165 protein-coding genes, 17 tRNA genes, 1 rRNA gene, 3 pseudogenes and 1 riboswitch (1 of these 187 cut by a window edge) are annotated in these 164,749 nt (G+C 47.4%); of the genes and pseudogenes, 123 read left to right on the top strand and 63 right to left on the bottom strand.

Features of this window, described 5'->3' with window-relative positions:
* Positions 1-141: 141 nt before the first annotated feature.
* The 20 genes from rrf (at position 142) to thiC (ending at position 5,462) form a co-directional block, all read left to right on the top strand.
* Positions 142-257: ribosomal RNA gene (rrf, locus tag AC2CGA_RS06635) — 5S ribosomal RNA — on the top strand.
* Between the two features lie 9 nt (positions 258-266).
* Positions 267-341, top strand: a tRNA-Asn gene (locus tag AC2CGA_RS06630).
* A 5-nt stretch (positions 342-346) separates the two neighbouring features.
* Positions 347-437, top strand: a tRNA-Ser gene (locus AC2CGA_RS06625).
* 36 nt (positions 438-473) lie between these two features.
* Positions 474-545, top strand: a tRNA-Glu gene (locus AC2CGA_RS06620).
* 10 nt (positions 546-555) lie between these two features.
* Positions 556-631: transfer RNA gene (locus AC2CGA_RS06615), tRNA-Val, on the top strand.
* Between the two features lie 7 nt (positions 632-638).
* Positions 639-715 (top strand) — tRNA-Met (locus AC2CGA_RS06610).
* 7 nt (positions 716-722) lie between these two features.
* A tRNA-Asp gene (locus AC2CGA_RS06605) sits at positions 723-799 on the top strand.
* Positions 800-809: 10 nt separating this feature from the next.
* A tRNA-Phe gene (locus AC2CGA_RS06600) sits at positions 810-885 on the top strand.
* Between the two features lie 3 nt (positions 886-888).
* A tRNA-Thr gene (locus tag AC2CGA_RS06595) sits at positions 889-961 on the top strand.
* 11 nt (positions 962-972) lie between these two features.
* Positions 973-1,057: transfer RNA gene (locus AC2CGA_RS06590), tRNA-Tyr, on the top strand.
* A gap of 10 nt (positions 1,058-1,067) precedes the next feature.
* Positions 1,068-1,141 (top strand) — tRNA-Trp (locus tag AC2CGA_RS06585).
* 29 nt (positions 1,142-1,170) lie between these two features.
* A tRNA-His gene (locus AC2CGA_RS06580) sits at positions 1,171-1,246 on the top strand.
* Between the two features lie 9 nt (positions 1,247-1,255).
* Positions 1,256-1,327 (top strand) — tRNA-Gln (locus tag AC2CGA_RS06575).
* A 53-nt stretch (positions 1,328-1,380) separates the two neighbouring features.
* Positions 1,381-1,455: transfer RNA gene (locus AC2CGA_RS06570), tRNA-Gly, on the top strand.
* Between the two features lie 6 nt (positions 1,456-1,461).
* Positions 1,462-1,532, top strand: a tRNA-Cys gene (locus AC2CGA_RS06565).
* A gap of 7 nt (positions 1,533-1,539) precedes the next feature.
* Positions 1,540-1,628: transfer RNA gene (locus AC2CGA_RS06560), tRNA-Leu, on the top strand.
* Between the two features lie 246 nt (positions 1,629-1,874).
* Positions 1,875-1,956 (top strand) — tRNA-Leu (locus AC2CGA_RS06555).
* 191 nt (positions 1,957-2,147) lie between these two features.
* The gene (locus AC2CGA_RS06550) at positions 2,148-2,672 is read left to right on the top strand and encodes a Na+/H+ antiporter NhaC family protein (protein WP_139885183.1); all 525 of its coding nucleotides are present in this window, start codon (positions 2,148-2,150) and stop codon (positions 2,670-2,672) included.
* Positions 2,673-2,709: 37 nt separating this feature from the next.
* A complete protein-coding gene (locus tag AC2CGA_RS06545; RefSeq protein WP_484480150.1) occupies positions 2,710-3,408 on the top strand; it encodes a Type 1 glutamine amidotransferase-like domain-containing protein in 699 nt (232 codons plus the stop codon).
* A 49-nt stretch (positions 3,409-3,457) separates the two neighbouring features.
* Positions 3,458-3,568, top strand: a riboswitch (TPP riboswitch).
* A gap of 121 nt (positions 3,569-3,689) precedes the next feature.
* The gene (gene thiC, locus AC2CGA_RS06540; RefSeq protein ID WP_052585567.1) at positions 3,690-5,462 is read left to right on the top strand and encodes a phosphomethylpyrimidine synthase ThiC; all 1,773 of its coding nucleotides are present in this window, start codon (positions 3,690-3,692) and stop codon (positions 5,460-5,462) included.
* A 40-nt stretch (positions 5,463-5,502) separates the two neighbouring features.
* Here thiC and AC2CGA_RS06535 read toward each other — a convergent pair whose 3' ends face one another.
* Complete coding sequence (locus tag AC2CGA_RS06535) at positions 5,503-6,858, bottom strand: FAD-binding oxidoreductase (RefSeq protein WP_284622544.1); 1,356 nt, start codon at positions 6,856-6,858, stop codon at positions 5,503-5,505.
* 254 nt (positions 6,859-7,112) lie between these two features.
* On the opposite strand from AC2CGA_RS06535, the gene AC2CGA_RS06530 reads away from it, so the two are divergent.
* From AC2CGA_RS06530 to AC2CGA_RS06505, 6 genes are all read left to right on the top strand, one after another.
* Positions 7,113-7,292 carry an FbpB family small basic protein gene (locus tag AC2CGA_RS06530; protein WP_015388515.1) on the top strand — a complete coding sequence of 60 codons (180 nt, stop codon included), beginning with the start codon at positions 7,113-7,115 and terminating at the stop codon, positions 7,290-7,292.
* A 2-nt stretch (positions 7,293-7,294) separates the two neighbouring features.
* On the top strand, positions 7,295-9,016 hold the full coding sequence (locus tag AC2CGA_RS06525) for an ABC transporter substrate-binding protein (protein ID WP_139885185.1): 1,722 nt from the start codon (positions 7,295-7,297) through the stop codon (positions 9,014-9,016).
* 68 nt (positions 9,017-9,084) lie between these two features.
* Positions 9,085-10,041 carry an ABC transporter permease gene (locus AC2CGA_RS06520; RefSeq protein ID WP_046559439.1) on the top strand — a complete coding sequence of 319 codons (957 nt, stop codon included), beginning with the start codon at positions 9,085-9,087 and terminating at the stop codon, positions 10,039-10,041.
* A 12-nt stretch (positions 10,042-10,053) separates the two neighbouring features.
* A complete protein-coding gene (gene opp4C / locus AC2CGA_RS06515; RefSeq protein WP_046559440.1) occupies positions 10,054-10,959 on the top strand; it encodes an oligopeptide ABC transporter permease in 906 nt (301 codons plus the stop codon).
* The gene (locus AC2CGA_RS06510) at positions 10,956-11,942 is read left to right on the top strand and encodes an ABC transporter ATP-binding protein (protein WP_043866938.1); all 987 of its coding nucleotides are present in this window, start codon (positions 10,956-10,958) and stop codon (positions 11,940-11,942) included. The genes opp4C and AC2CGA_RS06510 overlap by 4 nt, the downstream gene beginning before the upstream one ends.
* Positions 11,935-12,900, top strand: coding sequence for an ABC transporter ATP-binding protein (locus AC2CGA_RS06505; RefSeq protein ID WP_057080142.1), 966 nt, complete (start codon positions 11,935-11,937; stop codon positions 12,898-12,900). The genes AC2CGA_RS06510 and AC2CGA_RS06505 overlap by 8 nt, the downstream gene beginning before the upstream one ends.
* A gap of 71 nt (positions 12,901-12,971) precedes the next feature.
* On the opposite strand, the gene katA is transcribed toward AC2CGA_RS06505, so the two are convergent.
* Positions 12,972-14,417: a catalase KatA gene (gene katA, locus AC2CGA_RS06500; protein WP_003155420.1), complete on the bottom strand. Its 1,446-nt coding sequence runs from the start codon at positions 14,415-14,417 to the stop codon at positions 12,972-12,974.
* Between the two features lie 256 nt (positions 14,418-14,673).
* On the opposite strand from katA, the gene AC2CGA_RS06495 reads away from it, so the two are divergent.
* The 6 genes from AC2CGA_RS06495 to rpsN all read left to right on the top strand — a co-directional run bounded on the left by AC2CGA_RS06495 (position 14,674) and on the right by rpsN (position 20,043).
* On the top strand, positions 14,674-15,609 hold the full coding sequence (locus AC2CGA_RS06495; RefSeq protein WP_025852219.1) for an amidohydrolase family protein: 936 nt from the start codon (positions 14,674-14,676) through the stop codon (positions 15,607-15,609).
* 223 nt (positions 15,610-15,832) lie between these two features.
* Positions 15,833-16,600: an ABC transporter ATP-binding protein gene (locus AC2CGA_RS06490; protein WP_014304670.1), complete on the top strand. Its 768-nt coding sequence runs from the start codon at positions 15,833-15,835 to the stop codon at positions 16,598-16,600.
* A 15-nt stretch (positions 16,601-16,615) separates the two neighbouring features.
* Positions 16,616-17,605 carry an aliphatic sulfonate ABC transporter substrate-binding protein gene (locus AC2CGA_RS06485; RefSeq protein ID WP_139885186.1) on the top strand — a complete coding sequence of 330 codons (990 nt, stop codon included), beginning with the start codon at positions 16,616-16,618 and terminating at the stop codon, positions 17,603-17,605.
* On the top strand, positions 17,605-18,438 hold the full coding sequence (locus tag AC2CGA_RS06480; RefSeq protein WP_115996221.1) for an ABC transporter permease: 834 nt from the start codon (positions 17,605-17,607) through the stop codon (positions 18,436-18,438). The genes AC2CGA_RS06485 and AC2CGA_RS06480 overlap by 1 nt, the downstream gene beginning before the upstream one ends.
* Positions 18,439-18,462: 24 nt before the next feature.
* Positions 18,463-19,599 (top strand): FMNH2-dependent alkanesulfonate monooxygenase, encoded by a 1,137-nt coding sequence (gene ssuD / locus AC2CGA_RS06475; protein ID WP_095315265.1) that lies wholly within the window; start codon positions 18,463-18,465, stop codon positions 19,597-19,599.
* Positions 19,600-19,773: 174 nt separating this feature from the next.
* Positions 19,774-20,043, top strand: coding sequence for a 30S ribosomal protein S14 (gene rpsN, locus AC2CGA_RS06470; protein ID WP_007610245.1), 270 nt, complete (start codon positions 19,774-19,776; stop codon positions 20,041-20,043).
* Between the two features lie 20 nt (positions 20,044-20,063).
* Here rpsN and AC2CGA_RS06465 read toward each other — a convergent pair whose 3' ends face one another.
* Both AC2CGA_RS06465 and AC2CGA_RS06460 read right to left on the bottom strand, forming a co-directional pair.
* Positions 20,064-20,531: a hypothetical protein gene (locus tag AC2CGA_RS06465; protein WP_003155408.1), complete on the bottom strand. Its 468-nt coding sequence runs from the start codon at positions 20,529-20,531 to the stop codon at positions 20,064-20,066.
* Entirely contained in the window at positions 20,528-20,731 is a 204-nt protein-coding gene (locus tag AC2CGA_RS06460) for a helix-turn-helix transcriptional regulator (protein ID WP_003155407.1), read from the bottom strand. Before AC2CGA_RS06460 ends, AC2CGA_RS06465 begins: the two co-directional genes overlap by 4 nt.
* Positions 20,732-20,919: 188 nt before the next feature.
* Here AC2CGA_RS06460 and AC2CGA_RS06455 point away from each other — a divergent pair.
* Positions 20,920-20,993 (top strand) — tRNA-Gly (locus AC2CGA_RS06455).
* 89 nt (positions 20,994-21,082) lie between these two features.
* Here AC2CGA_RS06455 and AC2CGA_RS06450 read toward each other — a convergent pair.
* Positions 21,083-21,706 (bottom strand): hypothetical protein, encoded by a 624-nt coding sequence (locus AC2CGA_RS06450; protein WP_032858315.1) that lies wholly within the window; start codon positions 21,704-21,706, stop codon positions 21,083-21,085.
* Positions 21,707-21,790: 84 nt separating this feature from the next.
* On the opposite strand from AC2CGA_RS06450, the gene queG reads away from it, so the two are divergent.
* From queG to AC2CGA_RS06360, 18 genes are all read left to right on the top strand, one after another.
* Complete coding sequence (gene queG / locus AC2CGA_RS06445; RefSeq protein WP_052585584.1) at positions 21,791-22,951, top strand: tRNA epoxyqueuosine(34) reductase QueG; 1,161 nt, start codon at positions 21,791-21,793, stop codon at positions 22,949-22,951.
* 76 nt (positions 22,952-23,027) lie between these two features.
* Positions 23,028-23,939: an amidase domain-containing protein gene (locus AC2CGA_RS06440; protein ID WP_052587324.1), complete on the top strand. Its 912-nt coding sequence runs from the start codon at positions 23,028-23,030 to the stop codon at positions 23,937-23,939.
* Between the two features lie 36 nt (positions 23,940-23,975).
* A complete protein-coding gene (trmL, locus tag AC2CGA_RS06435) occupies positions 23,976-24,458 on the top strand; it encodes a tRNA (uridine(34)/cytosine(34)/5-carboxymethylaminomethyluridine(34)-2'-O)-methyltransferase TrmL (RefSeq protein ID WP_007610253.1) in 483 nt (160 codons plus the stop codon).
* A gap of 137 nt (positions 24,459-24,595) precedes the next feature.
* Positions 24,596-25,228 (top strand): YhbD family protein, encoded by a 633-nt coding sequence (locus AC2CGA_RS06430; protein WP_025852205.1) that lies wholly within the window; start codon positions 24,596-24,598, stop codon positions 25,226-25,228.
* Complete coding sequence (locus AC2CGA_RS06425) at positions 25,219-25,932, top strand: polymer-forming cytoskeletal protein (RefSeq protein WP_139885187.1); 714 nt, start codon at positions 25,219-25,221, stop codon at positions 25,930-25,932. The genes AC2CGA_RS06430 and AC2CGA_RS06425 overlap by 10 nt, the downstream gene beginning before the upstream one ends.
* A gap of 11 nt (positions 25,933-25,943) precedes the next feature.
* Positions 25,944-26,654 (top strand): hypothetical protein, encoded by a 711-nt coding sequence (locus AC2CGA_RS06420; protein WP_043866944.1) that lies wholly within the window; start codon positions 25,944-25,946, stop codon positions 26,652-26,654.
* A gap of 358 nt (positions 26,655-27,012) precedes the next feature.
* Positions 27,013-28,908, top strand: a complete 1,896-nt coding sequence (gene prkA / locus AC2CGA_RS06415; RefSeq protein WP_003155391.1) for a serine/threonine protein kinase PrkA — start codon at positions 27,013-27,015, stop codon at positions 28,906-28,908.
* Between the two features lie 190 nt (positions 28,909-29,098).
* A complete protein-coding gene (gene yhbH, locus AC2CGA_RS06410) occupies positions 29,099-30,277 on the top strand; it encodes a sporulation protein YhbH (protein WP_014417268.1) in 1,179 nt (392 codons plus the stop codon).
* Between the two features lie 186 nt (positions 30,278-30,463).
* Positions 30,464-30,928: a MarR family transcriptional regulator gene (locus tag AC2CGA_RS06405; RefSeq protein ID WP_003155389.1), complete on the top strand. Its 465-nt coding sequence runs from the start codon at positions 30,464-30,466 to the stop codon at positions 30,926-30,928.
* A 36-nt stretch (positions 30,929-30,964) separates the two neighbouring features.
* The gene (locus tag AC2CGA_RS06400; RefSeq protein ID WP_007610259.1) at positions 30,965-31,630 is read left to right on the top strand and encodes an HlyD family secretion protein; all 666 of its coding nucleotides are present in this window, start codon (positions 30,965-30,967) and stop codon (positions 31,628-31,630) included.
* A gap of 40 nt (positions 31,631-31,670) precedes the next feature.
* Complete coding sequence (locus AC2CGA_RS06395) at positions 31,671-33,266, top strand: MFS transporter (protein WP_003155387.1); 1,596 nt, start codon at positions 31,671-31,673, stop codon at positions 33,264-33,266.
* 24 nt (positions 33,267-33,290) lie between these two features.
* Positions 33,291-33,824: an NAD(P)H-dependent oxidoreductase gene (locus AC2CGA_RS06390; RefSeq protein ID WP_003155386.1), complete on the top strand. Its 534-nt coding sequence runs from the start codon at positions 33,291-33,293 to the stop codon at positions 33,822-33,824.
* A gap of 12 nt (positions 33,825-33,836) precedes the next feature.
* Positions 33,837-34,208 (top strand): hypothetical protein, encoded by a 372-nt coding sequence (locus AC2CGA_RS06385; RefSeq protein WP_003155385.1) that lies wholly within the window; start codon positions 33,837-33,839, stop codon positions 34,206-34,208.
* 119 nt (positions 34,209-34,327) lie between these two features.
* The gene (locus AC2CGA_RS06380) at positions 34,328-35,095 is read left to right on the top strand and encodes a hypothetical protein (protein ID WP_014304683.1); all 768 of its coding nucleotides are present in this window, start codon (positions 34,328-34,330) and stop codon (positions 35,093-35,095) included.
* Positions 35,096-35,097: 2 nt separating this feature from the next.
* Positions 35,098-35,475 carry a GntR family transcriptional regulator gene (locus AC2CGA_RS06375; protein ID WP_014304684.1) on the top strand — a complete coding sequence of 126 codons (378 nt, stop codon included), beginning with the start codon at positions 35,098-35,100 and terminating at the stop codon, positions 35,473-35,475.
* Positions 35,465-36,181: an ATP-binding cassette domain-containing protein gene (locus AC2CGA_RS06370; RefSeq protein WP_043866946.1), complete on the top strand. Its 717-nt coding sequence runs from the start codon at positions 35,465-35,467 to the stop codon at positions 36,179-36,181. Before AC2CGA_RS06375 ends, AC2CGA_RS06370 begins: the two co-directional genes overlap by 11 nt.
* Positions 36,182-37,099, top strand: coding sequence for an ABC transporter ATP-binding protein (locus AC2CGA_RS06365; RefSeq protein ID WP_003155379.1), 918 nt, complete (start codon positions 36,182-36,184; stop codon positions 37,097-37,099).
* Positions 37,092-38,039, top strand: coding sequence for an ABC transporter permease (locus AC2CGA_RS06360; RefSeq protein WP_015388503.1), 948 nt, complete (start codon positions 37,092-37,094; stop codon positions 38,037-38,039). Before AC2CGA_RS06365 ends, AC2CGA_RS06360 begins: the two co-directional genes overlap by 8 nt.
* A 91-nt stretch (positions 38,040-38,130) precedes the next feature.
* Here the strand turns inward: AC2CGA_RS06360 and cspB are convergent, their stop codons facing one another.
* Positions 38,131-38,331 (bottom strand): cold shock-like protein CspB, encoded by a 201-nt coding sequence (gene cspB / locus AC2CGA_RS06355; RefSeq protein WP_003155376.1) that lies wholly within the window; start codon positions 38,329-38,331, stop codon positions 38,131-38,133.
* A 381-nt stretch (positions 38,332-38,712) separates the two neighbouring features.
* Between cspB and AC2CGA_RS06350 the strand changes: the two genes are divergently transcribed.
* On the top strand, positions 38,713-39,543 hold the full coding sequence (locus AC2CGA_RS06350) for a MetQ/NlpA family ABC transporter substrate-binding protein (protein ID WP_003155368.1): 831 nt from the start codon (positions 38,713-38,715) through the stop codon (positions 39,541-39,543).
* Positions 39,544-39,559: 16 nt separating this feature from the next.
* Here AC2CGA_RS06350 and AC2CGA_RS06345 read toward each other — a convergent pair whose 3' ends face one another.
* Positions 39,560-40,639, bottom strand: coding sequence for a GGDEF domain-containing protein (locus tag AC2CGA_RS06345; protein ID WP_484480148.1), 1,080 nt, complete (start codon positions 40,637-40,639; stop codon positions 39,560-39,562).
* A gap of 151 nt (positions 40,640-40,790) precedes the next feature.
* On the opposite strand from AC2CGA_RS06345, the gene AC2CGA_RS06340 reads away from it, so the two are divergent.
* Entirely contained in the window at positions 40,791-42,182 is a 1,392-nt protein-coding gene (locus AC2CGA_RS06340; protein WP_003155366.1) for an L-cystine transporter, read from the top strand.
* A 67-nt stretch (positions 42,183-42,249) separates the two neighbouring features.
* On the opposite strand, the gene AC2CGA_RS06335 is transcribed toward AC2CGA_RS06340, so the two are convergent.
* Positions 42,250-42,822 carry a hypothetical protein gene (locus AC2CGA_RS06335; RefSeq protein WP_048368058.1) on the bottom strand — a complete coding sequence of 191 codons (573 nt, stop codon included), beginning with the start codon at positions 42,820-42,822 and terminating at the stop codon, positions 42,250-42,252.
* A 144-nt stretch (positions 42,823-42,966) separates the two neighbouring features.
* Here AC2CGA_RS06335 and AC2CGA_RS06330 point away from each other — a divergent pair, with 144 nt between their 5' ends.
* Together AC2CGA_RS06330 and AC2CGA_RS06325 are read left to right on the top strand one after the other, a co-directional pair.
* Positions 42,967-43,506 carry a YhcN/YlaJ family sporulation lipoprotein gene (locus AC2CGA_RS06330; RefSeq protein WP_003155362.1) on the top strand — a complete coding sequence of 180 codons (540 nt, stop codon included), beginning with the start codon at positions 42,967-42,969 and terminating at the stop codon, positions 43,504-43,506.
* 120 nt (positions 43,507-43,626) lie between these two features.
* Positions 43,627-44,571, top strand: coding sequence for a hypothetical protein (locus AC2CGA_RS06325; protein WP_003155360.1), 945 nt, complete (start codon positions 43,627-43,629; stop codon positions 44,569-44,571).
* On the opposite strand, the gene AC2CGA_RS06320 is transcribed toward AC2CGA_RS06325, so the two are convergent.
* Positions 44,531-45,196, bottom strand: a complete 666-nt coding sequence (locus tag AC2CGA_RS06320) for a spore coat protein (RefSeq protein ID WP_014304688.1) — start codon at positions 45,194-45,196, stop codon at positions 44,531-44,533. The genes AC2CGA_RS06325 and AC2CGA_RS06320 overlap by 41 nt on opposite strands.
* Positions 45,197-45,388: 192 nt before the next feature.
* Between AC2CGA_RS06320 and AC2CGA_RS06315 the strand changes: the two genes are divergently transcribed.
* Complete coding sequence (locus AC2CGA_RS06315) at positions 45,389-47,443, top strand: 5'-nucleotidase C-terminal domain-containing protein (RefSeq protein ID WP_139885190.1); 2,055 nt, start codon at positions 45,389-45,391, stop codon at positions 47,441-47,443.
* The gene (locus AC2CGA_RS06310; protein WP_003155352.1) at positions 47,440-48,036 is read left to right on the top strand and encodes a class D sortase; all 597 of its coding nucleotides are present in this window, start codon (positions 47,440-47,442) and stop codon (positions 48,034-48,036) included. Before AC2CGA_RS06315 ends, AC2CGA_RS06310 begins: the two co-directional genes overlap by 4 nt.
* Here AC2CGA_RS06310 and AC2CGA_RS06305 read toward each other — a convergent pair.
* A complete protein-coding gene (locus AC2CGA_RS06305; protein WP_003155350.1) occupies positions 48,033-48,941 on the bottom strand; it encodes an RluA family pseudouridine synthase in 909 nt (302 codons plus the stop codon). The genes AC2CGA_RS06310 and AC2CGA_RS06305 overlap by 4 nt on opposite strands.
* Positions 48,942-49,050: 109 nt before the next feature.
* On the opposite strand from AC2CGA_RS06305, the gene AC2CGA_RS06300 reads away from it, so the two are divergent.
* From AC2CGA_RS06300 to AC2CGA_RS06240, 13 genes and pseudogenes are all read left to right on the top strand, one after another.
* Positions 49,051-49,446, top strand: coding sequence for a DUF5365 family protein (locus AC2CGA_RS06300; protein ID WP_003155349.1), 396 nt, complete (start codon positions 49,051-49,053; stop codon positions 49,444-49,446).
* 130 nt (positions 49,447-49,576) lie between these two features.
* Positions 49,577-49,999, top strand: coding sequence for a CBS domain-containing protein (locus AC2CGA_RS06295; protein ID WP_003155348.1), 423 nt, complete (start codon positions 49,577-49,579; stop codon positions 49,997-49,999).
* Between the two features lie 127 nt (positions 50,000-50,126).
* Positions 50,127-50,816, top strand: a complete 690-nt coding sequence (locus AC2CGA_RS06290; RefSeq protein WP_025852171.1) for an HAD family hydrolase — start codon at positions 50,127-50,129, stop codon at positions 50,814-50,816.
* Positions 50,809-52,347 carry a bifunctional GNAT family N-acetyltransferase/carbon-nitrogen hydrolase family protein gene (locus AC2CGA_RS06285; protein ID WP_003155346.1) on the top strand — a complete coding sequence of 513 codons (1,539 nt, stop codon included), beginning with the start codon at positions 50,809-50,811 and terminating at the stop codon, positions 52,345-52,347. The genes AC2CGA_RS06290 and AC2CGA_RS06285 overlap by 8 nt, the downstream gene beginning before the upstream one ends.
* Positions 52,348-52,589: 242 nt before the next feature.
* A complete protein-coding gene (locus AC2CGA_RS06280) occupies positions 52,590-53,942 on the top strand; it encodes an aspartate aminotransferase family protein (RefSeq protein ID WP_088005354.1) in 1,353 nt (450 codons plus the stop codon).
* Between the two features lie 16 nt (positions 53,943-53,958).
* A complete protein-coding gene (locus tag AC2CGA_RS06275; protein ID WP_003155344.1) occupies positions 53,959-54,534 on the top strand; it encodes a glycerol-3-phosphate responsive antiterminator in 576 nt (191 codons plus the stop codon).
* A 172-nt stretch (positions 54,535-54,706) separates the two neighbouring features.
* Positions 54,707-55,534 carry an MIP/aquaporin family protein gene (locus AC2CGA_RS06270; protein WP_139885191.1) on the top strand — a complete coding sequence of 276 codons (828 nt, stop codon included), beginning with the start codon at positions 54,707-54,709 and terminating at the stop codon, positions 55,532-55,534.
* Positions 55,535-55,550: 16 nt separating this feature from the next.
* Positions 55,551-57,041, top strand: a complete 1,491-nt coding sequence (glpK, locus tag AC2CGA_RS06265) for a glycerol kinase GlpK (RefSeq protein WP_014304694.1) — start codon at positions 55,551-55,553, stop codon at positions 57,039-57,041.
* Positions 57,042-57,179: 138 nt separating this feature from the next.
* Positions 57,180-58,847 (top strand): glycerol-3-phosphate dehydrogenase, encoded by a 1,668-nt coding sequence (glpD, locus tag AC2CGA_RS06260; RefSeq protein ID WP_003155341.1) that lies wholly within the window; start codon positions 57,180-57,182, stop codon positions 58,845-58,847.
* A gap of 139 nt (positions 58,848-58,986) precedes the next feature.
* Entirely contained in the window at positions 58,987-60,729 is a 1,743-nt protein-coding gene (locus AC2CGA_RS06255; RefSeq protein WP_003155340.1) for a phospho-sugar mutase, read from the top strand.
* A 145-nt stretch (positions 60,730-60,874) separates the two neighbouring features.
* Positions 60,875-61,279: pseudogene (locus tag AC2CGA_RS06250) on the top strand (GAF domain-containing protein); the annotation flags it as partial.
* Positions 61,248-61,547 (top strand): annotated as a pseudogene (locus AC2CGA_RS06245) (response regulator transcription factor); the annotation flags it as partial. The pseudogenes AC2CGA_RS06250 and AC2CGA_RS06245, both read left to right, overlap by 32 nt.
* Positions 61,544-62,068 carry an NADPH-dependent FMN reductase gene (locus AC2CGA_RS06240; protein WP_014304698.1) on the top strand — a complete coding sequence of 175 codons (525 nt, stop codon included), beginning with the start codon at positions 61,544-61,546 and terminating at the stop codon, positions 62,066-62,068. The pseudogene AC2CGA_RS06245 and the gene AC2CGA_RS06240, both read left to right, overlap by 4 nt.
* 13 nt (positions 62,069-62,081) lie before the next feature.
* On the opposite strand, the gene AC2CGA_RS06235 is transcribed toward AC2CGA_RS06240, so the two are convergent.
* A complete protein-coding gene (locus tag AC2CGA_RS06235; protein ID WP_003155335.1) occupies positions 62,082-62,324 on the bottom strand; it encodes a YhdB family protein in 243 nt (80 codons plus the stop codon).
* A gap of 191 nt (positions 62,325-62,515) precedes the next feature.
* Between AC2CGA_RS06235 and AC2CGA_RS06230 the strand changes: the two genes are divergently transcribed.
* Positions 62,516-62,839, top strand: coding sequence for a DUF3889 domain-containing protein (locus AC2CGA_RS06230; RefSeq protein WP_003155332.1), 324 nt, complete (start codon positions 62,516-62,518; stop codon positions 62,837-62,839).
* A 42-nt stretch (positions 62,840-62,881) separates the two neighbouring features.
* On the opposite strand, the gene lytF is transcribed toward AC2CGA_RS06230, so the two are convergent.
* The 3 genes from lytF to AC2CGA_RS06215 form a co-directional block, all read right to left on the bottom strand.
* Positions 62,882-64,336, bottom strand: a complete 1,455-nt coding sequence (gene lytF, locus AC2CGA_RS06225) for a peptidoglycan endopeptidase LytF (RefSeq protein WP_014304699.1) — start codon at positions 64,334-64,336, stop codon at positions 62,882-62,884.
* 178 nt (positions 64,337-64,514) lie between these two features.
* On the bottom strand, positions 64,515-64,949 hold the full coding sequence (gene nsrR / locus AC2CGA_RS06220; RefSeq protein ID WP_003155328.1) for a nitric oxide-sensing transcriptional repressor NsrR: 435 nt from the start codon (positions 64,947-64,949) through the stop codon (positions 64,515-64,517).
* A gap of 131 nt (positions 64,950-65,080) precedes the next feature.
* Positions 65,081-66,595: a mechanosensitive ion channel gene (locus AC2CGA_RS06215; protein ID WP_003155326.1), complete on the bottom strand. Its 1,515-nt coding sequence runs from the start codon at positions 66,593-66,595 to the stop codon at positions 65,081-65,083.
* Between the two features lie 169 nt (positions 66,596-66,764).
* Between AC2CGA_RS06215 and AC2CGA_RS06210 the strand changes: the two genes are divergently transcribed.
* A complete protein-coding gene (locus AC2CGA_RS06210) occupies positions 66,765-68,171 on the top strand; it encodes a SpoVR family protein (RefSeq protein ID WP_043866955.1) in 1,407 nt (468 codons plus the stop codon).
* A gap of 37 nt (positions 68,172-68,208) precedes the next feature.
* Here AC2CGA_RS06210 and phoA read toward each other — a convergent pair whose 3' ends face one another.
* Positions 68,209-69,588 carry an alkaline phosphatase PhoA gene (gene phoA, locus AC2CGA_RS06205; RefSeq protein WP_043866956.1) on the bottom strand — a complete coding sequence of 460 codons (1,380 nt, stop codon included), beginning with the start codon at positions 69,586-69,588 and terminating at the stop codon, positions 68,209-68,211.
* A 458-nt stretch (positions 69,589-70,046) separates the two neighbouring features.
* Between phoA and AC2CGA_RS06200 the strand changes: the two genes are divergently transcribed.
* Positions 70,047-70,871, top strand: coding sequence for a C40 family peptidase (locus AC2CGA_RS06200; protein ID WP_024085067.1), 825 nt, complete (start codon positions 70,047-70,049; stop codon positions 70,869-70,871).
* Positions 70,872-70,939: 68 nt separating this feature from the next.
* Here AC2CGA_RS06200 and citR read toward each other — a convergent pair whose 3' ends face one another.
* On the bottom strand, positions 70,940-71,815 hold the full coding sequence (gene citR, locus AC2CGA_RS06195) for a transcriptional regulator CitR (protein ID WP_003155320.1): 876 nt from the start codon (positions 71,813-71,815) through the stop codon (positions 70,940-70,942).
* Between the two features lie 109 nt (positions 71,816-71,924).
* On the opposite strand from citR, the gene AC2CGA_RS06190 reads away from it, so the two are divergent.
* The 4 genes from AC2CGA_RS06190 (at position 71,925) to AC2CGA_RS06175 (ending at position 77,181) form a co-directional block, all read left to right on the top strand.
* A complete protein-coding gene (locus AC2CGA_RS06190; RefSeq protein WP_024085068.1) occupies positions 71,925-73,028 on the top strand; it encodes a citrate synthase/methylcitrate synthase in 1,104 nt (367 codons plus the stop codon).
* 79 nt (positions 73,029-73,107) lie between these two features.
* Positions 73,108-73,977 (top strand): SDR family oxidoreductase, encoded by an 870-nt coding sequence (locus AC2CGA_RS06185; protein ID WP_044053062.1) that lies wholly within the window; start codon positions 73,108-73,110, stop codon positions 73,975-73,977.
* 330 nt (positions 73,978-74,307) lie between these two features.
* A complete protein-coding gene (gene bcaP / locus AC2CGA_RS06180; protein ID WP_014304702.1) occupies positions 74,308-75,711 on the top strand; it encodes a branched-chain amino acid transporter BcaP in 1,404 nt (467 codons plus the stop codon).
* 114 nt (positions 75,712-75,825) lie between these two features.
* Positions 75,826-77,181 carry a sodium-dependent transporter gene (locus tag AC2CGA_RS06175; protein ID WP_024085070.1) on the top strand — a complete coding sequence of 452 codons (1,356 nt, stop codon included), beginning with the start codon at positions 75,826-75,828 and terminating at the stop codon, positions 77,179-77,181.
* Between the two features lie 36 nt (positions 77,182-77,217).
* On the opposite strand, the gene AC2CGA_RS06170 is transcribed toward AC2CGA_RS06175, so the two are convergent.
* Genes AC2CGA_RS06170 through sigM form a run of 3 tightly spaced genes read right to left on the bottom strand, consistent with a single transcriptional unit; the run spans position 77,218 to position 79,053 of the window.
* Positions 77,218-77,508, bottom strand: a complete 291-nt coding sequence (locus AC2CGA_RS06170; RefSeq protein WP_003155315.1) for an anti-sigma-M factor — start codon at positions 77,506-77,508, stop codon at positions 77,218-77,220.
* On the bottom strand, positions 77,496-78,572 hold the full coding sequence (locus AC2CGA_RS06165) for an anti-sigma factor (RefSeq protein ID WP_088005355.1): 1,077 nt from the start codon (positions 78,570-78,572) through the stop codon (positions 77,496-77,498). The genes AC2CGA_RS06170 and AC2CGA_RS06165 overlap by 13 nt, the downstream gene beginning before the upstream one ends.
* A complete protein-coding gene (gene sigM / locus AC2CGA_RS06160; protein WP_003155312.1) occupies positions 78,562-79,053 on the bottom strand; it encodes an RNA polymerase sigma factor SigM in 492 nt (163 codons plus the stop codon). Before sigM ends, AC2CGA_RS06165 begins: the two co-directional genes overlap by 11 nt.
* Positions 79,054-79,291: 238 nt before the next feature.
* Between sigM and AC2CGA_RS06155 the strand changes: the two genes are divergently transcribed.
* Positions 79,292-79,891 (top strand): lysophospholipid acyltransferase family protein, encoded by a 600-nt coding sequence (locus AC2CGA_RS06155; RefSeq protein WP_139885193.1) that lies wholly within the window; start codon positions 79,292-79,294, stop codon positions 79,889-79,891.
* A gap of 45 nt (positions 79,892-79,936) precedes the next feature.
* Here the strand turns inward: AC2CGA_RS06155 and AC2CGA_RS06150 are convergent, their stop codons facing one another.
* A complete protein-coding gene (locus AC2CGA_RS06150; protein WP_003155308.1) occupies positions 79,937-81,271 on the bottom strand; it encodes a hemolysin family protein in 1,335 nt (444 codons plus the stop codon).
* A gap of 61 nt (positions 81,272-81,332) precedes the next feature.
* Positions 81,333-81,758, bottom strand: a complete 426-nt coding sequence (gene cueR, locus AC2CGA_RS06145; protein WP_014304704.1) for a Cu(I)-responsive transcriptional regulator — start codon at positions 81,756-81,758, stop codon at positions 81,333-81,335.
* 179 nt (positions 81,759-81,937) lie between these two features.
* On the opposite strand from cueR, the gene AC2CGA_RS06140 reads away from it, so the two are divergent.
* From AC2CGA_RS06140 to AC2CGA_RS06130, 3 genes are all read left to right on the top strand, one after another.
* Positions 81,938-83,122, top strand: a complete 1,185-nt coding sequence (locus tag AC2CGA_RS06140; protein ID WP_003155305.1) for a pyridoxal phosphate-dependent aminotransferase — start codon at positions 81,938-81,940, stop codon at positions 83,120-83,122.
* A 32-nt stretch (positions 83,123-83,154) separates the two neighbouring features.
* Complete coding sequence (locus tag AC2CGA_RS06135) at positions 83,155-84,399, top strand: beta-ketoacyl synthase N-terminal-like domain-containing protein (RefSeq protein WP_003155304.1); 1,245 nt, start codon at positions 83,155-83,157, stop codon at positions 84,397-84,399.
* Positions 84,400-84,628: 229 nt separating this feature from the next.
* Positions 84,629-86,017 (top strand): hemolysin family protein, encoded by a 1,389-nt coding sequence (locus AC2CGA_RS06130; protein ID WP_003155303.1) that lies wholly within the window; start codon positions 84,629-84,631, stop codon positions 86,015-86,017.
* 13 nt (positions 86,018-86,030) lie between these two features.
* Here the strand turns inward: AC2CGA_RS06130 and crcB are convergent, their stop codons facing one another.
* The 3 genes from crcB to AC2CGA_RS06115 are packed head-to-tail and all read right to left on the bottom strand — an operon-like array spanning position 86,031 to position 87,500.
* Positions 86,031-86,390, bottom strand: a complete 360-nt coding sequence (gene crcB / locus AC2CGA_RS06125) for a fluoride efflux transporter CrcB (RefSeq protein WP_046341233.1) — start codon at positions 86,388-86,390, stop codon at positions 86,031-86,033.
* Positions 86,387-86,782: a fluoride efflux transporter FluC gene (locus AC2CGA_RS06120; protein WP_048368050.1), complete on the bottom strand. Its 396-nt coding sequence runs from the start codon at positions 86,780-86,782 to the stop codon at positions 86,387-86,389. Before AC2CGA_RS06120 ends, crcB begins: the two co-directional genes overlap by 4 nt.
* 1 nt (position 86,783) lies before the next feature.
* Positions 86,784-87,500 (bottom strand): glycerophosphodiester phosphodiesterase, encoded by a 717-nt coding sequence (locus AC2CGA_RS06115; protein ID WP_003155300.1) that lies wholly within the window; start codon positions 87,498-87,500, stop codon positions 86,784-86,786.
* Positions 87,501-87,669: 169 nt separating this feature from the next.
* On the opposite strand from AC2CGA_RS06115, the gene AC2CGA_RS06110 reads away from it, so the two are divergent.
* The 3 genes from AC2CGA_RS06110 to AC2CGA_RS06100 all read left to right on the top strand — a co-directional run bounded on the left by AC2CGA_RS06110 (position 87,670) and on the right by AC2CGA_RS06100 (position 89,848).
* A complete protein-coding gene (locus AC2CGA_RS06110) occupies positions 87,670-87,774 on the top strand; it encodes a YhdX family protein (protein WP_003155299.1) in 105 nt (34 codons plus the stop codon).
* Between the two features lie 163 nt (positions 87,775-87,937).
* Positions 87,938-89,053 (top strand): mechanosensitive ion channel family protein, encoded by a 1,116-nt coding sequence (locus tag AC2CGA_RS06105; protein ID WP_003155296.1) that lies wholly within the window; start codon positions 87,938-87,940, stop codon positions 89,051-89,053.
* A 24-nt stretch (positions 89,054-89,077) separates the two neighbouring features.
* Positions 89,078-89,848 carry an NAD-dependent protein deacylase gene (locus tag AC2CGA_RS06100; RefSeq protein WP_234933150.1) on the top strand — a complete coding sequence of 257 codons (771 nt, stop codon included), beginning with the start codon at positions 89,078-89,080 and terminating at the stop codon, positions 89,846-89,848.
* Positions 89,849-89,881: 33 nt separating this feature from the next.
* Here AC2CGA_RS06100 and AC2CGA_RS06095 read toward each other — a convergent pair whose 3' ends face one another.
* Positions 89,882-90,730 carry a polysaccharide deacetylase family protein gene (locus AC2CGA_RS06095; protein WP_014304711.1) on the bottom strand — a complete coding sequence of 283 codons (849 nt, stop codon included), beginning with the start codon at positions 90,728-90,730 and terminating at the stop codon, positions 89,882-89,884.
* 256 nt (positions 90,731-90,986) lie between these two features.
* Here AC2CGA_RS06095 and dat point away from each other — a divergent pair, with 256 nt between their 5' ends.
* Positions 90,987-91,838 (top strand): D-amino-acid transaminase, encoded by an 852-nt coding sequence (gene dat / locus AC2CGA_RS06090; RefSeq protein WP_003155292.1) that lies wholly within the window; start codon positions 90,987-90,989, stop codon positions 91,836-91,838.
* A gap of 42 nt (positions 91,839-91,880) precedes the next feature.
* On the opposite strand, the gene AC2CGA_RS06085 is transcribed toward dat, so the two are convergent.
* Positions 91,881-92,465 (bottom strand): TetR/AcrR family transcriptional regulator, encoded by a 585-nt coding sequence (locus AC2CGA_RS06085; protein ID WP_015388489.1) that lies wholly within the window; start codon positions 92,463-92,465, stop codon positions 91,881-91,883.
* 108 nt (positions 92,466-92,573) lie between these two features.
* On the opposite strand from AC2CGA_RS06085, the gene AC2CGA_RS06080 reads away from it, so the two are divergent.
* Positions 92,574-93,125, top strand: a complete 552-nt coding sequence (locus AC2CGA_RS06080; protein WP_060657740.1) for a hypothetical protein — start codon at positions 92,574-92,576, stop codon at positions 93,123-93,125.
* A gap of 38 nt (positions 93,126-93,163) precedes the next feature.
* Here the strand turns inward: AC2CGA_RS06080 and AC2CGA_RS06075 are convergent, their stop codons facing one another.
* A complete protein-coding gene (locus tag AC2CGA_RS06075; RefSeq protein WP_003155289.1) occupies positions 93,164-93,664 on the bottom strand; it encodes a universal stress protein in 501 nt (166 codons plus the stop codon).
* A gap of 420 nt (positions 93,665-94,084) precedes the next feature.
* Here AC2CGA_RS06075 and bmrC point away from each other — a divergent pair, with 420 nt between their 5' ends.
* Positions 94,085-95,842, top strand: a complete 1,758-nt coding sequence (gene bmrC, locus AC2CGA_RS06070; protein WP_003155288.1) for a multidrug ABC transporter ATP-binding protein BmrC — start codon at positions 94,085-94,087, stop codon at positions 95,840-95,842.
* The gene (bmrD, locus tag AC2CGA_RS06065; RefSeq protein WP_014304714.1) at positions 95,839-97,860 is read left to right on the top strand and encodes a multidrug resistance ABC transporter ATP-binding protein/permease BmrD; all 2,022 of its coding nucleotides are present in this window, start codon (positions 95,839-95,841) and stop codon (positions 97,858-97,860) included. The genes bmrC and bmrD overlap by 4 nt, the downstream gene beginning before the upstream one ends.
* Before the next feature lie 38 nt (positions 97,861-97,898).
* Here bmrD and AC2CGA_RS06060 read toward each other — a convergent pair whose 3' ends face one another.
* From AC2CGA_RS06060 to AC2CGA_RS06035, 6 genes are all read right to left on the bottom strand, one after another.
* Complete coding sequence (locus AC2CGA_RS06060) at positions 97,899-98,519, bottom strand: NAD(P)-dependent oxidoreductase (protein WP_003155285.1); 621 nt, start codon at positions 98,517-98,519, stop codon at positions 97,899-97,901.
* Positions 98,520-98,547: 28 nt separating this feature from the next.
* Entirely contained in the window at positions 98,548-98,673 is a 126-nt protein-coding gene (locus AC2CGA_RS06055) for a hypothetical protein (RefSeq protein WP_003155283.1), read from the bottom strand.
* A 101-nt stretch (positions 98,674-98,774) separates the two neighbouring features.
* Positions 98,775-98,981 carry an alpha/beta-type small acid-soluble spore protein gene (locus AC2CGA_RS06050; protein ID WP_003155280.1) on the bottom strand — a complete coding sequence of 69 codons (207 nt, stop codon included), beginning with the start codon at positions 98,979-98,981 and terminating at the stop codon, positions 98,775-98,777.
* A gap of 224 nt (positions 98,982-99,205) precedes the next feature.
* Positions 99,206-99,421 carry a YheE family protein gene (locus AC2CGA_RS06045; protein ID WP_012117190.1) on the bottom strand — a complete coding sequence of 72 codons (216 nt, stop codon included), beginning with the start codon at positions 99,419-99,421 and terminating at the stop codon, positions 99,206-99,208.
* An 82-nt stretch (positions 99,422-99,503) separates the two neighbouring features.
* Positions 99,504-100,862, bottom strand: a complete 1,359-nt coding sequence (locus AC2CGA_RS06040; RefSeq protein WP_003155277.1) for a YheC/YheD family endospore coat-associated protein — start codon at positions 100,860-100,862, stop codon at positions 99,504-99,506.
* On the bottom strand, positions 100,852-101,943 hold the full coding sequence (locus AC2CGA_RS06035; RefSeq protein WP_014304716.1) for a YheC/YheD family endospore coat-associated protein: 1,092 nt from the start codon (positions 101,941-101,943) through the stop codon (positions 100,852-100,854). Before AC2CGA_RS06035 ends, AC2CGA_RS06040 begins: the two co-directional genes overlap by 11 nt.
* 237 nt (positions 101,944-102,180) lie before the next feature.
* Between AC2CGA_RS06035 and AC2CGA_RS06030 the strand changes: the two genes are divergently transcribed.
* Both AC2CGA_RS06030 and AC2CGA_RS06025 read left to right on the top strand, forming a co-directional pair.
* The gene (locus tag AC2CGA_RS06030; RefSeq protein ID WP_003155272.1) at positions 102,181-103,314 is read left to right on the top strand and encodes a DUF445 domain-containing protein; all 1,134 of its coding nucleotides are present in this window, start codon (positions 102,181-102,183) and stop codon (positions 103,312-103,314) included.
* A gap of 85 nt (positions 103,315-103,399) precedes the next feature.
* Positions 103,400-103,750, top strand: a complete 351-nt coding sequence (locus tag AC2CGA_RS06025) for a YlbF/YmcA family competence regulator (RefSeq protein WP_003155271.1) — start codon at positions 103,400-103,402, stop codon at positions 103,748-103,750.
* Between the two features lie 38 nt (positions 103,751-103,788).
* Here the strand turns inward: AC2CGA_RS06025 and AC2CGA_RS06020 are convergent, their stop codons facing one another.
* Positions 103,789-104,928, bottom strand: coding sequence for a DNA alkylation repair protein (locus AC2CGA_RS06020; RefSeq protein WP_079004779.1), 1,140 nt, complete (start codon positions 104,926-104,928; stop codon positions 103,789-103,791).
* 383 nt (positions 104,929-105,311) lie between these two features.
* On the opposite strand from AC2CGA_RS06020, the gene AC2CGA_RS06015 reads away from it, so the two are divergent.
* From AC2CGA_RS06015 to AC2CGA_RS06005, 3 genes are all read left to right on the top strand, one after another.
* A complete protein-coding gene (locus AC2CGA_RS06015) occupies positions 105,312-106,178 on the top strand; it encodes a Cof-type HAD-IIB family hydrolase (protein WP_003155269.1) in 867 nt (288 codons plus the stop codon).
* Between the two features lie 112 nt (positions 106,179-106,290).
* Positions 106,291-107,793 (top strand): coproporphyrinogen III oxidase, encoded by a 1,503-nt coding sequence (locus AC2CGA_RS06010; RefSeq protein WP_003155268.1) that lies wholly within the window; start codon positions 106,291-106,293, stop codon positions 107,791-107,793.
* 101 nt (positions 107,794-107,894) lie between these two features.
* On the top strand, positions 107,895-109,184 hold the full coding sequence (locus tag AC2CGA_RS06005) for a lysine N(6)-hydroxylase/L-ornithine N(5)-oxygenase family protein (protein ID WP_003155267.1): 1,290 nt from the start codon (positions 107,895-107,897) through the stop codon (positions 109,182-109,184).
* A 26-nt stretch (positions 109,185-109,210) separates the two neighbouring features.
* Here the strand turns inward: AC2CGA_RS06005 and AC2CGA_RS06000 are convergent, their stop codons facing one another.
* The 3 genes from AC2CGA_RS06000 to AC2CGA_RS05990 are packed head-to-tail and all read right to left on the bottom strand — an operon-like array spanning position 109,211 to position 111,311.
* The gene (locus tag AC2CGA_RS06000; protein WP_003155266.1) at positions 109,211-110,425 is read right to left on the bottom strand and encodes a cation:proton antiporter; all 1,215 of its coding nucleotides are present in this window, start codon (positions 110,423-110,425) and stop codon (positions 109,211-109,213) included.
* A 7-nt stretch (positions 110,426-110,432) separates the two neighbouring features.
* A complete protein-coding gene (locus AC2CGA_RS05995; protein ID WP_003155265.1) occupies positions 110,433-110,930 on the bottom strand; it encodes a cation:proton antiporter regulatory subunit in 498 nt (165 codons plus the stop codon).
* 27 nt (positions 110,931-110,957) lie between these two features.
* Positions 110,958-111,311, bottom strand: coding sequence for a hypothetical protein (locus AC2CGA_RS05990; protein ID WP_007610381.1), 354 nt, complete (start codon positions 111,309-111,311; stop codon positions 110,958-110,960).
* Between the two features lie 185 nt (positions 111,312-111,496).
* On the opposite strand from AC2CGA_RS05990, the gene AC2CGA_RS05985 reads away from it, so the two are divergent.
* A complete protein-coding gene (locus tag AC2CGA_RS05985) occupies positions 111,497-112,264 on the top strand; it encodes an enoyl-CoA hydratase (protein WP_003155262.1) in 768 nt (255 codons plus the stop codon).
* A gap of 24 nt (positions 112,265-112,288) precedes the next feature.
* Here the strand turns inward: AC2CGA_RS05985 and AC2CGA_RS05980 are convergent, their stop codons facing one another.
* Positions 112,289-112,474, bottom strand: coding sequence for a YhzD family protein (locus AC2CGA_RS05980; RefSeq protein ID WP_003155259.1), 186 nt, complete (start codon positions 112,472-112,474; stop codon positions 112,289-112,291).
* A gap of 105 nt (positions 112,475-112,579) precedes the next feature.
* On the opposite strand from AC2CGA_RS05980, the gene AC2CGA_RS05975 reads away from it, so the two are divergent.
* The 6 genes from AC2CGA_RS05975 (at position 112,580) to AC2CGA_RS05950 (ending at position 120,301) form a co-directional block, all read left to right on the top strand.
* On the top strand, positions 112,580-113,476 hold the full coding sequence (locus AC2CGA_RS05975; protein ID WP_003155257.1) for an ABC transporter ATP-binding protein: 897 nt from the start codon (positions 112,580-112,582) through the stop codon (positions 113,474-113,476).
* Positions 113,469-114,728 carry an ABC transporter permease gene (locus AC2CGA_RS05970; RefSeq protein WP_014304724.1) on the top strand — a complete coding sequence of 420 codons (1,260 nt, stop codon included), beginning with the start codon at positions 113,469-113,471 and terminating at the stop codon, positions 114,726-114,728. The genes AC2CGA_RS05975 and AC2CGA_RS05970 overlap by 8 nt, the downstream gene beginning before the upstream one ends.
* 110 nt (positions 114,729-114,838) lie before the next feature.
* Positions 114,839-116,062 carry a metallophosphoesterase family protein gene (locus AC2CGA_RS05965; RefSeq protein WP_014304725.1) on the top strand — a complete coding sequence of 408 codons (1,224 nt, stop codon included), beginning with the start codon at positions 114,839-114,841 and terminating at the stop codon, positions 116,060-116,062.
* On the top strand, positions 116,059-118,941 hold the full coding sequence (locus AC2CGA_RS05960; RefSeq protein WP_139885195.1) for an ATP-binding protein: 2,883 nt from the start codon (positions 116,059-116,061) through the stop codon (positions 118,939-118,941). Before AC2CGA_RS05965 ends, AC2CGA_RS05960 begins: the two co-directional genes overlap by 4 nt.
* Positions 118,942-119,014: 73 nt before the next feature.
* A complete protein-coding gene (yhaM, locus tag AC2CGA_RS05955) occupies positions 119,015-119,959 on the top strand; it encodes a 3'-5' exoribonuclease YhaM (protein WP_003155251.1) in 945 nt (314 codons plus the stop codon).
* A gap of 114 nt (positions 119,960-120,073) precedes the next feature.
* On the top strand, positions 120,074-120,301 hold the full coding sequence (locus AC2CGA_RS05950; RefSeq protein ID WP_007409227.1) for a sporulation YhaL family protein: 228 nt from the start codon (positions 120,074-120,076) through the stop codon (positions 120,299-120,301).
* 39 nt (positions 120,302-120,340) lie between these two features.
* Here AC2CGA_RS05950 and AC2CGA_RS05945 read toward each other — a convergent pair whose 3' ends face one another.
* The gene (locus tag AC2CGA_RS05945; protein WP_003155249.1) at positions 120,341-121,192 is read right to left on the bottom strand and encodes a peptidylprolyl isomerase; all 852 of its coding nucleotides are present in this window, start codon (positions 121,190-121,192) and stop codon (positions 120,341-120,343) included.
* Positions 121,193-121,350: 158 nt separating this feature from the next.
* Between AC2CGA_RS05945 and yhzE1 the strand changes: the two genes are divergently transcribed.
* Positions 121,351-121,437 (top strand): sporulation protein YhzE1, encoded by an 87-nt coding sequence (gene yhzE1 / locus AC2CGA_RS05940; protein ID WP_017417375.1) that lies wholly within the window; start codon positions 121,351-121,353, stop codon positions 121,435-121,437.
* A 124-nt stretch (positions 121,438-121,561) separates the two neighbouring features.
* A complete protein-coding gene (gene yhzE2 / locus AC2CGA_RS05935; protein WP_003155248.1) occupies positions 121,562-121,648 on the top strand; it encodes a sporulation protein YhzE2 in 87 nt (28 codons plus the stop codon).
* Positions 121,649-121,704: 56 nt separating this feature from the next.
* Here yhzE2 and AC2CGA_RS05930 read toward each other — a convergent pair whose 3' ends face one another.
* Both AC2CGA_RS05930 and AC2CGA_RS05925 read right to left on the bottom strand, forming a co-directional pair.
* The gene (locus tag AC2CGA_RS05930; RefSeq protein ID WP_003155245.1) at positions 121,705-121,923 is read right to left on the bottom strand and encodes a hypothetical protein; all 219 of its coding nucleotides are present in this window, start codon (positions 121,921-121,923) and stop codon (positions 121,705-121,707) included.
* A 60-nt stretch (positions 121,924-121,983) separates the two neighbouring features.
* Positions 121,984-122,514, bottom strand: coding sequence for a DUF3267 domain-containing protein (locus AC2CGA_RS05925; RefSeq protein WP_007409225.1), 531 nt, complete (start codon positions 122,512-122,514; stop codon positions 121,984-121,986).
* Between the two features lie 211 nt (positions 122,515-122,725).
* On the opposite strand from AC2CGA_RS05925, the gene AC2CGA_RS05920 reads away from it, so the two are divergent.
* A complete protein-coding gene (locus tag AC2CGA_RS05920; protein ID WP_003155243.1) occupies positions 122,726-123,067 on the top strand; it encodes a YhaI family protein in 342 nt (113 codons plus the stop codon).
* Here the strand turns inward: AC2CGA_RS05920 and AC2CGA_RS05915 are convergent.
* The gene (locus AC2CGA_RS05915) at positions 123,064-123,675 is read right to left on the bottom strand and encodes an HTH-type transcriptional regulator Hpr (RefSeq protein ID WP_003155240.1); all 612 of its coding nucleotides are present in this window, start codon (positions 123,673-123,675) and stop codon (positions 123,064-123,066) included. The genes AC2CGA_RS05920 and AC2CGA_RS05915 overlap by 4 nt on opposite strands.
* A 179-nt stretch (positions 123,676-123,854) precedes the next feature.
* The gene (locus AC2CGA_RS05910) at positions 123,855-124,211 is read right to left on the bottom strand and encodes a YtxH domain-containing protein (RefSeq protein ID WP_007409224.1); all 357 of its coding nucleotides are present in this window, start codon (positions 124,209-124,211) and stop codon (positions 123,855-123,857) included.
* Between the two features lie 117 nt (positions 124,212-124,328).
* Here AC2CGA_RS05910 and yhzF point away from each other — a divergent pair, with 117 nt between their 5' ends.
* Positions 124,329-124,520, top strand: coding sequence for a membrane protein YhzF (yhzF, locus tag AC2CGA_RS05905; protein ID WP_007409223.1), 192 nt, complete (start codon positions 124,329-124,331; stop codon positions 124,518-124,520).
* Between the two features lie 57 nt (positions 124,521-124,577).
* On the opposite strand, the gene AC2CGA_RS05900 is transcribed toward yhzF, so the two are convergent.
* The 3 genes from AC2CGA_RS05900 to AC2CGA_RS05890 all read right to left on the bottom strand — a co-directional run bounded on the left by AC2CGA_RS05900 (position 124,578) and on the right by AC2CGA_RS05890 (position 126,870).
* Entirely contained in the window at positions 124,578-125,096 is a 519-nt protein-coding gene (locus AC2CGA_RS05900) for a tryptophan transporter (RefSeq protein ID WP_003155234.1), read from the bottom strand.
* A 120-nt stretch (positions 125,097-125,216) separates the two neighbouring features.
* On the bottom strand, positions 125,217-126,296 hold the full coding sequence (gene serC / locus AC2CGA_RS05895) for a 3-phosphoserine/phosphohydroxythreonine transaminase (RefSeq protein WP_025852104.1): 1,080 nt from the start codon (positions 126,294-126,296) through the stop codon (positions 125,217-125,219).
* 136 nt (positions 126,297-126,432) lie between these two features.
* Positions 126,433-126,870, bottom strand: coding sequence for an HIT family protein (locus AC2CGA_RS05890; RefSeq protein ID WP_003155232.1), 438 nt, complete (start codon positions 126,868-126,870; stop codon positions 126,433-126,435).
* Positions 126,871-127,360: 490 nt separating this feature from the next.
* Between AC2CGA_RS05890 and ecsA the strand changes: the two genes are divergently transcribed.
* Genes ecsA through AC2CGA_RS05875 form a run of 3 tightly spaced genes read left to right on the top strand, consistent with a single transcriptional unit; the run spans position 127,361 to position 130,070 of the window.
* The gene (gene ecsA, locus AC2CGA_RS05885) at positions 127,361-128,104 is read left to right on the top strand and encodes an ABC transporter ATP-binding protein EcsA (RefSeq protein ID WP_003155231.1); all 744 of its coding nucleotides are present in this window, start codon (positions 127,361-127,363) and stop codon (positions 128,102-128,104) included.
* The gene (locus AC2CGA_RS05880) at positions 128,097-129,323 is read left to right on the top strand and encodes an ABC transporter permease (protein ID WP_025852099.1); all 1,227 of its coding nucleotides are present in this window, start codon (positions 128,097-128,099) and stop codon (positions 129,321-129,323) included. The genes ecsA and AC2CGA_RS05880 overlap by 8 nt, the downstream gene beginning before the upstream one ends.
* 42 nt (positions 129,324-129,365) lie before the next feature.
* The gene (locus AC2CGA_RS05875; protein ID WP_003155229.1) at positions 129,366-130,070 is read left to right on the top strand and encodes an EcsC family protein; all 705 of its coding nucleotides are present in this window, start codon (positions 129,366-129,368) and stop codon (positions 130,068-130,070) included.
* A gap of 22 nt (positions 130,071-130,092) precedes the next feature.
* Here the strand turns inward: AC2CGA_RS05875 and AC2CGA_RS05870 are convergent, their stop codons facing one another.
* The 3 genes from AC2CGA_RS05870 to hmoB all read right to left on the bottom strand — a co-directional run bounded on the left by AC2CGA_RS05870 (position 130,093) and on the right by hmoB (position 133,352).
* The gene (locus tag AC2CGA_RS05870) at positions 130,093-131,280 is read right to left on the bottom strand and encodes a M20 family metallopeptidase (RefSeq protein ID WP_014304730.1); all 1,188 of its coding nucleotides are present in this window, start codon (positions 131,278-131,280) and stop codon (positions 130,093-130,095) included.
* 68 nt (positions 131,281-131,348) lie between these two features.
* Positions 131,349-132,734, bottom strand: coding sequence for a hypothetical protein (locus AC2CGA_RS05865; protein WP_003155225.1), 1,386 nt, complete (start codon positions 132,732-132,734; stop codon positions 131,349-131,351).
* Between the two features lie 117 nt (positions 132,735-132,851).
* On the bottom strand, positions 132,852-133,352 hold the full coding sequence (hmoB, locus tag AC2CGA_RS05860; protein WP_069448639.1) for a heme-degrading oxygenase HmoB: 501 nt from the start codon (positions 133,350-133,352) through the stop codon (positions 132,852-132,854).
* Between the two features lie 122 nt (positions 133,353-133,474).
* Here hmoB and AC2CGA_RS05855 point away from each other — a divergent pair, with 122 nt between their 5' ends.
* From AC2CGA_RS05855 to AC2CGA_RS05830, 6 genes are all read left to right on the top strand, one after another.
* Positions 133,475-135,616 (top strand): transglycosylase domain-containing protein, encoded by a 2,142-nt coding sequence (locus AC2CGA_RS05855; RefSeq protein ID WP_139885196.1) that lies wholly within the window; start codon positions 133,475-133,477, stop codon positions 135,614-135,616.
* Positions 135,617-135,739: 123 nt separating this feature from the next.
* Positions 135,740-136,801 carry a uroporphyrinogen decarboxylase gene (gene hemE / locus AC2CGA_RS05850; RefSeq protein WP_003155222.1) on the top strand — a complete coding sequence of 354 codons (1,062 nt, stop codon included), beginning with the start codon at positions 135,740-135,742 and terminating at the stop codon, positions 136,799-136,801.
* A gap of 75 nt (positions 136,802-136,876) precedes the next feature.
* Positions 136,877-137,812, top strand: coding sequence for a ferrochelatase (hemH, locus tag AC2CGA_RS05845; protein ID WP_015388476.1), 936 nt, complete (start codon positions 136,877-136,879; stop codon positions 137,810-137,812).
* Between the two features lie 27 nt (positions 137,813-137,839).
* Positions 137,840-139,273 carry a protoporphyrinogen oxidase gene (hemY, locus tag AC2CGA_RS05840; RefSeq protein ID WP_003155220.1) on the top strand — a complete coding sequence of 478 codons (1,434 nt, stop codon included), beginning with the start codon at positions 137,840-137,842 and terminating at the stop codon, positions 139,271-139,273.
* A 147-nt stretch (positions 139,274-139,420) separates the two neighbouring features.
* Positions 139,421-139,993, top strand: coding sequence for a TetR/AcrR family transcriptional regulator (locus tag AC2CGA_RS05835; protein WP_003155219.1), 573 nt, complete (start codon positions 139,421-139,423; stop codon positions 139,991-139,993).
* A 74-nt stretch (positions 139,994-140,067) separates the two neighbouring features.
* On the top strand, positions 140,068-142,401 hold the full coding sequence (locus AC2CGA_RS05830) for a YhgE/Pip domain-containing protein (protein ID WP_014304734.1): 2,334 nt from the start codon (positions 140,068-140,070) through the stop codon (positions 142,399-142,401).
* Between the two features lie 50 nt (positions 142,402-142,451).
* Here the strand turns inward: AC2CGA_RS05830 and fabHB are convergent, their stop codons facing one another.
* Entirely contained in the window at positions 142,452-143,429 is a 978-nt protein-coding gene (fabHB, locus tag AC2CGA_RS05825; RefSeq protein WP_003155217.1) for a beta-ketoacyl-ACP synthase III FabHB, read from the bottom strand.
* Between the two features lie 137 nt (positions 143,430-143,566).
* Complete coding sequence (locus tag AC2CGA_RS05820; RefSeq protein WP_003155215.1) at positions 143,567-143,788, bottom strand: hypothetical protein; 222 nt, start codon at positions 143,786-143,788, stop codon at positions 143,567-143,569.
* 131 nt (positions 143,789-143,919) lie between these two features.
* Between AC2CGA_RS05820 and AC2CGA_RS05815 the strand changes: the two genes are divergently transcribed.
* On the top strand, positions 143,920-144,951 hold the full coding sequence (locus AC2CGA_RS05815) for a M42 family metallopeptidase (RefSeq protein ID WP_206335253.1): 1,032 nt from the start codon (positions 143,920-143,922) through the stop codon (positions 144,949-144,951).
* Positions 144,952-144,991: 40 nt separating this feature from the next.
* Here AC2CGA_RS05815 and gltT read toward each other — a convergent pair whose 3' ends face one another.
* Both gltT and yhfH read right to left on the bottom strand, forming a co-directional pair.
* Positions 144,992-146,281, bottom strand: a complete 1,290-nt coding sequence (gene gltT, locus AC2CGA_RS05810; protein ID WP_003155211.1) for a glutamate/proton symporter GltT — start codon at positions 146,279-146,281, stop codon at positions 144,992-144,994.
* Between the two features lie 233 nt (positions 146,282-146,514).
* The gene (yhfH, locus tag AC2CGA_RS05805) at positions 146,515-146,637 is read right to left on the bottom strand and encodes a protein YhfH (RefSeq protein WP_370465857.1); all 123 of its coding nucleotides are present in this window, start codon (positions 146,635-146,637) and stop codon (positions 146,515-146,517) included.
* A 169-nt stretch (positions 146,638-146,806) separates the two neighbouring features.
* On the opposite strand from yhfH, the gene AC2CGA_RS05800 reads away from it, so the two are divergent.
* The 4 genes from AC2CGA_RS05800 to AC2CGA_RS05785 all read left to right on the top strand — a co-directional run bounded on the left by AC2CGA_RS05800 (position 146,807) and on the right by AC2CGA_RS05785 (position 150,947).
* Positions 146,807-147,541, top strand: a complete 735-nt coding sequence (locus AC2CGA_RS05800; protein ID WP_003155207.1) for an MBL fold metallo-hydrolase — start codon at positions 146,807-146,809, stop codon at positions 147,539-147,541.
* 12 nt (positions 147,542-147,553) lie between these two features.
* Positions 147,554-148,549: a lipoate--protein ligase gene (gene lplA / locus AC2CGA_RS05795; protein WP_003155205.1), complete on the top strand. Its 996-nt coding sequence runs from the start codon at positions 147,554-147,556 to the stop codon at positions 148,547-148,549.
* A gap of 80 nt (positions 148,550-148,629) precedes the next feature.
* Entirely contained in the window at positions 148,630-149,274 is a 645-nt protein-coding gene (locus AC2CGA_RS05790; RefSeq protein ID WP_139885197.1) for an SDR family oxidoreductase, read from the top strand.
* A 131-nt stretch (positions 149,275-149,405) separates the two neighbouring features.
* Positions 149,406-150,947 (top strand): fatty acid--CoA ligase family protein, encoded by a 1,542-nt coding sequence (locus tag AC2CGA_RS05785; protein WP_014304738.1) that lies wholly within the window; start codon positions 149,406-149,408, stop codon positions 150,945-150,947.
* Positions 150,948-150,994: 47 nt separating this feature from the next.
* On the opposite strand, the gene AC2CGA_RS05780 is transcribed toward AC2CGA_RS05785, so the two are convergent.
* Positions 150,995-151,390, bottom strand: a complete 396-nt coding sequence (locus AC2CGA_RS05780) for a YhfM domain-containing protein (RefSeq protein WP_007409201.1) — start codon at positions 151,388-151,390, stop codon at positions 150,995-150,997.
* Between the two features lie 154 nt (positions 151,391-151,544).
* Here AC2CGA_RS05780 and AC2CGA_RS05775 point away from each other — a divergent pair, with 154 nt between their 5' ends.
* Positions 151,545-152,795 (top strand): M48 family metallopeptidase, encoded by a 1,251-nt coding sequence (locus tag AC2CGA_RS05775; RefSeq protein WP_003155197.1) that lies wholly within the window; start codon positions 151,545-151,547, stop codon positions 152,793-152,795.
* A gap of 44 nt (positions 152,796-152,839) precedes the next feature.
* On the opposite strand, the gene AC2CGA_RS05770 is transcribed toward AC2CGA_RS05775, so the two are convergent.
* Positions 152,840-153,988 (bottom strand): S8 family peptidase, encoded by a 1,149-nt coding sequence (locus AC2CGA_RS05770; RefSeq protein WP_003155195.1) that lies wholly within the window; start codon positions 153,986-153,988, stop codon positions 152,840-152,842.
* Positions 153,989-154,476: 488 nt separating this feature from the next.
* On the opposite strand from AC2CGA_RS05770, the gene AC2CGA_RS05765 reads away from it, so the two are divergent.
* Positions 154,477-155,355 (top strand): ABC transporter substrate-binding protein, encoded by an 879-nt coding sequence (locus AC2CGA_RS05765; RefSeq protein ID WP_139890392.1) that lies wholly within the window; start codon positions 154,477-154,479, stop codon positions 155,353-155,355.
* Between the two features lie 14 nt (positions 155,356-155,369).
* Here AC2CGA_RS05765 and AC2CGA_RS05760 read toward each other — a convergent pair whose 3' ends face one another.
* The 7 genes and pseudogenes from AC2CGA_RS05760 to AC2CGA_RS05730 all read right to left on the bottom strand — a co-directional run bounded on the left by AC2CGA_RS05760 (position 155,370) and on the right by AC2CGA_RS05730 (position 162,149).
* Positions 155,370-155,945, bottom strand: coding sequence for a histidine phosphatase family protein (locus AC2CGA_RS05760; protein WP_014304741.1), 576 nt, complete (start codon positions 155,943-155,945; stop codon positions 155,370-155,372).
* 50 nt (positions 155,946-155,995) lie between these two features.
* Positions 155,996-157,087: an acetyl-CoA C-acyltransferase gene (locus AC2CGA_RS05755; RefSeq protein WP_182275063.1), complete on the bottom strand. Its 1,092-nt coding sequence runs from the start codon at positions 157,085-157,087 to the stop codon at positions 155,996-155,998.
* Positions 157,075-158,511, bottom strand: a complete 1,437-nt coding sequence (locus tag AC2CGA_RS05750) for an acyl-CoA synthetase (RefSeq protein WP_058906684.1) — start codon at positions 158,509-158,511, stop codon at positions 157,075-157,077. The genes AC2CGA_RS05755 and AC2CGA_RS05750 overlap by 13 nt, the downstream gene beginning before the upstream one ends.
* An 11-nt stretch (positions 158,512-158,522) precedes the next feature.
* A complete protein-coding gene (locus tag AC2CGA_RS05745; protein ID WP_014304743.1) occupies positions 158,523-159,080 on the bottom strand; it encodes a biotin transporter BioY in 558 nt (185 codons plus the stop codon).
* A 130-nt stretch (positions 159,081-159,210) separates the two neighbouring features.
* Complete coding sequence (locus AC2CGA_RS05740; protein WP_369719112.1) at positions 159,211-159,726, bottom strand: methyl-accepting chemotaxis protein; 516 nt, start codon at positions 159,724-159,726, stop codon at positions 159,211-159,213.
* A gap of 243 nt (positions 159,727-159,969) precedes the next feature.
* Positions 159,970-160,710: pseudogene (locus AC2CGA_RS05735) on the bottom strand (protoglobin domain-containing protein); the annotation flags it as partial.
* Positions 160,626-162,149: an FAD-dependent oxidoreductase gene (locus AC2CGA_RS05730; RefSeq protein WP_484480147.1), complete on the bottom strand. Its 1,524-nt coding sequence runs from the start codon at positions 162,147-162,149 to the stop codon at positions 160,626-160,628. The pseudogene AC2CGA_RS05735 and the gene AC2CGA_RS05730, both read right to left, overlap by 85 nt.
* A 124-nt stretch (positions 162,150-162,273) precedes the next feature.
* On the opposite strand from AC2CGA_RS05730, the gene AC2CGA_RS05725 reads away from it, so the two are divergent.
* Positions 162,274-163,131 (top strand): SDR family oxidoreductase, encoded by an 858-nt coding sequence (locus AC2CGA_RS05725; RefSeq protein WP_003155182.1) that lies wholly within the window; start codon positions 162,274-162,276, stop codon positions 163,129-163,131.
* 30 nt (positions 163,132-163,161) lie between these two features.
* On the opposite strand, the gene AC2CGA_RS05720 is transcribed toward AC2CGA_RS05725, so the two are convergent.
* Positions 163,162-163,395, bottom strand: a complete 234-nt coding sequence (locus AC2CGA_RS05720; protein WP_003155181.1) for an IDEAL domain-containing protein — start codon at positions 163,393-163,395, stop codon at positions 163,162-163,164.
* 315 nt (positions 163,396-163,710) lie between these two features.
* Between AC2CGA_RS05720 and AC2CGA_RS05715 the strand changes: the two genes are divergently transcribed.
* The gene (locus tag AC2CGA_RS05715) at positions 163,711-164,289 is read left to right on the top strand and encodes a competence protein ComK (protein WP_003155179.1); all 579 of its coding nucleotides are present in this window, start codon (positions 163,711-163,713) and stop codon (positions 164,287-164,289) included.
* A 144-nt stretch (positions 164,290-164,433) separates the two neighbouring features.
* Positions 164,434-164,749, top strand: the 5' portion of a protein-coding gene (locus AC2CGA_RS05710) for an iron chaperone (RefSeq protein WP_003155175.1). Its footprint extends 53 nt past the window's final position; only the first 316 of its 369 coding nucleotides appear in the window; it begins with the start codon at positions 164,434-164,436; its stop codon lies beyond the right edge, outside the window.

Below are 164,749 nucleotides of genomic sequence, written 5' to 3'. Positions count from 1 at the left end.
TGGAGCTGACAGATACTAATCGATCGAGGACTTAACCAATTTGAATGTATGCTTACTGTTATCTAGTTTTGAGAGAATTTTTTCAAAAAAACTCTTGCTTTTTCTGAAATACATAGTATAATAATACATGTCACTAAAACGTCTGGTGATGATGGCGAAGAGGTCACACCCGTTCCCATGCCGAACACGGAAGTTAAGCTCTTCAGCGCCGATGGTAGTCGGGGGTTTCCCCCTGTGAGAGTAGGACATCGCCAGGCAGACTTCATTCCGCAGTAGCTCAGTGGTAGAGCTATCGGCTGTTAACCGATCGGTCGTAGGTTCGAATCCTACCTGCGGAGCCAATTATGGAGAGCTGTCCGAGTGGCCGAAGGAGCACGATTGGAAATCGTGTAGGCGGTAACCCCGTCTCAAGGGTTCGAATCCCTTGCTCTCCGCCACTAATTATCAATACATAACAAACGAAAAAATACCAGGGCCCGTTGGTCAAGCGGTTAAGACACCGCCCTTTCACGGCGGTAACACGGGTTCGAATCCCGTACGGGTCACTTATATGATGGAGGATTAGCTCAGCTGGGAGAGCATCTGCCTTACAAGCAGAGGGTCGGCGGTTCGAGCCCGTCATCCTCCACCATTATCATCGCGGGGTGGAGCAGTTCGGTAGCTCGTCGGGCTCATAACCCGAAGGTCGCAGGTTCAAATCCTGCCCCCGCAACCAAAAAAATGGTCCGGTAGTTCAGTTGGTTAGAATGCCTGCCTGTCACGCAGGAGGTCGCGGGTTCGAGTCCCGTCCGGACCGCCATTTATAAAAAGGCTCGGTAGCTCAGTTGGTAGAGCAACGGACTGAAAATCCGTGTGTCGGCGGTTCGATTCCGTCCCGAGCCACCATTTGCCGGTCTAGCTCAATTGGTAGAGCAACTGACTTGTAATCAGTAGGTTGGGGGTTCAAGTCCTCTGGCCGGCACTCTAAATGATGGAGGGGTAGCGAAGTGGCTAAACGCGGCGGACTGTAAATCCGCTCCCTCAGGGTTCGGCAGTTCGAATCTGCCCCCCTCCACCATTTTATAAATAGGGGCATAGTTTAACGGTAGAACAGAGGTCTCCAAAACCTCCGGTGTGGGTTCGATTCCTACTGCCCCTGCCACTATATTATTTATTCATCTTCAGATTATGGCGGTTGTGGCGAAGTGGTTAACGCACCAGATTGTGGCTCTGGCACTCGTGGGTTCGATTCCCATCAATCGCCCCATATTATCATTGGGCTATAGCCAAGCGGTAAGGCAACGGACTTTGACTCCGTCATGCGTTGGTTCGAATCCAGCTAGCCCAGTTGCATTTTTTTGAAAACAACAGCATAAGATGTATTAAGTTCTTTTACATGTTGCGGAAGTAGTTCAGTGGTAGAACATCACCTTGCCAAGGTGGGGGTCGCGGGTTCGAATCCCGTCTTCCGCTCCAAATTACGGCGGCATAGCCAAGTGGTAAGGCAGAGGTCTGCAAAACCTTTATCCCCGGTTCGAATCCGGGTGTCGCCTTTCTATTGCCGGGGTGGTGGAATTGGCAGACACACAGGACTTAAAATCCTGCGGTAGGTGACTACCGTGCCGGTTCAAGTCCGGCCCTCGGCACCAATTTAACTTTGAGCGAATTATGTTAAATTGGTCATCAATTTTCTTATTATAAAACATATATGAGAGTGATTTGCATATTGCAGGTCGCTTTTTTTATATAATAAAAGAGTGAAGACTATCAATATAAGTTTCTTGCTTGTATCGTATATACTGCATTACCATTTGAAAAAACTTCACTAAAACCATTGACACTTTATAAAATGCATGTTATATTTATATACGTCGGTTGAACACGACGGATTACATGCCGGTGTGGCGGAATTGGCAGACGCGCACGACTCAAAATCGTGTTCCTTCTGGAGTGCCGGTTCGACCCCGGCCACCGGTATACAAAGGCTTCTACATATTGTAGAAGCCTTTTTTGTTGTATAAAAATATCTCCAAGGCTTGTGAAAACATGATACCTGCAGCAGGAGGAGCTGAAAAGGAAACACCGATTCGGCCGTGGAGTTAAATCATTCCGATCGGGATTAACACTGTTTCTCAGCTGGTGGGTCGGCCATTCAAAAGCGCGCATTATTGGCAGCGGTTATTGCAGTATTTGCTCTTTTTATGTTTCAGCGTTTTCATGCAGGCGAGCTTGTTACCCATTTTATTAAGGGCGGAAACGAATTGGTCAACGTTATTATTATGTTATCGCTGATTTGGGCCGTAACAGCAGTAGCTGAAAATCTGGGATTCTCGAAATATGTTACTTCTCATTTAACATCATGGAGCCCTCATATGTTTATTGCGCCGTCTCTTTTTATACTGGGGGTTGTTATCTCCTATTTTATCGGGTCATCCTGGGGGACTTGGGGCGCTCGGCGTAACGCTGGCGGTTCAGTTACATACCAGCTTATTATTAGCGAGCGGAACATTTGGTTTGCTTCTCCCCTCAGTGATAATACGGTGTTGGGGATCGATGTTGTGAAGTGTACCCGTTCGAAGCTTGTTCCGGCGATTAACGCCGCGGGGATCTCCGTTGTGTTATACGGTGCGTATTTTTCAGATAACAAATACTTTTTGAAGGCGTTATCCGAAATTGGGATAACGCCTTTTTAATGAGCTGTTATACTTGAGAAAAAAAGAAGTGATGACATTGAAGCAGATTATTGCAATGGGCGGCGGGGGGTTTTCCATGGAGCCGGATCATCTTGTGCTGGATCAGTATATTTTAGAGCAGTCGGCGCGGTCAAAGCCGAAAGTTTGTTTTTTGCCGACGGCAAGCGGAGATTCGGAGAAATATACCGGCAGGTTTTATCAGGCCTTTCAAAAGCTGCGGTGTGAGCCGGATCACTTGTCGCTGTTTAAACCGCCGGGTTCTGATCTCAGATCCTTTCTCATGAAGAAAGATATTATATATGTCGGCGGCGGAAATACGCGCAATATGCTTGTCTTATGGAAAGAGTGGGGGCTTGACCTTATTCTTCGTGAGGCTTGGGAAAACGGCATCATCTTAGCGGGTCTCAGCGCTGGAGCGATTTGCTGGTATGAAGAAGGGGGGACGGATTCAGCGGGGGATTTGCGAGAGTTAACAGCTTTAGGATTTTTGCCGGGCAGCTTTTGTCCGCACTATGACGGAGAATCGGAGCGCCGGCCGGTGTATCACCGTCTGATTTCTGAAAAGAAACTCAGGGAGGGCTATGCCGCTGATGACGGCGCTGCGCTTCATTATAAAGACGGTCAGCTGTTCCGGGCTGTCTCATCCCGGGAAACCGCAAAGGGTTATCGGGTTTTTAATACCGAAGAAGGCGTTCGGGAAACAGAGCTTATGACCATTCCGTTATCTGAATTTTGATAATATGCTTTTTTTTGTACACAACTTATGTTACGATGAGAGCGAAATCAATAGTTACTGGGGGTGCCCGTCTGAGCGGGCTGAGAGAGAAGCGGCGGCTTCTTAACCCTTTGGACCTGATCTGGTTCGTACCAGCGTGGGGAAGTAAAGGTTTTATTATTGTTGAGGAAAACAATAATAGTTTCTTTCTGACTGCAAAATCGGGTTCTTCTTTGAACCCGGTTTTTTTGTGCTGGTGCTGAGCTTGGTTCTGTTATTCAAATGATAAAGGAGAGATTTGTATGCAAAATCAATCAGTACAGCAAGCGAACATTTCCATTATGTCGAGTTTTTCCGGCAGTAAAAAGGTTTATGCAGAAGGTTCTTCGCCCGACATACGAGTGCCGATGCGGGAAATCAGCCTGAGTGCGACTACGGGGGCATTCGGGGAAGAGGAGAATGCGCCGGTCCGTGTTTATGATACGAGCGGACCGTATACAGACCCGGATGTACAGATTGATATTCATGAAGGTCTGGGGGCGCTCCGCACAAAGTGGATTACCGGGCGCGGAGATGTAGAAGAATATAACGGCCGGACCGTGAGACCTGAAGACAACGGCTATAAAAAAGAAGATCATGCTGCCGAATACCCCGGCCTGCAGCGGAAACCGCTTCGGGCCAAGCCGGGGAAAAATGTAACACAATTGCATTATGCGAGAAAAGGCATCATTACGCCGGAAATGGAGTTTATCGCAATTCGCGAGCATGTGTCTCCCGAATTTGTCAGAGACGAGGTAGCCAGCGGCCGGGCGATTATTCCTTCTAACGTCAACCACCCGGAAAGCGAGCCGATGATTATCGGCCGGAATTTTCATGTGAAAATTAATGCCAATATCGGCAACTCGGCTGTTACATCTTCTATCGAAGAAGAAGTCGAAAAAATGACGTGGGCGATTCGCTGGGGCGCCGATACGATGATGGATTTATCCACGGGAAAAGACATTCATACGACGCGTGAATGGATTATCCGCAACTGCCCCGTGCCTGTGGGGACGGTGCCGATTTATCAGGCGCTTGAAAAAGTTAATGGCATTGCCGAGGATTTAACGTGGGACATTTATCGTGACACATTGATTGAGCAGGCGGAGCAGGGCGTGGATTATTTCACCATTCATGCCGGCGTACTGCTTCGTTACGTCCCGTTAACGGCTAAACGCACGACGGGAATCGTATCCCGCGGCGGGGCGATTATGGCGCAATGGTGCCTGGCTCATCATCAGGAAAGCTTTCTGTACACGCATTTTGAAGAAATTTGTGAAATCATGAAGACCTATGATATCGCTTTTTCACTTGGTGACGGGCTTCGTCCGGGTTCGATTGCGGATGCCAATGATGAAGCGCAGTTTGCGGAATTGGAGACTCTCGGAGAATTGACGGAGATTGCGTGGAAGCACGATGTGCAAGTGATGATCGAAGGACCGGGTCATGTGCCGATGCATAAAATTAAAGAAAACATGGACAAGCAGCTGGAAATTTGTAAAGAGGCGCCTTTTTACACGCTCGGCCCATTAACAACGGATATCGCTCCTGGCTATGACCACATTACTTCAGCAATCGGCGCGGCGATGATCGGCTGGTACGGGACGGCGATGCTTTGCTATGTCACGCCGAAGGAGCATTTGGGGCTGCCGAATCGTGATGATGTAAGAGAAGGCGTCATTACGTACAAAATCGCGGCACATGCCGCAGACCTTGCTAAAGGGCATCCGGGTGCACAGATCCGTGACGATGCTCTGTCTAAGGCGCGGTTTGAATTCCGGTGGCGTGATCAATTTCATTTGTCGCTTGATCCTGAAAGAGCAATGGAATATCATGATGAAACGCTGCCGGCTGAAGGCGCAAAAACGGCTCACTTCTGTTCGATGTGCGGCCCGAAGTTCTGCAGCATGAGAATTTCTCAGGATATTCGTGATTATGCGAAGGAAAACGGACTTACTGAAGACGAGGCCGTCAATGAAGGGCTGAAAGAAAAAGCAAAAGAGTTTGCAGAGAAGGGAAGCCGCTTATATCAATAAAAGAAAAGATGAAGATGGAGTGTATCCATCTTCATCTTTTTTAGAAAAACGGTGAACGGCGAAGCGGCGGAATGCTCTGCTCGAAGCGGAATATATTTTCCGGATCATATTTCGTTTTGACTTGACGGAGGCGGTGAACATTTTCTCCGTAATACGTTTGCAGCCAGTTTCTGATTTCTCTATCAGGCCAATTCACATAATCTCCCATCGTTTCTCTTGATAGGGACGTTCTCAGTCCTTCGATCCAGCGGACATTTTGTCTTTCTTCTTCAGCAGATGTCCAAGTTGTAATATATTCTTGGGCAATGATTGCGTTGCGATAGTAGAATGCCGTTTGGTCCGGAGCGATCCGTCCGGCCGCCCCGCCGAGAGATTGCTGCCAGACACTGGCGTTTTCGTTCGGAGCGTGCTCTAAATAGCGCTTTAAAGTGGATATTGCGCGTGTTGATAATGGTTTTTCAATAAAGGATCCTGACCGCTTCATCTTTTGCGGCTGATTGCCTCCCGGGTTGTTAAAAAAGGCTGCCGCTTTAATAAATGGCACTGTCTTGACCATGCCGCTTGTCGGTTTTCCCGCTTTCATTAACGGAGCCAGCAGTTCTTTCAGCTCCTCTTTTGTCCCGGTAAATTGACCGAGCGCTTCTATGCGGTTGACTTCCTTAGGCCAAAACTGAATTGATGAGGTAAGCCGGTTGTCTGTAAATGGAGCCCAGCGCTGCCACGTATTAAATACTTCCTCGAAATCATCCCAGCCCCAAGTGACAGAAAAAACAGACACGCACGAGATCGGCACGGCTTTAAACATCATGGAAGTGACAATGCCGAAGTTGCCTCCCCCTCCGCCCTGAGATGCCCAAAATAGATCAGAGTGCTTTGAGCGGTTGACTGTGATCAAGTCAGCACCCGCTTTTTCGTCCGCTATGATCATTTCAAGCTGGAGGAGACGATCGCAAGTAAGTCCGGCAGTCCTTGTTAAATATCCGATTCCTCCCCCCAGCGTCAGCCCCGTGATTCCCACATTCGCAATGGTTCCCGCAGGAAGGGTCAAGCCGTACCGCCAGAGTGTCCGGTAGACTTCCCCCAATTCGGCTCCCGCTTCAATCGAGACCAGCCGCTTATCCTCATTTACTCTTATTTTCTTCATTTCACTGAGATCAATGACTAGTCCGTCATTTAACAGGGAAAAATTTTCGTAGCTGTGTCTTCCGCCTCTGATACGGAAAGGCACATTGTTCTCACGTGCCCATCTCACCGCATTGAGGGCGTCATGTTTGTTTTGGCAAAACACAATGATGTCTGGATATCTTTGCAGGCTTAAATTGAAATTGGTTCTTGCGGCATTATAGTCCGGGTCATCTTTTTTGACGATGCGACCGCTCAATGTTGTCTTTTCCACATTCTCACTCACTTTCACTTGTAATCTGCTATGTTTTCTAGCATATGCGGAAAAATGAGAGAGTGTATGAGGAAAACCCCCGGAAGGACACGATATTTTAAATTATAGTTGACAGGTAGGGATTGTATGAATTAACATAATCATTACATATTTCCAAACGATGGCTGATCGGATCACCGAAGGCTCTTATCTATTAAACAGATAAGGGCCTTTTTTGCGTGAAAGTCATTAAATGAAAAGCGGAGGGATGAAAAGTGGCGTTAAAAAAGGTATCACATGTGCGCAAAAAGAGAAAAAAGCGGAAAAAGTACAGAAAACACACATTGAATTTCGAACTGCTTGTAGAGAAAAACAAACGGGAGATTATGAGAAATGAGGAACAGATGGAGCAGATTTATATAAAGATAGATGAAAAGCATGCGGGGGTTCGATAAAGATGAAGGAGAGAAAATGGAGGTTGAAAACAACGGTACTCGCGCTGTCGGTATCCATCATGTTATCAGGGTGCGCGTTAGGGAGTGCCGGGGAAGAACCGTCATCTGCGGCTGATAAAAAGGAAGAAACACGTATCACCCATGTCAAGACAAAGGAATTTAAAGCTTCTCATCCGGCGGCGATTCCCGCTAAATCGAAAGCCAGAACTGACACTTTTGTTGCTGGGATTTCCGCGCCGGGCGGCGTGTTTCTGCCGTATTTTTACGAAAACGGCTGGGATGGAAATGCGACAGATCCTATTTTTGAACCGTTAGTCAAACTGGATAAAACGGGGAAGCCTGCCCCGGCTCTTGCGGAAAGCTGGAAAATTTCCAAAGATCAGCTTACATACACGTTCCGTTTAAGAAAAAATCTCGTTTTCAGCGACGGTTCACCGCTGACCGCAAAGGATGCCGCATTCACTTTAACACTGCTGCATGATCCTGCATACGCGGGCTATGAAGATATCACCACGGCTTATATTAAAGGCGGTAAGGCTTACAAAGAAGGAAAGGCAAAGACGATAGAGGGCATTCGCGTCCTTGATGACAGAACCATTCAAATCACGACTGAGAAAGTCAGTGCGAAGTCGCTGCTTCTTTTGGGCGGGCAGGTGCTGTCAGAAGCCTACTACGGGAAGAAATATCAATTCGGCAAACTGGACTATTTAAAAGAGCTTTATGCCAAACCGCTCGGAGCGGGACGTTATCAATTTACAGAATACCTTCCGGGACAGGAAATACGCTATCAGGCTAATGAACACTATTATGCCGGAAAACCGAAAACGGAAAAGCTGATTTATAAAATTATCGATCCGTCAACTTCCCTTCAGCTGTTTGAAACGGGTGACCTTGATTACGCTTCTTTCTCACCTGATGATGATACGGTTCAGCATTTAAAAAGTCTCGGTTTTGCGAATATAAGCGTATCTGTCGTGAATGATTACGGGCTTGTGTACGTCAATCACAAGCGTCCGCCTTTTCAAGATAAGAAAGTGTCCCAGGCGCTTATTTACGGACTTGACCGTCAAAAAATCGTCGATGTCCGCTTTAAACGCTACGGAGAGGTCGCGAATGTTCCGGTGTCTCCGGTTTCGTGGGCTTATGATGACAAAGGTGTCAATCGGTATGCGTTTAACCCTGAAAAAGCCAAAAAGCTTCTTGATGAAGCAGGCTGGAAAACGGGCAAAGACGGTGTACGTGAAAAAAACGGCAAAAAGCTTGAAATCAGCTATTACACATCTAAAGCGGATGATGATTTCATCCCGATAGCGAAAGAAAATTATGCGGACATCGGAATCTCATTAAAACCGGAAGTGATGGATTTTAATACAGAAGTAGCGAAAATCAATGACAAACAATATGACCTTGCCGCCGTTTCCACCTCGCAGATCCTTGATCCGAATGACACGGTGGAAAAGCTGGCTTCCGGCCATCCCAATAATGTGACGGGGTATTCCAATCCGAAAGCGGACCGGCTGATAGAGAAAGGAGCCGGCACGCTTGATATCAGCAAAAGAAAAGAAATTTATCACCAGCTGTACCGGGAGCTCGGGGAAAACCCGCCTTACATTCTGATTCATTACCGTCAGAGCGCAAGGGCGGTCAGCGGAAAAATAAAAGGGCTTGAGCCTGACAATTATTCTGGAATCAGTTCAAGTCTCTCAAATGTCTCAATTCAATAGAACGGTTGGGCAAAATACCCGATGCATCCTGGGGATTTTGCCCTTTCAGCGGAAAGGAGGGGCTTTTTATGAAAAGGTATGCCGCAGAACGATTCATTCAAATGCTTGTGATCTTATTCGGTACGTCCTTTATTATTTTTTTCTTATTCGCCATGCTGCCGGGCGACTATATTGATTCCAATGTAAACCTGACTCCGGAAAGAGCGAAGGAGTTAAAAGCGCTTTACGGGCTGGATCAGCCGATTTGGCAGCGTTATGTGACATGGCTCGGAAATGTGCTCAGCGGAGATTTTGGGTTTTCTTTGAAATATCAGGAGAACGTCCTGTCACTGCTTCGGAAATATGTCTGGAATTCGTTTTTTGTCGCGTTTTTGGCGTTGCTTGTCACATGGTCAGCCGCGATGATAACGGGTGTCATATCCGCTGTCAGGAAATACTCATGGTTTGACGGGATCGTGACGTTTCTTGTTTTTGCTTCCATGGCGTTTCCGTCTTTTTTTATCAGCCTTCTGTTTATTAAGTGGTTTGGGGTGGATTTGAAAATATTGCCTGTCGGCGGGATGATTGATACCGGAAGCACGAGTACAGGTTTTTCGTACGTGCTTGAAGCCGCCAGACATATGATTCTTCCGGTCGTGATTTTATCTATGCTCGGCATCGGCTCGCTGACAAGGTATTTCCGCTCCGGCATGCTGGACGTGATCAGACAGGATTATATCAGAACGGCGAGAGCGAAGGGATTGAAAGAGCGCACCGTCATCTGGAAACATGCGTTGAAAAACGCGCTTATTCCGGCCATCACCCTGCTTGCTTTTGAACTGCCGGGACTGTTTTCCGGAGCCATCATTATTGAACAGATTTTCGGGTGGCCGGGAGTCGGACATATTCAGCTGGAATCTGTGCATTATCGTGATTATCCGGTTTTGATGGCGTTTACCTTGTTTTTGTCTTGTTTAACGATAGTAGGGAACTTCTTGGCGGATATCGCTTATGCCGCGGTTGATCCGCGGGTCAGACTGAAATAGGGGGTGTTCGGAATGAAAAAACAAAAAGAGGTGCCGCCTTCTCTTTGGAAGCAGACGTACCGCCGCCTGCTGCAGCATAAGCTGACGGTCATCAGTCTTCTTTTCTTATGTTTTATGTTTTTATTGTGCTTTATCGGGCCGTCTTTTTCTCCGTACATAACAGATCGGACGGATATTTCAAATGCCAATCAGCATCCGGGGGTTCATCACTGGCTGGGCACCGACCAGTACGGGAGAGATGTGCTGACGAGGCTGATGCTGGCGGGGCAGATTTCTCTGACCGTGGGGCTTGCTTCAATGGTGCTGTCGCTTGTCATCGGCTCTTTACTCGGGGCTGCGGCCGGATTTTATCGGGGAGCCGCTGATATGATCATTATGCGCATTGCTGATATGCTCATGTCCATCCCGGGCCTGCCGCTGCTTTTGATTTTGGCTGCGGTGATGTCGGAGTGGAAAGTGCCTTCTGAATACAGAATGTACCTGATTATGATGATGTTAAGCCTGATCGGATGGCCCGGTTTGGCGCGGCTTGTACGCGGACAGATTTTGTCGCTGAAGGAGCAGCCGTTTATGATGGCCGCGGAAGTTTTGGGGCTTAGTGATAAACGGAAAATCCTCTATCATTTGCTTCCCAACACATTGCCGTTATTACTGGTAGCGGCGACTTTGCATGTGGCGGGAGCGATGCTGAGTGAATCTGCGCTGAGTTTTCTCGGGCTTGGCGTTGCTCCGCCGACACCTTCTTGGGGAAACATGATGGAAGCGGCGAATCATTTTATGGATTTTACACTCCGCCCGTGGCTGTGGATTCCGCCGGGAACGGCCATTTTTTTGACCGTTGTGGCGATTCATCTGCTTGGAGACGGTTTAAGAGACGCTTTTGATCCTAAGGTAAAACGGCAGGTGAAAATGAAATGAAAAAACCGCTTTTAGAAGTGAGGCATTTGGAAACGGCTTTTTATACAGAGGAGGGCGCGGTAAAGGCCGTGGACGATGTCAGCTTTACGATACATGAGGAGGAAACGGTTTGTATTGTAGGAGAGTCCGGCTGCGGGAAAAGTATGGCGTCATTGTCCATTATGCAGCTTATTCCCGAGACGGGGAGAATCGAACGGGGAGCGGTGCATTTTTCCGGACAGAACCTGTTGGAACTGAAACCAAAAGACATGCAGAAAATCCGCGGAAGCGAAATCGGGATGATTTTTCAGGAACCGATGACATCTTTGAATCCGGTATTTACAATCGGTGAGCAGCTGACCGAACCGATTCGCGAACATTTGTTGCTGAGTAAGAAAGAGGCATGGCGGAGAGCCGTTGAACTGATCACGTTAGTGGAGATCCCGAATGCCGAGCAGGTTATGAACCGATATCCTCATGAGCTGAGCGGCGGCATGCTGCAGCGCATCATGACGGCTGTCGCGCTAAGCTGCGATCCGAAACTGATCATTGCCGACGAGCCGACGACAGCGCTTGACGTAACCATTCAGGCGCAGATATTGGATTTATTGCGGGATATGAAAAAGCAATTTCGCACGTCTATTTTATTCATTACTCATGACCTTGGCGTGGTTGCTGAAATGGCTGATTTTGTGATTGTCATGTATGCGGGAAAAATTGTGGAGGAAGGACCGGTTGCAGAGCTGTTTTCTGATCCGAAGCATCCGTATACGAAAGGGCTGCTCGCGGCCAAGCCGGTTATCGGTCAAAAAAGGGAGACGCTGTACACCATTCCGGGGCAGGTCCCCGAGCTTGCGGACCTGTCCGGATCGTCTTGTTATTTTGCGGAGCGATGTGAACACAGCACGGAAATATGCCGGAGATCGAGCCCGCATTTTACTGAATTCGGGAAGGGGCATCAGGCGGCGTGCTGGCTTTACAGAGAGGAGAAAGCAGATGAGTGATGTGTTGCTGGAGGTCAAGGGGCTGAAAAAATATTACGAGAAGCATGGGGGGATGAGAAAGACTCATAAAAAACCCGTAAAAGCGGTTGACGGTGTCAGTTTTACGATAGGAAAGGGAGAAGTGTTCGGCTTAGCGGGAGAATCGGGCAGCGGAAAGTCATCAATCGGCAAGACCATTTTGAGGCTTCATGAGAAAACAGGGGGAGAGGTGTTTTTTCAGGGGCGTGATGTGTTTCGGATGAGCCGGCGCGAGCTCAAAACTTTCAGATCGGAAGCGCAGCTCATCTTTCAAGATCCGTTCAGTTCTTTAAATCCCCGGCGCCGGATTGGAGAAGCCATCGGTGAAGCGATGATCGAGCATCAATTGGCGGTGAAGCGGAACGCGCGTGATAAAGCGGCGGAAGTTCTTGAAGCCTGCGGACTTTCCGCAAACTTTATCGACCGATATCCGCATGAATTTTCCGGAGGGCAGCGGCAGCGGATCGTAATTGCAAGAGCGATGGCGCTCAAGCCGCAATTTATCATTATGGATGAACCCGTGGCGGCGTTAGATGTCTCCATCCAGGCGCAGATGATCAATTTGTTCAGCAGCCTTCAAAAACAGCACGGGCTGTCATATTTGTTCATTTCTCATGATTTAAGCGTGGTGGAGCACTTATGTACGAAGGTCGCCATTATGTATTTAGGGACGATTGTGGAATATGCGTCAAAGGAGGAGCTCTTTTCACGGCCGCTTCACCCTTATACGAAAGCGCTGTTATCAGCCGTGCCTGTTCCTGATCCCGGATCGAAAAGGGAGCGGATAATTTTAAAGGGTGATATACCGAGCCCCTCTGATCCGCCTTCAGGCTGTAAATTCCGAACGAGATGTCCGGAAGCCAAGAAGATATGTGCTGAGAAAAGTCCGGCGCTGTCAGAAAAAGGGCTTCATCATTTTGCGGCATGCCACTTCGTGTAATTGAGAAAAAAACGGTTTTATTGATAATAAACAGGAAAAACCTGCCGGGCAGACCGGCAGGTTTTTTGATGTTATTTTGGTGACGGCAGTCCGAGTCCTTCGGCAACGCGTCTGCCGTATTCAGGATCAGCCTTGTAGAAGTGGCCGATCTGGCGCAGCTTAATTTCTTCTTTTTCCACAGGTTTCATCGCACTGACGATATTGGCGACAAGGCGCGCGCGTTCTTCCTCGCTCATCAGGCGGTACAGGTCGCCGGCTTGTGTGTAATGATCATGATGATTATAGCTTACACTGTCAGCGAAACCTGATACAGGATATGCCGCCTGTTTATCTTCAGGTGACTCTTTCGGGCCCCCGAAGCTGTTAGGCTCGTAATAGACGGAGCGGCCGCCGTTATCATCAAAACGCATTTGTCCGTCACGCTGATAGTTTTTCACTTCATTGCGGGAACGGTTGATCGGCAGCGCCTGATGGTTCGCGCCGACACGGTAGCGATGCGCGTCATGGTATGCGAACAACCGGCCTTGAAGCATTTTGTCAGGTGAGACGTCGACGCCGGGGACTAATGTGCCGGGAGAGAACGTCGCCTGTTCTACTTCCGCAAAGTAATTTTCCGGATTGCGGTTCAGAACCATGCGGCCGACTTCGATCAGCGGATAGTCTTTTTGAGACCACACTTTTGTGACGTCAAACGGATCAAAGCGATATGTGTTTGCATCTTCTAACGGCATGATTTGAACATATAATTTCCATGCGGGGAAATCGCCGTTTTCAATCGCATTGAACAAATCTTCCGTATGGTAATCGGGATTTTCGCCGGCGATTTTTGCGGCTGTATTAACATCAAGGTTTTTCACGCCTTGCTCTGTTTTAAAGTGATATTTAATCCAGACGCCTTCGCCTTTATCATTTGTCCATTTAAATGTATGGCTTCCGAATCCGTGCATATGTCGAAGAGTCGCCGGAATGCCCCGGTCTGACATCAGAATGGTTACCTGGTGCAGGGATTCGGGTGACAAAGACCAGAAATCCCAAACGGCCGTCGGATTTTTCAGATGTGTTCTCGGATCTCTTTTTTGTGTATGGATAAAGTCAGGGAACTTGATGGCATCGCGGATGAAGAACACGGGTGTATTGTTTCCGACGATGTCGTAGTTTCCTTCTTCTGTATAAAATTTAACGGCAAATCCGCGCGGGTCGCGCACTGTGTCACTAGAGCCCAGTTCGCCCGCAACGGTTGAGAAACGGATGAAAAGCGGCGTGCGTTTACCGACTTCTGACAGAAATGCAGCTTTCGTATATTTTGTAACGTCATTTGTGACTTCAAAATAACCGTGTGCGCCCGCGCCTTTTGCGTGAACGACACGCTCCGGAACGCGTTCTCTGTTAAAGTGCGCCAATTTCTCAAGCAGATGGACGTCTTGTATTAAAGCAGGACCGCGATCGCCGGCCGTCATTGAGTTTTGGTTATCTCCGACAGGAGCGCCCCAGCTGGTTGTCAATTTATTTGAACTCATGTGATCACCTCTTTAAATTTATAAGAACATAATATCACCTATCAGTAAAAAGTCAATATTATTTTATAATGATTATAAAATAATTATTTTTATTATCGAAAAGAAGGTATGGGTTTAAAAACCCACTTGACTGACGGGAATAATGGGTTTAATATGAGGAAAAATAGAAACCGCTGACTTGGACACAAGAGGCTCTTATTCTTCACTGGATAAGGGTCTTTTTTTATTGTCAGGCGGTAAGGGAGGCGGCGATTGTATGCTTTTCAGGCAGCATTTTAAACCAGTCGATATTCACGGTCATCTGCCGTACAGCCTTAATTTCGGCAAAAACGATAAGACATTTTCCGATTATAACCGGGAGCGGTCGGAAAGAATGAATCTCACTTGGGATTTTCCTGATCCGCATGATGTTGATGGCGATGACGGCGAAATCGCTTTGATGACAAGATGGGAGAAAGAATTAGATAAGTACGGCATTGACGTGCTGAATTTTTTAACAGCAGAGAGCAATGACCGGATGGCGGCGTTTATTCAAGCCAATCCCGCGAGGTTTACCGGATTTGCATATCATCCTTTGGAACAAAAGGATGCGTATGAGGAGCTGAAAAGAGCGGTTGAAGAGCTCGGTCTGAAAGGATATAAACTGTTCGGGCCGCTGACAGACATCGAGTTTCATGATCCGTCGCTGAAAAAGCTGTGGACGTATCTGGCTGACAAAAGACTGCCTGTATTAATTCACTTCGGACTTTTAGGGAGAGCGGGTGGCATTGTCAGCCATCGCAACATCAACCCGCTCTCCATCTATCGCGTCGCGAGAGAGTTTGCTGATATACCGTTCATCATTCCGCATTTCGGCGCCGGATATTATCAGGAACTGCTGCAGCTGTGCTGGAGCTGCCCGAATGTGTATATTGACACGTCCGGCTCAAATCAGTGGATGAGGTGGATGCCGTACCCGCTTGATTTGGAAATTCTGTTTCGAAAGACATCTGAATTAATCGGTGCTGAACGGATCATCTTCGGGACGGATTCGAACGGATTTCCGAGAGGATATGTATACAGATATCTTCAGGAGCAGGTGAGGACCTGCCGGGAAATCAATATGCGGGAAGAAGATATAGAAAACATTTTCGGCAACAACGCGCGGACATTATTGAAAATCGCCCGGAAAGAAAAGGAAGTAAATACGTGATACAGCCGATGCGCTCTTTGGCAGGTTTATGCCGGAAGGCGCATTTTTAATTCATACAAAAAACAGTTGACAAGTCGGAATAATTTGAATTAACATGATATTCAAATTTAAAAACAAACGGGTTGCCGATCGGACCGCCGAAGGCTCCCATCTCTGCAAGCAATCGGAGATGGGAGCCTTTTTGTTTTTCGATCGCATGCGGCAGAAAGAGAGGGGAAGACAGATGGCTGTAACCATCAGCATACAAGAAAAAGTTTTTGAGCATGAAGGCCGGAAAACGCCGGTGCTGAATGATATTGAGCTGTCAATTGCATCGGGAGAATTTTTGACTGTCATCGGACCGAGCGGATGCGGCAAAAGCACGCTTTTAAAATTGATTGCCGGTCTTGATACCGGTTATAAAGGCTCTGTCGCAATAAACGGCCGCAATGTGTCGGGACCGGGCATCCGGCAGGGATTTATCTTTCAGGAGCACCGGCTGTTTCCCTGGCTGACGGTAAAACAAAACATCGCTGCCGATCTCAATATGAATGACCCGGCCGTTCGGAAAAAAGTGGATGATCTGATTGAGGTTGTCAGGCTGCAGGGAGCGGAGAACGCTTATCCGCGCGAATTATCCGGCGGCATGTCGCAGCGGGTTGCCATCGCCAGAGCCCTTTTGCGTGAGCCGGAGGTGCTGCTTTTAGATGAACCGTTCGGGGCGCTTGACGCTTTTACGAGAAAACATTTGCAGGATGTGCTGCTTGATATATGGCGCGAGAAAAAAACGACGATGATTCTTGTCACGCATGATATTGATGAATCCGTCTATTTAGGCGATAAGCTGGCGATCCTCAGGGCAAAGCCGGGCCGGCTGCACAGCCTGATGCCGATTCAGCTTCCGCATCCGCGCAATCGGACGTCAGCGGATTTTCAGGCCGTCCGGCAGAAGGTGCTTTCTGAATTTGAGAAAACGGAAGACCTCCGGTTTGCGGATGGGTCCGGAATATAGAAGGGACGAAGCGAAGTGAAAAAAATCATCATTCTTTTAGCCGCAGCAGTCATGATGTCAGCCGGATGCAGTGCCGACGGGACAGGAGGGAGCGGGAAAACGGTGAAAGAAATCCGGATCGGCATCCAGCAGAGTTTAAGCCCGCTTCTCATTGCCAAGGAAAAAGGCTGGTTTGAAGAGGCCTTCAAAAAAGACGGAATAAAAGTAAAATGGGTCGAATTCCAAAGCGGTCCTCCGCAATTTGAAGGTCTTGCCGCCGATAAGCTTGATTTTTCCCAGGTCGGCAATTCACCGGTCATTTCCGGTCAGGCGGCGGGAATTGATTTTAAAGAGATCGGGCTGTCTCAGGACGGGTTAAAGGCAAACGGCATTCTCGTAAACAAGGGCAGCGGGATTCAGAGCCTGAAAGAATTGAAAGGTAAAAAAATCGCCGTAGCCAAAGGCAGCAGCGGCTTTGATTTTCTCTATAAAGCTTTAGATAAAGCGGGGCTTTCCGCCGATGACGTCACTATCATCCAGCTTCAGCCTGATGAGGCGGTTTCCGCTTTTGAAAACAAATCAGTTGACGCATGGTCCATTTGGGAGCCGTATTTGTCGATTGAAACGCTGCAGCACGGGGCGGAAATATTGGCGAACGGAGAAAGCACAGATTTATATTCTCCCGGTTTCACATTAGTCAGAACGGGATTTTCCAAAGAACACCCGGATGAGGTTGTCCGTTTTCTGAACGTGTTCAATAAAGCAGTTACATGGCAAAAGGAACACAAAGATAAAGCAGTCTCCTTATATGCGAAAATCAAACATCTTAATCCGAAAGTCGTCAGAAACGTGCTTAACAATACTGAGCCTCTCAATGAACCGATCGATGATGATATTGTCAAAGCCCAGCAGGAAACCGCTGATTTTCAATATCGAACAAAAGCGATTCATAAGAAAATTCATGTAAAAGACGTTGTCGACAATTCATTTATTAAAAAAGCGCTTGAAACGGGGGATGGCAAGTAATGAAAGCAGAAGCATCAACGGCTGCCGGCGCAATAAGCCAATCAGAAAAGAAAGCTCTGGCAAGATCCCGGAAGTATTCATACCAATGGGTGAAGGGGGTTGTACTCCCGGCTGCGGTCATCGCAGTATGGCAGTTTATCGCAAGTCTGGGCATCGTCTCGGCCGCGGTGCTCCCGTCGCCTGTCGTCATCTTGCAGACGTTTCAGGAACTTCTTCTTTCAGGTGAGCTTTGGGGTCATTTAGAGATCAGTTTATACCGGGCGGCTGTCGGATTTCTGCTTGGCGCGGGCCTCGGACTTGTTTTCGGGCTGCTGGTCGGTTTTTCAAAGCGGACGGAAGCATACCTTGATCCGTCTCTGCAAATGCTCAGAACGGTTCCGCACTTGGCCGTGACTCCTCTGTTCATTTTGTGGTTCGGATTTGATGAGACATCTAAAATTCTGCTGATCGCATTGGGGGCTTTTTTCCCCGTGTACATTAATACGTTTCTCGGACTCCGCAGTGTGGACGCGAAGCTGTTTGACGTCGCGCGGGTGCTGGAATTTAATTGGTATCAGCAGATGACGAAATTAATTCTTCCGGCATCTCTGCCGAATATCCTGCTCGGTATCAGGCTCTCCCTAGGCATTGCGTGGCTCGGTCTCGTGGTGGCGGAACTGATGGGATCGAGCGAGGGCGTCGGTTATATGATTATGGATGCCAGGCAATTCTCACAGACAAATAAGGTGTTTGTCGGCATTATCATTTTTGCGGCTGTCGGCAAGCTGACAGATGCATTGGTCAGAATGCTCGAACGGAAACTATTAAAATGGCGGAACAGTTATGAAGGGTAACCTATTAAAAAAGGAGAGATTCATATGGAGATTCTTTGGTTTATTCCGACGCATGGTGACGGCCGGTATTTAGGGACGCAAACGGGAGGGAGAACGGCGGATCATCTTTATTTTAAGCAAGTGGCACAGGCGGCGGACAGACTCGGGTATACGGGGGTTCTGCTGCCGACGGGGAGATCATGTGAAGACCCGTGGCTGACGGCTGCCGCTTTAGCGGGGGAAACGAGTGACTTGAAATTTTTAGTGGCGGTCCGTCCGGGACTGATGCAGCCGTCTGTCGCCGCGAGAATGGCGTCGACAATGGACCGGCTGTCAGACGGCCGTTTGCTCGTAAATGTCGTAGCGGGCGGAGATCCTTATGAACTGGCGGGAGACGGCATGTTTATCAGCCACGATGAACGTTATAAGGCGACTGAAGAATTTTTAACCGTCTGGCGCGGACTCATGCGGGGCGAAACGGTGACATATGAAGGGGACCATATCAAAGTGGAAAACAGCAACCTCCTGTTTCCGCCAAAACAGTCTCCGCATCCGCCATTATATTTCGGCGGTTCATCACAAGCGGGAATTGAGGCTGCTGCGAAACATACAGATGTCTATTTAACATGGGGAGAGCCGCCGGAGCAGGTAAAAGAAAAGATTGAAACCGTTAAAAAACAGGCTGCGAAGGAAGGAAGGACGATGCGTTTTGGCATCAGACTTCACGTGATTGTCAGGGAGACTGAGGAAGAGGCATGGGAAGCGGCTGAACGATTAATCAGCCATTTAGACGAAGAGACAATTGCGAAAGCGCAGGCTGCGCTCCGGCGCGCTGATTCATCGGGACAAAAACGGATGGCCGATCTTCATAACGGTGACCGCTCGAAGCTTGAGATCAGCCCGAATCTCTGGGCCGGCATCGGACTGGTCAGAGGCGGAGCGGGCACGGCGCTTGTCGGTGATCCGCAGACTGTCGCTGATCGAATTTTAGAGTATCAGGCACTCGGCATTGAGTCGTTTATCTTTTCAGGCTATCCGCATCTGGAAGAAGCTTATTATCTGGCTGAACTCGTGTTTCCGCTTCTGCCGTTTGAGAATGAACGGACTAAAAAGCTTGAGCGCAGACTGGGTGAAGCAATGGGAAACGACCATTTTGCAAGAGGAAATAAAGCGACAGTCTGATGACGTCGCAAGGCGGATCATTGATGGCGGGTGCTTTCTGCGGTTTCATTTCCGGGGAAATGCCGGCAGTGAAGGCGGGTATTCACCCGCCTTTTTAAGCGCTTAGCTTGCACGATGCTCATATGGATGATATGATACAAAACGTAATTATTACGATTTGCTAGGAGTGCTGAAATGGCAAAAAAATCAAAAGTAATCAAAGAGCTCAAGCGGCAGAAGCTTGTTGAACAATATGCGGACATCCGAAGAGAATTAAAGGCAAAAGGCGACTGGGAAGCGCTGAGCAAACTGCCGCGTGATTCTGCTCCGGCCAGGCTTCATAACCGCTGTACGGTGACGGGGCGGCCCCGCGGATATATGAGAAAATTTAAACTGTCCAGAATCGCATTCAGGGAGCTGGCCCATAAAGGCCGGATTCCCGGGGTGAAAAAAGCGAGCTGGTAATGTGAAAAACTCCGGATCTGTCATGAACCGGAGTTTTTGCCGTGCTTATGAAAAGTGAAAACATAAGCCAAATGCTGAATCATCATCAGAATGAAAATCAAAAGAATCGGAAAAAAAGGTAGATGCGGCTGAATCAGCGGATAAAACAAAAGCAGAACGGCTGCGGCCGGCAATGAGAAGTAAACGGCGATATACGAGGAACGGCAAGCTTTAGCCGTCATCATTCGTTCTCTTTCATCCTGTTCCTCAAATTCATCGGGCACTAGCCTATGCTTTTTGCCGTTTCGTTTTTTCTTTTCGGCATAGATATACAATGCGGCACAAACGGTAAACAGCAGAAACGGAGTGATATTCAGCTCAAATGCACCGCTCCCCTCCGTTTGGAAAAACTGAGCGATCCGCGGCGCCGCTTCCATAATGGAAATAAGCGTCCAGCAGGCCAATCCGTAGAGTGCAAGGTGAAAACACGCTTTTCTTTTCAAACTCATTTTTTCTCCTCCTCCAGCCAGAAAACTTCCTCCATCGGCAGGGAGAAAGCCCGGCAGATGTTAAGCGCCAATAAGAGTGAAGGCACATAATCTCCTTTTTCAATCGCTGCAATCGTCTGTCTGGTGGCTCCGGCTTCTTTTCCGAGCGTTTCCTGAGAATAGCCGAATCTGGCTCTCAGCTCTTTTACTTTATTTTTCATCATCAGGGCGTACCTCAAGTTTTCTTCTTTTTTATATTGTATGAGATTCTTAACAAAATGTAAATCCAACTTAACATGTGGACAAAAAAAGAATTTTTTTCGACAAATTTTTTAACATTCCCTTGACGAAAAAAAAATATACATGTAATATTAGAAACATCAAATCGGTACTGACAAAAAACTTTGATGCGGGTGTAGTTTAGTGGTAAAACCTCAGCCTTCCAAGCTGATGTCGTGAGTTCGATTCTCATCACCCGCTCCATACATACGTTATTAACGCAGTGTTTCGTTTCTCTGATAAACGAAGTATTGCGTTTTTTTATGTGAAAAAAGACACGAAGGCGTGTCTTTTTATGAAAGCCAAGAGACGGTATGTGTGCCTCCGTGAATTTGTTCAAACATTTTGGTTAAGGATGATAGCAGCTCATCCGCCGCGTCGGCATGAAATGAAGGCGGGAAAAAGATCAGCTGCAGCATTTTCTTTGTGCCGGTTGTTACAGGGCGGGTATTGATATGTCCGGTAAGGCCGCCGAAAATGCCGCCAGAGTCGGAGAAAGCAAGTACGTGTTCTTTTTCTCCGATTGTAATCGAAATCGGTTCATCTATTTCTGCGGCGTCATACGCCATGATAGGCAATGAATATTTCAAGGAGAAAAAAAGTATGGTATCATGGGCTGAATTCACACTTTCAATGAATCGTTCCCGGGAAATATCGCCGAGCATAAGCTCCATCGGCGTTTTTTGTCCTGAAAAGGCGGGTCTGAGCTGTTCCATTATACGCGCCCACTCTTTAACAAAAGGCTGCTCATCTATACCGCCGTCAGCATAATCAAAGTAAAGAGATTCTTGAAATAAACGGAGGCGGCCTTTCAGCATTTGCGGAGCAGGCCCGACTTCGATCTGTTCATATAAGACGGCTGCCGCTTTGATCCCCGGCACCCGTTCAGCAATAAGTGGATCTAAACTGATGTTCAAGTGTGTTCACTCCATTTCGGGATGATAAAACTCTATTATACCCGTGCGGGAGCCTGATCACAAAGAAAGGAGGCTGTGCAAAAAATGAATATTCATAAACTGAAAGAGGAATTAATCGAATACGCCAAAAGCATCGGAGTTGACAAAATCGGGTTTACAACGGCTGATACGTTCGACAGTCTGCGGGACCGGCTGATTCTTCAGGAATCACTCGGCTATTTATCCGGTTTTGAAGAGCCGGATATTGAAAAACGGGTTACTCCGTCTTTGCTTCTCCCGAAAGCCAAATCAATCGTCGCCATCGCCCTTGCTTATCCTTCCAAAATGAAAGATGCGCCGAGGAGCACGAGGGACGGGCGGCGCGGCATTTTTTGCAGAGCTTCCTGGGGGAAGGATTATCATGATGTGCTGCGGGAAAAGCTTGATCTGCTGGAGAATTTTCTCCAAAGCAAACATGAGGATATCCGCACAAAGTCAATGGTGGATACAGGAGAATTGTCCGACAGGGCCGTGGCTGAACGGGCGGGAATCGGCTTCAGCGCCAAAAACTGCATGATCACCACGCCTGAATACGGTTCTTACGTCTATCTGGCTGAAATGATCACCAATCTGCCCTTTGAACCGGATGTGCCGATTGAAGATATGTGCGGTACGTGCACAAAATGTCTAGACGCGTGTCCGACCGGCGCCCTCGTCAATCCCGGACAGCTTAACGCCCAGCGCTGTATTTCGTTCCTGACTCAGACAAAGGGATTTTTGCCGGATGAGTTCCGCACGAAAATCGGAAACCGTCTGTATGGCTGTGACACGTGCCAGACGGTCTGTCCGATTAATAAGGGGAAAGATTTTCATCTTCATCCGCAGATGGAGCCTGATCCGGAAATCGCAAAGCCGCTGTTAAAGCCGCTTTTGACCATAAGCAACCGCGAATTCAAAGAAAAATTCGGACATGTATCGGGATCATGGCGCGGCAAGAAGCCGATACAGCGGAATGCAATTTTAGCTTTGGCTCATTTTAAAGATGCCTCGTCTCTTCCGGAATTAACGGCCTTGATGCACCAAGATCCGCGCCCCGTCATCAGGGGTACGGCCGCCTGGGCCATCGGGAAAATCGGTGATCCTGATTATGCGGAGGAATTAGAAAAAGCGCTTCAAAAGGAGCAGGATGAGGACGCCATGCGGGAAATTGAAAAGGGACTGGAGCTGTTATCGGTTTCTGAGAAGACTAAAACCGGCCGGTCCTGACATATGTATAGAGAAAAAGCACTTGGCCGGAGTTCAAGTGTTTTTTCTTTATAAAATCGTATGGTGGGTGGAGCGCTTGAAGCATATTATTGAAGATTTAGCGGAGGCCCGGCTTCATTATTTAATTAACGGAACTGAGATGAGGCAGAATGGGCAGGCCGGCGATCTTGAGGTCCTGACGAGAAAAAAAGAGCTGTTTGAAAACCGGAAAGTTGATATCGTGAAAGCGAAGGCAAAAGCCGTCATTGTCAAAAGCAGTCTTGAGGACGACGGCACGTTATGTGTCATGTACACGATTCATTTCGAATATTTGTGCAAGGAGCATGACGGACACCTTTACTTAGAAGAGCAGATTGAGGAACGGACTGCATTTCTCTATGATGAGCTTTTGATTAAAGACCGGGAAGTAAAGAAAAAACCGGCTGGATTTTCTGACGGAAACAGCGTAATTGAATATGAGCGGAGTGAACGGGAAGATTTCGGGCGGGCGTTTCAATACGACCGTCTGGCTGCCGTGCAGTACGCGGAGAAGTTTTGGAATAAACGAAACCCCGCTTATAAAAATTTCAGCGATAATTGCACCAATTTTATTTCCCAATGTTTACATGCCGGAAAAGCACCGATGCGGGGGCATCCGAACAGAGGCTCAGGCTGGTGGATGAAGGCAAGCTCGTGGAGCTACAGCTGGACGGTCGCGCATTCGATGAAGATGTATCTGGCCCAATCCAAGGCAGGACTTCGCGCAGTGCAAGTATCAAGAGCTGAAGAACTGATGCCCGGAGATATCATTTGCTATGATTTTGAAGGAGACGGCCGTTTTAATCATACGGCGATCGTGGTCGCAAAAGATAAAAGCAATATGCCGCTCGTCAATGCCCAAACGTATGACAGCAGGATGAGATATTGGTCATATGAGGATTCAACGGCGTATACTCCTTCCATCAGATATGCGTTTTTTCATATTACGGATGATACGACAAAAGAGTAATTAATGATATAATGGTGGGCGGAATAAAAAACAGAGGTGAACATCGTGGCATTACATGTCGTTTTATATCAACCCGAAATCCCGGCCAATACGGGAAATATCGCACGTACTTGTGCGGCAACAGACACAACGCTTCATTTGATCCGCCCGCTCGGATTCTCAACCGATGATAAAATGCTGAAGCGCGCCGGACTCGATTATTGGGAGTTCGTCAACGTCGTATATCATGATTCATTGGAAGAGTTATTTGAAGCATATGAGAACGGAAAGTTTTTCTTCATTACAAAATTCGGTCAAAAGCCGCACACATCATTTGATTACTCAAATACGGAGGAAGACTTTTTCTTCGTATTCGGCAGAGAAACGAGCGGACTTCCGAAAGAATTGATCGAAAACAATATGGACCGCTGCCTGCGTCTGCCGATGACCGAGCATGTGAGATCATTAAATCTGTCCAACACGGCCGCGATTCTTGTATATGAAGCGCTGCGCCAGCAAAATTACAGAGATTTGACGTGAGAAAAAACGCCCGTATCCGGGCGTTTTTTTATTGAATAAAAAAGACGGGCAGCAGCGGTTTACGGCATTTTTATATTTCCGGGCTTAACAACGTAACAGTGTTATGTTACAATACGTTCATCGAAGGAGCTGGATTCATGGAGGAACAACTGATTTCTAAAAAAGAATTGCTGGAAGAAACATCAATTTCATACGGGCAGCTGTACCGGTGGAAACGGAAAAATTTAATTCCTGAAGAATGGTTTATCCGAAAATCGACGTTTACAGGCCAGGAAACATTTTTTCCGAGAGCGGAAATATTAAAACGCATCTCAAAAATACAGGAAATGAAAGAAAATCTGTCTCTGGATGAAATGAGAGAAATGCTGTCTCCGCAAATGACTGATGTCAATATAACGTCTGCGGAACTGCTTCAAAAGGGACTGATTTCAAAAGCCGCGCTGCAAGTTTATGGCGAAGACGGCGTGACATTCACGTCCCGCGCGCTGCTGTCTTTATATGTGCTTGAAGGGCTTTTGCAATCGGGCAATATCAGCCTTGAGGAAGGAAAATTGGCGGCGGGGGTGCTGAAGACGTATGAGGCTTCCGAGCTGAAAGCGAATACGGAGCTTGTCATGCTCCGAAAGCTCGGCGTAACGACGTGCTTCATCGCAGACGCGGAACATATTTTATTTGAACCGACTGTCAAAGTGGTTGAACGGGTGGCGCTTGCTGCGGCATCGGAAGAATTAAAAACGAAATGGATGCAGGAGGACCATCAATGGAAGTAACAGATAAATTAATCATTAACGGTTCGGGAAGTTCAAAAGGAGGCCGTTTTCATACAGTGGAGATCAACGGGAGCGGCACGGTGTCAGGTGATGTGGAGTGCACGAGCCTTTTGTTTAACGGCAGCGGAAAAACAGACGGACATGTCAAGACGCAAACGCTGACAATCAGCGGTTCGGGGAAAATTTCCCGCAGTGCCGAAGCTGAATCCATCCGTATCAACGGAACGGGTGTCATTAAAGGTGATGTCAAAACGGAGCGGCTGAACGTCGCGGGATTTTCGTCTTTCGGCGGCGGTGTGAAAGCTGATGATATTTTCATATCCGGGAAAGCCGGGATTGAAGGCGATTGCGAGACAGAGACATTCCGTTCGGAAGGCAAATGCAAGATCGGCGGCCTGCTGAATGCCGATGAAGTCAGTATGAAGCTGGCGGCGGGAGAAAGCCATGTGAAAGAAATCGGCTGCCGCCATTTGAAAGTGATGAGCAGAAAGAGCGTGCTTACGCGTTTTAAGCTGATGCCGGCCCCGGTGCTGACAGCAGAGCTGATTGAGGGTGACATCATTGAATTGGCGGACACGAACGCGAAGACAGTCCGCGGAAATCATGTGCGGATCGGCGCGGGCTGCACCATTGGGACGGTGGAATACAGCGGCGATTTTACATGTGATCCTACCGCTTTGGTTAACAAAGTCGTGAAACGATAGGAGGAGCTGCAATGGAAACGACAAAAAAATTGAGTCATTTAAAAATGTACGGAGCCGGACACGCTTCCGGCGGTTCCTACCAAAATGTAAGCATTAAAGGGGAAGGAACTGTCGGCGAAGGACTTCAAAGCGAACGCTGCCGGATATTCGGCACGGGACTTTTTCTCGGAGATGCCGAGATCAACAGGCTGAAAATTTTCGGAGAGCATGAAGTTGCAGGAGACTTATCAGCACATTCAGCAAATGTGATCGGCACATTGAAAATTGGCGGCTCCATGCGTTTTGCCAGGATGAGGCTGAAAGGACTTGCTGAAATTGGCGGCGGGGCCGCGGGGGAACAGTGTCATATAAAAGGCAGTCTCACCGTCGGCGGCGATTGCGAGACGGAGCTGCTTCATGTAACAGGATGTATCAATGTGGCGGGATTGTTAAACGCAGGGGACGTAAACATCCATTTGCGTTATGACCGAAGCCGCGTGAAAGAAATCGGCGGCACATCGATTACCGTCAGACGGAAACCCGGTTTTCTTAAACGGAAAGCCGGCATGCTTTCTGCTGAATTGATCGAAGGAGACGCAGTTTACCTCGAATACACGGAAGCGGACATCGTCAGAGGGAAGCGTGTGGAAATCGGCCCGGGCTGCAAAATCGGAAAAATCGAGTATCAAACAAGCTGCAAGTCTCATGAAAAATCAACTGTCAAAGAACATATTGAAATATGAAACATTGTTATGTTGTACAGGAAAGGGTGCTCTTCATAAAGAGCACCCTTTTGCCGTTATTTGTTTTCAGGTTTGCTGTCGTAACCCGCAGTAAAAATGGATACTAAAAAAGTGAGAATGACCCCAAGTAAAATGATCGTTTTCATCATGTCTCCTCCTCTTTGCTTTTCCATTTGATGTCCGAGTCTGGATGAAACTGTATTTCTTTCATTATGAACGGTGCACCGGACCCTTGTCAATGACGGCCTTATAACGTCTTTATTTTTAAGAAACGAAAAGCATGTATTATCACGTCACCGCATAGATTGTAACAAAGTACCTTATTTCTAGTGCATTAACCATGATAGAGGAGGTTCTTATGGATATATTAAAGAAAATTGAAAAGTACAGAGAGGAAGAGCAGCGTCTCAAATGGGAAGGGACGTTCGCTGATTATTTGGAGATCATAAAAGAAAATCCATTGGTCGCGCAGTCTGCTCATTCTCGCGTTTTTAATATGATAAAAGACAGCGGAATCGAGGAGGATGACGGGAAAAAGACATACAGCTTTTTCTCGCGGGAGCTGTTCGGCCTTGAGGAATCTCTGGAACGGCTCGTGGAGGAATACTTTCACCCGGCTGCCAAGCGGCTCGATGTAAGAAAACGGATTTTACTATTGATGGGACCCGTCAGCGGCGGAAAGTCAACTCTTGTCACCATGCTGAAAAAAGGGCTTGAAGCCTACTCATTGACAGATAACGGCGCTGTTTACGCCATTAAAGGCTGCCCGATGCATGAAGATCCTCTCCATCTCATTCCCCATCATCTGCGCGACGACTTCTACAGAGAATACGGCATCAGAATTGAGGGCAGCCTTTCTCCGCTTAATGTCATGCGGCTTGAAGAAGAATACGGCGGCAGAATTGAGGATGTTAAAGTTGAACGTATATTCTTCTCGGAGGATAAACGTACCGGAATCGGAACCTTCAGCCCGTCTGATCCGAAATCACAGGATATCGCCGATTTGACGGGGAGCATTGATTTTTCGACGATTGCCGAATACGGTTCGGAATCAGATCCGCGCGCTTATCGGTTTGACGGTGAATTAAATAAAGCGAACCGCGGAATGATGGAATTTCAGGAAATGCTGAAATGCGATGAAAAATTTCTGTGGCACCTTCTGTCACTCACGCAGGAAGGGAATTTCAAAGCCGGACGGTTTGCGCTCATCTCAGCCGACGAATTGGTTGTTGCGCATACGAACGAAACGGAGTACCGCTCGTTTATTGCCAATAAGAAAAACGAAGCCCTTCACTCCAGGATCATCGTGATGCCTGTTCCTTATAATTTAAAGGTGTCAGAGGAAGAACGGATTTATGAAAAAATGATTTCTGAAAGTGATGTTTCTGACGTACACATCGCCCCCCATACATTAAAAGTGGCTGCGATGTTTTCTATTTTGACCCGGCTGAAGGAACCGAACCGCTCTGATATTGATCTCGTCAAAAAAATGAGGCTCTATGACGGAGAAAGCGTTGAAGGTTACAATTCCGTTGATCTGGAGGATATGAAGAAGGAATTCCATGATGAAGGAATGAGCGGAATCGACCCGCGCTATGTCATCAACCGCATTTCCTCAACGATTATCAGAAAAAATATGGAATCCATCAATTCGCTTGACGTGCTGCGTTCCTTAAAAGAAGGACTCGACCAGCATCCGTCCATCTCCGCCGAGGACAAAGAGCGGTATATGAATTTTATTTCCGCCGCCAGGAAAGAGTACGATGACATCGCCAAAAAGGAAGTGCAGAAGGCGTTCGTCTATTCATATGAAGAATCCGCGAAAACTCTCATGGACAATTATTTAGATAATGTGGAAGCGTACTGCAATAAAAATAAGCTTCGCGATCCGCTGACGGGTGAAGAAATGAATCCTGACGAAAAACTGATGAGATCCATTGAAGAGCAGATCGGCATTTCAGAAAACGCGAAAAAAGCGTTCCGCGAAGAAATCTTAATCCGCATATCCGCCTATGCAAGAAAAGGAAAACGCTTTGACTATAATTCGCACGAAAGACTCCGCGAAGCGATTCAGAAAAAGCTGTTCGCAGACTTAAAAGATGTAGTGAAAATTACGACCTCCACCAAAACGCCGGATGAACAGCAGCTTAAAAAGGTCAATGAGGTAGTGGCAAGGTTAATAGATGAACACGGCTATAATTCGACTAGCGCTAATGAACTGCTGAAGTATGTCGGAAGCTTGTTAAACCGCTGATATTTGATTTCATTGAGAGGCCCGTCTGTAAAAGGACGGGTTCTTTTGTCTGTTTTTCGCAATTGTTTGTCAATTGGAGAGTCCGGCCGGCATAAGATAAAAATAAATCTTTTCGCCGGACTTGTTTCATAAACAGGACCAAGCCGGAATACACATGTAAAACGACCATAACGGTTAAGGAGGGGAATTCATGTCCCGTAATGACAGCGGAAATTTTTTGATTTCAGAGGAAGACTGGTCCCTCCATCGCAAAGGCTTTGACGACCAGCAGCGCCACCAAAAGAAAGTGCAGGAAGCGATAAAAAACAACCTTCCGGACCTTGTCACTGAGGAAAGCATTATTATGTCCAACGGAAAAGATGTTGTGAAGATCCCGATTCGTTCGCTTGATGAATATAAAATCCGTTATAACTATGATAAAAATAAACATGTCGGCCAAGGCGACGGCGACAGCGAAGTCGGCGATGTCGTCGCAAGAGACGGCGCAGATAAAAAGCAGGGCGCCGGAAAAGGCCAGGGAGCAGGCGATCAGGCAGGCGAGGATTATTATGAAGCGGAAGTTTCATTGATGGATCTGGAAGAAGCGCTGTTTCAGGAATTAGAACTGCCGAATCTGCAGCAAAAGGAAAGGGACAATATCGTCCATACCGATATCGAGTTCAATGATATCCGGAAAACCGGGCTGACAGGGAATATCGATAAGAAAAGGACGATGCTGTCGGCCTATAAACGAAACGCCATGACAGGCAAGCCGTCGTTTTACCCTATTTATCCGGAAGATCTGAAATACAAAACATGGAATGATGTGACGAAGCCGGAATCGAAAGCTGTCGTTTTAGCCATGATGGATACAAGCGGTTCGATGGGCGTATGGGAAAAGTATATGGCGAGGAGTTTCTTTTTTTGGATGACACGATTTTTACGGACAAAGTATGAAACGGTTGATATCGAATTTATCGCCCACCATACGGAAGCGAAGGTTGTGTCGGAAGAAGATTTTTTCTCGAAAGGCGAGAGCGGAGGCACCATCTGTTCCTCCGTTTACCGGAAGTCTCTTGAATTAATTGATGAAAAATATGACCCCGCCCGCTACAACATCTATCCGTTTCATTTTTCAGACGGGGATAACCTGACTTCGGATAACGCCCGGTGCGTAAAGCTCGTCAATGACATCATGAAAAAATCGAATCTGTTCTGTTACGGTGAGGTCAATCAATATAACAGGCATTCCACTCTCATGTCCGCCTATAAAAATGTCAAAGATGATAAATTTAAATACTACATCCTGAAACAGAAATCGGACGTATTTCAAGCGCTGAAAAGCTTTTTTAAAAATGAGGAAGCCGGTATAAGCAAAGCATCGTATTAAATATAAAGCCGAGTGAAGAATCGTGCGGCCGCGGTTCTTCACCCGGCTTTTTTAAATTAAAAATAAAGAGAAAAAACGGCATAAAAAAAATCCTTAAAAAATGAAACTTTTCTCTTTACAAACCTTCTTTCATTTATTAATATTTTATCTTGTGAACTATTATTAAGGGAATGAGGTGAAAATACGGTGATTGAATCAGAGCTCGCTTTGCTCAGTTTTGAACAACTGTTTGATACTTCCAGATCGATTTACAAAAAGCAGAAAATGATTCTGGAGACAGTGCTTGAACCTTTTGATATTACAGTGCTGCAGTATCTGCTGATGTTCAAAATACATAAGAGCAAAAGTACGCAGCTTTCAAGGCTGGCTTTGTCGCTTGATCTGAAACCGGCGTCTGTCACGAGAATGACCGATATTCTGTATAAGCGCCGCCTAATGGTTCGGAGCGACTATCACGACGACCGGCGTGTTGTTATGATTCAGTTAACCGAAGAGGGGGAAGAACTTCTAAAGAAAGCTGCTGTTCAATATGCCGAAAAAGCGGCGGTCTTATACCGGCAGCTCAATACCGCTGAACTGCAGTACCTGCGCAAGCTTGCGGAAAGTTTAACGAAGCTTGCAAACGGCTGTGCAGTGAAAAACGGAAAATAAAAAAATCCCCACATATTTTTATCATCATTCCACAAAATGATAGAGGAAGAAACGAAAGGAGAAAACAAAATGAACAGAGGACGTTTAATTCTGACCAACATTATCGGTTTGATTGTTGTTCTTGCAATTATAGGCGGAGGTGCTTACTACTATTATCAAAGCACACACTATGTAAAAACCGATGAAGCGAAAGTTGCCGGCGACATGGCTGCTATCACAGCTCCTGCTGCGGGTAAAGTAACTGACTGGAACCTTGATGAGGGGAAAGAAGTAAGCAAAAACGACGTGGTTGCAAAAATTAAAGGACAGCAAAATGCTGACGTAAAAGCCATCATGGATGGAACAATCGTGAAAAACGAAGTGAAAAACGGCCAAATGGTGCAAGCCGGTACGACAATTGCCCAGGAAATTGACATGAAACACCTTTACATCACTGCAAACATTAAAGAAACAGACATTAGAGACATTGAAGTAGGAAACAAAGTAGACGTAATTGTTGACGGCGATCCTAATACAACATTTGACGGAACAGTAGAAGAAATCGGTTATGCGACAAATTCAACATTTGATATGCTGCCTTCTTCAAACTCAAGCGGCAACTACACTAAAGTAACGCAAAAAGTTCCTGTTAAAATTTCACTCAGCAACCCATCTGACAAGGTGCTTCCTGGTATGAACGCATCTGTAAAAATCTCTGAATAATACAGATCAGTCATCAAACCATGAAGGGAGGTTGTCTTAGGTGGCTAAATCAGATAATCAAGTAAAAAGTCCTAAAACATTGCTTATTGTGCTTATGGCCGGGTTATTCCTGGCGATCTTGAACCAAACGCTTCTTAACGTGGCGATGCCGCACTTAATGACCGAGTTCGGTGTGAGTGCGACGACGATTCAGTGGCTTACGACCGGATACATGCTGGTCAACGGTGTTTTGATTCCGTTATCTGCGTTCTTAATCACCCGGTTCGGACAGAGAAGCCTCTTTCTCGTAGCCATGTTCTGTTTTACAGCGGGAACGTTAGTCTGCGGAATCGCGCCTAACTTCTCAACCATGCTGATCGGCCGGTTAATTCAGGCGGTCGGCGGCGGTATCCTGCAGCCGCTGGTCATGACAACCATTCTGCTTATCTTCCCGCCTGAAAGCAGGGGGAAAGGAATGGGGATTTTCGGTCTTGCGATGATGTTTGCTCCGGCGGTCGGACCGACTCTATCCGGCTGGATCATCGAGCATTACACATGGCGCATTATGTTCTACGGCCTTGTTCCGATCGGGGCAATCGTTATTATCATAGCGTTTTTCCTCTTTAAGAACTTGGTGGAACCGCAAAAAATCAAACTCGACAGCTTGGGTGCGATTCTATCTATTGTCGGATTCGCCTCATTGCTTTACGGAGTCAGTGAAGCGGGCAGCGACGGCTGGGGAGATCCGATCGTGCTGTCTACCGTCATTGTCGGTGTCATCGCGATTGCCGCGTTTGTCATTCAGCAATTGCGCTCTGAAAAACCGATGCTTGACTTCCGGGTATTTAAATATGATATTTTCTCACTTTCCAGTGTCATTAATATCATTATTACCGTTGCGCTTTACACAGGAATGTTCCTGCTTCCGATTTACCTGCAGAACTTAGTCGGCTTTACGGCGCTGCAATCGGGCCTCTTGCTATTGCCGGGCGCGATTGTCATGCTGATCATGTCGCCGATTTCCGGTATTCTGTTTGACAAAATCGGTCCGAGACCGCTTGCGATTATCGGGCTGGTCATCACGGTCGCAACGACATTCCAGTACACAAAATTGACAATTGACACACCTTACACGCACATCATGCTTGTCTATGCCATCCGCGCATTCGGTATGTCACTGTTAATGATGCCTGTTATGACAGCCGGAATGAACCAGCTTCCGGCACGGTTGAACAGCCACGGCACGGCGATGAGCAACACGCTCCGCCAGATCAGCGGATCAATCGGAACAAGTTTGATCACAACGATTTATACGAACCGTACGACAATGCATTATTCGCAGATTGCGGATAAAACAAGCACGGCTGATCCAAGCTTCATGCAGTCGTTCCAAAGCGCGGTTTCGAATTTAATGGTCAACATGAACATGTCGCTTGATGCGGCGAAACAAACCGTTTATTCATATCTCTACAAAACAGCTTCACTTAATTCCAACGTTATGGGGATTAATGACGCGTTTATGTGGGCGACGATCTTTGCGGTTATCGGCGTAGTCCTGAGCCTGTTCTTGCGTGACGTACGGAAAGACAAACAGCGGGCGAAGAAAAAAGAGGAGCTGTCATTGCTCCCGGCCCCTAAAGAAGTGAAGGAATCTTAATCATCTGAATGGGAGGTTTCCTGAATGAAAATTTACGTAGTGTACGATAGTGAAGGCGAACACACAAAACATCTTGCTGAAGCCATTGCCGAAGGCGCACGAGAAAACGCTGAGGCTGAAGTCCTGATCGACCATGTCGATCAAGCAGACATCCGCAAGCTGAAAGACATGGATGCCATTATCTGGGGATGCCCGGGTCACTTTGGCACCATCAGTTCAGGCTTAAAAGCGTGGATCGACAGGCTCGGCTATCTGTGGGCTGAAGGCGAGCTGATTGATAAAGTCGGCGCTGTATTCTGTACGACGGCGACAACACACGGCGGATTAGAAATGACCATGCACAATCTGATCACTCCTATGTTTCACCAAGGCATGATTGTTGTCGGTCTTCCCGGCAACGTTCCTGAAAACGCGCTGTACGGCTCTTACTACGGCGCGGGCGTCACATGCCCGGTTGACAGCGATGTGCTGATGACGGAAGAAGGCCTTCAATTAGGCCGTGCGCTTGGCAGACGTGTCAGCCAGGTCACTGGTAATCTAACTGCCGGACGACAGTAAGGAGAGGGTTATATGGCCATTATTATAGCGGTTATTGCTGCTGTCATTGTGATTGCACTTCTTATCACATTCAATGTCCGCAGCACTTCTGCAGGACAGGATGTCAAAGAAGAAAAGAGAGAAGCGATCGGCACTACAGCCGAACAGCCGGAAAAGCATGATCCGGCCGAGGAGCGCTCAGCCGAGCATGCTCCCGTCGTTGTAAAATCTGAATCTCCCCGTGAGAAAAAGAATACAATGGGCGATGATGTGTACCGTCAGGCGCTTCAGAAGTTTAAGACTTCTGAGACGGATCAGGAACCAAACGATCCTGATAGCGGCGGCAAAATGCAGGATAGCAGCTATCGTGATGCGCTGCTCTCCTTAAAAAACAAAAAGAAGTAATTGAAAAGGCAAATCCGCGTAAGAGCGGATTTGTCTTTTTTTTATTGAAGATATTGTAATACGTGATGATCTAGTGTACTATGTTACTCATACACTTGATCCGAATGGAGAGAGAAAGAATGACATCGTTTTTAGGTTTGCTGAAAAAAGATGCGAAAGTTTCATGGATTTGGCTCGCGGTGTGGCTTTGCGGCATGATTTGCTGGGCGTTTGCAGCCCACGTCATCGCTGCCCGTCAGAAAGAACCGCTCGTCATTTTCGGCTTTTTTACGGCAATGGGGTTTTTTCAATTTCTTGTAGCGCCGCTTTTTATGTATTATCACCTTCATAAAGAAGGAAAAAACCAGCTGTGGCTTTACAATCCGAATGGGGGATTTTATCTGCTGGCTTCCAAGCTGACGGCCTCACTGCTGTATCAGTTGATCGGGCAGCTGGCGCTGACCGGTTACGGCATTTGGATGTACCGGATGCTTTCTGCAAAAGGAGTGCTGGAACACACCATTCCCCTGGCCGGCACATTAACCGGGCTGAATGCTTACCTGCTGATCAGTTCAGCGTACTTATCTGTGATCGTGGCCGTATTTTGGACTGTTTTTCACTCATTAAAACATTTTCCCGTCCTCCGTTGGGGGATCTGCATCGTGTTTGCGTTTGTCTGGACCTATATTGACGATAAAATCATTACGCCTTTCACTTCATCTCAACATGATTTATGGCCGGTAAAAGTGTATGCGAATTTTCATTTTCATTATACGAAATTGTCCGGATGGACGATGGAGCTGAAAGCCGTCCACATTTCGCTTTTCAGCTTTCTGGCAGTGATCGTGCTTGCAGCGCTCTGTCTCGCGCTGGCCTCTATGCTGCTGAATCGAAAGGTTGAGGTGTAATGATGGAGAATGAATTTCAGTCATCCAAGCCCATTTATCTGCAGATTGCCGATCGTATATATTACCGGCTGATCCGAAGTGAGCTTTCACCGGGGGACAAACTGCCGTCCGTAAGGGAGATGGCCGTACAGATGAAAGTGAATCCGAACACGATACAAAGAACGTACAGTGAAATGGAAAGGCTGGGGATCGTGGAGACGAGAAGAGGACAGGGAACCTTTATAGCGGAAAGATCCGATCTGAAAGCAGAGCTGAAAGACAGGCTGACAAAAGACGTTTTCAAACGCTTTATTCAGGAAATGGCGGAGCTGGGGTTATCTCCTGAGGAAATGCTCGAGGGGATCAAACAATATGCGGAGGAAGCAAACGATGAATCTTGATTTTGAACGCGTAACAAAAAAATACGGCCGCAGGATCGCGGTCAGCGATGTATCATTTTCATTGTCTCCGGGTAAAATCTACGGAATTTTAGGGCCGAACGGAAGCGGTAAATCAACAACGCTTAAAATGCTTGCAGGGCTTGCTTTTCCGACATCGGGCGCCGTCCGGATGGGAGAGTGCAAAGTAAGCAGGAACATGCTGTTTCGTACGGCTTATTTAACCGAACATGATATGTTTTCCGTCCGGACGACCGTCGGTGATATGCTCACGTTTTATCATTCGCAATTCCCGGATTTTCAGCTGGAAAAAGCACATAACCTATTAGCGGAAATGAATCTTTCAGCGAAGCAGAAGTTAAAAGAGCTGTCCAAAGGCAGCCGGGGCAGGCTGAAAATCGTTTTGGCCCTGTCGAGAAAAGCATCGGTCATTCTGCTGGATGAGCCGTTTTCGGGTCTTGATCCGGCGGTCAGGGAGTCGATTGTCAACAGTCTCGTATCTTATATTGATTTTGACAGCCAGATCGTCGTCATCGCCACGCATGAGATCGGCGAGATTGAGACGCTGTTAGACGAAGTGATGGTTTTCATAAAAGGGAAAATCGCTGAACGGCGCGAGGTCGAAGAAATTCGGGAACAGGAAGGAATGTCCGTGCTGCAATGGTATAGAAACGTCATGCAGGCGCACGAAATAGAAGGGGGATTCTAATTGGAAACCGTATTAGAACTGCAACAGGTAAAGAAAACGATAAAAGGACGAACGATTATTCATGATCTGAGCTTCTCCGTCCGGGCGGGCGAAGTGTTTGGATTTTTAGGGCCGAACGGAGCGGGGAAAACCACTACGATCAGAATGATGGTCGGATTAATGAAACTGTCTCAGGGAGACATCGTAATCTGCGGGGAATCCATTACGAAAAACTATGCAAAAGCGGTCAGGCACGTCGGAGCCATCGTGGAAAACCCGGAGCTGTACAAATTCCTGAGCGGCTATAAAAATTTACAGCAGTACGCAAGGATGGTAAAAGGCGTTACGAAAGAAAAAATAGATGAGGTCATCGAGCTCGTCGGGTTGCAGGACAGAATACATGACAAAGTAAAGACCTACTCTCTCGGAATGAGACAGCGTCTCGGCCTCGCCCAAAGCCTGCTGCATAATCCCAAGGTGCTGATTCTGGATGAGCCGACAAACGGCCTCGATCCTGCCGGCATCAGAGAAATCAGGGACCATCTGAAAAAGCTGACACGTGAAAAAGGAATGGCTGTCATCGTCTCAAGCCATCTTCTGTCAGAAATGGAGCTAATGTGCGATCGAATCGGCATTCTGCAAAAAGGAGAGCTTGTCGATATTCAAAAAGTAAGGGATGAAGGAAAAGAGGATAAAGATACATACTTCTTCCATATTGAACAAAGAGAAGAGGCTCTTGCCGTTTTGAGTCAGTTTGACTGTGTGAAGAAGACAAACGGCATTGAGATCCAGCTGTCCAAACAGGAAGTGCCTGATGTGATATCACTGCTCGTCCGTGAAAACATCCGCTTATATGAAGTGAAAATCATGACAAAATCTTTGGAAGACCGTTTCTTGGAGATTACCGGCGGGACGAAAGAGGAGGTTCAATATGTTTAAGCTGATCTATAATGAATGGATTAAAATTTTCAGCCGCGTCGGGACGTGGGCTATGATTGTGATTTTAGGCGTTTCGATGATCGGTTTTGCGCTTCTGTCAAACCATTTCACCTCGAACGAAGCCAATCCGAATTGGAAACAGGAGCTCCAGGCTGAAAACAAAGAAATGAAACAGCAGATGAAGGAAACTGGAAATCAGACGCTCATTGATAATCTGAAACAGAATGTCGCGATAAATCAATACCGTATGGATCATAACATCCCCGAGGATACAGGGTACACAGTGTGGTCATACGTATCTGATTCTTCGATGATGACTGTTTTGACCGGGCTGTTTACGATTATCATTGCCGCAGGCATCGTGGCGAATGAGTTCAACTGGGGGACGATCAAGCTGCTGGCCATCCGTCCGCTCAGCCGTTTTCAGATTTTGCTTTCTAAATATATGACAGTGCTGCTGTTCGGACTGCTGATGCTTGTGATTTTATTTGCCGGCTCCGCTCTGTTGGGATTGGTCTTTTTCGGTACAGGCGGAGATACTGCGGCTGATGTTCATCTCGTATACAAAGACGGCCATGTTTTTGAGCAAAATATCATCGCTTTCCTCGCTAAAACATATGTCTATGAATCTGTCTCCGCTTTTATGCTTGCGACGATGGCGTTTATGCTGTCTGCGGTATTCCGGAACAGCTCATTAGCGGTCGGATTTTCTATTTTTCTATTGGTTATGGGGAACACGGCGACGGTATTTCTTGCTGCGAAATTTGAATGGACCAAATATATTTTATTTGCGAACACGGATTTGTCGCAATATATGAACGGGACTCCTTTAGTAGAGGGGATGACGATGACATTTTCGGTTGTGATGCTTGTGATTTACTTCGTTATTTTTCTGGCGCTTGCATTCGGCGTCTTCTTAAAACGGGATATTGCCACCTGATATAAAAAAGCTGTTTTGCCTTTGCAAAACAGCTTTTCGTTTTAGATGAAAAAAACCTGCCGGCGTACACCGGCAGGTTTTTTTAAACAATTTATGCTTTTGTTACGTTAGCAGCTTGTGGTCCGCGGTTTCCTTCAACGATTTCGAAAGAAACAGATTGGCCTTCTTCTAAAGTTTTGAAGCCTTCGCCTTGAATAGCAGAGAAGTGAACGAATACATCGTCTTGACCTTCTACTTCGATGAATCCGAATCCTTTTTCAGAGTTGAACCATTTTACTTTACCTTCTAACATGAAATTTCCTCCTAAAGCGACAAACGCTTAAATTCACTATTCTTGCTCTAAAACAAACTTCCAAGACGAAAACTCTTACAAAACTTTCTTCTTAAAGATAGTTCGAACAAAAATAATTACCTTTACTCTACCAGTAATCCGAAGAAAAAACAACTGCTAAATGTAACTTTTTTCGAAATAACATGTTTTAAGAGGAAAACGCTCTGATACGGAAATCTGATTTGAGACCAGAACAGCCCATTTGCAGCTGATAAAAACCGCTTTGCAGCCTCTTAAGGAAGCAATTGACAACCCTTTTTTTAATCGGTATTGTATGTAATCATGAGCCCGAATACCATGGTGCAGCTTCTGTACATAAAAATAGATAGGGAGTAGGTCAACTTGAATCTGCGGCTTATAAACAGTCTGTTTCTTTTCATTTTGATCATGTCACTTACTTCATGCGATTATCCTGACGGGAACCGGACCATTACTATCGGAATCAATGAATCTGATCAATCGATCTGGGAGTTTGTCGCGAAAAAAGCCGGTGAGGAAGGATTGCAGCTTTCTTTGGTAACGTTTTCGGATTATGCTGAGGCCGATTTGGCACTTGCCGGCGGGGATCTCGACGCCAATGCGTTTCAATCCGTTACTAATTTTAAATCTTTGCCGCCTCACGTGAAAAAGAAGCTGGCTCCTTTAGGAACGACATATGCGGCATCGCTGGGGGTGTATTCCAAGCAACATAAACGGCTGAAGGATATACCGGACGGAGCGGTCATTGCCGTGCCTGATGAAGCGGCGGCCTTCGGCAGGGCGCTTTTTCTCATGCAGGAGGCCGGACTGATTACATTGAAAAAGGGATTCACCGGTACGGGTTCAACGGATATGATCAAGGACAACCCGAAGCATCTGACCTTAAAAACGGAAACAAAAAAGAACGCCTATCAGGCGGCGGAACATGCTGACGCTGCAGTTCTCAGTCAAAGCGAGGCGAAAAAAGCAGGATTTCATGCGGAGAAGGACGCGCTGATCCGATCGGCGCAAATGAAGGAAGCGTATATTCATCTGATCGCCGTCAGAGCTGAGGATAAAGATGATGAACGGATGCAAAAACTCCTGTCTTTGTATCAATCAGATGATACCGCGGCGTTGATTGAAAAAGAATATGAGGGCAGCCTGATTCCCGTTTTCCTGAGGGGCGGCTTTCTCACTGAAAAGAAAGAATGATTTCCTCTTCGGGCGATCATTCTTTTTTTTCAGTGCTGCACACTTGATTGCGCCCTGATGTTTTCGCTTTGTACAGCATCCGGTCCGCGATCAGGGGCAATGTCTGAGGGTCCGGTGTATTTGTCGGATAATGCGCGATGCCGAGGGAAACGGTCACGGGAATTGTATCTCCGCTCGTCAGAAGAATCGGGTTCGCGTCAATCGTGTGCCTGATTTCCTCTGCGAGGTGAAGCCCTTTTGTATACGTGCAATTGGGCATAAGCACGGCAAATTCTTCCCCGCCGATGCGGGCTGACGTATGAGAACTGCTGAGTAAGAACCTCAGGCGCGCCCCCAGTTCCTTCAGCACTTGGTCCCCTTCATAATGGCCGTATTGATCATTGATCTGCTTAAAGTGATCAATATCCAAATAAATAAGCGCGAGCTGAGACGAGGGGGATTGAGACGTCCGATCGTACAGAACGCGCGAGACTTCCTCGAATTTTCTCTTATTAAAAATCCCCGTCAGAAAATCATAATTCGCTTGAAACTTGTATTGCTTGAACAAAACGCGGGCATCGGCTTCGTGTTTGATGATATACAGTGACAGCATTCCGCCCAAGATGGAAATGAGCCAATAATAAACGAGGGCCCCGGCAGGCTGTTCAGGCATAAGAAACAGCAGCGTCAAGGTGAAAATAACATTTGAAAAAAGCAGCATAACGAACGCCATTTTATGATCCGGCTTTTTTCCTCTGAGGACGGCCGCAGAAAGTATCGCAATAACCCCGACGGCGGCGATGGAAAAAATGGCGCTTGCATTGAAATTGATCAGGATACGGCCTGCGACGATAATCGCAAAGGCGGCTTCCGTAGACACCCAGCCTCCGTAAAGAGCGGCGATGATAATGGGGATATTTCTGAGATCAATGATGGAATCGGAGTAAGAAAAGCCGAAAGCAATCAGAAAAACCCCTAAAAGCCCGCAGACCGTCCCCTTCAGTAATTGAAACATCGGACGGTCTTCTTTATACGAAAGGGACTCTTTAAAAAGAAGGGTGAACAGATAATTAAATGTGATTAAAATCGTTAAATTAAGAAACAGTTCCTTCAGCATAACAATCACCCTTATATAAGTTACTAGAGAAAGGGTGGAAAGAAAAGAGAAAAATCAATAAAAATACATATATTGTCAATCCTTACTTGACCGATCGGAATTGATATAATATAGTGTTAAAGGATAATGAGCAAGGGAGTGTTTACCTGTTTTGGAGAATTTATTTGTAGTCTTACATGTTTTTATTATGCTTTTGCTTATAGCAGGTCTGTTTGTCATGCAAAAAAAACACGTTTCCTTTTCTAAACGTGTCTTTACCGCGCTCGGACTAGGCATTGTATTCGGTTTTGCACTGCAATTGATTTACGGGCCGGCATCACATATCGTGACACAAACGGCCGATTGGTTTAATATCGCCGGCGGCGGTTATGTCAAATTGCTTCAGATGATCGTCATGCCGCTAGTCTTTATTTCCATTCTCGGCGCATTTACGAAGCTGAAGCTGACCCATAACATCGGGAAAATCAGCGGACTGATCATCGGAATTTTGATCGCCACGACAGCAATTGCCGCGGCAGTCGGAATTGTTTCGGCGCTATCCTTTGATCTGAAAGCCGTCCATATCGACCAGGGAAGCACCGAGTTATCAAGAGGCCAGGAGCTGCAGCAAAAATCTGAGGATATGACGGCCAAAACGCTGCCTCAGCAAATCGTTGAGCTTCTGCCGGGAAATCCGTTTCTTGATTTCACGGGAGCCAGACCGACTTCCACCATCGGAGTCGTTATTTTCGCCGCTTTCCTCGGCATCGCTTTTCTGGGCGTGAAACGGAAGCAGCCGGAGCACGCTGCGACGTTCAGCGGAATTGTCGATGCGGTATACGCGATTATTATGCGCGTCGTGACGTTAATTTTAAGATTGACGCCTTACGGGGTATTGGCGATTATGACAAAGACGATCGCGACAAGCGATATCGACAGCATTGCGAAACTGGGGATGTTTGTGATCGCTTCATACGCCGCGCTTATCGTCATGTTTATCATTCACCTGCTGCTGATTACGTTCAGCGGTTTAAATCCGATCACATACGTGAAAAAAGCATTTCCTGTCATGGTGTTTGCGTTTACGTCCCGTTCAAGCGCAGGGGCTTTGCCGCTTAATATTAAAACGCAAAAAAGCATGGGCGTCCCTGAAGGAATTGCGAACTTCGCCGGTTCATTCGGTTTATCGATCGGTCAAAACGGCTGTGCCGGCATTTACCCGGCGATGCTCGCGATGATGATTGCGCCGACAGTAGGGCAAAACCCCTTTGAACCGGGATTTATCATCTCCGTCATCGCCATCGTGGCAATCAGTTCATTCGGTGTAGCAGGCGTGGGGGGCGGCGCGACATTTGCGGCTCTGCTCGTCCTATCCGCTTTGAACATGCCTGTCGCGCTTGCCGGGCTGCTCATTTCAATTGAGCCGTTAATTGACATGGGGCGTACCGCCTTAAATGTCAGCGGCAGTATGACCGCAGGGCTGTTAACAAGTAAAATGACGAAGGAAACCGATACCGCGGTGTACAATGATTCCTCAATCGTCATTGAAGCTGAAGAAGCTTAATAAAAAAGCAGATAGCGCTAAAACGAAAAATCCTTCATCGTTGAACGAATGAAGGATTTTTTCGTTTCTAATGATTTCCGGGTTCAATTTCTTCCAGCATATTCATCACGGTGCTGTCATTTAAAACATTTACCGCGCTTTCTTCGAAGTGAATCGGCTCGGTATAGTGAGGCTTCGGCGAAGTTTCTTTACTGCGGTCTGCCTGTCCGTCCGTATGGGATGAGCCGGAGTGATTGCGGGAAGTCTGCTCATGCTGCTGTCCGCCGGATTCCCCGCCGAAAGCCTGTTTGATCAGCTCGGCAGGCTGCACGGAGCCTGTTTGTGAATGCCGTGGTTTGTCCGTGTGCTGCTGTCCGCCGGATTCCCCGCCGAAAGCCTGTTTGATCAGCTCGGCAGGCTGCATGGAGCCTGTTTGTGAATGCCGTGGTTTGTCCGTGTGCTGCTGTCCGCCGGATTCCCCGCTGAAAGCCTGTTGAATCAGGTCAGCAGGCTGCATGGAGCGTGTACCATCTTTATGCTGCATTCGGCCTGAAACCATTCCGGAGATTTTTCGACGGATTTCGGGTGATAAAGCTGCAATCAGAATCGATGATCCGATCAGCAGCGCTGTCGGGCTGATGCCGCTTTTTTGTCTGAACAAGTTAAATCCCTCCTCATTCAATTGATTACGCTTACCTTTCCCTATCCTTCTGATATTTATCCAAACCGCTCAGAATGCAAACGGCGTGCATAAATCCCGCCGAATAGAAAAACCTATACGTAAAGTGAGAAAGGAGGAATTCACATGATAAAAAAACAAGCAGTTATTTCTGCCCTTCTTCTGCCGATGCTGATTACCGCAGGGTGCAGTATGGGGAACCAGGGAGAAGGAAAACGAAATGACAACCGCACCCAGAATGTAAATTACCGCAACACACCTAACGACGGTGCGACAAATATGAATACAGTGAACCGTCATAACCAAAACACCGATCACAATGACAACCGTAACCTGAGAGTGGCTGATAAAGCCGCCGACAAGGTGACTGATTTAAAAGAAGTTAAAAATGCGACTGTGATCGTTGCCGGAAACAGCGCTTATGTAGCCGTTGTTCTGACAAACGGACAAAAAGGCGCCATCGCCAACCATTTGAAAAATAAGATTACCGATAAGGTGAAATCAGCCGATAAACATGTCCGGACTGTATATGTATCAGCAAACCCGGACTTCGTTGAACGTATGCAAGGCTACGGAAAACGAATCCAAAACGGCCACCCGGTATCCGGACTGTTTGATGAATTCGGCCAAATGGTGCAGCGTGTATTCCCAAACCCCAATAAATAAATGAATGGAAAAGCCGCATTTGCTGCGGCTTTTTTATTTTATCTGCCGTCACGACCCAGCGCTTCTGAGCATAAAGTAAAGAATGAGATGAAAATTAAAGGATCGGGGAGGGGAGCTTGTTTGCGTGACGGCATGGGGAAACGGGCGGCATTCACTCTGATCCTGTGCGGAGTCCTTGTCATATTGGCTGTCAGTTCAGCCGTTTCAGTAAGTATGATGTACGTCCTGTCAGGCCAAAACAGCCGCTCTGTTCCGACGAAGGAACAAGTGACTGAACACATGAATAAAGAAATTTACAAACATACAGCGATTTACTATACGGCGGATGAAAAGCCGCTCTTGGATCTGACCAAGCTTACGCTGGACCACGCAAAGCGTATCAACCAAATCATTGTCGGCTATAAAGGAGCGGCGCCTCTTGAACTCATTTTCTTTTCGGATGAAGCTGAAATGGAGCAATACTCAGGATTGAAAAATGTAGTCGGTTTTTATTCAGAGCAGGAGCAGATGATGGGGCTTTTGCCAGAAGAGAAAAAACAGCTTTTGAAAAAAGATGAGCTGGCCGTTTTCATGTATAAGCAATTGATTATACATGAATATACACACTACGCATTTCATCAAAAAACGCGTCAATTGGGGACGGATACGTCTGTATTTCCGCTTTGGTTTCATGAGGGGCTGAGCGAGTGGGTTGCGCATTATGATGTGGTCATTGATCCGATTGCATTTTCCGTCGTGCCGTTTGATCAATTAACGACCGACCGAAAATGGCAGAAATCGCGTATGGAATATGAAACGGATGTTTATTTGCAAAGTTTCTATATGATAAAGGATTTAACCGAAACATTCGGAGAAGGCATTATCTTAACCATTATCAATAAAACCGCCGAAACACAGGATTTTGAAAAAGGCTTTGAAGCAGCTACGAAAGAAAGCCTGAAGCAATTTGAACATGATTTCACAAAAGCATATGAAAAAAAGAAAACGGCATTGGAGAGTCAGGTTTCCAACGCCGTTTTTTTCATTAATGGAGGTTTTGCTGCTGCTGTCCCATTTGTCCTTTAATCGGAGGCATTTGCGGCTGTCCCTGCGCCGGCGCAAATGAATTCAGCATGGTCTGCATATCTTGTGCATTGAGCTGAGGAACCTGATAATAACCGTGTTTGTTTTGGTATAAGAAGATTTCATACGCCATTTCGACATATTGCTGAATTTGGGCGGAGAGCACTCTTCTTGTGACGGGATTGGTCATTTCAAGCGAGCTCATCGTCAAGAGAGAAGCTTGAGCTTTAATCAGGCCGAGCATATGGCCGCTTATTCCGAGATCTTTGACATCATTTAATGATTGATTCGGTTTTTTCGGCTGAGTCGGTTTTATACCGTAGACGGCCTGGTTCTGTTCCTCCATCATATATGTCGACGTTTCCTGAGAAGGCTTTTGGCCGGTCTTAAAGCATTCTGCCGTCAGATTATAGAGTCCGAGAATGAATTGATACTGGCGGTCAAGAATGTCGGCCAGCTGCTGATCCTGTATAAACTGTCTGAGCATCATAAATTGATCCAAAACGCCGACTGTTCCGGCCAGCACTTCATGCATATCGAAAAGCTCATGTCCTCCGTGATTCACTTGCGGTGAACCCGGAATCCCCTGATTTACTGGCGGCTGCTGCTGATTCTGCTGCTGTTCCACTGGTTGTTTTCCTCCTTCATGTCAAATCACATTTAAGATGTGAAAAAAGCCGATCCGTTATACATCAAGACTTATTTCGTTACGTGGGGATTATTTACTATTTTGCGCCAGCGAAGACAATCTTTACAAAAAAGTGATGTGATTTTTAAGAAAATAAGCTAACGTATTTCTTAGAAGACAGGGGGGAAATGAATGAAGAAAAAAAGGGGTTTGCGTCTTTCGTGCTGTTTGCTGACGGTTTGTTTTATGATGTTCAGCGTGAAAGAAGCGGAAGCAATCGGACAAGCCGGATCACTGAATGAAGCTGGAACGGATAAAGCGTATAAAGAACGGCAGACTGAAGACTCCGGCCGTATCCCGCTCAGAATCATCAGCATGAATGATCTGCACGGAAAAATTGATCAGCAATATGAGCTTGACCTTAACGGAGACGGTAAACCGGATGGCACTTTCGGACGGATGGACTACGCCGCCGCGTACATTAAAAAGGCGAAAGCCGAGAAAGAACACGCCTTTGTCGTGCATGCGGGCGATATGATCGGGGGCAGCTCTCCCGTGTCAGCCCTTTTTCAGGATGAACCGACAGTAGAACTGATGGAAGACATCGGTTTTGATGTCGGAACTGTCGGCAATCACGAATTCGATGAAGGAACGAATGAGCTTAAACGGATCATCAATGGAGGAGATCATCCGGACGGTAAGGGGACAAGCGGTTATGACGGCCAAAATTTCCCGCTCGTCTGCGCCAACTGTAAATTGAAGTCAGGGGAGTCCTTTCTGCCGCCGTATGAAATCAAATACGTTTCCGGAATTCCGGTCGCATTTATCGGGGTTGTAACCAGATCGGCGGCAGGCATGGTCATCCCGGACGGAATTAAAAATATTACGTTTACGGATGAGGTAAAGGCCGTCAATGACGCCGCCGCAGACCTGAAGAAAAAAGGAATTAAAGCAATCGCCGTGCTCGCCCATATGTCTGCTGAACAAAATGGCTCAGCCATCACGGGAGAATCCGCAAAGCTTGCAAGCGGAACAGACTCAGAGATTGACGTGATTTTCGCCGCGCACAATCATAAAGTCGTAAACGGAGAAATCAACGGCAAGCTGATCGTGCAGGCATTTGAATACGGAAAAGCAATCGGAATCGCCGATCTCGAACTAGATAAAGAATCGAAGGATATCGTGAAAAAATCAGCGGAAATCCAATATATCGATCAAAGTAAAATCAAGCCTGATCCGGATGCGGCAGGCATATTAAGCAAATATGAAGAGAAAGTGAAACCGATTATCAGCGAAGCGGTCGGGGAAGCGGCCCATGATATAACGGGCGGGTATTCAAATGACGGCGACACGGCGCTCGGAAATCTGATTGCCGACGGTATGAAAGCGAAGATGAAATCCGATTTTGCGCTTATGAATGGGGGAGGCATCCGGGACGGCATAAAAAAAGGGCCGATCACATGGGGAGATCTTTATAATGTACAGCCGTTCGGCAATGTGCTGACGAAGCTTGAAATCAAAGGAAAAGATTTGCGGGAGATCATCAACGCGCAAATTTCTCCGGTGTACGGACCGGATTACAGCATCAGCGGATTTTCCTATACATGGAACCCGGAAACCGGACAAGCGGCGGATATGAAAATGGCGGACGGTACAGACATACAGCCCGAAAAAGGATATACAGTAACAGTCAATCAATTTATGGCGACGGCATCGGGGGCAAAATACGGTCCGATCGGGAAACTCGGCAAGAATCCGGTGACGGGGCCTGAGGATTTGGAAGCGACAGTAGACTATGTCAAAAGCTTTTCCGCACCGATTTCTTATCAAACCGACGGCCGCATCCGCACGGCATCAGACGCCGAAACACCTGATGACCCCGGCAATCAGCCGGGAAGCGGGGAAACACCGGGCAGCACCGGGCCTGATAAAGGAGAAAAACCTCAAACGGAAAAACCCGCTAAAAAACCGGATGCAGCAGAACAGCCTGATCAAACCAAAAAACCTAAACGTCCTGTCGTAAAAGAAGCAGCATCTGATACAATGCAGTCAATTCCCGAATCCCGTACGGCGTCTGCCGCAGATTCGGAACAAAGCACAGAACAGACTGAAAGCGGCACACAAAAAGGCCGCCCATTGCCTGATACTTCAGCGGGCAGCCATCAGACGGCATTGGCCGGCCTGGTGATCACGGGTGCCGGCGTATATTGGCTTTTCAGAAAGAAAAGGGGAACCCGCACACGATGAACAAACTGAAACATATTCCGCTTCTCGTCATCATCGCAGGTGTTATCATCACATGTTACGGAAGCTGGAAGATCATTGATTCACATATGAAAACGAACCAATCGCTTGAAGAAGCAAAAAAAGCAACAGAACCTGTCTTGGAAAAGAACGAAACAAAAAGCGCTGTGCAGGCACAGCGCAAAAAAGAATTTCACCCCGAAACGGGTGAGGCAAGCGGCATTTTAGAAATCCCTGAAATTGACGCTGAGCTCCCGATCGTCGAAGGGACTGACGCAGATGACTTAGCAAAAGGCGTCGGACATTATAAGGACAGCTATTATCCTGGCGATCACGGCCAAATTGTGTTATCCGGCCACAGGGACACGGTGTTCCGCCGGACCGGCGAACTGAAAAAAGGAGACAGACTGAACGTGATTTTGTCTTACGGCACGTTTTCTTATAAAATCAGCCGTACAAAAATCGTCAGCCGGGATGATACGTCTGTCATCACCCTTCAACACAAGCGGGAGGAACTGATCCTGACCACTTGCTATCCGTTTTCTTACATTGGAAATGCGCCGAAACGATATATTATATATGCCGACCCGGTTTAAGAAAAATACGTTTCGGTAAAATGAGCAAGATCAGCCGGCATCGGTGCCTCGGCAACGATTTCTTCTCCTGAGATCGGATGGACGACACTGACTTTTTTGGCGTGAAGCGCCTGCCTGTGAAACAGCGCCCTGCTTCCGCCGTACAGGTCATCGCCCGCCAATGGATGGCCGATGCTTGCCATATGCACCCTGATTTGATGTGTTCTCCCGGTTTCCAGTTCAAGCTCTGCCAATGTAAGCTGCGCACCGGGATGATAGCCTTTCACTTTGTAATGGGTGACGGCGGCTTGTCCGCCGGGTGAGACGCGCCGTCTGACGGAATGTGACCTGTCGCGGCCGATCGGCGAGTCAACCGTGCCTTTTTTCGGCGTGACTTTTCCTTCCGCCGCGGCGATATAGGTGCGTTTTAATGTTTTGGTTTCGAGCTGACGGTCAAGGATTGCATGGGCCAGGCGGTGTTTCGCGAAAACGACCGCGCCTGAAGTGTCACGGTCAAGACGGTGAACGTGGCGCACTTTCGCCTGTTCGCCGTTGATTTGAAAATGGTAAGCGATCAGGTTGCTGAGGGTTCCGGTCTGACCCTCTTCATTTGGATGAGTCGGCATTCCCGCCGGCTTATTTGCAATCAGCATATGACTGTCCTCAAATAAAATGTCCGGCTCTCCGTATTCAGGAATCACCGAAGAACCCGTTTTTTCCTGAAGATCAATGAATAAGCGGTCTCCGGTTTTCAGTATGATGTTGTTTTTCGGGGATGTCCGATTCACCTGAATGCTTTTTTGGTTCATCCATTCCGTTATCACGGGTTTTGACGCCTGGAATTCAGATTTCAGGACTGAAAACAGCCATTGTCCGGCGTGTTTTTCCGTAATCAGGAGTTCCAGACCGCGGTCATTTTGTTTCATATCATAAAGCTCCTTTTCAAGCGGAAAGCGGCTGTTTCAATAGGAAACACTTACCTTAGCTTTCGCGTTTTTTTCTATGCTATTCTTGATAAAGATTAAGGATATTCACATGGCAAGAAAGGTGATTGATGTGAGAATTGTGAACGCAGCGACTGACGGACAAGAAAGCGCGATACAAGAGCTTTCCTCTGAATTGTTTCAAAATGTCTTTCCTCTTTATTTCTCCGAACTGGAAATTCAGCGCTTAAAAAAAAGGGGCGTATTGTCTTTACAAAACCAACGTTACCAAGGAACTTTAAAAGAAGCGTTTCAAATTATGGCTTGTCTGCAAACGGTACATATCATGCTGTCAAAGCCGCACCCCGTATATGACGTCAAAGAGCGGGCGCTGTTTGATAAAAATTGCGCTTTGCTGAATGAATGCGGAATGAATTTTCCCTTTACCTATGATGATTTCGAGACAGGGGCCGGATCAGAAGCCTGCGGTCACAGAAGGCTGATCTGACGGGTATAAAGAGCCTTTTGACAGGCTCTTTTTTGCTTCCTTGACATGATACCACAATTTCTTTCCTCTAACTCCCTTTATAATGAGTCAAATCCCCGAGCATAATAAAATGCGAAAGGGGTGCTTTACAATGAGTTCAATCAAACAATCAATGACTACCCACGTGGCTACCGTTTCTCCCAACCAAACGATCCAGGAAGCGGCTGCGCTGATGCACCAGCATAATGTCGGAGCAATTCCCGTCGTTGACGGAGGGGAATTAAAAGGAATGCTGACAGACCGTGATATCGCATTGAGAACAACGGCTCAAGGCCGCGACGGCCAAACACCTGTTTCACACGTGATGTCTTCTCAAGTTGTATCCGGAAACCCGGAAATGAGTCTTGAAGAGGCGTCACATCTGATGGCCCAACACCAAATCCGCCGCCTTCCCATTGTCGATCAAAATCATCTGGTCGGGATCGTTGCGCTTGGAGACTTAGCGGTCGATCAGCGTTCAAATGAGTCTGCGGGAGCGGCTCTTTCCAATATTTCCAGTCAAAACACACAGTAACGGATGAAGAGAGCTTGCACTCATGCAGGCTCTTCTTTCCGTGAGAATGTTACATTTTGAATGCAAAAGAAATTCACGGTATAGTGTATACATAGGTCAGTACGTTTAGCTAAAGGAGCTGTAACCATTGATAAAAGCATTAATCTTTGATTTTGACGGGTTAATTTTAGATACAGAAACCCATGAATATGAAGTGCTGCAGGAAATGTTTGAGGAACACGGTTCAACATTGCCTTTATCCGTCTGGGGAAAGGTGATCGGAACGGCGGCGGGGTTTAAGCCGTTCGCATATTTAGAGGAGCAGCTGGGAAGAAAGCTCGATCATGATGAACTGACGGCGATCAGGCGCGGGCGCTTCGAACAGCGGATGAAGACGGAAACGGCGCGTCCCGGAGTGGAGGCTTATTTAGCCGCGGCAAAAGAATTAGGGTTGAAGGTGGGGCTCGCTTCCAGCTCAGATTTTAAATGGGTGTCGGGCCATCTGAAGGAATTAGGCCTGTTTGATGAATTTGAAGTGATTCAGACGGCTGACGACGTAGAAGAAGTGAAGCCCAATCCGGAGCTCTATCTGAAAGCTGCGGAACATTTAGGCGTTGAACCTTCTGAATGTCTTGCCTTTGAGGATTCGGTCAACGGCTCAATCGCAGCCAAACGCGCCGGCATGAAATGTGTCATCGTGCCGAATAAGGTAACGAGCGCCCTGTTATTTAAAGAATACGATCACAGACTGGAATCGATGGCGGAAATGGAACTTGAATTACTCTTACAGCGATTGAACGATCAAAACGAACCGGCAGGGGGAAGCAGCATTGTCTGAGAAACTTGATCTGACCCGTTTTGAAAAGAAAATGGTCATACGGAATATGGAAGAGAAAGATATCAACAAAATTATTGAGCTGCAAAAGGATTGTTTTCCGGGGATGGAGCCGTGGGAGCCTGAGCATTTAATCAGCCATCTCGCGCACTTTCCGGAAGGTCAGTTTTGCGCCGAGTATGAAGGGGAAATTATCGGTTCATGCTCAAGCCTGATCATCAATTTCGATGAATATGATGACCGCCACACGTGGCAGGACATTACAGACGACGGTTATATCACGAACCACAACCCGGACGGATTGAATCTGTACGGGATTGAGGTAATGGTTCACCCGGAATACAGGCGGATGAAAATCGGACACCGGCTGTATGAGGCGAGAAAAGACTTGGCGAGACGATTGAATCTGAAAAGCATCATTATCGGCGGGCGGATTCCGAATTATCATAAGTATGCGGAAGAAATGACGGCGAGAGCCTATGTCGAACAGGTGACGCGCCATCAGATTTATGACCCGGTGCTTTCTTTCCAGCTGATGAACGGATTTACGCTCATGCGGATCAATCCGAATTATCTCCCGGATGACACCGCGTCCATTAAATATGCGACATTAATGGAATGGAACAATGTCGATTATCTGCCGCAGTCAAAGCGCTATTACAAATCGGCATTTCCGGTGCGCATCTGCGTCATTCAATATGAAATGAAAAAGATTTATTCTTTCGAGGAATTTGCCAATCAGGTTGAATATTATGTCGATGTGGCTTCAGATGCGAGATCTGATTTCGCGGTATTTCCGGAGATTTTCACGACGCAGCTCATGTCATTTCTCGAAGAGCGTTCTCCGAGTCTGGCCATTCAGAGGATTACCGAATATACCGAGGACTATATCAGCCTCTTTACAGATCTCGCGGTGAAATATAATGTGAACATTATCGGCGGCTCCCACTTCGTTGAAGAAGAGGGGAAAATTTATAACATCGCCTACTTATTCAGACGTGACGGCACGATTGAAAAACAATATAAGCTTCACATTACGCCGAATGAGCGGAAATGGTGGGGCATCAGCGCCGGAGACAGGGTGCGCGTATTTGATACGGACTGCGGAAAGATCGCCATTCAGATCTGTTACGATATCGAATTTCCGGAGCTTGCGAGAATTGCCGCGGATCAAGGGGCGAAAATTATCTTTACGCCGTTCTGCACTGAAGACCGCCAAGGCTATTTGCGCGTAAGGTACTGCTCTCAGGCGAGAGCGGTTGAAAACCAAATTTACACCGTCATCTCAGGTACGGTCGGAAACCTGCCGCAAACAGAAAATATGGATATTCAATACGCGCAGTCAGCCATTTTTGCTCCGTCTGATTTTGAATTCGCCAGAGACGGAATCGTCGGTGAAACGAATCCGAATATCGAAATGGTCGTGATCGGGGACGTGGACCTTGAAATCTTAAGAAGGCAGCGTGAAAACGGAACCGTGCGCCAGCTGAAAGACCGGCGCAAAGACATTTACCGGATTACGCATCTGAAATAAAAAAACGCCCGCTCCGCTTAAGGGCGGGTTTTTTTATAAAAACACTTGCACCGGCCCCGGTTTCGGGATATGCTCTTGTAGCCCTTTCGCTTTCTGGGAGAAAGCGTTTTTTTAATTGCCGCCGCTTTATTGACTCGCCCATGCCGCGCCTTTATATTCTTATTAAGAGGAAAACTTCACCATGAGAATCGGCGTCAGAAGCCGGGCAGCTTTCGATACAGTGCAATGATATTGAAAGGGAGATGAGCGGTGTGGAACATGTACAAAAAAATCAGTCACTCAAACAAAAGGATAAAGAGCTGATTTGGCACGCGATGAAAGGGGCGGAGCCGGATGACAGCATAATCGTCCAAAAAGGGGAAGGCGCCTGGGTTACGGACATTGACGGCAGACGGTATTTGGACGGCATGTCAGGTTTGTGGTGCGTCAATATCGGATACGGGAGAAAGGAGCTTGCCGATGCGGCTTACAGCCAATTGAAGGAGCTTCCTTATTATCCGCTGACCCAAAGCCATCAACCCGCGATTGAGCTTGCGGAAAAACTGAATGAATGGCTCGGCGGCGATTATGTAATCTTCTTTTCCAACAGCGGATCGGAAGCAAATGAAACCGCGTTCAAAATTGCCCGCCAATACCACATTGAAAACGGCGATCACAGCCGCTTCAAATTCATCTCCCGGTACAGAGGCTATCACGGCAATACGATGGGGGCGCTCGCCGCTACCGGCCAGGCGCAGAGAAAATATAAATATGAGCCGCTCTCACAAGGTTTTTTGCACGCGGCGCCGCCTGATCTTTATCGGAATCCCGGCGATGCCGTCACATTGGAAAGCGCGCATGAAATCGACCGGATCATGACGTGGGAGTTAAGCGAAACGATTGCCGGCGTTATTATGGAACCGATTATTACAGGCGGAGGGATACTGATGCCCCCGGACGGGTATATGGCAAAGGTAGAGGACATTTGCCGCCGCCACGGCGCGCTTCTGATCAGTGATGAAGTTATTTGCGGTTTCGGCCGCACGGGAGAGCCGTTCGGATTTCAGCATTACGGCGTTTCACCGGACATCGTCACAATGGCAAAAGGCATTACGAGCGCTTATCTGCCGCTGTCGGCAACGGCAGTAAAACGGGAGATTTTTGAGGCGTATTCGGGCGGTGAGCCGTACGGCCGCTTCCGGCACGTGAATACATTCGGAGGCAATCCGGCAGCCTGCGCCCTTGCTTTGAAAAACCTGCAATTAATGGAGGACGAAAATCTGATCGCCCGCTCCCGGGAGCTTGGAGAACGTCTGCTCCGTGAGCTTGAGCCGCTCAAAGAACATCCGGCGGTCGGCGATGTACGGGGCAAAGGCCTTCTTGCCGGCATTGAGCTCGTCAAGGACAAAATCACGAAGGAACCCGCTGATGCCGCTCTTGTGCAGCACGTCATCACCGCGTGCAGAGAAAAAGGCCTGCTTGTCGGGAAAAATGGTGATACTGTAGCGGGATATAATAATGTCATTCAGCTGTCTCCGCCTTTTTGCCTGTCCGACGAGGAGCTCTCTTTCATCATTTCGACCGTCAAGGAAAGCGTGCTGAGCATTGATTTTTAAAGTAAAGGAGTAAAACATGAGTTTTCACAACCAGAAGATTCTACCGGCTATCCGGAACATGAAGCAATTCGATGCATTTTTAGAGAGTCCGTTCTTATACGGCGTCATTTTAGATATCCACCTCGGTCAATTAAAAGGTGTCGTGAATGAAGCGAAAAAACACGGAAAACTTCTGATGGTTCACGTCGATTTAATTCACGGCATTAAGCATGACGAATACGGTGCGGAGTTCATTTGTCAGGACATCCGGCCCGCGGGCATCATTTCGACGAGATCCGCCGTCATCGTCAAAGCGAAACAAAAGAAAATATACGCGATCCAGCGTCTGTTTCTCTTGGATACGAGCGCCATGGAGAAAAGCATGGAATTCGTCGGAAAGCATAAGCCTGACTTTATCGAGGTTCTCCCGGGCATCGTTCCGACTTTAATCAGAGAAATTAAAGAAATGACGGGGATTCCGATTTTTGCCGGCGGCTTCATCCGCACGGAGCAGGACGTTGAAAACGCCTTGCAGGCAGGAGCCACGGCCGTGACGACTTCAGACACCGAACTATGGGCTAAATATGAACATTCTATGACAAAAAAAGATTGACACCGCTTACACCCATTGTTACAATAGACCTAGGTTAATACTATGTGATGGAGACCCGGAGACCCACAACAGCTCTTTACGGAAGCAATAAAGCGTAAAGCGGTTTGTTGTGGGTTTTTTATTCTCTATAACTCTGTCAAACCTGCTATTTTGTCATTTAGGAGGAATGATGATGACAGCATTTTGGGGAGAAGTAATCGGTACAATGCTGCTTGTTATTTTCGGCGGCGGCGTTTGTGCGGGAGTCAACTTAAAGAAATCGCTTTCATACCAATCCGGATGGATTGTTATTGTATTCGGCTGGGGATTGGGAGTAGCCATGGCGGCATATGCCGTCGGCAGCATCAGCGGCGCTCACTTGAATCCGGCTTTAACGATAGGCCTTGCGCTTGAAGGCAGCTTTCCTTGGAAAGACGTCCCTGTTTATATTGCGGGACAGATGATCGGAGCAATGATCGGTGCGGTTGTTGTGTACCTTCATTATCTGCCGCATTGGAAGGCGACGGATGATCCGGCCGCTAAACTGGGCGTTTTCTCGACCGGCCCGAGTATTCCCCATACATTTGGGAATATGATAAGTGAAGTCATTGGTACGTTTGTGCTTGTGCTCGGCATTTTGGCAATCGGAGCGAATGAATTTACAAAAGGGCTGAACCCGCTGATTGTCGGATTCCTCATCGTTGCCATCGGGATTTCTCTTGGAGGGACGACCGGATATGCGATCAACCCTGCGCGGGATTTGGGGCCGAGAATCGCTCACGCCTTTCTGCCGATCCCGAAAAAAGGGCCGTCAAATTGGAAATATGCCTGGATTCCCGTAATCGGTCCGATCATGGGCGGTGCGTTCGGCGGCGTATTTTACAATGCCGCGTTTAAAGGAAATGTGACACCTAGCTTTTGGTTTGTAAGCGTTATAATGGTTGTAATGCTTTTCATACTCTATATTTATACCAAGAAATCTCAATCACAGAAAACATTATCAAATTCTGAATATATTTAAAAAGGAGAGCGGCATCATGGAGACCTATATTTTATCAATTGACCAAGGCACAACAAGTTCAAGAGCGATTCTTTTTAATAAAGAAGGAAAAATCGTGCATTCCGCTCAAAAGGAATTCACACAGCATTTCCCTCAGCCGGGCTGGGTGGAGCACAATGCGAACGAAATCTGGGGATCGGTGCTCGCCGTTATCGCGACTGTGATTTCCGAGTCCGGAATCAGCGCTGATCAAATTGCCGGCATCGGCATCACGAACCAAAGGGAAACGACGGTCGTATGGGATAAAGATACCGGAAAGCCGGTATACAATGCGATTGTGTGGCAATCGAGACAAACATCCGGCATTTGCGAAGAGCTTCGTGAAAAAGGATATAATGATACATTCAGAGAAAAAACGGGACTTTTGATCGACCCTTATTTCTCAGGAACGAAAGTCAAATGGATTCTTGACAATGTAGAAGGCGCGCGGGAAAAAGCGGAAAACGGAAATCTTCTGTTCGGAACGATTGATTCATGGCTCATCTGGAAAATGTCCGGAGGCGCGGCGCACGTAACGGATTATTCCAACGCTTCAAGAACGCTGATGTTTAATATTCATGAATTAAAATGGGATGACGAGCTGCTTGATATTTTAGGCGTGCCGAAATCCATGCTGCCGGAAGTGAAACCGTCTTCTCATGTGTACGCGAAAACGGTTGATTATCATTTCTTCGGTAAAAATATTCCGATTGCGGGAGCGGCCGGAGACCAGCAGTCTGCGCTGTTCGGTCAGGCGTGCTTTGAAGAAGGCATGGGGAAAAACACATACGGCACAGGCTGCTTTATGCTGATGAATACCGGAGAAAAAGCCATCACTTCTGATCACGGCCTTCTGACGACAATCGCCTGGGGATTAGACGGAAAAGTCGAGTATGCGCTGGAAGGAAGCATCTTTGTCGCAGGTTCTGCCATCCAATGGCTGAGAGACGGCATGCGGATGTTCCAGGATTCGAAAGAAAGCGAGACATACGCAGAGCGTGTGGATTCCGCTGACGGTGTTTATGTCGTGCCCGCTTTCGTCGGATTGGGCACACCGTACTGGGACAGTGACGTGCGCGGCTCAGTTTTCGGCCTGACACGCGGAACGACGAAGGAGCATTTTATCCGTGCCACGCTTGAATCTCTCGCATATCAGGCGAAAGATGTGCTTGATGCCATGGAGGCTGATTCAGGCATCTCTTTAAAAACATTGCGTGTAGACGGCGGAGCGGTAAAAAATAACTTCCTCATGCAGTTCCAGAGCGACTTGCTTGATGTGCCGGTCGAACGTCCGGAAATTAATGAAACGACTGCGCTCGGTGCCGCGTATTTAGCCGGAATCGCTGTCGGCTACTGGAAGGACAGCACTGAAATCGCCGATCAGTGGAACCTTGATAAGCAATTCAAACCGGAAATGGAAGATGAAAAACGCGTTGAATTGTACGGCGGATGGAAAAAAGCAGTAAATGCAGCTATGGCTTTTAAATAAGATAAAATTATGGTATACTGAAAACAAGTTAATAGGAACGGTCCTGAGATGAGGAGAGACCACAGCACCAAAGTGATGACATGCGCTTTGGCTGTTGTGGTCTCTTTTTCTATACCGTGACAACAAGGAGGAAGCGTAATGATGAATCACCAATTTTCAAGTTTGGAACGGGATCATATGCTGGAAGACATGACTAAAAAAACATACGATCTGTTTATTATAGGCGGAGGTATTACGGGTGCCGGTACGGCGCTTGACGCTGCTTCAAGGGGAATGAAAGTCGCTTTGAGCGAAATGCAGGATTTCGCGGCCGGCACATCAAGCCGATCCACAAAGCTTGTCCACGGCGGTTTGCGTTATCTGAAGCAATTTGAAGTCAAAATGGTGGCTGAAGTCGGTAAGGAACGCGCCATCGTGTACGAAAACGGCCCGCACGTCACGACGCCGGAATGGATGCTGCTGCCGTTTCATAAAGGCGGCACGTTCGGTTCATTCTCTACTTCCATCGGCCTGCGTGTGTATGACTATTTAGCGGGAGTAAAAAAATCAGAGCGCAGAAGCATGCTGTCTGCTAAAGAAACGCTGCAAAAAGAGCCGCTCGTCAAAAAAGACGGCTTAAAAGGCGGAGGCTATTATGTAGAGTACCGGACGGACGATGCGAGACTGACGATTGAAGTCATGAAAGAAGCCGTTAAATTCGGTGCTGAGCCTGTCAACTATTCTAAAGTGAAAGAACTGCTTTATGAAAAAGGAAAAGTTGTCGGCGTTTTAATTGAAGATCTGCTGTCAGGCAAGGAATACAAAGTGTACGCCAAAAAAATCGTCAATGCGACAGGTCCGTGGGTCGACGAGCTGAGAGAAAAAGACCACAGCAAAAGCGGAAAACATCTCCAGCACACAAAAGGGGTCCATCTCGTATTCGACCAATCCGTATTCCCGCTTAAACAGGCGGTGTACTTTGATACGCCGGACGGCCGGATGGTGTTCGCCATTCCGCGTGAAGGAAAAACATACGTGGGTACGACCGATACGGTTTACAAACAAAAACTTGAGCACCCGCGCATGACGGTGCAGGATCGCGATTATGTCGTCAGCTCCATCAATTATATGTTCCCGGAACTGAACATTACGGCGGACGATATTGAATCAAGCTGGGCCGGCCTCAGACCGCTTATTCACGAAGAAGGGAAAGACCCGTCTGAGATCTCCCGTAAAGATGAAATCTGGACATCTCAATCAGGCCTGATTACGATTGCCGGAGGAAAACTGACGGGCTACCGTAAAATGGCTGAGCACATTGTCGATCTTGTCCGCGACCGCTTGAAAGAAGAGGGCGGCCAGGACTTCGGCGGCTGCAAGACGAAGACGATGCCGATTTCCGGCGGACATGTCGGCGGCTCTAAAAACTTCGAGTCATTTGTGGAAGCAAAGACAAAAGACGGCTTGAAAATCGGTTTATCACAGGAAACCGCTAAGCAGTTAGCCATCAGATACGGCTCTAACGTTGAAAATGTATTCAGCCGGATTGAAGGACTGAAAGACGAAGCGGAAAAACGCCAGATTCCGGTTCACATTTTGGCTGAAGCAGCTTACAGCATCGAAGAAGAAATGGCTGCGACACCTGCCGATTTCTTCGTCCGCAGAACGGGAAGACTGTTCTTCGACATCAAATGGGTGCAAACGTATAAAACGGCCGTGATTGATTACATGAGCGACCGATTCCAATGGAATGACGAAACGAAAGAAAAACACACTGAGTGGTTAAATACGCTGCTGCACGACGCGGTTGTTCCGCTCGAACAATAATAACCGGAGGGCTGTGCCGAAAAGGCATGAGCCCTTCTTTTATCTTTTTACATAAAGCATTTGGTTAAGTTATCAAGTGACACGGGCAGCCGCTTCATATTAAAATATGGTCATAAGCTGAAATTATAGGAGGACGAACATGAGTTGGAGTAAGAGTTACGAACGCTGGAATCAGGCCGAACAATTAGATTCAGAATTGAAAAAATTATTGGCGGACGCAGAAGGAAACGAGCAGATGCTGGAAGATTTTTTCTACAAAAATCTTGAGTTCGGAACAGGAGGCATGAGAGGAGAAATCGGGCCGGGTACGAACAGAATGAACATTTACACGGTCCGCAAAGCATCCGCCGGACTTGCGGCGTATATCGCGAAACAGGGGGAAGACGCGAAAAAAAGAGGGGTTGCGATCGCATACGACTCCCGTCATAAATCTCCTGAGTTTGCGATGGAAGCTGCAAAAACCCTTGCTTCCCAAGGCATTCAAACATACGTCTTTGATGAGCTCCGCCCGACGCCTGAGCTGTCTTTTGCGGTGAGAAAGCTGAACGCTTATGCCGGCATCGTCGTGACGGCCAGCCATAACCCGCCTGAATATAACGGATATAAAGTGTATGGCGATGACGGCGCACAGCTGCCGCCGAAAGAAGCGGACATCGTCATTGCGGAAGTGAATGCCATAGAAAATGAATTAACGATTCAAGTTGAAGATGAACAGTCGCTGAAAGAAAAAGGTTTGATTAAAATAATCGGTGAAGAAATTGATAAACCGTATACTGAAAAACTGACTTCCATCTCCGTACATCCCGAGCTTTCGGATGAAGTGGATGTCAGCGTCGTGTTCACTCCGCTGCACGGCACGGCAAATAAACCGGTGCGCCGCGGTCTTGAAGCACTCGGTTACAAAAACGTCACCGTCGTAAAGGAGCAAGAGCTGCCGGACCCGGATTTTTCAACCGTCAAATCGCCGAATCCGGAAGAGCACGCGGCATTCGAATATGCCATTAAGCTCGGAGAAGAACAAAATGCCGATATTCTTGTCGCTACGGACCCGGATGCCGACCGTCTCGGCATTGCCGTAAAAAACAGCGAAGGCAAGTACACAGTGCTGACGGGGAACCAGACAGGCGCGCTTTTATTGCATTACTTGCTTTCCGAGAAGAAAAAACAGGGCACCCTTCCTGAAAACGGTGTCGTCATGAAAACGATTGTCACGAGCGAATTGGGCCGCGCTGTCGCTTCATCGTTCGGATTAGATACGGTTGACACGCTGACAGGCTTCAAATTTATCGGTGAAAAGATCAAAGAATATGAAAAATCAGGCCAATACACGTTCCAGTTCGGGTATGAAGAAAGCTACGGCTACTTAATCGGCGATTTCGCGCGTGACAAAGACGCGATCCAGGCTGCGCTGTTAGCCGTCGAGGTATGCGCCTTTTATAAAAAGCAGGGCATGTCGCTTTATGACGCGCTGCTGTCCATTTTTAAAGAATACGGATATTACCGTGAAGGCTTGAAGTCATTGACGTTAAAAGGAAAACAGGGAGCAGAGCAGATTTCCGCTATCCTGACTTCATTCCGAAACGATCCGCCGAAGCAGATGGCCGGAAAACAAATCACGCAGGCTGAAGACTATTCAACGGGAAAACGGACTGTATTTGCCGATCATCTTGAAGAAGATATTGATCTGCCGAAGTCAAATGTCCTGAAATATTTCCTTGAAGACGGCTCTTGGTTCTGCCTTCGCCCATCAGGAACGGAGCCGAAAGTGAAGTTCTATTTCGCCGTGAAGGGGACTTCTTTACAAGACAGCGAACAGCGTCTTGCCGCATTATCTGAAGCCGTCATGAAAACGGTGGATGGCATAGTGGAAAAAACGAAATAAACAACAAACCGCCGGAAGCGACATCCGGCGGTTTTTTTATACGCCTCATCCGAAAGTATGAGGAAAATTCATGCTGAAAACAAAGGAATATACAGAAAAGAATTGATATAATATGGATAATTCTGATTGGCCGGAGTGAGGGAAATTGACGAAAACGACGGTAGAAACGTTAAAAACGTTAAAAGCGATTGCGGAAACCTTAAACTAAAACCACGATTTAAAGGAAGCGCTTGATAAAGTGCTCCGCGAACTGCTCAGCCTGACCGGGCTGCAGACAGGGTGGATTTTTCTGATTGAGCCGGACGGGTCTTATACGCTCGCCGCATCCGCTTATTTACCGCCGGCTCTCGGTCAGCGGGAAAATGCACTCATGTGCAGCGGGGAATGCTATTGTCTGACCAAATTCAGCAATGGCGGATTGACAAAGGCCGTAAACATAATGAATTGCAAACGGATTGAATTTGCGGAACAGACGACGAACTGCCGCGATACGGAGGGCATTACCCATCATGCGACCGTACCGCTTGAGGACGGCGGCCGGAAGTTCGGATATTGTGCCTCACGTGCTGACCCATATGGTTCAGGATGATCAGGATAAGGAAAAATATTATCAGCTGACCCCCCGTGAAAAAGATGTTCTTCAAGAAATAGCCAAAGGAAAAAGCAATAAGGAAATTGCGGCGGCCCTGTTTATTTCAGAAAAAACAGTGAAGACCCACGTGTCCAACCTGCTGTCAAAGCTGAATCTTTCCGATCGGACGCAGGCGGCATTGTATGCGGTAAAATATAATGTTTTGGGAAAGGCGGTAAAATCATGAGCATATTAGTGATCAGCGGCACACCGAGAAAAAACGGGCGGACGAGAATTGCCGCTTCTTATATCAGAGATCGGTTTCATACCGATTTTATTGATTTGAGCGAAAGTGAACTGCCGCTTTATAACGGTGAAGAAGAACAGAACGAGCTGCCTTCAGTGCAAAAGTTAAGGCGGCAGGTGAAAAAGTCAGCGGCCGTCGTCTTATTATCTCCCGAGTATCACAGCGGCATGAGCGGCGCTTTAAAAAACGCCATCGATTTTTTAAGCAGCGATCACTGGGCATACAAACCGGTGGCCATCATTGCCGCGGCGGGCGGAGGAAAAGGAGGCATGAATGCGCTGGCGAATATGCGGACGGTCATGCGGGGCGTCTATGCAAATGTCATCCCGAAACAGCTGGTCTTAGACCCGATTCACATCGACATGGAGCGCCGGACCGTATCTGAGGATATGGCGGTCAGCCTGAAAGACATGATCGAAGAGCTGAATATGTTCACAAACACAAGAAATCCCGGCGTCTGACGCCGGGATTGTTTTATGTCAGCATGGCTAATTGATCTTCATAAGCGAGCTCTGTCGCATGATCAATATACCCGAGTAGGGAATACAGCTCTTTTTCAAGCACGGCATGATCATATTCGAAATGATACGCGTGCAGAAAGTGCTCAATACGCTTTGATAATAAATCATCTTTTGTACGAACCATCAAAATTAATAAATTGTCCCATTGAGACCGGTGTGTGTAATACAAGGCTTTATCATAATCGGCATGATCCATCTTACGCTTCTCCTTTCAATGAGAAGTTCTCCGTTAGTTTATGCCGCCGAAGCCCGGATGCAACGGGGGAAAACTTGGTGTCCTTATCACTGCGGCATAGCAATATGAGGGAGACATAAAATAAAACCGCATATCCGTCTCTTCTTTGGACACGCTAAGATTGACAAAAAACGACTCAGGAGAACATAAAGATGAAATCCCTTCCATTTGCGCTTGCCCTCTTGTTTTGCGGCATTCTCATTGCCTCTATCGCTGAAAAAGGGCATACAGAACACCTCGATCCGTCAGTTGAAAAATGGGAACAGCTCGCATGGAACCAGCTTGAACGTGAATACAAAGGGGCCGAGCTTACCGATTATTCGTACATGGGCCGTACAAAAGTGAACAGGGAACAGACGAAAGACGTGTTTCGCGTAACGGTGCAAACCGCAAAAGAAACGTTTTCATCCCGTGCTGAAGTGTATTTCCATCCCGTAACAAAACACGTGATCAGCATCAATATTTTCAGACTGTAAAAAAGCTGCACAGCCTTATGCGGCCGTACAGCTTATCAGATATCAGAAGAAACGTTTTGCGCCGAGGTAGCGCTGTTTCCAATAGGAATTGTTCATGCTGGAAATAACGACACCCGAATCGTTGGCATTAATAAACTGGCCGTTCCCGAGATAAATACCGACGTGGGAAGGTCCGGCTTTATAAGTTGAGAAAAAGACAAAGTCACCGACCGCCGGCTGGCTGACTGATGTCATTGTATTCCAGTAGCCTGCGGCTGAAAGTCTGGATACAGAAGTGACCTTATTGAGAACGTAATAAATGAAACCGCTGCAGTCAAAGCCTCTCGGCGTCGTTCCGCCCCATACATACGGTACGCCCAGCTGAGCTTTTGCGGCATCGATCATTACATTAATCTTCGCGCTTGTTGAACCTGTGCCGCCTGTGCTGCCGGACTGATTCGGTGTCGTGTTTGTCTGCTGCCCGGTAATCGTCAGTTTCTGTCCGATTTGAAGAACATCTGTTTTCAGATTGTTTTTCTCGCGGATCTGCTGGGCTGTCACATTGAACTTTTGGGCGATCACCCATAAAGAATCCCCGCTTTTCACGGTATATGTAGTGGTTTTCCCTGTATTTCCGGACTGGTTCGGAGCTGACGGTGAAGACGAAGAGCCGGAAGTAGACGTTTTGGTCAGCTTCAGCACTTGTCCGACCCGCAGCATGTCTGACGTCAGTTTGTTGATGCTTCTGATTTGCTGAACCGTCATATTGTATGCGTTTGCGATTTTCCAGAGTGAGTCTCCGCTTTTTACTGTATAGGAGGACGTTTGCGTCTGGTTTTGATTTTGGTTTGAATTGTCTTTTGACGGCGTGTTTCCCGAAGAAGACGTTCCTTTTGTTTTCAGGACTTGGTTTACGTAGATCGTATCCGTTTTTAAGTTGTTTAATACTTTGAGTTCCGCAATGGTCATATTGACGCTGTTTGCGATTTTCCATAGTGAATCGCCGAGTTTTACTTTATAGGTCCCGGAAGATGATGACTGATTTTTGCTGCTGTTTGAGCTGCTGCCAGGAGCGGTTTTTTTCTGATCGGTGCTTGAGGAAACTTTCCCCGTCACTTGCAGCTTCTGTCCGGCGCGGATTAAGTCGCTTGTCAGACCGTTCAATTTTTTCAGTTCCTGTACGGACATTTTAAAATCAGATGCGATCAGCCACAGCGAGTCTCCGCTTTTCACTGTATAGACGCTTTTAGTCGTGCCGCTGTTCTTTGAAGATGGCTTTTTGCTGCCGGAATCTGATTTGCCGTTAGGAATGTTGAGCGTCTGCCCGATAGAAAGAACGGTGGATTTTAGATGATTCGCTGATGTAATGGCATCCACGCTTGTATTGTAGTTTTGGGCAAGCTTCCATAATGAATCTCCGCTTTTGACCTTAATCGTTTGTGCTTCTGCCGGTGTTACAGCTAACGCAGACCCGACGATCGCAGATGCAGTCAAACCGACCGCTACCTTTTTTTTCATAGTGAATCTCCCTTTTCCTGCGATAATTTTACTATCCCCATTCGTTGCAGCCGCAAGGTGAGGATATCAGTAATGATAATCTTTATATCGGCACTTGTCTGCAATCGTTTATCATATTAATAGAAATAGTCCTTTTTTCTTATGCCGGCATAAAAAAAGAAGGAATGCGGACATTCCTTCAGCTTCTGAGCAGTCTCATAATCTCCTCTTTGTTTTTGACCAGATCCCTTAACGTATATTTGTCTAAAACGGCCAGGTAAGCTTGCAGGGCTTCATTCAGAAGGTTCTTTAAGTTGCAGGCGGGAGATATGATACAGAGATTTTTTTTGGAGTCAAAGCATTCTACGATGTTAAAGTCGTCTTCTGTATGTCGAACGACTTCTCCAATGTTTATGTCTTCCGGTGTCATTCCTAATCGAATTCCGCCTCCCCGGCCCCGGATCGTTTCGACATACCCGAGCTGGCCGAGACGGTAAATGACTTTCATGAGGTGGTTTTTAGAGATGGAATAAGTATCTGCGATTTCTTTTATGTTGGAAAGTTCGTCGGAATGTCTGGAAGCCAAAAAAATCAAAACGCGTAAAGAGTAATCGGTATAGTTCGTTAATTTCATAGAATGACCTCGAAAAAAGAGATTTTGCTTCTGTTACAGTCTATCATATATGAATCTAAAATGAAAAAAAAGGAATTTGCCCCCTTAACTCAAAAAAAACGTGCGCTCCTTCTGAGCACACGTTTTTTTCGTTAAGACATCGGCGGCTTACGATCGTCAGCCGATTGATGTTTTTCAATTTTGCGATCCAATTTTGCGAGATAACGGGAGGCAAATTCTTTTCCGCCAAGACCGAATGAAAGTCCGAAGGCAAGCGCGAAACCGCCCAGAATCAGAATAAACGCGGCATTTACGATCGTGTCGGCGACACCGAGCTGATCCAGCGCCATAAAGATTGAGAGAGTGATAATGGTATATTTCGCAAGCGGCGCCAGGAATCTGAATTCCTTTCCGCTCAGCATGCCGGCAAGCAGCCTGCTGACAAGCTGTCCGGCCAAAAGTCCGATTCCGAGAATAAATACAGCGGCCAGAACATTAGGCAGGTAAGCGATAATACCGGTTGCGATAACGACGAGAAATTCGAGATGAACAAGCTGCAGCGCCTCTGCCGTAAAGAGCAGGACGATGATGATCTGAACAATCATGCCGACCGTCTGAGAAAGCGTCAGCTTCGGGGTGCCCGCCTGTTCAAAGCCCATTTTACCGAGAAGAGAGTCGAAACCGGCCCGGTGCAGGAGCCCGGATACAATGCTGCTGACCCATTTTCCGACCCAGATGCCGGCGATGATCAGCACAATACCGATGATGATATTAGGTAGCATTGTGAAGACCGTGTGCAGCATGGCTGACGCCGGTTCAGAAATACCCGCCACATCAAGCCGGTCAAGCGCAGAGATGATCACCGGAATGAAAATCAGCACGTAGACAATCGTTCCGATGATTGCCGACAGGCTCGTATCCTTCAGATAAATAGAAAGCCCCATACGTGCGGCGAGCCTTTCCGTGCCGATACTCGCCAGAAAGTTTGTGACGATATCACGGACGAGACGGGCAACAAGCCAGCCGATTAAAACAATCAGCGCCGCGGCGAATAATTTCGGTATAAAGGACAAAACGCTTTGGATCATATTTGTAAACGGCCCTGATACTCCGCTGATTTGGAGAGCGGACAAGACGCCGGGCAGGAACAAGAGCAAGACGAAGTAAAAAACGATTCGTGAAGCGGCCGTAACGGATCTGCTCATCTCCGCTTCTTCAGACACCATTGTCCATTTTCTGAGCCGGCCGTTTTCAGCGAGTTTCATGCCCGCTTTTTTGACGAGATAGCTGAAAAGCGAAGCGGCCGCCCAGCCCACGAGCAGAATCAAGCCGGCTTTTAAAACGCTCGGCACAGCCGCCGTTATCGCCGACAGCATGCTGACAAAAGGCGAAGCCACGGTTGTCAGATGCAGAATGTTAAAGAATAGAATAAAAACGATGATTAATGCGATAAAATAAATGACTTTACTGATGACTTTTTCTGAGGAATAGCGCGCCGGCTTTTTTTCGGCGAACAGCCTGTCGTCGATTTTTGTTTTTTGCAGGCCTTTGTATACGGCTTTTTCAATGATTTTGGCAATGCCCCAGCCGATAAGCAGGACGAGCAGTGCAATGATCAGATTCGGGAGTTTGCTGAGATACGTCGTAAGCATGTCTGCTGTATTCAAGTAGAATCGCTCCTTTTCTTTTTGGGGTATGGTGTGTGTTTTACCCACTTACATATAAAGCAAACGGGGCGGATGTGCCGAAAGTTTTCAGTCGGAAACCGGCCTGTTATTTCATCTTTTGAGAGGAGGGGTCATACATTATAAATAAGTCCAAGTAGGGGGGATTCGCTTGAACGCGGAGGAGACAAAAGGTTTACAGCGGGCAATTGAGGAAATAACCGACATTGCGAAGGGTTTCGGCCTTGATTTCTACCCGATGAGATATGAAATTTGCCCGGCTGAAATTATTTATACATTCGGCGCGTACGGCATGCCGACGAGATTCAGCCACTGGAGTTTCGGCAAACAATTTCATAAGATGAAACTCCATTATGATCTCGGTTTGAGCAAAATTTATGAACTTGTCATTAATTCCAACCCTTGCTACGCTTTTTTGCTGGACAGCAATTCGCTGATCCAAAATAAATTAATTGTAGCCCATGTTCTTGCCCATTGTGATTTTTTCAAAAATAACTGCCGCTTTCAAAATACGAATCGGGACATGGTTGAGAGTATGGCGGCTGCGGCGGAGCGGATTAAGCATTATGAAAGAATTCACGGGATAAAAGAGGTGGAGTCCTTTTTAGATGCCATTCTGGCGATTCAGGAGCATATCGATCCGTCGCTCGTCAGGCCGAAGCTGCTGTGGAGCGTCGATGACGAAGAGGAGGACGAAGAAGAAACCGCGCCATCGCCTTACGATGATTTATGGGGAATGGATAAGCCGAAACAGGTGAAAAAGAAAAAAGGGAAAAAACCGTTTCCGCCCCGTCCGGAAAAAGATATTCTGCTGTTTATCGAGGAACATTCGCGGGAGCTTGAACCGTGGCAGCGTGACATTTTAACCATGATGAGAGAAGAAATGCTGTATTTCTGGCCTCAGCTGGAAACGAAAATCATGAACGAGGGCTGGGCATCCTATTGGCATCAGCGGATTATCCGCGAGCTTGACCTGACTTCAGATGAAGCCATCGAATTTGCGAAGCTGAACGCAGGCGTCGTTCAGCCGTCAAAAACGGGAATCAACCCGTATTATTTAGGGCTGAAAATTTTTGAAGACATCGAAGAGCGTTATGACAACCCGACAGATGAAATGAAAAAAACAGGAGTAAAGCCCGGTTCCGGACGCGAGAAAATGTTTGAGGTCAGGGAAATTGAATCGGACATATCATTTATCCGCAATTATTTGACGAAAGATCTCGTTATGCGTGAGGATTTGTATTTATTCCAAAAGCAGGGCAGGGACTATAAAGTGATCGACAAAGAATGGAAGGCCGTGCGCGACCAGCTCGTGAACATGCGGGTCAACGGGGGATTTCCTTATCTGACCGTCAATGACGGGGATTACCTGAAGAATAATGAGCTTTATATTAAACACTGGTATGAGGGAATTGAGCTTGATCTGAAATATTTGGAGAAAGTGCTGCCGTATCTGTACCAGCTGTGGGGCAGGAGCGTGCACATCGAATCTGTTCTTGAAGATAGAGAAGTGATGTTTTCGTATGACGGCAAAGGAGTGCACCGGAGATATCTGTAAAAGAAGAAAGGATGCGGGGAAATCCCCGCATCCTTTTTTATTTTCCGTGTTTCAGGATGTGAAAGATCTTTTTGGCCTGGTCCGTGTTGTTTAAAAGCCCCGTAAATGACTCTCTTCCCGGACCGTATGCGTAAACGGGAACTTCTTCGCCCGTATGATCGCCGGTTGTCCAGCCGCTGTTGGTTTTCGCATTAAAAAGCTTAATGATCGCTTTGTAGACGCTCTTGTCAGCATCCTGTTTTGCGGCCGTTTCGATCTGTTTAATTTCCGCTTTTGACCATTTCAGGTCTGTATAACGCGCAAGCACGGAAGATACGGATTTGCCCGCTTTGATTTGGTCAGCCATAAATGCCGGGGTTTTTTTGGCGGCAAGAATCGGTTCAACATGCCAGTTTTTATCGTCATTCGCGCCGATCGTCAATCCGCCGGTGGTATGATCAGCCGTGGCAACGACAAGCGTATGTTTGTCCTTTTTGGCAAATGCGATCGCTGCTTTATACGCTTTTTCAAAATCCTTCATTTCACTCATTGCGCCGACTATATCATTGTCATGTCCCGCCCAGTCTATTTGGCTTCCTTCGACCATTAAGAAGAACCCTTTTTTATTTTTGTTCAGCCTGTCGATCGCCGCCGTTGTCATGTCTTCTAATGAAGGGACGGCATTTGACCGGTCGATTGCTTTGTCGAGTCCGCCATCGGCAAACAGGCCGAGAATCTTCTTGTTACGATCTTTTTTCAGCTCCTGTTTTGATGTCACGTAGCTGTATCCCGCTTTTTTGAAATCCTTTGTTACATTGCGGTCTTTACGGATAAAGTTTGATTTGCCGCCTCCGAGGAGCACATCGACTTTTTGTTTTCCGTTGATGCGGTCATCAAAGTAGCTGCTTGCGATGTCATTCATGTTCTTTCGGGATTTGTTATGGGCTCCGAATGCCGCAGGGGTGGCGTGGGCAATCTCCGAAGTTGCGACAAGTCCGGTGGATTTCCCTCTTTGTTTCGCTTCTTCGAGGACGGATTTGACCCGCTTTCCTTTTTTATCGACTCCGATCGCCGCGTTATACGTTTTCACGCCCGTGGCCATTGCCGTGCCAGCCGCCGCGGAATCGGTAATATTGGAATCAGGATCGTCAGGATAAGTCATCATCATACCGGCGAGATTGGGGTCGAATGCCGTCAGTTTCATACCATCCGAAGGTTTTCCTTTGTTAATGACCGAACGGTAGGCGTTCATATAGGGAGCGCCCATTCCGTCGCCGACCATGAAGATGACGTTTCTGATCTCGTTTTTGTCAGGCTGTTTTTTTGCCGCAGCCTGTTCAGAGTGCTGAAACCCCGCGCCCGCAATCAGACCGGCTGTCAGCACGGATACGGCTGCCGCCGGCAGAAGTTTTGATCGAACCTGTTTAAATAGACTCATTCTCACTCGTCCTCCTTTAATCGTGTCTGCATGTCTAATGGTAGGGGGTGTTTGTAAAGAGCGCCTGTTCCTCCTGTAAATTTCAGGTGAAACATTGTTAGAAATGTAAATTCCGGTGTAACTTATGTTTTCAAGAAAGAGTGAAAACCATTCACTTTTTTGAAAAAGACGAGGATTTTTTTAACAAGGAGTTATTTGGAAAGTAAACTGCTTTGTTTTTCCAAAATACGAGGATCACAGGAAAAAAACATGACAAATTGACTCGTTTTTCGTCACGTTTGAAATCAAATTGAAATATTTAATACCCTTAAAAAATTTTTTCAAAAACGAATTAGTAAGAAATTTGTCACGGGAAGTCAAGTCTATTTCTAGTGGAAATTGAACCTTATAATAGGAAACAGATAAAAACTTTAAAAAAGAGACACATAAAATAGATAGAATCATTCAGGGAGGAAAATATGAAAAAGCAACTTGTTACAGCAACAACGGCAGTGGTTTTGGGGACGACTTTGTTTGCGGGCGCGGCGTCTGCGCAAACGATTAAGGTAAAAAAAGGCGATACATTATGGGGACTTTCAAATCGGTATGGAACGTCAATTAATTCCATTAAATCTGAGAACAAATTAAAATCGGATATCATTTACATCGGTCAGACGCTTTCGATCAACGGTAAATCATCTTCAGGTTCAAATTCGGGCAGCAAGTCATCATCGTCTACATATAAAGTCGTAAAAGGCGACAGCCTTTGGAAAATTGCGAATAAATATAAAATGACGGTAAACCAATTAAAAAGTTTAAACGGTTTAAAAACGGACCTGATCCGCATCGGGCAAGTGCTTAAAGTAAAAGGATCAACTTCCGGTTCAGCGTCTTCAGGATCTTCGTCATCAAAGAAGCCTTCATCCAGCCATAATATTGCACAGACGAGCCTGAATGTAAACAAGCTGATTTCTGATGCGCAATCTTTAATCGGCACGCCGTATGTATGGGGCGGAACTACGACTTCCGGCTTTGACTGCAGCGGATTTATCTGGTACCTGTTAAACAAACAGACGAGTGTCGGCAGAACAAGCACTGCGGGATACTGGAGCTCAATGAAGAGCGTGTCCAGCCCGTCAAGAGGAGACTTCGTCTTCTTTACAACATATCAAGCCGGTCCTTCACACATGGGTGTATACATCGGAAACAACAAGTTCATCCATGCCGGTTCTGACGGCGTCACAACAAGTGATCTGAATAACAGCTACTGGAAACCGCGCTACCTGGGCGCGAAAAGATTCTAGCAGTGAGAGAAACCCGTTCATCCGAACGGGTTTTTTATTTAGACGGGGCAGAGCTCCATTTGTTTCACCTAAAAATGAAAATGTGATAAAAAATCTAAAAAGGTTTTCTTTTTTTCATTTTCATAGAGGGCGATGGCGTACGCGCCCGCGCTCGGCATCTGGGCGAATTCGCACGGAATTTCAATCATGCTGCCTGCGGCGAGTTCGGACCGTACCGCTGACAGCGGCAGAAATGAGACGCCCAGCCCCTCTTTAATAAATCGTTTCGTAATATGCGTCTGTGTCACCTTCATTGTCCTGACGAAAGGGAACTGTATTCTGACCTGGCGGAGCAAATCATCCCAATAGTCAGGATGGTTATGGGTCAAAAGCAGATATTGTCCGAACAGGTCTTTCACTTCATCCGCCTTCCCTGTCCCGGGTTTTCGGCCGGGTGGCGCGACGAGGACAACGGGGTCATTGTACAGGGGGAGGCAAGTGAGGGAAGATGATTGCACCTTTAAGCAGCTCAGTCCGATATCGGCTGAGCCGTTTCTGATTTGAGAGGCGATTTCTTCCGATTCGAAAATGGTGACCGTCATTTCGGTTTCTTTATTGTCCTCTGTATAACGCTTCATGACAGACGGGAGAACGGTGTCGGCGATAAGCGGCGAAACAGCGAGTGTCAGCGTGTGCGAGTAGCCCTGGCGCACCCTGTGCAGCTCCGCCATGCTGTTTTCATAGTCTTCCAAAAGTCTCATGGCAAACGGCACGTATGCTTTTCCTTCTTCCGTCAATTGTATTTTCCGGCCGCTCCGCTGAAACAGTTTGCAGCTGATTTCTTTCTCTAATAATTTTATATGAACGGTGACGGTCGGCTGAGATAAAAAAAGCGTTTCCGCCGTTTTTCTGAAATTCTCGTATTTTGCCGCGGTGACGAAGGTGTGAAGCCATTTAAAATCCATAGATGCACTCCTCTGATTAAAAGTTTTAATTAATTCCCTTAAAAATATTCATTATTTTTTAAATATTATATTTACTATAATAACAGAAAGAGGACAAGGGGGAATGAAATTGATTTATCGTGGATTGAAAGGGATTACTTGTGCAGAAACGGCGATCAGCCACATTGACGGAGAAAAGGGGCATTTAATATATCGCGGCTATGACGCGAAGGATATCGCATTGCAATTCAGTTTTGAAGAAGCGGCGTATCTCATTTTGAACGGGGCGCTTCCTGATGAGCGGCAATTGCTTGCGTTTCAGGAAGAACTTGCAGCCGAGCGCGGGCTTCCGAAACATTTGATCGGCTTACTGGAAACGCTTCCGGATGAAATGGACGACATGGCGGTGCTGAGAACGGCTGTTTCAGGTTTGGGCACAGATTCATTTACATATCCGCCCAAGCCGGAAGAAGCGATTAAACTGATTGCCGTCACACCGACGATTATTGCGTACAGATACCGCCGTAAACAAGGGCAGGAAGCGCTGTCACCCGAGGCGCGATACGGACACGTTGAAAACTATTTGTATATGCTGACAGGCAGGCAGCCGTCCGCAGCCCAAAAGAAAGCGCTTGAGACGTATATGATTCTGGCGATGGAACACGGGATGAATGCATCGACTTTTTCGGCGAGAGTCACGGTTTCGACTGAATCGGACTTAGTGTCTGCCGTCACTGCCGCACTGGGTACGATGAAAGGGCCGCTGCACGGAGGCGCGCCTTCAGGCGTCACGAAAATGCTTGAAGACATCGGGGAAAAAGAAAATGCAGAAGCGTATTTGACAGCGAAGCTTATGAGGGGAGAACGCCTGATGGGCTTCGGGCACAGGGTGTACAAAACGAAAGACCCGCGGGCGGAAGCGCTGCGCATAAAGGCTGAAGAAGTGGCGGGAAATGATCCGTCGCTTGACTTGGCGCTTTATGTGGAGAAGGAAGCCATCCGCTTGTTAGAGCAATATAAGCCCGGACGGAAGCTGTATACGAATGTGGAGTTTTACGCAGCGGCTGTGATGCAGGCCATTGATGTCGACAATGATTTATTTACGCCGACCTTTTCAGCAAGCAGAATGGCAGGCTGGTGCGCACATGTGCTTGAACAGTCCGCTGACAACATGATTTACAGACCGTCTGCGAAATACACCGGCGCTTTTCCCGAAACGGCTCAGCAGCTTTAATTACCGGCATATTTGTCCGTTTAACTCCCCGCACTGCGTGGTATCGTCTCAGTAATACCAATTGCAGGAGTGTGAGAATATGAATCCGATGGACAGACAGACGGAAGGACAAAAGCCGCAGGTGCAAAACCGCCAGCCCGGCATTGAGTCAGACATGGAGCCAAAACCGCTCTTGGAGGATCCGGATGTAAAAGGGTCGGGCAGATTAAAAGGAAAAGTCGCCGTTATTACGGGCGGAGACAGCGGCATCGGCGCAGCGGCTGCGATCGCTTACGCGAAGGAAGGGGCGGATCTTGCCATCCTGTACCTAGACGAACATGCCGATGCCGAGAGAACGAAAAAGCGTGCGAGAGAATACCAGGCCGATTGCCTGTTAATTCCGGGAGACGTCGGTGATGAGGCGCATTGTCAGAAGGCGGTCCGGCAAGTCTTAGATCACTACGGAAAAATAGATATTCTCGTTAATAATGCGGCTGAGCAGCATCCGCAAAACGGGATTCTTGATATTACGGCTGAACAGCTGGAGAAGACATTCCGTACAAACATGTTTTCCATGTTTCATATGACAAAAGCTGTGCTGCCTCATCTCAAAAGAGGGAGCGCCATCATTAATACAACGTCGATTACTGCTTATCAGGGAGACACATCATTGATCGACTATTCGTGCACGAAAGGCGGCATCGTTTCCTTTACGCGTTCAATGGCGATGTCATTGGCCGATCAGGGGATCAGAGTAAATGCGGTGGCACCCGGGCCGATCTGGACCGCCCTGATTCCGGCAACGTTTACTGAAGAAAAGGTGGAAAAGCACGGTCTGGACACTCCGATGGGAAGACCGGGACAGCCTGCGGAACACGCAGGAGCTTATGTGCTTCTGGCTTCAGACGAATCTTCCTATATGACTGGGCAGACCATTCACGTAAATGGAGGCAGGTTTATTTCAACATAATACGCAAGTCTTATCCCGCGCTTTTAAAAAGGGCGGGATTTTTATTTGATTACATATGAATACGATTTTTAAAAAATAGAAGCCGCCAGCTGAATTACTAATGTTAATATTTCACAGCGGAGAATCCGCTGAGTTCTGTTTTATGAAAACTGAAATAATATATAGAATTTTCAAAAAAGTTATTTTCATTTTTATATTTTTCGCTATAATATGATGTAGGAGAAAGGAATGATGTGCTGAAACATTTCATGCGAAAAATAAGAATTTAGTCATTATTGCTATTGTTATCTGAATATTCTAACATATATTGATTTACAAGGAGTGAAGCAGATGAAGGGGAGCATATTCAGAAAGAAAAGCATTCAGGACCTGCTTGCCGCAACGGGCGGGGAAAAGTCGCTGAAAAGAGAGTTAGGGGCCTTTGATTTGACCCTTCTGGGGATAGGGGCCATCATCGGAACGGGAATTTTTGTATTAACCGGAACAGGCGCTGTCACGGCGGGGCCGGGGCTGACCGTTTCATTTGTCATCGCCGCTCTTGCGTGTTTATTTGCGGCTTTATCATATGCCGAATTTGCTTCAAGCGTCCCGGTTTCCGGTTCCGTCTACACGTTTACTTATGCGACACTGGGTGAACTTCTCGCATTTATCATCGGATGGGATTTAATCTTGGAATATATGCTCGCCGTCAGCGCGGTTTCGGTCGGCTGGTCCGGCTATTTTCAATCATTCTTGGCGGGCTTCGGCATTCATCTTCCGACTGCATTAACGGCCGCGCCGGGATCCATTAAAGGCACGGTCACATTCTTTAATCTCCCCGCATTTGTTATCGTGCTTGCGATTACATTCCTCCTCTACTTAGGCATTAAGGAATCGAAGCGGGTCAATAATATTATGGTCATTTTGAAGGTTCTGGTTGTTCTATTGTTTATCGCCGTTGCGGCCGTATATGTCAAACCTCACAACTGGCAGCCGTTTATACCGATGGGGTTCGGCGGTGTTTTCAGTGCCGCGGCGCTCGTTTTCTTCTCTTTTATCGGTTTTGACGCCGTCTCTTCCGCCGCTGAAGAAACGAAAAATCCGGCGAAGGATCTGCCGAAAGGAATTATCTTTTCATTAATCGTCTGCACCGTGCTGTATGTGACCGTATCGGCGATTATGACGGGCGTCGTTCCGTTTGCCCGCTTTGAAGGCGTTGACCATCCCGTGTCTCTCGTCCTGCAGATGGCCGGACAGAATTGGGTGGCCGGGATTATTGATATCGGCGCAGTGTTGGGAATGACAACGGTGATGCTCGTCATGCTGTACGGCCAGACGAGGGTGATGTTTGCCATGTCCCGTGACGGTTTGGTGCCGGGGGCGCTTTCAAAAGTCCATCCGAAGCATAAAACGCCGCACGTGGTGACATGGGTGTTCGGCATCCTGTCGGCATTACTCGGCTCGCTCGTCCCGCTTGATGAGCTGGCGAAGCTGGTGAACATCGGCACGCTTGCCGCATTTGTCCTGATTTCAGTAGCGGTTATCGTATTGAGAAAGAAACAGCCTGATCTGCCGAGAGCTTTTAAATGTCCGGGGGTTCCCTTTATTCCGATATTATCCATTCTGTTCTGCGTATTTTTAATTATTAACCTTGGCGCCACCACCATATTCCGTTTCTTTATCTGGCTGATCATCGGTCTGGTGATTTATTTCTTATATTCGAGAAAGCATTCGAAATTAAACGGGGATTTGTAAGGAGCGGCACCCGCCGCTCCTTTTTATTTTTCGGAATAATGAAACATATTGAAATGGGCTTAAGTTATCGCAGTGAATAAGGGATAATATAGGGCGGAAGGGAAGTGGAAAGTCGTGTCTGACCAAAAAAGGGTTCAATGGGCCTCAAAAATAGGATTTATTATGGCCGCTGCCGGTTCGGCGATCGGCCTGGGAGCCATTTGGAAGTTCCCTTACGTAGCGGGTACGAACGGAGGAGGCGCTTTTTTTCTTGTATTCGTCCTCTTTACCGTGCTTTTAGGCTATCCGCTTTTGCTCGGTGAATTTATTTTCGGAAGACGGAGCCAGACAAATGCGATTGATGCCTACAAACAAGCCGCGCCGAAGTCGGTATGGCACCTCACGGGTTATGTGGGTGTGGCGGCCTGTTTTTTAGTTTTGTCTTTTTACAGTGTTGTCGGCGGGTGGATTTTGCTTTATGTGTTAAAAGCTGTTACGGGTTCTTTATCCGGGCTCACTCAGGAGCAGTACGGAACGGTGTTCAGGACGGTCATTGAAAATCCGATCCAGACTCTCGCCGCGCAGCTTGTATTTATGATCTTGACAGTGGCGGTCGTCGCAAAAGGCGTGCAGAAAGGGATTGAACGTGTCAGTGCGGTGCTGATGCCGGTTTTATTCGTGCTGTTTCTATTGCTTGTGCTGCGATCAGTCACGCTCGATCATGCCGTTGAGGGGATTAGATTTTTATTGGTTCCGCACTTTGAAGATTTGACGCCGGAATCCATCCTATATGCTTTAGGACAGGCGTTCTTTACATTAACGCTCGGCGTTTCGGTCATGGTGACATACAGTTCGTATCTGCCGAAAACCCAAAACCTTCCGGGATCGGCAGGTTCCATTGTTGTGATGAATGTGCTCGTCACGCTGTTTGCGGGACTGGCCATTTTTCCGGCGGTTTTTTCGTTCGGATTTAAACCGGATGAAGGGCCTACACTGCTGTTTACCGTACTGCCGGCTGTGTTTGACCGGCTGCCGTTCGGCTCGCTGTTTTTTATCAGCTTTCTGGCGGTCTTTTTCTTTGCCGCGCTGACTTCGGCCTTTTCGATGGTGGAAATTATCGTAGCGACTGTCGGGAAAGGTGATGAAACGAAAAGGAAGAAGCTGTCGTGGACAAGCGGTCTGCTCATTTTCTTAGTCGGAATTCCGTCGTGTTTATCATACGGTGTGCTCGGTGATGTTCATTTGTTCGGAAAAACGTTTTTTGATCTAGCGGATTTCACAGTGAGCAATGTGCTGATTCCGCTCGGCGCTTTATTAATATCAATCTTCATCCCGCTGAAAATACCGAAGCGGGAGCTGTTCGCCGAGATGAAAAGCGGTTCCGCCATCGGCTATCGTTTCTTTCAGGTGTGGTATTTCCTTCTGAAATATCTCGTGCCGCTGGCTATCATCGTCGTATTGCTGCATTTAATCGGCGTTCTTTCATTTTAAAAAAACAGGCCCCCGTAAAAGGGCCTGTTTTTATGTTTAAAAACCGAATTGCAGATTCGTATCAACGGCAACAATCGTATATACACAAACAATGACGAAAAGGTTGAGGATGACACCGAGCAGTCCCGGGCCCGTCCGTCCTTTTTTAATAAACAGCTCAATGATGCCGAACGGCACGGCGGCCATCGCAAACGGCAGCATCTGATAAGAATAGAAAGTCACATTGCTGATGATTGCCACGTTCAAAAGCAGCAGCGACAAAATCGCGGTACCGACTGATATCCAGCCGAAAACATTATGCTCTTTAAAAATTCTTACCAATTCCATAATTCCACCTCACCGATGTTTGCTGCTTTTACTGTTTTATTTTTCAGCAGACGTTCGATTTCTTTTGTCGGCCCCGTCACGACAGAGCCGTATACGTTCATTCCGTGATGTTCAACATAGTCGATTCGGCTGCCAAGATTCATGTCTTTGCGTTTCGATATTGCATGCGCCCATTTTTTATGGCGGGACATAAATTCAAGGGCATTGATAAATTGTTCACGGTCTGTCTGTCCTTGCGTTTCGAAAGAGGACACCATCTTGGAATCTTTCCCGGGAAATCCTAACGGCTCGGCATAAGGACTGTCTTTCAGATTTTTCTCCGTTTCGACCGCGTTCCATAAAAACTTCACATCGTATTTTTTAAAAGTTGAATATACTTGAGAAGAAGGGTAGGCCCGGTCATAAGAAAGATAGACCTCCGCCACGCTTCCTTCAGGCAATTTTTTCAATGTCTGTCCGGCTTTGTCAATCGTGCGTTCCTTTAAGCCGGAAGGATGGGCAAAATAATGCTTTGCCTGTGCCGCGTCTAGATCATAGTAGTTAACGGCAGGCGATTTGACCGTATCTAAAAACATTTCAATCCGTTCTCCGCCGACGGATTTCGTTTTTGTGCCGATCTGCTTTTGCAGCGGAAACTCTGTATTCATCCCAAACAGCTTCACCTGGCTTTTCAGTCCGGAGGTATCGACGAGTACGTTCGGCATGGTGGTCGCCACCGTCACGGCTGCGGTTTCCATTAATTGATTGCCGGTGCTTTCTTTTCCTCCCAAACCGTAATAGAGGTAGCTTCCCAAAGTGCAAAGCGGCAAAATCATCAAGGTGGAGATGACGGCGAGAACTGAAATCCGCAAATACGATTTGCGTTTTCCGTATGACAAAATGGCCTTCTGTTTTTCCGGGCTGATGCCGACGTCCCATTCCCGGTCGTCCTGCATTTCGCTTTCAATCAACTCCTGATAGACTTCAAGCTTTTCCAGCTCTTCTTCAAAGGCGGCCATTTCCCGGTCGCTCATTTCTCCATTTTTGTATTGGTAAAAACGCTTTTTAAATTCTTCATTCATCATTAACACCTCTATTATAAAGTGCTTTCAGCCGCTGTCTGGCACGAAATAAAACACTTTTAAAATTAGCCTCTGAAATATTCATAATATGGGATGCTTCTTTGTAATTCAGTTCTTTTAAATAATACAGTGTTAAGGCCTCCCGATAATTGTCGGGAAGTTCGGACATATACCCTGTCAGCACTTCCTTGATTTCAATCTGATGAGCCGGGCTTTGAACAGCCGTCTGAAAAAGGCTCCCAATTAAGTCATCGGAAATGGTCACTTCCTTTTTATGTTTTCTGACATAATCTATAAACGCATTTCTCGCCACTTGAAAAAGCCATGGCTTTACTTTGCTGTGGTCGTAGGAGTGAATGTGTATGTATGCCCTCATAAAGGTTTCCTGCAGCAAATCTTCAGCGAGATGCTTGTCTTTTGTCATGGAGAGCAGGAACCGGTAAACATCATTCATATACATTTGGTAAATTTCATCGATCGTCACTGCCTTTTCTCCCCTCTATGTTATACACGCATAAGAAAGGTTTAAAGTTGCACGTTCCATGCAAACGGCTTAAATTCATTTTCACCTCATCAAACACCATTTCTCTATAGTACCCAAAATCCGTCATAAAAGATAGAGATCGGCGGAGGAAAAATATATTTATTAGTACCAGGTAATAAAAAATATTGTTATAATAGAGAGAGAACACTTTTGATCATTACAACAAAGGAAGTGCGTTATGTATAAGTTTTGTGCAAATGCCATCAAATTCATTCTTTCTCTGCGCGGAGGAGTCAAAGTATACAATAAAAAGAATCTTCCGTCTGATAAAGGATTCGTTATCGCGTGCACGCATGCGGGCTGGGTGGACGTCCTCACGCTCGGTGTCGGGATATTGCCCCATCAGATTCATTATATGGCGAAAAAAGAGCTGTTTCAGAAAAAGTGGATCGGAAGTTTTTTAAAGAAGATTCACGCGTTTCCGGTTGATCGTGAAAATCCGGGTCCGAGCAGCATTAAAACGCCGATTAAGCTTCTGAAGGAAGGGAAGATTGTCGGGATTTTTCCGAGCGGCACGAGAACTTCTGAAGACGTCCCGCTGAAAAGAGGGGCCGTGACCATCGCCCAAATGGGGAAAGCGCCGCTCGTTCCGGCCGCATATAAAGGGCCGTCTACGGGAAAAGCGCTGTTTAAAAAGGGAAAAATGCGGCTTATCATCGGCGAGCCGATTTTTTTGGAGGACTTTTCCGATCTTGCGCCGAAGGAGAGGCTTGCGGCCATGACAGAAGAGCTGAATGCCAGAATTAAAGAGCTTGAGAAAAAACTTGAACAACTGTAAATGAAAAAAAGCTTGCCGTCTGTATCAGACGCGCAAGCTTTTTTGTTATGCTTCTTTTTGTTCGGCGGTTTCCAGCAGTTCATCAAACGCCAGTTTTTTCACTTCGATATATGCGACGTGGTGGCCGTCAATTTCATTAATGATAAATTCACAGCCTTCTTCGATAATCGAGTCGTATTGTTCGACGTCGTATTTCTGGGTAAGGAACCAGCCGCCGATGGTGTCGACCTCGTCATTTTCCAAATGGATGCCGAGTAGTTCGTTCACTTGATCAATCAGGACCTTGCCGTCAAGCATGTAATGGCCGTCGCCGAGTTTGCGGATTTCATTGATTTCATCGATATCAAATTCATCACGGATTTCCCCGACGATTTCTTCAATAATGTCTTCAACGGTGACAAGCCCCGCGGTTCCGCCGTATTCATCCGACAGAATCGCCATATGAACCCGTTCCTTCTGCATTTTTACAAGCAGATCGTGAATCGGTGCCGACTCAATCACATGGATGATCGGATTGACAAAATCCGTAATCGGCGAGTCGACTGATACTTCGCCGCTGATGCAGGCGGTCAGCACTTCTTTAATGTTAATAACGCCGATAATATTATCTTTGTCACCCTCTTCGACAGGGTACCGGGTATATTTTTCAATCTGAATGATATCCATCATTTCAGAAATTTTGATATCATGCGGCAGACTGACGATTTCCGTACGCGGAATCATGATTTCTTTTGCAAGTCTGTCGTCAAATTCAAAGATTTTGTTCACATATTTAAATTCAGACTGGTTGATTTCACCGCTTTTATAGCTTTCCGATAAAATGATGCGCAGCTCTTCTTCAGAGTGGGCAAGCTCATTTTCAGACACCGTCTCCAGACCGAACGTCTTCGTTAAAAGACGGGCGGAGTTGTTCAGAAGCCAGATAAACGGGAACATGATGCGGTAAAACCAAATGAGCGGTTTCGAAAACAGCATTGAAACGGCTTCCGCTTTCTGGATGGCGACTGTTTTCGGCGCCAATTCTCCCACGACCACGTGTAAGAATGTAATGATCGCGTAGGCGAGAATAAATGAAATAATATGCGATAATGAGCTTGGTACGTTTATCTTTGTGAAAAGCGGGTGAAGCAAGCGTTCAATCGTTGATTCGCCTAAGACACCAAGACCGATGGAAGTCAATGTTATGCCGAGCTGGCACGCCGATAAATACTCATCTAAATGCGTGGTCACTTTTTTGACACCGATTGCGGCTTTATTTCCTTCTGCTATAAGCTGGTCAACCCGTGAGCCTCTGATTCTGATTATCGCAAACTCAGATGCTACGAAAAATGCCGTCAGCGCGATTAAAACCGCGACTAAAATCAAATTCACAATGTCCAATTAGAACCTTCACTCCTTTTGGGAAGATGAAGGTAACACCTCCTGTTAGTAAGATAATGGTTTAACTTAACAGCAGCATAAATGATTGAAGCACTGCAAGCTTTTCAGGAGCCAGCCTTTTTTTCAGCTGGGCGCGCTCCTCTGGTTCAAGCTTTTCAAACCGATTCAAGATCCCGGAGATGTTTTGATTCATGTGATCAATTTCCGATGCCAGATTTCCAACATCGTCAGGCAGGGCTGAAGAGGGAAACTGGTTCTCCAGTCGATCTTTTATATCAGACAGGGCCAATCGCTGCTTTTTACAAGCGACTATAAACTTTAACCGATTAAGTGCAAGTGTATCGTAGTAACGATAGTTCGAACAAGACCTGTCAGGCTTTAAAAGCCCGAGGTTTGTGTAGTAATCCACCGTGCGTTTCGTTACACCGGCAAGCTCTGCTAATTCACTGATGCGATAAGTCTCAGCCCCATCTAAATCCCTCCCCAACCATCACGTTATAGTTATGAGAATAGTTTAATATATGAAGGGGAGTTTGCACAAGTTTATTGTTTTCCGTCTTTCTCCTGAAACGGGGCGGCAGGCTGTCTGAAAAAGCGTTGACTGCGCCATGTAAATCTTTCATAATCATTGTAAATAGAAACGGCAGAAAAAGACAGAAGGGACAGATGACAGTGGCCGGTTTATCACGGGAAGTGACACAGAATCTGGAGAAAGGTTCATGGATACGCAAACTATTTGATGAAGGCGCTCGGCTGAAAAAAGAGTTCGGCGCCGATAAGGTGTTTGACTTTTCGATAGGAAATCCGGTTGCGGAGCCGCCTGAAACATTTAAAAAGGCGCTATGCGAAGCGGCTGAAACAGGACGGCACGGATACATACAAAACCAAGGGCTTCCGGAGGCGAGAGAAAAGGTTGCCCGCTTTTTGTCAGAGCGGTTTCAGACAGAAATTTCCGCCAGGCATACAGTTATGACGGTCGGAGCCGGCGGGGCGCTGAATGTCGCGCTGAAGAGCATTTTAAACCCGGAGGAAGAAGTCATCCTTCTTTCGCCTTATTTTGCGGAATATAAAGCGTATGTTGAAAATTACCGCGGCAGACCCGTCATCTGCCCGCTGACTGACTCATTTGAGATTGATATTGAAGCGGTTAAAGGTGCGATCACCCCCCGTACGAAAGGACTGATCGTTAATACGCCGCATAATCCGACGGGGACTGTGCTCAGCCAGAAAAACCTTAACGAATTAGGCGCCTTATTAAAAGAAGCCGAAGAGCGGAACGGCCAAAGCATATTTATTTTATTTGATGAACCGTACAGCCAGCTGATCTACGGAGAAGAGCAGGCGAATCCGTTTCAGGCGTATCACCGCGTGATTTTAGTCAGTTCGTTCAGTAAAGATCTCGGCATTGCGGGGGAAAGGCTCGGGTATATCGCCGCAGACGCCCAAATGCCTGAGGGCGATCTTCTGACGGATGCGTTCGTTTTCTGCAACCGGACGCTCGGCTTTGTGAACGCTCCGGTCATGATGCAGCGCGCCGTGGCGAAAATGGATGATCTTTCGATTGACGCTGAACCTTACAGAAAGCGGAGAGACCTTATGGTGGACATCCTCACAGAAGCCGGCTTCGAATTTGAAATGCCGAAAGGAGGTTTTTTCGTCTTTCCGAAATCACCGATTGAAGACGAGGTGGCGTTCTGTATGCATGCCGCACAGAAATACAGACTATTGATCGTACCCGGCAGCGGATTTGGAAAAAGCGGCTATTTCCGATTATCTTTCAGCGTGCCTTCGGAACAGATCAGACAGTCGCGCGATATTTTCAAAGCACTGTATCAAGATTTTTCTTCATAGCTTCCAATACATAAAGATGGGAGAACGGACAAATGTCGAGGAGAAATAATGGCACATCAGACATCAGCATTACAGGAATCGGAGTCTTAACCGCGGTCGGACAAGGCAAGGAGGCGTTTCTCGATGCGCTCATGGAGGGGCGGCACGCCTTTGATGTGATGAAACGTCCCGGCCGGCAGAAAGGCAGTTCGTTTATCGGCGCGGAGCTTAGCGAATTAACGCCGCCGGACGCGCTGTCGAAGCGCTTGTACCGAAGGGCCGCATTATCAGGAAAGACGGCGCTTATCGCTTTATATGAAGCGTGGCATGACGCTCAATTAGACGGCGCTGATCACAGCCGCACCGGTCTGATCATCGGCGGGTCGAATATGACGCAGCGCGAATTGCTGCAGGCCTTTGAGAAAAACGGTGAAACACCGCAATTTGTAAATCCGACATACGGGCTTTCTTTTATGGATAGTGATTTGTCGGGGCTTTGCACGGAGCAATTCGGGATAAAAGGGCCGGCCTTTACGGTCGGCGGCGCGTCGGCAAGCGGCCAGGCGGCGGTTATCCAGGCTGCTCAAGGAATTAAAGGAGGCCTGTTTGACCGGTGCATCGTGATCGGGGCGCTGGCCGATCTGTCGTACATGGAGTGTCACGCTCTCCGTTCTTTGGGAGCGATGGGCACTGATACATACGCTGAACGGCCTGAAGCCGCCTGCCGCCCGTTTGACCTGCATACGGACGGGTTTATATTCGGAGAGGCGTGCGGGGCGATTGTGCTGGAACGCGCTGAATCTGCCGAAGAGAGGGGCGCACGATCGTGGGCCGGCTTAAAGGGCTGGGGGATGGCTTCCGATGCGAACCGCAACCCGAATCCTTCAGCAGAGGGCGAAATGACGGTGATCCGCCAGGCGCTGGAGCGGGCCGGTCTTTCAGCGAAAGAGATCGATTACATCAACCCGCACGGCACCGGTTCGCCGATCGGAGATAAGACTGAATGCCGGGCGCTTTCTGAAAGCGGCCTGTCGCACGCGCGGATTAATGCGACAAAATCGATTACCGGACACGGTCTGAGTGCGGCCGGAACGGTGGAAATCATTGCTGTTCTCTTGCAAATGCGGGAAAACAAGCTTCATCCGATCCGAAACTTAACGGAGCCGATTGACGATTCATTTCAGTGGGTGACCGACGGGCCGAGCGCCCATACCGTACACCATGCGTTAAGCTTAAGCATGGGATTCGGGGGGATTAATACGGCGCTTTGTTTAGAAAATCATTTCCGAAGCAGATAACGGCAGCCTTCTTTTTGAAGGCTGTTTTTATATGATGAAAAATCTGAAAATGATGAAAGAATGGAGTTGTGATACAATAAACTATACAAATGACAATCATGCTTTGACTTAGGAGGTGGCAGGATGGGGCCCTCTGTGTAGTCAATCACCCATTTCGTTCCTCTCGCTTAAGAAAAAACGATGAAATCAGGAGGTGACGTCCTTATCCTTCAATTCGGGATAAGGTGAAATGGACGATATTGACAGTTTGATTTTAATCGGTGTGCTCATTGCGTTAACGGCATTTTTCGTGGCGAGTGAATTTGCGATCGTCAGAGTGAGGAGATCCAGAATCGATCAGCTCATCTCAGAAGGAAACAGACGGGCGGTGCTCGCAAAGCGTATCATTACGGATCTTGATGAGTATTTATCCGCCTCGCAGCTTGGCATTACACTCACATCCATCGGGCTCGGCGTACTGGGAGAGCCTGCATTTGAGCGGATGCTTCATCCTGTGTTTCAGGGTATGGGGCTGCCGGATTCTGCCGAGCATGTGATTGCTTTTGCTGCGGCGTACGGGCTGATTACGTTTTTACATGTCGTCGTCGGTGAGCTTGCGCCTAAAACGGTTGCGATTCAAAAAGCGGAAAAGCTGACGTTATGGATTGCCGGACCGCTTCGGTTATTTTACGTGTTCATGTTCCCGTTTATTTGGGTGCTGAACGGCTCCGCGAGAATTCTGACCGGTTTGGCCGGATTAAAGCCGGCATCTGAGCATGAAGGCTCCCACTCTGAAGAAGAGCTGCGGATCCTGCTGTCAGAAAGTTTAAAAAACGGAGAAATCAATCCGTCTGAATATACATTTGTGAATAAAATTTTTGATTTTGATAATCGGATCGCCAAGGAAATCATGATCCCGAGAAAAGAAATCGCGGCTGTTTCCACTGATATGGACGTGCCGGAAATGCTTGATATGATGCTGAAAGACAAATATACGCGCTGGCCCGTAACGGACGGGGACAAAGACAGTGTCATCGGCATGATCAATACGAAGCATCTCTTTTCAGATCTGCTGTTTATGACAGAAGATGAAAAAGCGGAAGTATCCATCATGTCTTACGTCCGCCCGGTGATTGAAGTCATCGAGACGATCCCGATACACGACCTGCTGATAAAAATGCAGAGAGAACGGATTCATTTGGCGATATTGTCTGATGAATACGGCGGAACGTCCGGTCTTGTGACGACCGAAGACATACTTGAAGAAATCGTCGGCGATATCAGAGACGAATTTGATGAGGACGAACAGCCGCAGATTCAAAAGCTGTCCGAACGCCATTATGTGCTGGACGGAAAGGTTCGGATCGATCAGGTGAATCATCTTCTCGGCGCAGAGATTGAAGAGGAAGTCGACACGATCGGCGGTCTTGTGCTGAAACGGAATATTGACATTTGTGCGGGTGAGTCGATACAAATCGGGGGATACACTGCCCTCATATTAGAAATGGACGGCCGGTTTATTAAACAGCTTGAACTCAAAGAAGAACAGGGCCGCCCGGGCGGTCAGGGGACAATAAACCGCCCGCTGCCCGTGCCGGAAACGGTCATGCTTCATAACGCAACCTTGAGCGAAAAATAAGCTCAAGGTTTTTTTAAATGGATATCATAACAAAGCCGCACCAGAACGCCAAAAGGCTTCCGGCTGCTGAAACAGCGATGTAGAGCAGGCTTTCCTTTATGCGGTTGTTCATCATCAGCTGCACGGCTTCAATACTGAAGGTGGAAAAGGTCGTAAACGCACCGAAAAAGCCCGTCGCGATGATGACGCCGGCAGAAGGATTATCCAGACCCAAGCCGGTGAATATGCCGAGGCCGAAGGAGCCGAGCAGGTTGACCGCAGCCATTCCAAGCGGAATCGGAAAACCTTTTGTTCTTTCTGAAATTGTCTTACCCAGCAGAGACCGTAATACCGCTCCGATACCCGCCGCGATAAGCATCAGGACAATCGTCATGGCGTATCATGCCCCCTTCCGGCTGCGTGAAGGGCAATCCGCCGTCCCAAAAAAATGCCGGCGTATGCAAGAGCAAGACCAGCGAATAAAGTCGCGGCAGCATAACAAAAAGCCGCTGCGGGAGACGATTGCAGCAGAAAAATGGTTTCTTTTGCGAAGGTTGACATCGTCGTGAAACCTCCGCAAAAACCGGTTCCTAAAAAGGCGTTCAAAAGAGGGCGTTTAGCCCGAATGATGAAATAACCCGTAATAAGACCGAGTAAAAGGCTTCCCGCCGCGTTTTCGAGGAAAGTGGCACCCGGGAAAGTTCCGCTGTGAATGTGCGCGCTCATTTCAAAGCGGAGCAATGCGCCAAGCGCGCCTCCGATAAAAATTGCGATGTATTGTTTCATATCAGCCATCCTTAGAAATAATATCCGGAAAATCAGTTACAATGCCGTCAACTGCCATCATTTGCAGCTTTTCGGCCGTCTTGTGATTTCTGACCGTCCAGGCAAATACTTTCAGGCCGTGTTTGTGAGCGGTGGAAATCAAGAACCGATTCAGGCGGGTATATTTAATATTGACATAATTTGCGGCTGATTTGTAAGCGGCCAGCTGGCTTTTGGAAAACATCCCGAAGCTGGGTCTTGCGATAATTGCAGTCGGAACGGACGGATACATGTCGTGAAAGGTCTGAATCGACTTGAGACTGAATGATTGAACGATAGGGTGAATGGAAAAGGTAAACCTGCTTAACAGCTGGCCGACTGCTTTTTCAAGACCGACTTGAGAAACGTGCCCTTTCAGTTCAATTAAAAATCCGATTTCAGAATGATAACGCTTCAGAACCTCTTCGAGCAGGGGAATCCGCTCCCCTTTAAACTCAGCCCCATACCAGCTGCCGGCGTCCAGAGACTGCAGCTTCTTCAGCGTAAAATCTTTTACAAAACCGGAGCCGTCCGTCGTCCGGTCGACTTTGTCATCATGGATGACGACAATCTGGCCGTCTTTTGTGAGCTGGACGTCAAGCTCAATGAAATCAGCGTTCATTTCGGCAGCGATATCAAATGCCGCAAATGTATTTTCGGGCGCGTAACCGGATGCGCCGCGATGAGCGATGGTATACAAGCTTGTCAGCTCCCCTCATGGGCATTTCTGTTATTATATCAGATTCGTATATGCACAGCGATTCAAACTGGTGAATGTGCAAAACAGTATTTTTTTGGAATAAAGATAGTGCTTTTTTCGGTTTACAATCCGCAGTGATGATTTATAATGGCAAAAAGGAGGCGAGATCATGGGAAAAGGGAGATTGAAAGTGGAAGAAAGAATTAAGGCCGAAACCGATGCTGAAATCCAAAAAGCGACTCTCCTGAAACAGACACAATCAAAGAAGAAATAGTGCCTGACCCTGTTGTATCTGGCTGAAAGATGAACGAATGTGTGAAAAACCCCGGCTGTGCTCTGAGGCCGGGGTTTTTCAGGCTGCCTAAAGACATTAAAACAAGCTGATGTCCGAATGTTTTAGTATAATAGATTTTCGACAAGACAAAGGAGCATATGCCATGATGACACAATTTCAGAGCTTTTTTACTCTTGACCATATTTTGCAGATCAGTATCAGCATCGGAATTTTAGCGGCTTTTCTCGTTTTGAGAAAACTGTTTGTCAAATACTTTTTTCAGCTCATTTACAAATTGGCGAACAAGCCGAAAACCGACATATTCAAACAGATTGCCGTAGCGTTTGACAAGCCGGCCAGATGGTTTTTCGTGGCGCTGGGTCTGTTTTTGGCGATTGAGTATTCGCCGTTTTTAGACGGGCAGATGGACATTGTCAAAAAAATGTACCGCTCTTTGATCATAGCGCTGATCGCCTGGGGGCTTTGCAATCTGACATCGGCGTCTTCGTTTTTATTTCATAAAGTCAATCAGCGCTTTGAGCTTGATATGGATGACATTTTGGCGCCGTTTTTATCCAAGGTGCTGCGCTTTGTCATTCTCGCGCTCAGCGTCAGTGTGATCGCGCAGGAATTCAATTATGATGTAAACGGGTTCGTGGCCGGACTCGGACTTGGCGGCTTGGCCTTCGCGCTTGCGGCTAAAGATACGATCAGCAATTTTTTCGGCGGCATTATCATCATTACGGAAAAGCCGTTTACGATCGGCGACTGGGTCGAGACGTCATCTGTGACGGGGGGCGTTGAAGATATCACATTCCGAAGCACAAGGTTCCGGACGGCGCAGGGGGCGCTTGTTACCGTACCCAATTCAACGCTGTCCATGGAAGCCATCACAAACTGGACGAGGATGACGAAGCGCCAGGTCACGTTTTCCGTTCGTGTTTCTTATGCGACGCCGATTGATCGTTTAGAGCGGTGTATCACAAGGCTCAGGGAAATGCTTCGTGAACATGAAGGCGTGCATGATGATACGATTATGGTTAACTTTGACGTGTTTGCGGACAGCTATTACAATCTGTTTTTCAACTTTTACACAAAGACCATCGTCTGGGCGGAAAGCCTGGACGTGCGGCAGGATATCAACCGCCGGATTATTGATATTTTTGCTGAGGAAGGCGTGGAGTTCGCCTATCCGGGCCAGAATGTATTCGTAAAACAGAAGAGCCACGATGATCCGGTTCATGTGAAGGATCATTCCGGAGAAAAAGAACGGGCATAACAGGCGCCGTTCTTTTTTCATGATATGATAAAAAGAAAAGGCGGTGGAAGAGTGGAAGCGTTTATAACATTGATCAATCAGGCTGAACGTATTCTGGTGCTGACGGGAGCGGGAATGAGCACGGAATCCGGCATTCCCGATTTTCGTTCGGCGGGCGGTATATGGACCGAAGACACCTCCAGAATGGAAGCGATGAGCAGGGAATACTTTGAACGCAGTCCGCGTGAATTCTGGCCTAAATTCAAACAGCTCTTTCAGATGAAAATGAGCGGAAGCTATGAGCCGAATGCCGGCCATACGTATTTGGCGGATCTTGAAAAGCGGGGAAAGCAGGTAGACATTTTCACGCAGAACATTGACGGACTGCATAAGAAAGCGGGAAGCAGCAGTGTCTATGAGCTTCACGGTTCAATTCAGACCGCCGCATGCCCCCGCTGCGGAGCGCGCTACGGGCTTTCTCATCTGCTGAAGGACGAAGTGCCGGAATGTACGGCCGAAATCGGTGATCATGCGGTATGCGGCACCGTATTAAAGACGGATGTCGTGCTGTTCGGCGATCTCGTTCAGCATTTTGAAACCCTTTATGAAAAGCTTGATAAAGCTGATCTTCTTCTTGTGATCGGCACTTCGCTTGAAGTGGCGCCGGCAAGGTTTGTCCCTGAGGATGCGGGCCGGATTCCCGGTTTGAAGCAAGTGATCATTAACCTTGAGCCGACATATTGCGACCATTTATTTGATCTTGTCATCCATGAGAAGATCGGTGAATTTGCAAAACGGATCAGCGCCGCGACATAAAAAAAGCCGGATCCTATACAGATCCGGCTTTTCTTATTCGTGGACGGGAATCATTTGATCCGTCAGAACATCAAAGGAGTAGCCCTGGGCTTTCAGTTTTTGGATCAGGCTCGGTAAAGCGTGCACCGTCGCAGGCAGATCGTGCATTAAAATGACATGCGGCCTGCTCGTATGAACGCTTTCCAAATATGCGAGCTGATTCAATACTTCCGGCACGTACCGCGCGTTTTTGTACTTCCAGTCTTCACTGTCTATCGTCCAGTCCCAGTACACGAATCCGTCTTTTTCGAGATTCTTAATCTGGGCATCCGTCAATGACGGTTTACTGCCGTAAGGCGTGCGGACAAGATCCGTTTTTACTCCAGTGATTGTCTCGAGCGTATCGCGTCCCTGCTGCATTTCGTTCAGCGGTGATGTCGGTGTTTGATAAAACAGGTGATTATCGTGCGTCACGCCGTGCAGGCCCAGCGCGATCCCTTCCTGCTTCGCTCTTTGCACGGAATGCTTATAGGCTTTCATCCGCGGTTCAAGCATAAAAAAAGTGGCCTTTGCGCCATTTGCCTTCAATACATTCAACAGCTGTTCAGTATATGGAGACGGCCCGTCGTCGAAGGTTAAATATACCGTTTTTTTCCCTGGGTCACGCTCTTTCTGCAAATGTTTCATTAAGACGTCGGGAGAATCATTTTTCAGCCGCAGGCTTTCTGCTTCATCCCGAAGCTGCCCGTTTGCGGTCACGGTGACCTGTTTGTTTTTTGCGGCGGAAGCGGAATATCCCATTATGACGATTACCAGAAGCAGTCCGCACAAAACTGCTAAACTCGTAAGTTTAAAAGCCAATGAAAACAGAGAAGGGGAAGCACCTTCTTTTGTGTTGCGCATAACAATCTCTCCAGTAGCATAAGTTTCTGCATAATGCCGATAACAGCGGAGGCTTGCGAAGTGCCATAAGTTAACAGCATATGTATGTCGAATCAAGTATACAGGAACAAAACTGGAAAAGACATAGAAAAGATGTCGAATAATAAGATTTTAAGAAAAAAATAAACTCCGCAGCCGGCTCGTTCAGTATGATAGAATAGTTGACAATAACAGCTGAGAATGCACATCACGGCAGATAACGATTAGGAGGGTTTACATGAAGACATTAGTAAACGGCCAGTTGATTGATCGTGAAGAAGCGGCAGTTGATATTGAGGACCGCGGATATCAATTCGGTGACGGTGTGTATGAGGTCATCAGAGTGTATAACGGCGCCTTATTCGGTCTGCGTGAGCATATCGCCCGTCTTTTCAGAAGCGCCGCAGAAATCGGCATCACCCTGCCGTTCTCCGCAGAGGACATAGAATGGGATCTGCAAAAGCTCGTACAGGAAAACAAACTCATTGACGGCGGGGTCTATATACAGACGACGAGAGGGAAGGCGCCGCGGAAGCATCAGTATGACGAAGGATTGGAGCCGCAGACGACGGCATACACCTTTTCAGTGAAAAAACCGGAAAATGAACAAAAAGCCGGAGCGCAGGCCATCACGGCGGAAGACAAACGCTGGCTGAGGTGTGACATTAAGAGTCTGAATTTACTGTATAATGTGATGATAAAACAAAAAGCCTATGAAGCAGGCGCTTATGAAGCCGTGCTGATAAGGGACGGGGCGGTCACGGAAGGAACCTCATCCAATGTATACGCCGTCATAAACGGCACCGTCCGGACGCATCCTGCAAATGAGCTGATTTTAAACGGCATTACGCGGATGAAACTGTTAGAGCTGATGAAAGAAAACGGGATTGAGGTGCGGGAGAAGGCTCTTACCGAAGAGGAACTCAGAGATGCGGATGAAATTTTCATCTCGTCAACCACGTCTGAATTAATCCCGATCGTAACCCTTGACGGAAAACCGGTCGGAAGCGGATCGCCGGGACCTGTAGCCAAAACGATTCAGGAGGCTTTTCAGTCGCACATTCAGCAGGAGCTCGGCGTTCAGTCATAAGCTGAAAAAAAGGCCGGAACACATCCGGCCTTTTTGCTTCAGTCAGATAAAAAGAGATTCGATATGCTGAACGAGTACACGGGAGATCTTCTCTTTTGAAAGACGATCAGGTTCAAGCATGGCATGCAGCGCCAATCCGTCGGCGATAGCGTACATTTTCTCCGCTTCGGTTTCTTTATCAAGATTCGGTTTCAGAAGCTTATTTTCATCCAGCCAGTCAATCAGGCCGCGGATATATGCCAAGATCCCGTCCTGCTGGGGTTGAAACTCTTCTCCCTTATGTCTGGCATAAGCTGTGAAAGCGAACCACACCTCCATTTCAGCCATCGTTTCTTCATCTGTCGGGATAATTTCAAGCATCAGACGTACCGCTTTTTCTTTCGGCGGCAGATCTTTCATGGCAACTTCGTTAATTCTGGCGGCCGCTTTTTCTTTTACGAGTGTCATTGCATACCCTAAAAGCTCATCCTGGGTGGTGAAATAGTGCCTCAGCGCGCCTAAAGAAAGACCCGCTTCTTGGGCGATGTTTCTCACTGTCGCTCCTTCCATTCCCCGCTCCAAAATCGTCCGCCAAGTGGCTTCGGCTATTTGTTTTCTTCTTTTTTCATGATCGATTATTTTAGGCATGGTTCCAGTGTAACAGGAAATATTTTTTCTTGCAATTTTGTAATACAGTTGTATTAAATAAAAAGCAGTGATACAATGCATTTTAGAAAACGATAAGGGGGAACCGGATTGAACGCGATTGCTTGGTTGATTGTCATTTGTGAGGCTGCTTTTTGGGCGGCTGTCATCTTCGGATTGGCGGCGCGCTATATATTCAGGCGGCAAAAGCTCGGAATGTTTTTTTTCGCTCTCATTCCTATATTGGATGCCGTACTGTTTCTGGCGGCTGCAGCTGATTTATACAGAGGGGCGGCGGCGACTATGGCGCATGCAGTGGCGGCCGTTTATATCGGAGTGTCTGTCGCCTTCGGAAAAAGCATGATCCAGTGGGCGGATGAGCGGTTCCGCTATTATGTGGTAAAGGAAGGGGCAAAACCGGTCAAGCGGTACGGACTGGATTATGCCAAACATTATGCAAAAGGATGGGGAAGACATGTATTAGCATTTGTCATCGGCGGCGTTCTTTTAGCCGGAACGGTATTTCTCATTCAGGACGCTTCCCGCACCGAAGCGCTCAGCGGACTGTTAAAGGGCTGGTCTGTCGTATTGTGCATCGATTTTTTGATCATGGCGAGTTTTTTTGTAATGCCGAAAAAAAGAAAAAACAGCCGGGAGCTGTAAAAAAAGCAGCTTTTGATTAAGCTGCTTTACAGAAAGAATTATTTTACGATCAGCACGGGAATATCGGATTTCGATGACAGTTTTTCACTGACGCTTCCGAATAAAAGTTTTTTCAGCCTGTTCTGGTCCCGGCTCCCCATGACGATCAAATCCGCCGATATACGGTCGGCATGCTCGATAATGGCATCAGCGGGATCACCTTCTAAAATGTCGATATCCCCGTCAATCTGGCTGTCGTTCATCAGCATTCTCGCTTCCGCAACGATTTCTTCCGTACGGTCTTCATAAATCATCGGATCAGGGGAGATTCTTTCCGCCTGAAGCGGGTCAGGAACGCTTGCAATCCCGCCGCCGATATACGTTGCCCCGGCTCCCGGCCTCGGGGGATCAACAATCGTCTGGGTATCTTTTGCATTGTGGGAATGTACGACCGTTAAATCCGCGTGGAACGTTTTTGAAAGGTCTATGGCTTTTTGAAGCGCTTTTTTACTATCATCACTTCCGTCAAAAGCTGCTATCAACCGGTCTGCGTGAAACATCAGCCTCATCCTTTCAGTAAAAAAGGTTTGTTTTACAATACCCGTGCGGCAGAAATGTAAAACCCGCATTGACAAAAAAAGGATTTATTTATATGATGAAGGAACAATATAGGAAAAAGGAGGTATGGATCATGTCAAAACTAAAGCTTGTCAACTCATCTTCAGCTGAATACCGGCGTGACTTCCATACAGCTTCCGTTTTCTGAACATTTGCTTAAAAACGGGGCAGTCGCGCATAAACGGCGGGTCTGTACCTTATTTATAATAATAAGAGGCATGGAGCTGAGGCTTCATGTCTTTTTTTATACAAAAAAATGAAAGAAAGACAGGTGTGATGCATGTGGCGGCATTAGCGAAAACAATGAAAAACAATCCGGAAAAGCTTGAGGGCGGCTGATTGATGAAAGGGGATGACGGTATTTGTTTACTGTATTAAAAAAGCTCGCGTGGTTTTTTAAAGCCTATTGGCTGCGCTATACGACAGCGATTGTTCTGTTATTGATTGTGAATGTCATTGAGATGTTTCCGCCTAAACTTCTCGGTAATGCGATAGACGATATGAAGGCGGGCGTGTTTACGAAAAGCGGGATGCTGTTTTACATATGTGTTTTTCTCGCATTAACGGCAGCCGTCTATTTACTGTCTTACTTTTGGATGTATCAGCTTTTCGGCGGGGCGAATGTCATGGAGAAAATTCTCCGGTCAAAGCTGATGGGAAGGCTTCTTCAAATGTCACCGCCGTTTTACGAGAAATACAGAACGGGCGATTTAATGGCGCGGGGGACAAATGACCTGCAGGCCGTCAGTATGACGACGGGCTTCGGGGTCTTAACGCTCGTTGATTCGACGATGTATATGCTGACGATATTTTTGACAATGGGGCTTCTCATCAGCTGGAAGCTGACATTTGCCGCGATTATTCCGCTGCCGATAATGGCGGCTGCGGTCAGCCTGTACGGAAAAAAGATCCATGAGCGGTTTACGGAAGCGCAGGATGCTTTCGGATCATTAAATGACAAGGTGCTGGAGTCGGTATCCGGCGTCCGGGTCATCCGGGCATTTGTGCAGGAAAAAAATGATGTCAGCCGGTTCGGTGATATGACGGCGGATGTATATGAGAAAAATATGAAGGTGGCGTTTATCGATTCACTTTTTGAACCGACTGTGAAACTTCTCGTCGGCCTCAGCTATCTCATAGGTCTCGGCTACGGCGCTTATCTCGTTTTTCAAAACCGGCTGACGCTGGGAGAGCTGGTATCGTTTAACGTGTACCTCGGAATGATGATCTGGCCGATGTTTGCGATCGGAGAATTAATCAATATCATGCAGCGCGGCAATGCCTCCTTGGATCGTGTCAATGAGACGCTTTCCTATGAGCCTGACGTGATCGGGCCCAAGCGCCCCGCCGGCATCAAGGAGCCCGGGCGTCTTGTTTTTGAACAAGTGACTTTCACGTATCCGAGCGGAGCGGGACCGGCGGTTTCCGATGTATCTTTTTCCGTAGAAAAAGGGCAGACACTCGGCATCGTCGGGAAGACGGGAAGCGGAAAGACGACGATCATTAAGCAGCTGCTGCGTGAATATCCGCCCGGTGCGGGAGAGGTCACGTTTACAGGCGTCCCGATTCAGGAGATCCCGCTTGAGGAGCTCCGCGGGTGGATCGGCTATGTGCCGCAGGATCATATTTTATTTTCTAAGACTGTAAAGGAGAATCTGCTTTACGGACGGCAGGATGCAAACGAAGAGGAAATCGGCGGCGCGCTGAAAGATGCGCATTTTGAAAACGATATCGGCATGCTTTCCGACGGGCTTGAGACGCTTGTCGGCGAGAAGGGCGTAGCGCTCTCGGGCGGACAAAAGCAGCGCATCTCAATTGCGAGAGCGCTTTTGACCGATCCTGATATTCTCATATTAGATGATTCGCTTTCTGCCGTAGACGCGAAAACGGAAGCCGCCATCATTGACAGCATCCGTAAAAAACGGCGGCATAAAACAACGATTATCACCACCCACCGGCTCTCGGCAGTTGAACACGCAGATCTCATTCTCGTCATGGACGAAGGCCGGGTGTCTGAAAGAGGCACGCACCGGGAGCTATTGGCGCAGAACGGCTGGTATCGAAAACAATATGAGAGGCAGCAGCTGTCCTCTCTTGAAGAAGGGGGGACGGGCGCATGAAGACCGGGAGAAGATTATGGAATTACGCGCTTCAATATAAGAAGCTGCTGATATGGGCGGTCGTCCTGCTCATTATTGCGGTCGGCACTGAGCTGACCGGCCCGTTTATCGGAAAAAAAATGATTGATGACCACATTCTCGGCATTGAAAAAACATGGGTTAAAGCCTCTGCGGACGATCCGGGCGCCGTCAGGTTCCGGGGGCATGATTATGTCAGGGAGGACCGGCTCAAACCGGGGGCGGATAAAACCGGAGAGGCGCACATTTATCAAGTCGGTGCGGGCTACTATTTTGTTGACCGTCCCGTCAGTTTTGACGGAAACCGTTCGGTGTCTGACGGCCGGCTGACAATATCAAACGGTAAAGAAAGCAGGTCATATCCCGCCATTACGTTATCGAGACAGGAGATTTTTGAATTTTACCGTCCGGAAATTAAAGGATTGCTGACGTTGACCGCCATTTATGCGGGATTGCTCATGTTTTCCGTATGTTTTCATTACGGTCAGCATTATCTGCTGCAGATGGGAGCGAACCGGATCATACAGCGCATGAGGCAGGATGTATTTTCACACATTCAGAAAATGCCGATCCGCTACTTTGATAATCTGCCTGCCGGAAAAGTCGTGGCCCGTATTACGAATGACACAGAAGCGGTGAGGGATTTATATGTAACGGTGCTGTCGACATTTATCACAAGCGGCGTTTATATGCTCGGCATTTTTACGGCGCTGTTTATGCTTGACGTCAGGCTGGCCGCCGTTTGCCTTCTGATTATTCCGATTTTAATGATCTGGTCGGTTGTGTACCGCAAATACGCATCCGTCTTCAATCAAAAAATCCGTTCCATTAACAGTGACATCAATGCGAAAATGAATGAGTCCATTCAAGGAATGCCGATTATTCAGGCGTTCCGCCGCGAGAAGGAAACGATGAAGGAATTTGAAGAATTGAATGAAGCTCATTTCCGCTACAAAAACAAAATGCTGTCCTTAAATTCCCTCATGTCCCACAGTCTTGTCAATGTGTTGCGCAATCTGGCGTTTGTCGGGCTGATCTGGTATTTCGGAGGCGCGAGTCTGAGTGCGGCCGGAATTGTTTCGATCGGTGTTTTATATGCATTTGTTGATTATTTAAACCGTTTGTTCCAGCCGGTTACGGGGATTGTCAACCAATTTTCGAAGCTTGAATTGGCCCGTGTCTCTGCCGCCAGAGTATTCGAGCTTTTACAGGAGGAGGAAACGGAAGAAGAAGGCGCTCCCGCAGACAGAAAGGCGGAAGGGACAGTGGAATTCCGCGATGTTTCTTTTGGATATCGAAAGGGAGAAGAGGTGCTGAAACACATCAGCTTTACAGCTGAAAAAGGGGAGACGGTCGCCCTCGTCGGCCATACGGGGTCCGGCAAAAGCTCCATCCTGAATCTTCTGTTCCGTTTTTATGATGCCCAAAAAGGGGATATCCTGCTGGACGGTAAAAGCATATACAGCATGTCAAGGCAGGAGCTGAGGTCGCATATGGGCATTGTGCTGCAAGACCCGTATCTTTTCTCGGGCACGATCGGCTCCAATGTGACACTCGATGATCAGCGTATTTCTCTGGAGCAGGCGGAAGAAGCGCTTCGCCAAGTCGGCGCCGCAAGCCTTCTGCAATCTTTGCCGAAGGGCATCAGAGAGCCCGTCACCGAAAAAGGCGGTACACTGTCCTCAGGCCAGCGTCAGCTGATTTCTTTTGCAAGAGCGCTTGTGTTTGATCCGGCCATTTTAATTTTGGATGAGGCGACGGCGCACATTGATACCGAAACAGAAGCAGTCATTCAAAAAGCGCTGCAAGTGGTTCAAGAAGGGCGCACGACATTTATTATCGCCCATCGGCTTTCCACGATCAGACACGCAGACCAGATTCTCGTGCTGGAAAAGGGCCGCATCATTGAAAAGGGAAGCCATGACGAATTAATGGCGCAAAAGGGGCAGTACCATCAAATGTATGAATTACAGAAAGGAACGGCGAAATCCGCGGTGTAATCGGAAAGGGTGAATCAAAAGATTCGCCCTTTTTTCATTCAGTAAGCCAGTCCCACCCGTTTTCTGACAAACTGCGGGCTGATCAACTCGCGGTACAGAAAATGCGCCGTGTCTCCGACTGTGATTTCGGCGCCGTCTTCAGGAAGGCGATCCTGTTCGAACCGGTAAACTCCGGCAGCGTCTCCGTCAGGAAGGTAGGTAGGGCAGATGATCGTCCAGTCAAGATCCTCTGCCAGCAGCATCTCGTATACGCGGGCGTGTTCCTTTGCGGCTCTTGTTGATTTTCGTTTTGATTCTGCCGATTCAAAACGGTATTGATCAGGCATAAGCCGTGATTGAAGGATACCCGCGGTGCCGATCGTAATCAGACGCTGAACATGATGCCGTTTCATGCCGTCTATTATATGGGTCATAGCGGCTGAAAGGGTATCGTCACCGTCCGTGCCGAGACAGCTCACGACTGTGTCCGCTTTGGAAATCAATCGGCTTACATCTTCCCGCCGCCTCGCATTCCCTGTTATGATCTGTTTTTCAGGAATGGGAAGGACTGTTCCGGCTGATCTGACAAGAGCGAATATTTCCATGTGTCCATGTTTCTGCGCTTCTTTTATAAAAGCCTGTCCGACTCTTCCCGTTGCTCCGAGTAAAGCGATGTTCATGTAAAAAACCTCCTCGCCGCTCATTATATCATTCAAAGCAGCGGGGAAAAGAATGCCTGTGAATAAACGGGAAATGGTGGGCAACATATTCATTGACCAAAGAAACACTTACGAACTGAAACAGCTCCCAATTGACTGAGGCAATGAATGACATGTTTTCCCTCCTTTTTTCCTAGGGTATGTGGAATAGGAAAAAAGGGTGACGGCATAAAAGAAGACGCGGTATCCCGCGCCTTCTGTAAGCCATTTATTGAGTTATTGTACGCCTTGGCCGCCCATGTTCTGCTGTGCGAAAGATACTAAACGTTTCGTGATTTCTCCTCCGACAGAACCGTTTGCACGAGAAGTTGTTTCTCCGCCAAGGTTTACGCCGAACTCAGAAGCAATTTCGTATTTCATTTGGTCGATTGCTTGAGCAGCGCCGGGTACTAATAGTTGGTTTGAAGAGTTGTTGTTTGCCATTTGTATGATCTCCTTTATTAAGTAGTATGGTTGGGTTTGCTGGAATTGCACCAGCCGATGATTTTCGGAATGAAAACCATTGCCAGCTCGGCTTCACCCAATGCTGTTTGCCGCTTTGTACTACGTATTATGGTGAATCAAAGGGCATCTCATTCGGAAAACCGGGTGGTAAATAGCGGAAGGGAAAAGAAAAGCCCAGCCTGATGCGGCTGAGCTTTTAGCTTTCAGTCATATATGTGATAAAGCATTAATTCGTGCAGCTCTTTTACGAGAGCCGGCTCTTCTTTTCCCGGATGTGTGTGTCCCCATTCAATGTCACCGGACTTATGATAAATCCCTTCGTAATGCGTACCCTGCCAGTAAAATGAAATCCGCCATCCGGGCAGTTTCTCTTTTTTGAATAACGGTTTCCAGCTGAAGTGCGAAATCATGACGTTCACGCTCCTTGTAGGAAATGTTGATCTTGTTCATTGTAGCTCATCATTCTGTGCCTGTCCCGGGTAAAACCAAAAAAAGACAGCCTCACCGCCAAAGTTTTTCCGGGGCGGTGATGGACCGTTCTGATAAATAGGACGCGTATTCAAAATTTCTCCGTTTTGTCAGGTAATCGACCGATCTCAGCTTCGGATGGGAAAAAATGCTGCGCCCGGGGCGGGAATTGGCTTCAAACATCCAAACTTTCCCTGAATGATCGACGCCGAGGTCAAAACCGATTTCGCCGATAAAACCTTCAATGTGCTCATTTAACACGCGGCTGACCGCCAAGGCGGCTTTTGAAAGTTTCCGCATCATGCCGACTCTCTCTCGCGGATCGCCGTATAATTCAGCTAACGTCCTGACTTCTCCGCCGGTTGCCAGATGCGTCGTGATGCTGTTTTCACCGGAAATTTTTGCTGCAATGGCCGTCACTGTCCATTTCCCCTCGGCGTTTTTATTCGTGTGCACCCTGAAATCGACGGGGCGTCCATCCAGCCGGATCAGGTCAATGCCTTGCTGAATTAAAAATGCGGACGGGTCATTGTTTTCTTTAAATGATTTCATGAAGGATGCCGCATCTGAATACTCTGCCGTCACCACCGTTTTTTCCTCATTCGTGTGTTTGACAGATAAGCCGGCATCTGTTTTTTCCACCCTGTAAATCCCCGTTCCGAGTGCGCCGTCTGCAGGTTTGATATAGACGGTGTCAAATGTGTTGCATAACGTCTCTAACGCCTCTGCATTCGGGTGCAGGACAGATTTTGGCAGGAGTGAAGCGGTGAGGCTGTTTTTTTCCAGAAGCTTATGAATGTCCCATTTATTAAAGAATTGCGGATTAAACCACGGAATCTGATAGTCATTCATCAGCCTCTGTTTTGTCTGCTGTAAAAGCGGAACTCCTTCCGTTTTTCGGCTCGGGAGCCTGTCATATACGACATTCGGAAGCGGGACGGACGTCCGTTTCCAGCTGTTTTCTTTATAAATCAGCGCTTGGACGGTGCCTTCTTCCCAGTTGATCTGATGAGCTCCGAAAACGAAACAATATCCGTTCGCCTGTTCATGAAGTGAGAGCATCTTGGAAAAGAAGGCTGTACGGTCTCTTAACGGGCGGGACGGCGATGATGTGAAACCGGCTGTGAAAACGCCGATCAGCGGTCCGATGTGCACCGTCTGGCCGTGTATGAGAAAGTCAGCCCGGCTTTTATACGGTATCAACAGCTCCTCAAACAAATCTTCAGAAAGGAGCGCGCTTTTTTCAAGTGATTGAGAAAAGGCTACACGGCATTTGACAACCTTGGTCCCGAAGGCAGCGGATAAAAGCCCTTCCCGTTTCATGGAGGAGGGGAGAAACAGCGTATTTTTGCTTTTTTTATCGATGCCGACAATCATCCCTTTATGATTCACGCGGTAATACTCCTTTCCTGCTGTCCTGTGACTGAAGTTCGCGGAAGCGTCTCAGCGGACCCGTATACAAATCCTCTTTTGCCTCCGGAGCCACGCTTAAAATAGCTTTCCGTCCCGGCTTTGAATTGACATCCAAAAGCCAGATGCGTCCGTCTTTGGCATAACAAATATCGAGCCCCAGCTCAAACAGCGGTCCGAACCGTTCATCAAGGAAATAAGGAACGGATTGGGTGATCGAAAAGACATCATCCAATAAAACGGCCTGCTGCTTTCTCGGAATTTCCTCAAACCATGTGTCAAACTTAATCGGTTCTGATCCTCCGGGCAAATGAGATAAAAGACCGTTCTGATAACCCCTTCTGACCGCTTTTCCGACCGTTTCCCAAACGCCTGACTCCGTTTTGCGCATGAAAATGCGGATGTCGCACGGATGCCGTTCTTTATCCTGGATATTTAAGTAGGATTGAAGCAAATAGCGGTGCTGCAGCACTTTTTTGCACCAAGACTTAAAAGACACGTGATTGGAAAATGATTTTGTTTGTTTGTTTTTTCCGATATAGTAAGTGGCGGTAATTGATTTTTTGCCTGTTTCAAGCAGGATGATGCCTCTGCCTCCCGCGCCGAAAGCGGGCTTAAGTATACATGCTTTTTCCTTGGCTAAGTATAATTGCACCTGTTCATAGCGGCTGACTTCGGCCGTTTCAGGAATATAGGGACTGATCAGATGATGCTTTTGGAGCGCATCCGTGACCGTCCATTTATCAGGAAGCCCCCGCCCGATAAATTCCGTTTTCGGATATTTTTTCAGCCATTCGACGATCGGTTTGGCTTTTTGCGCTTCAGCGGATTTTCCGTAAAAACAGCGGTCGTAAATATATTCGGGAATATCGATTTCCGTTTCGTTCCACTTTCCGCTTTGCGGGTGATAGACGAGCGCTTTCACGCGCAAAGAATCCGGAAATATATCAAACGGTGTAAAGCGGGCTAAGCGCACATTATATTGAGGCGCTCTTTCAGCCAATTCCCCGGCGTAATCTTCTTCGTGCCGGCGGGATACAGACATAAAACCGAGTGTTGTCATATTACTACTCCCCCTTTATTCAAAAAGCCGCTGATGGAACGGCCCTTCCATCCAATAAATATGCTAAGCGCATCATAAAAGATGATCTACTGTAAAGAGTACGAAACAGCATCTTGCCTTATTCCTCACAAACAACAATTCAGGTTCTTCATTTGCCCGCATGCCCGCCAGCCTCTATAATACGAATAGATATATCATCAAGAAAATAGAACATTAGATGGAGGCAGAAGAAAAGGAATGGGCATAGCAGGAACGTTTCTATTTATGATCGTGATCGGAGCCGCGATCGGCGCGGTGACGAATCATCTTGCCATTCAGATGTTATTTCGTCCGTACCGGCCGTATTACCTGTTCGGAAAACGGGTTCCGTTTACGCCGGGGCTGATCCCGAAAAGACGGGATGAATTGGCAAAACAAATGGGGCTCATGGTGACGAACCACCTTTTAACCCCGGAAGGAATAAAAAAGCGGCTTTTATCAGATAACGTTAAAAACCAGGCGCTTCTTTTCGCCGAACAATTCACGCAAAAAATGGCCGCTTCCGAAATGACGGTGCACGAAGCTTTAGCAGCCGCGGGCATTCGGAATCCGCAGGAAAAGACGGATGCCTGGATTGACCGTTTTACCGATGAAAAGCTTTCGGACCTGTACCGGAAATATGAGCACCGCGCCATCAAAGACTGGCTTCCTGATGAGCTGCAGGAAAAGCTGGATGAAAAAATCCCGCTGGCCGCAGATTATATCCTGAAGCGTAGCATTGATTATTTTGAGAGCGAAGAAGGGAAAGACAGACTCGGAAATATGATTGACGACTTTTTGAATTCCCGGGGGATGCTCGGCGGCATGGTGCAGATGTTCCTCGGCAATTCAAGCTTGGCAGACCGTGTGCTGCCTGAGCTGTTAAAGTTTTTGCGCAATGAGGAAACGAAAAAGCTTCTGGCTGATCTGCTTTCTCAAGAATGGGGCAAGCTCAAATCTTATACACTTTATGAGGCCGATGAAAAGTGGAATGCGAAAGATCTGCTGTTCAGCATGAAAAAGCGGGCTTTGGCCGCACTTCAAACCGCGCCCTTTTTCGAATGCCGGCTCGGTGACATTATCTCCCGTTATGAAGGGGAGATTACGGGGACGTACGCGCCGAAGCTGCTTGATGCGGCACTCGGCAGTATTGCCGCTCATTTGGAGGATGTGCTGAAACGGCTGCGTCTTGAGGAAGTGGTCAAAGAGCAGGTTGATCAGTTTCCCGTTGAACGGCTGGAAGAAATGGTGCTGTCGATTTCCAAGAGAGAATTTAAGATGATAACGTATTTAGGCGGTCTGCTCGGCGGGATAATCGGAGCAATTCAGGCTTTGTTTGTCATTCTTTTCTAAGGAAAACATACGCCGATGATGAAAGTCGCTCCGCAGTCTGTTATAGTGGAGTGGTATGTCCGAAAGGAAGAAAGGAGCGGTTACTATGGCAGTTCATTTTTATGATGCAGCATATGATCTTGAAAAAGCTTTGCGAAACAGTGATGAATACAGCCGTCTGAGAGGGCTTTATGATCAAGTAAACGCAGATGAATCCGCAAAACGCATGTTTGATAACTTCCGCAATGTACAGATGCAGCTGCAGCAGAAACAGATGTCAGGTGAAGAAATCACTCAGGAAGAGGTAGAGCAGGCACAAAAAACGGTTGCTCTCGTACAGCAGCATGAATTGATTTCTCAGCTGATGGAAGCGGAACAGCGCATGAGCATGCTGATCGGCGAGTTAAACAAAATCATTATGAAACCTCTTGAAGAGCTTTACGGCAGCCCGCAATAAGCTCCACACCCCTCCATCTATGAAATGGAGGGGTTTTTTTATTCAACAGAAAAATCAAGCGAACCTTTTACCGTTCCGTTAATGATGACAGACAGAGTGTGAATTCCCCGATAATGCTTGCGGGTGGTTAAATCTTTAAGGGAATGACGTTTGCTGAAGGCTTTTACGTTTCCGTTATCCATGGCGGACTCCGACATCTTAAACACCTTGCGGCTGCGGTGCCCCCTTTTCTTTACAAAATCAATCGCGTATTCAACCCTGACTTTTTGCCGGGCGGCTGAGCGGATCTGAAAAGAAAAATGTATGCTTGTTCCGATGGCGGCCGTTTCCGAATTCAGTGTAAAACGTTCCAATGAAATCCGGGAGGCGTCTTCAAACCCGAAAATCGCAAGCGCCTGTTTGTCTCCTCTTTTTAACAGTGTCCTGCAGGCGTGCTTCAAAATCCAATCCGTGTGCGGACAGCTTCCGAACCGCTCGGCTGCGGTCTGTGCCAGAAGATCCGGATGGGTTTTGGAGATGTCATTCAGGTTATTCGCCACGCTTTTTCTGACATATAACGAGTCATCCTGCATCAAGCGGTCCAGAACAGGGAGAATCGGAGAAGGATCTTCAAGAAGAGCCGGAATGGAGATTCCCCACGGCAGGCGCGGTCTTGAGCCCTCGCTGGCAAGCCTTCTGACATGTTCGTCCGGATGCTCCGTCCAGGAAAGGAACTCTTTGAACATCCGCTCCCGGTCAAGCCTGATATACGGGCGGACCGCAAATTCGGAAGTGGAAAAACGAGTGAAAAACTGAAGCGCCTTCATTGATTCTTCCCAGTGATCCGTTCCGTACTGTTGGACATAATCGGGAAAAATAATCCCGGCGAGCCCTGTGAAATGGGGAGCTGTCTCATATAAGACGTCAAGCGCCCGTATGTAATCCTTCGGCAGTGTTTCATATAAAGAGTCTGTGATCCGGCGCATCCGCTGTTTTAACGTCAGTCCGGGCCAATCTTCCTGAAATATCAGCGCCCGGCACTTGTCCCGCTCAAAAGCCGGATACGCCGATTTGACTCTGTGCAGAAGTGCTTCTGCAAATTCTTCGTTATAAATATCTTTTAATAGAGACATGACAGTCACCGCTTTTTTTCTTTTATTATATGCGAATATACGTTCCTTTTCAATTTTATCATACATTCAGCACAGATAGTTCCCCTGATTTTTTTAGTTAAAAAAACCCTTGTTTTTTAACAATATTATTGAGATAATAACTCTGAAAGCGCCTACACTTACAGATGATCTAAGGATACGGTCGCCTATACTGCCTGGTATGTTAAGGGGTAGCAACAGAGAGTAAGTGAAACGAGCGCATCAACGGTCAAATAAGGGGTTCCTGATATATTTCGTTAATAGAAATGCACATTGGGGAGAAGGCAGCAAATCGATCGTATCCCAACAAAACGACAGTTCAAAGTCTGCTTGAGGCAGGCTTTTTTGCTGCGGAGAAAAGGTTGTTCTAAACAAAGAGACAGGGTCATATCCTAATGACAAGTACAGTCATCAAGGAGGGGGACTTCTCTGTGTCAAAACAAATGCTGGCGTTAAATATAGACGGAGCGCTTCTTCGCTCCAACGGCAAACTTCATCAGACGACAAAGGATGCCATCGAATACGTCAAGAAAAAAGGGATTTACGTCACACTGGTCACAAACCGCCATTTTCGCTCCGCTCAAAAAGTGGCGAAAATATTAAAGCTGAATGCAAAATTGATTACCCACAGCGGCGCATACATTTCTGAAAAAATAGATGAGCCGTTTTTTGAAAAGAAAATATCAGAAGATCACACGTTTAATATCGTTCAGGTGCTCGAAAGCTATCAATGCAATATCCGGCTTCTTCACGAAAAATATTCGATCGGTAACAAGAAGAAAGTGAACTCCAATCTGGTCGGGAAAACGATGATTCATCCGTCTGACCCGATCTTTTATCCGGTGCAGTTTGTCGAATCATTAAGTGACCTGCTCCTTGATGAGCCGGTTTCAGCGCCCGTCATTGAAGTGCATGCTGAAGATGGCCTGCAGGCTGATATAACGGATACGATAATGAAAGCATTCCCGGCCGTCGATGTGATCCGCGTCAACGGAGAAAAACTGAACATCGTGCCTAAAGGGGTTTCAAAAGAAAGCGGACTTTCGATGGTCGCCGCTGATCTCGGGCTTTCAATGGAAGAGGTTGTGGCTATCGGCCATCAGGAAGATGATCTGCCGATGATCGAGCTGGCCGGTCTCGGCGTCGCGATGGGGAATGCTTCAAATGAATTAAAAAGAAAAGCGGACTGGGTGACAAGGTCAAATGATGAACAGGGAGTGGCTTATATGATTAAGGAATATTTCCGCATGCAGCACCGCAAAGGCTTTCTCGATAAGTTCCATATGAAACGGCCGTAATCAAGAGCCGCAGACGCGAAACGCCGGTCTGCGGCTTTTTCGCGGATTGATTTTAGCCTGTTCTTTCTGTACACTAAAGAAAGTTTTGAATCTGAAAAATAAGGTGATCACATTGCAAATAAAAATAGACGGCATAACGGATGACAGGCTGCATCGTCCGCTGCAAAACATCGCGAATTTATTTTTTGAAGAGTGTGTTCTTACGTACGGCGAAACGGAGGAACCCTCTGATCTCGTCATCTCACTTGCCATTTCTCAAGATGCAGACAGCGTGTCGGTATCCGGAGAAATCAAAGGAACCGGCGAAAAGGAACATCACACGAAACCGCTTCTTGCCGGATGGAGCGAAAAAGAAGTATTTAAACAGGTGAAAAACACGCTGTCATATGTCTACTTAAATCTTCTTCAATCACATACGGGCATGACACAAAAATGGGGAATCTTAACCGGCATCAGGCCTACTAAACTTCTTCATAAAAAGCTGCAGAGCGGCCTGACAAAAGAAGAGGCGCATGCCGATCTGAAAAAAGACTATCTGATCCATGATGAAAAAATCAATCTGATGCAGGAGATTGTCGACCGCCAGCTCGCTGCGGTTCCCGATCTGTACCGGGTCAAAGATGAAGTCAGCATTTATATCGGCATCCCGTTCTGCCCGACGAAGTGCGCCTACTGCACGTTTCCGGCTTATGCCATTCAAGGACAGGCGGGAAGAGTCGGCTCCTTTTTATGGGGGCTTCACTATGAAATGCAGAAAATCGGAGAATGGCTGAAGCGGCATGATATCAAAGTGACGACCATTTATTTCGGCGGCGGCACGCCGACAAGCATTACCGCTGAAGAAATGGATCTTTTATATGAAGAAATGGTCCGCTCTTTCCCGGATGTCGCGAATATCAGGGAGATTACCGTTGAAGCGGGCCGTCCCGACACGATTACGGAGGAAAAGCTTGCCGTTTTAAATAAGTATAAGATTGACAGAATCAGCATCAACCCGCAATCTTATGAAAACGAAACGCTTAAGGCTATCGGCAGACACCATACCGTTGAAGAAACCATCGAAAAATACCATCTTTCCCGCAAACACGGCATGAATAATATCAACATGGACCTGATCATCGGCCTGCCGGGAGAAGGGACGGCTGAGTTCAGGCACAGTCTTGAAGAAACGGAAAAGCTGATGCCTGAATCTTTGACCGTTCATACGCTTTCTTTTAAACGGGCGTCAGAAATGACGAGAAACAAGCATAAGTATAAAGTTGCCGACAGACAGGAAGTGTCCCGCATGATGGATGACGCCGTCCGCTGGACAAAAGAGCACGGCTATACGCCGTACTACTTGTATCGGCAGAAAAATATTCTCGGAAACCTTGAAAATGTCGGCTACTCCTTCCCGGGTCAGGAAAGCATCTACAACATTATGATTATGGAAGAAGTGCAGACGATTATCGGTATCGGCTGCGGGGCGGCAAGCAAATTCATTCATCCGGAAACCGGAAAAATCACGCACTTCGCCAATCCGAAAGACCCGAAATCATATAATGACCGATTCGAGCATTATACAGAAGAGAAAATCAAATACTTAGATGAGATGTTCGTCAAATCTGCATTATAATATCAAAAACGGCACGGAATCAGCGTGCCGTTTTTTTATGTTTAACCGTCTGTAAAAACGGGAAAAGATCATCAGACTGTTATTCGCAAGAGGTGCATAATATGTATGATGTCATAGGAGCGGGAATCGGGCCGTTTAATTTAGGGCTTGCCGCATTGTTAGAGGATATACCCGGAACAGACGCTCTTTTTTTCGATAAAAAGAAAGAATTTGCGTGGCATCCTGGTCTATTAATTAAAGGAACGGATTTACAGGTGGCGTTTCTGGCGGACCTGGTCACGCTCGCCGATCCGAAAAGCCGCTACACGTTTTTAAACTTTCTCCATGAACATGACCGGCTGTACCGGTTTTATACGTTTAATGAATTTGATATTCCGAGACGGGAATTTAACGACTATTTAAGCTGGGCGGCTTCAGAAATCAAATCATGCCGTTTCGGCTCAGAGGTAATCGGCGTGAAAAATGCCGGCGGACATTATGAAGTCAGCGTCAAGAACATTGAGGACGGAAGCATCAGTGTCTATCAGACGAAGCATTTCGTCATGGGGACGGGGTCTGAACCGCTTATTCCCGCAGAGATTGATGACGGAGCGCGTCAGGACACGATGGTCAGCACGGAATATTTGTTCCGGAAAGACGAGCTCGCCGGCGCCGAATCAATTACAGTGGTCGGCTCCGGACAGAGCGCCGCGGAGATCTTTTCTGACTTATTGCATGATGAACAATACCGGCGCAGCCGGCTGCAATGGGTGACACGCTCCGCCGGATTTCGAGAATTGGAAACCGCCAAGCTCGGGCAGGAAATGTTTACACCTGATTATGTGGAATATTTTAACCGCCTGCCTTTTAAAGAACGGCTGAACACACTCCCTGAGCTGGACGGACTGCGCCACGGCATTGATTCTGACACACTTGCCGCCATTTACGACGCCCTGTATCACAGATCGATCAGCGGAGGTTCGCCTGACGTGTATATTCAGCCGATGGCGGAGCTTGAAAAAATTGAAAAGCAAAACGGGCGCTGTGTACTGAGCTTTCATCAATGGCAGATGGATGAAACTTTTACGGCCGATTCAGAAAAAGTGATATTGGCGACCGGCTTTAAACCTCATATTCCGGAATGGTTTACGGCAATCGCCCCCGATATCGAATGGGAGGATGAGAAACGGTTTAAAGTGACGGCCGATTCCCGTCTTGTCTTTAAGGACGACAGACGGCATCATTTTTTCACATTAACGAATCTTGATCATGCTCACGGAACGGGCGCTACGAATTTGAAGCTGTCTGTTTACAGAAACCAAAAAATCATCAATACCATTCTGGGAAAAGAGCATTTCTCCATTAATAAAAAAACGGCTTTTCAGCAATTTCTTCCCGCTCAAAAAAACTGACCTCTTATGAAGAGGTCAGTTTTTTTTTATGATTTCTGCGGCTTCTTTTCAGGCGTCTTCCATTTGAATACGCTGTTCAGCAGGAGATATATCCGCTTCGATTCTTTCGTGAGCAAAGGGCCGAAGATGGCCAGTATCAAAACATATAAGGCGGCGAAAGGTTTAAGTGAAGCGGACAGGCCGCCGGCGATGCCGAGATTTGCGACGATAATGGAGAATTCGCCGCGGGACACAATGGTCAGCCCGATATTGGACGATGCTTTATGAGAAAGCCCCGCCCGGCGCCCGGCGATCATGCCGGCGATAAAGTTTCCGGCAATCGTCAGCAGAACGGCGCCGAGGGCGAGCCATACCGCATCTCCGAGTGAAAACGGATCAATGCTGAGGCCGAAACTGAAGAAAAACATGGCGCCGAAAAAGTCACGGAACGGCACGACAAGATGCTCAATCCTGTCAGAATGGGCCGTCTCCGAAAACACGAGCCCGAGCAAGAGCGCGCCGATCGCTTCAGCGACATGAATCGTTTCGGAAAAGCCGGCAATGAAAAAGAGCGCGGCGAAAATGACGATGACAAATACCTCGTTTGAACGGATATCAAGCAGCTTGTTCAGCAGAGGCGGCAATTTCCGGGCGGCAATGAAAAACAGCAGCATATATCCGAAAGCGATCACGATTGACATCAGCGCGCCCCCGACAGACGTCGCGTCTCCCAGAACAAGCCCGGAAACGACGGATAAGTAAACCGCCAGAAAGATATCCTCAAACATAATGATGCCGAGAATCAGCTCCGTTTCCGGATTGGCCGTGCGCTTTAAGTCGACAAGCACCTTTGCGACAATGGCGCTGGATGATATCGTGATGACGCCCGCCAATACAAGCACTTCCAAAAAGGAAAAGCCCGTGATAAATCCGTAGATCAGCCCTAAACTGAAATTAATCAGAATATAAATCGTTCCGCCGGCGGCGATTGAACGTCCGGATTTGACTAATTTTCCGACTGAGAATTCAAGCCCGAGGTAAAAGAGGAGGAACAGGACGCCCATCCGTCCGAAAAATTCAATCACTTCCCGGCTTTCGATAAACGTCAGATCAATGATGCCCGCCTGGGGCGCGTGCGGCCCGACAAGCATTCCTAAAATGATCAGGAAGGGGATGATCGAGAATTTAATTTTATTGGCGATGACACTCGCAATGGCCACAAGAACTAACGCCGTACCGACTTCAAATACGAGATGGTCCATAAACAGATCACACTCCGTCTCTGGAGAGGAAGTCTTGGATCAGTTTTTTCAGATGCTTTCTTTCACCTGAGAGGACGAGTGTATCGTTTGCTTCAAGGAGCGAATCAGCCCCCGGGTTTAAAAACTTTTTCTGGTCATGCTTTATGATGGCGATAACCGTCACGTCATAGTTTTGGCGCACATCCAGTTCGCCGAGCGTCCGCCCTGCCGCTTTTGCCCCTTTTTCAACTTTAAACCATTCGATAATCAGATCGCTGAACGCCATTTCAATCGATTCAAGCGCCTGCGGTTTGTACACCATCCCGCCGATAATCGCGGCAATCTGTCTTGCTTCCGCATCATCAAGTGAAATGCTTGCCAGAAGCTCATCAGGGTCGCGGTCATCAAATCTGTAAATTTCCCGCCTGCCGTCATCATGAATGATGATCGTCATTTTTTCATGATTTCTCGTTTCGATTTCGAATTTTTTCCCGATGCCGGGCAGATCGTTTTCTTTAATATTCATAAAAAATCCCTCCGGAATATACTGTTTTTACACCGTAAATACAGATTGGCAATGAGAAATGGTCTGATGCCGGAGGTAATTTGACTGGTATTGTATCGGAATGGCGCATGTCCTTTCCATTGTGGAATCAATGAATTGATCAAGAGGTTTGACAGATAACAGGGAGATCATCCGGGATAACGCACCGTATCCTTTTGACAGGCCTTGCGGAGCGGTTTTGGTTTGAACCGGCGTCTTTGCCGATTCCGTTTCCTGCGGGTAGACCGAAATTTGTACATGGCTGTCTGTTTCTGTCACCAATTGGGAAGGAAGAGCGACATCCGAAGGGGGGAACAGCACCATAAAAAAGCTCAGTAACAAGCTGAGTATCACATATTTCATTATCGGTGTTTTTCCCCCCTTTTTGTTTTGTATATCAATTTCACTATATAAAAATGTATGTTCAGTTTCAAATGATATGCATTTTTCGGTATCTGTTGACCTTGAAAAATAAAGGAGTTTCGCTTCGGGGGAAGGAATATATCATTTGAACAAAATATGTAAGCGGATTCAAGGAGGGAGTAAACATGCAGTATATTCGTTATGAAGAAAAGGGAAAGATCGCAGAGATTGTGCTGAACCGTCCTGACAGTTACAACGCGCTGAATGAACAAATGCTCCGGGAATTGGAAAATGCATGCGTTATGGCAGCCGACAGCGAAGCGCTTATCGTCCTCTTGCGGGGGGAAGGCCGGGGATTTTCCGCGGGCGGTGATATCCAGATGATGACGTCGGATCATGATTCGGGAGAATATGAACGGCTCATGAAAATGATTGAATCCATTACGCTGACGCTCTATGATATGAAAAAAATTGTGATAGCCGCCATCCACGGAGCCGCGGCGGGGCTCGGGCTGAGTTTCGCGCTGTGCGCCGATGTGGTGCTCGCCGAAGAAAACGCCCGACTCGCGATGAATTTCATCGGCATCGGATTGGTTCCCGACGGAGGAGGCCATTATTTATTAATGAGACGCGTCGGTGAGATCGAAGCGAAAAAACTGATTTGGAGCGGTGAAAAATTGTCGGCTGAAAAAGCGGTGCGGCTCAAGCTTGCCGACGGGCTGTTCAGCGGCGGCCCTGCAGAGGGGGCACAACCGTATATCGACCGATTGCTGCACGCGCCGCTGTCAGCGATGATTGAAACGAAGGCTATTTATCAGAGCCTCCATATCAGCCGGTTAAAAGACGTTTTATCTCTTGAACGAAAGGCCCAGGAAAATATGAGAAAAACGGATGATCATAAAGAGGGCATCCGCGCCTTTTTAGAAAAACGGACGCCGCAATTTAACCGGTAAAATACAGAAGCCGGAAAGCTTCTGTTATCTGTGGAATAAAATCAGCTTTCCGGCTTCATTTACCAAGCGGTGAGTACTGTTCTCAAGCTTTTTTTCCTTTAACAAAGCCTCTCCGGCGGCCTTCGCCTCCGCCTCATTATCTGCTTCGATCCGTTCATCCAGCAGCGTTTCTCCCGACGCATGGAATGCGGTCAATACATATTGTCCCATCATGTCACCCCCTTTATAGAATGATATTCGGATAAAGAATTTAAAATCCTCCATTAATTTTTACCCATTATTAGTATATAATGGGTCAAGGAAGGAGTTGGATTCGTGCTTACAATTGAAAATGTAACGAAAACATTCGGCAGCTTTACCGCTGTTGACAATTTGAACCTGCAAATACCTGAAAGGGAAATGTTCGGGCTGCTCGGCGCAAACGGCGCGGGAAAAACGACGACCTTTCGGATGATTTTAGGTCTTTTAAGCCTGACTGACGGGCATATCACCTGGAAAGGGAAGCCGGTCAATTATTCCATCAGTGAAAAAATCGGCTATCTCCCGGAAGAACGGGGGCTGTATCCGAAAGTGAAGGTGAGTGACCAGCTTGTCTATCTGGCGAGATTAAAAGGAATGAGCAAAAAAGAGGCGGAAAAAGAGCTCATGACATGGCTCGAACGCTTCGGCATTACAGATTACAAGAATAAGAAAGTCGAAGAGCTGTCAAAAGGAAACCAGCAGAAAATCCAGTTCATTTCGGCCGTCCTGCATAAGCCTGAACTGCTGATTCTCGATGAACCTTTCAGCGGTCTTGATCCGGTGAATGTCGAGCTGCTGAAAGAAGCGGTTATTTCTTTGAAAAACAGCGGCGTTTCCATCGTTTTTTCAAGCCACCGAATGGAGCATGTGGAAGAACTTTGCGAGAATTTGTGCATTCTCCAGAAGGGAAAACCCGTCGTTCAAGGCAATCTGAAAGACATTAAGCGGTCTTTCGGCAAAAAAAATGTCACCGTTCATTCAGATGATGACCTCAGCTTTTTAAAAACGCATGAAGGTGTCGTGAAATGGAAGGAAACAAATGACGGAATCAGACTGCAGGTCGCGAATGAACCGGTTTCGCAGGATATTTTCCGGGCGCTGCAAGGGAAAGGTTTTATACGGAAGTTCGAATTGGAAGAGCCGTCACTGCATGATATTTTTATAGAAAAGGTGGGGGCCGTATATGAATAAATTTTGGATTATGCTGTTTCATACATATAAAAACAAAATCGCGACAAAGTCATTCATTATTTCGACCGCCATTACCGTTTTATTAGTATTAGCGGTGACCAACCTGCAATCGATTATTTCCGTGTTTCAATCGGATGACGGCAAGCAGCAAATCGCGGTGATTGATGAAACGGGCGGGCTGTACCCGGCGTTTGCAAAACAGCTTAAAGCGGCGGATACAGACAATGATCTGCAGGCAATGGAGACGAAGGAGTCCGAAAAAGATGCCGTAAAGCGTGTCAAAGACGGTGAATGGGACGGACTGTTTATCATCAGACAGGATCAAAAAGGAACGATAACGGGAGCATACAAGGCGCTGACCATTTCTGATGAATCAGCGTATAAACTGCTCAAGCAGGCTTTAACCCAGACGAAAACCGCTGTCGAAACCGCCAAGCTCGGCATTTCGGCAGAAAAAGTCAGCAGCCTCTACACTCCGCCGGAAGTCAGTAAAGACGCGCTGGAAAAAGGGGCGAAATCTGAGGAAGAGCTCGGTCAGGTAATGGGGCTTGTATACATCATGCTGTTTGTCATCTACTTCTCAGTTATCATGTACGCAAGCATGATTGCGATGGAAGTGGCGACGGAAAAATCGTCCCGCGTCATGGAAATTTTAATTTCAAGCATGCCGCCGATTCAGCAGATGTTTGCCAAACTGTTCGGTATCGCGCTCGTGGGGATCACACAGTTTGCGGTGCTGATTGCAGCGGGTTATCTCTCACTGAAGCTGAACCCTCAAAATGATGCGTCGTCGCCGATCAGTGCATTTCTCAATTTTACGGATGTTCCCGTCTCGACGATAGTCTATGCCGTCATTTTCTATTTGCTCGGCTATTTTCTTTACGCGACGCTTGCCGCGTTTCTCGGCAGTGTTGTCAGCCGGATAGAGGACGTACAGCAGACGATTCAGCCGATGGTTTTTTTGGTCGTGGCAGGTTTTATGATCGCCATGTTCGGCATCGGCAATCCTGACGCCGGTTTTATTACCGTTACATCTTACATTCCGTTTTTCACGCCGATGATTATGTTTTTACGCGTCGGGATGCTCGATATCCCGTTTTGGCAGGCTGCGGCCGGGATCGCCCTGACACTGGTCACTATCGTGATCTTTGCGGCGGTCGGCGCGAAAATTTACAAAGGCGGCGTTTTGATTTACGGAAACGCCAGCGGATTCAAAGCGATCAAACAAGCGCTGCGCATCTCCAAAAAATAAATGAAACAGCCCGGAACAGCCGGGCTGTTTTTTTATTTTACAGAACGTGCATTCGTATAAAAACGGTGCTAAAATAAGGGTAATTCAATCTGCAGAAAGGGGAGGGCGAGATGGCTGATCTGACGTTTATTCATGCCGCTGACCTGCATCTGGACAGCCCGTTTTACGGCATTTCGAATCTGCCTGAACCGGTATATGCGCGTATTAAAGAAAGCACATTTCACAGCGTCCGCCGTCTGACGGACGGGGCACTCCGGGAGCAGGCAGATTTCGTGCTGCTTTCGGGGGATCTGTTTGACGAAGCCAACAGAAGTTTAAAAGCCCAGCTGTTTTTGAGAAAACAGTTTACGAGATTACAGGAAGCGGGTATCCAAGTGTTCGTCATATTCGGCAACCATGATCATTTGGGCGGTAAGTGGACGCCGATTGAATGGCCGGAAAATGTACATATATTCACCTCGGGTACACCGGAGGAAAAATCTTTCTTTAAAAACGGAGAGCTTGCGGCAAGCATATACGGATGCAGCTATCAGGAAAGAAGCGTAACGGTCAATCAGGCGGCCCGTTACCGGAAAATGACCGGCGCGCCTTATCATATCGGCATGCTCCACGGCATGTTATCAGGAGCGGAAGGGCATGACCCGTACTGCCCGTTTACGAAAGAAGACCTTGAAAAAAGCGGCATGGATTACTGGGCGCTCGGACACATTCATAAACGGCAGGTTCTGTCCGCCCAGCATCCCGCCGCTATTTACCCCGGGAATATTCAAGCCCGGCATTTAAAAGAAACCGGGCCTAAGGGATATTATCTCGTCCGGGCGGCAAACGGTGAGATGTCTTGGGAATTCAAAGAAGCGCATGATGTGTTATGGGAGGAAATTGATCTTGATATCTCAGGAGCTGAACATATGACTTCACTTCTGAAAGCCGCATCGGATACATTCTCCGGCTTGCGCGCGGCGGGCCGCCCGGCATGTGTCAGGCTGGTGCTTCGCGGCGCGGCGCCCCGCTTTTGGACGGAGGCGCCCGCAGGCATCGCAGAGGAGTTTCTTTCCGCTTTACAGGAGGAAGAGGCCGAAGAGGAATGTTTCGTCTGGCCGCTTGCGCTTGAGGATCGGACGGATGAAACAGACAGCGTGCCGCCCGATCCGTTTTTTAAAGGGCTGCTTCAGGACATAGAACAATGCGCGGACATGAGCGGTGTATTTGAAGCCCTTGAGCGTCATCCCGTATATCGGCGTCAGATCACTTCATTTACAGATGAAGAGATACTGGATATTAAGCGGCAGGCTCAAGCCGTTTTAAGACGCCAGATGAAGGAGCTTCAGCGATGAAAATAACGGCAATGCATATTTACCAATACGGAAAATTTTCCGACCGAAGTTTTCAGCTGTCAGATTCTCCCGTGCAAGTGATCTACGGATTAAATGAAGCGGGCAAAACAACATTGATGTCCTTCATCAAAAGCGTGCTGTTCGGTTTTCCGAAATCAAAAAAATACGAACCGAAAAACGGCGGGGTTTACGGCGGCACTGTGGAATTGAAGCATGGCGATCACGGTGCCGTCAAAATCGAACGGACAAAAGGCGCTGCCGAAAAAGTCAGAGTGTATACGGCTTCAGGCGAAATCAAGGACGGAGAATGGCTCAAACAGCTTCTTTCCGATACAGATCGGGCGCTGTACGAGGCGATCTATTCGTTCGATGTATTCGGACTGCAGGAGATTCAAGCTTTTAACCGGGACAAAATCGGCGAGTTTCTCCTGTATTCGAGCTTATTCGGGTCGGAAGCGGCGGCAAAGCTTGACGGGCGGCTGGCAAAAGAACTTGACAGGATGTATAAGCCGAACGGGCGGAACCCCCGCTTAAATCAGGAGTTGGATACATTAAAGCGGCTCAGCGCCCAGCTGAAACAGGCGGAAGCTGCGGAAGCGGGCTATCACAGCCTTCTGGAAGAGAAAAAAAGCGCCGGCGGCCGTTTGCAGGATGCCGAAGCACGATTGAAAGACATAACTGAAGAAATCAAAACAGTAAAATCGGCGATAGAAGCAAAGCCGCTCGCAGACAAAAAAACAGCCTTGGAAAGCGAACTTTCTTCTTATCCGGATGCATTGAAGCAATTCCCGAAGGACGGGATGCATCAGCTTGAAAAATACGAATCGCATCTCCATCCGAAAGCTGCCCGTCTTGAGGGACTTCGGGCAAAAGCGGCTGAACTCAGGCGGCAGGCTGAGCTGCTCGCTCCAAATGAGGACTTGCTGCAAACAGAGCGGCAGCTGCAGGAGCTTTCCGGCGAGCAGCATATGTACGAATCGCGCGGCGAACAGCTTGCCGCCATCCAATCACAGATCCGGCAGACATCTGCCCGCGTTTCGTCAGGATTGCAGCAGCTCGGAAGACATGAGGAAGACGGCATTCTTTCACTGAACACCGATTATGAATATGAATGGCGGCTGCAGGAAGCCGTGCAGAGCGCCGGACAGGCAAGAGAAAGAAAGACACAGCTTGATGCGATTTTCGAACAAGCGCGGCTGGAGCTGGAAGAAGCCGAACGAAAACATGCCTTGACGGCGGAAAACATTTTGGACCCCGCTGTCAGGAAAGAAAAAGAAGCCGCTTTACAATCATATAAGCAAACGGCTGATACAGAAGGAAACGAATGGCAGGCACATGTACAGCAGCTGGAAAAACAGCGCGCCAAACAAAAAAAGCTCTTTCTCGGTGCGGGCATTCTGTTCATTGCGATTTTCGCTATGTTAAAGGAATGGCTGCCCGCCGCCCTTTTTACCGGCGCTCTGCTGCTGTATATGCTGTCCGGCATGCAAAAACCGCTGCCGTCAGAAAGAGGAGGGGCCGGTCACAAGAAAAAGAAGCCGACGATCTCCAAAGAAGCGGCTGACCTTCTGCAGGAAGAGCTTTGGCGTGACGGCCGGCACCGGCAGCAGCTGATTGCGGATCAAGCCGTGCTTGAACAGAAAGAAGCGGCATATGAAAGAGTCATCCGCCAATATGAAGAATGGGAGGCGGAAATGGCGCCGTCTGAAAAACAGGCGGAACTTTTTATGAAGGAACTGGGTTTTTCAGGAAGTCCTTCCCATCTTCTTGACGCATATCATGTGATGAAAGATGTCAAAAAAGAAATCCTTAATAAGCATGAGCTGACCATTGAAGCGGGCCGGCTGCAAAAGCTGCAAAGAGCATTTGAGGACCGGGTCAAAAAGCTGAGTCCTTCAGACGGAAGGGAGCTGTCCGTAAAAGAAAGACTGCGCGTTTTGCTGGTACAGGCGGAACGGGCCCGTGAGGAAGCAAAACGAAAGCAGGCGCTCGAAACGGATCTGCAGCATGCACAAGAGCAAATGCGTGAATTAAACGAAGAAGTCCATTACTACGAACAGCAGGTCAAACAGCTTTTCATGGCGGCAGGCGCAAAAAACCGCGAACACTTTTGTGAACTCGCCAGGCTGAATGAAAGCCGCCGGGAAACAGAGCGGCAGCTGCGTGAAATCAAAACGCACTTGTCCGGCATAGGCGGAAAACAGCTTGAGCCGTATATGAGCCGCACAGTGTCCGAACTTGAACATACAGTCGTTCAGAAGGAAACAGAGAAAAAAACGCTTGAGGAAAAAAGCGCGCAGCTCCGTGAGAAAACCGCTTTATTAACGGTGAAACAAGAGCAGCTGGAGTCCTCGGGGCTTGTATCCGATTTAAAACAGCAGACAGAAATGCAGAAGGAGCGCGTGAAAAAAACCGCTAAAGAGTGGGCCGCATTACAGACGGTCAGACACATCATCAGGGAAAAAATGGAGCGGCATAAAAAAGTGACGCTTCCCCGTCTGTTAGAAACCGCCGGTGCATTATACGGACCGCTTACGGACGGACGTTACCATAAATTGTATTTCTCCGAGGCGGATGATTCCATTATGGTCATGCGGAAAGACGGAACTGTGTTTTCAGCAGGCGAACTGTCACAGGCGGCATGCGAGCAGCTTTATGCGGCGATCCGTTTTGCCCTTGCGTCAGAGAGGGAATCTGCGGTATCACTTCCGTTTTTACTTGATGACAGTTTTGTCCATTTTGACAGGCAGCGGCTGGAGCGGCTGTTTGATGTGCTGAATCAGCTTTCAGAAGGCGGGCGGCAGATACTTTATTTCACCTGCCATGAGCATGTCAGCCGGTCTTTTCACAGCGGACAAGTCATGCGGCTCCTGTCATAAAAGAGTTTATTTTCAAAAAAGAGGTATGTGCTATACTGGTATTATGTAAGATATGGAGGGAGCTTTTAATAGAATGGCAAAAGGTATTATGCTGCACGAGGTCGGCGAGCAGGTCGATCAATACTTTCTGATTAAATCTTCGACTAAGGGAATCGCAAGCAACGGAAAACCATTCCTGACGTTAATGCTGCAGGACCAATCGGGAGATATCGAAGCGAAGCTGTGGGATGCCAAGCCGACTGATGAAGTAACGTACGCGGCGCAGACGATCGTGAAGGTGATCGGAGATGTCCATCACTATCGCGGACGAAACCAGCTTAAGCTGAGAAACATCCGGCCGGCCGGCGAGAACGAAAATGTCAGTATTGATGATTTTCTGGAAACGGCGCCGATTCCGAAAAATGAAATGATGGAAACCGTCACTCAATACATTTTTGAAATGAAAAATCCAAATATCCAGCGGATCACAAGACATCTGGTCAAAAAATATGCGGCTGAGTTTATGGATTACCCGGCGGCGGCTAAAAACCACCATGAGTTCGTCTCCGGGCTCGCGTATCATGTAGTGTCCATGCTGAACCTGGCAAAAGCGATTGCCGATCTGTATCCGTCTCTTGACCGGGATTTACTGTATGCCGGAGTCATTCTGCATGATCTCGGCAAAGTAAAAGAGCTTTCAGGCCCCGTCTCCACGACGTACACCGTGGAAGGGAATCTGCTCGGGCACATTTCGATCATGGTGACAGAGCTTTCAAAAGCAGCCGAAGAGCTTCAGATTGACGCTGAAGAAGTGCTGATTCTGAAGCATTTGATTTTAAGCCATCACGGAAAAGCGGAATGGGGAAGCCCGAAACCGCCGATGGTGAAAGAAGCGGAAATTCTGCACTACATTGACAATCTGGATGCAAAAATGATCATGATGGACAGAGCGCTGGAACGGGTGAAGCCGGGCGAATACACAGAGCGTGTATTTGCGCTGGAAAACCGTTCTTTCTACAAACCGACGTTCCATCAATAAGATAAAAAGGCCGATTCTCTATGATCGGTCTTTTTTACGTTCAGCTCTCATAACTTGTCTTTATCAAGCATAGCTTAGAATAAAGACTCTGGGTGAAAAAGGGAGGAAACCGACGTGCTATTTTTTCCTTGGTGGGTATACCTTTGCATTATCGGAATTATTTTCAGCGCCTATAAGCTTTTCACAACAGCTAAAGAAGAGGAAAAGCTTGACCAGTCGTTTATTGAAAAAGAAGGAAGGGTGTATATTGAACGGATGGAACAGGAACGCGAGCGCCGTATGGCGGCGCCCGCAAGTGAAAACGCGGATGCAGAAGAAAACTCCAATCATTCCATCGCATAAAAAAACTGTGCGGCTCGCCGAGAGTCCGCACAGTTTTTTTTATTTAGATTCAGAAGAAGTTGAAGTGTTAAACGTGTCTTTTAAGTCTTTGTCTTCCACTTTTACGTCAGCTTTTTTCATGACTTTTTGAATTGCCGCCTGTACAGCTGAGTTGTCGTTTAATTTCTGTTTAAGAACTTCTTCTTTCAATTCTTTTTTCATGTCATCATATTTGCCGCGTTCTTCTGTCTTTTTGATGATATGATAACCGAATTTTGTTTTGACCGGATCGCTGACTTGTCCGACTTTCAGACCGAATGCAGCTTTGCTGAATGTTTCATCCATTGACTTTTTATCGAACCAGCCAAGGTCGCCGCCGTTGTCTTTTGAGTTGTCAGTTGAATATTCTTTCGCAAGCGTTTCAAACTTCTCGCCTTTTTTCAGTTTTTTCTCCACTTCGTCAGCTGTCTTTTTGTCAGCGACAAGAATGTGGCTCGCGCGGATTTTACCTTTTAAGCCGTCGTAATATTCTTTCGTATCAGCGTCAGTCACTTTGATGTTGTCTTTCGCCGCTTTTTGTGCAAGCAGTTCGTACTTCACCTGATCTTTCAGGTAATCTTCGCCGTACTGCTGTTTAAGGGCGCTGTACTGATCGCCGAGCTGCGTTTTGTACTCTTTCAGCTTGTTATCGATTTCTTTATCCGATACTTTGTATTTTTTTGCTAATACTTTTTCTTGTACGAGCTGTGTCAGCACACTTGCGCCCGCGGTTTTTTTCATATTCGTGTAGAGTTCGCCTTTTGTTACATTTCCGGCATCCGTCTTGGCAATCACGTCGTTGTCGCCGCTGCTGCAAGCGCTGAGAGCCAGGACGCTCGTTGCCGTAATAGCTGCTATCGCGATTTTCTTCATTCCTTTAAACACTCCTAATCATCCAAATTAAATTGCATATGCGTATCATAACATATTGTGGCTTTCTGTAAAAAGATTTTAAATAAAGGGCATTCGTCTAGTCAAACTTTTTCCTGATACATACAAATATATTGATCATGAAAAGGAGGTAATGAACCATGGGCGGAGGATATTCAAACGGTTTCGCACTGCTCGTAGTACTGTTCATATTGCTTATCATCGTAGGTGCAGCTTACATTTGTTAAGCGAAACGGATCGCTTTTTCTAAAAGCGGTCCGTTTTCTTACCCGGGCGCCTAATCGTTTCAGAAGTAAATTGCATATGATGTAATTGGAAAAATAAAACGTTTTGTAGGAGGTGCTTTTGGAGATGGGTGAAGTATTTGCAGGCGGTTTTGCATTATTGGTTGTTCTGTTCATCTTATTGATCATCATCGGCGCTTCTTGGCTTTATTAAGAAAAAAATATGGCTGTCGGGGGTCAGACCTCCGTCAGCCATATTTTTTTGCCTGTTTACACAGTAAAGGAGATCTCGACGAATGAAGAGATCAGTAAAATTAAAATAGATACATTAATAAAACGGAATACCTTATCCTGCCGGTCTTCAGGAATCTCTCTGACAAGGCATAATGTATTTGTGAGCCTGTTTATAAAATAAAGAATAAACAGGGCAGCCACGATAAAATAGAATAAAATGATGGGAGATTCCCCCTCTCTCTGAACTGCTCCCATATTACATTACCAAATATTTATTAAAAAAGATAGAATGTAACCTGAAAAATCAGCGGGATATCAAGACTCCGGCACTTTTTTTACTAAAATATCAAAACCGTCGGATTCCTGGTCAATCAGACATGATTTGGGCGCTTTGACCAGGTGCAGCGCAAACAGAAGATCAGGCAGGCAATAACCCGCATGAATGCTCGAAATCATATAAAAGTAATGAGCGTGTCTCGGAAATGCCAGTCCGGCATAAAACAATAGCGGCGTAATGAATAAAAACGGGCTGATCGTAGAAATCAGCATCGTCGTTTTCGGTATGCCTTTCCATGTCGGCATCCGCAAGAAGTACATTTTCATTTCCTTTTTTCTTTTTTTACAGATCATCGGCAGGACATGTATGACTTTATGTACAAATAAAGTAACAACGAGCAGAACACAAAAAGCAAACACGTGCCCGTCACTTAAACTGATATTCGGACGCAGCAGCCCGAATGCCAAGAAGTTGCATATAAAAAACAGGATCATAAAACCTACAGCAGTCAATAATAAACGAACCGCACCATAATCTTTGATCAGATTAATGGTTTTCCAGCAATTCATCAGAGTCATCCTTCCGTACAAAGATGGAATACAATCTCAAAATAATTTACTCTCTTCAGGAGAAAAAATCAATCCTTTTTTAAAGAAAAAAAATAACCCCGGAAAGGGAAGAACAGAAGAGCTCGGTGAAACATGGAAATGTACGGTTTAACCTTTCTTCTCCATTCATTATCAGCTAAAATAAGATTAAAGATAGAAAGAAGTGAAACGGATGGATTCAATGGATCAGCGTATCGGGCGTTTAGAATATTACATACAATTGCTGGTGAAAACGGTGGATATGGATAAGTACCCTTTTTATGCGATGATGATTGAAAAAGGGCTGACCGAAGAAGAAGGAGAAGAGGTCGGGCGGATCTGCCGCGAATTGGAGGACGAGCTGGAGTCGCAAAAAGCGCAAGGCTTTGTGACGTTTGACAAGCTTCTTGCGCTTTTTGCGGGACAGCTGAACGAAAAATTAGATGTTCATGAAACGATTTTTGCTCTGTATGAGCAGGGGCTTTATACAGCGCTGATGGAAGAATTTATTGAGATTATGAAGCACTTTGATTAACTGTTGATCGGTTCCAGCTCTTCAGCCGTTTCATGGACAGCCGATTCGTCCGTTTTTTTCTTCAGCCTTCCGTCTTCACTATCAAAATCATTGTTTATGTTTGTCAATGATTTCTCGAATATCTCCATAAAATCTTCGCCGTAAATGTGGCGGATGACACAGGTTAATTCTTCAACTTCCGGAAACTTCCCGAATAAGTGGTAGATCGGCTGTGAGCCTTTAAACACCGCGTTTCTAGACGGGTCAAACTCCTCAAGCAGGCTTTCGAATACATTTTCCCCTTCTTCTGTTAACTGAATGTACGTGTTCCGTTTATCATTCAGCCGCTTGGAAAATTTCAGATATCCCCGTTCTTCAAGCTTTTTTGAAAAGTTAAATGCAGTTGATACGTGCATAACGCCGAATTTGGCGATTTCTGAAATAGAAGCTCCTTTAAGCTGATAGGCAATCCATAATATATGATGCTCATTAATATTAAGGTCGTACGGCTTCAGCCAATTCTGCCAGTCTTTCTCGATAGATTTCCAGAGTGCTTTGGACAGCTGCGCCATTTTTTGGGTATAGATTAAAGCTTCTTTTAGATCGTAAGGCGGTTCAACACGATTCAATACAGATCACCTGCTTCACATTTTCTTTTCCTCTATTATGCCAATAAAATAAAGATTAATAAAGATGAAAATTTAAGAATTTTATAATAAATTCTTAATCCGTTGCTGTGAAAGGCTTTAAACCGCAAAAAAAAGTGCGGAACGCAATATGCCCGCACTTTTTTTGGTTGTATAGGATATTAGTTTTGTAAGGTTTTCTCCAGCTGTCTGATTTTCTCTTCAATATCAGCGATTTCCTTTTGGAGATCCTGCTGGTGCGGCTTGATTTCCTCCTGCCACCTTTTAATGCTGGTCTGAAGCTCTCCGCCTACGTCTTTAATGACTTCTGCGCTTTCTTTCGCCGTTTGGACAAGCTGGTCCTTAAGCGCCATTCCGTCTTTTTTTAACCGTTTGATTGTGTCCTCAATTGAATTGCAATTCGCTTTGATTTTGCCCCGCAGCTCTTTTCCGGATGAAGGAGCCGAAAGTAACACCGCTGCGCCTCCGATCAATCCGCCTACGAAAAGGCCTGTTAAAAGGGAACGTCCGTCAGCCATTTAAAATCACCCCGTTTTTTTTCTCATAACTTTTATCATTTTTGTTCAGAAGAATAAACTTCTATACATAGCTTGCTTTATTTTAGCATATTTTTTAAGGGAAAAGGAGGGAGAAGGTTGTCTGTCTTTATGATTGTTTTATCTTGTATGGCTCTTGTCTTTGCGGCGGGCGCCGTTTATTACCTGAAACTGCTCGGCCAGGCCGCTTCTTATCCGCCGAAGCGGGTCGTCCGCCAAAAGGCCATCGTCTGCTCAGCAGGAACCGCCCTCGCATTGTTCCTTATCTTTTTCACAAAACTTCTCGTATAAAACATGCTGAAACACATTAAAAAACCTCTTCCGGCCGGAAGAGGTTTCGGTATGCGGTTATTTCACCGTTTCAATCATATTGGACCGTTTTAAGATCGTCTGCACAATCGGATGCATAATGATAATGGCGATCGCATTCAGCGCAGCCGCCGGAAGGACGACCGCGAGCACCAAGGCGGTGAATCCGCCCGGCAGGCCGACAATCAGAAGGGCCAGCGCCAGAAAGAGCAAACCGGAGATGAAGGTGCCGGCTATTGTAATGACGGCGGCGGCCGCTGTTTTCACGCTCTTTTTCACCAAAAGCGCCAGCGCGAGAAACAGAAACGCCGTTACCGGTTTTTCAATGATATTCGGAAGCTGTCCGCCCGGAAAAGATGTCGTGAGTGCGGAAATGATTCCCGTTACAATCCCGATCATCAGCACGTTCTGCACACGGGGAAATAACAGAATACCCATAAACATCATCACAAGCATCATATCGGGTTTCATTCCGAATAATACCGGCGGCATAATGGAATGAAGCACCGCTCCGATTGCCGCAAACAGGGCCATAATGACTAATTCTTTTGTTTTCATACTAAGCTCTCCTCTGCTAAGCTTTTTCGCCATCCAATAATATGCTCGTCATTTATTGCGATGGCCGGAAAAATTGATATGCAAACAGTATATCAAAGGAACCGTTATGTTAGAAGAAATTTATTCGTTTTCCTGCTGGAACTTTTTCATAAACTGAGCCAGTTTTTCACAATCAGCCAGGCTGACGGCGTTGTAGATAGACGCCCTGCATCCTCCGACTGAGCGGTGGCCTCCGAGTCCGGTCATTTTAGCCGCTTTCGCTTCTTCAACGAATTTTTTCGTGAGACTGCTGTCGCGGAGGGTGAACGTGACGTTCATGTGAGAACGGCTGTCTTTTGCGGCATGCCCCGCGTAAAACCCGCCGCTTGCGTCGATTGTGCCGTACAGGACGTCGGCCTTTTCCTGATTGCGCCGTTCAGCCGCTTCGACACCTCCGTTTTCAGCCAGCCATTCAAGGACGAGGCTCAGCATATAAATCGCAAATGTAGGCGGCGTATTATACAGTGAATCGGCTTTTGTATGAGTGGAGTATTTCAAAATTTTAGGGACGTTGGCGTTTTCGTTTTCAAGCCATGATTTTTTCATGATGACGACCGTGACGCCGGACGGGCCGAGGTTTTTCTGGGCGCCGCCATAGATGACATCAAACGTTTTGACATCAATTTTTCTGCTCAGGATGTCGCTTGACATGTCGGCTACGAGCGGGATCGGTGAATTCGGGAACTCTTTCCACTGCGTTCCGAAAATCGTGTTATTGGACGTAAGATGCAGGTAGGCGCCGTCTTTGATTCCTGTGAGGTCCGCTTCCGGTATATGGTTGTGGTTTGAATCTGCGCTTGTTGCCGTGACGGATGTGTTTCCGAACAGTTTCGCCTCGGCGAGTGCTTTTTCAGACCATGCGCCCGTTACGATGAAGTGAGCCGTTTGCTCCGGCGTTAAAAAGTTCATCGGCAGCATGGAGAATTGAAGGCTTGCGCCGCCTTGAAGAAATAAAATATCATAATCGTCGGGAATATCCATCAGTTCTTTCAGAAGGCTTTTTGCTTTTTGATGCACCGCATCATATTCTTTGCTTCGGTGGGACAGCTCCATGACGGACATGCCGGTGTCATTGAAGTTGACAAATTCTTTCTGTGCTTTTTGCAGCACATCCAGTGGAAGGGCTGCGGGTCCTGCATTGAAATTCGTTGTACGTTCCATGTTTACGATCTCTCCCTGTTTTCCGCTTTAGTGTAAGAAATAATACAATTATCCTATCACAATTTTTTGATTTTTTTGATATGAAAAAATATAATTTTATGTTTTTTGTGTTGCCGGACGCAAAAAAACCTCATCTTTAAGATGAGGCAAGCCGTTTTCTGACGGTTGAAGCGATCTCCTGAAGATCGTCAGGCGTATAGTCTTCGGCGTGGGTCTTCCAGACAGCCCCGAAACCGTCGCCTTTTCCGTAACGCGGAATGATATGCATGTGAAAATGGAACACCGATTGGCCCGCTTTTTCACCGTTATTATTGAGAATATTCAGCCCGATCGGCTCGAATTCATCGCGGATGGCGCGTGCGACTTTCGGCACCGCTTCGAAATATTCTTTAGAAAGCTCAGGCGTAAACTCGTACACGTTTTCGATATGTGTTTTCGGAATCACGAGCGTATGGCCTTTTGTGACTTGGCTGATATCAAGAAACGCCACAACATGTTCATTTTCGTATACTTTTGAAGACGGAATGTCACCGGCAATGATTTTGCAGAAAATACAATCGTCCGCTTTGTGCATAGATGGGTTTCCTCCCTGAAAAGAAATATATGTATATTCTCATCGTACCACAAAAACGGTCAAAACAAAAAACAGGATGAACGGCTGCGCGTTCACCCTGATGCAGAAGTACGAGCTTTATCACAGAAAATTAAATATGCCTTTTGTAAGCACCTCATTTGTTTTTAAAATGAAGACTTATGGGTCTGCTTAATCATTCCTGGGACAAACACCTCATTTGATTATTTCATCATGAATGAAGAACATCATCAAAGCAGTGTGTGAAGAAATTGTAAGCACAGGACATGTTGATTTTCATCCAACTGTTCTAAGACGTCTTTTATAAACACCTCATTTTCAGTTGATTAAAGCTGTTTCCTTCTACATACATTATGATGTCCGCCAAAACGATAACTATGCACGCTTTTCACGTGAGAAAAAAAGGGAATCGTTTCAAATCAGACTTTATTTTTGGTACTATGAAGAAAAACGAATCAGAAGGGGAGAAATTATGTCTCTGCTATCGGTAAAAGACTTAACCGGCGGTTATACGAGAAACCCGGTCTTAAAAAATGTTTCATTCACCCTTGAGCCGAACCAGATTGTCGGACTCATCGGATTAAACGGCGCGGGCAAAAGCACGACGATCCGGCATATTATCGGATTAATGGACCCGCATAAAGGCTCGATCGAGCTGAACGGCAAGACGTTTTCGGAGGATAAGGAAAGCTACCGCTCGCAATTTACGTACATCCCCGAAACGCCGGTGCTGTATGAAGAACTGACGCTCAAAGAGCATCTGGAGCTGACGGCCATGGCGTACGGCCTTTCCAAAGAAACGCTTGAAAAAAGGCTTCCTCCGCTTTTGAAAGAATTCAGAATGGAAAAAAGGCTGAAATGGTTTCCCGCTCACTTTTCCAAAGGGATGAAGCAGAAGGTCATGATCATGTGCGCGTTTCTCGCGGAGCCCTCGCTTTATATCATTGACGAGCCGTTTCTCGGCCTTGACCCGCTTGCGATCAATGCATTGCTGGAGCGGATGGACGCCGCGAAAAAAGCCGGATCAAGCGTGCTGATGTCAACGCATATCCTGGCTACGGCAGAGCGCTACTGTGACGCATTCATTATTTTACATAACGGCGAAGTGCGGGCAAGCGGCACACTGGAAGAACTGAGAGAGCAGTTCGGCATGAAAGACGCAGCTCTTGATGACTTGTATATTGAACTGACGAAGGAAGACGCCGGCCATGAATAATATGTCTACTATTTGGCAGTCCCGGCTTGAAGAGCATATAAAGGAAACCAGAATGTATATGAAATATATGCTCAATGATCATCTCGTCATTGTGCTGATCTTTTTTATTGCCGGCGCGGCGAGCTGGTACAGCAAGTGGGTCAAAGACATTCCCGTTCATTTTCCCTCTTTTTGGGTGATGGCGGTGCTCTTTTCATTTGTGCTGACCGGTTCATACGTCCGGACGCTGTTAAAGGAAGCGGACCTCGTGTTTCTGCTGCCGCTTGAACCGAAAATGGGGACATACTTTAAGCATTCATTTAAGTACAGCTATCTGTCACAGCTGTTTCCGCTTATTGCTCTGTCGCTTGTATGCATGCCTCTGTTTTTCGCTGTAAGTCCGGGGGCGTCGCTTGCGTCGTATGCCGCCATATTTATTCAGATGCTGGCGGTAAAAGCGTGGAATCAGGCCATGGAGTGGCGGATGACGTTTATGAATGACAGAAGCATGAAAATGATGGATGCGGTCATACGCTTTATCTGCAATATGCTGCTTTTATACTTCGTCTTACAGTCGTTTTATGTGTACGCTGCCGCCGTCTACATTGTGATGGCCGGCCTTTATGTGTATTTCACATCGGCCGCAAAACATAAATCATTAAAATGGGAAGCTCATATTGAATATGAATTAAGAAGGAAGCAGCGGTTTTACAGAATCGCCAATCTGTTTACCGATGTGCCTCACCTGAAAAAACAGGCAAAACGCCGGGCGTATCTCGACTTTTTGCTCAGAATGATTCCGTTTGAGCAGCGGAAAACGTTCTCCTATATGTATGCGCGGGCCTTTCTGCGTTCAAATGATTATCTCGGCATTCAGGTCAGGCTCACGATTATTTTTATCCTGATTATTATGCTCGTTTCCGCCAATCCGTGGATCACGGCGGCGTTAACCGTATTTACCGTCTTTATTACAGGAATACAGCTTCTTCCGCTGTTCGGGCATTTTCATCATCTTTCTCTGCAGGAGCTTTACCCGGTCAATCAGAAAGCGAAGCTGCAAAGTTTCTTTTCGCTGATGAAATCGTCATTAACCGTGCAGGCGCTGCTGTTCTGCGCAGCGTCAGCCTATGCCGCGGGAGTCAGCGGGGCGCTGTATGCGGCCGTTGCTTCAGCCGTTCTGATTTTTGTGATCATGCCATCGTATATGGGCGGAAGATTGAAAAAGTACGGCAAGCTGTAATCAATCGGGTTTTTGAAACCTCAATGAAAGAAGGAGACACAGATGACCGACGATCAGCAGCTGGTACAGGAAGCACTGCAATGGAAAGCGCGTTTTTTGCGCAAAGATTCCATGCTTGAACGCTTTTCTAAAGGAATGCAGGCGAAAATAAATGAGCGGATTCCCGAAAAAATTCATGCCGTCATCACAGAAAGCATTAAAAAAATGACCGAAGCAACAATGGCGGGTTCAAATCTGGTGAAAAGCAAGCGGGATACAAACGGTATGACGCTTGCTGAAAAAGATGCTCTCGCCAGACAAACCATCGCATCGTACCAAAAGGTCGCGGCAGCTGAAGGTATCGGTACGGGGGCCGGCGGAATTTTTTTAGGAATGGCTGATTTTCCTTTGCTGCTATCCATTAAAATGAAATGTCTGTTCGATCTTGCCTCCATTTACGGCTATGATGTGAAAGACAGGGATGAGCGATTGTTTTTGCTGTTTATTTTTCAGCTGGCTTTCTCAAGCGGTGAACAGCGGAAACGCATATACTCAATGATTGAACAGTGGGATTCGAAAAAGCATGATGTCGATTGGAGAGTTTTTCAGCAGGAATACCGCGATTATCTGGACGTGGTGAAATTGTTTCAGCTTTTGCCGGTCGTCGGAGCCGCCGTGGGCGGAGCGGCCAATTATAAACTGCTGTCACAGCTCGGTGAGACGGCAAGGCACGTTTTTCATTTAAGAATTACAACAGCCGGTACGTAATGTACCGGCTGTTTTTTTTATGTCAGCGGGGGTAGCTTACCGCGGCGCCGATAAGCACCTTGGCGGCTGTCAGCATCGCTTTTTCATTAAAATCAAATTTCGGGTGGTGATGAGGATAAACGGTTTCCGCGTTTTCTAAAGCGGCGCCCGTAAAGAAAAAAGCGCCTTTTGTATGCTGCAGATAATAGGAAAAATCCTCTCCCGCCATCTGCGGCTCTCCTTCAACGACTTTCGTAACGCCGTCTGTTTCCGCTGCGGCTGCCGCCGCGTGCGCCGCTTCCTCAGGATGATTGACGACGGCGGGATAGCCGCGTTTGAAACGATATTCATAGGAAGCGGAGTGCATGGAACAGATTCCTTTTACGACGGCTTCTATTTCTGCTTCGAGCAGGCCGCGCACACTTTCGTCAAACGAGCGGACGGTGCCTGAAATGACTGCCTGATCGGCAATCGCATTAAACGGATTTTCAGCGGTGAACGAGCCGGCTGAGATGACGGCCGGCTGCACCGGATTTACCCGCCGGCTGACGATATGCTGAAGAGCCGTGACGATTTGTGAGCCGATTAAAACGGCGTCCTTCGTATCGTGAGGGATCGCACCGTGACCGCCTTTGCCGATGACTTTAATCGTAAAGCCGTCAGCGGCGGCCATTACTGGGCCCGGGCGGCATAAGACCGTTCCGACGGGTTCAGTCGCCCATAGGTGTGTGCCGAAAATGGCATCGACATGTTCGAGGCAGCCGTCCTCAATCATTGCTTTTGCTCCGCCGGGAGATAATTCCTCAGCGTGCTGGTGGATCATCACAAATGACCCTTTCAGTTTTTCCCGGTTGCGGTACAGCACTTTTCCGGCCGCGAGCAGAGCCGCCGTATGGCCGTCATGCCCGCAGGCGTGCATGACGCCGGGAATTTGTGAAGCATAGGGCACATCTTTTTCATCCTGTATCGGCAAAGCGTCAAAATCAGCTCTGAGTGCCACGACCGGTCCCGGTTCACCGCCTTCAATACAGGCTGTGACACCGTTGCCCCCGACATTCGTCCGGATGGGGACGCCGAGCTTTTCATAAAATGAGGCGATGAACGCCGGTGTTTTTTTCTCCTTAAAGGATGGCTCGGGATTCATGTGAAGGTGACGCCTGATTTCAACCATTTCCTCATACAGCCCGTCAAGCTGAGCGTTTAAGCTTTTTTGAAGTGTCGTTAACGTCAAAAGCGATGCCCCCTCGTCTGCTTTTCCCATGATTGTATAGAAAATGTCAGAAGATTTCAATCTTTTTGCTACGGGAGAATGATGATGGCGGCGATGGTCGTGACGATAAGTCCGGCCGCAACAGGGATAAAGTTTTTCCTGGCAAGCTCAAACGGGTCAACTTTACAAATAGCCGCAGCGGGAATCAGTGCCCAAGGGACCAATGTTCCGCCTCCGACCCAGATCGCTGAAATCTGGCCCAGCGCCGTTAAAACGGCCGGGTCCGTATGAAGCGCGGCAGAAAACAGCTTTGCCATCGAGCCTGCAAGAGATATACCGGAAAACCCTGACCCGTCGAGCCCGGTAATCGCACCGACTGCGGCCAGGGCGATGCCGGCGAATTCTCCGGACATCGGAAAAGAATGGGACAGGGCCAGTCCGAGGTCATTGACGATTCCCGCAGACCCTTTCGGCAGCGGGGTGTTCAAAATATTTTTAAACCCCGCGTCACCGAGATAAAAGAAGGCCGCGATCGGAATGACGGGGCCGAATACTTTAAAGCCGAATTGAAAACCGCCGATAAAATACTCGGTGATCTTTTCTAAATGCCGCTCTTTATATACAATGAAATGAATGATCAGGAGAATGCCGATCGCGGTTCCTCCGACGAGTGCCGTCGCATCGTTTCCTTGGAGGCGGTATACGATCATGCAGATAATATCGGCGAGAAAAACAAGCGGAATGAAAACCGCCAGGATCACCCTGAGTTTTTTCGGCAGATACATACTTGTGTCCAAAGAACCGGAGCTGTCCAAGGAGAGGGGGGCCTTCGTTTTTTTTCGATCCCGCATGATGAGGAAGAAAGCGGTGATTGTCGTCGTTAACCCCATGATCAAAACAAGCGGAATACTTGCCTGCATGACATCGCTCACTGGGATGCCCGCGGCATCGGCCGTTAATTTCGGGGCCGCCTGAATGACGTAATCCCCCGATAAAGCGAATCCGTGGCCGAACAGGTTCATCGCCATAGCCGCAGCGATCGGAGAAAGGCCCGCCCGGATCGCTGCGGGAAGCAGCACAGCGCCGATCAGCGCCACCCCGGGTGACGGCCAGAAAAAAAGAGAGATGGCAAACATCAGACAGCCGATAACCCAATACGCGACAGCCGGCCCTTTCATCAGCTTTGCAAACGGAGAAATCATCGCTTCATTAATACCGGTTTTGGTCAAAAGGCCGCTCATCGCCACGATAAAACAAATGATAAAAATCGTCGGCAGCAATTCTCCGGCGGCATACGTAAAGCTGTGAAACAGGCTGCTGACCGAAGCGGAGAATGAATGCGTCGTCCATAGCGCAATCACAAAAATGCCGGCGAGTGAAATAAAGGTTGTATCTTTTCTGAGAAGCATAAAAACGATAATGGCCGCGATAAAAGCAACATAAAGCAGATGTACCGAGTAGACGCCGATCCCCAATTGAACCACTCCGTTTATAAATAGGATTGCTACAGGGTATTCATAGGCGGGCGGAAGGTGCAAAGAAGGATGCGTAAAATCGGGACATCAAAAAAGCCGGAGAATCTCCGGCGGTTTTCAGTCTATTGCGTAATAAGCGGTTACATAAGACGGACGGGAAAAAATAGACGTCGTGTCGATACCGGCAGATGTTCCGCGTTTTTTATGAGCTTCCTGATAAGAGTTTGACTGCTGCCAATCCTGAAAGGCTTTTTCCTCTTCCCACAGGGTCAAAATGACATACGTATCGCCTTCGAGCGGTCTTAATACGCGGATGGCTTTAAAACCGGGTTCATTTTCCACTTTGCCGGCGCGGTTTTTAAACCGGTTTTCAAACAGCGGACGGCCTTCCTGGGTAACGGCGATGTTGTTGAGGACGGCGTAGCCCGGATTTTTGATTTCCCCGACGCTGTCGATGCTTTCATAGGAATGGGGCGCCTGAAAAACGGTTTCTCCATTTGTTTCATGAATTAAAACCGCATTATCCTCCCTTTGCATCAGCACCATATTCTCACTCGGGTGTTTCTTGGCAATCGTCTTTAAAAAATCGGCTGTCCCGTATGTAATATAAACCTTCATATCAGCCACCTCCTGCTTGCTAGTATATCAAAAGAGTGGTATAAGTTTCTATTGGCGACTCATTCTGACATAATTCGAAACAATATTTCCCATACTACAAGTTAAGAAAGGCGAGGTGACTTATGCTGAAAAAGAAAAAAAGATTCTTTATTCCGGCTGTAATTGCGGCGGCAACCGCTTTTCTCGCGTTAATCGGATACATTATCATTATATTTCTCGGCCATTATGTCATCGATGAAAAGAAATTAATACTGCACGCATCTTCAAAAATCGTCGATCAAGACGGTGATGAAATCGCGAGCCTCTATACGGAAAATCGTGAGCCGGTATCCATTCAGCAGGTTCCGGAAGATGTGAGAGATGCCTTTATCGCCGTTGAAGATAAACGGTTTTACGAACATCACGGCATTGATGTGAAGTCTGTCGGCCGGGCGGTGTTCCGGGATGTTTTAGCAGGCGGCAAGGTGGAGGGCGGAAGCACGATCACCCAGCAGCTGGCGAAAAACATTTTTCTGACTCATGATAAAACATTTTTGCGCAAGACGAAGGAAGTCATTATCGCCATCAATCTTGAGCGTGATTACAGCAAGGACAAGCTGCTTGAAATGTACCTGAACCAGCTTTATTTCGGCCATGGCGTTTACGGCATTCAAGCCGCGTCCCACTACTACTTTAATAAAGAAGTAAAAGATTTAACCGTTGCGGAAGGAGCCGTTCTGGCAGCGATTCCGAAGGCGCCATCTCTTTATTCGCCGATTCAGCATCCGGATAAAAATAAAGAACGGCGCGATACGATTCTTGCAATGATGAACGATCAAGGCTATATCAGCGCCAAGGAAGCCGTCAGAGCCCAGGGCCGGACATTGGGGCTTAATGTCAAGAAAACATCAGAAACGCCTTGGTTTGACAGTTATATCGATCTTGTCATCAAGGAGGCGGAAGACCGTTATTCGATGTCAGGAGAACAGCTGCTTCAAGGCGGTTATACGATCCGGACGTCACTTGATTCCAAGCTGCAGAAAACGGCATATACCCTCATGAAGGAAAGCGGCTATTTTCCGGGGACGGATCAGGCGGCAGAGGGAAGCGCCGTCTTTATTGATAATAAAACCGGAGGCGTGCGCGCGGCGGTCGGCGGGCGCGACTACGTGACAAAAGGATACAACAGGGTTACGGCGAAGCGGCAGCCGGGCTCAACGTTTAAGCCGATTGCCGTATACGGGCCCGCCATGCAGGAAGACAAGTTCAAACCGTATTCGCTTCTCCAAGACAAACTGACGTCCTACGACGGGTATGAACCGAAAAATTATGACGGACAGTACAAGGGGGAAGTGACGATGCAGGATGCGATCACTTACAGCATAAATGCGCCCGCTGTCTGGACATTGAAGCAGATCGGCGTGGATACGGGAAAATCGTATCTTGAGAAAAACGGCATGAACATTTCTGACAACGGACTCGCGATTGCGCTGGGCGGTCTGTCTGAAGGCGTCACTCCGCTTCAGCTTGCCGGAGCTTATCATACCTTTGCGGCAAACGGAATGTATACGAAGCCATTTTTTATAGAGAACATCACGGACGAAGACGGAGAAACGTTATCCGGGCCTGAAAACGGCAAAACGCGCGTCTTCAGCGGACAGACGGCATGGAATATGACGAGAATGCTTCAGCAGGTCGTAAAAGAAGGAACCGCTTCACAAGGCAGCTATCAAGGTGACCTGGCGGGGAAAACCGGCACGACCACATTTACCGGCATCCCCGGCGCGACAAAGGACGCCTGGTTTGCGGGATACACTCCCGGACTGACGGGAGCCGTCTGGATGGGCTATGACAAAACGGATAAAACCCATTATCTGAAAGGCGGCAGCCAATACCCGGTCAGACTCTTTAAAGATATCGTCACAAAAGCGGGTGAAAACGGCCGGACATTCAAAAAGCCTGAAAATGTGAAGGAACTGGGCAGCCCGATTGAGCTGGAGGCGGTAAAATCCCTGTCGGCCCGTTATACATTTAAGGCGATGGGACTGATTACGGTTCAATTAAAATGGGATATTCAAAAGGATGATCGGGTTGTTTACCGAATATATGAGAAGAAAGACGGAAAAGACAAGCTTCTGGATTCGGTGAAAGGAAAAGGCAGCTTTGACATACCGTACGCCAATCTGTTTTCAGGGGCCTCATACAAAGTCGTTCCATTTAATTCGCAGACGAATCAAGAAGGAGAGGGAACGGAATACGTTCAGCCGAAGCTTTTTTCTTCTTAATCATGAATTCGGCGATTTTTTGAACATTAAGCCTCAATTCTATACCATTCAGAAAAAACAAGGTATAGTGTAATGGGCGAAGAACACGAACGTATGGTTGCAGGAGGAAAGGTGGAAATTCAGATGAGTAAACGAGAAGCGTTTAATGATACGTTTTTAAAAGCGGCACGGGGAGAAAAAACAAATCACGTCCCTGTCTGGTACATGAGACAGGCGGGGAGGTCTCAGCCGGAATACCGCAAGCTGAAAGAAAAGTACGGCTTAGTCGAAATTACGCATCAGCCCGAGCTGTGCGCGTATGTGACGAGGCTCCCGGTCGAGCAGTACGGAGTGGACGCTGCCATTTTATATAAAGATATTATGACGCCTCTTCCTTATATCGGAGTGGATGTTGAAATAAAAAACGGAATCGGCCCGGTGATCGATCAGCCGGTGCGCTCTGCTGCGGATATTGAAAAGCTCGGCGAACTGAATCCCGAACAGGATGTTCCTTACGTGCTGGAAACGATCCGATTACTCGTAAACGAACAGCTGAATGTTCCGCTCATCGGTTTTTCGGGAGCGCCTTTTACGCTGGCCAGTTATATGATTGAAGGCGGGCCTTCTAAAAATTACAACAAAACAAAAGCGTTTATGCACAGTATGCCGCAAGCGTGGCAAATGCTGATGGACAAGCTCGCGGACATGATTATCGTTTATGTAAAAGCGCAGATTAATGCCGGCGCAAAAGCCATTCAGATTTTTGATTCATGGGTCGGCGCGCTGAACCGCGAAGATTACCGGCAGTTTATAAAACCGGTGATGGACAGAATATTCCGGGAGCTTTCAGCAGAGCAAGTTCCGCTGATCATGTTCGGCGTAGGCGCAAGCCACCTGGCCGGGGATTGGCATGACCTTCCTCTTGATGTCGTCGGTCTTGATTGGAGACTCGGCATAGATGACGCCAGAAAACAAGGCATTACAAAAACGGTTCAGGGCAATCTTGATCCGTCGCTTCTTCTTGCGCCTTGGGAAGTCATCGAGAAAAAAGCGAAAGCGATACTTGATCAAGGCATGAAAACGGACGGGTTTATTTTCAATTTAGGGCACGGCGTATTCCCTGATGTCAATCCGGCAACGCTGAAAAAGCTGACGGCGTTTGTACATGAATATTCCGCGGCCAAAAAAACGGAACAATCTTCCTGAGCAGATCGTTGGTTATAAGAAGATTTTCCTGTCAAAATCAAGGTAGACAGACCATCAAAAGAGGTGTTTAACAAAATGAGCAGCAAAAAGAAAATGGGACTTCTCGTCATGGCTTACGGAACGCCTTACAAAGAAGAAGACATAGAACGTTATTATACACATATCAGACGCGGAAGAAAGCCGGAGCCGCACATGCTTCAAGACTTAAAAGACAGATATGAAGCGATCGGAGGCATTTCTCCGCTGGCAAAAATCACGCAGGAGCAGGCGGAGAAGCTCGCACAGCGTTTAAATGAAATCCAGGACGACGTAACATTCAAAGTGTACATCGGATTAAAACATATTGAACCGTTTATTGAAGACGCGGTGGCGGACATGCATAAAGACGGCCTTACAGAAGCTGTCAGCCTTGTGCTCGCCCCTCATTTTTCAACATTCAGCGTCCAGTCATACAACAAACGCGCGAAAGAAGAAGCGGAGAAGCTCGGCGGCTTGACCATCAAGTCTGTTGAAAGCTGGTATGATGAACCGAAATTCGTTGATTATTGGGTCGGCCAGGTGAAGAAAACGTATGAATCAATGCCGAAAGAAGAACGGGATGACGCGATGCTGATCGTCTCAGCGCACAGCCTTCCTGAAAAAATTAAAGAATACGGCGATCCGTATCCTGACCAGCTGGAGGAATCCGCAAAACTGATTGCCGAAGGCGCCGGAATTACCGATTACGCAGTCGGCTGGCAAAGCGAAGGGAACACCCCTGATCCGTGGCTCGGGCCGGATGTGCAGGATCTCACGCGCGAGCTGTATCAAAAGCATCCTTATAAAGCATTTGTATACGTGCCCGCAGGCTTCGTTGCCGATCATTTAGAGGTGCTTTACGATAATGATTATGAATGCAAAGCTGTGACCGAAGAAGTCGGCGCAAGCTACTATCGTCCGGCCATGCCGAACGCACAGCCTGAATTTATCGACGCGCTTGCAGCGGTCGTGCTGAAAGAGCTGGACAAGTAGAATTAAACGGTAAAGAAGGCGATAAAAATGAGTGGCGATAAAAAACATCTGGTCATCATCGGCGGCGGCATAACGGGACTAGCCGCCGCCTTCTACATGGAAAAAGAAATCAAGGAAAAACAGCTGCCGCTTGAGGTCACCCTGATCGAAGCGGGCCCGAGAGCGGGCGGCAAAATTCAGACGGCGCATAAAGACGGCTACATCATTGAGCGGGGGCCGGATTCTTTTTTAGAAAGGAAAAAAAGCGCGCCGCAGCTCGTTAAGGATTTGGGGCTTGAGCATCTGCTCGTCAACAATGCGACCGGCCAGTCTTACGTGCTCGTCAATGAGACGCTTCATCCGATGCCGAAGGGCGCGGTGATGGGCATTCCGACCAAAATCGCTCCGTTCATCTCCACCGGTTTATTTTCTGTACCCGGAAAAGCTCGGGCGGCGCTTGACTTTGTCCTGCCTGCGAGCAAACCGAAGGAAGATCAGTCTCTGGGTGAATTTTTCCGCAGACGCGTCGGTGACGAAGTCGTTGAGAATTTAATAGAACCGCTATTATCAGGGATTTATGCCGGAGATATTGATAAGCTGAGCCTCATGTCCACGTTTCCGCAATTCTATCAGACTGAGCAAAAGCACAGAAGCCTGATTCTCGGTATGAAAAAATCACGTCCGCAGCCTTCGGGACAGCAGCTGACGGCCAAAAAGCAGGGCCAGTTTTTAACGCTGACGACAGGGCTTCAAACGTTGGTGGAGGAGCTGGAAAAGCAGCTTACGCTGACAAAGGTGATGAAAGGAACGAAAGTCACCCATATCGGCCGCGAGGAGAAAGGATATTCCGTGACGCTTGATAACGGCAAAGTGCTCTATGCGGAAGGATGCATAGTGACAGCCCCGCATAAAGCCGCGGCGAAAATGCTTTCTGATCTGCCGGCGGTTTCATGTCTCAAAGACATGCATTCTACGTCCGTTGCCAACGTCGCCTTAGGTTTTCCTGAGGGAGCCGTCAAAATGGAGCATGAAGGTACGGGATTCGTTATCTCAAGAAACAGCGATTTCTCCATCACGGCCTGCACATGGACGAATAAAAAATGGCCGCACGCGGCGCCGGAGGGCAAAACACTTCTCAGGGCGTACGTCGGAAAGGCCGGAGATGAATCCATCGTAGATCTTTCAGATAACGAGATCATTAAAATCGTAATGGAAGATTTGAAAAAAGTAATGAAAATAAATGGCGAACCGGAAATGACCTGTGTGACCCGCTGGAACGAAAGCATGCCGCAATACCATGTCGGCCATAAGGAGCGCATCAAAGAGTTCAGAGATGCGCTGAAAGCTTCCTATCCGGGCGTATACGCGACGGGCGCGTCTTTCGAAGGGGTGGGCATCCCCGACTGTATCGACCAGGGAAAAGCCGCCGTATATGATTCACTCGCTTATTTATTTGAAACGTACCAGCCTCCGTTATCGTAAAACGGAGGTTTTTTGCATGTTCCCGTTCTGTAAAGGGAACACCAATAAAGAGAAAAAACATTTGAATCTTCTTTGCGACTGTGATAAGTTATCTTATGTACAAAATGACTAAAACGTTCAAACGGTCAATTTAACGAGGTGGGGAACATGTCCGTCGATCGGAAAAAGCTCATTCTGGAAGCGGCAACGAAGTCTTTTACACAATTCGGCTACAAAGCAACGACAATGGATCTGGTGGCAAAGCTTGCAAATGTGGGGAAGGGAACCATCTACACGTTTTTCAAAAACAAAGAAGAACTGTTTGATGATATTTTCACCACTATTTTAAGAGAAATGAAGGAACACGCAGACGAAGCGATGAAACCGGAGCTTTCATTTCACGAAAATGTTCACCGGGCGCTTGTCGCGATTTTGGAATTCAGAAAAACACACCAGCTGACTATTAAAATTTTTCAGGAGAACGCCGAGATTGGTACAATAGCCGTTCAGGATGTCATTGCGAAAATGGAGCGGGCCATTCTGTCATACATTAAAGAAAAGATAGAAACAGCCATTGAAAACGGAAGCATTAAACCGTGTGATCCGGAACTGACCGCTTTTGTGATGCTCAAGCTCTACATCGCGCTGATATTTGACTGGGAAAAAAACCATCCGCCTCTTGAAAAAGAGACGATCGCCGAATTGCTGGAAATGTATGTTGGTCAAGGATTATCTAAATAATAGATGATCCTTCACTTTTTAGGTGCCGTGACCGTTTTGTCAAATGAGTCAGTTTGCGGAAGGAGGCAACAGGGTTGAATACAATAAAAAGCCAGTGGAAAGACATTGTAACGAACAAGAAACTGTTAATCCCCATCATTGCCATATTATTCGTTCCGCTGATCTACAGCGGAGTGTTTTTGAAGGCGTACTGGGACCCGTACGGCACGGTGGATCAGCTGCCGGTTGTCGTTGTCAACCAGGATAAAGGGGCGGACTACGAAGGGAAACATCTTCAGATCGGTGACGATCTTGTGAAAGAGTTAAAGAAAAATGATAATTTTGATTGGCATTTTTCAAACGATCTTGATCAATCGTTAAAGGACTTATTAAATGCTAAATATTATTTATTGGTCGAGATTCCTGAAGATTTTTCTAAAAACGCCAGCACGGTAATGGATAAAAATCCGAAGAAGCTGGATCTGAAATATCATACGAATGCCGGATCAAACTATGTCGGCGCGACAATCGGAGAAAAGGCGATCGACAAGCTGAAAGCCTCCGTGTCGAAAGAAGTGACGGAGCAATACGCAAAAGTCATTTTTGACAATTTTAAAGATATTGCCAAAGGACTCGGCAAAGCCAGCAGCGGCGCCAAGAAAATAGACGACGGCACGAAAAACGCGAAAGACGGCAGCGCCAAGCTGAAGGAAAATTTAGCGAAGCTTACTGAAAGCACCGCCACCATCGGCGATAAAACGCAGCAGCTTGCAGACGGAGCGGCGAAAGTGACAAGCGGAATTCAAACGCTTGACAGCTCTATCGCAAAACTTCAGAGCGCAAGCGCCGAAATTCAAGATAAATCAGGACAGATTGCTTCAGGAGGAGGCCAAGTGGCCAGCGGGCTGAAAACGAGCCTTGACGCACAAAAGCAGCTCCAGCAAAAGCTTCCGGATTTAACGAATGGATTAAGCGCGTTAAACAGCAAGGCGCAGGAAGTGTCGCAAAAAGCGGCGGCATTTGAAGATGCGATCAATTCAGTCAACCTCTCAGATATTGAAAAAGCGGTTGGCGAGCTTGAGCAGACTGAAAAGGAATTGCAGCAGTTTAAGAAAAAGCTTTCTGATCTGAAAAACAGCCTGGATGCCCGGGATGACGCGGTCAAAAAGGTGATTAAGGACAGTGATTTCTTAACGGATGAGCAAAAAGCGAAACTTGTTCAGCTTCTGAATGAGAAGCTTCCGAAGGCCGACCTTCCGGATTTAGACAATATCGTCAGCCAGCTTCCGTCCGGCGGAGATATCCAGCTTCCGGATATGTCAGTCATAAAAAGCGCGCTGGCAGATGTAAAAGCGAAGGCTGATCAGCTGAAAGCACTGCCTCAGTCCACATCGAAACTGTATAACGGCGCGGCGGCGGTACAAGACGCGATTAACCAGCTGACGGCTGGAACTGATAAATTGTACAGCGGAGCGCAGACCGTCTTTGAAAGCCAAAACAAATTGACGGCCGGTATCGGCGAATACAACAGCAAGTTCGGACAGCTCAAATCAGGATCAGAAGCGTTAGTGTCAGGGAGCGGCCAGGTGTCTGGCGGCTTAACGAAACTGCTGGACGCGCAAAACAAAATCCATGACGGCTCGTCCAAAATTGAGCAGGGTCAAGCGTCTCTCGGCACCGGTTTAAGCAAGCTTTTAGACGGCACCGGACAATTGTCCAGCCAGCTGAAAGATGCGGCTGATCAAACCGGGGACATTAAGACAGATGACAAAACGTACAGCATGTTTGCCGATCCGGTAAAAACGGACGATAACGCGATTCATTCCGTGCCTAACTACGGTACCGGACTGACGCCTTATATTCTCTCTATGGGCTTGTATGTCGGCGGATTGATGCTGACGGTCGTATTCCCTCTGAGTGAAGCTTCAGGGCGTCCGAGAAACGGTTTTGAATGGTTCCTCAGCAAATTCAGCGTCATTCTGCTCGTCGGACTGATTCAATCCGTTATAGTCGCCACGGTTCTGTTAAAAGGAATCGGGCTTGATGTGGAAAGCACTTGGAGATTCTATCTCTTTACGATGATTACCAGCATCGCATTCCTGTCGATGATTCAATTATTGGCGACAACGATGGGAAATCCGGGACGCTTTATCGCTGTCATCATTCTGGTGCTCCAGCTTGGGGCAAGCGGAGGAACCTTCCCGCTTGAACTCCTGCCGGGATTCTATCAAGTGATTCACGGGGCACTGCCGATGACTTACAGCATCAACGGGTTCCGTGCCGTCATTTCAAATGGCGATTACGGCTATATGTGGCAGCAGGCATCCATTCTGTTGGGCATCGCCGTTGTCATGATCGCGCTGACCATCGTGTATTTTACGGTGCAAAGCAAAAAAGAACACAAAACGGAAGAAGAAATAACAGCATAAGAAAAAGAGGCGCTGAGCAGATGCTCAGGGCCTCTTTTTTTTGATTTCGATTAAAATCCCCATCTCACCAACAGTCCGGTATACGTCAATCCGCCGCCGAATCCGAACAATACCAGCGTCTGGCCTTCCGACAGTTTTTTTGCTTTCACAGCTTCATCCAAAGCGAGAATAATAGAAACCGATGAAGTGTTGCCGTAATATTCAACGCTTGTCAATGTCCGTTCAAGCGGGAAGGGCAGTTTTTCACAGATGGATTCGATCATCCGCATGTTGGCGCTGTGAGGAACGAACCAATCCAGATCGTCTTTTGAAAAGCCGGCTTTTTCTAAAAGGGCATTGCATTCCTCAGGCACGGTTCTGGCCGCCCATTTATATACTTCGCGCCCGTTTTGCACCATATTTCCTCCGCCTTTAAGCGGCTCGCCGTTTAATTCTGCGCTCAGTCCCGTGCGATACAGCACGTCCGCGCTGCCTCCCGCTGTTCCTTGCACGGCTGCCAAAAAGCCCGGCGCTGATTCGTCGCGTTCCACCAATAGGGCGCCAGCAGCGTCTCCAAAAAGAACGCAGGTCGTCCGGTCAGTATAATCCGTTACCTTTGATAATGTTTCACCGGCAATGACAATCACTTTTTGATGGGAACCGGCGGTAATTAATGCGTCTGCGAGCTGAAGGCCGTAAGTGAGTCCGGCGCATGTGGCGTTAATATCAAGCGCCCCCGTGTGCGGCCAGCCGAAGTAAGCCTGCACGCGTGCCGCGGTGCTTGGAAACGCATAGTCCGCCGTCGTTGTGGCGACAAGGATCATATCGACATCATCAAGAGTTCCGCTGTATCGTTCTGCAAGATTTTTCACCGCTTCCACACACAAATCCGATGTGAATTCATGTTCGCCGGCAATGCGTCTTTCCTTCATACCGGTGCGCTGGACGATCCATTCATCAGATGTATCGACGATGCGCTCCAAATCCGCGTTTGTTAATCGGCGTGCCGGAGCATATGTACCGATTGCTGTAATTTTAGATTTTGACATGAAAAAATCACTCCTTTATATCAGATTATAACACCTGATATTATTACTTGGTACTAATTTTAATAAAAAAACCCAAGCAGCATCCGCTGTTTGGGGAGCATGAGAATTTTATTTGTAAAACGGGCTTGTGTGAACGATTACCAATGACGGCAGCAGCGGCGGCATGAATGATGATGCTTCTTTTTGTCTTTCTTCTTTTTGTCTTTCTTCTTTTTGCAAGGGTCTTCTTTTTTCTTTTTACAGTGATCTTTTTCTTTTTTACAGCACCAGAAGGCTGCACCAGACCAATCATCCTCAAACCAATCCTCAAACCAATCATTATGAAACCTTTTCCGCTTGTGCGGTTTACGGCTGATCATACATTTCCCTCCTATGCTCATGCTCCCTTCATTCTATGAAAAAAGAGCAGGAAAAGATTGGACGGGTTATGGATCAAAAGAGTATATTTTAAGAAGAATAAAATTGATAGGAGGAATGACCTGTGGAAAATATGAAACATACGATGGAACTGATTAAAGAACTGGTGTCGATTCCGAGTCCGACGGGCAATACATACGAGGTTATCGCCTATACAGAAAGTCTTTTAAAAGAATGGGGCGTCTCCTCTTACAGAAACCGCAAAGGCGGTCTTTTTGTCACAATTCCCGGCCGTGATGACAAGAAACACAGATTGCTGACGGCGCATGTCGATACGCTCGGCGCGATGGTAAAGGAAATAAAGTCGGACGGCCGGCTGAAGATTGACTTGATCGGCGGCTTCCGATATCACTCGATTGAAGGGGAATATTGCGAGATCCAAACTTCTTCCGGCAAAACCTATACAGGCACCATCTTAATGCATCAGACTTCAGTGCACGTCTACAAGGACGCCGGCAAGGCAGAGCGGAATCAGGAGAATATGGAAGTCCGCCTTGATGAGCCTGTCCGGACGAAGGAAGAGACGTCCGAGCTCGGCATCAGGGTCGGCGATTTCATCTCATTTGACCCGCGCGTGCAGATTACGCCGAGCGGCTTTATTAAGTCCCGGCATCTTGATGACAAAGCGAGCGTGGCTCTGCTCTTGAATTTAATCCGCCGCATCACGGAAGAGAAAATCGAACTTCCGTATACGACGCATTTTCTGATTTCTAATAATGAAGAAATCGGCTACGGCGGCAATTCCAACATTCCTCCTGAGACCGTCGAATACTTGGCTGTTGATATGGGAGCGATCGGCGACGGCCAGTCTACGGATGAATATACCGTCTCCATTTGCGTGAAGGATGCGAGCGGACCGTACCATTATCAGCTCAGAAAACATCTGGCCGGGCTTGCGGAGCGCTATGGCATTGATTATCAGCTTGATATTTATCCGTATTACGGTTCTGATGCCTCAGCAGCCATCCGTTCGGGCCATGACATCGTTCACGGGCTGATCGGCCCGGGAATTGACGCTTCACACGCTTTTGAACGCACGCATGAATTATCGCTTCTTAATACGGCGAAGCTTTTGCACCGGTACGTTCTATCGCCGATGGCATAAAAAACCCTGCGCGGAAATCATTCCGTGCAGGGTTTTCATTTTAACCTGAAATGGTTGTGTTTTGTTCTGTTTTGGCGAGGCTCATGACCTTCGCGCCTTTAACGGGATCATACTGGCCTTCCCATTTTGACATCACAACGGATGCCAGCGCGTTTCCGGTCAGATTGACGACCGTGCGGGCCATGTCCATAATCCGGTCAACACCGGCGATGAATGCAAGGCCTTCTGCAGGAATGTTGAATGCGCCTAATGTCGCAAGCAGGACGACGAAAGAAGTCCCGGGCACGGCAGCCATTCCTTTGGAAGTGACCATCAAGACAAGCACAAGGGTAATCTGCTGCCAAATGGACAAGTCAATGTGGTATACCTGAGCGAGGAATAAAGCGGCGATAGATTGGTACAGCACAGATCCGTCTAAGTTAAAGGTATATCCGATCGGCACAACAAAGGAAACAATACCTTTCGGACAGCCGATTTTCTCCATTTTTTCCATAACGCGGGGGAGTACGGTTTCGGAGCTTGACGTACTGAACGCTAATAAAATTTCATCCTTCATATAGGCGAGGAATTTGAAAATGTTTACTCCGGCAAGCTTTCCGACGATTCCGAATACAACAATGAGAAAGAAAGCCAAAGCTACATACACTAAACCGACCAGTTTACCGAGTGAAAGCAGGGAACTGAGCCCAAATTTGGAAACGGTAACACCAATCAACGCAAAAACACCAAACGGCGCAACTTTCATGACGAGGTTCACAACATGGAACATCGCATGAGAAACACCTTCAAAGAAGGCCAAGACAGGCTTTCCTTTTTCACCGATTGCCGAGATGCCGAGTGCAAACAGCACGGTAAAGCAGATGATGGCAAGCAGATCTCCTTCGGCTAATGATTGGAAGAAGTTTGTCGGTACGATATGCAGGAATGTGTCTGCGATAGATTTGTTATTTTGTTCTTTTTCTGTTTCAACATATTGACTGATATCTGTCTTTTGAGCTTCATGTATATTAACGCCTGTTCCCGGATGAAACAGATTCGCCAAAGCCAGCCCGAGAATAATGGCAAAAGTGGTAATGATCTCAAAATACAAAATCGTTTTGAAGCCTAATTTTCCGACTTGTTTTCCGCTTCCCGCGCCGGCAACGCCGATGATTAAGCTGGAGACGACAATTGGAATCACTATCATTTTGATTAAGCGTAAAAACAAATCGCCGATAGGCTGTAAATATGTTGGAATGGCGGGATTGCCGTACCAGATGACACCGACTACAACCCCTAGTATGAGTCCGACGAAAATTTGCGTCGCTAGTCCAAAGCGTAATTTTTTCATAGATTACCTCCCGAAGAAAAAAGTGCAATAAGTATCTAAAAAGATAGCTATTAGAACAAATTATAATAGAAAAGAAAACAATCCGTCTATAGAAAAATATAGATTGAAAATACTGAATCTTTTAAAACGTACAGATAATTGCTAATAATGGTGAATAACGCCCTATTCAGAAAGTATGATGACGGCCGAAAAAACGGGCGCCGCACAACTTAGAATTGTGCGGCGCCCTATTGTCACATATCCTTAATTTTCAAGCAGTCATTGCACAAATTAATGTGACACTCATACTGCTCAACAATCTCATTTCCGCATTCTTCGCATTTCTTACCGGGTAAATTTCTGAAAAAATCCGACATCTTTTCTAACATACCCATCCCTCTTTCATTGTTTTGTCTCTACATTGTATTATAACAGTTTCGGAAAATCAACGGCTGTTTTGGCACAATGTTTAAAACATGCAATTTGTACGAAAAATAGGTATATTGGAGGAAAGGATCTTTTTATCATAAACATTCGGAGGACCATATGAAAATTACAGTCATTGGATGCTGCGGCGGGTTTCCGGCCGCAAACGAAGCAACTTCAGGCTATCTGTTTCAGTCCGGCGGCTATTCTCTGCTCGTCGATTGCGGAAGCGCCGTATTATCAAAGCTGTTTGCCTATGTTCCGGCAGAAGAGCTTGATGCCGTCATTTTGTCCCATTATCACCATGATCACATCGCTGATATCGGGCCGCTTCAATTTGCCAAACAGGTCGGCTCCTTTCTCGGAAAAGGGACGCATGCACTGCCGATTTACGGGCATGATGCTGATATAGAACAGTTTGAGCGTCTTACATATAAAACGCATACGAAAGGAGTGGCCTATCAGCCGGACCGCCCGCTTTCTGCCGGGCCGTTCACCATTACCTTCCTGAAAACGGTGCATCCGGTCACTTGTTATGCGATGCGGATTACTGACGGTTCAGCTTCTGTTGTGTATACGGCTGATTCAAGCTACCAGGACGCGTTTATCCCGTTTGCGGAAAATGCCGATCTGCTGATCTGCGAGTGCAATTTTTACGCGGACCAGGACGGCACGTCAGCCGGCCATATGAACAGTTTGGAAGCCGGACGTATCGCGGAGGAGGCCGGAGCGGGGGAGCTGATTCTCACACATCTGCCTCATTTCGGCGAGCACCGGAAGCTGAAAGAAGAAGCGGAATCCGTGTTCGGGGGCGAAGTGACAATCGCCGCTTCCGGATTGAAGTGGGAGAAATAAAGGAGGAGCACCATGTTATTTATCGACAACCAAAACATAACCGACCCGAGGATCAACCTCGCAATCGAGGAATATTGCGTGAAGCATCTCGACCCTGAACAGACATACCTGCTGTTTTATGTCAATCAGCCGTCGATTATCATCGGGAAGAACCAAAACACAATAGAAGAAATCAATACGAAATACGTAGAAGATAACGGAATCATCGTCGTCCGCAGGCTGTCAGGAGGCGGCGCGGTTTACCATGACCTCGGGAATCTGAATTTCAGTTTTATCACCAAGGATGACGGCGACAGCTTCCACAATTTTAAAAAATTCACCGAACCCGTTATTCAGGCGCTGCGCCAGCTCGGTGTGGAAGCTGAATTAAGCGGCCGAAACGACATCGTCGCGGACGGCAGAAAAATTTCCGGCAATGCTCAATTTTCGACGAAAGGGCGTATTTTCAGCCACGGAACATTAATGCTGGATTCCGCCATTGATCATGTCGTGTCAGCCTTGAAAGTGAAAAAAGACAAAATCGAATCAAAAGGCATTAAGTCAATCAGAAGCCGTGTCGCCAATATCAGCGAGTTTCTTGATGACAAAATGACGGCGGACGAATTCAAAAAGCATCTGCTTCACCATATTTTTAATACAAATGATCTTTCCGAAGTGCCGGAATATAAACTGACCGATGAAGACTGGAAAGCGATCCGGAAGATTTCCGAAGAGCGCTATCAAAACTGGGACTGGAATTTCGGAAGGTCGCCCGCATTCAACCTTCAGCATTCGAAACGTTATCCGGTCGGATCGATTGATCTGCGTCTTGAAGTGAAAAAAGGAATCATTCAGGACTGCAAAATTTTCGGTGATTTCTTCGGTGCGAAAGATGTGAGTGAAGTCGAACAGGCGCTGACCGGAAAACAGTATGACAGAACCGCTATCAGGGAGGCGCTGGCCGGAATCGATCTGAAACAGTATTTCGGCAAAATAGAGCTGGAAGATTTCCTCGAGCTGATTTATTAGAACATTTGCCGAACGCATGATTTGAATCAGCGCCCGTTTTTGTGAAATGATAGAACCATAATGAATGGGGAGGGATCATGATGAAAGTATTTCTCATCGGAGCAAACGGGCAGATCGGACAGCGTCTGACCGGGCTGTTTCAAAAAGACGGCACGCATACGCTGCGGGCGATGGTCCGGAAAGAAGAGCAGAAAGAAGCGCTTCAAGCCGCAGGAACAGAAGCCGTTCTTGCAGATTTGGAAGGAAGCACGGAAGACATCGCGAAAGCCGCTGAAGGCTGTGACTCGATTGTATTTACCGCCGGATCAGGAGGAAGCACCGGATACGATAAGACGCTTCTGATTGATCTTGACGGAGCGGCGAAAGCGATAGAAGCGGCAAAGAAAGCCGGCATCAAGCGGTTCATTATGGTAAGCGCCCTTCAGGCTCATAACCGCGACAATTGGAATGAAGCGCTGAAGCCGTATTATGCCGCAAAGCATTATGCGGATAAAATTCTTGAAGCGAGCGGTCTGACGTATACGATTATCCGGCCGGGCGGGTTATTAAATGATCCCGGCACGGGAAATATCAAAGCCGCGGCCGATTTAGAAAGAGGCTCCATTTCAAGAGACGATGTCGCCAAGACCGTTATCGCATCCCTTGATGAACCGAATACGTATGAAAAAGCGTTCGATCTGACAGCGGGCGGCACGCCGGTCAGTGAAGCGCTGAAACAATTATAGTTTCCGGTTTTACGGCACTCGGGGCTTTTTGCCCTTGAGTGTTTTTCTATATTTTTCTATAATAAAAGTGAACGTTTATTCCGGATAAATGAATGACTATTCATTCATTACATTTTTAAAGGGGTGGGAAAATGAATCTGGTTTCCAAATTGGAAGAAACGGCATCGCAGAAACCGGAAAAACCAGCTTGTCTGTTTCAAGATCAGTACATGACGTATGAGGAGCTGGCAGGTAAAATCAAAGCATTTGCAAACGGCTTGGAGGACAGGGGACTGAAAAAAGGGGATCATCTCGCGCTGCTGCTCGGAAATACGCCTGACTTTGTTATTGCGTTTTTCGGCGCGTTAAAAGCGGGAATTGTCGTCATACCTGTTAATCCGGCATACACACCTTCAGAAATCGCATACATGCTGAAAAACGGCGATGTCAAAGCGATCGCCGGCATCGACCTATTAATTCCCGTATTTGAAAGCCTGCACGGCTCGCTGCCGCTGCTGGAGCATATCATTATCAGCCAGACAGCAGAGAACGCTCCATCGACAGAAGACCCTCAATTGCGCTTAAAAATGACAACGTTTACAAAAATGCTCCGCCCGGCGGAGCGCAGCAGAACTTATCCGACATTGTCCAAAGACGATACTGCCGTCATTTTATACACCTCAGGGACGACCGGAAAACCGAAAGGCGCCATGCTCACCCATCAGAATCTTTTCTCCAATGCAAATGATGTCGCCGGATACTTAGGAATGAATGAGAAAGACAAAATTGTGGCGGCATTGCCGATGTTTCACGTTTTTTGTTTAACCGTTTGTATGAATGCGCCTCTGATGAGCGGAGCGTGTGTCTTAATCGAGCCGCAATTCAGCCCGGCTTCTGTGTTTAAACTGATTAAAAGCCGTCAGGCAACCATTTTTGCCGGCGTTCCGACGATGTATAACTATCTGTATCAATACGAGCACGGCAAGGCGGAGGATTTTGCGTCCGTCAGACTGTGCATTTCAGGCGGGGCCTCCATGCCGGTCGCTCTGTTGCAGACGTTTGAACAAACCTTTGACGTCACCATTCTGGAGGGATACGGACTTTCTGAAGCGTCTCCGGTTACTTGTTTTAATCCGTTTGACCGGGGGAGAAAGCCCGGCTCGATCGGGACGAATATTTTACATGTCGAAAATAAAGTCGTCGATACGCTCGGACGCGAATTGCCCGACCATCAAGTGGGAGAATTGATCGTGAAAGGGCCGAATGTGATGAAAGGCTATTACAAGATGCCCGAGGAGACGGAGCACGCGCTGAAAGACGGCTGGCTGTACACGGGTGATTTGGCGAAGCGCGACGAAGACGGTTATTTTTATATCGTCGACAGAAAAAAAGATATGATTCTCGTCGGCGGATACAATGTCTATCCGCGCGAAGTAGAAGAAGTGCTCTACAGCCATGAGGGCATTAAAGAAGCCGTGGTCATCGGCGTTCCTGACGCCAAAACGGGGGAAGCGGTGCATGCTTATATAGTGCCTGCGGACGGTGAGCTGACAGAGCAGGCGGTTTTCGATTACTGTGAAACACATTTGGCAAAATATAAGCGGCCGGCGGAAGTGGTTTTTCTTGATGAGATTCCGAAGAACGCGACCGGGAAGCTGCTGAGAAGGGCGGTCCGGGACATGCTTCCGAAATGACGGACGAAAAGCGAAGCCGGTGGCTTCGCTTTTACATGCTGATCCGGTCAGCTCTGCGATTCTTCCTTAATGATGCTTTGCACAAGCTTCGTATCATGCCGGGTCAGTTTGTAATACGTGTTTTTATACTTGTACATCATATAATTGCCGCCTTCGAGCCACATACTGAATGAATCAAAACGGTCTTCATGGTATTTGACCGTTCCGTCGTAATCGGGAGACACGCTTTTGGTCAGTTTGACTTGTTTTCCTTGGTTCAAGATATCGAGCATATCTTTTACATTCTGCCTGTCTTTAATTTTGATTTCTTTTTTTCCGTGCTCTGACAGAATAATCAGATCTGCGTTGCTTGATGGAAACACATCGCCGGTCCGGCTGTATACATAAAAGAAAGCAATAACCAAAAGGGCGATTACTACAATAAACGCGATTATTTTTTTCATATTCATCACTCCGTCTTTTAGTCTTTCCCGCTTCCTGTTGTTCCATTCTTTTCTGTTGTGAAAAGATTAACATCCGTTTCGGAGGCTTGGTTCTATTTATTTGCATTTATGCTTACAATAGGAGTAAGTCATAAGGCTAAGGAGGGAGACTTCCATGCGCAAATGGATAGCGGCAGCGGGACTTGCCTATGTGCTGTACGGCCTTTTTTTCTATTGGTATTTCTTTATGACAGGAGACTCCGCCGTCCCGGAGGCTGTAAAGGGAACGAAAGCCGATCCGTCCTCGTTTATGGACCCGGGCCGCCTGGCAGCCGCTGAAAACTTTTCAAATGTAAAGGATTTTTTATTTTTCATCGGAGCGCCGTTAGATTGGTTTTTATTTTTTCTGCTGCTCATTACGGGGCTTGCAAAAAAAATAAAGCATTGGCTGGAAGCAGCGGTGCGCTTTCGGGTGCTGCAAATCGTAAGCTTCGTATTTGTGATTTCACTCATCGTTACGGCGGCTTCGCTTCCGCTTGAGTGGATCGGATATCGGGTTTCGCTTGCGTATCATATTTCGACGCAGACAGCAGCAAGCTGGATAAGAGACCATGTCATTGATTTCTGGATCAGTTTTCCGCTGTTTGCCGTGTGTGTGCTTGTGTTTTACTGGCTGATCACAAAGCATACAAAAAAATGGTGGTTTTACGCTTGGTGTCTTACTGTGCCGTTTACCCTGTTTTTGTTTTTCCTGCAGCCGGTCGTGATTGATCCTTTATACAATGATTTCTATCCGCTGAAAGACAAGGAGCTGGAAAGCAAAATTTTGTCGCTTGCCGACAAGGCCGACATTCCGGCCAGCCATGTGTATGAAGTAAATATGTCGGAGAAAACGAATGCGCTGAATGCGTATGTGACGGGCATCGGTTCGAATAAGCGGATCGTTTTGTGGGATACGACGCTTAACAAACTGAAGGATCGGGAAATTTTGTTCATTATGGGGCATGAGATGGGGCACTATGTGATGAAGCACGTGTACATCGGACTGGCCGGGTATCTGCTGCTGTCATTAGCCGGGTTTTATATCATTGACAAGCTTTATAAGCGGCTGTCCAAATTCTTCGGCCGAATGCTTCATATAAAGGGGCCTGAAGATCTGGCCGCCCTCCCGCTGTTATTGCTGCTCATATCCGTTCTCAGTTTTGCTTCTGATCCGATTACGAACGCCGTCTCCCGGTATCAGGAAAACGCCGCCGACCGTTACGGCATCGAGCTGACCGGAAACCGGGAAGCGGCGATTGAGACGTTTCAGGACTTGGCCGATACGGGACTGAGCCGGGTCAACCCGCCGTTTCTCGTCAAAATTTTCAGAGGGAGCCACCCGTCGATCATGGAGCGGATTGAACATGCGGAGGAAGAAAAATAATAAAAAAACCGGCGGGGCCATGGCCGACGCCGGTTTTTTATGTTTTACTGAGCTGCCGCCTGTACGTTGATCAGCCCTTTTCCATAGTAGAAAGCATCACCAAGTTTTGTAGTGGTGTTTTCTAAACTGCTGCGGACTTGAGTGTTTGTCCAGTTCGGGTGCTTAGAAAGAATCAAAGCAGCCGCTCCGGCAACGTGCGGAGATGCCATTGACGTACCATTGTACGCTCCGTATTTGTTTCCAGGAAGCGTGCTTTGGATAGAGACGCCTGGTGCCATGACATCAAGCTCAGAACCTACGCTTGAGAAAGATGCTCTTTGGTTGCTGCTGTTAACAGCGCCTACCGCAATGACAGAAGGGTATTTACCAGGGTAGCCCACTGTGCTTGAGCCGCCGGAAGTGCCTTCGTTACCGGCTGCCGCAACCACTACGACGCCGGAAGCAACGGCTTTGTCAACTGCCGCTTTTAACGCTGCAGAACCAGAAGGTCCGCCGAGGCTCATGTTAATAACGTCCATATTGTTTGCGATCGCCCACTCAATTCCGTTAATGATCCAGCTGTACTGGCCGGAACCGTCAGCGCCGAGAACTTTTACAGCGTAAAGAGATGCGCTTGGCGCAACGCCTAATACACCGACTGAGTTATTAAGAGCCGCAACTGTACCGGCAACGTGAGTTCCGTGAGAGTTGTTATCTTGGAAAGGATTTGTTTCAGAAGGAACCATGCTGGCTCCGCCTGCTACCTTTAAATCAGGATGAGAAGAATCGATACCGCTGTCGATAACCGCTACTTTAACATTTGATCCGGTGAAGCCTTGAGAGTGCAGAGCAGGGGCTTTAATCTGTGATACGCCGTAAGGCACGGACTGCGCGTACGCCTGTGCAACGTGATCTTCTTCAACGTAAGCGACGCTAGGGTCTTTTTTCAGCTCTTTTACAGCTTTTTCATTTAATGTAGCTGAAGCTGCGTCTACATATTTGAATTGCTTTTCCACTTTCCCGCCTTTTTCAGAAATGACATCTTTTTTCTTGGCGGCGCTCATCGTGCTCATTGTCTGCTTAAATCCGACAATATATTTCTTTTCCCCGTTTGATTTCCCTGCAGCCTGGGCAGAAGTCGTGCTGCCGAACGCCATCGTAAAGATTAACGCTAAAGCAAACAGCAAACTGATCCATACCTTTTTGCCTCTCACTCTTTATCCACTCCTTTTTTCATTTGCAGAATAACCAATAGACAGATTATTCTGTGGATTAATTGTATAGTATGGAATAATATTTTAGTAGACCCAATTTTTTTCAGTTTGTTTTATTTCTATTTAGGTATATCATCTCTCTTTCGTTTAATAGGAACCCGAAATATTTAAATTTTAATGGAAAAAACCGATGGAAGGACATGAGTATTTGTACACAGCCGCAATCGCTCTCTTGTTTACTGGGTCGAACGGTTTGATTCCATTTTTGGAAGCTGAGGCAAAAACAGGATAAATGTCACCTTTTGTTGAATGCAGAAGTCTGATGGAAACGAAAGCGGAATGAAATAAAGCGGCCGGCATGAATCAGTCTTTGGCTTTCTTGAGGGAGAAAAGCTGTGAAACCATTTTATAAAAATAATGATAATGAATATCATTGATACTTATATTGTCAATGATATAATTGCGGAAAAACGAAAGAGGGGGAACAGATGAAACCAATTTTCAGTATGCTGATGATCTTATCCGTTCTCTTCATAACGGCATGCTCAGAACAGGAACATGAAACCGCCGTCAGGCATGATCTGGGGACGGCGCATGTGGCTGCGCACCCGCAGCGCATCGCCGTATTGAATGAGGGCTTTATTGACGCCCTCCATGATCTCGGTATAAAGCCGGCGGCCGCGGCGGATAACCGGAAAGAGCGAAACGACGGCAGTCCGTCCGTCGGGTCCCCGTCACATCCCGATTTGAAAAAGATCACTTCGTTAAAACCCGATCTCATCATTGCTGACTCAAGCCTGCACAGGGGGATATACCATGAGCTGACAAAGATCGCTCCGACAATCGCTTTGAAAAATGAAGCTGCGGATTATCAGGATGCGGTTGATGCTGCCCTTACCATTGAAAAGGCGGTCGGTAAAGAGGGCGTCATAGAGAAACAATTGTCGGCTCAGGAAGAAAAGCTGAATGACATCAAAAGAAAGCTGGATGCAGAAGGCGGCACGATTTTATTAATTGACGCTGCAAATGACAGCATTTCCGTAAAGGATGACCGGTTTTTCACATCCCGGCTTTTGACGCTCGCAGGGTTTACATATGCGGTCCAGACGGATTCCGGCGGGAAATCAGACGCTATCAAAATGACGCCCGGGCAGCTTTTGCATATCGATCCTGATTACATCGTACTATTGGACGGTGAGGAAGAACTCGAAAAAAATCACATCTGGAAACAGCTGACTGCCGTAAAAAACGGCCGCGTTTACCGCGCGGACAGGGCGGTATGGACGGAGCGCCGGAGCATTGACGGTGCGGACGCCGTATTACATGATCTTCAGAAAAAAATGCTCGCCAAAAAGGCCCAAAACTAATTCGGGCCTTTTTGTTATGATTCTGATAGGTGGCTGCTTACATTGTAATCTTTGACGCGCCACTTATTTTCAATTCGTTCGATATTGCTCAGGCACGCATTGACAAGCTTTGCGTTTTGTATGCCGGTATCACCGTCAGAAATAGCGGACAAGAGGGCGTGAATGGCTGCGCCGTGAGCGACGATCAGTACTTTTTGATCAGGAAACCGCTCCTGAACTTTCACTAAACCGGCAAGCATTCTGTCTGTCAGCTCTTCTGCGGTCTCCATGTTCGGGTAGTTTTTATCCGGGTAGCGCTTCGACCGTTCCGGCAAAGACATTCCTTCCGCATCACCGTAGCTCCGTTCTCTGAAATCTTCCATGACGACAATGGGAAGATTCAAAAACCCGTTAATAATGTCAGCTGTTTTTCTGGCCCGTTTCATCGGGCTCGAGACGATGACATCCCATTCGGACCCCTTTAAGTACTCTCCTGTTTCTTTCGCCTGACGCTCTCCCGTCGCATTTAACGGAATATCCGATTTGCCTTGAAGCTTCTTTTGGGCATTCCAATCAGTCTCTCCATGTCTTACTAAACAAACGGCAGTCATAAAGTCTCCACTCCGATCATTTTTTATCGATATCATCTATTATACTGCCGTTACGTTAACACTTCAAAGAGAAGCGCCAGTCCGACTCCGCCTCCGCTGCCGATCGCTGCTGCTGCGTAGCGGGCATCCGGGCGTCTTTTTGCTTCATAAAAAAGCCGGGTGATAAGCGCCGCCCCGGAAGCCCCGTACGGATGCCCGACGGCCAGAGCGCCGCCCCGGACATTTATTTTAGAATACGGCACTTGAAGCTGCTGTGAGAAAACGCATATTTTGACGGCAAACGCCTCGTTGATTTCGTATATATCAATATCATCCGGTGACAGGTCCCGTTCCTTCAAAAGCTTTTTGACGGCATAAACCGGAGCTGCTGACGGATAATGCGGATGGACGCCGCTTACCGCGCTTCCGATAAAACGCAATCCCGGCTTTAAACCGAGAGACCGCGCTTTTTGTTCTTCCAGCACACAAACTGCCGCCGCCCCGTCAGAAATTCCGCAGCTGTTGGCCGCGGTGACAGAGCCTCCGGACTGAAAGACAGGTTTGGCGCGGGCGATGAGAGGCTCCATGTTCCGCTTTTTCAGCATGTTTTCGTCAGCGGCGAATCCGTGACAGGGGAGAATTTCCCGGCGGTACAAGCCGTCTTCGTGCGCTTTGACGCTCCGTTCATAGCTGAGAAGGGCATATTCGTCCTGCATCTTTCTCGTTACGCCGTAAGCCTGTGCCGTATACTCGGCCGCTATGCCCATATCAGGATCGCCGATGTGTTCAGGAGAAAAGCGCGCCCGGGATGAGAAAGGGGAACGGCTGCTGCTCTCCGCTCCTCCCGCGATGTATGTGCTCCCCGCGCCGGCTTTAACAAAGTGGCACGCGACCCTCACGGCGTCCAATCCGGAACCGCACTGCCTGTCGATGGTCGTACCGGACACGCTCAAAGGAAGCCCGGCGGCCAAGGCTGACAGCCGGGCGAGGTTCCCGCCGCGGCCCGTCGCGTTTCCGATCAGGACTTCATCAATGTCTTCGGGCATGTTCCGGCTCAAATGTCGGATCAGCGGAGCTGCCAAATCTTCGGGGAGACAGTCTTTTAACAGGCCGTTTTCCCGGGCGAAAATCGTCCGCTTCGCATCCGTAATTACAGCTTCCATTCCATCATGTCCTTTGCCTGCTTTTGTACGGCGGCACGGGCGATCTTTCCGCCGGCTGTTTCCGGTATTTCTGAAAACAGCCATTTTTTCGGGATTTTATATGCCGCCAGCTGCTCGCGGCACTGTTTCTTCAGTTCCTTTACATTTGCATGTCCGTCGATCACCGCAACGGCGATGCTGCCCCAATAATCATCAGGAATGCCGATGACGGCCGCTTTTCTGACGCCCGGACAGCGGTTGAGCACACGTTCTATCTCTTCCGGGAATACATTCAGGCCGCCTGATACGATCATCCCGTTTTCACGTCCTTCGATATAAAGATAGCCTTCACGATCGATATATCCCATGTCATCAACCGTCATCCAGCCGGAATCATCAGGTTTTGCGCCGTTGATGTATCCGGAAAATTTCATCGGGCTGTTCACAAAAATCTTCCCCGTTTCGCCCGGCATGCAGCGTTCTCCGCCGGGCCGGCGGATTTCGATTGTAACATTTTCAAATGGACGGCCCGCCGCGTCAGGCTTCCGGGCGCTGTCTTCAGGCGATAAGAACGCCACGAAACTCAGCTCAGACGTTCCGTAAAAATCGTACAACCGTAAATGGGGATAGCGCTCTGACAGCGCTTGTTTAGACGAAGCGGGCCAGTCTGCACCGGAAGAAATCACCTTGAGCGGTGTAACCGGAAACGCCTCTAGTGAGAGCAGGGCGTCCGTCATTGTCGGAACGGTATATAGAACGTCAGCTTGTCTGAGCCGGTCTTTCATTCCGGCCGGATTGAATTTTCTTTGAAGGAGGACGGTTCCGCCGATAAACAAAGTGCTGACGGCGCCGTATAAAAAGTGTGACGAGCGAAGCGTGCCCGGTACCAGCACTTTGTCATCAGGGGAAATGCCGAACTCACGTTTCGTACAAGAAAAGCTCTCCAGCCACGAACGGTGAGAGCGGGTGAAGGCTTTCGGCTTACCGGTCGATCCCGAGGTGAATCCGGTATAAAAGGGCAGGCCGGTGTTTTTGATAAAAGCGCCTTCCGTTTTTTCCGCCTCGATCAAAGGCCTGCATTCATCCCACAGGATGACAGGCGTTTTGATGCCGTCCAGTCTGCCGCTCAGCCGGCGGTCACAGATGACGAGGTCGGTTTTGCTGATGTGCAGCTGGTCCGCGAGTTCCGCCGCAGCCGAGCGGGGATCTAACGGAACCGCCGTGCAGCCGGCATGCGCCGCCCCTGCGAAAAGTTGTAAAAATGGGATGCCGTTCGGCAGTAATATTGCAATGTTTTCCGGCTTATCTGAAAGGCTGCCAAGCCAGTTTGCGGTTTGGTTTACTAGCCTGTTCCAAGTTTGATAGGTGATCTGTTCTGTGTCTGTCTGAATTGCGATCCGTTCCGGCGCTTGTCCGGCTGTATCTGAATATGATGATGTAATCATGATGACTAAAATCAGCTTCCTTTCGTCGGCAAAAGCCGGCTTGCTTGAAGAGTTTTTCTGATTCTTACGGCTGCGAATGAGGCTGCGGCCGCTTTAAGCAGATCTCCGGGCACATAGATGAGGCTGAGCTTTACGGCAGTCAAGATATCAATGTGCATTATAAAAGCCTGAACGGGAATGCCGATGACATACAAAAACAGCACGCCGAACAAGAACTGTCTGATAAACAAATGGGGGACAGCAGCTGAGCGAAGGCCTTGGATGCTGAGGCTCAGCAGTAATGCCGCCAGCGGATATGCGATGAGATATCCGGCGCTCGGCCCGAAAAAAACCCCGAACCCGCCTCTTCCGCCTGAAAGGAGAGGCGCTCCGCATGCCACAATCAGCAAAAAAAGCAATTGGCTTAAAAATGCCGCTTTCGGTTTCAGGATGCTTCCTGATAAGAGCACACCGATCGTCTGGAGCGTAATCGGAACCGGCGTAAAGGATAAGAAAAGCGGCGGAAGCAGCCCCAAAAGTCCCATAATGGCGGTAAACACGGCAATATGCATCATTTCTGTCAATTTCATTATGTATTCCTCCAGCTTATCAAAATATGTTTATACAATAAAGCGAGTCTTTATATATGTCAACTCTATTATATTTTAAGTTAACATTAAAAAGACCGGCCCTTTATGAAAAAGGCCGGTCGGTTTATCTTTATTCTTCTGTAAGGATAACAAGTGAATCAACGGATGATGCAACGTGGGAAACGGCGCGGCTGACTTCTTGAAGGCCGCCGAGAAAGGCCTGCAAATCAACGTCGATTTTGCCTGTCTGGTCTTTGCTCGTTTTCATGCTTTGGACGATGTCATCAAACAGACGGTTGATCTGCGTCATTTTTTCTTTCGTTTCGCTTACAAGTCCGTTTACATCTTTAATATGTTTGGACACGATGTTGATTTGTGTATTGGTATTGTTCACGAGCTCTGATACGGTGGAAACGGTTTTTTTCGTATCCTCTGAAAGCTTCCTTACCTCCGTCGCGACAACGGCGAACCCTTTGCCATGCTCCCCGGCTCTCGCGGATTCTATTGAAGCGTTGAGTGACAGGAGATTCGTTTGCTCGGCGATCCCCGTCACGATGCCGAAGATTTTTTCGATCTGCTGGGCGATGTCATTCAGCTTGTCCATTTCTTCTTCAATCTGCAGAAGGCTGGCGTCGATTTTATTCATCTGCTGCTGCTGGCTTTCAAGCTCTTTTTTCCCGCCGATTGATTTTTCTTCGACATGAACGGAAGTGACGGTGCCGGCTTTTGACGCCTCGGAAATGCCCTCAGATTTATCGACCAGCTCCTGCACGGCTCTGCTCGTTTCTGAAAACAAATCAGCGAGTGATCCGGATGTTTCCTGGATTTTCTGATGAAGACGGGCTTTCTTTTCCTCTTGTTCGTCACGCTGGCAGTTATATTCAGTCTGGAATGCTTCAAGGACGAGCTGCTGTTCAAGATTCAATATTTTCGTCGTCGCTTTGATCGCTTTTAAAAGCTCATGCAAATCCGGAATGGTTGCTTCATATATGTTCATCATCGACAGAAGCAGATCCTGAAACGCTCCCATATACCATTTCGGTTCAAGGCCGATCCGCAAGTGGATGGAAGCGATGCGCTGTCTTTTTTCAATGAATTCATCATCAATTGTGCCGGCGAACATCTCATGGATATGACGCCGTAATGTTTTTTTCAGGCGCTCGACCGTGCTGTGGTCGTTAATGATCGTCATTAATGATTTTTCGTGATCCAGGTTTCGGTAAAAGGAATCGACGATTGTTGAGATATGTTCTTTAATTAACGGCTGCAGCTCTTCAAGCACATGAAGTTCTTCGTTTCCGAGCCTGACCATTTTCAGCTGTTTTTGGACATCTGCATATTGATTTGAAAGCGCGATGCGTTTTTTTCCATCGGCTTCTGAAAAATATGCTGTTTCTTTTTTGCGGTCTTTTTTAAATAACAATATTAGTTCCCCCAGATATTCTCTTTTTCTTTTTATCGGTTTGGAAGGAACTTGAATGAAGGAATCTGATAAAAATATTTTAATGCGGAAAAAAATAAAACCATTCGTACAGAATGGTTTAGTCAATCTTGGGCGAGACGTTTCAGCGGCTTGATGGCGGGACCTTCGGCAACCCCGCCGTCGGGTGTGAACCGGGACCCGTGACATGGACAGTCCCACGTCCGTTCGCCGTCATTCCATTCAACCTCACAGCCTAAATGGGTGCATGTCGTATCGACAAGATGCAGACAGCCTTTTTCATCTTTATAGGCGCCGGCCCGTTTGCCGTTTACTGTTACGATTTTTCCCTCCCCGGGCCCAAGACTCTCAGGCGAAGCGTCCGGCCTCTCAAGTTTGCCCGAGATAAGGTGTTTGGCCACGTCGGCATTATAGGAAATCAGTTTTTTCAGTCCGGGATCTGCGTGGAAGCGTGACGGAATAAACAGGCCGGAAAACGGGTTCTTTTTGTTTTGAATATGATCAGCCAAAAGCTTCGCGGCGAGCGCTGAGCTTGTCATGCCCCATTTTTTAAAACCGGTCGCCGCCAAAATATGTTCTTCATCGCCTGAGATCGGACCGATGAACGGAATTTTGTCAAAGGTGACAAGGTCTTGTGCAGACCAATGATATGGGATGCTTTCAACTCCGATTGTGTCTTCCGCAAATTGTTTCAGCGCTTCGTAATGCCCGGACATTTCTTTTCCTTGGCCTGTTTTGTGGCTTTCACCGCCGACAAGCACCAGTTTTTCACCGTTCAAATCGGTGTATCGCAGTGATCTGGACGGCTTGTCTATGCTGAGATACATCCCGTCCGGATACGCTTGTTTCGGTTTTACCGCGAGTACGTAGGATCTGCTGGCATACATTCTGGCGGCATAAAGCCCGCCTCCGTCATAAAAAGGAAAGTGGGAAGCGCAGACAATGTAGCTGCACTTGATGCCGTGTCTGTTTTTCGTGACCACTTCCGGCTGCGGTTCTTTTTTTATGTCGATCGCAGCCGTCTGTTCAAAAATCCGCGCCCCGTTTTTAACGATCTCTTTGACGAGCGCCGCACCATATAAAAGCGGATGGAATTGCGCCTGATTCTTCATGGCGAGGCCGAGCCTGCAATCAACGGGGACGGGAAGTTCTTTCACAAGCTCGTGTTCAATACCGAGCTTGGTATAAGCTTCCTGCTCACTGCGCATTTTTTTGACGCCTGATTCTGTATTGGTGTAAAGATATGCGTCTTGTTCAATCAGTCTGCAGTCAATCGAAAGGTCCTTGATGATCTGCTTCATGTCTTCCATGGCGCGGAGATGGGCTTCGAAATACAGCCTTGCGCTGGTCAGGCCGATCTGCTGAATAAGATCGGCATAGATGAAATCATGCTGGGCGGTGATTTTTGCGGTCGTGCCCGCGGTCGTCCCGTTTAAAATCCGGTCTGCTTCAATGACAGCGACACGGAAACCTCTTTTCGTCAGTTCGTATGCCGTTGTCAGGCCCGTAATTCCTCCGCCGATCACCGCAACGTCACATTCCGTATCTTCAGTGAGGGCGGGAAAGGAAGGAATGTCAGCTGTTGCTTTCCAATAGGAAGCCGGTTCCTCGTTTGAAAAAGTAGTCAATTCAGATTTACCTCCTCTGTTGTATATTCTTAATTTTTCCAATAAGACTCTGTTCATACATGAAATTCGTATAAGATGCTCAAATTACTCATAATATAGTAATTAATGTAAAGGAGTGATCAAAATGGCGAATCAGAAGAAGAAAACCTTGCCGCCGCAGCATCAAAACCGGCAGCCGGGCTTTGAATATGTAATGGACCCACGCCCCGTTTTTGACAAACCGAAAGCGGCGAAAAAACTTGAAGGGAAAACGGCGATCATCACGGGCGGAGACAGCGGGATCGGCCGCGCCGTATCCGTTTTATTCGCAAAGGAAGGCGCTAATGTGGTCATCGTTTACTTTGATGAGCATCAGGATGCCGAAGAGACGAAGCAATATGTAGAAAAAGAAGGGGCGAAGTGTCTGCTGATCGCAGGGGATGTCGGCGACGAAGCCTTTTGCAACGATGTCATCCGCCAGGCGGGCCAAGCCTTTCCTTCCATTGACATCCTGGTCAACAACGCGGGTGAGCAGCACGTGCAGCCGGGGATTGAGAAAATCACGAGCCACCAGCTCATCAGAACGTTTCAGACGAATATTTTTTCAATGTTTTACTTGACGAAAGCCGCGCTCCCTCACCTGAAAAGAGGAAGTTCAATCATTAATACGGCCTCCATTACCGCCTATAAAGGCCACAAAACATTGATTGACTATTCAGCGACAAAAGGGGCGATCGTCACGTTTACAAGATCTCTTTCCCAATCTCTTGTCACTCAGGGCATCAGGGTAAACGCAGTGGCGCCGGGGCCGATCTGGACGCCGCTGATCCCGGCGAGCTTCTCGGCGAAGGAAGTGGAAGTCTTCGGCTCAGACGTGCCGATGCAGCGCCCGGGAGAGCCTGTTGAAGTGGCGCCGAGCTATTTGTACTTAGCAAGCGATGATTCTTCCTATGTCACGGGACAGACGATTCATGTGAACGGCGGCACCATCGTAAACGGATAATGTAAAAAAAGCCAATCCATATGGATTGGCTTATTCACTCTGTTTGAGAGCGGCATATTCTTTTGAAAGCGTGAGGAACGCTTCTTTATTTTTATCATCAAGCGCCTTATTAATCTGCATTGTCAGCATGGCGATCCGGCGTTTATACAAGGATTCATCAAGCACCATTTGAATGTAAATATCGGCCATTGTCACATCGAATTCGTTTGCTTTTTCCGTGTTGCGGGACTTCATGAGCTCAGTGTACGACTTTTTCTCTTTCATAAAGAATCCCCCCAATGCCTTTTTTATAGTATATGGATAACGGCCGGAAAAATCAATTAATTTTTATAATCTTTAGATAACTAATACTTGGAAATATATCGACATATCCTGCAAATTGACGAAAAAACGAAAATGATCATTGTATAAATGAGGTGAAATGAAAAAGAAAAATAATATTTAAATAGTAATTTAAGACTAAATTACAGCTTTAAAAGGTGATTTTTAGCTATATTCAAAAAAAACCTGTCGTTTTCCAATGACAGATGATAGATTATTAGTATAAATTTTCAAGAAAAGGATTGGAGGCTGCACATCATGTGCCAGAAAACACACGCACCCTTAGAAAGCTACGAAGTAAATCGTTCAACCATCGCTGTTTTGCCTGAGGAAATAGACGGTAAAATGGGGTCGAAGGTCATTGAAAAAGACTGCATTCTGTATGTCAGCATGAAGCCGATTCACATCATCGACAGAAGCTGCCGCTACTTTGGCTCCAGCTATGCCGGGAGAAAAGCGGGAACATATGAAGCGATTAAAATTTCTCACAAGCCGCCGATTATGGTGGACCCTTCAAATCACATCTTTTTATTCCCTACACTTTCTTCTGCAAGGCCTCAATGCGGCTGGATATCTCATGTGCACGTTAAAGATTTTCAACCGACGGCATTTGATGACACAGCGGTCACGTTCTCAAACGGCAAAACGATGGAACTGGAAGTATCCTATCATTCTTTTGAAAATCAGGTTTACAGAACCGCCTATCTCAGAACCACTTTTCAGGACAGGATGGGCAGTCATATCCCGAAGCGGCAGGAATTCATGCTGTATCCGAAAGAAGAGCGGACAAGAATGATCTACGACTTTATTTTGCGGGAGCTGGGGGAGAGATATTAGAGAAAGCTGTGATGTGAAGGGACGGGCCCTTTCCTTTTGGGAAGGGCTTTTTCGATTTACATGCCCGGATAGAGTTGTATCGTGTCCGTCTGTTGGCTATGATGATGTAAAGAGTAATGATATTTCATTTTAGGAGAGATGGGCATGGATGTGTTTGCAAAATATGTATCAGAAATCGATAACCCGGATCACCGTCTCAAAGCAGAGGAAATTTTGTCGTGGACGGCTGACCAATTTCCGAACTTAGAAGCGCAGATCAAGTGGAACAAACCGACATTTACCGATCACGGCACCTATATCATTATGTTTGCCGCGGCAAAAAATCATTTGAGCATTTTACCTGAAAAAGAGACGATGGAGCATTTTGCCGATGACATCGCCCAAGCCGGGTACAGCGCTTCTTCACGCCTGTTCAGAATTCGGTGGACTGATCCGGTGCACTATGATCTGCTTAAGAAGA

Source organism: Bacillus sp. SYZHCR11 (assembly GCF_057196865.1).
Note: the sequence above shows the minus strand (reverse complement) of the source record. Positions and strands in the feature narration are given on the sequence as shown.

Coding starts and splice junctions, on each gene's coding strand:
- thiC (WP_052585567.1), top strand. CDS start 3,690: ATGCAAAATCAATCAGTACAGCAAGCGAACATTTCCATTATGTCGAGT.
- AC2CGA_RS06525 (WP_139885185.1), top strand. CDS start 7,295: ATGAAGGAGAGAAAATGGAGGTTGAAAACAACGGTACTCGCGCTGTCG.
- AC2CGA_RS06520 (WP_046559439.1), top strand. CDS start 9,085: ATGAAAAGGTATGCCGCAGAACGATTCATTCAAATGCTTGTGATCTTA.
- opp4C (WP_046559440.1), top strand. CDS start 10,054: ATGAAAAAACAAAAAGAGGTGCCGCCTTCTCTTTGGAAGCAGACGTAC.
- AC2CGA_RS06510 (WP_043866938.1), top strand. CDS start 10,956: ATGAAAAAACCGCTTTTAGAAGTGAGGCATTTGGAAACGGCTTTTTAT.
- AC2CGA_RS06505 (WP_057080142.1), top strand. CDS start 11,935: ATGAGTGATGTGTTGCTGGAGGTCAAGGGGCTGAAAAAATATTACGAG.
- katA (WP_003155420.1), bottom strand. CDS start 14,417: ATGAGTTCAAATAAATTGACAACCAGCTGGGGCGCTCCTGTCGGAGAT.
- AC2CGA_RS06495 (WP_025852219.1), top strand. CDS start 14,674: ATGCTTTTCAGGCAGCATTTTAAACCAGTCGATATTCACGGTCATCTG.
- AC2CGA_RS06490 (WP_014304670.1), top strand. CDS start 15,833: ATGGCTGTAACCATCAGCATACAAGAAAAAGTTTTTGAGCATGAAGGC.
- AC2CGA_RS06480 (WP_115996221.1), top strand. CDS start 17,605: ATGAAAGCAGAAGCATCAACGGCTGCCGGCGCAATAAGCCAATCAGAA.
- ssuD (WP_095315265.1), top strand. CDS start 18,463: ATGGAGATTCTTTGGTTTATTCCGACGCATGGTGACGGCCGGTATTTA.
- rpsN (WP_007610245.1), top strand. CDS start 19,774: ATGGCAAAAAAATCAAAAGTAATCAAAGAGCTCAAGCGGCAGAAGCTT.
- AC2CGA_RS06465 (WP_003155408.1), bottom strand. CDS start 20,531: ATGAGTTTGAAAAGAAAAGCGTGTTTTCACCTTGCACTCTACGGATTG.
- AC2CGA_RS06460 (WP_003155407.1), bottom strand. CDS start 20,731: ATGAAAAATAAAGTAAAAGAGCTGAGAGCCAGATTCGGCTATTCTCAG.
- queG (WP_052585584.1), top strand. CDS start 21,791: ATGAATATTCATAAACTGAAAGAGGAATTAATCGAATACGCCAAAAGC.
- AC2CGA_RS06430 (WP_025852205.1), top strand. CDS start 24,596: ATGGAGGAACAACTGATTTCTAAAAAAGAATTGCTGGAAGAAACATCA.
- AC2CGA_RS06425 (WP_139885187.1), top strand. CDS start 25,219: ATGGAAGTAACAGATAAATTAATCATTAACGGTTCGGGAAGTTCAAAA.
- AC2CGA_RS06420 (WP_043866944.1), top strand. CDS start 25,944: ATGGAAACGACAAAAAAATTGAGTCATTTAAAAATGTACGGAGCCGGA.
- prkA (WP_003155391.1), top strand. CDS start 27,013: ATGGATATATTAAAGAAAATTGAAAAGTACAGAGAGGAAGAGCAGCGT.
- yhbH (WP_014417268.1), top strand. CDS start 29,099: ATGTCCCGTAATGACAGCGGAAATTTTTTGATTTCAGAGGAAGACTGG.
- AC2CGA_RS06400 (WP_007610259.1), top strand. CDS start 30,965: ATGATAGAGGAAGAAACGAAAGGAGAAAACAAAATGAACAGAGGACGT.
- AC2CGA_RS06390 (WP_003155386.1), top strand. CDS start 33,291: ATGAAAATTTACGTAGTGTACGATAGTGAAGGCGAACACACAAAACAT.
- AC2CGA_RS06385 (WP_003155385.1), top strand. CDS start 33,837: ATGGCCATTATTATAGCGGTTATTGCTGCTGTCATTGTGATTGCACTT.
- AC2CGA_RS06380 (WP_014304683.1), top strand. CDS start 34,328: ATGACATCGTTTTTAGGTTTGCTGAAAAAAGATGCGAAAGTTTCATGG.
- AC2CGA_RS06375 (WP_014304684.1), top strand. CDS start 35,098: ATGGAGAATGAATTTCAGTCATCCAAGCCCATTTATCTGCAGATTGCC.
- AC2CGA_RS06370 (WP_043866946.1), top strand. CDS start 35,465: ATGAATCTTGATTTTGAACGCGTAACAAAAAAATACGGCCGCAGGATC.
- AC2CGA_RS06360 (WP_015388503.1), top strand. CDS start 37,092: ATGTTTAAGCTGATCTATAATGAATGGATTAAAATTTTCAGCCGCGTC.
- cspB (WP_003155376.1), bottom strand. CDS start 38,331: ATGTTAGAAGGTAAAGTAAAATGGTTCAACTCTGAAAAAGGATTCGGA.
- AC2CGA_RS06345 (WP_484480148.1), bottom strand. CDS start 40,639: ATGCTGAAGGAACTGTTTCTTAATTTAACGATTTTAATCACATTTAAT.
- AC2CGA_RS06330 (WP_003155362.1), top strand. CDS start 42,967: ATGATAAAAAAACAAGCAGTTATTTCTGCCCTTCTTCTGCCGATGCTG.
- AC2CGA_RS06315 (WP_139885190.1), top strand. CDS start 45,389: ATGAAGAAAAAAAGGGGTTTGCGTCTTTCGTGCTGTTTGCTGACGGTT.
- AC2CGA_RS06310 (WP_003155352.1), top strand. CDS start 47,440: ATGAACAAACTGAAACATATTCCGCTTCTCGTCATCATCGCAGGTGTT.
- AC2CGA_RS06305 (WP_003155350.1), bottom strand. CDS start 48,941: ATGAAACAAAATGACCGCGGTCTGGAACTCCTGATTACGGAAAAACAC.
- AC2CGA_RS06300 (WP_003155349.1), top strand. CDS start 49,051: ATGGCAAGAAAGGTGATTGATGTGAGAATTGTGAACGCAGCGACTGAC.
- AC2CGA_RS06295 (WP_003155348.1), top strand. CDS start 49,577: ATGAGTTCAATCAAACAATCAATGACTACCCACGTGGCTACCGTTTCT.
- AC2CGA_RS06280 (WP_088005354.1), top strand. CDS start 52,590: ATGAGCGGTGTGGAACATGTACAAAAAAATCAGTCACTCAAACAAAAG.
- AC2CGA_RS06275 (WP_003155344.1), top strand. CDS start 53,959: ATGAGTTTTCACAACCAGAAGATTCTACCGGCTATCCGGAACATGAAG.
- AC2CGA_RS06270 (WP_139885191.1), top strand. CDS start 54,707: ATGACAGCATTTTGGGGAGAAGTAATCGGTACAATGCTGCTTGTTATT.
- glpK (WP_014304694.1), top strand. CDS start 55,551: ATGGAGACCTATATTTTATCAATTGACCAAGGCACAACAAGTTCAAGA.
- glpD (WP_003155341.1), top strand. CDS start 57,180: ATGATGAATCACCAATTTTCAAGTTTGGAACGGGATCATATGCTGGAA.
- AC2CGA_RS06255 (WP_003155340.1), top strand. CDS start 58,987: ATGAGTTGGAGTAAGAGTTACGAACGCTGGAATCAGGCCGAACAATTA.
- AC2CGA_RS06240 (WP_014304698.1), top strand. CDS start 61,544: ATGAGCATATTAGTGATCAGCGGCACACCGAGAAAAAACGGGCGGACG.
- AC2CGA_RS06235 (WP_003155335.1), bottom strand. CDS start 62,324: ATGGATCATGCCGATTATGATAAAGCCTTGTATTACACACACCGGTCT.
- AC2CGA_RS06230 (WP_003155332.1), top strand. CDS start 62,516: ATGAAATCCCTTCCATTTGCGCTTGCCCTCTTGTTTTGCGGCATTCTC.
- lytF (WP_014304699.1), bottom strand. CDS start 64,336: ATGAAAAAAAAGGTAGCGGTCGGTTTGACTGCATCTGCGATCGTCGGG.
- nsrR (WP_003155328.1), bottom strand. CDS start 64,949: ATGAAATTAACGAACTATACCGATTACTCTTTACGCGTTTTGATTTTT.
- phoA (WP_043866956.1), bottom strand. CDS start 69,588: ATGAGTCTATTTAAACAGGTTCGATCAAAACTTCTGCCGGCGGCAGCC.
- AC2CGA_RS06200 (WP_024085067.1), top strand. CDS start 70,047: ATGAAAAAGCAACTTGTTACAGCAACAACGGCAGTGGTTTTGGGGACG.
- citR (WP_003155320.1), bottom strand. CDS start 71,815: ATGGATTTTAAATGGCTTCACACCTTCGTCACCGCGGCAAAATACGAG.
- AC2CGA_RS06185 (WP_044053062.1), top strand. CDS start 73,108: ATGAATCCGATGGACAGACAGACGGAAGGACAAAAGCCGCAGGTGCAA.
- bcaP (WP_014304702.1), top strand. CDS start 74,308: ATGAAGGGGAGCATATTCAGAAAGAAAAGCATTCAGGACCTGCTTGCC.
- AC2CGA_RS06170 (WP_003155315.1), bottom strand. CDS start 77,508: ATGGAATTGGTAAGAATTTTTAAAGAGCATAATGTTTTCGGCTGGATA.
- AC2CGA_RS06165 (WP_088005355.1), bottom strand. CDS start 78,572: ATGATGAATGAAGAATTTAAAAAGCGTTTTTACCAATACAAAAATGGA.
- AC2CGA_RS06155 (WP_139885193.1), top strand. CDS start 79,292: ATGTATAAGTTTTGTGCAAATGCCATCAAATTCATTCTTTCTCTGCGC.
- AC2CGA_RS06140 (WP_003155305.1), top strand. CDS start 81,938: ATGACAGTGGCCGGTTTATCACGGGAAGTGACACAGAATCTGGAGAAA.
- AC2CGA_RS06135 (WP_003155304.1), top strand. CDS start 83,155: ATGTCGAGGAGAAATAATGGCACATCAGACATCAGCATTACAGGAATC.
- AC2CGA_RS06130 (WP_003155303.1), top strand. CDS start 84,629: ATGGACGATATTGACAGTTTGATTTTAATCGGTGTGCTCATTGCGTTA.
- crcB (WP_046341233.1), bottom strand. CDS start 86,390: ATGACGATTGTCCTGATGCTTATCGCGGCGGGTATCGGAGCGGTATTA.
- AC2CGA_RS06120 (WP_048368050.1), bottom strand. CDS start 86,782: ATGAAACAATACATCGCAATTTTTATCGGAGGCGCGCTTGGCGCATTG.
- AC2CGA_RS06110 (WP_003155299.1), top strand. CDS start 87,670: ATGGGAAAAGGGAGATTGAAAGTGGAAGAAAGAATTAAGGCCGAAACC.
- AC2CGA_RS06105 (WP_003155296.1), top strand. CDS start 87,938: ATGATGACACAATTTCAGAGCTTTTTTACTCTTGACCATATTTTGCAG.
- AC2CGA_RS06100 (WP_234933150.1), top strand. CDS start 89,078: ATGATAAAAAGAAAAGGCGGTGGAAGAGTGGAAGCGTTTATAACATTG.
- AC2CGA_RS06095 (WP_014304711.1), bottom strand. CDS start 90,730: ATGCGCAACACAAAAGAAGGTGCTTCCCCTTCTCTGTTTTCATTGGCT.
- dat (WP_003155292.1), top strand. CDS start 90,987: ATGAAGACATTAGTAAACGGCCAGTTGATTGATCGTGAAGAAGCGGCA.
- AC2CGA_RS06085 (WP_015388489.1), bottom strand. CDS start 92,465: ATGCCTAAAATAATCGATCATGAAAAAAGAAGAAAACAAATAGCCGAA.
- AC2CGA_RS06075 (WP_003155289.1), bottom strand. CDS start 93,664: ATGTTTCACGCAGACCGGTTGATAGCAGCTTTTGACGGAAGTGATGAT.
- bmrD (WP_014304714.1), top strand. CDS start 95,839: ATGAAGACCGGGAGAAGATTATGGAATTACGCGCTTCAATATAAGAAG.
- AC2CGA_RS06060 (WP_003155285.1), bottom strand. CDS start 98,519: ATGAACATCGCTTTACTCGGAGCAACGGGAAGAGTCGGACAGGCTTTT.
- AC2CGA_RS06055 (WP_003155283.1), bottom strand. CDS start 98,673: ATGTCATTCATTGCCTCAGTCAATTGGGAGCTGTTTCAGTTCGTAAGT.
- AC2CGA_RS06050 (WP_003155280.1), bottom strand. CDS start 98,981: ATGGCAAACAACAACTCTTCAAACCAACTATTAGTACCCGGCGCTGCT.
- AC2CGA_RS06035 (WP_014304716.1), bottom strand. CDS start 101,943: ATGACAACACTCGGTTTTATGTCTGTATCCCGCCGGCACGAAGAAGAT.
- AC2CGA_RS06030 (WP_003155272.1), top strand. CDS start 102,181: ATGGGCATAGCAGGAACGTTTCTATTTATGATCGTGATCGGAGCCGCG.
- AC2CGA_RS06025 (WP_003155271.1), top strand. CDS start 103,400: ATGGCAGTTCATTTTTATGATGCAGCATATGATCTTGAAAAAGCTTTG.
- AC2CGA_RS06020 (WP_079004779.1), bottom strand. CDS start 104,928: ATGTATGATAAAATTGAAAAGGAACGTATATTCGCATATAATAAAAGA.
- AC2CGA_RS06005 (WP_003155267.1), top strand. CDS start 107,895: ATGTATGATGTCATAGGAGCGGGAATCGGGCCGTTTAATTTAGGGCTT.
- AC2CGA_RS06000 (WP_003155266.1), bottom strand. CDS start 110,425: ATGGACCATCTCGTATTTGAAGTCGGTACGGCGTTAGTTCTTGTGGCC.
- AC2CGA_RS05995 (WP_003155265.1), bottom strand. CDS start 110,930: ATGAATATTAAAGAAAACGATCTGCCCGGCATCGGGAAAAAATTCGAA.
- AC2CGA_RS05990 (WP_007610381.1), bottom strand. CDS start 111,311: ATGAAATATGTGATACTCAGCTTGTTACTGAGCTTTTTTATGGTGCTG.
- AC2CGA_RS05985 (WP_003155262.1), top strand. CDS start 111,497: ATGCAGTATATTCGTTATGAAGAAAAGGGAAAGATCGCAGAGATTGTG.
- AC2CGA_RS05980 (WP_003155259.1), bottom strand. CDS start 112,474: ATGGGACAATATGTATTGACCGCATTCCATGCGTCGGGAGAAACGCTG.
- AC2CGA_RS05970 (WP_014304724.1), top strand. CDS start 113,469: ATGAATAAATTTTGGATTATGCTGTTTCATACATATAAAAACAAAATC.
- AC2CGA_RS05965 (WP_014304725.1), top strand. CDS start 114,839: ATGGCTGATCTGACGTTTATTCATGCCGCTGACCTGCATCTGGACAGC.
- AC2CGA_RS05960 (WP_139885195.1), top strand. CDS start 116,059: ATGAAAATAACGGCAATGCATATTTACCAATACGGAAAATTTTCCGAC.
- yhaM (WP_003155251.1), top strand. CDS start 119,015: ATGGCAAAAGGTATTATGCTGCACGAGGTCGGCGAGCAGGTCGATCAA.
- AC2CGA_RS05945 (WP_003155249.1), bottom strand. CDS start 121,192: ATGAAGAAAATCGCGATAGCAGCTATTACGGCAACGAGCGTCCTGGCT.
- yhzE1 (WP_017417375.1), top strand. CDS start 121,351: ATGGGCGGAGGATATTCAAACGGTTTCGCACTGCTCGTAGTACTGTTC.
- yhzE2 (WP_003155248.1), top strand. CDS start 121,562: ATGGGTGAAGTATTTGCAGGCGGTTTTGCATTATTGGTTGTTCTGTTC.
- AC2CGA_RS05930 (WP_003155245.1), bottom strand. CDS start 121,923: ATGGGAGCAGTTCAGAGAGAGGGGGAATCTCCCATCATTTTATTCTAT.
- AC2CGA_RS05925 (WP_007409225.1), bottom strand. CDS start 122,514: ATGAATTGCTGGAAAACCATTAATCTGATCAAAGATTATGGTGCGGTT.
- AC2CGA_RS05920 (WP_003155243.1), top strand. CDS start 122,726: ATGGATTCAATGGATCAGCGTATCGGGCGTTTAGAATATTACATACAA.
- AC2CGA_RS05910 (WP_007409224.1), bottom strand. CDS start 124,211: ATGGCTGACGGACGTTCCCTTTTAACAGGCCTTTTCGTAGGCGGATTG.
- AC2CGA_RS05900 (WP_003155234.1), bottom strand. CDS start 125,096: ATGAAAACAAAAGAATTAGTCATTATGGCCCTGTTTGCGGCAATCGGA.
- serC (WP_025852104.1), bottom strand. CDS start 126,296: ATGGAACGTACAACGAATTTCAATGCAGGACCCGCAGCCCTTCCACTG.
- AC2CGA_RS05890 (WP_003155232.1), bottom strand. CDS start 126,870: ATGCACAAAGCGGACGATTGTATTTTCTGCAAAATCATTGCCGGTGAC.
- ecsA (WP_003155231.1), top strand. CDS start 127,361: ATGTCTCTGCTATCGGTAAAAGACTTAACCGGCGGTTATACGAGAAAC.
- AC2CGA_RS05880 (WP_025852099.1), top strand. CDS start 128,097: ATGAATAATATGTCTACTATTTGGCAGTCCCGGCTTGAAGAGCATATA.
- AC2CGA_RS05875 (WP_003155229.1), top strand. CDS start 129,366: ATGACCGACGATCAGCAGCTGGTACAGGAAGCACTGCAATGGAAAGCG.
- hmoB (WP_069448639.1), bottom strand. CDS start 133,352: ATGAAGGTTTATATTACATACGGGACAGCCGATTTTTTAAAGACGATT.
- AC2CGA_RS05855 (WP_139885196.1), top strand. CDS start 133,475: ATGCTGAAAAAGAAAAAAAGATTCTTTATTCCGGCTGTAATTGCGGCG.
- hemE (WP_003155222.1), top strand. CDS start 135,740: ATGAGTAAACGAGAAGCGTTTAATGATACGTTTTTAAAAGCGGCACGG.
- hemH (WP_015388476.1), top strand. CDS start 136,877: ATGAGCAGCAAAAAGAAAATGGGACTTCTCGTCATGGCTTACGGAACG.
- hemY (WP_003155220.1), top strand. CDS start 137,840: ATGAGTGGCGATAAAAAACATCTGGTCATCATCGGCGGCGGCATAACG.
- AC2CGA_RS05835 (WP_003155219.1), top strand. CDS start 139,421: ATGTCCGTCGATCGGAAAAAGCTCATTCTGGAAGCGGCAACGAAGTCT.
- fabHB (WP_003155217.1), bottom strand. CDS start 143,429: ATGTCAAAATCTAAAATTACAGCAATCGGTACATATGCTCCGGCACGC.
- AC2CGA_RS05820 (WP_003155215.1), bottom strand. CDS start 143,788: ATGATCAGCCGTAAACCGCACAAGCGGAAAAGGTTTCATAATGATTGG.
- AC2CGA_RS05815 (WP_206335253.1), top strand. CDS start 143,920: ATGAAACATACGATGGAACTGATTAAAGAACTGGTGTCGATTCCGAGT.
- gltT (WP_003155211.1), bottom strand. CDS start 146,281: ATGAAAAAATTACGCTTTGGACTAGCGACGCAAATTTTCGTCGGACTC.
- yhfH (WP_370465857.1), bottom strand. CDS start 146,637: ATGTCGGATTTTTTCAGAAATTTACCCGGTAAGAAATGCGAAGAATGC.
- AC2CGA_RS05800 (WP_003155207.1), top strand. CDS start 146,807: ATGAAAATTACAGTCATTGGATGCTGCGGCGGGTTTCCGGCCGCAAAC.
- lplA (WP_003155205.1), top strand. CDS start 147,554: ATGTTATTTATCGACAACCAAAACATAACCGACCCGAGGATCAACCTC.
- AC2CGA_RS05790 (WP_139885197.1), top strand. CDS start 148,630: ATGAAAGTATTTCTCATCGGAGCAAACGGGCAGATCGGACAGCGTCTG.
- AC2CGA_RS05785 (WP_014304738.1), top strand. CDS start 149,406: ATGAATCTGGTTTCCAAATTGGAAGAAACGGCATCGCAGAAACCGGAA.
- AC2CGA_RS05780 (WP_007409201.1), bottom strand. CDS start 151,390: ATGAAAAAAATAATCGCGTTTATTGTAGTAATCGCCCTTTTGGTTATT.
- AC2CGA_RS05775 (WP_003155197.1), top strand. CDS start 151,545: ATGCGCAAATGGATAGCGGCAGCGGGACTTGCCTATGTGCTGTACGGC.
- AC2CGA_RS05765 (WP_139890392.1), top strand. CDS start 154,477: ATGAAACCAATTTTCAGTATGCTGATGATCTTATCCGTTCTCTTCATA.
- AC2CGA_RS05760 (WP_014304741.1), bottom strand. CDS start 155,945: ATGACTGCCGTTTGTTTAGTAAGACATGGAGAGACTGATTGGAATGCC.
- AC2CGA_RS05755 (WP_182275063.1), bottom strand. CDS start 157,087: ATGGAAGCTGTAATTACGGATGCGAAGCGGACGATTTTCGCCCGGGAA.
- AC2CGA_RS05750 (WP_058906684.1), bottom strand. CDS start 158,511: ATGATTACATCATCATATTCAGATACAGCCGGACAAGCGCCGGAACGG.
- AC2CGA_RS05745 (WP_014304743.1), bottom strand. CDS start 159,080: ATGAAATTGACAGAAATGATGCATATTGCCGTGTTTACCGCCATTATG.
- AC2CGA_RS05740 (WP_369719112.1), bottom strand. CDS start 159,726: ATGAATAAAATCGACGCCAGCCTTCTGCAGATTGAAGAAGAAATGGAC.
- AC2CGA_RS05725 (WP_003155182.1), top strand. CDS start 162,274: ATGGCGAATCAGAAGAAGAAAACCTTGCCGCCGCAGCATCAAAACCGG.
- AC2CGA_RS05720 (WP_003155181.1), bottom strand. CDS start 163,395: ATGAAAGAGAAAAAGTCGTACACTGAGCTCATGAAGTCCCGCAACACG.
- AC2CGA_RS05715 (WP_003155179.1), top strand. CDS start 163,711: ATGTGCCAGAAAACACACGCACCCTTAGAAAGCTACGAAGTAAATCGT.